The sequence below is a fragment of the Mycobacterium rhizamassiliense genome, from assembly GCF_900157375.1.
Lineage (GTDB): Bacteria > Actinomycetota > Actinomycetes > Mycobacteriales > Mycobacteriaceae > Mycobacterium > Mycobacterium rhizamassiliense.
In genome coordinates this window covers 2,571,350-2,799,352 of the sequence record NZ_LT721901.1, presented here as the reverse complement: position 1 = coordinate 2,799,352, position 228,003 = coordinate 2,571,350, and the positions used below count along the sequence as shown (strand labels likewise).

At 64.6% G+C, this 228,003-nt stretch carries 223 protein-coding genes, 11 pseudogenes and 1 riboswitch (2 of these 235 only partly in view); of the genes and pseudogenes, 104 read left to right on the top strand and 130 right to left on the bottom strand.

The genetic code is table 11. From position 1 onward, the window contains the following. Both MRAB57_RS13805 and MRAB57_RS13800 read left to right on the top strand, forming a co-directional pair. A protein-coding gene (locus tag MRAB57_RS13805) for an amidohydrolase family protein (RefSeq protein WP_425436537.1) crosses the window boundary here: on the top strand, positions 1-266 show its 3' end. The gene continues 904 nt to the left of window position 1, outside the view; only the last 266 of its 1,170 coding nucleotides appear in the window; its start codon lies off the left edge, out of view; it ends in the stop codon at positions 264-266. A 536-nt stretch (positions 267-802) separates the two neighbouring features. Next, positions 803-1,687 carry an acyl-CoA thioesterase domain-containing protein gene (locus tag MRAB57_RS13800; RefSeq protein ID WP_077079496.1) on the top strand — a complete coding sequence of 295 codons (885 nt, stop codon included), beginning with the start codon at positions 803-805 and terminating at the stop codon, positions 1,685-1,687. 289 nt (positions 1,688-1,976) lie between these two features. Here the strand turns inward: MRAB57_RS13800 and MRAB57_RS13795 are convergent, their stop codons facing one another. The 4 genes and pseudogenes from MRAB57_RS13795 to MRAB57_RS29405 all read right to left on the bottom strand — a co-directional run. Then, positions 1,977-3,122 (bottom strand): acyl-CoA dehydrogenase family protein, encoded by a 1,146-nt coding sequence (locus MRAB57_RS13795; protein WP_077087946.1) that lies wholly within the window; start codon positions 3,120-3,122, stop codon positions 1,977-1,979. 11 nt (positions 3,123-3,133) lie between these two features. After that, a complete protein-coding gene (locus MRAB57_RS13790; RefSeq protein ID WP_083743405.1) occupies positions 3,134-3,250 on the bottom strand; it encodes a 2-oxo acid dehydrogenase subunit E2 in 117 nt (38 codons plus the stop codon). Then, positions 3,247-3,354, bottom strand: coding sequence for a hypothetical protein (locus MRAB57_RS29410; RefSeq protein WP_281253359.1), 108 nt, complete (start codon positions 3,352-3,354; stop codon positions 3,247-3,249). Before MRAB57_RS29410 ends, MRAB57_RS13790 begins: the two co-directional genes overlap by 4 nt. Positions 3,355-3,469: 115 nt before the next feature. Next, positions 3,470-3,889: pseudogene (locus tag MRAB57_RS29405) on the bottom strand (thiamine pyrophosphate-dependent enzyme); the annotation flags it as partial. Positions 3,890-4,072: 183 nt separating this feature from the next. On the opposite strand from MRAB57_RS29405, the pseudogene MRAB57_RS13780 reads away from it, so the two are divergent. Beyond that, positions 4,073-4,228 (top strand): annotated as a pseudogene (locus MRAB57_RS13780) (MaoC family dehydratase); the annotation flags it as partial. 59 nt (positions 4,229-4,287) lie between these two features. On the opposite strand, the gene MRAB57_RS13775 reads toward MRAB57_RS13780, so the two are convergent. The 17 genes from MRAB57_RS13775 to MRAB57_RS13700 all read right to left on the bottom strand — a co-directional run bounded on the left by MRAB57_RS13775 (position 4,288) and on the right by MRAB57_RS13700 (position 20,455). Further along, positions 4,288-4,590 (bottom strand): MmpS family transport accessory protein, encoded by a 303-nt coding sequence (locus tag MRAB57_RS13775; protein WP_077079494.1) that lies wholly within the window; start codon positions 4,588-4,590, stop codon positions 4,288-4,290. 199 nt (positions 4,591-4,789) lie between these two features. Beyond that, entirely contained in the window at positions 4,790-5,386 is a 597-nt protein-coding gene (locus MRAB57_RS13770) for a TetR/AcrR family transcriptional regulator (RefSeq protein WP_077079493.1), read from the bottom strand. A gap of 282 nt (positions 5,387-5,668) precedes the next feature. Beyond that, positions 5,669-6,610, bottom strand: coding sequence for a class I SAM-dependent methyltransferase (locus MRAB57_RS13765; protein WP_077079492.1), 942 nt, complete (start codon positions 6,608-6,610; stop codon positions 5,669-5,671). Further along, entirely contained in the window at positions 6,570-7,781 is a 1,212-nt protein-coding gene (locus MRAB57_RS13760; RefSeq protein ID WP_077079491.1) for a phosphotransferase family protein, read from the bottom strand. Before MRAB57_RS13760 ends, MRAB57_RS13765 begins: the two co-directional genes overlap by 41 nt. Continuing rightward, a complete protein-coding gene (locus MRAB57_RS13755) occupies positions 7,778-8,887 on the bottom strand; it encodes a TIGR03857 family LLM class F420-dependent oxidoreductase (RefSeq protein ID WP_245830317.1) in 1,110 nt (369 codons plus the stop codon). The genes MRAB57_RS13760 and MRAB57_RS13755 overlap by 4 nt, the downstream gene beginning before the upstream one ends. A gap of 654 nt (positions 8,888-9,541) precedes the next feature. After that, complete coding sequence (locus MRAB57_RS29625) at positions 9,542-9,733, bottom strand: DUF732 domain-containing protein (RefSeq protein ID WP_425436454.1); 192 nt, start codon at positions 9,731-9,733, stop codon at positions 9,542-9,544. A gap of 164 nt (positions 9,734-9,897) precedes the next feature. Next, positions 9,898-10,560, bottom strand: a complete 663-nt coding sequence (locus MRAB57_RS13745; RefSeq protein WP_083743403.1) for a hypothetical protein — start codon at positions 10,558-10,560, stop codon at positions 9,898-9,900. Then, on the bottom strand, positions 10,557-10,691 hold the full coding sequence (locus tag MRAB57_RS29515) for a hypothetical protein (protein ID WP_342743211.1): 135 nt from the start codon (positions 10,689-10,691) through the stop codon (positions 10,557-10,559). Before MRAB57_RS29515 ends, MRAB57_RS13745 begins: the two co-directional genes overlap by 4 nt. After that, positions 10,676-11,002, bottom strand: a complete 327-nt coding sequence (locus tag MRAB57_RS13740; RefSeq protein ID WP_342743210.1) for a tetratricopeptide repeat protein — start codon at positions 11,000-11,002, stop codon at positions 10,676-10,678. Before MRAB57_RS13740 ends, MRAB57_RS29515 begins: the two co-directional genes overlap by 16 nt. A 154-nt stretch (positions 11,003-11,156) precedes the next feature. Then, positions 11,157-12,608 (bottom strand): MCE family protein, encoded by a 1,452-nt coding sequence (locus tag MRAB57_RS13735; RefSeq protein ID WP_077079490.1) that lies wholly within the window; start codon positions 12,606-12,608, stop codon positions 11,157-11,159. 1 nt (position 12,609) lies between these two features. Continuing rightward, entirely contained in the window at positions 12,610-13,752 is a 1,143-nt protein-coding gene (locus MRAB57_RS13730) for a virulence factor Mce family protein (RefSeq protein WP_077079489.1), read from the bottom strand. Next, positions 13,752-15,071 (bottom strand): MCE family protein, encoded by a 1,320-nt coding sequence (locus tag MRAB57_RS13725; RefSeq protein WP_077087945.1) that lies wholly within the window; start codon positions 15,069-15,071, stop codon positions 13,752-13,754. Before MRAB57_RS13725 ends, MRAB57_RS13730 begins: the two co-directional genes overlap by 1 nt. Further along, positions 15,071-16,342, bottom strand: coding sequence for an MCE family protein (locus MRAB57_RS13720; RefSeq protein WP_077082014.1), 1,272 nt, complete (start codon positions 16,340-16,342; stop codon positions 15,071-15,073). The genes MRAB57_RS13725 and MRAB57_RS13720 overlap by 1 nt, the downstream gene beginning before the upstream one ends. After that, positions 16,339-17,367 (bottom strand): virulence factor Mce family protein, encoded by a 1,029-nt coding sequence (locus MRAB57_RS13715; protein ID WP_077079487.1) that lies wholly within the window; start codon positions 17,365-17,367, stop codon positions 16,339-16,341. The genes MRAB57_RS13720 and MRAB57_RS13715 overlap by 4 nt, the downstream gene beginning before the upstream one ends. Continuing rightward, positions 17,364-18,743: an MCE family protein gene (locus tag MRAB57_RS13710; protein ID WP_077087944.1), complete on the bottom strand. Its 1,380-nt coding sequence runs from the start codon at positions 18,741-18,743 to the stop codon at positions 17,364-17,366. Before MRAB57_RS13710 ends, MRAB57_RS13715 begins: the two co-directional genes overlap by 4 nt. 93 nt (positions 18,744-18,836) lie before the next feature. Further along, on the bottom strand, positions 18,837-19,655 hold the full coding sequence (locus tag MRAB57_RS13705; RefSeq protein ID WP_173814024.1) for an ABC transporter permease: 819 nt from the start codon (positions 19,653-19,655) through the stop codon (positions 18,837-18,839). A 38-nt stretch (positions 19,656-19,693) separates the two neighbouring features. Further along, complete coding sequence (locus MRAB57_RS13700; protein WP_425436453.1) at positions 19,694-20,455, bottom strand: MlaE family ABC transporter permease; 762 nt, start codon at positions 20,453-20,455, stop codon at positions 19,694-19,696. Positions 20,456-21,395: 940 nt separating this feature from the next. On the opposite strand from MRAB57_RS13700, the gene MRAB57_RS29400 reads away from it, so the two are divergent. Next, positions 21,396-21,521 (top strand): hypothetical protein, encoded by a 126-nt coding sequence (locus MRAB57_RS29400; RefSeq protein ID WP_281253325.1) that lies wholly within the window; start codon positions 21,396-21,398, stop codon positions 21,519-21,521. Positions 21,522-21,774: 253 nt separating this feature from the next. After that, entirely contained in the window at positions 21,775-22,317 is a 543-nt protein-coding gene (locus MRAB57_RS13695) for a MarR family winged helix-turn-helix transcriptional regulator (RefSeq protein WP_245835914.1), read from the top strand. 248 nt (positions 22,318-22,565) lie between these two features. Here the strand turns inward: MRAB57_RS13695 and MRAB57_RS13690 are convergent. Both MRAB57_RS13690 and MRAB57_RS13685 read right to left on the bottom strand, forming a co-directional pair. Continuing rightward, positions 22,566-23,928, bottom strand: a pseudogene (locus tag MRAB57_RS13690) (IS1634 family transposase). Positions 23,929-24,164: 236 nt separating this feature from the next. Then, positions 24,165-24,734 carry an Lrp/AsnC family transcriptional regulator gene (locus MRAB57_RS13685; protein ID WP_083743615.1) on the bottom strand — a complete coding sequence of 190 codons (570 nt, stop codon included), beginning with the start codon at positions 24,732-24,734 and terminating at the stop codon, positions 24,165-24,167. 157 nt (positions 24,735-24,891) lie between these two features. On the opposite strand from MRAB57_RS13685, the gene MRAB57_RS13680 reads away from it, so the two are divergent. The 3 genes from MRAB57_RS13680 (at position 24,892) to MRAB57_RS13670 (ending at position 29,941) form a co-directional block, all read left to right on the top strand. Next, entirely contained in the window at positions 24,892-28,368 is a 3,477-nt protein-coding gene (locus MRAB57_RS13680) for an indolepyruvate ferredoxin oxidoreductase family protein (RefSeq protein ID WP_077087942.1), read from the top strand. Positions 28,369-28,821: 453 nt separating this feature from the next. Beyond that, a complete protein-coding gene (locus tag MRAB57_RS29620; protein ID WP_083743401.1) occupies positions 28,822-29,208 on the top strand; it encodes a fumarylacetoacetate hydrolase family protein in 387 nt (128 codons plus the stop codon). 115 nt (positions 29,209-29,323) lie between these two features. Further along, entirely contained in the window at positions 29,324-29,941 is a 618-nt protein-coding gene (locus tag MRAB57_RS13670; RefSeq protein WP_077079480.1) for a TetR/AcrR family transcriptional regulator, read from the top strand. A 432-nt stretch (positions 29,942-30,373) separates the two neighbouring features. Here MRAB57_RS13670 and MRAB57_RS13665 read toward each other — a convergent pair whose 3' ends face one another. Genes MRAB57_RS13665 through MRAB57_RS13635 form a run of 7 tightly spaced genes read right to left on the bottom strand, consistent with a single transcriptional unit; the run spans position 30,374 to position 37,379 of the window. Next, positions 30,374-31,195: an enoyl-CoA hydratase-related protein gene (locus MRAB57_RS13665; RefSeq protein WP_077082013.1), complete on the bottom strand. Its 822-nt coding sequence runs from the start codon at positions 31,193-31,195 to the stop codon at positions 30,374-30,376. A 23-nt stretch (positions 31,196-31,218) separates the two neighbouring features. Beyond that, positions 31,219-32,856, bottom strand: coding sequence for an AMP-binding protein (locus MRAB57_RS13660; RefSeq protein WP_077079479.1), 1,638 nt, complete (start codon positions 32,854-32,856; stop codon positions 31,219-31,221). Then, positions 32,853-33,698 carry a fumarylacetoacetate hydrolase family protein gene (locus MRAB57_RS13655; RefSeq protein ID WP_077087941.1) on the bottom strand — a complete coding sequence of 282 codons (846 nt, stop codon included), beginning with the start codon at positions 33,696-33,698 and terminating at the stop codon, positions 32,853-32,855. Before MRAB57_RS13655 ends, MRAB57_RS13660 begins: the two co-directional genes overlap by 4 nt. 43 nt (positions 33,699-33,741) lie before the next feature. Continuing rightward, on the bottom strand, positions 33,742-34,263 hold the full coding sequence (locus MRAB57_RS13650; protein WP_077079477.1) for an aromatic-ring-hydroxylating dioxygenase subunit beta: 522 nt from the start codon (positions 34,261-34,263) through the stop codon (positions 33,742-33,744). Further along, entirely contained in the window at positions 34,260-35,546 is a 1,287-nt protein-coding gene (locus MRAB57_RS13645; RefSeq protein WP_077079476.1) for an aromatic ring-hydroxylating oxygenase subunit alpha, read from the bottom strand. Before MRAB57_RS13645 ends, MRAB57_RS13650 begins: the two co-directional genes overlap by 4 nt. Beyond that, entirely contained in the window at positions 35,543-36,301 is a 759-nt protein-coding gene (locus MRAB57_RS13640) for an SDR family NAD(P)-dependent oxidoreductase (protein WP_077079475.1), read from the bottom strand. Before MRAB57_RS13640 ends, MRAB57_RS13645 begins: the two co-directional genes overlap by 4 nt. A 1-nt stretch (position 36,302) precedes the next feature. Next, entirely contained in the window at positions 36,303-37,379 is a 1,077-nt protein-coding gene (locus tag MRAB57_RS13635) for a class III extradiol ring-cleavage dioxygenase family protein (protein WP_077079474.1), read from the bottom strand. A gap of 226 nt (positions 37,380-37,605) precedes the next feature. On the opposite strand from MRAB57_RS13635, the gene MRAB57_RS13630 reads away from it, so the two are divergent. Beyond that, entirely contained in the window at positions 37,606-38,208 is a 603-nt protein-coding gene (locus MRAB57_RS13630; RefSeq protein WP_245830316.1) for a TetR/AcrR family transcriptional regulator, read from the top strand. 3 nt (positions 38,209-38,211) lie between these two features. Here the strand turns inward: MRAB57_RS13630 and MRAB57_RS13625 are convergent, their stop codons facing one another. From MRAB57_RS13625 to MRAB57_RS13585, 9 genes are read right to left on the bottom strand one after another with little or no spacing between them, the layout of a single operon-like run. Then, positions 38,212-39,051, bottom strand: coding sequence for a fumarylacetoacetate hydrolase family protein (locus MRAB57_RS13625; RefSeq protein WP_077079473.1), 840 nt, complete (start codon positions 39,049-39,051; stop codon positions 38,212-38,214). Further along, positions 39,048-39,620: a YceI family protein gene (locus tag MRAB57_RS13620; RefSeq protein WP_245830315.1), complete on the bottom strand. Its 573-nt coding sequence runs from the start codon at positions 39,618-39,620 to the stop codon at positions 39,048-39,050. The genes MRAB57_RS13625 and MRAB57_RS13620 overlap by 4 nt, the downstream gene beginning before the upstream one ends. Next, on the bottom strand, positions 39,617-40,213 hold the full coding sequence (locus MRAB57_RS13615; protein WP_245830314.1) for an aromatic-ring-hydroxylating dioxygenase subunit beta: 597 nt from the start codon (positions 40,211-40,213) through the stop codon (positions 39,617-39,619). Before MRAB57_RS13615 ends, MRAB57_RS13620 begins: the two co-directional genes overlap by 4 nt. Further along, complete coding sequence (locus tag MRAB57_RS13610) at positions 40,210-41,610, bottom strand: aromatic ring-hydroxylating oxygenase subunit alpha (protein ID WP_245830313.1); 1,401 nt, start codon at positions 41,608-41,610, stop codon at positions 40,210-40,212. Before MRAB57_RS13610 ends, MRAB57_RS13615 begins: the two co-directional genes overlap by 4 nt. Before the next feature lie 10 nt (positions 41,611-41,620). Continuing rightward, positions 41,621-42,451: an SDR family NAD(P)-dependent oxidoreductase gene (locus tag MRAB57_RS13605; protein ID WP_077079471.1), complete on the bottom strand. Its 831-nt coding sequence runs from the start codon at positions 42,449-42,451 to the stop codon at positions 41,621-41,623. Between the two features lie 3 nt (positions 42,452-42,454). Continuing rightward, the gene (locus MRAB57_RS13600; RefSeq protein WP_077079470.1) at positions 42,455-43,021 is read right to left on the bottom strand and encodes a VOC family protein; all 567 of its coding nucleotides are present in this window, start codon (positions 43,019-43,021) and stop codon (positions 42,455-42,457) included. 42 nt (positions 43,022-43,063) lie between these two features. Beyond that, positions 43,064-43,459 (bottom strand): nuclear transport factor 2 family protein, encoded by a 396-nt coding sequence (locus MRAB57_RS13595; RefSeq protein ID WP_077079469.1) that lies wholly within the window; start codon positions 43,457-43,459, stop codon positions 43,064-43,066. A 27-nt stretch (positions 43,460-43,486) separates the two neighbouring features. Next, the gene (locus MRAB57_RS13590; protein ID WP_077079468.1) at positions 43,487-43,921 is read right to left on the bottom strand and encodes a nuclear transport factor 2 family protein; all 435 of its coding nucleotides are present in this window, start codon (positions 43,919-43,921) and stop codon (positions 43,487-43,489) included. Positions 43,922-43,940: 19 nt separating this feature from the next. Beyond that, positions 43,941-45,122, bottom strand: a complete 1,182-nt coding sequence (locus tag MRAB57_RS13585) for an acyl-CoA dehydrogenase family protein (protein ID WP_077087940.1) — start codon at positions 45,120-45,122, stop codon at positions 43,941-43,943. Positions 45,123-45,400: 278 nt separating this feature from the next. Here MRAB57_RS13585 and MRAB57_RS13580 point away from each other — a divergent pair, with 278 nt between their 5' ends. The 3 genes from MRAB57_RS13580 (at position 45,401) to MRAB57_RS13570 (ending at position 48,073) form a co-directional block, all read left to right on the top strand. Then, positions 45,401-45,643 carry a ferredoxin gene (locus MRAB57_RS13580; protein ID WP_077079466.1) on the top strand — a complete coding sequence of 81 codons (243 nt, stop codon included), beginning with the start codon at positions 45,401-45,403 and terminating at the stop codon, positions 45,641-45,643. A 358-nt stretch (positions 45,644-46,001) separates the two neighbouring features. Beyond that, positions 46,002-47,111 carry a cupin domain-containing protein gene (locus MRAB57_RS13575; RefSeq protein ID WP_077087939.1) on the top strand — a complete coding sequence of 370 codons (1,110 nt, stop codon included), beginning with the start codon at positions 46,002-46,004 and terminating at the stop codon, positions 47,109-47,111. Next, the gene (locus MRAB57_RS13570) at positions 47,108-48,073 is read left to right on the top strand and encodes a dihydrodipicolinate synthase family protein (protein ID WP_077079464.1); all 966 of its coding nucleotides are present in this window, start codon (positions 47,108-47,110) and stop codon (positions 48,071-48,073) included. The genes MRAB57_RS13575 and MRAB57_RS13570 overlap by 4 nt, the downstream gene beginning before the upstream one ends. Positions 48,074-48,077: 4 nt before the next feature. Here the strand turns inward: MRAB57_RS13570 and MRAB57_RS13565 are convergent, their stop codons facing one another. The 4 genes from MRAB57_RS13565 to MRAB57_RS13550 are packed head-to-tail and all read right to left on the bottom strand — an operon-like array spanning position 48,078 to position 51,458. Then, positions 48,078-49,523, bottom strand: coding sequence for an aldehyde dehydrogenase (locus MRAB57_RS13565; RefSeq protein WP_216823739.1), 1,446 nt, complete (start codon positions 49,521-49,523; stop codon positions 48,078-48,080). Then, entirely contained in the window at positions 49,523-49,717 is a 195-nt protein-coding gene (locus MRAB57_RS13560) for a tautomerase family protein (RefSeq protein WP_077079462.1), read from the bottom strand. Before MRAB57_RS13560 ends, MRAB57_RS13565 begins: the two co-directional genes overlap by 1 nt. Further along, complete coding sequence (locus MRAB57_RS13555; RefSeq protein WP_077079461.1) at positions 49,708-50,523, bottom strand: 2-keto-4-pentenoate hydratase; 816 nt, start codon at positions 50,521-50,523, stop codon at positions 49,708-49,710. The genes MRAB57_RS13560 and MRAB57_RS13555 overlap by 10 nt, the downstream gene beginning before the upstream one ends. Further along, positions 50,520-51,458 (bottom strand): VOC family protein, encoded by a 939-nt coding sequence (locus tag MRAB57_RS13550; RefSeq protein WP_077079460.1) that lies wholly within the window; start codon positions 51,456-51,458, stop codon positions 50,520-50,522. Before MRAB57_RS13550 ends, MRAB57_RS13555 begins: the two co-directional genes overlap by 4 nt. Positions 51,459-51,717: 259 nt before the next feature. Between MRAB57_RS13550 and MRAB57_RS13545 the strand changes: the two genes are divergently transcribed. The 3 genes from MRAB57_RS13545 to MRAB57_RS13535 are packed head-to-tail and all read left to right on the top strand — an operon-like array spanning position 51,718 to position 54,887. After that, on the top strand, positions 51,718-53,211 hold the full coding sequence (locus tag MRAB57_RS13545) for an aldehyde dehydrogenase family protein (protein ID WP_077079459.1): 1,494 nt from the start codon (positions 51,718-51,720) through the stop codon (positions 53,209-53,211). Between the two features lie 50 nt (positions 53,212-53,261). Then, positions 53,262-53,843 (top strand): MarR family winged helix-turn-helix transcriptional regulator, encoded by a 582-nt coding sequence (locus tag MRAB57_RS13540; protein ID WP_245830312.1) that lies wholly within the window; start codon positions 53,262-53,264, stop codon positions 53,841-53,843. A gap of 24 nt (positions 53,844-53,867) precedes the next feature. After that, a complete protein-coding gene (locus tag MRAB57_RS13535) occupies positions 53,868-54,887 on the top strand; it encodes an amidohydrolase family protein (protein ID WP_245830311.1) in 1,020 nt (339 codons plus the stop codon). 5 nt (positions 54,888-54,892) lie between these two features. Here the strand turns inward: MRAB57_RS13535 and MRAB57_RS13530 are convergent, their stop codons facing one another. The 9 genes from MRAB57_RS13530 to MRAB57_RS13490 all read right to left on the bottom strand — a co-directional run bounded on the left by MRAB57_RS13530 (position 54,893) and on the right by MRAB57_RS13490 (position 63,204). Beyond that, positions 54,893-55,885, bottom strand: coding sequence for a 4,5-dihydroxyphthalate decarboxylase (locus tag MRAB57_RS13530; RefSeq protein ID WP_077082009.1), 993 nt, complete (start codon positions 55,883-55,885; stop codon positions 54,893-54,895). A gap of 22 nt (positions 55,886-55,907) precedes the next feature. Next, entirely contained in the window at positions 55,908-56,693 is a 786-nt protein-coding gene (locus MRAB57_RS13525; protein ID WP_077079457.1) for an IclR family transcriptional regulator, read from the bottom strand. Between the two features lie 41 nt (positions 56,694-56,734). After that, positions 56,735-57,919 (bottom strand): NAD(P)/FAD-dependent oxidoreductase, encoded by a 1,185-nt coding sequence (locus MRAB57_RS13520; RefSeq protein ID WP_245835913.1) that lies wholly within the window; start codon positions 57,917-57,919, stop codon positions 56,735-56,737. 172 nt (positions 57,920-58,091) lie between these two features. Beyond that, positions 58,092-58,898, bottom strand: a complete 807-nt coding sequence (gene hcaB / locus MRAB57_RS13515) for a 3-(cis-5,6-dihydroxycyclohexa-1,3-dien-1-yl)propanoate dehydrogenase (RefSeq protein WP_077079455.1) — start codon at positions 58,896-58,898, stop codon at positions 58,092-58,094. Continuing rightward, positions 58,895-59,200, bottom strand: a complete 306-nt coding sequence (locus MRAB57_RS13510; RefSeq protein ID WP_077079454.1) for a hypothetical protein — start codon at positions 59,198-59,200, stop codon at positions 58,895-58,897. Before MRAB57_RS13510 ends, hcaB begins: the two co-directional genes overlap by 4 nt. Further along, a complete protein-coding gene (locus MRAB57_RS13505; RefSeq protein WP_077079453.1) occupies positions 59,197-59,787 on the bottom strand; it encodes a 3-phenylpropionate/cinnamic acid dioxygenase subunit beta in 591 nt (196 codons plus the stop codon). Before MRAB57_RS13505 ends, MRAB57_RS13510 begins: the two co-directional genes overlap by 4 nt. Before the next feature lie 32 nt (positions 59,788-59,819). Beyond that, positions 59,820-61,220, bottom strand: coding sequence for an aromatic ring-hydroxylating dioxygenase subunit alpha (locus MRAB57_RS13500; RefSeq protein WP_077087938.1), 1,401 nt, complete (start codon positions 61,218-61,220; stop codon positions 59,820-59,822). A 91-nt stretch (positions 61,221-61,311) separates the two neighbouring features. Beyond that, positions 61,312-62,454, bottom strand: coding sequence for an acyl-CoA dehydrogenase family protein (locus MRAB57_RS13495; RefSeq protein WP_077079451.1), 1,143 nt, complete (start codon positions 62,452-62,454; stop codon positions 61,312-61,314). A 420-nt stretch (positions 62,455-62,874) separates the two neighbouring features. Next, entirely contained in the window at positions 62,875-63,204 is a 330-nt protein-coding gene (locus MRAB57_RS13490) for a hypothetical protein (RefSeq protein WP_131829128.1), read from the bottom strand. 227 nt (positions 63,205-63,431) lie between these two features. Between MRAB57_RS13490 and MRAB57_RS13485 the strand changes: the two genes are divergently transcribed. Then, entirely contained in the window at positions 63,432-63,881 is a 450-nt protein-coding gene (locus tag MRAB57_RS13485) for a hypothetical protein (protein ID WP_131829127.1), read from the top strand. Between the two features lie 139 nt (positions 63,882-64,020). Here MRAB57_RS13485 and MRAB57_RS13480 read toward each other — a convergent pair whose 3' ends face one another. From MRAB57_RS13480 to MRAB57_RS13470, 3 genes are all read right to left on the bottom strand, one after another. Beyond that, complete coding sequence (locus MRAB57_RS13480; protein WP_083743398.1) at positions 64,021-64,410, bottom strand: integrase core domain-containing protein; 390 nt, start codon at positions 64,408-64,410, stop codon at positions 64,021-64,023. Next, complete coding sequence (locus MRAB57_RS29615) at positions 64,335-65,036, bottom strand: molybdopterin dinucleotide binding domain-containing protein (protein ID WP_083743613.1); 702 nt, start codon at positions 65,034-65,036, stop codon at positions 64,335-64,337. Before MRAB57_RS29615 ends, MRAB57_RS13480 begins: the two co-directional genes overlap by 76 nt. A gap of 417 nt (positions 65,037-65,453) precedes the next feature. Continuing rightward, entirely contained in the window at positions 65,454-66,689 is a 1,236-nt protein-coding gene (locus tag MRAB57_RS13470; RefSeq protein ID WP_077082007.1) for a cytochrome P450, read from the bottom strand. Between the two features lie 177 nt (positions 66,690-66,866). Here MRAB57_RS13470 and MRAB57_RS13465 point away from each other — a divergent pair, with 177 nt between their 5' ends. Both MRAB57_RS13465 and MRAB57_RS13460 read left to right on the top strand, forming a co-directional pair. Then, a complete protein-coding gene (locus MRAB57_RS13465; protein ID WP_077079448.1) occupies positions 66,867-67,424 on the top strand; it encodes a helix-turn-helix domain-containing protein in 558 nt (185 codons plus the stop codon). A gap of 51 nt (positions 67,425-67,475) precedes the next feature. After that, positions 67,476-68,927 carry an MmgE/PrpD family protein gene (locus tag MRAB57_RS13460; protein ID WP_077079447.1) on the top strand — a complete coding sequence of 484 codons (1,452 nt, stop codon included), beginning with the start codon at positions 67,476-67,478 and terminating at the stop codon, positions 68,925-68,927. 372 nt (positions 68,928-69,299) lie between these two features. Here MRAB57_RS13460 and MRAB57_RS13455 read toward each other — a convergent pair whose 3' ends face one another. The 3 genes and pseudogenes from MRAB57_RS13455 to MRAB57_RS13450 form a co-directional block, all read right to left on the bottom strand. After that, positions 69,300-69,644 (bottom strand): hypothetical protein, encoded by a 345-nt coding sequence (locus MRAB57_RS13455; protein WP_077079446.1) that lies wholly within the window; start codon positions 69,642-69,644, stop codon positions 69,300-69,302. Positions 69,645-69,919: 275 nt separating this feature from the next. Further along, positions 69,920-70,072 (bottom strand): hypothetical protein, encoded by a 153-nt coding sequence (locus MRAB57_RS28575; protein ID WP_157900604.1) that lies wholly within the window; start codon positions 70,070-70,072, stop codon positions 69,920-69,922. A 185-nt stretch (positions 70,073-70,257) separates the two neighbouring features. Continuing rightward, positions 70,258-70,449: pseudogene (locus MRAB57_RS13450) on the bottom strand (IS3 family transposase); the annotation flags it as partial. Between the two features lie 214 nt (positions 70,450-70,663). On the opposite strand from MRAB57_RS13450, the gene MRAB57_RS13445 reads away from it, so the two are divergent. Then, positions 70,664-71,719, top strand: a complete 1,056-nt coding sequence (locus MRAB57_RS13445; protein ID WP_077087937.1) for a transposase — start codon at positions 70,664-70,666, stop codon at positions 71,717-71,719. Between the two features lie 4 nt (positions 71,720-71,723). Here MRAB57_RS13445 and MRAB57_RS28945 read toward each other — a convergent pair. After that, a pseudogene (locus tag MRAB57_RS28945) lies at positions 71,724-72,041 on the bottom strand (transposase); the annotation flags it as partial. A 432-nt stretch (positions 72,042-72,473) separates the two neighbouring features. Here MRAB57_RS28945 and MRAB57_RS13435 point away from each other — a divergent pair. From MRAB57_RS13435 to MRAB57_RS13425, 3 genes are all read left to right on the top strand, one after another. Then, positions 72,474-72,803, top strand: a complete 330-nt coding sequence (locus MRAB57_RS13435) for a hypothetical protein (protein ID WP_077079443.1) — start codon at positions 72,474-72,476, stop codon at positions 72,801-72,803. A gap of 155 nt (positions 72,804-72,958) precedes the next feature. Then, positions 72,959-74,290: a cytochrome P450 gene (locus MRAB57_RS13430; protein WP_077079442.1), complete on the top strand. Its 1,332-nt coding sequence runs from the start codon at positions 72,959-72,961 to the stop codon at positions 74,288-74,290. Positions 74,291-74,318: 28 nt separating this feature from the next. Further along, positions 74,319-75,293, top strand: coding sequence for a PDR/VanB family oxidoreductase (locus MRAB57_RS13425; RefSeq protein WP_077079441.1), 975 nt, complete (start codon positions 74,319-74,321; stop codon positions 75,291-75,293). A gap of 120 nt (positions 75,294-75,413) precedes the next feature. On the opposite strand, the gene MRAB57_RS13420 is transcribed toward MRAB57_RS13425, so the two are convergent. The 6 genes and pseudogenes from MRAB57_RS13420 to MRAB57_RS13395 all read right to left on the bottom strand — a co-directional run bounded on the left by MRAB57_RS13420 (position 75,414) and on the right by MRAB57_RS13395 (position 80,963). Then, positions 75,414-75,758 carry a hypothetical protein gene (locus MRAB57_RS13420; protein WP_077079440.1) on the bottom strand — a complete coding sequence of 115 codons (345 nt, stop codon included), beginning with the start codon at positions 75,756-75,758 and terminating at the stop codon, positions 75,414-75,416. Positions 75,759-75,782: 24 nt separating this feature from the next. After that, positions 75,783-76,241, bottom strand: a pseudogene (locus MRAB57_RS13415) (MaoC family dehydratase). 24 nt (positions 76,242-76,265) lie between these two features. Beyond that, a complete protein-coding gene (locus tag MRAB57_RS13410) occupies positions 76,266-77,165 on the bottom strand; it encodes an SDR family oxidoreductase (protein WP_077079439.1) in 900 nt (299 codons plus the stop codon). After that, entirely contained in the window at positions 77,162-78,295 is a 1,134-nt protein-coding gene (locus MRAB57_RS13405; protein WP_077079438.1) for an acyl-CoA dehydrogenase family protein, read from the bottom strand. The genes MRAB57_RS13410 and MRAB57_RS13405 overlap by 4 nt, the downstream gene beginning before the upstream one ends. 5 nt (positions 78,296-78,300) lie before the next feature. Then, entirely contained in the window at positions 78,301-79,095 is a 795-nt protein-coding gene (locus MRAB57_RS13400) for an enoyl-CoA hydratase-related protein (RefSeq protein ID WP_077082006.1), read from the bottom strand. Positions 79,096-79,286: 191 nt separating this feature from the next. Then, positions 79,287-80,963 (bottom strand): AMP-binding protein, encoded by a 1,677-nt coding sequence (locus MRAB57_RS13395; protein WP_083743396.1) that lies wholly within the window; start codon positions 80,961-80,963, stop codon positions 79,287-79,289. 116 nt (positions 80,964-81,079) lie between these two features. On the opposite strand from MRAB57_RS13395, the gene MRAB57_RS13390 reads away from it, so the two are divergent. From MRAB57_RS13390 to MRAB57_RS13315, 16 genes are all read left to right on the top strand, one after another. After that, the gene (locus MRAB57_RS13390) at positions 81,080-81,811 is read left to right on the top strand and encodes a FadR/GntR family transcriptional regulator (RefSeq protein WP_077079437.1); all 732 of its coding nucleotides are present in this window, start codon (positions 81,080-81,082) and stop codon (positions 81,809-81,811) included. A 239-nt stretch (positions 81,812-82,050) separates the two neighbouring features. Then, on the top strand, positions 82,051-83,064 hold the full coding sequence (locus MRAB57_RS13385) for an amidohydrolase family protein (RefSeq protein ID WP_083743395.1): 1,014 nt from the start codon (positions 82,051-82,053) through the stop codon (positions 83,062-83,064). After that, the gene (locus tag MRAB57_RS13380) at positions 83,006-84,082 is read left to right on the top strand and encodes a DODA-type extradiol aromatic ring-opening family dioxygenase (RefSeq protein WP_077079435.1); all 1,077 of its coding nucleotides are present in this window, start codon (positions 83,006-83,008) and stop codon (positions 84,080-84,082) included. Before MRAB57_RS13385 ends, MRAB57_RS13380 begins: the two co-directional genes overlap by 59 nt. Then, the gene (locus MRAB57_RS13375; RefSeq protein ID WP_077079434.1) at positions 84,079-84,903 is read left to right on the top strand and encodes an alpha/beta fold hydrolase; all 825 of its coding nucleotides are present in this window, start codon (positions 84,079-84,081) and stop codon (positions 84,901-84,903) included. Before MRAB57_RS13380 ends, MRAB57_RS13375 begins: the two co-directional genes overlap by 4 nt. Then, positions 84,900-86,207 carry an aromatic ring-hydroxylating oxygenase subunit alpha gene (locus MRAB57_RS13370; RefSeq protein WP_077079433.1) on the top strand — a complete coding sequence of 436 codons (1,308 nt, stop codon included), beginning with the start codon at positions 84,900-84,902 and terminating at the stop codon, positions 86,205-86,207. The genes MRAB57_RS13375 and MRAB57_RS13370 overlap by 4 nt, the downstream gene beginning before the upstream one ends. Continuing rightward, positions 86,204-86,695 (top strand): aromatic-ring-hydroxylating dioxygenase subunit beta, encoded by a 492-nt coding sequence (locus MRAB57_RS13365; protein ID WP_077079432.1) that lies wholly within the window; start codon positions 86,204-86,206, stop codon positions 86,693-86,695. Before MRAB57_RS13370 ends, MRAB57_RS13365 begins: the two co-directional genes overlap by 4 nt. Further along, a complete protein-coding gene (locus MRAB57_RS13360) occupies positions 86,692-87,456 on the top strand; it encodes an SDR family NAD(P)-dependent oxidoreductase (protein WP_077079431.1) in 765 nt (254 codons plus the stop codon). Before MRAB57_RS13365 ends, MRAB57_RS13360 begins: the two co-directional genes overlap by 4 nt. Positions 87,457-87,491: 35 nt before the next feature. Continuing rightward, entirely contained in the window at positions 87,492-88,289 is a 798-nt protein-coding gene (locus MRAB57_RS13355; RefSeq protein WP_077079430.1) for a 2-keto-4-pentenoate hydratase, read from the top strand. Further along, the gene (locus tag MRAB57_RS13350) at positions 88,286-89,224 is read left to right on the top strand and encodes an acetaldehyde dehydrogenase (acetylating) (RefSeq protein WP_077079429.1); all 939 of its coding nucleotides are present in this window, start codon (positions 88,286-88,288) and stop codon (positions 89,222-89,224) included. The genes MRAB57_RS13355 and MRAB57_RS13350 overlap by 4 nt, the downstream gene beginning before the upstream one ends. Continuing rightward, entirely contained in the window at positions 89,221-90,297 is a 1,077-nt protein-coding gene (gene dmpG, locus MRAB57_RS13345) for a 4-hydroxy-2-oxovalerate aldolase (RefSeq protein WP_077079428.1), read from the top strand. The genes MRAB57_RS13350 and dmpG overlap by 4 nt, the downstream gene beginning before the upstream one ends. Before the next feature lie 28 nt (positions 90,298-90,325). Further along, a complete protein-coding gene (locus MRAB57_RS13340; RefSeq protein WP_077079427.1) occupies positions 90,326-90,760 on the top strand; it encodes an ester cyclase in 435 nt (144 codons plus the stop codon). 36 nt (positions 90,761-90,796) lie between these two features. Then, positions 90,797-91,777, top strand: a complete 981-nt coding sequence (locus tag MRAB57_RS13335; RefSeq protein ID WP_077079426.1) for a zinc-binding dehydrogenase — start codon at positions 90,797-90,799, stop codon at positions 91,775-91,777. Then, positions 91,774-92,583, top strand: a complete 810-nt coding sequence (locus MRAB57_RS13330; protein ID WP_077079425.1) for an enoyl-CoA hydratase/isomerase family protein — start codon at positions 91,774-91,776, stop codon at positions 92,581-92,583. Before MRAB57_RS13335 ends, MRAB57_RS13330 begins: the two co-directional genes overlap by 4 nt. A gap of 70 nt (positions 92,584-92,653) precedes the next feature. Beyond that, positions 92,654-94,339 carry an AMP-binding protein gene (locus MRAB57_RS13325; RefSeq protein WP_077079424.1) on the top strand — a complete coding sequence of 562 codons (1,686 nt, stop codon included), beginning with the start codon at positions 92,654-92,656 and terminating at the stop codon, positions 94,337-94,339. A 5-nt stretch (positions 94,340-94,344) separates the two neighbouring features. Further along, complete coding sequence (locus MRAB57_RS13320) at positions 94,345-95,535, top strand: acyl-CoA dehydrogenase family protein (protein ID WP_077079423.1); 1,191 nt, start codon at positions 94,345-94,347, stop codon at positions 95,533-95,535. Positions 95,536-95,548: 13 nt separating this feature from the next. Continuing rightward, complete coding sequence (locus tag MRAB57_RS13315; protein WP_077079422.1) at positions 95,549-97,519, top strand: AMP-binding protein; 1,971 nt, start codon at positions 95,549-95,551, stop codon at positions 97,517-97,519. On the opposite strand, the gene MRAB57_RS13310 is transcribed toward MRAB57_RS13315, so the two are convergent. Next, positions 97,489-98,244, bottom strand: a complete 756-nt coding sequence (locus MRAB57_RS13310) for a FadR/GntR family transcriptional regulator (RefSeq protein ID WP_077079421.1) — start codon at positions 98,242-98,244, stop codon at positions 97,489-97,491. The two genes, MRAB57_RS13315 and MRAB57_RS13310, sit on opposite strands and share 31 nt — an antisense overlap. Positions 98,245-98,346: 102 nt before the next feature. Here MRAB57_RS13310 and MRAB57_RS13305 point away from each other — a divergent pair, with 102 nt between their 5' ends. From MRAB57_RS13305 to MRAB57_RS13240, 13 genes are all read left to right on the top strand, one after another. Then, positions 98,347-99,435, top strand: a complete 1,089-nt coding sequence (locus MRAB57_RS13305; protein ID WP_077079420.1) for an acyl-CoA dehydrogenase family protein — start codon at positions 98,347-98,349, stop codon at positions 99,433-99,435. Positions 99,436-99,513: 78 nt separating this feature from the next. Continuing rightward, a complete protein-coding gene (locus MRAB57_RS13300; RefSeq protein WP_077079419.1) occupies positions 99,514-100,680 on the top strand; it encodes an acyl-CoA dehydrogenase family protein in 1,167 nt (388 codons plus the stop codon). Further along, positions 100,680-101,450: an SDR family NAD(P)-dependent oxidoreductase gene (locus tag MRAB57_RS13295; protein WP_077079418.1), complete on the top strand. Its 771-nt coding sequence runs from the start codon at positions 100,680-100,682 to the stop codon at positions 101,448-101,450. The genes MRAB57_RS13300 and MRAB57_RS13295 overlap by 1 nt, the downstream gene beginning before the upstream one ends. Beyond that, the gene (locus MRAB57_RS13290) at positions 101,451-102,653 is read left to right on the top strand and encodes a thiolase family protein (protein ID WP_077079417.1); all 1,203 of its coding nucleotides are present in this window, start codon (positions 101,451-101,453) and stop codon (positions 102,651-102,653) included. Then, a complete protein-coding gene (locus MRAB57_RS13285) occupies positions 102,650-103,876 on the top strand; it encodes an acetyl-CoA hydrolase/transferase family protein (RefSeq protein WP_077079416.1) in 1,227 nt (408 codons plus the stop codon). Before MRAB57_RS13290 ends, MRAB57_RS13285 begins: the two co-directional genes overlap by 4 nt. After that, on the top strand, positions 103,873-104,817 hold the full coding sequence (locus MRAB57_RS13280; protein WP_077079415.1) for a hydroxymethylglutaryl-CoA lyase: 945 nt from the start codon (positions 103,873-103,875) through the stop codon (positions 104,815-104,817). The genes MRAB57_RS13285 and MRAB57_RS13280 overlap by 4 nt, the downstream gene beginning before the upstream one ends. A gap of 18 nt (positions 104,818-104,835) precedes the next feature. Beyond that, positions 104,836-105,594: an SDR family NAD(P)-dependent oxidoreductase gene (locus tag MRAB57_RS13275; RefSeq protein WP_077079414.1), complete on the top strand. Its 759-nt coding sequence runs from the start codon at positions 104,836-104,838 to the stop codon at positions 105,592-105,594. Beyond that, positions 105,591-106,355, top strand: coding sequence for an enoyl-CoA hydratase/isomerase family protein (locus MRAB57_RS13270; RefSeq protein WP_077079413.1), 765 nt, complete (start codon positions 105,591-105,593; stop codon positions 106,353-106,355). Before MRAB57_RS13275 ends, MRAB57_RS13270 begins: the two co-directional genes overlap by 4 nt. A 9-nt stretch (positions 106,356-106,364) precedes the next feature. Next, positions 106,365-107,429, top strand: coding sequence for an LLM class flavin-dependent oxidoreductase (locus MRAB57_RS13265; protein WP_077079412.1), 1,065 nt, complete (start codon positions 106,365-106,367; stop codon positions 107,427-107,429). Next, positions 107,426-108,238: an enoyl-CoA hydratase/isomerase family protein gene (locus tag MRAB57_RS13260; protein WP_077079411.1), complete on the top strand. Its 813-nt coding sequence runs from the start codon at positions 107,426-107,428 to the stop codon at positions 108,236-108,238. Before MRAB57_RS13265 ends, MRAB57_RS13260 begins: the two co-directional genes overlap by 4 nt. Positions 108,239-108,274: 36 nt before the next feature. After that, complete coding sequence (locus MRAB57_RS13255) at positions 108,275-109,048, top strand: enoyl-CoA hydratase/isomerase family protein (protein WP_245830309.1); 774 nt, start codon at positions 108,275-108,277, stop codon at positions 109,046-109,048. A gap of 1,204 nt (positions 109,049-110,252) precedes the next feature. Beyond that, a complete protein-coding gene (locus MRAB57_RS13245) occupies positions 110,253-111,701 on the top strand; it encodes an aldehyde dehydrogenase (protein WP_077079408.1) in 1,449 nt (482 codons plus the stop codon). A gap of 39 nt (positions 111,702-111,740) precedes the next feature. After that, entirely contained in the window at positions 111,741-112,898 is a 1,158-nt protein-coding gene (locus MRAB57_RS13240; RefSeq protein WP_077087935.1) for a LuxR C-terminal-related transcriptional regulator, read from the top strand. Between the two features lie 36 nt (positions 112,899-112,934). Here the strand turns inward: MRAB57_RS13240 and MRAB57_RS13235 are convergent, their stop codons facing one another. Then, positions 112,935-114,041 (bottom strand): NDMA-dependent alcohol dehydrogenase, encoded by a 1,107-nt coding sequence (locus MRAB57_RS13235; RefSeq protein ID WP_077079406.1) that lies wholly within the window; start codon positions 114,039-114,041, stop codon positions 112,935-112,937. Positions 114,042-114,163: 122 nt separating this feature from the next. Beyond that, positions 114,164-115,078 (bottom strand): 1,4-dihydroxy-2-naphthoyl-CoA synthase, encoded by a 915-nt coding sequence (locus MRAB57_RS13230; protein WP_077079405.1) that lies wholly within the window; start codon positions 115,076-115,078, stop codon positions 114,164-114,166. A 517-nt stretch (positions 115,079-115,595) separates the two neighbouring features. Here MRAB57_RS13230 and MRAB57_RS13220 point away from each other — a divergent pair. From MRAB57_RS13220 to MRAB57_RS13205, 4 genes are all read left to right on the top strand, one after another. After that, entirely contained in the window at positions 115,596-115,808 is a 213-nt protein-coding gene (locus MRAB57_RS13220) for a ferredoxin (RefSeq protein ID WP_077079403.1), read from the top strand. A gap of 209 nt (positions 115,809-116,017) precedes the next feature. Continuing rightward, entirely contained in the window at positions 116,018-117,193 is a 1,176-nt protein-coding gene (locus tag MRAB57_RS13215) for a LuxR C-terminal-related transcriptional regulator (protein ID WP_077079402.1), read from the top strand. A gap of 282 nt (positions 117,194-117,475) precedes the next feature. Then, positions 117,476-118,201, top strand: coding sequence for a LuxR family transcriptional regulator (locus tag MRAB57_RS13210; protein WP_083743393.1), 726 nt, complete (start codon positions 117,476-117,478; stop codon positions 118,199-118,201). A gap of 98 nt (positions 118,202-118,299) precedes the next feature. Next, positions 118,300-119,571: a cytochrome P450 gene (locus MRAB57_RS13205; RefSeq protein WP_077079400.1), complete on the top strand. Its 1,272-nt coding sequence runs from the start codon at positions 118,300-118,302 to the stop codon at positions 119,569-119,571. Positions 119,572-119,923: 352 nt separating this feature from the next. On the opposite strand, the gene MRAB57_RS13200 is transcribed toward MRAB57_RS13205, so the two are convergent. Then, complete coding sequence (locus MRAB57_RS13200) at positions 119,924-121,207, bottom strand: PucR family transcriptional regulator (protein WP_077087934.1); 1,284 nt, start codon at positions 121,205-121,207, stop codon at positions 119,924-119,926. 198 nt (positions 121,208-121,405) lie between these two features. Here MRAB57_RS13200 and MRAB57_RS13195 point away from each other — a divergent pair, with 198 nt between their 5' ends. Genes MRAB57_RS13195 through MRAB57_RS13185 form a run of 3 tightly spaced genes read left to right on the top strand, consistent with a single transcriptional unit; the run spans position 121,406 to position 124,109 of the window. Further along, positions 121,406-122,641, top strand: coding sequence for a phosphotransferase family protein (locus MRAB57_RS13195; RefSeq protein WP_077087933.1), 1,236 nt, complete (start codon positions 121,406-121,408; stop codon positions 122,639-122,641). 1 nt (position 122,642) lies between these two features. Continuing rightward, positions 122,643-123,191, top strand: coding sequence for a hypothetical protein (locus MRAB57_RS13190; protein ID WP_077079397.1), 549 nt, complete (start codon positions 122,643-122,645; stop codon positions 123,189-123,191). Between the two features lie 12 nt (positions 123,192-123,203). Further along, positions 123,204-124,109, top strand: coding sequence for a DUF7064 domain-containing protein (locus MRAB57_RS13185; protein ID WP_077087932.1), 906 nt, complete (start codon positions 123,204-123,206; stop codon positions 124,107-124,109). A gap of 366 nt (positions 124,110-124,475) precedes the next feature. On the opposite strand, the gene MRAB57_RS29185 is transcribed toward MRAB57_RS13185, so the two are convergent. From MRAB57_RS29185 to MRAB57_RS28570, 4 genes and pseudogenes are all read right to left on the bottom strand, one after another. Then, entirely contained in the window at positions 124,476-124,721 is a 246-nt protein-coding gene (locus tag MRAB57_RS29185; RefSeq protein WP_077079395.1) for an AMP-binding protein, read from the bottom strand. Positions 124,722-124,758: 37 nt separating this feature from the next. Continuing rightward, positions 124,759-124,920: pseudogene (locus tag MRAB57_RS13175) on the bottom strand (aldehyde dehydrogenase family protein); the annotation flags it as partial. A gap of 39 nt (positions 124,921-124,959) precedes the next feature. Next, positions 124,960-125,511: pseudogene (locus MRAB57_RS13170) on the bottom strand (alcohol dehydrogenase catalytic domain-containing protein); the annotation flags it as partial. A 25-nt stretch (positions 125,512-125,536) separates the two neighbouring features. Continuing rightward, on the bottom strand, positions 125,537-126,805 hold the full coding sequence (locus tag MRAB57_RS28570) for a cytochrome P450 (protein ID WP_077087931.1): 1,269 nt from the start codon (positions 126,803-126,805) through the stop codon (positions 125,537-125,539). Positions 126,806-127,172: 367 nt separating this feature from the next. Here MRAB57_RS28570 and MRAB57_RS13145 point away from each other — a divergent pair, with 367 nt between their 5' ends. Beyond that, positions 127,173-128,399, top strand: coding sequence for an IS110 family RNA-guided transposase (locus tag MRAB57_RS13145; protein ID WP_077087930.1), 1,227 nt, complete (start codon positions 127,173-127,175; stop codon positions 128,397-128,399). Positions 128,400-128,558: 159 nt separating this feature from the next. Here the strand turns inward: MRAB57_RS13145 and MRAB57_RS13140 are convergent, their stop codons facing one another. Continuing rightward, a complete protein-coding gene (locus MRAB57_RS13140; protein WP_077079393.1) occupies positions 128,559-129,857 on the bottom strand; it encodes a sensor histidine kinase in 1,299 nt (432 codons plus the stop codon). A 103-nt stretch (positions 129,858-129,960) separates the two neighbouring features. Here MRAB57_RS13140 and MRAB57_RS13135 point away from each other — a divergent pair, with 103 nt between their 5' ends. Continuing rightward, positions 129,961-130,605, top strand: a complete 645-nt coding sequence (locus MRAB57_RS13135; RefSeq protein WP_077087929.1) for a response regulator — start codon at positions 129,961-129,963, stop codon at positions 130,603-130,605. A gap of 9 nt (positions 130,606-130,614) precedes the next feature. On the opposite strand, the gene MRAB57_RS13130 is transcribed toward MRAB57_RS13135, so the two are convergent. The 13 genes from MRAB57_RS13130 to MRAB57_RS13070 form a co-directional block, all read right to left on the bottom strand. Continuing rightward, positions 130,615-130,809, bottom strand: coding sequence for a ferredoxin (locus MRAB57_RS13130; RefSeq protein ID WP_077079391.1), 195 nt, complete (start codon positions 130,807-130,809; stop codon positions 130,615-130,617). 764 nt (positions 130,810-131,573) lie between these two features. Beyond that, positions 131,574-132,263, bottom strand: a complete 690-nt coding sequence (locus MRAB57_RS13125) for a CAP domain-containing protein (RefSeq protein ID WP_077087928.1) — start codon at positions 132,261-132,263, stop codon at positions 131,574-131,576. Positions 132,264-132,279: 16 nt separating this feature from the next. Further along, a complete protein-coding gene (locus MRAB57_RS13120; protein ID WP_108637770.1) occupies positions 132,280-132,651 on the bottom strand; it encodes a DUF732 domain-containing protein in 372 nt (123 codons plus the stop codon). 32 nt (positions 132,652-132,683) lie between these two features. Continuing rightward, complete coding sequence (locus MRAB57_RS13115) at positions 132,684-133,166, bottom strand: hypothetical protein (protein WP_077082004.1); 483 nt, start codon at positions 133,164-133,166, stop codon at positions 132,684-132,686. A gap of 239 nt (positions 133,167-133,405) precedes the next feature. Then, positions 133,406-134,047 carry a mammalian cell entry protein gene (locus MRAB57_RS13110; RefSeq protein ID WP_108638088.1) on the bottom strand — a complete coding sequence of 214 codons (642 nt, stop codon included), beginning with the start codon at positions 134,045-134,047 and terminating at the stop codon, positions 133,406-133,408. A 46-nt stretch (positions 134,048-134,093) separates the two neighbouring features. Further along, complete coding sequence (locus MRAB57_RS13105; RefSeq protein ID WP_077079388.1) at positions 134,094-135,557, bottom strand: MCE family protein; 1,464 nt, start codon at positions 135,555-135,557, stop codon at positions 134,094-134,096. Position 135,558: 1 nt separating this feature from the next. Then, a complete protein-coding gene (locus MRAB57_RS13100; protein WP_077079387.1) occupies positions 135,559-136,671 on the bottom strand; it encodes a virulence factor Mce family protein in 1,113 nt (370 codons plus the stop codon). Between the two features lie 38 nt (positions 136,672-136,709). Beyond that, positions 136,710-138,071, bottom strand: coding sequence for a virulence factor Mce family protein (locus MRAB57_RS13095; protein ID WP_077087927.1), 1,362 nt, complete (start codon positions 138,069-138,071; stop codon positions 136,710-136,712). Continuing rightward, a complete protein-coding gene (locus tag MRAB57_RS13090) occupies positions 138,068-139,411 on the bottom strand; it encodes an MCE family protein (protein ID WP_077087926.1) in 1,344 nt (447 codons plus the stop codon). Before MRAB57_RS13090 ends, MRAB57_RS13095 begins: the two co-directional genes overlap by 4 nt. After that, positions 139,396-140,424 (bottom strand): MCE family protein, encoded by a 1,029-nt coding sequence (locus MRAB57_RS13085; RefSeq protein WP_077087925.1) that lies wholly within the window; start codon positions 140,422-140,424, stop codon positions 139,396-139,398. Before MRAB57_RS13085 ends, MRAB57_RS13090 begins: the two co-directional genes overlap by 16 nt. 34 nt (positions 140,425-140,458) lie before the next feature. Continuing rightward, positions 140,459-141,823 (bottom strand): MCE family protein, encoded by a 1,365-nt coding sequence (locus MRAB57_RS13080; RefSeq protein WP_077087924.1) that lies wholly within the window; start codon positions 141,821-141,823, stop codon positions 140,459-140,461. Positions 141,824-141,827: 4 nt separating this feature from the next. After that, positions 141,828-142,682, bottom strand: a complete 855-nt coding sequence (locus MRAB57_RS13075) for an ABC transporter permease (protein ID WP_077079382.1) — start codon at positions 142,680-142,682, stop codon at positions 141,828-141,830. A gap of 4 nt (positions 142,683-142,686) precedes the next feature. Further along, on the bottom strand, positions 142,687-143,457 hold the full coding sequence (locus tag MRAB57_RS13070; RefSeq protein ID WP_108637627.1) for an MlaE family ABC transporter permease: 771 nt from the start codon (positions 143,455-143,457) through the stop codon (positions 142,687-142,689). A gap of 419 nt (positions 143,458-143,876) precedes the next feature. On the opposite strand from MRAB57_RS13070, the gene MRAB57_RS29610 reads away from it, so the two are divergent. Further along, positions 143,877-144,227, top strand: a complete 351-nt coding sequence (locus MRAB57_RS29610; protein WP_425436449.1) for a DUF7161 family protein — start codon at positions 143,877-143,879, stop codon at positions 144,225-144,227. 1,188 nt (positions 144,228-145,415) lie between these two features. Then, positions 145,416-145,685: a hypothetical protein gene (locus MRAB57_RS13055; RefSeq protein ID WP_077087923.1), complete on the top strand. Its 270-nt coding sequence runs from the start codon at positions 145,416-145,418 to the stop codon at positions 145,683-145,685. A gap of 171 nt (positions 145,686-145,856) precedes the next feature. Here the strand turns inward: MRAB57_RS13055 and MRAB57_RS13050 are convergent, their stop codons facing one another. Beyond that, positions 145,857-146,174: a hypothetical protein gene (locus MRAB57_RS13050; RefSeq protein WP_077087922.1), complete on the bottom strand. Its 318-nt coding sequence runs from the start codon at positions 146,172-146,174 to the stop codon at positions 145,857-145,859. Positions 146,175-146,320: 146 nt separating this feature from the next. On the opposite strand from MRAB57_RS13050, the gene MRAB57_RS13045 reads away from it, so the two are divergent. The 3 genes from MRAB57_RS13045 (at position 146,321) to MRAB57_RS13035 (ending at position 151,041) form a co-directional block, all read left to right on the top strand. Continuing rightward, positions 146,321-148,465 (top strand): hypothetical protein, encoded by a 2,145-nt coding sequence (locus tag MRAB57_RS13045; RefSeq protein ID WP_173813932.1) that lies wholly within the window; start codon positions 146,321-146,323, stop codon positions 148,463-148,465. A 242-nt stretch (positions 148,466-148,707) separates the two neighbouring features. Beyond that, the gene (locus tag MRAB57_RS13040; RefSeq protein WP_157900601.1) at positions 148,708-150,375 is read left to right on the top strand and encodes a hypothetical protein; all 1,668 of its coding nucleotides are present in this window, start codon (positions 148,708-148,710) and stop codon (positions 150,373-150,375) included. Between the two features lie 198 nt (positions 150,376-150,573). Continuing rightward, positions 150,574-151,041, top strand: coding sequence for a hypothetical protein (locus MRAB57_RS13035; protein WP_077087919.1), 468 nt, complete (start codon positions 150,574-150,576; stop codon positions 151,039-151,041). A gap of 56 nt (positions 151,042-151,097) precedes the next feature. On the opposite strand, the gene MRAB57_RS13030 is transcribed toward MRAB57_RS13035, so the two are convergent. The 7 genes from MRAB57_RS13030 to MRAB57_RS12995 form a co-directional block, all read right to left on the bottom strand. Then, on the bottom strand, positions 151,098-152,273 hold the full coding sequence (locus MRAB57_RS13030) for a hypothetical protein (RefSeq protein WP_077087918.1): 1,176 nt from the start codon (positions 152,271-152,273) through the stop codon (positions 151,098-151,100). A gap of 12 nt (positions 152,274-152,285) precedes the next feature. After that, positions 152,286-153,239, bottom strand: coding sequence for a DUF4238 domain-containing protein (locus MRAB57_RS13025; protein ID WP_077087917.1), 954 nt, complete (start codon positions 153,237-153,239; stop codon positions 152,286-152,288). A 4-nt stretch (positions 153,240-153,243) separates the two neighbouring features. Beyond that, positions 153,244-154,725, bottom strand: coding sequence for a PIN domain-containing protein (locus MRAB57_RS28560; protein ID WP_157900600.1), 1,482 nt, complete (start codon positions 154,723-154,725; stop codon positions 153,244-153,246). A 188-nt stretch (positions 154,726-154,913) separates the two neighbouring features. Continuing rightward, on the bottom strand, positions 154,914-155,864 hold the full coding sequence (locus MRAB57_RS13015; RefSeq protein WP_157900599.1) for a toll/interleukin-1 receptor domain-containing protein: 951 nt from the start codon (positions 155,862-155,864) through the stop codon (positions 154,914-154,916). Positions 155,865-155,931: 67 nt separating this feature from the next. Further along, a complete protein-coding gene (locus MRAB57_RS28555) occupies positions 155,932-156,672 on the bottom strand; it encodes a hypothetical protein (RefSeq protein ID WP_077087915.1) in 741 nt (246 codons plus the stop codon). A 124-nt stretch (positions 156,673-156,796) separates the two neighbouring features. Next, complete coding sequence (locus MRAB57_RS13010) at positions 156,797-157,051, bottom strand: hypothetical protein (protein WP_077087914.1); 255 nt, start codon at positions 157,049-157,051, stop codon at positions 156,797-156,799. Positions 157,052-158,504: 1,453 nt separating this feature from the next. Beyond that, positions 158,505-159,005: a hypothetical protein gene (locus tag MRAB57_RS12995; RefSeq protein WP_108637940.1), complete on the bottom strand. Its 501-nt coding sequence runs from the start codon at positions 159,003-159,005 to the stop codon at positions 158,505-158,507. Between the two features lie 116 nt (positions 159,006-159,121). Between MRAB57_RS12995 and MRAB57_RS12990 the strand changes: the two genes are divergently transcribed. Both MRAB57_RS12990 and MRAB57_RS12985 read left to right on the top strand, forming a co-directional pair. Beyond that, complete coding sequence (locus MRAB57_RS12990; protein WP_077087912.1) at positions 159,122-159,538, top strand: pyridoxamine 5'-phosphate oxidase family protein; 417 nt, start codon at positions 159,122-159,124, stop codon at positions 159,536-159,538. Positions 159,539-159,545: 7 nt separating this feature from the next. After that, positions 159,546-160,184 carry a maleylpyruvate isomerase family mycothiol-dependent enzyme gene (locus MRAB57_RS12985; RefSeq protein WP_077087911.1) on the top strand — a complete coding sequence of 213 codons (639 nt, stop codon included), beginning with the start codon at positions 159,546-159,548 and terminating at the stop codon, positions 160,182-160,184. Positions 160,185-160,215: 31 nt separating this feature from the next. Here the strand turns inward: MRAB57_RS12985 and MRAB57_RS12980 are convergent, their stop codons facing one another. Beyond that, positions 160,216-161,406 (bottom strand): cytochrome P450, encoded by a 1,191-nt coding sequence (locus tag MRAB57_RS12980; protein ID WP_077087910.1) that lies wholly within the window; start codon positions 161,404-161,406, stop codon positions 160,216-160,218. 82 nt (positions 161,407-161,488) lie between these two features. On the opposite strand from MRAB57_RS12980, the gene MRAB57_RS12975 reads away from it, so the two are divergent. Beyond that, the gene (locus MRAB57_RS12975) at positions 161,489-162,259 is read left to right on the top strand and encodes an SDR family NAD(P)-dependent oxidoreductase (protein WP_077090585.1); all 771 of its coding nucleotides are present in this window, start codon (positions 161,489-161,491) and stop codon (positions 162,257-162,259) included. Positions 162,260-162,294: 35 nt separating this feature from the next. Further along, positions 162,295-163,671 carry an NtaA/DmoA family FMN-dependent monooxygenase gene (locus tag MRAB57_RS12970; protein WP_245835911.1) on the top strand — a complete coding sequence of 459 codons (1,377 nt, stop codon included), beginning with the start codon at positions 162,295-162,297 and terminating at the stop codon, positions 163,669-163,671. A gap of 24 nt (positions 163,672-163,695) precedes the next feature. Here the strand turns inward: MRAB57_RS12970 and MRAB57_RS12965 are convergent, their stop codons facing one another. Continuing rightward, positions 163,696-164,259, bottom strand: coding sequence for a nuclear transport factor 2 family protein (locus MRAB57_RS12965; RefSeq protein ID WP_077087909.1), 564 nt, complete (start codon positions 164,257-164,259; stop codon positions 163,696-163,698). A 119-nt stretch (positions 164,260-164,378) separates the two neighbouring features. On the opposite strand from MRAB57_RS12965, the gene MRAB57_RS12960 reads away from it, so the two are divergent. The 7 genes from MRAB57_RS12960 (at position 164,379) to MRAB57_RS12930 (ending at position 169,880) form a co-directional block, all read left to right on the top strand. Beyond that, positions 164,379-165,014 carry a TetR/AcrR family transcriptional regulator gene (locus tag MRAB57_RS12960; RefSeq protein WP_077087908.1) on the top strand — a complete coding sequence of 212 codons (636 nt, stop codon included), beginning with the start codon at positions 164,379-164,381 and terminating at the stop codon, positions 165,012-165,014. Positions 165,015-165,019: 5 nt separating this feature from the next. Then, positions 165,020-165,607: a TetR/AcrR family transcriptional regulator gene (locus tag MRAB57_RS12955; RefSeq protein WP_077090583.1), complete on the top strand. Its 588-nt coding sequence runs from the start codon at positions 165,020-165,022 to the stop codon at positions 165,605-165,607. A gap of 100 nt (positions 165,608-165,707) precedes the next feature. Continuing rightward, positions 165,708-166,547 (top strand): TauD/TfdA dioxygenase family protein, encoded by an 840-nt coding sequence (locus tag MRAB57_RS12950; RefSeq protein ID WP_077087907.1) that lies wholly within the window; start codon positions 165,708-165,710, stop codon positions 166,545-166,547. A 56-nt stretch (positions 166,548-166,603) separates the two neighbouring features. After that, positions 166,604-167,386, top strand: a complete 783-nt coding sequence (locus MRAB57_RS12945; protein WP_245835910.1) for an SDR family NAD(P)-dependent oxidoreductase — start codon at positions 166,604-166,606, stop codon at positions 167,384-167,386. A gap of 55 nt (positions 167,387-167,441) precedes the next feature. After that, complete coding sequence (locus MRAB57_RS12940) at positions 167,442-167,654, top strand: ferredoxin (protein ID WP_077090582.1); 213 nt, start codon at positions 167,442-167,444, stop codon at positions 167,652-167,654. Next, positions 167,651-168,991 (top strand): cytochrome P450, encoded by a 1,341-nt coding sequence (locus MRAB57_RS12935; RefSeq protein ID WP_077087905.1) that lies wholly within the window; start codon positions 167,651-167,653, stop codon positions 168,989-168,991. The genes MRAB57_RS12940 and MRAB57_RS12935 overlap by 4 nt, the downstream gene beginning before the upstream one ends. 25 nt (positions 168,992-169,016) lie before the next feature. Continuing rightward, complete coding sequence (locus MRAB57_RS12930) at positions 169,017-169,880, top strand: SDR family NAD(P)-dependent oxidoreductase (protein ID WP_077087904.1); 864 nt, start codon at positions 169,017-169,019, stop codon at positions 169,878-169,880. A 16-nt stretch (positions 169,881-169,896) separates the two neighbouring features. On the opposite strand, the gene MRAB57_RS12925 is transcribed toward MRAB57_RS12930, so the two are convergent. The 4 genes from MRAB57_RS12925 to MRAB57_RS12910 all read right to left on the bottom strand — a co-directional run bounded on the left by MRAB57_RS12925 (position 169,897) and on the right by MRAB57_RS12910 (position 175,242). Continuing rightward, positions 169,897-170,172, bottom strand: coding sequence for a DUF732 domain-containing protein (locus tag MRAB57_RS12925; RefSeq protein WP_077090581.1), 276 nt, complete (start codon positions 170,170-170,172; stop codon positions 169,897-169,899). Between the two features lie 112 nt (positions 170,173-170,284). Further along, positions 170,285-171,652 carry a PPE family protein gene (locus MRAB57_RS12920; protein ID WP_077087903.1) on the bottom strand — a complete coding sequence of 456 codons (1,368 nt, stop codon included), beginning with the start codon at positions 171,650-171,652 and terminating at the stop codon, positions 170,285-170,287. 49 nt (positions 171,653-171,701) lie between these two features. Beyond that, on the bottom strand, positions 171,702-172,946 hold the full coding sequence (locus tag MRAB57_RS12915) for a PPE family protein (RefSeq protein WP_077087902.1): 1,245 nt from the start codon (positions 172,944-172,946) through the stop codon (positions 171,702-171,704). Positions 172,947-173,745: 799 nt separating this feature from the next. Then, positions 173,746-175,242 carry a glycoside hydrolase family 183 protein gene (locus MRAB57_RS12910; RefSeq protein ID WP_077090580.1) on the bottom strand — a complete coding sequence of 499 codons (1,497 nt, stop codon included), beginning with the start codon at positions 175,240-175,242 and terminating at the stop codon, positions 173,746-173,748. A gap of 369 nt (positions 175,243-175,611) precedes the next feature. Here MRAB57_RS12910 and MRAB57_RS12905 point away from each other — a divergent pair, with 369 nt between their 5' ends. The 5 genes and pseudogenes from MRAB57_RS12905 (at position 175,612) to MRAB57_RS12885 (ending at position 180,435) form a co-directional block, all read left to right on the top strand. Then, positions 175,612-175,818 (top strand): hypothetical protein, encoded by a 207-nt coding sequence (locus MRAB57_RS12905; protein WP_077087901.1) that lies wholly within the window; start codon positions 175,612-175,614, stop codon positions 175,816-175,818. A 17-nt stretch (positions 175,819-175,835) separates the two neighbouring features. Next, a pseudogene (locus tag MRAB57_RS12900) lies at positions 175,836-176,970 on the top strand (MFS transporter); the annotation flags it as partial. A 217-nt stretch (positions 176,971-177,187) separates the two neighbouring features. Further along, positions 177,188-178,414, top strand: a complete 1,227-nt coding sequence (locus MRAB57_RS12895; RefSeq protein ID WP_077087900.1) for an acetyl-CoA acetyltransferase — start codon at positions 177,188-177,190, stop codon at positions 178,412-178,414. A 2-nt stretch (positions 178,415-178,416) separates the two neighbouring features. Beyond that, on the top strand, positions 178,417-179,931 hold the full coding sequence (locus MRAB57_RS12890; protein ID WP_077087899.1) for a carotenoid oxygenase family protein: 1,515 nt from the start codon (positions 178,417-178,419) through the stop codon (positions 179,929-179,931). 21 nt (positions 179,932-179,952) lie between these two features. Further along, positions 179,953-180,435: a VOC family protein gene (locus MRAB57_RS12885; RefSeq protein WP_077087898.1), complete on the top strand. Its 483-nt coding sequence runs from the start codon at positions 179,953-179,955 to the stop codon at positions 180,433-180,435. A 3-nt stretch (positions 180,436-180,438) separates the two neighbouring features. Here the strand turns inward: MRAB57_RS12885 and MRAB57_RS12880 are convergent, their stop codons facing one another. From MRAB57_RS12880 to MRAB57_RS12870, 3 genes are read right to left on the bottom strand one after another with little or no spacing between them, the layout of a single operon-like run. Then, the gene (locus MRAB57_RS12880) at positions 180,439-180,873 is read right to left on the bottom strand and encodes a hypothetical protein (RefSeq protein WP_077087897.1); all 435 of its coding nucleotides are present in this window, start codon (positions 180,871-180,873) and stop codon (positions 180,439-180,441) included. Between the two features lie 57 nt (positions 180,874-180,930). After that, complete coding sequence (locus MRAB57_RS12875; RefSeq protein WP_077087896.1) at positions 180,931-181,404, bottom strand: type II toxin-antitoxin system Rv0910 family toxin; 474 nt, start codon at positions 181,402-181,404, stop codon at positions 180,931-180,933. Positions 181,405-181,408: 4 nt separating this feature from the next. Next, positions 181,409-181,597, bottom strand: coding sequence for an antitoxin (locus MRAB57_RS12870; RefSeq protein ID WP_077087895.1), 189 nt, complete (start codon positions 181,595-181,597; stop codon positions 181,409-181,411). Between the two features lie 175 nt (positions 181,598-181,772). Here MRAB57_RS12870 and MRAB57_RS12865 point away from each other — a divergent pair, with 175 nt between their 5' ends. Beyond that, positions 181,773-182,852: a GGDEF domain-containing protein gene (locus tag MRAB57_RS12865; protein WP_077087894.1), complete on the top strand. Its 1,080-nt coding sequence runs from the start codon at positions 181,773-181,775 to the stop codon at positions 182,850-182,852. Here the strand turns inward: MRAB57_RS12865 and MRAB57_RS12860 are convergent. From MRAB57_RS12860 to MRAB57_RS12845, 4 genes are read right to left on the bottom strand one after another with little or no spacing between them, the layout of a single operon-like run. Next, the gene (locus tag MRAB57_RS12860) at positions 182,849-185,224 is read right to left on the bottom strand and encodes a cation-translocating P-type ATPase (protein WP_077087893.1); all 2,376 of its coding nucleotides are present in this window, start codon (positions 185,222-185,224) and stop codon (positions 182,849-182,851) included. The genes MRAB57_RS12865 and MRAB57_RS12860 overlap by 4 nt on opposite strands. Then, a complete protein-coding gene (locus tag MRAB57_RS12855) occupies positions 185,221-186,804 on the bottom strand; it encodes a serine hydrolase (protein ID WP_077087892.1) in 1,584 nt (527 codons plus the stop codon). Before MRAB57_RS12855 ends, MRAB57_RS12860 begins: the two co-directional genes overlap by 4 nt. Before the next feature lie 30 nt (positions 186,805-186,834). Then, complete coding sequence (locus MRAB57_RS12850) at positions 186,835-187,959, bottom strand: MBL fold metallo-hydrolase (protein WP_108637939.1); 1,125 nt, start codon at positions 187,957-187,959, stop codon at positions 186,835-186,837. 5 nt (positions 187,960-187,964) lie between these two features. Continuing rightward, positions 187,965-188,693, bottom strand: coding sequence for an enoyl-CoA hydratase (locus tag MRAB57_RS12845; protein ID WP_077087891.1), 729 nt, complete (start codon positions 188,691-188,693; stop codon positions 187,965-187,967). 27 nt (positions 188,694-188,720) lie between these two features. Between MRAB57_RS12845 and MRAB57_RS12840 the strand changes: the two genes are divergently transcribed. After that, positions 188,721-190,193 carry an acetyl-coenzyme A carboxylase carboxyl transferase subunits beta/alpha gene (locus tag MRAB57_RS12840; RefSeq protein WP_077087890.1) on the top strand — a complete coding sequence of 491 codons (1,473 nt, stop codon included), beginning with the start codon at positions 188,721-188,723 and terminating at the stop codon, positions 190,191-190,193. 14 nt (positions 190,194-190,207) lie between these two features. Here MRAB57_RS12840 and MRAB57_RS29395 read toward each other — a convergent pair whose 3' ends face one another. After that, on the bottom strand, positions 190,208-190,498 hold the full coding sequence (locus tag MRAB57_RS29395) for a TetR/AcrR family transcriptional regulator (RefSeq protein WP_281254405.1): 291 nt from the start codon (positions 190,496-190,498) through the stop codon (positions 190,208-190,210). A 52-nt stretch (positions 190,499-190,550) separates the two neighbouring features. Here MRAB57_RS29395 and prrA point away from each other — a divergent pair, with 52 nt between their 5' ends. Together prrA and MRAB57_RS12825 are read left to right on the top strand one after the other, a co-directional pair. Next, positions 190,551-191,261: a two-component system response regulator PrrA gene (gene prrA / locus MRAB57_RS12830; RefSeq protein WP_108637938.1), complete on the top strand. Its 711-nt coding sequence runs from the start codon at positions 190,551-190,553 to the stop codon at positions 191,259-191,261. A gap of 6 nt (positions 191,262-191,267) precedes the next feature. Further along, positions 191,268-192,611 carry a sensor histidine kinase gene (locus MRAB57_RS12825; protein WP_077087889.1) on the top strand — a complete coding sequence of 448 codons (1,344 nt, stop codon included), beginning with the start codon at positions 191,268-191,270 and terminating at the stop codon, positions 192,609-192,611. Positions 192,612-192,616: 5 nt separating this feature from the next. Here the strand turns inward: MRAB57_RS12825 and arfC are convergent, their stop codons facing one another. The 3 genes and pseudogenes from arfC to arfA all read right to left on the bottom strand — a co-directional run bounded on the left by arfC (position 192,617) and on the right by arfA (position 194,143). Beyond that, entirely contained in the window at positions 192,617-193,078 is a 462-nt protein-coding gene (gene arfC, locus MRAB57_RS12820; protein ID WP_077087888.1) for a channel accessory protein ArfC, sunset domain variant, read from the bottom strand. Between the two features lie 17 nt (positions 193,079-193,095). Beyond that, a pseudogene (arfB, locus tag MRAB57_RS29510) lies at positions 193,096-193,176 on the bottom strand (channel accessory protein ArfB); the annotation flags it as partial. A gap of 10 nt (positions 193,177-193,186) precedes the next feature. Next, positions 193,187-194,143: a channel-forming protein ArfA/OmpATb gene (arfA, locus tag MRAB57_RS12815; protein WP_077087887.1), complete on the bottom strand. Its 957-nt coding sequence runs from the start codon at positions 194,141-194,143 to the stop codon at positions 193,187-193,189. 107 nt (positions 194,144-194,250) lie between these two features. Between arfA and MRAB57_RS12810 the strand changes: the two genes are divergently transcribed. Next, a complete protein-coding gene (locus tag MRAB57_RS12810) occupies positions 194,251-194,514 on the top strand; it encodes a DUF2630 family protein (protein WP_077087886.1) in 264 nt (87 codons plus the stop codon). Between the two features lie 12 nt (positions 194,515-194,526). Then, a complete protein-coding gene (locus MRAB57_RS12805; protein ID WP_077087885.1) occupies positions 194,527-196,092 on the top strand; it encodes a phytoene desaturase family protein in 1,566 nt (521 codons plus the stop codon). A gap of 6 nt (positions 196,093-196,098) precedes the next feature. On the opposite strand, the gene MRAB57_RS12800 is transcribed toward MRAB57_RS12805, so the two are convergent. After that, a complete protein-coding gene (locus MRAB57_RS12800) occupies positions 196,099-197,391 on the bottom strand; it encodes a citrate synthase (protein ID WP_077087884.1) in 1,293 nt (430 codons plus the stop codon). 181 nt (positions 197,392-197,572) lie between these two features. Next, a complete protein-coding gene (gene pdxH, locus MRAB57_RS12795; protein WP_108637937.1) occupies positions 197,573-198,199 on the bottom strand; it encodes a pyridoxamine 5'-phosphate oxidase in 627 nt (208 codons plus the stop codon). A gap of 117 nt (positions 198,200-198,316) precedes the next feature. Here pdxH and MRAB57_RS12790 point away from each other — a divergent pair, with 117 nt between their 5' ends. Together MRAB57_RS12790 and MRAB57_RS12785 are read left to right on the top strand one after the other, a co-directional pair. Further along, a complete protein-coding gene (locus tag MRAB57_RS12790) occupies positions 198,317-199,438 on the top strand; it encodes a citrate synthase 2 (RefSeq protein ID WP_077087882.1) in 1,122 nt (373 codons plus the stop codon). A gap of 128 nt (positions 199,439-199,566) precedes the next feature. Continuing rightward, a complete protein-coding gene (locus MRAB57_RS12785; RefSeq protein ID WP_077087881.1) occupies positions 199,567-200,016 on the top strand; it encodes a VOC family protein in 450 nt (149 codons plus the stop codon). Here the strand turns inward: MRAB57_RS12785 and MRAB57_RS12780 are convergent. Continuing rightward, complete coding sequence (locus MRAB57_RS12780; protein WP_077087880.1) at positions 200,013-201,698, bottom strand: FAD-dependent oxidoreductase; 1,686 nt, start codon at positions 201,696-201,698, stop codon at positions 200,013-200,015. The two genes, MRAB57_RS12785 and MRAB57_RS12780, sit on opposite strands and share 4 nt — an antisense overlap. An 18-nt stretch (positions 201,699-201,716) precedes the next feature. Then, positions 201,717-202,742, bottom strand: coding sequence for an AurF N-oxygenase family protein (locus tag MRAB57_RS12775; RefSeq protein ID WP_077087879.1), 1,026 nt, complete (start codon positions 202,740-202,742; stop codon positions 201,717-201,719). A 246-nt stretch (positions 202,743-202,988) separates the two neighbouring features. Between MRAB57_RS12775 and serC the strand changes: the two genes are divergently transcribed. Both serC and sepH read left to right on the top strand, forming a co-directional pair. Continuing rightward, positions 202,989-204,101, top strand: a complete 1,113-nt coding sequence (gene serC, locus MRAB57_RS12770; RefSeq protein ID WP_077090577.1) for a phosphoserine transaminase — start codon at positions 202,989-202,991, stop codon at positions 204,099-204,101. 123 nt (positions 204,102-204,224) lie between these two features. Continuing rightward, complete coding sequence (gene sepH, locus MRAB57_RS12765; RefSeq protein WP_077087878.1) at positions 204,225-205,022, top strand: septation protein SepH; 798 nt, start codon at positions 204,225-204,227, stop codon at positions 205,020-205,022. On the opposite strand, the gene MRAB57_RS12760 is transcribed toward sepH, so the two are convergent. From MRAB57_RS12760 to MRAB57_RS12750, 3 genes are read right to left on the bottom strand one after another with little or no spacing between them, the layout of a single operon-like run. Further along, positions 205,019-205,303 (bottom strand): DUF2537 domain-containing protein, encoded by a 285-nt coding sequence (locus MRAB57_RS12760; protein WP_077087877.1) that lies wholly within the window; start codon positions 205,301-205,303, stop codon positions 205,019-205,021. The genes sepH and MRAB57_RS12760 overlap by 4 nt on opposite strands. Continuing rightward, entirely contained in the window at positions 205,300-206,124 is an 825-nt protein-coding gene (locus MRAB57_RS12755; protein ID WP_077087876.1) for a TrmH family RNA methyltransferase, read from the bottom strand. Before MRAB57_RS12755 ends, MRAB57_RS12760 begins: the two co-directional genes overlap by 4 nt. Beyond that, complete coding sequence (locus MRAB57_RS12750; protein ID WP_077087875.1) at positions 206,121-206,552, bottom strand: Rv0880 family HTH-type transcriptional regulator; 432 nt, start codon at positions 206,550-206,552, stop codon at positions 206,121-206,123. Before MRAB57_RS12750 ends, MRAB57_RS12755 begins: the two co-directional genes overlap by 4 nt. Before the next feature lie 113 nt (positions 206,553-206,665). On the opposite strand from MRAB57_RS12750, the gene MRAB57_RS12745 reads away from it, so the two are divergent. After that, positions 206,666-206,941, top strand: a complete 276-nt coding sequence (locus MRAB57_RS12745; RefSeq protein ID WP_077087874.1) for a DUF2530 domain-containing protein — start codon at positions 206,666-206,668, stop codon at positions 206,939-206,941. Between the two features lie 10 nt (positions 206,942-206,951). Here MRAB57_RS12745 and MRAB57_RS12740 read toward each other — a convergent pair whose 3' ends face one another. Next, positions 206,952-207,899 carry a DUF3027 domain-containing protein gene (locus tag MRAB57_RS12740; RefSeq protein WP_108638084.1) on the bottom strand — a complete coding sequence of 316 codons (948 nt, stop codon included), beginning with the start codon at positions 207,897-207,899 and terminating at the stop codon, positions 206,952-206,954. A 174-nt stretch (positions 207,900-208,073) separates the two neighbouring features. Here MRAB57_RS12740 and MRAB57_RS12735 point away from each other — a divergent pair, with 174 nt between their 5' ends. The 3 genes from MRAB57_RS12735 (at position 208,074) to MRAB57_RS12725 (ending at position 211,171) form a co-directional block, all read left to right on the top strand. Beyond that, positions 208,074-209,669, top strand: coding sequence for an MFS transporter (locus MRAB57_RS12735; protein WP_077087872.1), 1,596 nt, complete (start codon positions 208,074-208,076; stop codon positions 209,667-209,669). Next, positions 209,666-210,154 (top strand): DUF2771 domain-containing protein, encoded by a 489-nt coding sequence (locus MRAB57_RS12730; RefSeq protein WP_077087871.1) that lies wholly within the window; start codon positions 209,666-209,668, stop codon positions 210,152-210,154. The genes MRAB57_RS12735 and MRAB57_RS12730 overlap by 4 nt, the downstream gene beginning before the upstream one ends. Before the next feature lie 96 nt (positions 210,155-210,250). Further along, positions 210,251-211,171, top strand: a complete 921-nt coding sequence (locus tag MRAB57_RS12725) for an endonuclease domain-containing protein (protein WP_077087870.1) — start codon at positions 210,251-210,253, stop codon at positions 211,169-211,171. A gap of 20 nt (positions 211,172-211,191) precedes the next feature. On the opposite strand, the gene MRAB57_RS12720 is transcribed toward MRAB57_RS12725, so the two are convergent. The 3 genes from MRAB57_RS12720 to MRAB57_RS12710 form a co-directional block, all read right to left on the bottom strand. Further along, a complete protein-coding gene (locus tag MRAB57_RS12720; protein WP_077087869.1) occupies positions 211,192-212,196 on the bottom strand; it encodes a glutathione S-transferase family protein in 1,005 nt (334 codons plus the stop codon). 17 nt (positions 212,197-212,213) lie between these two features. After that, entirely contained in the window at positions 212,214-214,166 is a 1,953-nt protein-coding gene (locus tag MRAB57_RS12715) for an acyl-CoA dehydrogenase family protein (protein ID WP_077087868.1), read from the bottom strand. A 93-nt stretch (positions 214,167-214,259) separates the two neighbouring features. After that, entirely contained in the window at positions 214,260-214,667 is a 408-nt protein-coding gene (locus tag MRAB57_RS12710; protein WP_077087867.1) for a cold-shock protein, read from the bottom strand. Between the two features lie 297 nt (positions 214,668-214,964). Between MRAB57_RS12710 and moaA the strand changes: the two genes are divergently transcribed. The 3 genes and pseudogenes from moaA to MRAB57_RS12690 form a co-directional block, all read left to right on the top strand. Next, positions 214,965-216,050 carry a GTP 3',8-cyclase MoaA gene (gene moaA / locus MRAB57_RS12700; protein ID WP_077087866.1) on the top strand — a complete coding sequence of 362 codons (1,086 nt, stop codon included), beginning with the start codon at positions 214,965-214,967 and terminating at the stop codon, positions 216,048-216,050. After that, a complete protein-coding gene (locus tag MRAB57_RS12695; RefSeq protein WP_077087865.1) occupies positions 216,043-216,321 on the top strand; it encodes a MoaD/ThiS family protein in 279 nt (92 codons plus the stop codon). The genes moaA and MRAB57_RS12695 overlap by 8 nt, the downstream gene beginning before the upstream one ends. A 237-nt stretch (positions 216,322-216,558) precedes the next feature. Next, positions 216,559-216,735: riboswitch (cyclic di-AMP (ydaO/yuaA leader) on the top strand. A gap of 11 nt (positions 216,736-216,746) precedes the next feature. Beyond that, positions 216,747-217,294: pseudogene (locus MRAB57_RS12690) on the top strand (transglycosylase family protein); the annotation flags it as partial. A gap of 144 nt (positions 217,295-217,438) precedes the next feature. Here the strand turns inward: MRAB57_RS12690 and MRAB57_RS12685 are convergent. Genes MRAB57_RS12685 through MRAB57_RS12670 form a run of 4 tightly spaced genes read right to left on the bottom strand, consistent with a single transcriptional unit; the run spans position 217,439 to position 219,076 of the window. Further along, a complete protein-coding gene (locus tag MRAB57_RS12685; RefSeq protein WP_077087864.1) occupies positions 217,439-217,864 on the bottom strand; it encodes a molybdenum cofactor biosynthesis protein MoaE in 426 nt (141 codons plus the stop codon). Beyond that, a complete protein-coding gene (locus MRAB57_RS12680; protein WP_077087863.1) occupies positions 217,861-218,343 on the bottom strand; it encodes a MogA/MoaB family molybdenum cofactor biosynthesis protein in 483 nt (160 codons plus the stop codon). Before MRAB57_RS12680 ends, MRAB57_RS12685 begins: the two co-directional genes overlap by 4 nt. After that, entirely contained in the window at positions 218,343-218,867 is a 525-nt protein-coding gene (gene moaC, locus MRAB57_RS12675) for a cyclic pyranopterin monophosphate synthase MoaC (RefSeq protein ID WP_077087862.1), read from the bottom strand. Before moaC ends, MRAB57_RS12680 begins: the two co-directional genes overlap by 1 nt. Before the next feature lie 8 nt (positions 218,868-218,875). Beyond that, on the bottom strand, positions 218,876-219,076 hold the full coding sequence (locus MRAB57_RS12670) for a hypothetical protein (protein ID WP_077087861.1): 201 nt from the start codon (positions 219,074-219,076) through the stop codon (positions 218,876-218,878). Positions 219,077-219,194: 118 nt separating this feature from the next. On the opposite strand from MRAB57_RS12670, the gene MRAB57_RS12665 reads away from it, so the two are divergent. Both MRAB57_RS12665 and MRAB57_RS12660 read left to right on the top strand, forming a co-directional pair. After that, on the top strand, positions 219,195-221,450 hold the full coding sequence (locus MRAB57_RS12665; RefSeq protein WP_077087860.1) for a helicase-associated domain-containing protein: 2,256 nt from the start codon (positions 219,195-219,197) through the stop codon (positions 221,448-221,450). A gap of 59 nt (positions 221,451-221,509) precedes the next feature. Beyond that, positions 221,510-223,159 carry a DNA repair helicase XPB gene (locus MRAB57_RS12660; protein WP_077087859.1) on the top strand — a complete coding sequence of 550 codons (1,650 nt, stop codon included), beginning with the start codon at positions 221,510-221,512 and terminating at the stop codon, positions 223,157-223,159. On the opposite strand, the gene MRAB57_RS12655 is transcribed toward MRAB57_RS12660, so the two are convergent. Together MRAB57_RS12655 and MRAB57_RS12650 are read right to left on the bottom strand one after the other, a co-directional pair. Beyond that, positions 223,156-224,301 (bottom strand): thiolase family protein, encoded by a 1,146-nt coding sequence (locus tag MRAB57_RS12655; protein WP_077087858.1) that lies wholly within the window; start codon positions 224,299-224,301, stop codon positions 223,156-223,158. The two genes, MRAB57_RS12660 and MRAB57_RS12655, sit on opposite strands and share 4 nt — an antisense overlap. A gap of 67 nt (positions 224,302-224,368) precedes the next feature. Continuing rightward, positions 224,369-224,782, bottom strand: a complete 414-nt coding sequence (locus MRAB57_RS12650) for a Zn-ribbon domain-containing OB-fold protein (RefSeq protein WP_077087857.1) — start codon at positions 224,780-224,782, stop codon at positions 224,369-224,371. 222 nt (positions 224,783-225,004) lie between these two features. Here MRAB57_RS12650 and MRAB57_RS12645 point away from each other — a divergent pair, with 222 nt between their 5' ends. Genes MRAB57_RS12645 through MRAB57_RS12630 form a run of 4 tightly spaced genes read left to right on the top strand, consistent with a single transcriptional unit; the run spans position 225,005 to position 227,879 of the window. Then, entirely contained in the window at positions 225,005-225,820 is an 816-nt protein-coding gene (locus MRAB57_RS12645) for an ABC transporter permease (RefSeq protein WP_077087856.1), read from the top strand. Beyond that, positions 225,817-226,554: an ABC transporter ATP-binding protein gene (locus tag MRAB57_RS12640; protein WP_077087855.1), complete on the top strand. Its 738-nt coding sequence runs from the start codon at positions 225,817-225,819 to the stop codon at positions 226,552-226,554. Before MRAB57_RS12645 ends, MRAB57_RS12640 begins: the two co-directional genes overlap by 4 nt. Positions 226,555-226,586: 32 nt before the next feature. Beyond that, positions 226,587-227,567: an ABC transporter substrate-binding protein gene (locus tag MRAB57_RS12635; protein WP_077090576.1), complete on the top strand. Its 981-nt coding sequence runs from the start codon at positions 226,587-226,589 to the stop codon at positions 227,565-227,567. A gap of 18 nt (positions 227,568-227,585) precedes the next feature. After that, a complete protein-coding gene (locus MRAB57_RS12630; RefSeq protein ID WP_077087854.1) occupies positions 227,586-227,879 on the top strand; it encodes a putative quinol monooxygenase in 294 nt (97 codons plus the stop codon). Here MRAB57_RS12630 and MRAB57_RS12625 read toward each other — a convergent pair. Then, on the bottom strand, positions 227,876-228,003 hold the 3' portion of the coding sequence (locus MRAB57_RS12625) for an LLM class F420-dependent oxidoreductase (protein WP_077087853.1). It continues 856 nt past the right edge of the window; 128 of the gene's 984 nt are visible here — the last part of the coding sequence; its start codon lies beyond the right edge, outside the window; its stop codon occupies positions 227,876-227,878. The two genes, MRAB57_RS12630 and MRAB57_RS12625, sit on opposite strands and share 4 nt — an antisense overlap.

Sequence of the window (228,003 nt, the reverse complement as noted above, 5' to 3'; positions counted from 1 at the left end):
CCCTGGAAGTGTTCCGCCGCAACATCTGGGTCAGCCCGTTCTGGGAAGGTTCCGTCGAGGACGTCGTCACCCGCGTCGGCTGGGACAAAGTGCTCTTTGGCTCCGACTACCCCCACCCCGAAGGACTCGCCGAACCAAAGGACTACTACAAATACGCCGAAGGCATGGATGAACAACGCACCCGAGACTTCATGGGCGACAACGCCCGCCGACTCCTCGGCATCCCGGTCCGAAACCCAGAACCCCTCGATGCTCTACCCGCCTGACGTAAGCGGGACCGCTGTTCACCCACCACCGAAGGTCAAGGTCGGCATGCGGGTCGCTTCCCCATCCGATCTTCCCAGGTACGTCTTGTTAGGACTCAGCGGCGACACAGCCGCCCTGTTGCTTCATCGTTGCCAGGTCCCGCGTGGCATTTCTTCCACGCGAGCGATCAGATGGAGCAAGCAACCTTCGTTGCGTCTGGATCAGGCAGGAAGGCGGCCAAACCTGGCGCTCGCCAGTGCAACCGACCCGAGTGGCCCTCGAACGCGGCCCGCGCCAGGCCGCCCTTGCGCGCAGCAGCCGTTGGCCTTCCGGCTCCTGAGCGGCTTAACAAAAAAACCTTCAGCCAGAGCCATCTCACCGAGTGAAAAGGGCACGCTCTGACACCCATGGAACCGCTATCGAGCGCGAATGCCAGAGACACTGCTGCAAGCCGCTTCGTCTCAGGTGATCAGTCATGCTCTATGCGAATTGCACACCGTAGGAATGCCCTTGGTGGCGTCGCAGGCCTTCGCGGTCGCCTTCCCGTTCGAGAAAAATGACCGCTCCCGACGATGCACCCGCGGCGTCAAGGCACGACGCTGCAACCGATGCCCCGCTCTCCTTTTTCGTCAGCAACGGAGATGGATACCTCCCGACCAAGCTTACGAAAGGACCGTGGGGTAAGTCACTTGCGGGCAACTACGTCGGTGGGCTGCTCGGCCGAAGCATTGAACGCATCGTCGATGATCCCGACCTTCAACCCGCGCGGATAACCGTCGATCTGCTGCGACCCGTCGCCCTGCGCGCCGTGCGAGTGCAAGCCAACGTCGTCCGTCACGGCCGACGCATCCAGCTCGTCGACGCGGTGATGACGCAGAATGAGACGCTGGTGGCGCGTGCCACCGCCTTATTTCTCCGCCGCAGCGAACCGGGCCCCGGCACCGTCTGGACCTCGCCGATCACCATGCCCGCCCCACCACCTGAAAATAGGACGCTTGCCGGCGACGTCCCGATGTTCATGTGGGCATACGGACGCGACCCCATCGCCGGCACTCCCGGCATCGGCGTAGACGAATGGCGACACGACGGTCAGAAGTTCGCATGGATGCGTGAGACCAAGCAGCTCGTCGACCACGAACCGCTCACTCCGTTCATCCGCGCGGTAATGGCCGGCGACGTAACCAGCTCGCTGGCCCACTGGAGCACTGATGGGCTTCACTTCATCAACGCCGACTACACGCTGACCCTCAGCCGACAACCCATAGGCCCCGACATCGGGCTCGCATCAATGTCGCACTACAGCTACAGAGGCGTCGCGACCGGCGTCGTCACGTTCTTCGACCGTCAGGGCCCCATCGGTAGCGGAGTTTCGACCGCGCTGGCCAACCCCGGCTTCACACCGCCCCCCTCCCTAACAATCAGGCCCGAGTCGGCCGAATAGCCGCTAGCGCCAGGCATGAGAACAATCAACTGACCAGGATGAAGACACAGTGGCCGAATCTGAAATTCACTCCGGACAGTTCGTCCATCAGATCCCGGCATTTGGCAACTCATTGGCCAGATCAGCTGGCGCGCATCGCCATCGCTACAACAACATGTAGGTTCCCAAACTGCGTGGCGGAAGCTGGCCCTCGTCGACGCGCTACTCAGGCGCATACAACCAACAACCGCCACTATCGTGACTTCACCACCGCTAGTACCCCAGTTAGGGGTATCTTCCGACGATTCCCTCAGATGCCGAGAGACTGGGCAATAATCAGCTTCATGACTTCGGAAGAAGCCCCATAGGTCGGGGATAGCCCGGCGTCGGCGTAGGCAGCGAAGATCGGGTGAAACTGCGGCATGTCGTCGGAGTCACCATGCAGCTGCAGGCAGCGGTCGACTACCCGGTCGCGCATCTCCGTGCAGAACAGCTTGACGATTGCCGCGTCGGCCGCGGAAAGTTCATCGCTCTCGTGGGCGACTAGGGCGCGGTCCAGCAGCGACTGGCCAGCTTCGATGTCGGTGACACACGTGGCGAGCAGGAACTTGGTCTGCTGGGACGACGACACCGCAGCGCCGAAAGCCTTGCGGTCCTTGGCGTATTCGATGGTGTCGTGCAGTTCCTTCACCGCCGTAGCGTGACTGTTGACGGCGATCGACAGCCGCTCCTGAGCGACGTTCTCGATCAGGTAGCTGAACCCGCGGCCTTCCTCGCCGAGCAGGTTCTCCGCGGGCACGACGACGTCGTCGAAGATCAACATTGCCAGGCCGCGGGTCCTCGGGCCGACCTTGTCCAGTTTGGGGCCACGGGTGAGGCGGGGGCTATTGCCGTCGATGACCAGCAAGCTCAGGCCGTCGCGGCCGGCTGCCGGGTTGGTCGTAACCGGGGTAACGATGAGGTCGGCGTCGGCACCGTCGCAGGCCAACGTCCTCGACCCGTAAACAATATAGTTGCGGCCGTCGCGAATGGCCCTGACAGTCAAGGCTTTATCGTCACAGCCCGCACCAACGTCCGCCGTCGCTAGCGCCGCGACGGCGTCGCCGCCCACCAGCCGCGGAAGCCAGCGGCTCTGCTGCTCAGCGTTAGCGACCCGCAGGAAATACGGCATGGTGATGTCAGTGTGCATTCGGAAGCTGTCGAGTTCGATTCCGGCGCGCCGGGACTCCTCGGTGAGGATGACGTTGAACAGAAAGCCGCCCCGCCCGGCACCACCATATTCTTTGGGAACCTGGATGCTGAGCAGCCCCAGTTTGCCCGCGGCCTTCCAAAAGTGCCGGGGCGGCACTCCTTTGCGTTCCCAGTTCGTGTACTCGGGCACCACTTGGTCGACGTAGAAGTCGCGGACCGTAACCCGGAAGGCCTCGTGGTCGTCATCAAAAAGGTAGCGTTTCACCGGGAACCTCTCTACAAATCAAGCAGGACCATTTCAGGAGATTCGAGGAGTTCTTGTGTCGTGCAAAGGAATTGGGCTACCTGGGCGCCGTCGGCGATGCGGTGGTCGAATGCGGAGGTTAGCGTCATCGTCGGCCGCGCGACAACCGCGCTGTCGACCACCACTGCACGTTGTCCGCCATCACCGCGTAGCAAGCCAACAGGTCGTTGCCGTCCACGCGAATGCCAGGCATCCCGTACCCAACCGCCTTGTGCGCGATGGACAATGCCACCAGCTGCTTGCTCAGGATTGTTCTGCACATAAAAGATGCGCGGCCCCTTGAACACCGCGGCGAAATTGAGGGCCTCGTGTACGTCGCCCTCTTTGATGACGCCGTCACCGAGATGTGCCACCGCGACCGAGTCCTCGCCGAGGCGTTGTGCGACCATAGCAGCCCCGACCGCGTGCAACCCGTACGTCCCGAATGGGAATCGACATCGATGCGCAGCACTTCTTGGTGAACTCCAAACCGCCGTGCCACCTCCCCGCCAGGCGGCCCCGACATTGCCCGGCGGTATTCCACGCAGAATAAACACGCCGAGTTCGCGGTACTGCGGAAACAGCCAATGGGCCTCGCCCAGGCACGCCGTGGCGCCGATCTGGGCGGCGTCCTGACCGCGGTATGAGGGAAACAACGCTAGGTCGCCCAGTCGCTGCAGGTTGACGAATTCACCGTCGAGGTCGCGGGTGACGACGATCAACTCGTAGAGCCAGCACAGGGTCTCCACCGGCAGCTCCCGGTTGTACCGTGCTTCTGCCGTGGACTTTCCGTCCGGGCCGACGAGGATAACCCTCGAGGTCGATGGTCGTGGGCGTCAGGGGCAAACCGGCCTCCTTGATCACAAAGGCGAAGCACCCCGAGCGCTCACCATAGACTATAGCAATGAGACACTATCAATAACTTATGATCAATGCGACGCGGGCCCTTGATTGGTCAATCGAAGACCTTCGTGCAGCGCGGCATGTGGATCGAGGAGTTCGAACTGGGTGTTCTCTATCTGCACCGCCCCGGGCCCATCCTCACCGAGGCGGATAACGTGCTGTTCACCACGCTCACCATGAACACCTGTCGGAGCCGCAATGACTGCATGGCGATGATGGCCCACACGTACCAATCTCAATCCTGTCACTCGCCCAACCGGGGCAGCGCCTCGGCACCAAGGCGGCGCATTGAGGAGCCAAGGTTATACCGGCCCCACCGTGGTTGCCGCTGAGCATTGACATCCAAATAGTGATTAGTTGCCACCGTGCCCGGCGGGCCAAAAACCTCAAGGACCACCCGCTTCGGGCTAAACAGAGTGATGTGATTCGAGACGCGACTGCCAGCCGACGTGGTGTGATGAGCCGCCGAAGATACCGTACAGCCGATACACGCGCAGCCCCCGCGACCGCGACCTACGCCACGGCGACCAGCAGCATCCACCCTCATTTGACCAGCTACCAATCGAAATCCCATACACCCTTTTGCCTTTCGATAACCGGCGATACGATCGCTTCAGGCTAGGACATCCTTCCTGCGCTGAGAGCGGACCGGACAAGGCAAGACATGACGGAGTCCACGTCCGCCCATCGTCCATCGGTCGTTTACCGGGCGACCGGTCGGCAAATCGGTAGCCCAAACCGCCGCGTTACCCGGTAGGTCGGGTCAGGTTGGGGATGATGACGTCATCGACGAGTGCTTGCACGGTGCGACCGGTGGGGGGCCGGCCGGGCATGATCGACCTAAATATCAGGTAGCCGGGCAGCAAGTCCCAGAGTTCGTCGCTGATGGCGGCGCCGGCGATCTCACCGCGGTCGATGGCCTGCTGGAGGATGTGCTGGATCAAGGCTTTCCGCTGCTCGAGGAACTGGTGCTGCAATGCGTCGTTGAGCGCGGGGTTACGCGACACCTCGACAAGCACCGCGCGGATGGTGCTGGCGTGCGTGCGGGCCTGCTGGCACACCAGCTCCCCCAGTTTCAGCAAATCGCCCCGCAGTGTGCCGACATCAGGCGGAACCACGACCTGGCGGATCCCCTCGATGAACGCGGCCAACACCAATTCGGCCTTCGATGGCCAACGCCGATACACCGTGGCCTTGCTGGCCCGGGCCGCGGCCGCGACCGCGTCCACCGTCAACCCGTCACACCCGTGTTGCTGTAGCAGCCGCAAGGTCACCGCAAGCAACTCGGTCTCCCGCGGCGACCACGGTGAGAAGTCCGCGGCACGATCGGCGATACGGGTCACAGTGAAATCAGCACCGTCCTAGAGCACCCAATCCGCCGCTCAAGGTAAACGTTATGGCCAGCCTCATTTCGACACACCATCTCGCATTCTACTCCCCGATCCCGGAAGAGCTTGTACCGCAAGATCATTCAACGTCAATACATCACAGGACCAAACAGGGTGGCTACGCGGGTCTAGGGAGTCGCGATGCTGTCCGCCGCGGGGGTCGTCGAAGAGGATGGTGTCGTCCTTGGATGCAGCGGTTAGGGCATACGCTGGAGCACGCCCACCTGGTCGAGGTGCTCAGTTGCCATTGGCCTCCTTGCCGAAGATCGACGTGCAGTAGTAGTTCTCGCGGAAGAACAGTGCGTCTTCGTTGTCTGGTAGCGGCGGTAGTCCGTTGTCGGCCAGCAACTGGCTCAGCGAAGTGCGGACCGAACGCCAGCCGTGGCTGTCCAGATAGGTTGCGACGTCGTTGCGTTCGCCGTCATAGCGCAACTCGGTGGGGTCGAGGTCGAGTCCATGGTCGCGCCACCGCTGGGTATAGGTTCGCATCATCTCGGCTTGCGCAGCGCCATCCGGCGCGTTCATAAAGATCTCCGCCGCCAGCCGGCTGCCAACGGTACTGAGTGCGGTGATGTTGTCCAGCAAGCGGTCTTGAGCTTCAGGCGGCAGGAAGGCGAGCAGACCTTCGGCGAGCCAGGCGCTGGGCAGGCTGGCGTCGAAACCGGCCTGCACCAGCGCGGTCGGCCAATCGTGGCGCAGATCAATCGGAACCGCCCGCAAGTCAGCTGCCGGTTCGGCGCCCATGTCGGCCAGCGTGGTGATCTTGAACTCGATAACCTGCGGTTGATCAATCTCAAACACCGTCATGTTGGACGGCCACGACAGCCGGTAGCCACGTGCGTCCAAGCCGGAAGCCAAGATCACCGCCTGGCGGATGCCTGCACCAGCCGCATCGGAAAAGAACGCGTCGAAGTAGCGGGTGCGCGCCACCATCATGTCGGTCATACGCTGCAGGCCCCATGGGGCGTTGGGGAGATCAACCTCGGCGACGTCGAGCTCGCCAGTAGCCCACCGGGTGAAGAATTCGACGCCGACTGCGGCCACCAGCGGCTCGGCGAACCGGTCCTCGATAAGTGGATTCTCCGCATTGGTGGCACGAGCCCTGCCCGCGGCCACCATTGTCGCGGTGGCTCCCACACTAGATGCCAGATCCCAGGTGTCGTTGTCTGAACGCTTCATACTTTTGACCTTTCCACTGCCCTCGTCCATTCCCATTGCTGGCCGTCACGCCGGGCCCGGGTTCATCCATCCCCATTGCCCTCATCAGGTCGATGAAGTCCTGTCCGACCTCTGGTTGCGGCTCACCCAGTTTGGCGGCGAGCATCCTCATGAATGGAGAATGTGTACGAGCAGTGGTGCTTTCGGGAATGCGGCCCAAGCCGATCTGGCGGTCGGCTGCACGCATGCCGATAATCGCCATCCGCAAGGCGGCCAATACGTCGTACCAGTGCAGGTCTGCGAGCTTGGTCCCCGCGTACGTTTCGTACCAAGCGATCGTGGTGGCGCGGTCCGGAAGCCCGGCGAGACGGGGCACGCCCATTCCGAGGCTGAAAAGATCGTCGAAGAACAGCCACCAAGCGACGTCGACCTCGGGTGGGCCAAGAGCGGCCATCTCCCAATCTATTACGGCGCTTACCGTCAGGTCGTCGCGGAACAGCATGTTCGCCGACGTCGGATCACCCCACAGGACCCCAACCGGGGCCTCGGTGGGACACTCGCGCATGAGAAAATCGATAGCTGCGTCAGACACGGGGTGTTCCCGGTCGCCGCGCGCCCACCGATACCAATCGGTAACCATGTGCAGGTACTGGTCGAGTCCAGGGGCTCCGCGTGCGGGCTGGTTGAGGAAGTTGAATCCCTGGGTCCAATCAAGTTGGTGGATACGGGCAAGCACGTGCAGCCCATTACGCCAAACTGTTCCGCGCTGGTCTGTGGGCAGGTCCTTCAACCATCCCTGCACGTTGTAGTTGGGGACCTGGTGCACGACGCGACCTTCGCACTTGTGCATAACCAGGAACGGCGCACCGAGCACCGCCCCGTCCCGCTCGATACCGACCATGCGCGGCACGGGCACATCGGAGCATTCCGCGACGACGCGCATCATCTGGTAAGGCAGATCAAGGTCTGCATCGAGGAAAAAGTCGCTGCCCTGATTCTGTCGGCGGATGACCAATTCAAGCTCGGTTGGCGTGCCGCCTTGGACGCAGCTTGCTTTAGCGAAGAAAGTCTGCGCCGAATTGCCGGTACCGGCGAGGGTGAGTGCGGTGACACAGACGCCGGTTGCCGGTAACTTGTCCACCAGCCATGCCGCGAGGGCTTCGTACTTGTGGTCTGAAGTGATTTCGTTCACGATTTCGCGTAGACCTTCAGCAGCGGACCGAGCCGGTCGGTCGTCGTTCCGTGCAGCACAATCTCGTCGGCTCCCGCTGCGCGATACTCATGCAGTCGTGCGGCGACTTGTGCTGCCGACCCAATCGCCGCGCCCGTGGATATCCAGTCATCTGGAAGCAGAGAGACCGCTTCAAGTGAGCGAGCGCGCAACTGTTCGGGGGTACCGGCTTGTAGTTCAAGGTTCGCAAAGCGCGAATCTGCCAGTAGTTGGTGCACTGGCGATGGATCCCAGCAATTTGCGGTGATGATATGACGGGCCAGGTCCCGTAGGGTGAAGTAGGTTGCAGCGCGAGCACGCACGATGTTGGTGATCTGGTCGTCGCTGCAGTCAGGCGCGACGACGACCTCCGCGTAGATTTTAACCCTCTCCGGATCTCGTCCGGCTTCCTTGGCCGCATCGCGCACCATCGCAGCAGACCGGGCGACTCCGTCGGTCGTCAGAAAAGGATGCAGCACTGCACCGTCGAAGTGTGCGCCGGCCAGATGCAGAGAATTCGGCCCGATTGCCGCCAGGATCAGCGGAGGCGCCACGGCAGGAGTGTCAGCCAAACGTACTCGAGGATAGCGGCCGGCTGGGCCGTCATAGCTAACGGTTTCACCGCGCCAGAGCGCGCGAAAGATGTCGGCATAATCCTTGATCGCGGCACCGACCGGGGTGGGGACCCCGAGATCCCGCCACATGCCCGCTACGTTGCGCCCAAAGCCGAGTACTAGGCGGTTGTCCGACAACGCCTGCAAGGTCGATGCCATTCCGGCCAAAACGACGGGGTGCCGCGTACCGAAGTGCGTGACTCCAGCCACCAGCGTCACGCGTGACGTGTTTTGGGTGAGGGCGCCCAGGGTGGCGCCGATCTCTTTGGTTTCCCAGCGTTCAGAAACCCAGACACTGCCCAGGCCGATGCGCTCGCCGATCGCGGCTTGCTGTAGACCTGGCCGCACATCCGTAATCCGTCCTGGCAAAACGTAAGCACCCAGCTCCGGAATTACGTGCTTCGTGCGGCTACAGCGCATGTTCAAAGGAGTGTCGTGCGGCCGGTTGGGGCCATACTTTACGCCGTCGGTCATCGCCGGTCGTACCCTGCGGGCTCTGTCGTGTTCATCGCGGCGAGTTGTAACTATTACGTTCCGATGACGACGGGACTCTAACCAGCGAGGCTGTCGGCGGTACCGATTGGTGGTGTGGTCGGTGTCCGCAGGCGCCGCTGTTCGGCGAACTCTTGGTGCGGCGCCTCCGCTTCCTACAATGATGAACGCCCGACGCATTGAGGGGACTATGAGGGCGTAGAACCTGCGTCTGCATGCCCACCCGGTTCCACCTGGGACAGTACTTCGTGACGGTGTGATTGAGCCGGTGGGACTGCCAGTTTGGGACGCTGTGACGCATCCTTTGCTTCCCGCACCGCACGACGGTCGCACCCAAGGCGCCGAACACCGTCGTCTCGCTGCGCACCACGGTGATACTTTATTTTCATAAGCAAATTACGTCAAGCGTCGAAACCGACCGTCACCTGCCCGCATCATCGACTACCAGCTACCTGGACCACTACATACGACGAGGCTCACGCCGGGGATTCGGCAAGCAAGGGGTGCCGCGGTTACGGCTGCTGCTTGGGCCCTGTCAGGAAGTCCTACCAGGCTGGCCGGCGCGGCCGGACATCGCCGGGGCGACCAGCGTCGTAACCATCGCCAGTGCGGACCCGCGCGACGCGGCGGCTTGGATCATGCGGGGCATAATTCGTTGACCGACTTGGTGATCAACATACGACGCCTGGTATTGGTCTGCGGTCTGGAGTCGGCTTTGACATCGCCCATGATCTGCGCATAGGTGCGGCCCTGGGCGACCTTGTCGCAGATGCCGTGCCCATAGGCCAGTGCGTCGTCGGCATTGGCGAAGTTGTAGCCGGGTCGCACGTGACGTTGATCAGGTACGCCACCGCAACGGCGCGGGAATGGGGAGCACTCGCGACGGTGCCGGCGCACGTGAGCGCTGCGGGCGCACGTGAACGCTGCCGTGCCGGCATCAGGCTGGCCAATGACTTCGGTGTCTTCACGGCTTCACCACCTGACCTCCGCCCTTAGACCGGATCGAATCCGGAGATCAGCCAGCGATCCCCGATTTTGTCCAGCGTCACCCTGACGCTGGAGGCCGTATCGGTGGGTGCGTCGTTGCCGATGATCACGGTCTGATTGACGAAAACCAGCACCACGGCATGGTTTGCAGTCGTCGACACCGACGCCGCAGCGGGCACGCTAGCCGCCGCCGAGATCTGCTTTTGCTTGGCCCCGGGGATCACCACATCGCGGGTGAGCGACGTGTAGGCGTCCTTGAAACTCCCGGTCAGCCGGTCGCGGGCGCCGCCCAGGTCCTTGTCGACGGTGTCGGGCTTGTAGGACAGCAACGCCACCGTGCCGTCGGTTGCCGCGCGCACCGATTCGATACGCGCCTCCTGGGAATCACGCACCGAGGAGTCCAGCCACTTCAGGTAGCCCGCCGCCATCGCGAGCAGCAGCGCCAACGCGGGCAGCACCCCGTAGGCCACCACCCGACCCCACCGCGCACCGCGCAAAACCGCCGGACCTTCGGAGCTGCGGTCGTCGGAGTCGTCCTCGGAGTCCGCGATCGGCGCGGCTTCGGCTTCTCCTTCGATGATCTGCGCCTGGGTCACTGGTCGGGCATCGACCGCCGCGGCGTCCTCGGTGCCGGTCGCCGTGCCGTCGGTGATCTTCGTCTTGCTCATTGCACGAACTCAACGTTGGACACCGTGGCGCCGTCACCGACCTTTTGCACACTGATGCGCATGCGCCAACGCCGCGGCTGCTGCTCGGCGGCCCCGGCGGTGGAGGTCTTCACCGTCACGGCGACCAGCACTTGAGCTTGATTACTGTCGTCGGACTCCCAGCCGGCCTCGTGACGGTGCCCTGGGAATTCGACTGGGCCTGTTTGACCACTTCGCTGAACGCCGGTGAGTGTTTCTTGGAGTCGTCGCAGAACGTCCTGGTGGCCGAATCCAGGATCCGCTGCACATCGGGCTCCGCCTCGGTGTAGCTGGCGGTGGTCAAATTCAGCGCCCCCTGCCGGCCTACCTCCAGGAGGAGTTGGCGCTGCTGCTCGGCCCGATGTGATTGGTGGGCACGAAAACCGAGCCAACCGACGAGCCCGGCGAGAGATACGACGACCATTGTTCCGATAACTAACCCCATCCGAATGCCCGATCCGCGTGGCGTTTCGGGCTGCGCATCACCAAGTTCGGTGACCTCTTCGGGGAATGCGGCATTGTCTTTACCGGCGCCGTCTCTAGCGCGGCCTCGCGGAGGACAGGATCGCTGGGTTCTTTCAGTTTCCGGTGGGCGGCATCAGCATCGACTGCCATGTCTGCTCCTTCGGGGCATTGTGTGCCAGGTTGGCTTGCGTGTATAGGTGTCCATCCGGACCTAGGTAGGTTCCCGTGGCTGGGTCGTAAGTTAGGGCGGCTATTGGAGGTGGCGCTGGTCCCGGTGACGGTGTGCCCGGGGGTGCCGGTAGTTGCGGTATCCCCTGGCCTGACAGGGTTGCGTTCGGGTCGCCCTTCCAGTTCATACCGTCGTTGAGCGGTACGTATTGCTCATCGCTTTCACACATCTTCACTGTCGGGGCGCGCTTGCCCGGAACGGTTTCACAGGGCGTATTCCGCACGCCACGCACATCCCAGAGTGAGTCCTGCGGCACCCGGCAATACAGGTCGCCAGCCGGGCGAGGGGGGTAATCGACCTCGGTAGCCACCCGCCGCTGCTGGACCGGGAGGAAGCCCGTGGTGCATGGTGGCGGCAAGTTCAGGTTGAGACTGAAGTCGAGGTAGAACCCTCTGTATGGCTGCTTGGTGTCCAGGTTAGGAACAAGCGCTCCCGCCATCATGGCCGTTCCTTGGGGCAGCAGCACCAACAACTGCTCGATGTCGTTGCGGTAGGTGATCGCCACCTGATCGACGCTGACTAGGTTGGCGAGCACGATCGGTAGCGTAGGCTGCAACCGCTCGAATAGTCGTCGGGCCTCGTCGGCGGCCTGGGCGCCCTTTTCGAGCAGCCCCGCGACGGCCGAGTCCTGTGTCTGCAGCTCCCCGGTCACGGTAGCCAGATTCGCTGTCCATGCCCGGATCGAGCTGGACGTGTCGGCCTGTGAGTCCAGCACGGGTTGGGATTGGTCGATCAAATTGGTCAAGGGGTCCAGATTCTTCCTCGCGTCGATGGCAAGGGCCGTCGATCCCTTGATGATCCGGCGGATTTCCGGCCCGAGGCCGCCGACGGCGATATAGCTTTCGTCGATCACGGTTTTCAGGTTGTCGTGCGGGATGGCCGCCAACGCTGTGTTGGTGGCATCTAGTAGCGAGTTGATGTCGACTGGCACCGACGTGCGGCTTCGCGGTATCACGTCGCCCTGACGCAGCGGCCGGGAGTTGCCGTCGCGCGGCAGCAGGGCGACGTATTGTTCGCCGACCGACGATTGGCTGTGCACTTGCGCGTCGAGATCCGACGGGATGTCGATCCCCGACTTAAGCGACAGCACGGCAGCGACGCCGGTGGAGGTCAGTCGCACATCTTGGACCCGGCCCACTTCGGTGCCGCGGTAGGTGACGTTGCCGCTTTTGTAGAGTCCACCTGACTCCGGGAGCTCGATGGTCACGGTGTAATGCCCGACCCCGGGTATCAAGTTCTCCGGCTTGATGTAGTCAAACACTGTGACCCAGCCAGCGACGATCGACACCAGCGTGAAGGCGCCCAGTTTTAACCAGATTTGCCTGCTCAACCTCATGTCAGGGCCCTTGATCCGCGCGATAGGGAAAGGTCAACGGGTTGCCGGCGGTGTAAGGGCTGGGCTGCTGGCCAATCGTGCGGCCCCACTGCATTTCCAATTCGGTCAGGTTGCCCTGCCACCGGGTACCGGTGAACAGGCCCGAGTCAAGCCGGCTTAGCGTCAAGTCGACCACCAGGGACAGGTTGCCGTACTCGCCGCGGAACCAGTTGGGGATCGTTTCCTTCACCCACGGGAAGGTTCCCAAGAAGCTCAGCGAACGGGTCAGGGCCGGACCGGCGTTGGCTAGCGACTGCAGTACTGGCGCGAGGTCCGTCAATTCCTGGACCAGTGCGTCCTTCGTCTGGTTGACCGAGTCGGCGGTCAACGCACTGAACTTGCCGAGCCGGTCGATCGCGTCGGCGAGCTTTTCCCGCTCATCACTGAGCACTGCCAAAGCTCCGGGGAGGGTGCTCAGCGAACGGTCAAGCACTGGTTTCTGTTCGGCAAGCTGACCGGCCAGCTTGTTTACGCTGTCGGTAGCATTAATGATGTCGTCAGTCTGCGCTTTGAGATGGCCGATGAACTCGTCAAGCTGTCGAAGCAGGCTTCTCAGATCGTTCTCGCGGCCGGCGAACGCCTCGCTCAGCGTTTTGGTGATGTCGTGAACCTGACCTAGCCCGCCACCGTTGAGCACCAGCGACAACGTCGCCAACGTCTGCTCAGTCGTGGGATAGCTGCTCCCGGCCGACAGCGGGATGAGCGAGCCGTTGTGCAGCCGCCCTTCGGGCGGGACACCCGTCGGCGGCGCCAATTCCACGTGCAGCGAGCCCAGCAGGCTTGTCTGGCCGATTTTGGCGGTGGCGTTCGCCGGCAGGTTGACGTTGCCGTCGATTCGCATCGTCAGCAGCGAATGCCAGCCCTCGCGCTCGATCTTGGTGACATTGCCGACCGTCACATCGCCCACTCGGACGCGGGAGTTCTGCTGGAGATTGGTGACGTCGGGCAGCTGCACTTTCACCTCAAAGGAGCCCGGCCCGCGGCCCGCAGTACCCGGCAGTGGTAACGAGTTCATCCCTCGCCAGCCGCAACCCGACACACCGATGCCGGCGACCGCCACCAGCACCGCCGCAATGATCTGCTGCCCCAAGCGTGAGCGCGCCATCATCGCCCCCCAGGCGGCACCATCATGCCCGACAGCCCCGCGGAGGGATTGGTTGTGACCGCCTCGGCAGGCCGCGGTGGCGTGGGGTTCGCCGCCGGTAGCTGATCTTGAGGTGCCGCTCCAGCTGGCGACGCATTCGGTGCTGGGGGCACGAAGTCCGGGCGCATCCAGTCTTCACTGTAAGTGACCTCGTTTGGCCGGGCCCGAGTGCCGACGAACAGGTTCTCGCCGAGCGGAGGGAAGTTGTATTGGCGGTTCTTCATAATCGGCGCCAGGTACTGCACACACAGCTTGGCCGACTGTTCGGCGTTTAGCCGCGACGCCGCCTGCACGGCACCACAGAGAAAGGAGATGGTGTTGGCGAAGTTGTTGACCATCAACGCCCCCGACAGGGCTCCCTGGGTGGGCCGCCAAATGTTGACGAGGTTTTGCAGCGCATTCGGAGCGACGTGCAGGGTTTGCTTGATGTCATCGAGGCTGTCGGTAACGGCCGTGGACAGCGACGCCAACTTGTCCGACGTGACACCCAGCGCATCCCGGTTTTCCGCCACAAAACCCTGGACATCACCGACGGCAGTATTGAGGTCCTGAACGGCCGCGCCCACCTTAATCGGGTCATTGGCCAGCAGTCCGGTCACATATGCCAGGTTGCGATTCAGCTGGCGCATCACTCCGGAACTGTTTTGCAGGGCCGCGACCACGGTCGCCAGATTCTTCACAGTGCTGAAGATGTCGGTGCTGTGATCACCAAGCACCGACAGTGCTTGCGACAACTCGATCACGGTGTCGCGGATGTTGGCGCCCTCACCGCGCAGGTTGTCGGCGGCGGTGTTGATGAACGAACCAAGCGGGGCGACGCCACCCGGTTGGGTAGGTCGCAGCGTCTGCACGAGCTTTTCGAGCTGGGCGCGAACGTCGTCCCATTCCACCGGGACGGCGGTACGCTCCTGCGGAATGACCGCGTCGTTTTTCATCGTGGGTCCGCCCGTGTACGCGGGTGTCAACTGGATGGCCCGCGAAGTCACCAGGGACGGGGACAAGATCACCGCCTTCGCGTCGGCGGGCACTTTGTACCTGCGGTCGTACCAGAACGTGATCTTGACGTGGCGGGGGTGCGGTTCGATCTTCTCGATCTTGCCCACCGGCAGACCCAGGATTCGCACCTCGTCACCGGCGAATATGCCGTTGCTGTTTTCGAAGTACCCGATGACGGTGGTCTTATCACCCCGGTCGGACTCACGCACAACCGTGACCAGCCCCGCAGTGAGTAACACCACCAACACGGCGGCCAACACACTACGGGCGTTTCGCGGGGCCATCACTGTCCTCCCTCCCCGCGAATCGGTGCGATCGGACCCGGCGGCGGCCCCGCAGGCACCAGCGCCGGCGGGCCCGGTGGCGGTCCGCCGGGCGGCGGTGCCGGAAGGGGCTGCCGATAGGGATAGCGCGGATCGCCGGGCTTACCCGTAATCGCATCGGGCAGTGTCAGATTGGGCTCGCCGCCCTGGCCTGTCCGCGGAAACGGCACCGGCAGCGCCGGCGTCCCGGGCTGGCCCACTGGCGGGTCAACGAGCTGTGAGGGGGGCAGCACGCTGGGATCAAGGCCAAGATCTGAGAACGCCGCATCCACGAAAGGTTGCACGAATTGCCCCGGCAGCAGATTAGCGATGTAGGCCTTGAAGAACGGCGCTCCCGACACCGCTTCACCCAGGGACATTGCATAGGCATTGAGCAACTGGATCGATTTCTGCACCCGCTCTTTTCGGTTGTCGACGATTGTCAGGACGCCGTTGAGCTTGTCCAACGCCGGCCGTAACTGGGCGCGGTTGTCGGCGACGAACCCAGACAGCTGCTTGGCCAGCGCAGAGACGTGGTAGGCGAAGGAGTTCAGTGCGTTGCTTTGGGTTTGCAGCTCCGCCATGAGCGCGTCGGTGTGCTTAATCAGACTGGCGAGCTGGTCGGCGCGGGCGGCCAGCACCGCCGTCACTTTGCTGGTGTTGGACAGCAGGTTGCGTAGCTGCGCGTCGCGCGCATCGATCGTCTGGGACAGCTGAGCGACGCCACGGACCGCGGTCTTCAACTCCGGCGGGGTGTCCTGAAACGCCTGCGCCAGCGTGGCCAGCGAGTCGGAAAGCTGGTCAGTGTTCAAACCGCTGATTGTGGTGCCCAGGTCACCGAGCGCATCAGGCAGCTGATAGGCCGGTGTCGTCCGTTCAAGAGGAATCGTGCCCGCTAGCAGGCCATCGCCGCGCGGCGTGACCTCAAAAACCTTGGTGCCCAGCACGCTTTTAGTCTTGACCGCAGCCTCGGTGCGGTCCCCGAGCCGGATGTCCTTAGCGACCGTAAACTTCACCAGCAGTCGCGGGCCGTCAAGCTCGATGGCCGACACCTGGCCCACCCGGCAGCCGAACACTTGCACGGCAGCCCCGGCCCTGAGGCCCCCGGCCTCGGCCAGGTAAGCCGAATATTCGTTGCCGCCGGAAAAAAACGGCAGTTTGTCGTACTGCGTTGCCGCCAGCACTGCGCCGGCGATCACCACGCAGCCGACGGCGCCGATGATCAGGGAATTGCGTTCAGCGAAGGACTTCATCTGGGTGTGCACCTTCCGGTGGCCTGGCCGGCCAGCTTGACGTACACCGGCTGGCCACCCTTGCCGTTCAGCTTGAGCAGCACTTCGCACAGGTAAAAGCCGAAGTAGTCGCCCGAGAGGCCCTGGCGACCCAGCTGCTGGTAGGCGTCTGGGAGGGTGTTGAGGAAGTCATCGACGTAGGCGTGATCGGCGACGACGATCCCGCTCGCCCGATCCGTCTGGCGGACGGTGTTTTGCAGCGCCGGCCGGGCCCGTTGGAGCAGGTCGGCGATCGACGCGGACGCCGCGTCGATCGAGGCCACCCCGTTGCTGATGTCGGTTTTTCGGTCAGCGAGCCCCTTCATCAGGTCCGATACGGAATCGATGGCCTTTGCGAACTGTCCGCTTTGATCGCCAAGCGACCCCAGCACGATGTTGAGGTTGGCAATCACTTGCCCGATGAGCTCGTCGCGGTCGGCCAGCGTGCTTGTCAGCACCGAAGTCTGCGCCAGAAATGAGCCGATCGTCGCTCCCTGGCCCTGGAACGCCGAAATCAACTGGCCGGTCAGCGCATTCACCTGTTCTGGATCCAGCGCCTGAAACAGCGGATGGAAACCGCCGATGAGCGCGTCGAGGTCCAGCGCCGGCGCCGTCCTGTCCAGCGGGATGGTGTCTCCCGGTTTCAGTTGTTTGACTCCGCCGGCACCCTCCTCGAGGGCCAGGGACCGGCCGCCGATCAGATTGTCATAGCGGATCACTGCTTTGGTGCCCTCGGTCAAAATCACCGACTCGTCGGCGGAGAACTCGACCACCGCGTACGCGCTTTGCTTAATGGAGACCTTTTTGACCTTGCCGACCTCGACGCCTGCGATGCGGACGAAGTCGCCGCTGTGCAAGCCGCCCACGTTGCTGAACTCTGCGTTGTAGGTCTTGACCTTTTCGAAGCGCAGCTGAGCAAAAACCGCGAACAGCGCGAACAGGCCCATCAGGCAGACCGCGACGAAGACGGCGAGCCGCCAAGCGGCGCCGGCGAAGTTGTCCCTCAAGGTTTCGTTCCCGAAATCTGAGGGGACGCAGATGGCGGTGCATCGGGCGGCGGCGCCCCAGGCGGTCGTGGATACAGCGGCGTCCCGTCCGGTGCGTACGGCGGCGCTCCATATGGCGGGGCACCCGGACTGGGAATCGGCCCGGGCGCCGGCCCCGGGATGCACTGCCGGATGCTCGGCGGTTCGGGGACGGCCCGGGTGACGGGGAAGTAGTCGGCCCAGCAAGGATGCCCGATACCGGGGTTGGGCCGGATGTCAAGTCCGGTGCCCCAGCCGGTGTTGGTTATCAGTTGACGGATCGGATAGGCCTTGCTGGCGTCTGGCAACGATCCGCAGCCCGGCTTGCCGCCGGGTCCTCCCTTGGCGGCAACGATGGGCAGGTTGTCGGGGTAGTTGTATAGGTCGTCGCCGAGCAGGAACGTGGCGTCGAGAACCCCTGAGAATCCGTTGCCGCCCATCACGTCGCGGCCCCCGTTGTCGATGAACCATTTGGCGCCGAGAAGCAAGCAGGTGTATTCGGGGTTGTATTTCATCAACAGGTTCGTGGTCGGCTCGAGCAGGTTGACCGCGCGGATGAAGTTGCTTTGGTTGGGTCCAATCAGATTGATGCCCGCGTCCGAAAAGCCGATCGTGTTCAGCAGCAGGGCGTCAAGGGCCGATGCCTGGCTGGTAATCGTCGAGCTGGTCGTGCTCAGTGCCGACAGCGTCGCGAGGATGTTTTGTGCGGCGGCGCCGTAAGCGTCGCTGAAACCGCGCAGCGACCGAAAGTCTTGCTGCACGGCGCTCATTCGCGGATTCAGCGTCATCAGCACCTGGTTGGCGTCGGTGGTGGCCTGCCCGATGGCGCTGCCCTCGCCGCGAAGCCCCTCGGCCAGGGCGCTCAACGTCGCGTTGAGTTTGGCGGGATCAATCTGCTTGAGTACGAAAACCAGGTTCTGGAAGACGGTGTTGATCTCGGTGCTGACGTTGCGCGACCGGAGCACTTCTCCGGCGGAGATGCGCGTAGCGCTGGGATGGTCGGGATAGATCAAATCGACATATTTGGAGCCGAATACGGTGGAGGCCCTGATCTGAGCTCCGATGTTTGCCGGGATGTTTTTGACCTGGTCAGGGTCTATCTCCAGCTGCAGGCTCACCGGTTCCGTCCCCCCGGTCACCGAGCCGACCTGACCTACCTGCACTCCGCGCAGCCGCACCTTGCTGCCGGGCTCCATCACCAGCCCCGAGCGGTCAGAGGTCAGCGTCACCGGGACGAACGATCGGAAGGTCCCGTTGAACAATGCGCATGCCAAGACGATCAACGCGATGATGACCGCGAAAAGGGTGGTCGTCCACCGCCCGAGGTGGCGGTCATCTGCTGGGTCTAGGGATTCCATGGCGCTACCCGAGCGAAGCGGTGAAACCGCCGCACCGCTCCTGCTTCATCGTTGAAACGACGAGGGTGAGCAAACCAGAATACGAGATCACCGCTATGCCCCCGAGAAGTGGAAGTTGCCGGTCCGTCCGTAAATGGCAAGCGACGCAAACAAAATCACAAGTACCACCGAAACCAGGGAGGTACGCACCGACCGACCAACGGCCTCCCCCACCCCGGCAGGCCCACCCGAAGCGGTGAATCCGTAATACGTATGCACCAGCATCACTACGAGGCCCATCAGGATCGCCTGCAAAAGCGACCAGATGATGTCGGTCCCCTGAAGGAACGTGCGGAAATAGTGGTCGTAGACACCGGTCGACTGGCCGTAGACAAATGTTGTGGCGAATCGGGCGGCCAGAAACGACATCCACAGCGCGATGCAGTACAACGGGATCACCACAATCACACCGGCGATGACCCGGGTGGAAGCCAGGTAGGCGATCGAGCGGATTCCCATGACCTCCAGCGCGTCGATCTCCTCATTGATCCGCATCGCACCCAACTGCGCAGTCGCGCCGGCGCCGATGGTGGCCGACAGGGCAATGACCGCGGTCAGCGGAGTGACAATTCGGCCATTCAGATACGCGGACACGAAACCGGTCAAAGCCTCCACACCGATTCCGCTGAGCGAACTGTATCCCTGGATCGCGACAAGCGAACCGGCCGACAGGGTCAGAAAGCCGACGATGCCAACCGTGCCACCGATAACCGCCAGCGCTCCAGCGCCCAAGCCCATCTGCGCGATCATGCGCAGCGTCTCTGCTTGGTACCCGGTGACGGCGTCCGAGACGGCGCGCAGCGTTCGGGCGTAGAAACGCGCCTGCGCGCCCATCCGCCGCCACCCGCTAACCCACCCATCCAGTTGCCGCATCACCCGCGGGAACCGCTGACTTGCAACGATGTGGATGCTCAAATCGTGACCTTCACGCCAACCGCGGTGACGATGACGTCGATGACGAAGAGCGACATGAAAGAGAAGACGACCGTTTCGTTCACCGCGTTGCCGACCGCAGCGGCGCCACCCCCGACCGAGATGCCCTTGTAACAGGCGATCAGGCTGGCGGTCAGACCGAAAAGCCCGGCCTTGATCAACGCGATCACCAGCTCCGGCGCACCGGTGAGCAGTGTCAGCCCCGCCGCGAAGGCCCCCGGTGTCACGTGTTGGACAAAGACCGAGAAGGCAAAGCCACCGATGAGGCCGGTCAGGATCACCACACCCGACAACAGCAACGAGACAAAGGTTGCAGCGAGCACCCGGGGCACCACCAGCGCCTGGACCGGGTTGATCCCGAGCACCCTCAGCGCGTCGAGTTCTTCGCGGATGGTGCGAGCACCGAGGTCGGCGCACATCGATGTCGCGCCGGCGCCGGCAACTACCAACACCGTCACGATCGGGCCGATCTGCGTGACCGTGCCAAGTGCGGCGCCGCTGCCGGAGAAATCGCCGGCGCCGAACTCAACGAGCAGGATGTTGAGCGTGAACACGGTGAGCACTGTGAACGGGATCGACAGCATCACCGTCGGCGCGAGCGACACCCTGGCTACAAACCAGCTCTGCAGGACAAGCTCGCGCCCAGCGAACGGTCGCCGCGGCATCTGCAGCAAAGTATCTAGCGCCAGCGCAAAAAAATCGCCTAGGGAGCGAAGGGGTCTGGCGACATTAGTCTGCAAGATCAACGCCGCCTTTTTCAGTGCGGTTCGCCTGGCGAGGCCGCATACAGCCGGGATTTTCGTCCCGGCCCAGTGCGCCAGTTGCCTCGCAGAACTCCCGCGTTGGGTCCGCCCATTGATGCTGGCCACTGCAAACGGCACGGGCCCAGCGTCGGCAGCGAGTGTCACCTGATGGGGCTGGACGGGTGGCAGTGCACGGGCATCCTGTTCGTGTTAATCGTTCGCTGGGGGGCAAACGCCCGGCCGCTGCCCATGGGCCGGGGACCGGAATGCGCGAATCAAACGGCGTCGACCCGACCGAGGTTGTCACACGGCCGGCCGTTTCGCCGTGCCGCGGCCACGCTCACGTCGCTGCCCCATCTCGCTGTCCTCCCTTGAAGTTGCTGGAACGCCGATAGATGGCCAATACAATCGGGCCACAAACGATGCCGCATAGCGGTGAGCTACGCCGCGGAGGGCCTTACCCCAGCCCCGTGGTCGATCGCGGCCGCGCTAATCCTCTGCAGCGTGCTAGAAGCGGGAGCATCGCAGTTTCGTGGAATGTCATCGAAGATACTTTAATTTTATAACAATAGTTAGGTCAAGGGTCCGCGTTGACTCGCGAAAAATGCGCGCGTAGTCCTCTTCGTTGCCTCAGCTGAGAATGCGCGCGTAGGGCGCGCCTTCCCGGCTCGTGAGCGCGGCCTCGGTAGGCCCAGTCGATGGGGTTAACGTTGGCCGAGCGCAAGGCTGTGACGAAGACGATCGCGACCCGCTACAAGCGGGCGGATCATGCCGGCATGGGCCAGATCCTCGACGAGTTGTGTAACTACCACCGGTTGACGTCGAACCATGCACGCAAAGCGCTCAAGGCGGCGCTGCCGTCACGCGGCCGAACGAGTCCCCCGACCGCACGACGTACGGACCGAAAGTTGTTGCGGCGCTGGTGTTCTGTTGGGCGATGCTCGGCATGACCGCAGGTAAGCGCCTGGCACCGATCCTGGGCGGGCTGGTGGCGGTGCTGCGCTTCCCGCGCACAGCGAAGTTGGGATTGCGCTTCTGGGCGAAGGCTCTGGTTTCTTCTTGAATTTCCGTACAAGAGGTCGACCGCCGACAGGCCGGGTGTCATTTGCCAGGATGATGGGACCACCTGTTTGGCCAGGGGGTAGGGACCACCTGTTTGGCTCAGTTGACACCACCCGGACAACCTCTGCCTAACCAGTTGCCGATAGTTTTGGTTCGATAATGTACACGCTCACGGTTATCCACCCCCGCATCCCGGAGGCAAGCTAATGCCGCTACGACCAGGTCGGCCGCAGTCGATCACCGAGCAGGTCGCCTTGGCGGCCAACCACGAAGGCCCCGACTTCGATACCACTGTCCTCGGCCTGACTCTGGCGATGTTTCGCACCGCGACGGCCTTCGAGCGTGCACACGCCATCGAGCTCCAGCCGCATGGACTCAACACCGTCCAGCTCAATATCTTGACCGTGCTGGACCGCGCACCCGAACCCGTGACTATGGGCGCACTGGGTCAGGCAGTGTCGGTTCGCCCAGCCAATCTCACCGGTGTCGTCGACGGGTTGGCCCGGCGCGGTTACGTCGAACGCATCTCCAACCCGAATGACCGTCGCTCGTTTCTCATTCAGATCGCCACGAAAGGGCGCGCCTTTCTGCGCAAATTCCTACCCCGTCACTGGGCATACTTACACAAGCTGATGGATGGCCTGACCCCCAAGCAGAAAGCTCAACTGGAATCCCTGCTCGAGCGTTTCCTTGAGTCGATCGAGCAGAACAGCCCGTCCACCACCGATGGTGCCGATTTGCTTCTGTTTCGCGGTCGGGCGCGCCCCAATCGACGTAAAGACCAGGTTGCGTGGTAGAGCTGGGATGGGTTGCTGTTTGCGGTAAGTCTGGGGTTAAAAGCCAAAGAGGGGTTTAGCGACAATGTCTGCAACGCAGCGATGTTCGATGTCAGCGTCGACGGTCGGCACCCCGTTCCTTAGCCAGTCGTCCGTTGGCTACGCTGCCGTCGGTGCGCGCGTCCGCCGGTCGACGTGGAGTTAGGTCCCCTCTGTGCAGGAGTCGAGCGTCCCCAACCCGAGCCCTTTGTGACCTGACTTTTATCAAACTAGTGCGTACGTAGGCCGTGGATCTTCGCGAGAGCTTTGGCTAGGTCGGCCGGTGGGGCCTCGGCGGCGGTCAGGGTGTGGTTGCCGGCTTGGATGGTGACGGTGCGGTAGCGCCGAGCAGATCGGATGAATTTCTTGATGCTCCAACCGGTTTGGTGCTCGATCCAGTGCGATACGGCCATGGCCGCGAACACCACGCTCAAGTGGGCTTCGATGGAGTCGCGGGTGCGGTGGTAGATCGGGCGGGCCTGCAGATCGTGCTTGGACATTCGGAAGGCCTTTTCGATGCGCCACAGCTGGTGGTAGGCATCGATGACGAACTGCGCAGGCTCGCTGGTGAGGTTGGTGGTATATCCCTTCCAGCCGGCCAAAGCCCTGGTCTTAGCCTCCAAGGTGCGATTGACCGATTTGGTCGCTCCCGAGAGCTGGATGTAGCGGTTGCGTTTGACCGGGGCATGCCCGTCCACGGCGCGCTCGGCCTTGGCCACTTGTTCGTCGATCCCGCGCAGCGTGCGTCGGGCCCGGTCGTGGCGGTACTGGTAATGGATGACCCGGTCTGGGATCCCGCGGGCCTTCTCCGCCGACGTCGATGGCCAGGGCTGGGTCAATACCAACCCATCGGGAACAGCTTCGTCAGGGTGTTTGTCGCGCCACTCGCGCACTACGCCAGGCAGATACGGGATGCGGGCACCGAGGATGAACGACAAACCCGCGGCTTGCAGGGCCACCTGGTTGGCTTCAGAAATCATCCCGGCATCGGCGACCACCGTGACGTCGGTGAGCTGATGCGCAGCCTTGAAGGCGTTGATGACCGGCACCATGGTGGCGGTCTCAGCCTTATTGCCCTCAAAGGCGGCCACCGTCAACGGGAACCCGGCCGCATCGGTCAACAAGCCCAGGGTGATCTGCGGGTCTAGCCGCCTCTCTTTCGAGAACCCGGGCTCACGGAACCCGTCGCCGGCGTCGGTCTCGAAGTGCAGTGTGGTGACGTCGTAGAGCACCAGGCTGGCCGGTCCCAACTGCGCATGGGTAGCACATGCAGCCGAAAGCACTTGCCGGAAAGCCGGTTTGGCGAATATCGGCAGGCGACGGTTGAGCGTCGGATATGACACGGGTGCCACGCCGGTTTCCTCGATGACCCGCAGGGAATCGGCCTTGCTCGTGGGCTCGATGATCCGTGCGAGCACCAGCTGACGGAACACTTCGTCGCCCTCAGCGGCCTGCTCGAAGCCCAGGATTTCATAGGTCGCGCACAGTGCGTCCCACAGCTGAGCGGCCTTCGAAGAGGTGATCGGCGGTCGACCACACGATCTGCACCGCCGTGGCCCCCGAGGACGTCTTCACGGTGCGCACGTAAGCCACCACCCGCACCCTACGAGCCCCCGCTAGTGCACAAATCCGCACCAGGCAAACGACAAACTCACAGGTCAGCGCACTAGCGGATCGCCAGACCCGCAACAGTGATAAAAGTCAGGGTAGAGCTGGGATGGGTTGCTGTTTGCGGTAAGTCTGGGGTTAAAAGCCAAAGAGGGGTTTAGCGACAATGTCTGCAACGCAGCGATGTTCGATGTCAGCGTCGACGGTCGGCACCCCGTTCCTTAGCCAGTCGTCCGTTGGCTACGCTGCCGTCGGTGCGCGCGTCCGCCGGTCGACGTGGAGTTAGGTCCCCTCTGTGCAGGAGTCGAGCGTCCCCAACCCGAGCCCTTTGTGACGTCTTTGAGCAGCGGCACCGTCCGGTAGGGCAATGGCGTGGTCAACGCCAACGTCGTTGTGGAGTGAACTACCCCTGGTATCAACAGGATCTGCTCAATGAGCTCCTGCAACTCGGCCTGTGTCTGCGTCGCGACGCGGACCAGGAAGTCTTCGCGACCGGTCGTGGCGTGGACCTCTAGCACGTGAGGCATGGCGGCGAGAGCCGCGACGATCGACGCGAGTTGACCTTGCTGGATTTCGAGGCCAATGAATGCCTGGGTAGATATCCCCGCCCGGGCCAGATCGAGTTCGGGTCGATAACCGGAGAGCAAACCGCCCTCTTCCATCCGCTTGAGCCGCGACTGCACGGTGTTGCGGGAGATCCCTAGCTTCGATGCCAGCTCCACCACGCCGGCGCGCGCATCGCTAGTAAGCATCTCGAGCAATTCGGCATCAAGTCGATCGATGCTGACCAATTCACTCACCCCGAAACGTGACGAATGCCACTGGCTGACCATTCTGGATAGTTACTAGAACATTAGTTGACCTGATTCGCTATCAGAGCCAAAGTTAATGGTACATCCGAGTCACCTACCGGGTGGTGACAACCGAACCATTGGACGGTGAAACGCCATGACGACAACCCAGGCCGTCGAGTCGGTGGTCATCGACTCGACCCTCGCTGCCCGGTATCGCCCGCGCTCCGGTCCCGTGTTACTTACCGGTGTCCAGGCCATAGCACGGCAGTTGGCAGAGCAACACGAACGCGATGCCCGCGCGGGTCGGCGGGTTGCCACTTTTGTCTCGGGTTACCAGGGCAGCCCACTAGCCGGGCTGGACCAATTGCTGGCGAGCCTGCCTGAACTGGCGTTGGAACACGACGTGCGCCTGGTCCCCGGTGTGAATGAAGAGCTCGCCGCCACATCGGTGTGGGGAAGCCAGCTCGAACTGCCCACCGGTACCCGCTCCTACGACGGCGTCGTGGGCGTCTGGTACGGCAAGGGCCCCGGCCTAGACCGTGCCAGCGATGCGCTGCGCCACGCTGCCATGTACGGCGCGAACCTGGGCGGCGGGGCGCTAGCCCTGGTCGGTGATGACCCGGCCGCGAAATCTTCCAGCGTCCCCGCATCGAGTGAGCGCTCGCTGGCGGCACTGTCCATGCCGATCTTCTTTCCTCGCAATGCCGAAGAGATCGTCGCATTCGGCCTCTACGGCGTCGCGTTGTCCCGCGCATCGGGATGCTGGCCCGCGCTGAAGATCGTGGCCGACGTGGCCGACGGTGTGTGGACTCTGGACAGAGATTTCACCGACTTCGACATCACGGTTCCATCGATCGAGTGGGAGGGCCGGCCCTGGTCGTATCGGCAGCGCATACCTGCCGCACCACCGGACAGTGTGCTGGCCGAGGCCGATCTATACGGCCCCCGATGGGCGATGGTCGAGGCCTTCAACGCCGCCAACGAGATCGACACCATCGAGGTGGATCCGGCTCATGCGTGGCTCGGAATCGTGGCCGTTGGCACGGCGTACGACTCAGTCCGCGAAGCCCTTTCCGCCCTTGACCTGACTGAAGACGTCCTCGCGCGCAACGGAATTCGGATCCTGCGTGTCGGCATGCCCTACCCGCTGGGCGCCGAGAAAGTACGCCGTCTGGCCCGTGGCGTGGAGCAGGTGCTCGTCGTCGAAGACAAGACCGCGTTCGTCGAACTCCAGGTCAAGGACATCCTGTATGGGCGCAGCGATGCACCGCAGGTTCTGGGTAAACGCGGCCCCGACGGACGCACCCTGATTCCGCCGAACGGGCAATTGAGTGCCGCCCGTTTGACCGGCCCGCTACGCACGCTTCTCGAGGGACGAGTGGCCCTGGCCGCTCCGCCACCGCCGAGCCTCGAGTTGACCGTGCTGCCCACCGAGCGCACCGCCTACTTTTGCTCGGGCTGTCCGCACAACCGCTCCACGGCTGTCCTGGAAGGCTCGTTGGCCGGCGGCGGTATCGGGTGTCACACCCTGGTGACGATGTCTTCGCGCACCGACTCCCAGGTCACCGGGCTCACTCAGATGGGCGGCGAGGGCGCGCAGTGGATCGGCCAGTCCCCTTTCACCGATATCGAGCATATCTTCCAAAATGTCGGCGACGGAACGTATTTCCACTCCGGCCAGCTGGCGGTGCAAGCCTGCGTGGCCGCGGGAGTCAATATCACCTACAAGATCCTGTACAACTCCGCGGTCGCGATGACCGGCGCACAAGAGGTCGAGGGTGGACTGACTGTGCCCGAGCTGACACACAAACTCGTCGCCGACGGTGTCACCAAGGTGATCGTTTGCGCCGATGAGCCCAAGCGGCACAAGGGGTCATTGTTCGCCAAAGGCGTTCTGGTCTGGGACCGTGATCGCCTCGACGAGGCGCAGCGACTCCTGCGGGACACCACGGGGGTCACCGCGCTGATCTACGACCAGCAGTGCGCGGCCGACGCCCGCCGCAAACGCAAGCGCGGCACGTTGCCCGAGCGCAGGACCCGCGTCGTGATCAACGAGGCGGTCTGCGAGGGCTGCGGCGACTGCGGCGTGAAAAGCAATTGCCTTTCGGTGCAACCGATCGAGACGGAGCTGGGGCGAAAAACGCAGATCGACCAGAGTACTTGCAACACGGACTACTCATGCCTGGACGGAAACTGCCCGTCGTTCGTCACAGTGGAACTTCCGCAATCACGCGCCGCAACGGCGCCACCGCAGGCTTTATCGCCGGCGACGGTCGGCGATCCGAAGCGAATCAACGTCACCGGTGTCTACAACATCTTTCTCGCCGGCATCGGCGGGACCGGGATTGTGACCGTCAACCAAGTGCTTGCGATGGCCGCTCTGCGCAACGGATTACACGTCGAAGGACTCGACCAGACCGGCCTAAGCCAGAAGGCGGGTCCGGTGACATCGCACCTGCGGCTGAGCAACGAAGCCGCCGCGTCGTCCAACCGCATCAGCCCGGCATCGGCCGACTGCGTTCTCGCGTTTGACCTTCTCACCGCCGTCGACGCAAACAATGTCGGCTACGGCAGCCCGGACCGCACGATCGCGGTCGCCTCGACCAGTCAGACCCCAACCGGCGACATGGTTTACAACAGTGCCCTAGACTATCCGGCCACCGACGCCCTGTTGTCCCGGCTCGATCTGCACACCCGTTCGCTGATTTCGTTCGACGCGCTCGGCGCCGCCGAGCGCCTGTTCGGCAGCACGACACCGGCCAACTTCCTGCTCGTCGGCGCTGCCTATCAGCTCGGCGCGATCCCCATTAGCGCCAAAGCGATCGAAGAGGCGATCGCCATCAATGGCGTCGCCGTGCAGGCCAATCAGACCGCGTTCCGGTGGGGACGCGTCGCGGTGGAGAGCCCCGAAGCCTTTCAGAGCGCCACCGCGCCGCCGGGACGGCCACCCCGTCGAAACGTCAAGACACCCAGCCACCTGCTCGACTCTTGCACGGTGCTGGGCACGACCCGCGACACACTGGCACGCCGCACCGCGGACCTTGTTGCCTACCAAGGCAATCGCACCGCGGCGCGGTTGGTCAACGTGGTAGAACAGGTGTGGGAACGGGAACGCGGCATCATCGATCGCACCGAACTCTCCGAGGCCGTGGTCACGTACTTCTTCAAGCTTCTCGCCTACAAGGACGAGTACGAGGTGGCGCGAATGCTCACCGACTCTGACTTCCGGCAATTCGTCCAACGTCAGGTCCCCGGCGGGGAAAAGCTCACCTACAAGCTGCATCCGCCGCTGCTCAAGGCACTCGGGCGCCGCAAGAAGATCAGCATGGGGCCCCGCACACACTTCACGTTGCGGCTGATGGCGAAGGGCAAGTCCCTCCGCGGCACGGTTCTCGACCCGTTTGGTCACACGCGCATACGGCGCCTGGAGCGTCGGCTCGCCGCGCATTACGAGTCCACCATCCTCGAACTCTTGTCGTCGCTTACCGCGGATTCCTACGACCGCGCAGTCGCGGTGGCCTCAGCACCCGACCTGGTTCGCGGCTACGAGGAAGTAAAGATGGAAAACGTCGGGCGCTACGTCACCCGGCTGACTCAACTGGGAGTCGATACCTCGGCGCTGTCACTGTGAAGCCGCCCGGGTAGTCGAGCTACCCAGAAACCCCGGCCGGGGCCTATCGGCGATAGTCCAGTGGCCACATAGCGCCGCGCCATCGAAGCCCTCAGCGCGGACCGGATCCTGCTCGGCACTGACTATCGGGTGCTGCTGTCGCTTGAAAGCTCCCCCGACACCACGAACTACCTACGCGCGAACGACTTTGGGCCACCTACGATATCGGAGGTCATCAGGAACAACGCTGCGCAAATATTCGGCCCGCGCTTTGACCGGAAGGCTTAGACGCGAATCGGCAGATTCGGCGATGGTGGCGACGCGTGGTTCTGGGGACTCATCGACCCCGACACCCGACACCGTGCGCCGCATCGACGGCGACATCGACAGCTGGGCCGCTACACCAAAGGGCTCGGCGGGCTTGACCTATACAGCATGAAATCTCTGGACCGCACCACATCGGTCGGGCCGTAGATCGTCACACCGGCCGAGCTGAACGCCTCCCGCCAGCCAGAAGTCGACACTTTGTTGCGGGTCACCGGTGAACAGCGCCAGCACGACAACACCGGGGCGATGGCATGGCCTACGCCCGAACTGATCAGCTACGTCAATGAGGGCATCGAGTTGCGTTGCGGTGACCTGCTCTTCAGCGGGACGACCGCCGTAATAGCCTTGAGACAGTCGATTCCTGCAACCTCGAGATGCCGTCGAGACGGAAATCGAGCGTATCGGGATATTCCGCAATACCGTTGGGAGCACCTGAAGCCGCCAATCCTGCCCGCACAAGTGGGGCAGGTCACGCCGTCAATGTGGGTTTGCTCACATCGGGACGCGCCGGTCCCAGATAGTGAGGCGGCATAATCCATAATTGGACAAGTAGGACACCAAGTGATCAGGCTGTCCCAGTCAGTCACGAAAAGACGCATGGCTGCGCCAGTCCGTGGCTGAGTGGCTTGCTAACGAGGTGAAATGACACATGGCCGGAAGTGATCAGCGATCGGACAAGACCGTCGATAAAATCGTCGCTGGCACGATGGAGGCGATCACCCGACAAGGGACACACAAGCTTTCGGTGAGTGACATCTGCGAATCCTCTGGCGTCGCCCGCGGCACCTTCTACCGCTACTTCACCAGCAAAGACGATGTATTGGCCACGCTTTGCCGGCATTTCGAAGACGGGATCGCCGGCGCGTTCGCAGCTGCGATCGAGACCAACCCCGACCCTGCGGTCCGTGTCCAAGTGGTGTTGGACACCATCATCGCCAATCGCGCCGCCGGCGGGGATTTCGTCAGGATGCTCGATGTAGCACCCGATTTCACGTTGCGGTTCATTCGCGAGACATTTCCGAAACTCGTCGACGCGGTCACCGCGGCGTTGGGTCCGGCCGCCGACGAATCACCGCTGGTACTCAGTGAGATGTTAACGAAGCGCCAGCTCGGTGAGCTGTTCTTGCGCTGCGTCATGTCGATGCTGTTCCTGCCCGGTGGCCGCTCCGACGGAGTGCCCGCCATGATCACGTCGTTGTTTCGCGTCGCGCCGCCGGGCGCGACCACACAGCGAGCCAAGCGGAGGCCACGCGCGAAGGCCAGCTGACCTTTAGCGCGGTTAGCGGGGCGCCATCCGCAGCGCACCGTCAAGTCGTATCGTTTCCCGTTCAGCATCGGGTTTGCGACGATCTGGTCGGCAAGCATCGCGAATTCATCTGCGCCCAAGCCCACCAGGTCGTTGTCGCGGGGCGCTGCTGGCCCGGTAACCGCAACGACCTTGTGGTTGCCTGTCCACACCTTGACACAGGTGCTTGACGGCCGTGTCGTCGTCAAGTAGGGATGTTGCCCGTCGCCCGGATGGATCGCGATGACACGCGCATTTATCCACTTCAGGACGGGAATTGACAAGAACCGACGTTTATGTCAACTCCGCCCACATTCCGAGGACTGTGCGGCGGTGAAGTGCGCCACCAGTCCCGCGCGCCGCGCGCAGCTCGGGTCACCGTTGCCATGTCTGCCACCGCGACGGGTCGCCCCCTCAACATCGAGCGTCGACGCCGACCGGCGCCTTCGTGGCGTACGCCGCGAAGTCCGGCGTGCGTTTCTCGGCGAACGCCCGGGCACCTTCCTGCCCTTCGGGCGACTCGTAGAAGAGGTCGACCGCGGACAGCCCAAGGTTGCTCAGCCCCGCCTGATGATCGGTGTCGGCGTTGAACGACTGCTTGAGGAAGCGGATGGCCGTGGGGCTTAGCGCGGCGATCTCGGCCGCCCAGGACTTGGCCTCCTCGAGCAGCCGATCGGCTGGGACCACCGCGTTGACCAGACCCCAACGCTCGGCGGTTTCGGCGTCGTACTGCCGGCACAAAAACCAGATCTCGCGAGCCCGCTTCTCGCCGACCACCCGTGCGAGGAAGGCCGAGCCGAAACCCGCGTCGAACGACCCCACCCGCGGCCCCGCTTGACCGAACGTGGCGTTGCAGGACGCGATGCTGAGATCACACAAGACATGCAGTACGTGACCGCCTCCGATTGCGGCCCCGTTCACGGCGGCGATCACCGGTTTGGGGATGTCGCGAATCAGCTTGTGCAGGTAGCCGATTTCGAACAGTCCACTCTCGGTAGGGCCGTAATCACCGGTCTCCGCACGCTGCTTGACGTCACCACCTGCGCAGAACGCCTTGCCACCGGCGCCGGTCAGGATGACTGCGCGCACGGCGGTGTCGGCCCAGGCCGAACGAAAGGCTTTGATCAGTTCCTCGACCGTCTGGCCACGAAAAGCGTTGTAACGCTCGGGTCGATTGATGGTGATGACGGCGGTGGCGTTTTCCACCGAGTAGGTGATGTCGTCGTAATCGGGCATCGGCATTGCCTTTCGGTCGCGGATCAGTAGGAGGGCAGTACACAGTCGGCGGCCAACGCCTGCAGGCGGTTCTTGTCGACCTTCCCGCCGGGATTGATGGGAAGTTCGTCGACGATCAGCAGGTGTTCGGGGAACTTGAATTTCGCCAGACCGTGGTGGTCGAGGAACTCGGTGAGATCCGACAGAGTGGGCGGTTGGCCGCTGGCGACCACGACAGCACAAGCGCGTTCGCCTAGTCGCGCGTCGGGCACGGGGACAATCGCCACCGCCGCCACTGCATGGTGCTTGATCAGAACCGTTTCCACCTCGAAGGGAAAGATGTTCATGCCCCCGCGCAGGATCATGTCCTTGGCCCGCCCAACGATTCTGAGATATCCGGCATCGTCGAACTCGCCGAGATCTCCGGAGCGGTACCAGCCCTCGGCATCCCAGTTGGCCAGGTCGTAATCCGGCTGGTTCAAATATCCATAGGTGTTGTTGGCGCCGCGCCAGAACACCTCACCGGTCTGGCCCTGAGCCACCACGGCGCCGTCGGGCGCCCGCAACTGGACTTCCTCACCCTCGCAGACCCGGCCGACGGTGGTCCACCGGGCCCACTCGGGATCGTCGAGGGTTGTCATGGTCGGCACACCGCCGTCGGTGGTTCCGTAGACGTTGTGGACTTTGCACCCCATCCGTCGTTCGACCTCCTCGGCGACGCGGGGCGGCAGAGGTGCACCGGCGTTGTTGAATCGGGTGAATGCCGAGAGGTCGGCCGACTCCAGATCGAGGTCGAGCATCATGACCATCTGGGTCGGTATCGCGGTTGCGAAGGTGCACCGCTCGCGCGTGATCAGTTCCAGCGCCGGCTGCGGGCGCCAGTGCTCGAGCATCGCGCTTGTCGCACCGATCAGGAGCGGCATCAGGATCGCAAAGATGTAACCGGTGGATCCCTGCCCGGCCGGTGCGATCGCGGCTGCCACGTCCTCGCGGGTAAGCCCCAACGCCTGGGCGGTCTGGTGGACCAACAGCGTGATCATGTCGTTGCCGCTCCAGAGCGACGCCTTCGGCACGCCGGTGGTACCCGACGAGCACATGACGTGCGCCGGCTCATCGGGATCGGCACGCAGTCGGTGCGCGGTGGCTGCGTCCAGCGGTTCGGTGGCGCGGATCAGCGCTTCGAACCCGTCGGCGGCTCCCGTCCGGGCGTAGAGCACCTCGCACAGATCCGGGAGCGTCGCCCGCACGTCGTCGTGCAGCGCCCGGACGTCGATATCCCTATCGGATTCCACACCGATTAATACCTGCGCACTAATCGTGTCGAGCAGTGCGCCGACCTCCGCGCGGCGCCATCGGGTGGGCATGGCCACGATGTAAGCGCCGATGCGATTGGCCGCCAGGTGGACCAGGGGTAGCAGGCCGCAGGTCGGTAGCTGCACAGCAACCGGGTCACCCGGTTTTACGCCGAGGTGCAGGAGCAGATTGGCCGCCCGCCGGGTCAGATCCGCGAGCTCTGCGTAGGTCCAGCGCACATGGTCGTCGATCAGCGCCATTCGATCCGGGTCGCGGGCCACCTGCTCGTCGAACAGCTCAGGGAGTGTTTGGTCGCCCCAGATACCGGCTTGGCGGTACCTGTGCGCCTGCTCCTGGTCGTGCCAGCGGTGGATGACCTTGTTCTTCATCGGGTGAATCCGGGCGCCACCATCGTGTTTCGCAGTCGTCCCACACCCTCGACTTCGGTCTCGACGATGTCTGCGACCGCGAGGTAGCGAGGTGGCTTGCGGATGAAGCCGACGCCAGCCATGGTCCCGGTAAAGATCAGATCGCCGGGATAAAGCGTGCAGTGCAGCGATAATTCGGCAACGATGTCCGGTACCGAGTAGATCATCCGCGCGGTGCGGGCGTGTTGCACCTGCTCACCGTTGAGCCAGCAGGTGATGCCGATGTCGTCAGGGTTGGGAAATTCATCCGGCGTCACGAGCCACGGTCCGGTCGGACCGAAGGCCGGGTACGACTTGGCCAGACCCCACTGGCTGGCGGCCATCTGCCGCTCGCGTTCCGAATAGTCCTGGCCCGCCATCACTCCGGCGACGTGATCCCAGGCGTCCTTCTTCGCCACGCGATGTGCTGCTGTCCCGATGACGACGACGAGTTCGGCTTCCCAGTCCACCGTGTCCTTGGGCAGCGGGACGTCGGCGTTCGGCCCGGTGATCGAGGAGGGGAACTTCGAGAAGACCTCCATCACCTCGGGCAGGGTGAAATCGGCCTCTGCGGCGTGGTCGGGATAGTTGGCTCCGATGGAGAACACTTGGCGCGGCCTTGGTGACGGCGCTCCGAGGCTCTGCTCGTCGATCGGGTCGGCGGGAAAATCGACCCCTGAGGAGGCCCAGCGCCGAAACTCCGTCCACCGATCGTAGATGGCCGCCGGATCGGCCGAAAAACGACCGTTGCTGGCCTTCTGGACGTCGATGCCAGCGCCCTCGACGACCAACGTCAACCGGCCACCAACATTGGCTACACGCACCAGGATTCACCTCCGCGGCCGATTGGCCGATCGATTTGGGTCTTCACAGAATGAAGCTGACCTTTCCCTGCGGCCGCAGTTCCTCGCAGTCCAGCGTGGCCCGGCGCTCTCGGATGCGGAAGCCGCCGTCCGCGGCCCGTACCAGCACATGGCGGTACTCACCGGTGAACAGGTGCGAGGCACCGCGCCGGTACCGGTAGACGGCGAAGTTCGAGAACACCTCGAAGCCGTTCGCGCCGTTGTCGTGGACGCGCACGTTGGTGATTAACCGGCGGGTGCGCGAGCGTGGTCGCTCGACGAAGGCCATCTCGCTTTCTAGGCGTTCCACCCTTCCCACAATCTGCGAGTAGGAGTCGGCGATGATGAAGACGGTCTTGTCGGGAGTGGTGGAATCGATTGCGTCCGTGGACGGAACGAGGTATGAACAGTCCTCGGTCAGCAGCTTCAACCATTCCGGCAGCTTCCAGGCATCCAGTAACTCGGCCTCGTGATACAGGAACGATTCCACTTCGTTCGCGGTGTCGCGGTCGACAGCGGTCGAGTGGGTAGACCCTGTCTCGGTCATGACTGCTTGGCCCCGGACATCGCGACCTCATCGGTCCCGACCAGGTCCTTCTGCCACTGACGCCAAAAACCACGCATCTGCTCTTCGTCGGTCATGCTCGGAACGTCCTTCCCCATTCCCTTGCAGACGATGTTCCACTCCGTGCCGCGCACGTGTCCGTAGGCTTCCTGGCAGGCTTCGATGACCTCGTTGTCGTCCGGCGTCGCGAAACCACCCGGCCCCAGGAATTCCAGATACCCCTGAATGCGGTGCTTGCGCAGTTCTGGGTCCTCGCCGACGGGGGCCAGGCACCAGGCCGTGACATCGGTGTGGTCTACGGCGACCGGGTCGAGCACCCGCAACTGCAGCGACGCGCCGTCGATGATCAAAAGGTTGGGGTAGATCAACATGTTCTTGAACGTCTGCCCCACGAGTTCGGCGGTTTCCTCGCCGAACTTGTCCACCAGCGCCGCGGCGATAGTGTGGACCCGCTGCTGGGCCTGCTCACTCATCACAGGTACAGGTTTGGCGACCGAGCGGCCGAAAGGCGCCTTGTAGCGCATCATTACGTGTCCGTTGCCCAGGCTCAGACCAACTCCGTCCAAGCCTCCGCTGAGGTCGTAGCCCCGGCTGTTGAGGTAGGCGAAATACGTCTTGTGCACCGGCATGCCGTGGTAGCCGTCGAGACTGTTTTCGACGATGAGCTTCCAGTTGCCGCCCATCCGGTAGATATGTGTTCCTTCGACCACTTCCATCTGCCCGGTCAGCGATTGGTCGATAATGGAATCCAGGTACGGCAGCACCGGAGCGAGGTAGTCGCGCAGCGGCTGGGCGTCACGGTTGAACGTGGCGAAGACGAAGTCCCGGTACACCTCAAACCTGGGCGAATCCAGGCCGAAGTTCGCGGGGTCGAAACTGGGCGGGAACGACGCGCGCTCGGCGACACCGATTAGCTCGCCTGAGTTCTTGTACGTCCACGCGTGATACAGGCAGCGGAATCGCTCGGCATTTCCCTTGGGCTCGCGACAGACTAGCGCACCACGGTGACGGCAGGTGTTGAAGAAGACCCGCAGCTCACCGGTGCTGTCCCGGCACATGATCAGCCGCTCGCCGACCACGGTTCGCGTGACAAAGTCACCCGGCCGAGCCACCTCGCTGGCGTGACCCACGTAGAGCCACTTACTGGCGAAGATGGTCTTCTGTTCGCGTTTCAGATGTTGCTCGTCGGTGAAGACCGATCGATGTACCCGGAAATCCACACCCGGGGTTTCGACGACCAGATCCTTGTATCCGTTGCCGGTCATGCGAGCGTCGACCCCCCATTCACGCCGACCACCTGACCGTTGATGAATCCCGCCTCATCGCCGGCGAGAAACTCGACGAGAGCGGCGACCTCACTCATCTCCGCGGGCCGGCCCATCGGGATCTGGGAGACGAAGCGCTGGGTCAGTTCGGGCTGCTCCCGCAGGAAGCGCTCGAATTCGGGCGATCGGACAGCCGGAGGCGCCACCACGTTGAAAGTCACACCCTGCTTGCCGAATTCGCGGGAAAGGCTGCCGGCCACCGCGTGCACGCCACCCTTGGCGGCGTTGTACATCGCATGGTCCTCAAGGCCGTTGCGCACCGAATCGGCGCCGATGAAGATCACCCGGCCCTTGCCGGCCTCGAGCATCACCGGGAGCGCGGCCAGCGTCGATCGCAGAGCCGACCACAGGTTGCGGTTGATGGTGGCCTGCAGGGTTTCCTCGGTGTGGCTGAGCGTCGGCCGGATGACGCCGCCGCCGGCGTTGTTGACCAGCACGTCGAGGCGACCGAAGACCGAGACCGCCTGTCGCACCATCTGTTCGGCTGCTTCCCGGGTGCTCAGGTCACCGACGCTGGTGATGACCGGCGCGGTGTGATCGCCCTCGAGCTTGGCGGCCAGTTTGGCCAGGCCTTCGTCGTTGGTGTCGGCCAGCACCAGCGATGCGCCCGCCGTGGCGAATCGCTCACTCAGCGCCGTCCCGATACCGCCCGCGGCACCGGTGACGATGACACACTTTCCGGTGAAGGCGCCCATCTCAGTTGCGTCCTGCCGCCTGGTAGACGCCGAAAACCTTGTTCGAGGTGAACAGATCGGTTTCGATTATCTTCATCCACTCGGGACGAACGCCGAGATAGTCGACCGCGCCGGCAAGGCAGAACCAGTTCAGCATCTCGTGTTGCCCGGCCTGCTCGACCTCCCCAAGGGTCACATCGCGCCAGGCGGCCGGTTTGTCACCGTTGAGCTGCGCGAACAGCTCCCGGTCCCGGGTCGTGTCCGGTAGCAGGAAGTGGCTCGCCTCGTTAAGGAAGGCGTGTGACCAGCTCGACGAGGCGACCAGGGCCACCCGTGATTTGCTCTGCAGGCAGATCTCGGCCACCGCCGCGCCGAGGTCGAAGCAGCGGGCCGGCGCGGGTGCCGGCGGGTCCAGTTCGGATATGTCCTTGGGCATGCTGCTCAGATAGGCCAAGCCACCCTTGTGTTTGACCAATCGGCGGCCGTAGCAGTTGAGGGAAAAGAACAACGACGCATATGGGAAGCCGTCACCGGCCCAGTCGAGGTAGCGCAACGTGTTCGCAAACGCGGCCGGCATCGGCCGGTCGGGCAGCGGCTGGTAGCTATAGGCGATATCGAAGCCGCGGCTTAGCAATTCGGTGGTGAGTTTCTTGCCGGCCCGGGCCGCGCCCTTGATCGGGTACGGCGTGTCTTCTGGCTCCCCCCAAGCATTCGGCCGGCCCTTGTAGAACGGCCGTTGCCACAGCTGCGTTTCCAGGTCGTCGAAAGCACATACCGCGAACGGCGGCACGCAGTCCTCATGGAACAACTCGTACTGATCGTCACCCCAGATCAGCACGACATCAGGGGCGAAGTCGTCGAGCGCGTCGCGCACCCGCTGAAAGTTCTGTCGCAGTTCTTCGCGGTGGGCTGCCGCCGCGGCCAGGCCGTTGTCGTCGCCCAGTTCGCGCACAAGCAGACTCGACAGGGCGGCTGGGTCGCGCCTCTCCTCCGGCAGCTCAGGATCCCTCAGCGCCCAACGGAATACGTCGGCCATTCGCTCGTCGGGCAGCGCCAGCGGCGGGAAATGTGTGGCACCTACAGCCAGTACAGCACCCATGGTTCGGTGATCCTCCTCGATCGCTGTTCAAGCCCTGCGCCTCAGTGCGGGACAGGATTCCGCTCCGCCCAAGGTTCGATGTGCGAGGGTCGAATCTAATGAATGAATTGTACTAATATTACACATGTTCTATCAAATGTTCGATTGAAGGGATTGCATTACCATTGTTGCTAACGAGCAGGTCTGTCGAGCCGAACGACGGAGCTCCAGAAAGGAAGGCCATATCGTGGCTACCAGGGCGACCACCGAGGCGAAGATATTCAACGGAGCCTTGCGCGCCCTCGCGCGTCAGGGTCCGAAGAAGCTGGCAATGAGCGACATCGCGGCCGAGGCTGGGGTATCGGGCGGCACGCTTTACCGATACTTCAAGAACAAGGAAGACCTGCTCGAGGCGCTCGGGGATCACTTCGTCATGAGGTTGCGCGGGGTGTTGCAGAGCGAAATCACGGAGCAGCCCGATCCGGCGGATCGCCTTCGCGTAGTCCTCGACGTCATGTTGCGCTACTGGCAGGAGAACCCGGCGACTGTCCAACTGGGACAACTCGAACCGGGTTTCGTGATCGACTACATCAAGCAGGTGACACCCCAGTTGTCCGCCGTTCTGCGTGACGAATTGGAGCCGGCACTCGCCGATAGTCCGGCGATCCGGCTCGGATTGGCGACGCACGAAGAAATCGTGGATCTTGTAGTGCGGATAGCTTTTTCGCATTACTTCATGCCCGCCAAGGACTATTCCGAACTGCGTGATCTGCTCGTCGCTCTCGGGGGTGCAGCAGGGCTGGAACCGAAGAAAGTCCGATCCAGGGCCGGCCGCAAGGCCGCGAGCTGACAGTTACGACCGCTTCGCACCAACGACATTGCGCAGCACCCCGATCCCTTCGATCTCAGCCTCCACCACATCGCCTTGCCGGAGGAACCGGCCGTCCTCCATGCCGACACCGTTCGTGGTGCCGGTGAACACGATGTCGCCGGGCCTCAGCGCTACCCTCGCAACGACATAGTCGAGACATTCGTCAAGACTCCAGATCATCTTCGCCGTCCGATCATGTTGACGCTCTTCACCGTTGACGCGCAAAGAGATCCCGACATCGATCTGGCCCGATCCGCCGAACTCGTCCTTGGTAGTGATCCACGGCCCCACCGGGGTCGCTCCGGTGAGCGCCTTCATCGTGAACAGGTCCAGCCCGCCCATGGGCGACGGCGCATCCCGCGCACTCACGTCGTTGCCGACGGTGTACCCGAGGACGGCGTCGGTCAGGTGCCCGTCAGGCTTGCTCGCGGCTCGCGCCATCACCGCCACCAGCTCAACTTCGAAGTCCAACTGGTCCGTGATGGCGGGATTGGCGAGCTCGTCGTCATGACCGATGATTGCCACCTGCGGTTTGATGAAACCCACTGTGCTTGGCGGCCTTTCGGTGACGCCGAGCTTTTCCAGGTGCGTCCAGTAGTTCATGCCCACTCCGAGGATCGTGGAGGTCGGAGTGATGGGCGGCAGCAGACGCACGTCCGTGAGCGCCACCGACGGCCCGGCGACCTCGAAGGTCTGCCGGCCCTCGGATGCGGCGGGCCCCCAATCGCCGATTTCTCCGGAAATAGGCTGCACCGTGCCAGCGTTTACGTCGACCACCGCCCACGCATCATTGCCTTGTAAGCGAATTCGTGCAATCTTCATGCTGACCCCTCCAGTCGGACGTCGACGCTGACCATCTGCCCGATGGCCCGGTCGAGGAACCGCGGGCGTACGCGATAGACCAACCCGAAGTCGCTGCGGATGAACTGCCCCTTTCCGGAGACGATCGGCCTCGGCCGGCCTCCGTCGCTGACGAACAGCTCGACCTGAATGCGCAGTGGCACCGGCCGAGTGATACCCAGGAAGGACAATTCCCCGTCCAACACGAACGCCCGCTGATCCGCAGCGGCATCGGGCGCCGTTGCGGTCGAATGGTAGGCGGCCGTCGGGTGGTTCGCCACATCCAGCAGCCTTGCCGACCGGATGGCCTTATCGCGCCCCTTGCTTTTCGTGTCGACGGAGCCGAGGTCGACCATTGCCTCGACCCCGGAATGCGCGGGGTCGTCGGCGACCACGATCTGTCCCTCAACCCACAGTGTTCCGCGCACGGTCTGTACGCCCAGATGCTTGACCGAGAACCTCAGCGTGGACCGGTCGGGATCGATCGCCCACGTGCCTGCCGTATAGCCAGGAATCTCTGCCGCAGAAGATAATTCGCGTCCGTTGCTCACAGATAGATCGCGAGGTTCTGCACGCCAAGGGTGGCCTGCTCGAAATAGAGCGTGCGCGAAGCGATCTTCCACTCGTCGCCTACCCGGATGGTGTCCACTCGCCGGGCCGGAAGGAAATCCAGCGCGGGATCGTCGTAGCGGGACCGCAGCAGCAGGATCGAGCTGTATACCTGGTATTCGTTGGGCGTATCGGTCTCATACGCCCGGATCTTGTGCACAATTCGCTGCGTTCGGGACAGCGGATTCTCCGACCAGGCGCTGTCGGTTTGGGTCATGCGCATGATCTTCAACATCAGGGTCATGATGTTCTCATTGAAGTGGAACATGTCCGCCTCGTACACGCCCCGGGTGCGGTGATCACGCGTAGTCCGGACCGGTGCGCGATAGATGATGTCGGGCGCAAGCAGACCCAACCAGGCGGTCAGGTCGTCGGAGTCCAGCAGTGCGGACTCGTCTTCCAGGAACCCAACGATCTCGAAATGACGCGGGTCGGTCACCGGGACCCGTGCCCCGCGCGGTGTCGGATAGCTGACACCCGACTGGGCTGTGACGCCGGATTGGATATCGATGTCCGGTGTGGCTTCGGCAGTCACCACGGTCTCCCTTCCATGAACTCGCTGTAGCGCAGCCAGAAGTTCCACTGCGTGTCATCTTTCGGGAACCCTGCGTAGACCTGTCCGGGACCGGGCCAGTCGGCGGGCTTGTTCTCGCCGGTGATCGCCTGATAGCGAAGCTTCTGCCGGCGCCCCAACGCGCCGCGCGCGGCCTGGCTTTGCATCGGCCAGGTGTCGGTGTCGTCGGCCTCGACGAAGCCGCTGATCCCGAACGTGGCAGCGGTCATCAGGTTCATCGATTCCGCGAGTTCTTTCGGCGCGTCACGCTCCACCAGGCTCCAGTGGAACAACTCGAAGTGGTCCGGCCCTTTCGGAACCCACACCCGCCAGCTGAAGAACGCCGACGGGGTGCCGTCGGGGAATTGGAACGGCATGGCCAATGCGCCGACGTTCGGGAACAGCTGGCCCACCTGCGGGGTGAACTGTGTCAACACCTGCAGTTGGCCCTCGTCGAATCGTTGCGGCAAGTCCTCGACCATGTCGGGCGACATGCCCGGCGGTGCCGCCAGCCGCAGCCGTTCTATCGGGGACAGTGCGGTCAGGTTCTTGCCCTTGAGTGCGGTGATGTAGTGCTCTTCTCTGAGGTCGAAGCACCGCACGAAATGGCCTTTGTGGCTGGCGCTCACTCCGGCCATCGCGGGCTCTTCGGCCGCCGGTCCCAACAGCTCGAACTCCTGCATGGAGCGGTGCAGCGTCAGGGTGTGGAAGATGTCTCCGGCGAACTGTTCGGCGGCGCACTTCCAGTTGGCCGGGATGATGAAGCGTTGCGGGTGTCCCAGCACCGTCATCCCGCTTCGGGTGCGGTCGAACATCAGGTCCCAGTACCAGGTCATCGGGCCGAGGTACTCGCGCAACGTCGGTGCGTTCTGGTCGAAGGTCACGAAGACCATGCCAGCGTAGAGCTCGACCCGCCCGCGCTGCAAGCCCAGCTCGTCCTTGCTCCGCAGGTGGCCATGCATGGTCTCCCGGGCAATGGGAGACGCCTGAAAGGCGCCGTCCGACTTGTATACCCAGCCGTGGTAGGGGCACTGGAACTGTTTGGCATTGCCCGCTTCGAACCGGCACACTTTCGCTGCCCGGTGCGCGCACACATTGAGCGCGGCCGTGATGCTTCGGTCGGCCGCGCGGCTGATGATGACCTGATCCTCACCGACATACCGCAGGACGTAATCGTCGACGTTGGGGATCTCATCCTCATGGGCCACGGCCGTCCACGCCTTGGCGAACAGGTGTTTGAGCTCCAACTGGTAGAGCTCCGGATCGTTGAGGACGCGCAGCGATACCTCGCGGTAATCCTTGTCGATCAGCTCTGACAGCGGGGTCCCGTCCGCCAGGACCGGTCCGGTCCGAGCGTGCTTCACTTCGTCGATAGTCACGACGCTCTCCTTACTTGTTTTCCGACCCGGCGCTGCCGGGCAGTGAGTCGAAGACCGAGGGGTCCGGTGGTCGGGTGTTTAGCCGCGGTACGTGCAGGCCCCCGTCGACCGGGATGGTCGCGCCGGTGATGAAGCGTGCCTCGTCGCTGGCCAGGAAAGCCGCCACTGGGGCGATGTCGTCTTCCGGGTCGCCCATCCGTCCGCAGGGGATCATCAGCGGAACCGCCTCGAGCAGTGCAGGGTTGGCGGACACCATCTCTTCGAAGGCAGCCGATGCGGCGATCGGTGCGATTGCGTTGACCAGGATGTTGTGCCTGGCCCACTGGAATCCGGCCGTCCGGGTCAGCGCCTGCACACCGCCCTTGGCGGTGTTGTAGTCACCGTGGACCCAGTTTCCGTTGTCGGCGTCGATCGAATAGAAGTTGATGATGCGTCCACCACCGTGAGCTTTCATGACGGGGAACGCCGTCTGCATCCCCCACCACACGCTCCATAGGGCGACTCCGAGCATTTGCTCGAACATTTCGTCGGTCTTGCGCTCCAGCGGAACGTCCGGGGTCAGCGAAATCGCATTGTTGACAAGGATGTCCAAACCACCGAAGGACTCCTGGGCGGCCGCGATCGCGTCTTCGACGTCTCCCTTACGGGACACATCGGTCTGTACGAACAAACCCTCGCCGCCGAGCGCACCGAGGTCCCAGGCGACCTGCTTACCCGCGTCGGTGTCGAACTCGGCGATAACCACCTTGGCGCCCTCGCGGGCGAACCTGCGGGCGATTCCCCGCCCGATGCCCTTGCCGGCACCGGTGACGACGGCAACCTTTCCCTCCAGACGGCTCACCGGCTAGGCCTTGCTTTTGGTATCAAGAACCTCACGGACGCGCGACCGGAAGTTGGGGTCGTGGGTGTGGCTGAAGTTCACATTGCCGCTCTCACCGTCGAACTCGTGCAGGCCGGTGAGATCCCGCTCGGGATCGGAGAAGTCAGCGGCATAGCCGTTTTCACGGACAGCGACAATCTCCCACCAGTTGCCGTCCGGGTCGGTGAAGTAGAACGACGTGTCCCCGTGCATGTGTCGTGGGTCGGTGATCGTCTTGAGGCCCCAGTCGTCCTTGAGCGCGAGCAGCCTCTGGTGGGCTGCGTACACCTCTTCCTCGCTGCCCACGTCGAGGCCATTGTGGGCCAGCATCGTCATCGAACTCTCCTTGCCGGTCTCCACCACCGCGTAGGCGTGGTTGGTGTTGAGCCGGATCATCATCGAGCGGGCGCTGGGTTGGATCACTTCCAGTCCGAGGACCTCTTCGTAGAAGCGGCGTGACCGGGCGATATCGACGACCTCCAAGGTGCCGTGACCGAGCCGTTGGACCTTCAGGACAGGTTCGCCGGTGAACTTGTCGGTGATTCCGGGCATTACAGGTTCCTTCCTAATTCCTCGCCGAGGTGTTCGGTCCGGTCACACGCCGGCTTGCAGTGCTTGCATCGCCGCGGCCATCTGGGCCGAATCCATGTACTCCTCGATGCGCCGGATCCGGCCGCCCGAGAGGGAAATACGCTGAATCGCCGGAATCGCCGCCGCTTCGCCGTTCGGCAGCGTCACCCGCACGACGTGTCGCTGAACGCAGGTGTCATCGGTGAAGTCACGCCCGACGACGTAGAATTCGGCCCGCATTTGCGCCAGCCCCGCAAGTGCTGCCAGTGCTTCGCTTTTCGGTTGCTCTTGCTGGGTGTAGTTGTGCCATACCACTGCGTCGTCGGTGAACAGTGCTTCGCAGGTCGCCTGGTCACCGGTCGCCAGCGCGGTGAAGAACTTGTCCACGATAGCCTGCACGTCGTTGTGGTTATCAGCCACGATTCCCGCTTTCCTTGATCAGGCCTGTCACGGCCACACCTTCGGGGTGAAGATCGCCCGTGCCATTCGTTCCGAAATTCGCCAGCCCTCGGGCGTTTTGGTGTACTTGTCGTGGAACTCCATGACGCGCCCGTTGTCGGTGGCGTAAACAACCGGCTCACCGCGTTCCGACGGCGGTCCGTGGTAGACCATCGAGCAGACGACGGCCTCGGCCGAGTCCAGGCATACGTTCGTGAAGTGGAAATTGGTGAGTAGGTGTCGTGTCGTCGCCTTTGGCCGGTCACGCATCCCCTGGCGCAGCTCGTCGTGGCCGTGGTGGACGTTGCCGGCACGATCGAAAACAGCGTCCGGGGTGAACAGCCCGATCATCGACTCGAAATCGCCTTGGTCCACGTAGTAGGCGAAGTCGTTGTTCAGCCGGACCAGTTCCCACTCGATCGTCATCGTCTCGGTAGAAGTCATGTGCTCTTCAATCCCTGACTCAGATCAGGGCCGACGGTGGGACGTCTTCGTCGACAAGCAGTGCGCCGACGATCTGGTAGATCTCCGGGCTCGCCGCCACATGCTGTGCCGCCGTGCGGATATCGCGGAAGCGTCTCTGCAGCGAGGAGCTGCTGTACATGGCGTTGCTACCGGCCAAGCCGAAAGCCTCGTTGACGATCTCCACGCACTCGGTATGGGCCCGCGCCACCATCGCGCGCTGGCGAACCGCAGCCATCGTTGTGATCAGTTCGCCCGCGACCGCAGCGTCCCACATCAGCTGGGTCTCCTTCTCGGCGAGCGCACGCACCGCCGCCAAGCGGGTGTCGAGCAGACCTAGTCGGAACTGGAAGACGGTGTCCTCGGCCAATCGCATGCTGGGGTTGAACGCCGGCCGCTTGGTCTTGGCGAGCTTGCGCACGTCATCCAGCGCGCCCTCGGCGATGCCTAGCACCACGGCGACGTGGGTGGGCCCCAGCGCCAAGCGGGTCGGTAGCCGGAACATCGGGCTGTCCACACCGGAAGCCCCGAAGAACTCACCGGTGTGGTGCTCGGGCACGAACACGTCCTTGAGCACCAAGTCATTGCTGTTGGTCGCCCGCAACCCCACCGAGTCCCAGGTATCCAGGAACTGGGCCTGCGCCGTCGGCACCACGGCGAGTTTCATCTCGGGCACGCCCATCTCGGTCATCCGAGGCTGCCCGTTGTCCAGGACGATACAGTTGCCCATCACCCACTGGTGCTCGTAGCTCCCGCTGGCCAGTGGCCACTGCCCGTTGACGATATAGCCGCCCTCGGCCGCGACGGCAACACCCTTCGGTGCAAAAGCACCCCGCGCCATGGTGTTTGGGCCATCAGGATAGATCTCGTTGTCGAGCACCTCTTTGGAGAGACGGGCGAATACCGGCGCGAAGTCGGCGCCGATCATCACGGTCCATCCCGTAGAAGCATCCGCCCGCGACACCTCCTCGATTACGGCCATGGCCTCCGGCAGGCTCATCTCCTCCCCGCCGTATTGACGCGGGACGAACATGCGGAAAGCACCGGCATCGGCGAGCCGCTCGAGCAGGTCGGTGGGCACCACCTTGGCCTTCTCAATCTCGTCGGCCCGCTCGGCGATTTCCGGGGATAGCACCCGGACGGCTTCGAGCACGGTGGTCGTATCCGCCGCAACGGTTGTCATGCAGTACCTCCACGTCGACAAAGTCCACCCGCGCAACCACCAAGGCAGCCGCGGCAGTTGTTGAATGGATATGTTCGATCACACACTATCCGTATTATGTGTCCCGATTCACTGCGCGGTCAAGTAGCGAGTGCTCGGGGCCGCGGATTGTGGTGCCAGTATCGAGCGGCACGTGGCATACTGAAGAATATTGATCACTTAAGACACAATCGCAGTACTTTGTCTGAAGAATATTCCCGGCTTCGCCGGTCGGGGCTCATCGTGGAGGAACCGGCACCATGGCAGACAACGAGCAGACCTTGACGATCACCGTCGACCGGTCCAAGTGCTGCGGCTACACGCTCTGTGCCGCCGAAGCGGCCGACGTATACTCGATCGACGACGAGGGTTACGCCGTCGCACCCGCGAGCGTGCCGGCCGAACTCGAGGATCAAGCCCGCCGTGGTGCGGTCGCATGCCCTGACAGCGCAATCATTCTCAGCCGAAAGAACGCTACCGGCGAGGACACGGATGGCGCGTAGAGCGGCCGCGCAAAACTTTCAGGGTGCCCCAACGCCCCGGTGCACGGACTTGCCGGCCGGCAGGCCCCTACGGTGGTGGTCACCCGAACGTCCCATCACGAGTCGACTTCCCCCAACTCGTTCACTGCTGCCTTCGAGGCAAATCGAATGTTTTGGATGATTCGTACGTACTTCGTCTCATATGTCTTGTTTACGTATTTGGGAGGATGTTAGCCTCAGCGACACGTTGCGCACCCTCTGACCATCCGCACACTCGATCAGCACGGTTTCCTTCTGACAGGACGCCCGCGGTAACACCGGTCAAGTGGTCGGATGGGCGCTTGAAGGCGATCAGGATCTCTAACCAAGGACATCGAACATGACGACGACACGTGAGCCGGGCCAGACGCTTGCCGAGTTCGACGAACATCTCGACGAACTACACCTACGCGGTCAGTGGCAGTACGACGCGCAGTTGGTGCAACTGACCGACGGTCCGCTGCCTGCGGGCGTGCCCTTCCTGTGGCAACGCGGTCTGGCTGAGCGTGCGCTGGAGGAGATGTGCACGGTCAGGGCCAACGACACCGCTCGGCGCAACTTCACCTTCATCAACCCCGGCCCCGGGGTCGACGGCACCACCCCCACCCTCGCCATGGGTATGCAGATCACCTTGCCCGGCGAAATCGCCTCGGCGCATCGCCATTCGATCAACGCACTGCGGTTCGTCGTGGATGGTAGTGCCAACCTCTACACCTCTGTCGACGGCGAGCGGCTCGCCATGGAGGACAGCGATCTCATCATCACCCCGGCCTACACGTGGCACGACCACCATAACGAAAGCGACAAACGCGGCATCTGGATCGACATCCTCGACGTGCCGGTGATGGGCTATCTGCGGCAGATCTTTTTCGAGCCCTACGGGAGTAGTACGCAGCCACTACGCGAAACCCGTGCCGACTTCATCAGCAGCCGTTCATCGCCCGTTCGGCCAGCCTGGGAGCGCCGAGACAGTACCCGTATCCCTTTCAGGTACGCGTGGCGCGATGTCCGTGCGGCGCTGCGGGACTTCGCGGGCTGCGAGGGCAGCCCGTTCGACGGGGTGATACTGCATTACGCGCATCCGATCTCCGGCGGATCGACCCTGCCGACCATCGACTGTTTCGCCCAGCTACTGCGTCCGGGTCTGCAAACGCAGCGGCACCGGCACACCTCCAGTGTGGTCTACTACGTGGTTGAGGGCGAAGGCACCACCCTGGTGGGAGACCACCGGCTCGACTGGTCGGCGGGCGATTCGTTCGTAATCCCGAATTGGATGTGGCACCAACACATCAACCACTCACCAAGCACCGAAGCGGTGTTGTTCTCCGCAACCGACGCCCCACTGCTGGCCGCGCTGGGGATGTACCGGGAAGAACCGCATGACTCGTTTGGAACCGGCCCGTATCCGGCCGTGCCGGCCGACGTGGTGCGGGGACATGTGACGACATGACCCTCACCCGAGCCGATATCCGTGGCGTGGTGGGCATCGTGCCCACCCCGGCCACCAGCGACGCCGGCAACTGGCGCGCCGAGAACACGGTGAACACATCTGAGACCGAGACCATGATCGAAGAGGTGATCGGTGCCGGCATCGAATTCGTGATGTCCACCGGGACTTTCGGTGAGTGCGCGTCGCTCACCCATGACGAGTGGCTCACCTTCACGACCTGCATCGCCAAGGTCGTCCGCGGTCGGGTGCCGTTCTTCGCTGGTGTCACGACGTTGAACACCCGCGACACCATTTCCCGCGGTCGCCAGGCCATTCAAGCCGGTGCCGACGGGCTTTTTGTCGGGCGCCCGATGTGGCTGCCTCTCGACGACGAAGCAATCGTCCGGTTCTATAGCGACCTGGCCGAAGCGTTGCCCGGCGTACCGATCGTTGTTTACGACAATCCCGCCGCGTTCAAAGGCAAGATCAGCGTCGAGGCCTACCAGAAGTTGGCCGATCTGCCGGAGATCGTGGCGACCAAACACGCAGGCGGGCCGACGCTGGAACGCGACATCGAAGCTGTCGGTGACAGGGTTGCCGTACTCCCCCTCGACAGCGACTGGTATGGCGCCGCCAAGCGCTTCCCTGAACTGGCCACCGCGTGCTGGTCGGGCAACGTTGCTTGCGCCCCTTCACCATTGGCGGCGCTCTCTCGTGCCGTTCTGTCGCGGGACTGGGACGCGGCGGCTGCGATCTCCGAGAAGGTCAACTGGGCGCTGGCGCCGCAGTTCGGTGGCGATATGTCGCGCTTCATGGACTACAGCATCCCGGTGGGGCGGGCCCGTTTTCGTGCCGCAGGGTTGATCGATCCGGGCCCCAGCCGACCGCCCTACACCGATGCTCCCGCCGATATGATCGCCGGCGGCGAGGAAACCGGCCGTCGCTGGGCGCAGTTGGAACGCGAGTACCGCGACGCGCGGTAGGCGATTAGGGGTCGGCGTCGTGGATCGCCATCACCACGGCCTTCGGCTCGGTGAAGAACTCCCGGCTGAAAGTGCCTCCCTCGCGGCCGATTCCGGAATCGCCGACACCGCCGAATGGTGCCCGCAGATCGCGAATGAAGAAACAATTGACCCAGACAGTGCCCGCCTTAAGCGCGGCCGCCACGCGGTGCGCACGAGATAGGTTCTCGGTGAACAACATCGCGTTGAGCCCGTAGGGAGTGTCGTTGGCTGCGGTGATGGCATCGGCCTCACTGTCGAAGGGCGCCACCACGACAACGGGACCGAAGATTTCCTCGCGGCACAACCGGGCCTCTGGCGGTAGGTCGGTGACTACCGTTGGCCGGATGGCCCACCCGTCGCCCAGACCGCCCGTGCGCATGGTTCCACCCTCGGCGCCGATTTCGTCGACATAGGAGCGCACCTTCTTCCAATGCGCTTCGGAGGCCAGCGGCCCGATCTGGGTTCCCGTCAGTTTGGGATCGCCCAACGTCAACGATTCCGCGGCAGCGACGAACTTCGCCAAGAAGGCGTGGTACACCTCGCGCTGCACGAACAGTCGGCTGCCGGCCAGGCAGACCTGCCCCGCATTCGAGAACACCGCGCGGATAGACCAATTCACTGCTGTATCGAGATCAGCGTCCGCGAAGACCAGGTTGGCGCCCTTGCCGCCGAGCTCGAGACTCACCGGGGTCAGGTGCGCCGCACCGGCAGCGGCGATGACCTTGCCGGTTCCGGACTCTCCGGTGAAGGTGATGCGATTGACGCGGTTGTCCGCCGTCAGCGCGGCGCCTACCGAGCCGGGACCATACCCATGGACGACGTTGAGCACTCCGGGTGGCATGCCGGCGCGCACTGCCAGCTGGGCGAGAATCGTCGCCGATGCCGGAGTGTCCTCCGCGGGCTTGAGCACAACGGTGTTACCCCACGCCAACGCGGGAGCGATCTTCCACGTCTCGAGCATCAACGGAAAGTTCCAGGGCGCGATCGCCGCCACGACGCCGGCGGGCTCGAACCGGGTGTAGGCATGGTGCCCGGTGTCCATTGGCAGGATATCGCCGGTGGACAACCGGGCGTGGTCGGCGAAGAAGCGGAAGTTCTGCGCCGACCGTGGAACGTCATTGCCCCTGCTGTCGCTAAGCGGCTTGCCCATGTCGGTGGTATCAGCAAGCGCGAGTTCGTCGGCGTTTTCGATGATCAGATCGGCCAGCCCGTGCAGAATGGCGCCCCGCTCGGCAAACCCCATGCATGGCCAGGGGCCGTCGTCGAATGCGCGCCGGGCCGCGGTCACCGCTCGATCAACCTCATCTGCGCCACCCAGCGCCACCTGAGCCCACGGTTGCTGGGTCCAGGGATCGATGGTGTCGAAGCGTGCGCCGCTGGACGACTCCGTTTCCTCCCCGTCGATCACATGGCGGATCACGTCCATCATCAACCCTTTCGGCGTTCAGCGATCGTGACATCACCGGCCGCCCAATGCGTCGCGGGCACCTCGCGGAGCACGACTCGGATACTGTCCCGCGCAGCATCGACGGCCGTCTGCACCGCGTCGGTCAGCCCCGTGATCAAGGCACGTAACTGCTCGGGTGTGCGACCTTCCACCAGCGTCACCTCGACTAGCGGCACGATTCCTGCCCTCCGTCCACGACGATCGAACCCAGATGGGTGAAGTGCGCGGCGACCTGTGCTCTGGGCGGCACGCTTACCGCGTCGGTCATGCCCCCGGTCAGCACGATCCAGCCCGGCTCGATCGCCAACCTGCGTTCGGCAAGAACATTGGCGGCCAACGCCAGCGCTTCTGCCGGATGACCTTGCACCGCTTCGCCGGTGGCGCGGTCCACCACTCGACCGTCGACCTCGAGACGGCAGGCTTCGGCCGCCAGGTCCAACGAATCCGGCTGCACGCCCACCGACCCCATCACGAACAGCCCCGAGGACGCGTTGTCGGCGACCACATCGGGCAGCGTGAACCGAAAATCGCGGTAGCGTGAATCGATGATCTCGATGCCGGAGTAGACCTGCCCGACCGCGCCCTGCGCTCGGGACGCCGTCATGGCAGGCCCGGCGAGCCGTTCCGCCATCACGAACACGATCTCCGGTTCGGCACGAGGGTGGATAAGCGATTCGCGTGGCAACGGCGCACCTGCCGGGAGCACCATCGCATCGGTCAGCCAAGCCACCAGTGGTGAGCTGATGCCCATGCGTAATTGTTTTGCGCGAGAGGTCAATCCGAGTTTGACGCCGACGAGTCGCTCACCGCGTTCGAGACGGCGGCGCAGTGCCTCATCCTGGATGCGGTAGGCGGTGGCCAGGTCGAGACCAGTCCACTGGTCACTGAGCGGATCACACTCGGTCTGGGTGCTTTCCGCCTCGAGGAGTTCGGTCGCCGCCCGCTGAATGTCCCATCCGCCGCCGGTGGGCTCGCGGCTCACCGGCCATGTCCCGACTGACTCGGCCCGACGCTCACCGAACCGTTCTGGCCATCACGGCGCAGCTGCGGTTGTGACACGGTGCGCTGAGTCGGGCCCAGCCACATGTCGATCGAACCGTCCTCGGACAGGTTGAACGTGCGCGGGCGCCACGCAGCGTCGTCTTCGATCCGCTCTACACCGAAGGAGTACTCGTAAGTTAGGTTGTCGGGTCCGACGAAGTAGACGAAGATCGCCGTCGAGGTCGGATGCCTGCCGGGACCATGCAGGATGTGCACGTCGTTTCGCTGCAGGAACCGCCAATTGCGCATCACGTCGTCGAGGGTGTGCACCTGGAAGTTGATGTGACAGAGGCCGGGAGCGGCGTCGTTTTGGAACACCGCCAGCTTGTGGTGGACCGGGTCGATACGCATTAAACAGGCCGCATCGCCGATCCAGTCGGACACCTTGGCATTGAAGAGTGTCGACCAGAATGCGTATGCGGCCCGCACATCGGGAGCATCCAGACAGAGGTGCCCGAACTCGCAGATCCCGGCGGCTGGACGCCCGAACTGAAGCGGCCGCGCCAGAGTGCTCTGGTCGGTCACCAGTTCCACGTGGTTGCCGAACGGATCGTCGAAGGCGATGAACGCTCGCACGTGTCGTTGTCGTGCCTCCTCCGCTGATCCCCGCCGCACCGTGCATCCGTAACTCGTCAGTTCGGCTTCAGCGGCATCGAGTGCCGCGTCGTCCTTCACCGTGAACGCCGAGGCATGCACTCCAGCCTGTGAGCTCTCGACCAGCGCCAGGCAGTGATGGCGATGATCGGCTCGCAGATAGGTCATCCCGGGTGCCCGCGCGACAGGGTCCAGACCCACGATGTCGACGGCGAATCGCTCGGCGCGTTCCAAGTCGGTGACCCCGGACCGGACATAGGCGATGTCCTGCAGTTGGATCATCTCCGGGCCCCACTTTCTCGATGCCGCCCCGATGTGGTAGTCGGCACTAACCGTGTCTTAGTTACTATATAAATATTTATGCTTCTGAACTATAGTGGCAGCGGCCACAGCGTCAAGGGCTTGCGGCACAACGATGTAGCGCTGCCGCTTGCGGCTTGCGTCACCATAAAAACTTCAGAACCAAGTTCTGCCGCACCGGCTCACAGTAGGGTCGTGTCGCGATAGAGCGGCAAGCACCCCAGGAGGTGGCCGGAGACCCATGCGATCTTCACTGGCTGATAACACCAAGGCAGTTTCGGCGCTACTGGACCGCGACTGGCGCATGCTCATCGGCGACACCGCGGTAGTGGCCAACCGCGGCGCGACGATGGAAATCACCACACCGCACGACGGGACGACCATTGCCCACGTCCCGTCTGCAGACGAAGCCGACGTCGAGGCGGCGGTATCGGCTGCAACCCGAGCATTCCCGCACTGGCGCGACACCACGCTTCTCGAGCGCGCGGAGATGATTCGGGCTTTCGCCGCGCGTCTGCGCTCGCGCGCTGAAGACTTCGGATTACTCGACGCTATCGACACCGGTAATCCGGTGACCGCCATGGTGGGCGACGTGATGATGGCGGCACGCTGGCTCGACTATCACGCCGGGGTCGCCTTCAGCCTCGCCGGTGCCACGCTGCCATCGATGACCGGTAGCTGGCTGCTGACCCGCAAGGAACCCTACGGCGTCGTGGGACGGATCATTCCCTACAACCATCCGATACTGTTCGCGGCCGCGAAAGTGGGCGCACCACTGGTCACCGGCAACACACTGGTTCTCAAAGTACCCGACCAGGCGCCGCTGTCGTCGTTGTTGATGGCCGAGGTCGTTCTCGAGTCGTTTCCGCCCGGGGTGGTCAACATCCTGTCGGGACCCGGCGCTGTAACGGGCGATGCCTTGGTGCGGCACCCTGCCGTCAAACGGATCTCGCTCATTGGGAGCGTCGAGACCGGCCAGAAGGTCATGGCGTCGGCGGCATCGGCGGGAATCAAGTATGTCACGCTGGAGCTGGGCGGCAAGAATGCGATGATCGTGTGCCCGGACGCCGACCCCGGCGCTGTCGTCGAGGGCGCCGCATTCGGGATGAACTGCCATTGGAGCCAAGGGCAGTCGTGCGGATCGACCACGCGTTTGTTCGTTCACGACGCGCTGCATGACCATGTCGTCGCCGGTCTGACCGATCGCCTGAAGTCCATCCGCATCGGCCATCCGCTCGACCCCGACACCGAGATGGGGTGCCTGGTCTCACAAGCTCAGTTCGACAAGGTGATGGGTTACATCGAATCAGCCCACGCTGAGGGCGCGCGTCTGGTGACGGGCGGCCGCAGGCCGGAGGGTGACGACTTCGCGAAAGGTTTCTATATCGAACCGACGATATTCGCCGATGTCGACATGTCGATGCGGATCGCGCGGGAGGAGATCTTTGGGCCGGTGCTGTCGGTTTTCCGTTGGACTGACCTGGACACCGTCGTCGAGCAGGCCAACGAACTCCCGTTCGGGCTGACCGGGGCGGTGTGGAGCAACGACATCACCACCGCGATATCGGTGGCCGATCGGCTGGATACCGGCTACGTCTGGATCAACGGGTCCGGCAGCCATTTCCTGGGAGCCCCGTTCGCCGGGCACAAGAACAGCGGAGTCGGCACCGAGGAAGGTGTTGACGAGTTGGAGAGCTACCTGCAGTCGAAGACGGTCAACATCCCGCTGCATTGACGCCACGTGCAATCGGAACGCGTTGTGGCACAGTCTCTAGGGTGCCTATCGTGAATCAATCCGACTGGTTTGCACCCTGTACTGTACACCGGGAGAAATACCCGATCCGACCTGGAGGCCAGCTGATGCCGCGAGCTCCTCGCATGCCGCCTTCTATCACCGGGCAGATCGCGCAGGCGGCCGATCGTGAGGGCCCTGATTTCGACACCACGGTATTGGCTTTGACGCTGACCATGTTTCGTGCCGCAACGGCCTTCGAACGTGCTCACGCCGCAGAGCTTTTGCCGCATGGGCTCAATACCGGCCAGTTGAACATCCTGACCGTCTTGGATCGCTCGACGGAGCCTTTGACGATGGATGCGCCTGGAGAGGCGGTGTCGGTGCGGCCGGCCAATCTGACCGGGGTGGTCGATGCTCTGGCCAGGCGTCACTTTGTCGAACGGATCTCGAATCCGGATGATCGTCGATCGTTCCTGATTTGGACATATTTACATCGGCTGATGGATGACCTGACCCGGAGGCAACAGCGTCAACTGCAGTCCCTGTTCGCGCGTTTCCTCGAGTCGATCGAGAACAATGGCCCCTTCACCCGGTGCAGATCAGCTTCTTTCGCGCCGTCACAGTCAGCCTAACCGACGTAGGGAGCGGGTTTCGTCATGATGGTTGCCGGACCGAGCCAGGCACAGCGTTTAGTCGACGTGCACACCCACGGCCTGCCGCGCGACTTGCCGAGTTTCGGACGACGATTCGCCGGTTCATGGCCAGAACTGGTCGAAACCGGCCCATGCACGGCGGATATCCTCCTCGGTGGCCGGCATTTCCGGTCGATCACGGATCACTGTTGGGACCCGGCCCGGCGCCTGGAGGACATGGACGCCGATGGGGTTTCTATGCAGGTGATCTCGCCCATTCCCATCACCGTTTCCTATGGGTTGAACGCCGACGGCGTAGCGGACCTCTCGCGCGTCCAGAACGAGTGGATCGCCGGTGTGGCCCGTGATCACCCGTCTCGATTCGCCGGACTTGGCACCGTCCCGTTGCAGGATCCTACGCGGGCAGCCCAGATGGTGGTTGACATCGTCGGGGATCTCAAGCTGTCCGGTGTGGAGGTCGGGTCGAATGTCGGCGGGCGCAATCTCGATGATCCCGAACTCGACCCGTTTTTCGCCGCCTGCGCGGAAACGGGTGCGCTGATCTTCGTGCACCCATGGAACGTGCTTGGCGCCGATCGGCTCAAGAAACATGGGCTGGCGAATTCGATCGGTATGGGAGCTGAAACCGCGGCTGCGGCGGCGTCGTTGGTGATGGGCGGGGTCCTCGACCGTCATTCACACCTCAAGGTCCTGCTCGCGCACGGCGGCGGCGCGTTCCTGGCGCTGCTGCCGCGGATCGACCGCATCTGGGAGTGTGTTCCGGAGCCGGCCGCTACCAGCGGCCGGCCATCTTCGTACGCCGATCGTTTCTATTACGACTCGCTTGTGTTCGATCCCGCCGCCGTGGCCGCACTGATTGCCCGGGTCGGGGCTGACCGTGTTGCCGTCGGCACCGACTACCCGTTTGTCATCGCCGAACGACCCGCGGGTGCGGCGCTGTTCGCGGCAGATCTGCCGGCGTCAGTGACTGAGTCGGTTACTTCAGGGACTGCCGTCGCAATGTTGGGGTTGAACGTGGCCTGATTCCCTCATATCCGCGCTGAGCTCAGCGTCGACGGGGCGAAGACCTCTTCGTAGCCGAGCAGGTGGTCGGTGAATCCTTGCTGATGGGCGTAGTTCAACAGCGTTTGGAGGGTGACCGCATTATTGGCCACTCCATATCGGAAGGGATCGCCGAGAACGGCGGCTTCCTCTTCTGCGTAGGCGGACTCCCATATCAAGCTGCTCGTGCACACCGCGGTATCGAGCAAATCGTGCTGGACGGGTGTGCGAGCCGCCTCGAACGCATCGACCAGATTGTTGGCGAGCCAGGGGTGAGCGGCGAGGAGCGCCCGCCTGACCACGACAACGTGCATGATCGGGATGATCGCCGTCGCTTCGAAATACCCGCGTTCCGCGCTGCGGAAATCCGGCCACAGCCGTTTGATACGTGGGTCACCCTGCAAGAAAGCCTGAGGAGCTCGGGCCGTGATCAACGCGTCGAGGTCACGCCGCAATAGTAGGGCGCTCAACGTGTCGTCATCGCCGATATGGGTCACTCGCAAGTCCGCCGGAGGGAGGACGGGCGCCTTCTCCTGTCGCCCGGCCTCCTCCAAACCTCCTGTCCGCCAGTCTATCGACGTCAAATCAACGCCGTAGTGTTCGCCGAGAATGCCGCGCATCCACAGTGAAGCGGTCATGCTCCACTCCGGGGTTCCGACCGTCGTGTTCGCCAGATCTGCAGGTTGTGACACGCTCGCGTCGGCGTTGACATAGACCGAAGCGTGCCGGAAGGCTCGGGACGGAAAGATCGGAAGGGCGACAAAAGCCCTGTCGGGGTTCTTCAGGGTCGCCAGATAGGCACCCATCGAATATTCAGCGACGTCGAATTCGGCATACTTCCCCTGACGCCAGAACAAGTCTTCGATAGCTGTGTGCAAGTACCGTAGGCGCACACCTTCGGGCTGTACCTCCCCGGTGTACAGGCGCCAGGTGCGATCGTACAACTCCCCACCGTAGGTCAACTCGAGCCGTTGCGACATGTTCACTCCGTTCGGGGATCAGTCACGGTAGTAGTTCATCGATCTCAGCTTTGGCGGCGAACAGATTTTCCAGAACGACGCCGCGGAAGTCGGTGTCCATCCTGCTCACCGGTACGGACGCAGCGAGCGCGAACGAGCCGCCCCGCAGGGGCACCGCCACCGAGACAACGCCTTCCTCACCTTCCTCGTTGCTGGTGGCGAATCCACGACGACGCACGGTGGCAAGCTCGGATTTCAACGATTTCTTGGACTTGATGGAGTGCCGTGTCAGCTGGGCAAGATCAGGATCGGGATACAACGCGTCAAGTTGCTCGTCAGTGAGCGCAGCCAGCAGCGCCTTGCCCGTCGACGTGCAATGAGCCGGCATCGCCACACCCAGGCGAGCCGAAACCCGCAGCGCCTGAGAACTTTCGATGGAGTCAACAAAATCTACCTGGGCGCGGTCCAGTCGGCCCAGGTGCACCGTTTCCCGCAGATCCGCATTCAATTTCTCCAGGACAGGCCGCGCACGGACCCGGATGTCGAGGCGACCAACCACACCGAAGGCCAACAAGTCGAGGCTGGGACCGGACCGATACGCCTTTGTCTGGGGATCCTGGCGAACCAGTCCGCGGTAGGCCAACATCGCGAGGAGGCGGTGAGCCGTCGAACTGGCTACTGAAAGATGCTTGCTGACCTCCGTGAGCCGGATCTCGGACCGCTCAACCAACAACATCAACGCACGCAACGCGTTGTCGACCGATTCGATTGGGTACTGCGGTACGGGCCCGTATTCGCGTGCGGCGACGACATCGTTTGGTTCGGTCATCCCTACGGCCTCCTGACAGCGATTCACGCGACCCTGGATGCTTACTGCCGGGCGCTCGCCGTGGCACCGGCCTGCGGCAACTGTTCGAGTTCGTGCAGAGCCGCCGCGGCGGTGGTCTCAGCGCCGATCAGTCTGCGGCATATCAAGATGGCCTTCGGCCAGTTGACGGTCACGGCGCCTCGGAGCAGCCCGCTGTCGTCGCTGTAAATTGCTGCAGCACGCGGCTTTTCACCGTGCAAGTTGCCGATCAGCTGCAGGAGTTCGGCTCGACCCGGTCGCCCGGCGATCTGGATCTTCCAGTCGTATTGGTCGCTCCACACGTACTCCGTCGGCGCATAAGGGTGCAGTTCATCGGGGTGCAGGATGTTGTGGGCTACACAAGCCGCCTGCTCCGAGGCGTTGGTCCAGTGCTCAACCCGGACATCTTCACGATGCCGCGGATGATGCCAACGGGCGACGTCACCCACCGCGAAGATGTCGCTGTGATCGACTGCACGGCAATACTCGTCGCACACCACCCCGTCGTCGATGAGCAGTCCCGACGACGACAGCCAGGTGTCGTTGGGACGGGCGCCGATACCCACGACGACGGTGCTTGCCGGTAGCACCTCGCCGTTGGTCAATGTCACGCGCAGCTTCCCGGCGGTGCCCTCGACCGCCTCGACACCTTCGCCGAACCGGGTCCGTACGCCGTGGCGATGGTGCAGATCGGTGAACATGGCTCCGAGTTCCCCGCCCAGAACCCGGCCGATCGGGGCGTGCAGAGGGTCGACGATCGTGACGTCTCGGCCCGCCGCGTGGGCGGTTGCCGCCACTTCTGCGCCGATGAATCCGCCACCGACCACCACTACGGGACCCGATGACGAGGTGAAGTCGCGGGCCAGTCCCCGGCTGTCGTCGAGTGTTCGGACAACGTGCACGCCGGATTCGACCGGCCACGGGGACGGCCTCGCGTCAGCGCCGGTGGCCACGACAAGCATGTCGTAGGGCACTCGTGTGCCGTTGGCGAGGACGACCGTTCGATCAGCGACATCGAGGCGTTCCGCGGCACTGCCGAGGCGTAGCTCGATGCCGGCGGTCTCGGCGTCGTCCGCCGTCAACAGTCTCACCCTGTCCTCATCCCACGCGCCGGCGAGGAACTGCTTGGAGAGCGGCGGCTTATCGTATGGGAGTTCGGCCTCCTTGCCGATCAGCACGATGCGACCGTCAAATTCTTGGGTTCTCAATGCCCGTGCAGTACGCACCCCGGCGACCGAGCTTCCGACAATGACGACAGTCCTGCCGGCCATCAGCGCGGCCCCTCCGAGACACTCTCCTGCAACAGGTATCCCGTGCGGGTCCTGGCCTTTGGCGTCAGATTCGGCATGGCATCCCCTCTGTCTTCACTGTGGTTGGGCGTCATCGCCGCTTTTTCGGTGCGGCGGCAACACTCATCCCGCCATCGGAGTGAACGACCCCGCCGGTGATGCCGCGCGATCGATCCGATGCGAGAAAGACGTAACTCCAGGCGTGATCCTCGCCGGACAGTGCGACCTGCAGCGGCACACGCGCGGCCAGTTCAGCGGCCCGTTCCGGAGTGTCGAACATGCTGCGGCTGGCTGATCCGAGGCTCGCCACGCCCCGCAGGTCGGTGCCCAACGTGCCGCCGGGCGCGATCCCGTTCACCCGGACACCAGGAGCCAAATCATGTGCCAGCGCGGTCACTAGGCCGCGGACAGCGAATTTGGACGCGACGTAGAGCACTCCGCCGCGGCCCGGGTAGTAAGCCGACGTGGATTCTGTCAGCAGAATGACGGCGTGCTCGGACTGATGCAGCGCCGGTAGAGCGGCCTTGACCGAATGCAGGTGACTCTTGACGTTGACCCGAAAGATCTCGTCGAACGCGCCGTCGATAGCGTTGGCGTCCAGATCCTCAATGCTGCGATAAAAGTCGAACACACCAACACAATTGACTAAGACGTCGAGCCCGCCGAACGCCTTCACCGCAGCTGCGACGGCCAGATCGTTCGGGATTCGGGTGGTTGCGTCGCCGACCGTGGTGACCACCTGGGGATGGGCGGTCGACAATGCCGCGCATTTGTCTGGGTCGCGCTCCAGGACCGCTACCCGGGCACCTTCGGCCAAGAAAGCGTCGACAATCGCCCTACCGATTCCGGAGCCGGCCCCGACGATAAGCGCCCGGTGACCCTCGAGCCAGCCGGTCATGTCCGGCCTGACGGTGTGTCCCCGGATTCGTCGGTGACCAACGACCCGAACGGCTGGCCGATCATCGCCGAGAACGTGGCCGTGGCCTGCCAGGTCAGCGCCTCAAGTTCCAACGGGCACAACGAAACCCATTGCCCGGACTTCAGCGATTCGATCAACATACGCGACCCATTGCGCGTCTGCACGCGGGAGACCCGAACTTCCGCGAACTCGTTGCCGATCGTAATCGGTTCGCCAACAATATGTTCCGGACGGGCCGTGTCAGTCCCCGACAGCCCCGGCTGCTGGGGGTGAACCGTCATAGGAAGATTGCCAAATTCTGCATTCGGATCACCGACTCGTCCACCAGAATGGTCCGGCGGGACAGCTTCCACTGCTCACCCTCGCGGCGCAGCAGGTCCTCGCGGCCCGCGGAGAGAAAGGCTCCTTCTCGGACGTCGCCCCTGCTGCGGAAGAGAAGTGTCGCCGACTCGACCACCAGGTGATCGGAATCCTCAGTGGCAAAGGTGCGTACATTCGACAGGTGGTGCCGCAGCCGCGAAGGCGGATCCTCGGTCCACGCATGTTCGGTGAGGAATCGCGCGACCCTGCGAGACAGCGAGTACTTGTCTTCATCGAAATGAGCCATGCCCGGGGATGTGTCGTATCCCGCACCCAGAGCGGTGGTGACGCGCACCGGCATCAGATAGTGAATGTCGTCGGCGAGCACGTCCAGCCAGTCGGTGTAGGCCTGCGCGTCGAGTAGATAGGCCTCGTCGACCAGCCACCGGTGAGCCAATAGATGGCGTTCGTCATCGAAGCGCAATGTGTTGCCACTGCGGGTGATTCGGGAGGCATGGGCACCGAGGCGAGACGCAGCCGAATGGGTCTCGCCTGGCCTGCCAGCCACTGCGGCCCGATCGGATGGTGTGGTGTCAGTACTCACGCCCGGCTCACCAGCTTGTCGTCGGCGGCTGGAAAGCTGCAGATTTCGGAGCCTTCTGCTGCCGCCTCAACCGGGCTTTCGAGGTCATCCGCCCAGCGCCGCAATAGTTCTCGCTGGTTGAACTCACTGTAGCCCTTCCGCGCGACGCCTGGTCCGGAGAACTCTTCGCGCGTCAGTGGCGGCGCGACCTCGGTGCCGTCTTCCAGCAGACCCATTCTGCTGTTGAGCAGTAACCTGCGGGCCATGGAGCCGGCCGCGGTGTTGGTCAGCGACACCCAGTTCTCCACGTCATCCTGCTCGAACATGCCGGTGCTGCCGAAACACATCAGATATGCCTTGTAGGAGAGCGCCTTGAACTGCTCTGGGGCCTCTTTGTCGACGGCGAACCAAGATAGTATTTCGGTCTCATCCTCGCTAATCGGCTGCCACTGTCGCAGGGTGATGAACGGGAGCACGTCATCGGAATCTGCGACCTTCGGCCAGTTGTGCACGAAGGAAAGATTGGGATACAGCGACGCGGCGCTGAACATGAACCCGTCTTCGCCGATTACGTTGAGCTGCTCGGCCGCCCAAGACTGCTTCATCCGGGCGATCATGTCGTCGGGATAGCCGACATAGCGCAGACGCTCCTCGAGTGAGCCCTCCGGCAGTTTGTATGTGGTCCCACCCCCGTTTCCTGCCCAATAAAGCACGCCCTCCTTGCGTTTTTGGGCGCTAGGCTCGCGGAACAGCCCGATTTCCACGACCGACGTATGCGTGTGCGGGGTGTGGTACATATCGCCCGCGAAGTTTTCGGCACCGATCTTCCAGTTCGCCTTGATCCGCCAGCGCTGGGGCCCGTGCAGTTGGATGCCGCTACGGCTCTGCCTGGTGTAGAAGTCCAGATAGAAGCGGAAGTCGCCGAGATATTCTTCCAGCGGCGGGGCTGTCGCGGCCAAGCTGACGAAGATCATTCCGTTGTAGATGCTGATGTTCGGCGCCGGCAGCAGTCGTTGGCCCTTGCGCTTGACCCCGGCCCCCCCGCCATAGGCATCGTGGTGGAAGGGCAATCCGGCGATCCTGCCGTCGTTGCGGTAGGACCAGCCGTGATATGGGCAACGGAAATGCGAGGCGTTGCCCATCTCGGCCCGGCATACCTGCATCCCACGGTGCAGGCACATATTGAAGTGCGCGCGCACCTGACCGTCTTCGTCGCGGATGATGATGAAAGAATCGTCGAGGACCCGGCGCACCACGTAATCGCCCGGTTGGGCGATCTCAGATTCGTGCCCGACAAAGATCCACGCCCGGCTGAAGATCCGCTCCTTCTCGAGTTCGAAGATCCCGCGGTCGTTGTAGATATGCGCCGGGATCATCCCCCGGCGTACGTCATCGAGAACACTCGCCTGCTGTGTCATAGCGACCTTTCCTCAGACCCGTGCTGTCATTGCTCTGTTCTACAGAGTACTATTCTGTAGAATAGAGGGTTCGTAGGCGGGCGTCAACGGGTCAGAGCCCAAGCGACCGGGCGATGATCACCTTCATGACCTCGCTGGAGCCGCCGTAGATTCGCGATACCCGGGCATCGGCATAAGCCCGCGCGATCGGGTATTCCATCATGTAGCCGTAGCCACCGTGCAACTGCAGACAGCGATCGATCACTCGGCCCTGCAGTTCGGTGCAGTAAAGCTTGACCATGGCCGCATCGGCCGCCGACAGCTTCCCGTCCTCATGAGCCAGCAGGGCCCGGTCGAGCAGTGACTGACCAGCCTCGATTTCGGTGGCACAGGCTGCGAGTTCGAATTTGGTGTTCTGGAGTGACGATACTGTCGTACCAAACGCCTTGCGGCCCTTGGTGTATTCGATAGTGTCACGCAACGCCTTGACCGCGGCGGCCTGACTGTTCACCGCAATCGAGAGGCGCTCCTGAGCAAGGTTCTCCGTCAGGTAGGCGAACCCTTTGCCCTCCTCCCCCAAAAGGTTCTCGGCGGGCACCACTACATCGTCGAAGATCAGCTCCGCCAGGTCCTGCGACTTCAAGCCCAGCTTCTCCAGCTTGCGGCCCCGGATGAGCCGAGGGCTGTCGCCTTCGATCACCAGTAGGCTCAGGCCTTCTCGGCCGGCTTCCGGATCGGTCTTGACGGCGGTCACGATCAAATCGGCATTGGCGCCGTTGGAGATGAACGTCTTGGAGCCGTAGACAATGTAATGATCTCCGTTGCGCACCGCGCGGGTGGTGATCGTCTTTATGTCGGAACCTGCGCCCGGCTCCGACATCGCCAAGGCGCTCACCGCGTCGCCGGACACCAGTCGCGGCAGCCACCGACTCTGCTGCTCGGCATTGGCGACGTTGAGGAAGTACGGCATCGCAATGTCGGTATGCATTCGCAGACCGCCGAGCGCGACGCCAGCGTGCTGGGATTCCTCGGTCAAGATGACATTGAACAGATAACTGTCTTGATCGCCGCCGCCGAATTCCTCGGGAACCTGGATACCCAGGAGGCCGAGCTTGCCCGCAGCGGTCCAGAAATGTCGGGGCGGCGCCCCGGCCTTCTCCCACTCGGTGTACTCCGGAACCACCTGCTCGGCATAGAAAGCGCGGACGGTCGCCCGAAACGCCTCATGGTCATCGTGGAATAGGGTGCGCTGCACTTGTTCGCCTCTCTGCCGCTTTGGCAATGCCGATACACGGGAAGATTTCAGATCCGGATCCAACGTCGCAGCTGAGAGCCACAACGCGATGCGGCGACCTCGATGCGCTCGACCAACTCGACGACCAGAAGTCGATGTCTCAGGACGGACCGCCTCCTTTCGCCTTCGGCCGCGCCATCTGAGCCACTGGCTGATACAGATCAAACTGATAATACATAATTACTTCTTTTCGTTCATTACTGCACGGATGTCGAGTTTCAGACCATGCAATGGCGTGCGACGCCGTTCTGGTGGGACCGACATCACGGCGGCCGATGGTGGCGCTCTCATGGTCAGGGTGACAAAGATCGCCCGATACCCCACCGGGCAGAAACCCGTCGATGTTCTCGCGACATCATCCATGACATATCGGTGACCGTGTCACACCCGCCGGCACTGATAGAAATCTTGGGCGCCGGGCCGATCCGCGAGAATGAGGCCAAAGCGGGTCACGCACAATAGCTTTCGCATGTAACGTGTGCGCGGTGGGCAGACGCTCATGTCCTCGTCGCGGGTCAGGCAGTCGAAGTCCAGCTCGCAGATCTCCTCGGGACGGCGGCCGGTGTCGATGGCCAACTCGACGGCGGTGCGCCTCTCCACTGAGGTCAGCCGATTCGGGTGCGCGCACAGCTCGGCCACGATTTTCGGTGGCAGGTCCCGGTTCGGTTCTCCCGGTTCGGGTTCGGCGGGCACATTCGCTTGCCCAATCACGAAGTCTTCGCCCAGTCCGACCGCGATGTGGCCGGGTCGGGGTCAGTCTCATTACGCGGACGCGGGTGAGCACGGCTTGCACCTCGCGGCAGGCGCGGATCCGGGCCTGTAATGTATTGTCACGCTTAAACTACGGCTGTGTCGACCTAGCAACTGCCAAGCAAGGGTGGAACAGTGGCGCGCCGAGCAACGGAAGAACCATGGAATGCCTACCACAACCTCCAGCGTTGTATTCGGCGATCGATACTTACTTATCAATGCTTCAGCGGCATCCGACGGCCGACGAGATGATGGCGCAGATCCTTACGGAAAATTTCGAGGTCGGTATACGGGGCGACGACATGCTGCAAGGGATTGAGGGCTTACGTGAGCACCTACTGGAACGCGAGGAATTCTTCGATGAACGTAACGAGATCAAGGCGATGCTGTCTGTGGGCTACTCGCCGCATGGGGATATCGAAGTAACGACTAGGCTCGATTTCTTCTTGCGCCGTTGGAAGCCGCCGGCGCCCACTAGTGATGAATTCACCGGTACGGCTTTTCACACCTGGAGGATTCGATCCGTGGGTGAGCGATTGCGAATTGCATCTCAGATCGTCGACGGGTTCGCAAACCTCAACGACAACGCAAGGCGCCTCATCGCCAGTCCCGTACTCGGCGAGGATGTCGAGGAATGAGGTGGCGCGACCGCAGCGCCCATTCTCGCTGGCAAGAATGCTCGCCAGAATCCGCGAAGCAGGCTAATCGTGTCCACTTTTCCGAAGGGAAACACCATCTGCTGGCCACGAAAGCGCTGAACTACCCCAGATTTCGTTCCTAGTCGGTTGCGAGGGCCGGGGTTGGCTGGCTCGCGGGGCGTGAGGTGCCGGTGAGGGCGGCCTCGTACTCGGCTGGTGTCTGGTAGCCGAGGGCTTCGTGCAGGCGTTCCTGGTTGTACCAGGCAACCCATCCGGCGGTGGCCAGTTCGACGTCGTCGATGCAACGCCAGGGTTTGCCGCGGTTGATGAGCTCGGCCTTGTAGGCGGCATTGACGGCCTCAGCGAGTGCGTTGTCGTAACTATCGCCTCGCGATCCCACTGACGGGACGATCCCGAGTTCGCCCAGCTGATCGGTATAGGCCAGCGAATGGACTAACTCAGAAAGATCCGAGTTTGACTGCCATACAGCATGATTGAATGCCTGCAAGGGAAGATCCTCGGTGCGCATGGTCGCCGAGACGGCCCAGCCGGCGATCTTCTTGGTGGCCGCGTCGGTGATGAAGGCGGTGTAGCAGAATCCCTGCCAGGTCCGCGCGAAGGTGAACTCGGCGACCCACGGTCGGTTGGGGTGTCAGCCTTGAACTGCCGGTTGACTAGGTCGTCGGGTCGGGCTGCGGCGGGGCCGGTGATCGTGGTGAATACCGGTTTGCCGCGCTCGTTCGCGATCTGCCAACCGCCTGAATGCCCCCACCCATGCGGATAACTCACGACGCCGGGGGCCATCTTGTCGGTGACGTCGACGAGGACCCGGACCGATCCCGTTGCCGTCGAGAGCTCGACTTCATCACTTGAGCGGAGCGAGTCACGTTCTGCATCAACGGGATTGACGTACAACCTGGGCGTCCTGACCGATCCGATGTTGTGCATCCAGGAGTTGATGCTGGTCAATTCGCGCCGTCCGATCAGCACCAACCCAGGCGCAGGTCCCGCGATGTCGTGCAAGGCCTCCAGGATGGGTGGCGCTGCGAGCTGAATCTTGCCATCCGAATGCAGGATGTGTGTTGCCGCTCTGCCGGCCGGCTCAGGCAGGACTAATGCGATGCCGGGCTGTCGATCAGGAAGCTCGAGAAGCATCCGCACGCGCGATCACGATTCGCTCATGGCGGCCGTCCTCGACGAGATCGCTCTCCTGCCCGGCATCTGTCGAACCGAAACGTTCTACGGCTGCCGGGTTTGCCTTTGCGGGGTATCACGACCGTGCGCACCCCGAGGTCGTGCAGGTCGTCCTCGACGCGTTTCTCACCGTAGCCGCATCGGCGGTGACCGTGCTTGGCGCGCGAGCCACATTTATGCGCCAAACTGGGTACGACCCCACAGAGCCACTCAGCACAGGCGCGGGTTTTCAGGTCGAAGTAACTAGGTCCCAGTTGTCATATCGCCCGGCGCGAAGGCGCTCTGCAACGCAGGCGATTCTGGCGAGTGTGGGCAACTCCAGATGACCTGGGCCACCGGGGCAAGGGCATTGTGGGCGGACCTGTATTGCGGGCGGACCTATTTCGTGTCGCCGACGCGTGGCCCCGGCGTGAACCTGACCGGCAGCTCCCGCACGGCGAATACCTCCCCTGCGTCCTCAAACATCTTCGCCTCGCCTGCGAGTTCGAAGTCCGGCAGCCGCTGCAGCACCTGGGTCGTCATTACGTCGAACATCATCTTGGCGTAGTGCGAGCCCAAACACCGGTGCATACCCACCCCGAACGCCATGTGCTTCTTGGCATTCGGCCGGGACAGGTCAAGGGTGTCGGGGTTTGCGAACATCATGGGGTCCCGGTTGGCGGCCGCCCACATCAGGATTGCGCGATCGCCCTTGCATAGTGGCTGGCCGCGGAACTCAGCATCACGAGAGACGGTGCGCGCTAGGCCCAGAGTCGGCGTGTACAACCGCAGCAGCTCGTCGACGGATTTCTTCACCAGATCCGGATCGGCCATGAACTGCTGCCGCAATTCGGTGTCCGTGCATAGCCGCAACAGCACGTTGCCGGTGAAGCCGCTGGTGGTATCCATGCCGCCCAGCATCATCAGCACCGTGTACATGGTGATCTGGGTATCGTCGAGTGGCTTGCCATCGATGGTGCCGCGCAGGATATCGCTGAACAGGTCGTCACCGAGGCCCTCGGTGCGCCGCTGCTCCATGTGCGTAACGATCTCGCCGAACATCTCCATGCCAGCCACCCCGGCCTTCTCCGGGTCGTGGGCGCGATCATGCACCATCGAGTGCACCCAGCGCACCCACTGCGAGTGCCGCGATTCGTCGAACTCCAGCAATCGCAGGATCAGTCGTGCCGGCAGCGGCGTCGTCAACTCACCGACAAGATCAGCGTGGCCACGCTCGATGAACGCGTCTATCGCCTCATTGGTCATCTCAATGGCCGCGTCGCGGAACCGCTCCGCCGATCCCGGAGAAAACCGCTTGAGGGTGACGTCGCGCAGCTTCTGCGTTTCCGGGGGGTCAGACTCGATCGGCAGGATCGGAAGGGGTAACTCGCTAGCCGGCACTGCGATCGAGGGGTAGGAATTGAACAGATCGTCGTCTCTGGCGGCCTCGAACACCGAGGCATAGTCCACCAGCGCCCAGAAGCCCTCATAGTGGTCGGAATGCGCGACCGGACAACCCGATTCGCGCATCTCGCGGAACCTGCCGTGCGGGTCCACACGAAACCCAGGCGAGTGGTGATCAAGGTCCACCTCGGCGCGCGGGCGTGACTCGGCCTCGGCTTTCGTGTCGGTCATCGGCATAAGTCCCATCGTTGGGCGATCTGGAAACACCTGGCGGCACCCGTCTCGCCGCATGCTAGCTTATCCGTTGACGTTTTTGTCAACTATCCCCAGTGGCATCCGGACGGCTGCAACAAACGCCACATCTATGCAGCTCATGACTGTAGTAACGATAGTCGACGTGGTTGTCAAATGACGGTGGAGCCCCCGAATGCGGGCGTCTACATTCAGGTGAACGCCGCGAATTCTCGATCGTGGACACTGCCTGCGGGCGACAAGCGCCACCAGCCGCACCGAGGAGGGGCCAACGCAATGCGGGCGCACGACGACCTACGACACGAGGAGCTCGCACAACTTGTCGGCACATCCCGGGAGACCGTCAACACGGCGCACGCCGAGCTGGCACAACGCCACTGGATCAAGACGGGCGTCAACAGCCTGCTGCCTGGGAACCCCTCCGCCTCCTCAAGCGTGCACGTTCATGACCGGCCATCGAGCACACGCCAGCTCGATGGTTGGACACGTCGGCCGGCAGCGCTTTCCAGACTGGGGACCTCGCCCCATGGGCGCCATCGTCAGAGCACTGATGCCGTCAGTCCGGCTCGGCAGCGCGACGGTCCGTCACGGCTCCGTACATGCCGCACCAGCAACCCTGACAAATCTCGACTATCTCTACACATCGAGCGCGGGAGAGCGCTACAGGTGGCCTATCCGTACGGCCAGGGTGCTCCTCGAACTCACCACGGTTGAGCCTTACCAACAGCAATTGCTTGCAGGCAACAACGAAAGGGTACGGACATCATGGGCGATGAAACCACCGCCACTGCTCAGCTCATCGATCTGATTCACGACATCAGCTTCGACGATCTACCTACTCGGGTTGTCCACGACACCAAACGACTCATCGCCGACACCGTGGGGTGCGCACTAGGTGCTCGCCACTATGCGGCGGCGCGGATAGTCGCAGAGGTTGCGGCCGAGATGGGTGGCCCCGGAGCGGGTGCCCCAGCCACGGTGGTAGGCACCACGGTGAAGGCTTCTCCAGCCGCGACTACCGCGGCAAACATGTATCTGGGCAATTACCTCGACGCCGACGACACTTACCTGAGTTTCAGTCACCCCGGGGTCGCGGCAGTGTTCCCCGGCCTGGCATTCGCCGAGAGCGTGGGGTTGTCGGGTGAAGCGCTGATCACGGCAGTGGCCCTCGGTTACGAGGTAGGTTGTCGGGTCGGCGGAGCCCTGGAGTTCATACGTCTGACACCGGCCGGGGACATCGAAGCGGTGCCGGGATGTCTGGGCTGGTACGGCTTCAGCGTGGCCGGCGCGGTCGGCAAGCTGTTGGACTTCACACCTGCCCAGTACAACAACGCTTTCGGTCTCGCGGGCTGGACCGCGCCGATCGAGACCGGACAATTCTTCGCGCCCGTCCTGCGACCCGGCAAGCACATGCTGAAGTACTCGCCGGTCAGCTCGATGGGCATCAATGGAGTGATGGCCGCCCAACTCGCGCACAAGGGATTCGTAGGCGAACAGAACATCTTCGACGCTCCGGAGGAATTCTGGCGCGCGTTCGGGACTGTGGGCCTCAACCGGCAGCGTCTGCTCGCCGAACTCGGGGAGACATGGCAGGTGTCACGAACGTCATTCAAACCCTATTCGGCGTGCCGCTACGGCCATCCCGCGATTGCACTGTTCACCAAGTTGATCCGGCGTCACGAACTCGAGCCCCAGGACATCGATCGCGTCGTGGTGCGTACTTTCGAGCGCGGCGTGAACTGGCTCGGTCCCACTTACGCGCCTGAGACGCCGTCGGATCTGCAATTCAGTATCCCGATGGCGCTGGGCGCTGCCGCCCACGGATCCGATCTAGGGCCCTCTTGGCAGGACGACGAGAGCATCCACGACCCGCGATACCTGGCGTTCGCCCGGAAGGTCGTGGTCGAAGGCCACCCCGACAGCGGGAAAGTCATCTTCGAGCAGATGCTGGCCACAGGCCGCTTCACTCGCATACCCAACGAGGTCCAGATCAACGCCCGCGGAAAGGAATTCAGCGAAAGCTGCGAGTACGTCTGGGGCGACCCTGGTTCGGACGACACCAGGATGACCGATGACCAGGTCAAGGACAAATACCGCACCTACGCACAAGCAGCCCTCTCAGCCGCCCAGGTCGACCAGTCGCTCCAAGTGATGTTCACCCTCGACAAGGTCAACAACGTAGCGAAAGAACTGACACCACTGCTCCAACAGGAGTGAGCGCAGAACACCTGGCCGTCCGCTCCTTTGGGCGAGTGCTTTTGCGAGCCAAATGGTCAGGACTGACGATGTTGCTAAACAATCAGTGCACTGTTGTCAATCTTCGCTGCAATCTCGACAAGAACCGTTCCTGCGCGACGTGATAACCCAACTCCCACCCCACCCTGTCCTGCTCAGCGGACCATGGCACGAACGACTTATCATTTCGGGTGGCGGCCTGTTCGCGTTGCCCGATCCTGATCACCGGCAGCGGTCGACGCTCCGGGGCAATGTGCCCACTGCGGGATTGACGCTCAGCGAATTCGTGGCGCTGCAGCCCGGTGATCTAGGACATCAAACCATCGCATCGCCTTTCCTCCACACTATGCGGAATCAGAACGGTAGGGATGAGCGGCTGATGCGCCACCAGCCTGGGTTGAGCGTTTCGGCCAGTAGGGCGAGATCCTCGACGAACTGATCCGCGTCCAGCCCCTCGATGTAAAACGTCACGTAGTCGTTCCCTCCTCCGAAGCGCGCAAGGCCGGCCCCTTCACGGCCACAAGCGGCCGCTGCGGCGAGCTGCTCAAGCCGGCGGACGTCGTCGTCAGATTCCAGCTCTCCTGTCGCGATGGAGATATGACGGATTCCGGTGGCGAGGTCCTCAGCCTCGGCGACGAGCGCCGTTTGACGGAGCTGCGCTAAGTAGGCCTCGACCGCCGTGAAGTGCGCGTCACTCATGATTTCCGTGCGGTCGGCGCGGGCCGTTCGACGATCAGTCGACTACCTTCCAGCACCTGCACCACGCGATGCTCGGAGTCGCCATACCGAACCGGGTCGCCTTGCTGAAGGCGCATTTGAGATAGCTCCTGCTTGAGCTAACCAGCGGCGGACAGTTGATGGTAGCACCGCACCGGGCCAGCTCCGATCAGATCGACCAACTCCTCGGCGCGGGCAGTTGTTTCGGTGGCGCAGAACTTGCGGTACGCAGGTGTCAGCGCAGCCTTAACGATCTGTCACATATACGGCACCGCCGCCGTTTTATACATGCTGGCATTGCCGCGGTTCGGGTGCTCGTGCCCGCATTCCGCCACCACAGCGCCGCTTTCATTGCGGGGAACGCCGCGCCATGCGCCGCCAGCGCGGCCGGTGTAGCCGACGGTCAACATTCGTTAGTGCTCCTCACCGATAATCCGTTGTGTCGAATCTGATTCGCGCTGAGTGGGTTACGTTATGCGGACGCCGCACAGGCAGTGCAGATTCCGGTGTTGTCGTAGTCGGTGCGCAGCCACGCGTACGGGCCGTTGGCGGTTGACCTGACCTACGGTCTGGTTACTCGTCTGGGTGTTGCGTCTCAGGCGAGTTGGGATGTTCTGGTCGAGCGTAGTTCGTATTCGGTGGGCGTCAGGTAGCCCAGTGCTGAGTGTCGGCGTTGGCGGTTGTGGAAGATCTCGATGTAGTCGAATATCGCGTTGGCCAACTCCACGCGGGTGTTCCATTTCTTGCGGTTGAGAAGTTCGATCTGCATCGACGACCAGAATGACTGTGACACTTTCAGCATGCTGCGCGGCAAGGTGGTGCTGGCTGACGTGACTCACAGAATGACCGACCCCACCGGTGTCCTCATTGAGAGATATGTCCGTCAGCCGCACCGCCGACCTCGATGGCTTGATTAGGAGCTTGTCCCTTCGGGTGACCCATCACAGTCCTGCCTCAACTCCTCGGCGGAGTCCTTACCGCCGCATTAGAAGGAGCAAGGCATGGCACTGGCAGAACTCGTCGATCACGTCATTGGCGTTGATCCTGATCGTGATCGTATTACCGCGGCCGTCGTATGTTCGAAGACCCAGGGTGAGCTCGCCTCGAGAGTTTTCCCCACCACGGCCCGCGGCTATGGGCAAGCGTTGCGATGGGCAGCGCCCTACACGACCGAGGGTCGGCGGGCCTGGTCGATTGAGTCAACGGGGAGCTACGGCGCCGGCCTCGCGGCAGCCTTGGCGGCCAAGGGCGAGTTCGTCATTGAGTTTGACCATCCCAGCACCAGATCGGCCAAGGACGGCGCGAAGTCTGACTCCCTTGACGCAGTCCGGGCCGCACGGGAGATTCTCGGACGCACGAGTTGGGCAACCCCGCGGTCACGCGGTGCGCGCGAAGGGCTGCGCACACTGATCACCGCACGCGATAGCGCGAAACTTGTCCGAGTCGCTGCGATTAACGTGCTCAAGGCTCTGGTCGTCACCGCGCCGGTCGACCTCTGTGAGGAGCTCCGAGGGCGGCCCCTGATGGCGTTGGTGGCTCGTTGCCAACGACTGCGCCCTGACACTGCTACCGACCCCGAATACGCGGCTACGAAGTTGTCGCTGCGCAGCACTGCGAACAGAGTCAGGCAGTTGACCGACGAGTGCCGCGAGCTTGAGTTGGCGATGATCCCGCTGGTGCGGTCGATGGCACCAGCGCTACTCGATGAACCGGGCATCGGTGTGCTGATCGCCGCTCAGATCCTGGTGTCATGGTCACACCCCGGCCGCTGCCGGGACGAAGCCGCCTTCGCACGCCTGGGCGGCGTTGCACCGCTCGAAGCGACCTCGGGTCAAACCCAGACTCGCCACCGTCTCTCACGTGGTGGTGACCGCCAGCTCAACCGAGCGCTGCACACCGTCATCCTGGCCCGGGCCAAAGTTCACCCGCCGACCAAGGACTACATCGCCCGGCGGGTCAGCGATGGCAAGACCAAACGTGAAGCCATGCGGTGTCTAAAGCGGTACTACGCACGTCATCTCTTCCGACTCCTCGAAACCGCCCCGATCACCACTTGACACCCGATAGGAGCATCTCCATCGCGGCGTTGTCGCCGGCTGCACCCACGCGGGCCATGGAGCCGACCAGGTCGTGGCGGCCCAAGGCGTGCACGAACTTTCGGCTGCGAAATTGCGGACCTCTATCCGTGTGAAGAATGCAGCCGGGCGTCTCGCCGCGGCGGGCGATCGCACTATGCAGTGCCGTGGTCGCCAACCGTGACTTCATCCGGGAACCGATGCTGTAGCCGACGATGCGGTTGGAGAAGGCGTCCTTGATCGCGCACAGGTACAGCTTTCCCTCACCGGTGCGATGTTCGGTAATATCGGCTAGCCACACCATGTTTGGCGCTTCGGCGGTGAAGTCTCTGTTGACGCGGTCGTCGTGGACAGGCGGGCCCGTCTTGCCGTTCTTGCCGCGTTTCTTGCCGAACACACTCCACCACCGGTTGTCGGTGCAGATCCACCAGGCGGTGCGCTCGGCCATCGGTTCCCCGGCTTGGCGGGCTTCTTCGGCCAGGTACCGGTAGCCGAACTCCGGGTCATCGGTGTGGGCGTCGAACAGGGCGTTGGCCCGGTACGCCTCGATGCGTTCGCCGTCGGTGATCGGCGTAGGCGCACCAAATATGGCCTGCGCGTGCTAGATCCTCGCGTCTTTATGCCCCCAAAGCGATAGCAATCAACCCCGTCGTGGTGACGCGAAACGTGATGTACGCCATCCACACTGTGCTTCATCCGCCAGCAAAGCCCGTCGTGACAGCAGAAAAGGGCATCCATGAATTTCGCGGACGTCATCGCCATACTCGACGATTCGGTCGGCGGGCCTGACGCGGACGTAGCCTCCCACGGCCCGTTCTGGAGGGGTATCACCCGGGACCGGTTCGTCGCGATGAAAATCGGCGGACGGCCACTTGTGATCCTCGGCGACGGCGATAACTCCAATCTGGTGAAGTCGCTGAGGGGGCAGGCCCCCTTCGGTTCCGACTTGCCGGAGCCTCCCGTGGGGGCGGTGACTCCTGCGATGCCCGCTTACCTTCCTCCCGTAACCTCCGATTCCATTAAGAGGATCGTTCAGTGGATCAATGACGGTTGTCGGGAGGTCTGAGTCGGCTTCTCCCCCCAAGGCGGTAGCGATAAACCCCCTAGTGGGGGCGATCGAAATGGCCATCGCCACAACACTTGAATCGCCGGCGTGAGTCCCCAAGCGATCACGCGCGCAACGCAGGTCAGGCACGACAGCACGACAGCAGGAGGAGATCCGTGACCACCGCCCAGCAGGCCGATACAGCAATCCTCCCCGACGAGATCGCACGACGGATCGTGCTCCCCGAGGGGCACGCCGACCTCGCAGAACTCCACGAGGCCTACAGGTGGATGCGCAACAACATGCCGGTCGGTAAGGCCATCGTCGAGGGCTACGATCCGCTCTGGCTGGTCAGCAAGTACGCCGATATCCAGGAAGTCGAGGGGCAGCCGGAGATCTTCACCGCCGGCGGCGCGGACAAGCCCGGCTCGCACAACCCGATCCTGCAGAACCAGGCGGGCGACGGGTTTACCCAGCAACTCCTGGGGGGCAGCCTCCGTCTCATGGACGCTCTGCCGTTCCTCGATCCGCCCGAGCACACCACCGTCAAAAACATCGCGTTCGACTGGTTCAAGCCTTTGCAGCTTAAGAACTGGGAAACCAAGATCCGCGTGCTGGCAAACGAGTCCATCGAAAAGCTCAAGAAACTCTCCGAGTCAGGTAAGCAGATCGATCTCGTCGATGACTGGGCTCTGGGTTACCCGCTGCACGTGGTGATGACGCTGTTCGGAGTGCCTGCGGAGGATGAGCCGCGAATGATGGCGCTCACCCAGGAATTCTTTGGCACCGCGGACCCCGAGCACCAGCGCGAGGATGTCGAGCCGCTGAGTCCCGAGGCGATGGCCCAACAGTTCGCCAACACTGTGCAGGACTTCTACGGTTACTTCGACAACTTGATCGCGGACTGCAGGGCCAATCCCCGCGATGACTTGGCCACCTTGATCTCGGTGGCTAGGCAGCCCGATGGCGAGTATTGGCCGACTCCGTACACGTACGGCTGGTTCATGGCCATCTGCACCGCCGGCCACGACACAACGTCCGCCACTCTGGCCGGCACGCTGCAGCAACTAGCTCTGCACCCTGAGGTGCTGGCGAGAGTCAAAGCCGACCCGAGCCTGGTGCCCAACCTGATCCAGGAGGGCTTGCGATATGTGGCACCGGTCAAGCACTTCATGCGTCGCGCGCTGCAAGACTACGAACTGGACGGTCAGACCATCAAGGCCGGCGACCGGGTGATGCCGTTATTCCAATCAGCCTGCCGCGACGCGGACCTGTTCTCAAACCCAGACGAGTTCAATATCGACCGTAAGCCCAACAATCACATGGCATTCGGCTTCGGTGCGCACACCTGTGTCGGCCAACATCTGGCCAAGCTCGAGTTGCGCGTTATGTTCGAGGAACTACTGCCCCGACTGGAGTCCATCGAAGTGCTCGGGCCTGGCAGCGTGACGCACACCAACTTCGTAGGTGGACTCAAGCACCTGCCCGCGCGGGTGACCGTATCTTGAGCGGGCTTTCCCCAGCATCCTGACGACGATGCCCATTGCCAGCGTCCACGAGTTCACCGCGGAGCTGACCGTCCTGCACCGCGGCACCCCCGCAGAGGGTGTCGTGGTGCTGGACCTCGGCCATTTGGACAACACGTACTTGCCCAGGTGGCAGCCGGGCGCCCACATCGACCTGCTTCTCGCTGACGACCTGGTCCGCCAGTACTCGCTGTGCGGAGACCCGCACGATGCGACGACGTGGCGCATCGGGGTCCTGCTGGATCTCAACAGCCGAGGTGGTTCGCAGTACGTGCACGAGAAGCTCCAGGTGGGCTCTGTCGTGCGAGTCCGGGGCCCACGCAACCACTTTCCGCTCGTCGACTCCGCCAATTACCGTTTCATCGCCGGAGGCATCGGGATAACGCCAATTATGGCGATGGTTGAGGCGGCAGAGCAGGCCGACAGCGATTGGACACTTCTGTATGGCGGCCGGACCAGGGGTTCCATGGCCTTCGCCGCCGACTTGGCAGAACGCTATCCCGATCGGGTCACATTGGGGCCCCAGGACGAGTGTGGTCCCCTCGACCTGCGATCGCTGCTCGAGGAACCCGAGAACAGCGCCCTGATCTACTGCTGCGGCCCCGAGGCATTGCTGGCAGCGGTCGAGCAGCAGTGCGCTCATTGGCCCAAGGGGACCCTCCACATCGAGCGGTTCGCAGCCAAGGCACCCACGGCAGAGCAGGAAGCGGCCGCACTCGAGCAGTTCGAAGTGGTGTGCCAGCGTTCGGGGGTGACCCTCGAGGTCGGGGCCAACCAGTCGATCCTCGAACTCGTAGAGGCAACCGGTATTCCCATTACCACCAGCTGCTATGAGGGCGTTTGCGGTAGCTGCGAAGCGCGGGTGCTGGAAGGTCTTCCCGATCACCGGGATTCGGTACTCAGCGCGTCTCAAAGGGAGTCCGGCGAGGTGATGCTGATCTGCGTCTCACGGTCGTGCACCGAAAAGCTGGTGCTGGACCTGTGAACAACTATCCGCGAAGGTGCTCGTATATCTCGGCCACTTCGCATGAGATCAGCACAACACCACTTGGCCGACGTCTGCTCGGTGACGACGTCGTACTATGGCGCGGCGTGAGCGGACAAATCAGTGCGTTCGAAAACCGTTGTGCGCAACGAGGTTTTCGCGCTGGTAGGCCAACGTACAGGCATATAAGGGCTCGTACTGTCGCAGGCTCAGCCCGTCGAACTCGAGGTGCTCGAGATCGGCCGAGTCCGAGATTCGGCCCGATCCCAGGTGCAATGCCAGCGGTTCAGCCTCGGGCCCCCACACCACGACGTTGTAGCCGGCCCGGCCGCGGTCGTTCAGGTACAGGTACACCTGCATACCGATCTGTTCCTCAGGCGCGACCACTTCCCAGAACAGGCTGCCGCGCATCCGCTTGCCTTGGGCCGGACGATGCCGGAGATCGTCGCGGGGGTCGAATTGCACACTGCCTCCTGCAGCTTGCTGTTGTCAGAAGACGTACCTCGCGATCATTTCGGCCGCCGCCGCCGGCTTGTCGATGCCGTCCACCTCGACGGTATGGCGGATCGTCAGATGCACGGTCGCATCGTTCACCGGAGTGACGTCGACCAGATCCGACCGCACCCGCAAACGGGAACCCACGGCACCGGCGCGATAAACCGCACCTTGTTGAGCCCGTAATTGATTCCCATCTTGGCGTTCTCGACGACGAAACACTGGCTTACTCAACGCGGGTATTAATGAGAGCGTCAGCAGCCCATGGGCAATCGTTGTGCCGTAGGGACTTTCGGTTATCGCGCGCAGCGGGTCGACGTGGATCCACTGGTGGTCACCCGTCGCCTCCGCGAAGGCATCGATACGCGCCTGATCCACATCCAGCCAATCGCTAACGCCCAACTCGGTGCCAACCGCCCCGGCGGCGTCGTCGATGGAGGTGATCACCTTCATGGCGAATCCCTTTCGTTTCCCAACTCAGACGGTTCGCGCGGCCTTGGCAGCGGCCGAGGCGGCCTGGCTGCGTTCACGTGCGTGGGCCCATTCCAGATCGGTCAGCGCCGTTAGCGCGGCGAAGGTGTTCGGCCCTGCCAGGCGCTGTCCGCCGTCCATGGCGATGGTCTCCCCGGTGAGGTAGTCACACGCATCGGAGAACGTGAAGATCGTCAGATTGGCCAATTCGTCGATGGTTCCGGTTCGGCCCAGCGGGATCTGCTCGGCTTGGGTCGCACCCGCCGAGCTTTCCTCGGTGGGATTGAGCATCTCCCAAGCGTATTCGGTGGGAATCGGTCCGGGTGCCAGGGCGTTGAGCCGGATCCCGTAGCGTCCCCACTCCACCGCCAACGACATCGTCATCGCATGCACGGCGGCCTTAGCCATGGCCGAGGGAACTACGAACGCCGAACCGCTCCACACCCAGGTGGTGAGATTGGACAGTACCGCGCCCGGCAAACCCTCAGCAATCCAACGCTTTCCAACCGTCAGGGTGGTGTTGAACGACCCGGTCATCACCGTCGAGGTGACCGCTTCGAACGCCCGCGGACTCAGGGTCGCCGTCGGGGCGATGAAGTTGGCCGCCGCATTGTTGAGCACGCCGGTCAATGGGCCGTACTGCTCCCAGATTTCGCCGACCGCCGCCGACACGGCGTCATAGTCGCGGACATTGACCGGCTGGTAGTGTGCGGATCCTGGTCTGCTCCTTGAGATCTCAGTGGCGGCCTCGGCCAGCACGGCTTCCCGCCGGCCCCAGATGTGCACGTGCGCGCCGTGAGCGACCAGTCGGGCGGCGACGCCACGACCGAGTCCGGTGCCGCCACCGGTGATCAGGATCCGCTTGCCGGCTAGCACGTCGGGTGCGTAAATGCTTCTCGAAGTCATAGCCCGAGGCTCTTGCCGATGATGTCACGCTGAATTTCGTTGGCACCCCCGTAGATTGGTGGGGCGAGCGCCTTGCGCACCTGCAGCTCCATGCCGTATTCCACCGTATAGCCGTTGCCGCCCATCAGCTGCACGCCCTCCAGCGCGGCCCGTTTCGCGACCTCAGTGCACTTCAGTTTGGCGATCGCCCCCTCGCGGGCGAGCTGGTCCTCAAGGCCCGCATCGATCTGCGCTGCCACCTGGTAGGCGTACGCGCGGCAGCAGTCGATCTCGGCTACCAGGTCGGCGAGACGATGCCGAACGGCCTGGAAGCTGCCAATCGAGCGGCCGAACTGTTCGCGTTGCCGCACATAGCTAATGGTGTCCTGCAGCGACCGTCGGGCTGCGCCCAGCGACATTGCCGCGATGATCAGTCGCTCTACGTTGAGACCCCGCATCAACCGATGCCAGGCGTCGCCGACCCCACCGACGACGTTGGCGGCGGGAACGGCGACATCGGTGAAGAACACCTCATTGACGGTGTGACCGTCCATCGTGATGATCGGCTTGATTTCCAAACCCGGGGACTCGGTGGTCAGATACAACAGTGTGAGGCCCTGATGCTTGCTGCCCTCGGTAGACGTGCGGGTGAGCACCAACAGGTGATCGGCCAGATGCGCAGCGGTGATCCAGGTCTTCTGGCCGTTGATGACGAACCGGTCGCCGTCGCGGACCGCACGGGTGCGCACCGAGCCCAGATCAGACCCGGCGCCGGGCTCCGAAAGCGCAATCGCCTCGAATCTCCCGTTGCATAGGTTGCCCAGCACCTCTTTCTTCTGCTCTTCGGTGCCGTGCCGCAGGTAGGTCTGGGCCGCGGTCAACCCAGTGCCGTACGCATGGATGGGGGCGAGTCCGCGGGCGGTCTCCTCGAGGAAGATGCACTCTTCGACCATGCCGGCTCCCCCGCCCCCGTACTCAATGGGCAGCGACACCCCGAGCCACCCGAGATCGGCAAGACGCGACAGCAGCTGGGGACTGTTAGACAGCCGCCCGCCGTCGGTGAGTTCCAAACGCTGCTCTGCGGTGCCACAGTTGTCGGCGCAGAACTGTTCGATCGCGCTTGCGAAATCTGTTTGCTCAGAGGTGAACACGTGGCTCAGTTGCCCCTATAGGGTGCGAAGTCCGGCGTCCGCTTCTCGTTGAACGCCGTGACGCCCTCTTTCGCCTCCGCCGTCTCGCCGAATAGCTTGAGATTGGAGTAGGCCATTTGACCGACCGAAGCGAACTGCTCCGTATCGGTGTTGAACGATTGCTTGAGGACCTTCAGCGACGTGGGCGAAAGTTGCAGTATTTCATCCGCCCAGGCGCGCACTTCGGCCTTGAGCTGATCAGCCGGCACCACCTTGTTGACCAAGCCCCATTCGTAGGCCTGTTGGGCGGAGTACCTACGGCACAGGAACCAGATCTCACGAGCGCGCTTCTCGCCGACCACGCGTGCCAGATATCCGGTGCCGAAGCCCGCGTCAAAGGAGCCCACCCGCGGACCGTTTTGCCCAAACAGCGCAGTCTCGGAGGCGATAGTCAGATCACACAGCACGTGCAGCACGTGGCCACCGCCGATCGCGAAGCCGTTCACCGCTGCGATCACCGGCTTAGGCACGTCACGGATCACGCGGTGGAGTGAGTCGACTTCGAACAGACCACTGTTCGATGGGCCGTAGTCGCCGGTCTCGGCGCGCTGCTTCTGGTCACCGCCGGTGCAGAAGGCTTTGTCTCCGGCGCCGGTCAGACAGATGGCACCCACCTCCCCGCTGCCCCAGGCCCGCTTGAACGCCTTGATCAGCTCGTCGACGGTCCGCGCTCGGAAGGAGTTATAACGCTCTGGACGGTTGATGGTGATCCAGGCCAGCCCATTGTCGACTGCGTAGGTGATATCGGTGAACTCAGTCATTCTGTCGCCCTTCATCTTTGAAAGCCAGCTGGCCGTCCGATTCGGCACTTGCAATTTGGTCATACCATAATACCAAAGCTGCTGGTCATCAAGAATCGACGTCGCTGGGGCAACACTGCAGGAATTTCAGGACGCCGTCGCACCCCTCCGGGTAGATATTTCTTCCCCCCGTGGAGGCATCGTGGCCGCGGTCAGCTCTCCCTGAACTCACCGAGCAGGGGTTCGGCCTGGTTCTCGCGGTTCCTCAGTTCCACACGCCGAATTTTGCCGGAGATGGTCTTGGGCAGCTCCATGAACACAATGCGGCGGATGCGCTGATACGGCGCCAGATTCTGGCGGGCATGCGCGAAGATCGCATCGGCGGTGGATCGGTCGGGTGCCCAGCCGGACGCCAGGCTGATGTAGGCCTTCGGCACGGCCAGCCGCACCGCATCCGGGGCCGGGACCACCGCGGCTTCGGCGACAGCCGGATGCTCGATCAGCACGCTCTCCAGCTCGAACGGCGAGATCTTGTAGTCAGATGCTTTGAACACGTCATCGGAGCGGCCGACGTAGGTGACATAGCCATCGGCGTCCCGGCTGGCGAAATCGCCGGTGTGGTAGTAGCCACCGGCGGTGACTATGGCGTTACGGTCGGGATCGCCGAGGTAGCCCGTCATGAGGTTGACCGGACGCTGGTCGATCCGCAAGCAAATCTCGCCTTCGTCGGACGGTTCCCCGGTGAGTGGATCGACGATCTCGACGGGGATGCCGGGCAATGGTCTACCCATCGAACCCGGCTTCACCGGCGCTCCCGGCGTGTTACCGATCAGTGCGGTGGTTTCGGTCTGCCCGAACCCATCTCTGATGGTCAATCCCCACCGCTTGCGAACGTGTTCGATCACTTCCGGGTTCAACGGCTCACCGGCGCAGACCGCCTCCCGCAGGGCCTGCGGCCTTTCGCCAAGATCGGCCTGAATCAGCATGCGCCACACGGTCGTTGGTGCACACAACGAGGTGACGGCCACGCGTTGCAGCAGCGACAGGAACCGTGCGGCGTCGAATCGCTCGTAGTTGTAGGCCACGATTGTCGACTCGGCGATCCATGGGGCGAAGAACGAGCTCCACGCGTGCTTGGCCCACCCCGGCGAGCTGATGTTGAGGTGGACGTCGCCCGGCGCCAGCCCGACGAAATACATCGTCGACAGATGCCCGACCGGATAAGACCGATGGGTGTGCTCGACGAGTTTGGGGTGGCTTGTCGTGCCTGACGTGAAGTAAATCAGCATGGGATCGTCGGCCGCGGTCGAAGTGGTGAAGCGGCGCGGCGCGGCGATGGCGTCCGATTCGCGGTACAGGCGCCAGGGCGCGGGTGCGTCTCCGATCGCGATGCGTCCGTAGTCGCCGGGTATGTCGGCGAACTTGTGGACGTGATTGGAGTTGGTGATCACGTGACCCACGCCGCCGCGCTCCAGCCGGTCGACGAGGTCCTTCGGTCCCAGTGCCGTCGTCGCCGGCAAGATCACCGCGCCCAACTTCATGACGGCCAGCATCGATTCCCAGAGCTCGGCCTGGTTGCCGAGCATGAGCATGACGCGGTCACCCGGCGAAACGCCGGACTGCGCGAGCCACGTCGCGACGCGATTCGACCGGTCCGCGATCTCGGCGAACGAATACGAGTCGTCCGATCCGTCGTCGCCAACGATCCGCAGGGCGGTGCCGATGTTCCCTTCTGCGACATGGTCGAACCAGTCGGTCGCCCAGTTGAACTGCTCGGTGACGTCGGGCCACCGGAATGTCGGCGCCACGGCGGCGTATTCGTCGCGGTGGTGGATCAGTAGGTCGCGGGCCGCCCGGTAAGCGGCGGCGCCTAGGGTCGGTTCACGCACTATCGGCTCCTCGCCTCGGTTTGCTGCCGGGTTGCGGGCAGGGTGGACGTTAATATCTGGGAAGTGTGTCGGCCGCGCATGGCTCGCGCCCGGCGGCGATCCGAAGGAGGGTGCCGATGGCGCGTCGAGAGCCCGCGGTGCGATCGTCGCGGGCCGAGCGCGTCGCCGCCGATCTCGAGCACGAGATCCTTTCGGAGCGACTTCCCGTCGGCGCCCATCTCGGTCGCCGATCGGAGATCATGGACCGATTCGGGATCAGCCCGACGGTGATGAACGAGACGTTGCGCATCCTGCGCAATCGAGATCTGGTGTCGGTGCGCTCGGGACCTGGTGGCGGCATCACGGTGGCCAGCGCACCGCCACAGATTCGTACCGGGGCGTTGGACATGTGGTTTCAGGCGTCCAATCCGCATCCGTTGGACTTGTTCGAGGGCCGTCTTTATCTCGAGTTCGGTCTGACAAAAGCCGCGTTCGAACGCGCCACGGCCGAGGACATCAGCTCGATGCGCGCAGCAATGGTGACGATGCGGTCGAGCGCCCAAGCGCCGGACTTCTTCGACGCCGTCCTGGCATTCCACAGCGTCGTTGCCGCCGCCGCGCACATACCGGTGCTCGAGGGCATGCACCAATTGATCGTCACAAGTATCAAAGCGGTGCTGAGCCGGGTGATGTTCGTCAAGGACCACGAGCCACTGCTGGCGGCCAGCCTGGACGTTCACGATGACATCGTGGCATCCATCGCCGTTCACGATCAGGCGTCGTTCGTCGAGGCGATCAACCGACACGATCGTGACCTGATTCGAGCCGACGATCCGGACCGGACCCCCGACACTCCGCAGCACCCCTGACCGCCTAGGCCGCTCGCGATAACACAGGGTCAGCGAGACCCGTTGTGCGGTCGCAAGGCTCAGCGCTTGCTGCATGCGGCTAGTTGTATCACCCAGAAAGTGTGACCCACAACATTATGCATGCATAATCTTGAATTATGTATGCATAATGCCATATCATGTGATCGGCCCCACACGCCGCGCCGCCCGGAGGAACGATCATCGCCGCTACGCAACCCCTTGACCACGGCCTCATCGACGTGCACACCCATGCCATCGACGCCGGCCTGCCGGACCTTGCACGACGGTTTCCGGGTGACCCCTTGCCATCGGTGGAGCTTTTGGACGACACGGATGCGTGGCTCCACTTCGACGGCAAGCGGTATCGCCGGATCGACCACCGGTGTTGGTCAGCCGCCCCCCGACTGGCCGACATGGACCGCGATGGTATTGCGGTACAAGTCGTTTCACCGATCCCGGTAACGTTCTGCTACCGGGGCGACGCCGCTGCCGCCGCGGAACTCGCTGCGTTGCAGAACGACTTCTTCGCCCGCATGGTCAGTAACCATCCCACTCGTTTCGCTGCGCTCGGTGCGGTACCACTTCAAGATCCCGACCGGGCCGTCGAGGAACTGCGGCGCTGCATGGGCCGCCCCGGTTTCCTCGGTGTGGAGATCGGTACCCAGGTGCGAGGCATCGATCTCTCCGACGAGCGGTTCGATCATTTCTTCGCCATCGCCCACGAACTCGGCGCCCTGATTTTGGTGCACCCCAGCGACCAGGACCTGCTACCCCGGACTACGTCGATCGGCCTGGGATTCGGCGCGGGCATGCCCATCGAGACGGGGCTGGCAGCCGCCGCGCTTATCGGTAGTGGCGCACTGGCGCGGCGCCCCAGGGTGCGGCTCTGCCTGGCTCACGGGGCAGGAACACTCCCTTCGCTGATCGGACGGCTCGACAAAGGCGCTCTGATCGCCGGCATGACCGAAGACTCCGCCGACTTGCCCAGTCGACAGGCCGCCGCACTGTGGTGCGACTCGCTGACCTATAACCCTCGGGCCCTGGACGCGGCGGTTGAACTCTTCGGACCCGACCACGTCCTGTTTGGGTCCGACTACCCCTTTCCCGCGATGCCCGAACCCATCGACGACATCGTGGCAGACCTACCCGTCGACCTTCGATACCGAATCTGCAGAACGAATGTGGAGGAACACTATGGCCCATTTCCTCGGACTGGGGCTCACGCACTATCCGCTGCTGGCGGGCACGGATGAACACATGGCCAGCCTGCTGCGCTGGACCCTGACCGATCCCGACATCCCGGCGGCGGAAAAGGATCCCGCGAACTGGCCGGCAGCGATGCGGGACGAATGGGGCAATGATCAGGGCGTGGCGGCCGCAGCGCATCATCGGAAGTTGTTGGTGGAGAACCTGGCTCGCTGCCGGAACGCGCTCGATGAGTTCAACCCGGATGTCGTGGTGGTTTGGGGTGATGACCAGTACGAGAACTTTCGCGAGGAGATCATTCCCCCGTTCTGCGTGCTGGCCTACGGCGACGTGGAGGCCGAACCGTTTGAGCTCATGACCGAGCGCGGCAGCCCTAATGCCTGGGGCCTGCCGAATGACACCACCATCACCCTGCACGGCGCCCCCGAAAACGCTCGTCAGCTCACCACAAGCCTCATCGAACGCGGCTTCGACATGGCCTATTCCTATGAGAAGCGCAAGGATTCAGCCTTCCCGCACGCCATCATCAACACTCAGCTGTTCCTCGACTATCCCAATGCCGGCGCGACATTCCCCTACCCCCTGATCCCGATCACGGTTAACTGTTACGGCCCGCACGTGATAGCACGGCGCGGCGGGCTGGTCCGGTTCGCCGACATCAGGAAAGAGCGCACCGATCCGGTCGGCCCCTCGCCGGCGCGCTGCTTCGCGCTGGGCCGCGCGGTGGCCCAGTCGTTCGCCGGCACCAATCTGCGTGTCGCACTGGTCGCTTCGTCGAGTTGGTCGCACGCGTTCCTGGTCGACAAGAACTGGCACATCACGCCGGACACCGACGCGGATCTGCGGCTCTACGAACTGTTGAAGAACGGCGACTACGCCAAGTGGCAGTCCACCTCGGCCCAGGACCTCATCGAGTCGGGTCAGCAGGAACTCCTCAACTGGTTCTGCATGACCGGCGCCGTTGCTGAACTCGGACTCGAGCTCGCATGGTCGGACTTCGTTGCCACCGACGTCTTCAACTCCAACAAGTGCTTCGGCGTCTTCAAGGAAGGAAACCAGGGATGACAACCACCGTGGCGCAACCACAGGTGCTCGATGCGGGCGGCATAAAGACCAGTTATCTGGACGCCGGTTCCGGTGAGCCCCTACTGATGCTGCACGGCTCGGGTCCCGGTGTTTCGGCAACGGCCAACTGGCAGTACAACATCGAACCGCTGTCCCGGCGCTTTCACGTCCTGGCACCGGACATCGTCGGCTTCGGCGCCACCGAGCGACCCGAGCACGTCGTGTACTCCCTACGAAACTGGACCGATCACGTCTGGGCGTTCCTCGACGCTCAGAACATCGAACGAACCACGATTGTCGGCAACTCGCTCGGCGGCCGGATCGCCCTCCAGATGGCGACCGACCATCCTGAGCGGGTCCGTCGGATGGTCCTCATGGGCGCCCCCGGGGTGGGCATGACCCCGACCGAGGGCCTGACCGCGCTTCGCGCCTACGAACCTTCGCACGAGGCGATGCGCAACCTGCTGCGCAACTATTTCGCCGTAGACCCGTCCTTGATCACCGACGAGTTGGTGGCCATCCGTTACGAAGCCAGTATCGCCGATGGCGCTTACGAGGCCTACCGCGCGATGTTTTTCGATCCCCGCTACAAAGGATCCGAACTTGGCATCACCGTCGAAGAAGTGCGCGCCATCAATACCCCGACACTGTTGGTGCACGGTCGCGAAGACCAGGTCGTGCCCTTGGCGGTGTCGGTGACGATGTTGGACCTGTTGCCCAACGCCGACCTACACGTATTCAGCAGATGTGGACACTGGACCCAGATCGAGCGCGCCGACGAGTTCTCCGCGCTGGTCGCCGATTACCTGGAGCGCTCATGAGCACCGTTGAAGACTGGACAACCCAGGTTACCGAACCGCAAGCCAGTGAGCCGCTGGTGGTGGATGACCAAGACCGCCAAGTGTTTCGGGTGCACCGCTCGGCAATGACCTCGACCGAAATACACCGCGCCGAGGTCGAACGGGTCTTCGGCAAATCGTGGCTGTACGTCGGCCACGAGTCTGAGATCCCCAATCCCGGCGACTTCGTGCGGCGGAAAGTGGCCGGCCGCCCGATCTTCATGGTTCGCGGCGCGAAAAGCGGAAACATCAACGTGTTCCACAACTCGTGCACACATCGAGGAGCCTTGGTGTGCCGGCGAGATTCCGGAAACGCAAAGGTATTTCAATGCTTCTACCACGCCTGGTCATTCGACAGTGAGGGTCGACTCAACGGTGTGCCCGACCGGCAGGGCTACTCGAAAGGGCTGGACTACGACGAGTTGGGACTGGCCCGCGTGGCCCGGGTGGAGTCCTACCGCGGATTCGTATTCGCCAGCTACGATCCGGATATCATCGACCTGCCGACGTATCTGGCCGGGGCCAAGGATTACATCGATCTGGTGGTAGACGGCTGCGGGGGCTCGGTGGAGATCATCAAGGGCACCAACGAATACAGCTTCAACGCGAACTGGAAGCTGTTGGTGGAGAACAGTGCCGACGGTTATCACGCCCAGTCGACACATGACACCTACTTCAAGTACCTGGTTTTCCTCGGGACCGAACTGCAAGGCGGGGTCATCGGGCAACCCGTAAAGCTTGGCAACGGGCACGCCGTCATCGAGTACTCCTCTCCCTGGGGCCGCCCGGTCGCGAAGTGGGAACCGCTCTTCGGCGAGGACGCCCGCGGCGAAATCGACCGTATCCGTGCAGAACTCGTCGACCGGTACGGCGAGGAGCGCGCACACAAGATGGCTGAGGTGAACCGTAACCTGATCATCTATCCCAATCTGATCATTAACGACATCATGGCGGTAACCGTCCGCACAATGTTCTCGCCGACCCCGGACCGCGTCGATGTCACCGCCTGGGAGCTTGCTCCCATCGACGAGCCTGCCAGCCTGCGGGAACGGCGACTCGACAGTTTCCTTACCTTCCTAGGCCCAGGCGGATTCGCCACGCCGGACGACATCGAGGCGCTCGAGTCCTGCCAACAAGGTTTCGAGGGTGGCGGAGTCGTATGGAACGACATCTCGCGCGGCATGGGCCGCGGCCCGATGGCTAATGACGAGGAACAGATGCGCGAGTTCTGGCGACGTTGGCAGCAACAGATGGGCACCGCGGCGGACCGGGGAGGTGCACGGTGACCGCCGCCGCGCACGTCGCCACCCGCGCCGAAGTCGAGGACTTCCTCTTCCACGAATCCGCGTTACTTGATGCATGGAACCTCGACGAATGGCTGACGTTGTTCGATCCCGACGCCAAGTACGAGATCCCCTGCAATGACAAACTCGACGGTAATCCGCATCGGGATCTGATGCTCATCGATGACGACCACCGCAGGATGCGGGCCAGAGTCGAGCGGCTCAACAACCGGCGCGCCCACCGCGAATACCCCCACTCGCGTACCAACCACCAGGTGTTCAACGTGCAGGTCCACCCCGCAGGTGAGGAGTTGTCGGTGACCGCCTCCTTCACGGTATGGCGGTTCCGGGACGGCCGGTCGAGCGCGTATGTCGGGCATTACCACTACCGGCTGCGGGCTGCGGACGCCGGTTTCCGCATCGCATACAAGCGGGTGGAACTGGATATGACGGATCTGCGGCAGGTCGCCGACGTGGCGATCATTCTGTGAGCGCGGCATTGTCGGGCCGGACGGCGATCGTCACCGGTGCGGCGTCGGGAATCGGGCTTGGCATCGTCGAGCGCCTCATCGCCGACGGGGCTCGAGTCTTCGCAGCCACTCGCTCCAAAGAGGATCTGCAGGCGGTTGACGAGCGGGTGGCGACCGTGACCGGATTCGTCGGCGAGCTGCACGAACCTGGCGTCGCGGATGATCTGGTCAGCGCCGGCCTCGACGCGCTCGGCCACATCGACATCCTGGTGAATAACGCCGGCGGCGGCATGATCCGCCCGACCCTAGGGCACACCGAGGAAACGCTGCAGGCCACCATCGACAACAACCTGTGGACTGCGATCCGCTGTATACGAGCAGTCCTGCCGCACATGATTTCTCGCGAACACGGCCGGATCATCAACATCGGCGCCGACTCGGTTCGCACCGGCCTGATGGACCACGCCATGTACAACGCCGCCAAAGGCGGGGTGCATGCGATGGTCACCGGGCTGGCGCGCGAGTTCGCCGGGTCCGGCATCACCGCTAACACCGTCGCCCCGTGCTACGTGGTCACGCCGGAATTGGCCGCCCTGTGCGCATCCGGCGACGCGCCACCCCGGCTGCTGGAGGTGGTCCAGCACGGCACCGCCATCGTTCCGTTGGGACGCCCCGGCGACCCAACGGAAGTCGCCGCCACCGTGGCGTTCCTGGCCGGCGAGGACAGCCGTTTCCTCACCGGACAAACCATTTACGTCAACGGCGGCGCCAGCATGGGCTGACGCCCGTCGATCTACATGCACCCGAGGACCCCATAATGACCGCGACCCCAACTCACCTGCGGGAAGCCGCCGATCGGCTTATCGCCGCCGCCGCAGCACCGAAGCAATGCGAACCGATACGTGACATCGTCGGCGACCGGGACATTGCTGCGGCGTACACCGTGCAGCGCCTCCTCACCGAGGACTCGACCGCACGCGGCCGATACATCGTCGGCCACAAGATCGGGCTGACCTCGCCGGCCGTGCAACGCCAGCTCGGGGTGGACCAGCCCGACTCGGGCGTTCTCTTCCAGGACATGCAGGTAGCCCACCGCTCCACCGTCCCCATCGGCAGGCTGCTTCAACCAAAGGTCGAGGCCGAGATCGCGTTCATCTTGTCCGCTGACCTTGACGACGACCTCTCCGAGCAGGCCATCCGACTCGCGGCCGGTATTGCCATGCCGGCCATCGAAATCGTCGATTCCCGTGTCAGAGACTGGTCGATCAGCATCGTCGACACCATCGCCGACAACGGATCCTCGGCGCTGTTCGTGTTGGGGGGGCCGACAGTTTCCGCCGCCGACGTCGATTTTTGCGCGCGGACAATGCATCTCAGCGAAGACGGTGTCCTCGTTTCGCAGGGGCGAGGCTCGGACTGTCTCGGTAGCCCGCTTATCGCGCTGCAGTGGCTGGCCCGAACCGCCCGCGACAACGGGTCCCCACTTCGAGCGGGGCACATCGTGCTCTCCGGCGCGCTAGGTCCCATGGTGCCAGTGCGTCCGGGCAGCACCTACGTCGCGACCATCGTCGGAATCGGCTCCGTCGAGATCTCCTTCGCAAAGGAAGACCGATGACATCGACCAAGGTGGCAGTCATCGGATCCGGCAACATCGGCACCGACTTGATGATCAAGGTGCTGCGATTGTCCGATCACCTGGCGATGCGGGCGATGGTCGGCATCGACCCCGCTTCCGACGGGCTACGCCGGGCAAAGAGGCTCGGCGTGCCCACGACTGCCGACGGCGTCGAAGGCTTGCTCAAGATGCCGGAGTTTGACGACATATCAATAGTTTTCGATGCAACATCGGCCTCGGCGCATATTGCCAACGCAGCGCTGCTGGAGCCGACCCGCACGGCATTGGTGGATCTGACGCCGGCAGCTATCGGGCCTTTCGTGGTACCACCTGTCAACCTGGCCGAGCACCTCGACAGCCGCAACGTCAACATGGTGACCTGCGGTGGCCAGGCAACCATTCCGATCGTCGCCGCGGTCGGCGCCGTCAGCGAGGTGCTCTACGCCGAGATCGTCGCTTCCATCTCGTCTCGGTCAGCCGGGCCCGGCACGCGCGCCAACATCGACGAGTTCACCGAAACCACCGCGCGGGCCTTGGAAGTGGTGGGCGGAGCGCGTCGAGCCAAGGCGATCATCGTGCTGAATCCGGCCGACCCGCCGCTGATCATGCGCGATACCGTGCATTGTCTGATCGGTAACGCCGACCTCGACGCGGTGGAGCGGTCCGTGCTGGGGATGGTCGACGCGGTGGCCACCTACGTGCCGGGCTACCGACTCAAACAGCAAGTGCAGTTCCGTGAGATCGACAACCACTCTACGGCCCGCGACCTCGTCGACGACACCGGACGCCCGCGGTGGCAGGTGTCCGTGTACCTCGAAGTCGAAGGCGCGGCCCATTACCTGCCGGCCTACGCGGGCAATCTCGACATCATGACCTCGGCGGCGCTGCGCGTCGGCGAAAGTCTTTCGGCACGACTCGGAGAGCGTGTGTTATGACCAAGCTGTACATGCAGGACGTCACTCTGCGCGACGGCATGCACGCGATCCGGCACCGATTGCCGGTTGATCAACTCCGCCGTATCGCTGCGGCGCTCGATGCCGCCGGCGTCGCGGCGATCGAGGTCTCTCACGGTGACGGCCTGGCCGGATCCAGCCTCAGCTACGGCCCGGGGAGCTCGACGGACTGGGAATGGATCGCCGCTGCCGCCGACGTTGTCAAGCGCGCTCGTCTCACGACACTGCTGCTGCCGGGCATCGGTACCGTGCACGATCTGATTCGCGCCAACGATCTCGGGGTGACCTCGGTGCGCATCGCCACCCACGCCACCGAGGCAGACATCTCCCCGCAGCACATCCAAAAAGCACGTGATCTCGGTATGGACGTTTCGGGCTTCCTGATGATGTCGCACATGGCTAAGCCGAGCGTGCTCGCCGCCCAGGCCAGGTTGATGCAGGATGCCGGGGCGCACTGCGTCTATGTGACCGATTCCGGGGGACGCTTGACGATGCGCGACGTCCGCGACCGAGTTCGGGCCTACCGTGATGTGCTGCAACCGGAAACCCAGATCGGCATTCACGCACACGAGAATCTTTCGATGTCGGTGGCGAACTCCGTCGTGGCCGTCGAGGAGGGCGTATATCGCGTGGATGCCTCGCTGTGTGGGCACGGCGCAGGCGCAGGCAACTGTCCCATCGAGGCCTTCGTCGCCGTGGCCGACATTTACGGTTGGGAGCACAGCTGCAATTTGTTCGCCCTGCAGGATGCCGCCGAGGCGTTGGTCCGCCCGATCCAGGACCGTCCCGTGCGCGTCGATCGCGAGACGCTGACACTAGGCTACGCCGGCGTCTATTCGAGCTTCCTGCGCCATGCCGAGCGAGCCGCGCAGCAGCACGGACTCGACGTCCGTGACATCCTCGTCGAAGTGGGCCGTCGCAAGCTTGTGGGCGGCCAGGAGGACATGATCGACGACGTCGCACTGGACCTGATCTCGCGTGCGGGGCCCGAAAACCTCTCGTTAGGGGGACGAACTGGTGTTGACGGGAGCGTTACGGTAAGCGCCACGCCGTAGCCTGAGCGGCGCGGAAGGACCCTTGCCGATGACCACCGCGACGACCGACCTTGCCGGCTACCCGGCCCGATACTTTGCCGCCTGGGGCCAGCGTGACCTCGCCGCCGCGTTGTGTGTGATCGCCGACAACGTCGACTGGCAGGACCCCTCCCTGCCAGAACCGATCACCGGCCGCGAGGCCGCCGCCGCCTTTTTCACTGCCGCGTGGTCCGGCTTTCCCGACCTGCAGATGCAGCCCATCGGCGAGGCCCTCGTCGATGAAGCCAACAGGCGAATCTGTCAGGAATGGCGGATGGTCGGCACTCACACCGGAGAGGGGTTCCCGCCGGGTGTCCCCCCATCCGGTCGTCCGTTCGACGTCACCGGCACGGATATCTGGCAGGTCGACGAGACCGGCCGTGCGGTGTGTGTGCACGCCTACTGGAACGTCGCGACGCTGCTGACCCAACTCGGCCTGACCTGAGCAGGCCCTCGGCGTTCGCAGATAGAAGGAAACTCCTTGCACGCCATCGTGATCCGCGAGTTCGGTGGACCAGCGGTCCTACGGCCGGATAACTTCCCTGACCCCGCGACGAAGTCCGGTTGGATAACGGTTGAATTGCGGGCCGCAGCATTGAACTGGCACGACGTGTTGGTGCGCCAGGGCCGTTACCGATCGCCGCTGCCGCACGTGATCGGCGCCGATGGCGCGGGTGTCCGCCGCGACACCGGTGAGCCCGTCGTCATCGTTCCATCCCTGCATTGGGGCGATCGCGACGACGCCCCGGGCCCCGACTGGGAAATCCTGGGCGACCACATCCCAGGTACCTACGCCGAGTTAGTCAGTGTTCCCGCGGACTGCCTCGCCCCAAAACCAGCTGGATTCAGCTGGCTCGAAGCCGCCGCGCTCCCATTGGTCGGCCTTTCCACTTATCGCGCGTTAATCAGCCGCGGCCGGTTGCAGGCGGGCGAGACTGTGTTGGTTGTGGGCGCCGGTGGTGGGATCGCCAACATGGCAGTGCAATTGGCGTCTCACCTTGGCGCGTCGATCATGGTGACATCATCATCTGCGGAGAAGATTGCGCGGGCCGTCACCGAAGGCGCCAAAGACGGAGTGCTGCATAGCGATCCGGATTGGCCCGAGCAGGCACGGGCCCTGTCGCCGTCGGGTGCCGGATTCGATCTCGTGCTCGACCCGGTGGGCCGCTGGCCCGAGTCGGTGCGCGCGCTGCATCCCGGCGGCCGGCTGGTGGTGCTGGGTGCCAAAGCGGCCGAGAGCGCCGCCATGGACGTGCGCAAATTCTACTTCGGGCAATACGACCTGCTCGGCACGACGATGGGCAACAGGCGAGATTTCGCGGGACTATTGAATCTACTCTTCGAGTGTCGGATACCACCTCCCGTCATCGACCGGGTCTTTCCGCTCGACGACGCGAGATGCGCACACGAATACCTCGAATTAGCCGGCGGATTCGGCAAAACCGTGCTGGAGCATCGATGACCGAAAAACCCCTTGTTTCCTACGAGCGCCGTCCAGTGCGTCCCGATACTGACGCGCCGCTGGTCGCCTATCTGATCCTCGACGATCCAGAGCGGCGCAATGCCCTGTCCGACACGCTGCTGGACCAGCTGACCGAATCGCTGGTCCACGCCGCCGACGATCCCGACGTGCGGGTAATCGTCCTGACGTCCTCGCACGAGCGGGTGTTCTCGTCCGGCGGTAACCTCGACGCCTTCGCCGACACCCAGCCGATAATCACGAAATATGCCGGGCTGAAACGCTTTCCGGAGTTGTTTAGAACGTTGACGTCGATCAGCAAGCCGGTCGTATGCGCTGCCAACGGCGACGTGCTGGCCGGAGCGTTAGGTATCGCATTGGCCTGCGACTTGGTGATCGCCAAGAGATCTGCGCGGCTCGGCTGCCCCGAGATCAACGTCGGCGCTTTTCCGTTCATGATCTCGGCGCTCATCTTCCGCGCCACCGGTCGGCTGGTCGCTAACGAACTGATGATGACCGGACGACTGCTGTCGGCCACGGAAGCCGCCGAAGCCGGGCTGGTTAACCGCGTCGTTTCCGACGACGAGTTCGACTCGGCCGTGCAGAGCTGGGTTGCCGAGATCGCGGGGAAGTCACCGCTGCTGCTGGGTCTCGGAAAAAAGGCCCTCGCCGCGACTCGCGACCTGCCGCTGGACGCCGCCCTGGATTACCTCCAGGCCCAGCTGGCCCTGGCGTTCACCACCGAGGACCTTTCCGAGGGCGTTCGGGCCTTCAAGGAGAAGAGGGCACCGGTATGGCGCAACACCTGAGTTCGATCACCCTTGTCAATTTGGTCTGACCATAATAATGTTCTGAAAATATGTCGAGGGACGAGCATCCATGAAACCCGGGAAATACACCGACCGATACGCGGCCGATTCGGTTCGCGCGTATCGCGATGCGGAACTCTGGAGCGACGAGACCATGTTCGATCTTCTGGTCAGACAGGCCGCACAGCAACCGGACAAGGTTTTCGCCACGGACCGTCAACGCTCACTGACCTACCGCGAACTCCACGATTCGGTCCTGAGACTGGCCGCCGGGTTGCACGAACGGGGCTGGCGTGCCGGTGACACCGTAGCAGTTCAACTGCCGAACTGGGTCGAGTTCATCGAGGTGACCGCGGCGCTGTCCCGGCTGGGCGTTATCACCGTGCCGATCATGCCGATCTACCGCCGCGACGAGGTCGGCTATGTCACCGGTCACGCCGAGGCCCGTGCGGTCATCGCACCGGCGACGTTCAAGGGTTTCGACTATCTGGGCATGTACCGCGACGTACGGCGCGAGCGACCGGAGCTGGACATACTGGTAGCACGTCCGGACGCCACTACGCACGACATCGCGAGTCAGAAGGACAGCGGTGTCACGATTTTGGACGCAGTACGCACCGAGACGGTGCCTGCCGCCGACGATCTGCCAGCTCAGCCAAGTGCCGATGATCCGTTCGTCATCGTTTACACCTCCGGCACGACCTCGCGGCCTAAAGGCTGCGTGCACACGTTCAACACCTACTGCTCGGGCGCGCGGAGTCTGACCAAGGCCTTCGGCTATACCGAATCTGATGTTCAGTTCGGCCCCTCGCCGATAACCCACACCACCGGGCTGGTCACCAGCGTGCTGGTGCCGATGCTCAACGGAGGGGCCACGCATGTGATGGCCGACTGGGAGCCGAAACGCGGCTTGGCCGAGATCGCCGAGTTCGGTTGCACCCAGGCCGTGACCGCCACCACGTTCTTGCAGATGTTGCTCAGCGTCTTCGATCCGGAACGCGATGACGCATCCAGCCTCCGGCTTTGGGTGTGCGCGGGCGCGCCCATCCCGAGAGCCGTCGTCGAGCAGGCGACCACAACGCTGCCAGGCATGAGAGTGCTCAGTCTGTACGGACGTAGCGAAAACCTCGTCGCCACAACGTGCACCGTCAGCGACGATCCCGACAGAGCACTGACCTCCGACGGCTCGGCGCTCGACGGTCACGAGGTGGCGATCGTCGACGAGGACGGCCGGGAGATTCCGCGCGGAACCGAGGGGGACATCGCCTATCGCGGACCGTCACACATGATCGGCTACCTGGGCGATCCCGAGGAGACCGCGGCTTTGTTCACCCCGACCGGGTTCTCGCGGTCCGGCGATCTCGGTGTGATGGACGAGGACGGATTCGTCCGCGTGACGGGACGCGTGAAAGACATCATCATCCGCGGCGGCATGAACATCAGCGCCCGCGAGATTGAGGACCACCTCGCGGCCCATCCTGCGCTCAGCGCTTCGGCCGTCGTCGGCTTTCCCGATGAGCGGCTGGGTGAGCGAGTCAGTGTCTTTGTCGTCACGCGAGTTGGTGAACCCGAGCCGACGGTCGAGGAGCTGCGGGCATACCTCACCGGACACGGCGTCGCCATCCAGAAGACTCCGGAGCGGGTGATCAAGGTAGCTGAGCTCCCCATGACAGCCACCGGCAAGGTGCAGAAGCACATGCTGCGCGAGCAGGTTTCCCGCACCGTCGAGAACAACCCCGTCGGCGTGAACGGGTAGGGGACATGGATCTTAACGACAGTCCCGCCGAGGCCGAATTCCGCGACCGCGTTCGCTCCTGGCTCGCCGAGACCCTGCCGAAGCTCGGCGGGGCCGAGCCGCACCGCCTGGAAGACAAGCGCGACTACTGGGCCCGCTGGCAACGGATACAGTTCGACGCTGGCTTTGCCGGCCTGTCCTGGCCGAAGGAGTTCGGCGGCGGCGGCGCGGACGCCAAGCTCAAAGCGGTATTCACCGAAGAACTCGATCGCGCAAAGGCCCCGGAGCGTCTCAACATCATCGGCGAAGACTTCACCGGGCCGACGATCATCGCCTTCGGTACCGCCGCACAGCAGAAGCGATACCTGCGGCCGATCCTCACTGGCGAGCACGTCTGGTGCCAGTTGTTCTCCGAGCCGGAATCCGGCTCGGACCTTGCCTCACTGCGCACCGCAGCGGTCCAGGTCGACGGCGGCTGGCGGATCACCGGGCAGAAGATCTGGACAAGCCGCGCACAGCTGGCCGCACACGCAATCCTGTTGGCCCGCACCGGCGGAGGACCCCGACATCGCGGAATCACCTACTTTCTGCTGGACATGAAGTCAGCGGGCGTGCGGATCCGTCCCCTTGCGCACATGCTCGGGGAGGCCGAGTTCAACGAAGTGTTTCTCGACGACGTGTTCGTTCCAGGCGAGGATGTCGTCGGTGACATCGACGATGGGTGGCGGGTCGCCATGGGCACTCTTGCCTTCGAACGCGTCGGCATAGCGACGGGACGGGTCAACACCACCGGAGCGGTCAACGACCTGATCGCCGAGATCGCCGGGCGCACCGGCGACGACGGAAGTCCGCTGGGCACCGATCCGCTGGTGCGCCAACGCGTCGCAGATCTCTACGGCCGTGCCCTGACCCATTATCTGATCAGCCAGCGGGTGATCACCGGCGCCGCAAGCGGTGCGCCACCGGGCCCGGTCACCTCAATCGGCAAGCTGTTCTTTTGCCCGCTGGTCGAAGACATCGCCGACTTCGGCCTGTCGCTGTCCAAGCTGGACGGGCAATTCTCGTTGCCGGAGAAGGACTCTCCCAACGACGATGCCGCGGGCGAACGGTGGCTGCGCCTGGCTAACCAGGCACGCGGGACAGCGATCGCGGGCGGATCGACGTTCATCCAGCGCAACATCGTCGCCGAGCGGATCCTCGGCATGCCCCGAGAGTGAGGGGCAACAGAACGTGAACGCCTACCGATGGCTGCCATCGCCAGACTATGTCGACAACGCCAACGTCACCCGTCTGGCCCGCAGGCACGGACTCGCCGGCATCGACGAGTTGCGAGCCCGTTCTGTGGCGGACCCCGTGTGGTACTGGAATGCCGTCCTCGACGATCTCGGCATAACCTTCGCCACCCCGCACACCGCAGTGGTCGACCTGAGTCGAGGCATCGAGCACCCAGACTGGTTCGTGGGTGCGCAACTCAACGTTGTCGATTCCTGTCTGAGGCGCTGGCGTGATGCCGATCCGGAACGTATCGCGGTGCAACACGAGGCCGAGGACGGCCACACTTCCACACTCACATTCGGCCAACTGGCCGACGAAGTCGCCAGCGCCACAGCAGGATTGGAACGACTTGGGATCGGGCGAGGCGACACAGTCGCGCTCTACATGCCGATGATCCCGGAAGCGGTCGTCGCCGTCTACGCGGTGGCAGCGCTCGGGGCGGTGCTGGTGCCCCTGTTCTCCGGATTCGCCGCGTCCGCGATCACCGGCCGGCTCACCGATGCCGATGTCACAGCAGTGGTGACGGCCGACGGGACCATCCGCCGAGGACGCGAGGTGCCGATGTTGCCCCAGCTGGCCGTCGCCCTTGAGGACTGCCCAGGTGTGGAGCACCTCATTGTCGTCGACAACATCTGTGCTGCAGGCGAACTCGATGTCGACGTCAGCACGATGAGCTGGTCGGAGCTCACTGACCACCCGGCCGAACTCACCACCGAACTGGTCCCGGCGATGCATCCACTTCTTTTGGGCTACACCTCGGGTACCACCGGGCGCCCCAAGGGGGCAGTGCACACCCATGCCGGCTTCCTGGTCAAGACGGCCAGCGAGGTCGCCTACTCGTTCGACATAACCCGTGATGGGGCGTTCTGCTGGATCACCGACATGGGCTGGATCATGGGTCCGCTGTCGATCATCGGAACCCACGCCAACGGAGCCACCCTCGTCCTCTACGAAGGGTCGCCCGACGTACCCGACAGCTACCGACTTTGGGACCTTATTGCCCGGCAGCAGATCTCGATGCTCGGTGTGTCACCCACGCTGATCCGTGCATTGAAGGGATCAGCCCTCGATCAGATTCACGCCCGGGATCTATCCTCCGTGCACGTCCTGGGTTCGACCGGTGAGCCGTGGGATCCGGACTCCTACGACTGGCTGGCGCGGGATGTGTTCGGGGGTCGGGTACCCATCATCAACTTCTCTGGAGGAACCGAGGTCGGCGGCTCCTTCCTGGCCCCCTATCCAGTCGAACCGATCCTCAGCTGTTCCCTCGGAGGACCGTCGCTGGGCATGGACGTCGACGTCGTCGACGACAAGGGCCAATCCATCCGCGGGCAGGTCGGCGAACTGGTCTGCCGGCAACCGTGGCCATCGATGACGCGTGGCGTCTGGAAGGACGACCAGAGGTACCTCGACGCCTACTGGTCACGCTTCCCTGGCCTGTGGACCCACGGAGACTTCGCCATGGTGGACGAACACGGCCAGTGGTTCATCCTGGGCCGCTCCGACGACGTCATGAACGTTGCGGGCAAGCGACTGGCACCGGCTGAGGTGGAGTCGGCGCTGACAATCCATCCCGCGGTGAGCGAGGCCGCAGCGGTCGGAATGCCCGACCCGCTGAAAGGTGAAGTTGTATGGGCGTTCTGGGTCGCCAGACCCGATACCGATCTCGACGATGACACCGTTGCTGGCGAGCTGAAGACGCTCGTCGGCACGGAGCTGGGCAAACCGTTCGCCCCCTCGAAGATCTGGCGGGTCGACGCGCTACCCAAGACGAGGTCGGCCAAGATCCTGCGCCGTGCGATCCGGGCCGCCGCGCTCGGCACCGACCCGGGTGACCTTTCCGGAGCGGAAAACCCAGATGCCGTCGCTGCTATACGCGATGTCGTTGCGGCAGCTCAATTGTCGACCGTGATGGAGTCCCGTTGATCCACTTTCAGAGCAGCCGCCGCGTAGGTATGCACATGTGTGCGCATTCGGCGCCCGGCTGTCTCGGCGTCCTTGTCACGGATCGCCTTGGTGACCGACTTGTGCGCGCGCGCGGTCGCTGCGCGCACGGAGTCATCGACGAACGCGGCATTCTCCGTGCCGGTATAGATAGCCTGCGACAGCGCGGTCATGAAGCCGATCAAGAGCTCATTGTGACTCGCAATTGCCACTCCCACGTGCCAGTCAACGTTGGCCTGCAGGAACTGCGACAGGTCGGCGTCCGGAGCGGCAATGGCACCGTTCGCGCGATCCAGCGTCGCCAGATCCGCTTCGGTGCGCTTGATCGCGGCAAGCTCGGCACAAAACGGCTCCAATGCTTCGCGCGTCTCCATCAAATCCGCCAGCTTGATTTGCCGACCGCGGATCAACGTGCTCACCGACTTGGCCATCGAAGCCGTGGTCGGACGTTGGACGAACGCACCGCCAGCCCGACCCGCCTTGACCCGCACCAGGTTCTGCACCTCCAGAATCCTGAGCGCTTCACGTACTGTCGCGCGGCTCATCTGGGTTTGTTTGACCAACTCACGTTCAGCAGGAAGCGCGGCGCCTTCTTTCAGTTCACCGCTGAGAATCCGCTCGCGCAATTCGCGTGCCAGCACATCGGGTGCCTTCGGCACGTCCACCGGTCCAAGCGTGATGGCAGACCGCGCGCCGTCACCCTCCATCACGCCTCCTCAATGGACTTATGGTCAGACCCAAATTACCACCTGACGACCAACCACGTCGGCACCATTGCCGGTCACCGGTAACGACCACTGGGAGAAGCGATGCATTGGGAGCTGTCGGACGAGCAGAACCTCTACGCGGACTCACTGCGCGAGTGGCTGGCAGCAAGAGCCGCACCCGAGCAAGTACGGTCCTGGATCGACAACGGCGATCAGCGGGAATTCGACGATTTGCTGACCGGGGACGGTTGGGCCGGAGTGGGTTTCGACGAGGCCCTCGGCGGTCAAGGTGGCGGATTGCTCGAGCTGGCGCTGACCGCCCGGGAACTGGGACGTGTGGCCGCGCCTTCGGCCCGGTGGCTGGCCCGAGCGGTGGCCACGGATGCACTTGCAGGCGAACCTGCGTTGACGCAGGCGGCCCTGGAAGGAAGCGAACTGACCGTTGCGGCGGTACGCAGCGATCGAATTCCGGCCGTGCACATCGAGGTGCAGTGCCGCGACGGGCGACTCAGCGGGCAGGTGCCGTGCGTGGTGGCCGCTAACGAAGGCGACCACTTCCTGGTTCCGGCGAGTACACCAGAGGGCGCAACTCTGCTGTGTATCGTCGAGCGCCACGCGGACGGCGTGGACGTTCGGCCGCGGGCACTATTAGATCGTTCCCGCGCCGTTGGCGACGTACTCTTCGACTCTGCGGTTGGTCGCCCCGTCGACTTAGACGAGGACACCAAAGCCGCGCTTACCGGGCTCGCGGACCGTGCCGCCGTCCTGGTGGCCGCCGACGCTGTCGGCGCGGCCGAGCGCATGCTCGACATGACCGTAGAATACGCCAAGCAGCGCAAGCAATTTGGTCGCCCGATCGCAGCCTTCCAGGCTGTCAAGCACGCTTGTGCGCAGATGCTGGTCACCATAGAAGCCGGTCAATCCATCGCGCTGTTCGCGGCCGCCTCGCTCCAACACCGAGGACCCGAGGCCAGCCTTCACGCAGCGGCCGCCAAGGCCCAGGTGACCGCGCACTGCGCTGAGCTTGCCGACTCGGCGCTGACCGTGCACGGCGCCATCGGGTACACCTGGGAATACGACCTGCAATTGTTCTACAAGCGGGCCAAGCTCAACCGCATCCTGTTCGGCTCGCCCGAGGCGTGGAACGAACAGATCGCCTCGATGCTGCCGATCCTGCCGGCCGTCTCATGACGACGAGGCCCGCCTTTTCTTTTGGTCTGTCCATTAGTATTATTCAGACCATTCTGCCTTTGTGAAACGGAGATCAGCGTGGACTTCGAGTTAACCGACGATCAGCAGACGATCCGTTCCGCGGTGGCGGAGCTCGCCGGCAAGTTCGACGACCACTACTGGATGACCAAGGACCACAACCACGAATTCCCGCAGGAGTTCTACGACGCCTTCGCCGGCGGGGGTTGGCTGGGCATCACTGCACCTGAGGAGTACGGCGGCCACGGCTACGGCATCACCGAGGCCTCGATCCTGCTCGAGGAGGTCGCCGCGTCCGGCGCTGGAATGAACGGCGCCAGCTCGATCCACATGTCGATCTTCGGCATGCATCCGGTGATCGTGCATGGTTCCGCCGACCTGAAGGCGCGCACGCTGCCCCGCATAGTGACAGGTGATTTGCACGTCTGCTTCGGGGTCACCGAACCGGGTGCGGGGCTGGACACCACGCGCATCACCACATTCGCGCACCGCCAGGGCGATCACTATCTGGTCAACGGACGGAAGGTGTGGATCTCCAAGGCGATGGAATCCGAAAAGATTCTGTTACTCACCCGCACAACCAAATTCGAAGACGTCACCCGTAAGACCGACGGCCTGACGTTGTTCCTGACCGACCTCGACCGCAGCAAAGTCGAGATTCGGCCGATCCTGAAGATGGGCCGTAACGCCGTGACCTCCAATGAGTTGTTCATCGACGGCCTGGAAATCCCCGTCGAAGATCGAGTCGGTGAGGAGGGCAAGGGTTTTCAGTACATCCTCGACGGCCTGAACCCCGAACGCTGTCTGATCGCTGCCGAAGCGCTCGGAATTGGCCGCGCCGCCCTGCGCGCGGCGGTTCGCTACGGCAACGAGCGCGAAGTATTCGGACGCCCGATCGGGATGAACCAGGGTATCCAATTCCCGCTGGCCGACTCGTTGGCGCAACTGGATGCCGCCGAGTTGATGTTGCGCAAGGCTACCTGGCTCTATGACAGCGGCAAACCGTGCGGGCGGGAGGCCAACACCGCCAAATACCTCTGTGCCGAAGCCGGTTTCAACGCCGCAGATCGAGCGTTGCAGACCCACGGTGGCATGGGTTACTCGGAGGAGTACCACGTGGCGCGATACTTCCGTGAGGCGCGACTGACCCGGATCGCACCGATCAGCCAGGAGATGATCCTCAACTTCCTGGGTTCGCACGTGCTCGGTCTGCCGAGGAGCTACTGATGACACGTGAACTGGCCGAGGTCTTCCGCCTTGACGGCCGATCGGCATTGGTGACGGGGGCCGGCGGCGGTGTCGGCGCTGCCGTCGCAAAAGCATTCGCCGACGCCGGTGCGGCCGTGCTGGTCACCGACGTCGACAAGGACGCCGCCGCAACGGTCGCCGAGGCGATCATCACCGGCGGCGGCAACGCGGATCCCTTTGCATTCGATGTGCGTGACGCGGCGTCGGCCGAAGAGGCCGTGGCGCGGGCCGCTGCCCTGACCGGCGGGACGCTGCATATCCTTGTCAACAATGCCGGGGCGGTCGCCCCGGCCATGTTCGCCGACCAGACCGAGGAGATCTTCCGCCGGATCCTCGACATCCATCTCGTCGGCAGTTTCCTGTGCAGCCACGCCGCACAAGGGCTTCTGCCCGATGACGGCCGAGGACGAATCATCAACGTCACCTCTGCGGCCGGCCTGACGGGAACCATCGGCCAGGTTAACTACGGCGCAGCCAAGGCGGGAATCATCGGACTGACGAAGTCACTCGCCCGTGAATTAGCCCGCAAATCGGTGACCGTGAACGCGATCGCGCCACTGGCCGCAACCGCCATGACAGCCAACATCCGCGCGAACGAGAAGTTGGCAGCCAAGACACTGGCCCGTATTCCGTTGGCGCGCTGGGCCATCCCGGAGGAGATTGCACCGAGTTTTCTGTTCCTGGCGTCGGATGCCGGCAGCTACATCACCGGCCAGGTACTACCTGTTGACGGCGGGACGGTGATCTAGGTGGTTGCCCAAGTCGACGGACCCTTCACCCGGGCCGGACGGGCGGTCTTCATCGCCGAGGCGGTGCGCACACCCATCGGCAAGTCACATCCCGAACGCGGTTGGTATCGCGACGTACACCCCAACGTGATCCTCGCAGCGTGCTACACCGACCTGATCAACCGCACCGGAATCCGCCCCGCCGCGGTCGACGACCTGATCATCGGCTGCACTGCACCGTTCGGCGAACAGTCCCGCAATATCGGCCGGAATGCCTGGCTGCAGGCCGGATTCCCGCCTGAGGTGCCGGCAACGACCCTGGACCGCCGCTGCGGCTCGGCGCAGACGGCCGTGGAGATGGCGGCCGCTCTGATCGCGTCCGGTACCCACGACATCGTCATCGCCGGCGGCGTCGAACACATGGGCCACGTGCCGATCGACTCCCCCGCCAAGATCGCCGAGCTGTACGGCGAGCCCTGGCCGTCCGAACTGCGCGACCGGTACAAGTTCGTGCACCAAGGCGAGAGCGCCGAACTCATCGCCGACCGGTGGGACATCAGTAGATCAGAGATGGACGAGTTCGCCGCCCGATCCCATAAGGCCGCGGCCACCGCGACCGCCGAGCACCGCTTCGACAACGAGATGGTGCCGTTGATGCTGGACGGCGAGATTCGCAACAGCGACCAATGCGTGCGCCCCGCAACCACTGTCGACACGCTGGCCGGATTGCGGCCAGTCTTCCGGCCGGAGGGCGGACGAATCACGGCGGGCACCTCCTCGCCCATCTCCGACGGAGCCGCGGCCGTGCTGCTCTGCTCCCGGGAGGCGGCGCGCGAGCACGGGCTTCGCATCCGGGCCCGCGTCATCGACCAGACCACAGTCGGCGTCGATCCGATCATCATGCTGACCGGACCCATCCCGGCCACGCGAAAGCTGTTGGAACGCAACGATCTATCGGTCGCCGACATTGATCTCTTCGAGGTCAACGAGGCGTTCTCTTCGGTGGTGCTCGCCTGGCAGCGGGAGCTCAAGGTCGAACCAGAACGCGTCAATGTCAACGGCGGTGCGATCGCCCTCGGCCACGCGGTCGGGGCCACCGGCGCCCGGTTGATTGCGACGCTGGTCGCCGAACTTGAACGACGCGAGGCCGACCTGGGCCTAGTCACGATGTGCTGCGGCGGCGGATTGGGCACCGGCACCATCATTCAGCGAGTGCCGTCTTGATCGACTTCACCGAGTTCCTCTCGAGCGGCGACGGGGTGTGGTGGGGCCAGGCTGCCGCCGAACCCCGACCCTTGGTGGATGCGTTGATCGCCCAGAATGCCCGCATCGGGCCGATTCGCACCTTCACCGGGCTGTCCTGGAACGACCAGCTCGCGGTGAACATGCCCGCGCGGGTGTCGATGGTGTCCTATGGCGGCCTCGGGGAGCTGCGCGAGCTAAGCCGGACCGGCCGACTCGAAGTCGTTCCCTGCCACTACTCGGCGCTGCCTCGGATGTTCGCCGAACACCGGTTACCTAGTGACGTCGGTCTGCTCCAGGTGGCACCGCCTGATGCCGAGGGACGCTGCTCACTGGGCATCGGCGTCGACTACGTCGCCGACGCCATCGAGCACACCCCGGTGCTCATCGCCGAGATCAACAGCCAGATGCCGGCCACCATCGGAACCGAACCGATTCCCCTGGAACGGTTTGCCGCCACCATCACCACCGACCGCGCACTGCCCGAAGACCCGACTCGCCCGCCCGATGCAGTGGACCGGCAAATAGCCGCGAAGATCGCCGAACTCGTCGAAGACGGCGATACCGTGCAATTGGGCGTGGGATCACTGGGGGCGGCAGTCCTCGACGCCCTCGCCGGCCACCAGGACCTCGGCTTCCACACCGGCATGATCACCGACGCGCTGATGCGCCTGATGGACAAAGGAGTCGCCACCGGGCGCCACAAGGAAGTGGACCCCGGTCTGGTCGTCGTCGGAACTGCGCTGGGGTCGGCAGAACTTTACCGACGCATCCCCATGCTACCCATCCGGTTCCGGCCGACGAGTTATACCCATACCCCGCAAGTGCTTTCGCGGCTAGCATCCCTGGTATCGATCAACTTCGCCGTTGAGGTCGATCTTTCCGGCCAGGTTGGTGCGGAGGTCAGTGGCGGAGTCTACGTCGGTGCCGTCGGCGGTCAAGTCGACTTCACCCGTGCCGCCGCTCTCACCGGCAAACGCTCGATAATCGCCCTTCGTTCGAAGTTCCGCGGTCGCTCGACGATCAAGCCCCGCCTCGAAGGCGGGGTGGTGACCACCGCGAGGTCCGACGTCGACGTCGTCGTCACCGAGAACGGAACGGCGCACCTGCGTGGCTGCGGCATCGGTGAGCGGTCCCGTCGGCTGGCCGCCGTCGCCGCGCCCGAGTTCCGCGACCAACTAGACAAGGAGACCACCGCCCTATGAGCCCGAAACTCCCTGCCAAGGCGAGGATCCGCGAAGTCGGACCCCGCGACGGATTCCAGAACGAACCCGAGATCATCAGCACGGCCGACAAGATCGCACTGATCAACCAGTTGGCCCGCACCGGTCTCGACCGGATCGAGATCGCCAGCTTCGTGCGCGCCGATATCATCCCGCAACTGGCTGACGCCGTCGAAGTGCTTAACGGCGTTGACATCCCGGAGCACATTGCCCTGACTGTGCTGGTACCGAACAACCGCGGCCTGGACAACGCTTTGAAGGTCCGCGAACGATTCCACGAGGTCGCAATGTTCGTCAGCGCGTCGGAAACCCACAACAAGCGCAATGTCAATCGGGCGATCGACGAATCCATGGCCGACAACGAAATCGTCGCCAAGCGCATCGACTCCGAGGGCCTTCGTCCCACGGCGGTGATCGCGACCGCGTTCGGCTGCCCGTTCGAAGGTAAGGTGCCGATGGCGCGCACCCTGGAGATCGCCGAACAGTTCGCCGCAGTGGGATGCGCTGAGATCGGCTTTGGCGATACCACCGGAATGGCCCATCCCGCATACGTTTTCGATATCTTCTCGGCAGCGATCGATCGCCTTCCCGGCGTCGAAATCGCCGCGCACTTCCACAACACCCGCGGTCAGGGACTGGCCAACGCCTACGCTGCGCTACAGGCCGGGTGCACCAGCTTCGAGTCAAGCTTCGGCGAACTCGGCGGCTGCCCCGTTCCGGCGGGATCCACCGGGAACATCGCCACCGAGGACCTCATCAACATGTTCCACGAGATGGGTGTGGCCACTGGCGTGAACCTGCCTGCCGTCATAGATGCCGCACGCGCGGCGCAGAGCGTGCTCGGCCGGAAGCTGACCAGCCACTGCATCGTCGCCGGCCCGGTGGACTGGCATCCCGACGGCACCGCAACCGGCTGCCACTAAACAACGGAAAGGCATATCATGACAGATCGAGTCGCATTCGTCACCGGCGGCGCCCAAGGCATCGGTGCGGGCATCGCTGAAACGCTGGGCAGCAACGGGTTTCGAGTTGCTGTCGCCGACCTGAACTTCGATGCCGCGCAGAACACGGTCAAACGCATCGTCGAGGCGGGAGGCAAGGCGATCGCCGTGCGCGTCGACGTCACCGACACCGAATCGGTGCGTGATGCGGTCACGACGGCCACCGCCGAGCTCGGCGAGGTCGAGGTTGCGGTTAACAACGCCGGCTGGGACGACTTCATGCCGTTCCTGAACACCAACGAGGACTTCTGGAACCGCATCCTCGACATCAACTTCAAAGGCGCGCTGAGGGTCTGCCACACCGTCGTCCCGGGCATGGTCGAGCGTGGCTTCGGCCGCGTCATCAACATCGGCTCCGATGCAGGCCGGGTCGGCTCGTCGCTGGAAGCCGTCTATTCCGGCGCGAAGGGCGGGATCATCGCCTTCAGCAAGACGCTGGCACGCGAAGTCGCCACCAAGGGAGTCACCGTCAACACCGTCTGCCCCGGCCCCACCGACACCCCGGCCCTCCGCAAGTTCGCCGACAGCTCCGGGCAGGACGCCGACAAGGTGCTCGGCGGGATGACCCGGTCGGTACCGATGAAACGCCTGGCGGCCCCGGCCGACATCGCTGCGGCGGTAGCCTTTTTCGCCTCCGACGCCGCCGGTTACATCACTGGCCAGACGCTTTCGGTTAGCGGCGGATTGACCATGGCATGAGCGCCGTCACCTGGTCTGCCGAGGGGTCGGTGCTACATATCGTGCTGCGCCGACCACCCGCTAACGCGCTCGGGCCGGCGATCATCGAGGGTCTGCACGCTGCCCTCGACGCCGCGGACGACTCAAACCCCAAGGTGCTGCTGTTGTCTTCGGAGTTGGACGGCTTCTTCGCCGCAGGTGCCGACATCAAGCACATGACGACCGTCGACGCTGCATCGTTCAAAGCCTATGGCGATAGCCTGCGTTCGGGTCTAGAGCGGCTCGCAGGCCACCGCGCCCTGTCCGTGGCCGCGATCGACGGGCTGGCACTCGGCGGTGGCCTGGAACTGGCGATCGCTTGCACGTTACGGGTCGCGGCGTCCACTTCAAAGCTTGGCCTGCCGGAGGTCAAGCTCGGCCTCATTCCCGGGGCCGGTGGCACCCAACGCCTGCCACGCCTGGTAGGCCGTGGCCCCGCCCTGGATCTGATGCTCACCGGACGCCAGCTTGATGCAACCGAGGCCCTTCGGATGGGGCTCATCGATCGGCTCACCGAGCCCGGCGGGGCGGTTGCCGCCGCGCGGCAGTTGGCCAACGAACTCTGCGCCGCGTCAGCGCCGGCTCAGCAGGCCGTGGTGCGCACCGTCAACGCCGCCGACGACCTTCCTCTCGCCGACGGGCTGCGCTACGAGGTCGAGCAGATTCAGCAGTTGTTCGAGCATGGCGAGGCCGCCGAGGGGCTAAGCGCCTTCGTCGAAAAGCGCGCCCCGAAGTTCTGCTAGGGGGCGACGATGACGACGTACGGGGTCAACGGCTTCGGACTGGGAACCGGCCCGGCACGGTTCGCCTCGATCGCCGAGGTGGCCCGCGCCGCCGAAGATGCCGGCTGTACGGCGGTTTGGACCAGCGAGCTATACAGCCGGTCAGCAACGGTACCGATGGCCGTCATCGCCGGCGCCACCAGCCGGGTCTCCGTGGGGTCCAACATCGCCTACGGGGTCGGGCGCACCCCGCTGATGTGGGTGGCCGAGGCGCGCGATCTTGATGAGTTGTCCGGTGGCAGGTTGATTTTGGGCCTGGGTAACGGCACACCGGCGATGATGGAACGTTGGCACGGAGTTTCCGGTGAGGCCCCGGCGGCTCGGATGCGTGAGCTTGTCGCCGTGCTGCGAAAGTTGTGGCGACTCGATCAGGGCCCGGTCGATCACGATGGCCGCTTCTACACCGCTCACGTGGCACCAACCACAGCAATGGCGCCGCCGCTGCGCGAACACCTTCCGATCTACCTGGCCGGAGTCAATCCAGCCATGGTGCGTATTGCCGGCGAGGTGGCCGACGGGCTTGTCGGGCATCCGATGTTCACCAGTGACTACCTCGAAGCCGTGGTGCGACCCGCGCTGGTGCGCGGCGCGTCCTCAGCCGGGCGGTCGGCGGCCGACATCGCGGTGACCGGTATCAAGATGTGCGTCATTGACGACGATGAAGAGTCCGCTCGCCGACAAGCGGCGTTCGCCATCGGGCAGTACGCGGCCTCGCGGGTGTACGACCGGCTGTTTGAGTTGCACGGCTGGGCCGAAGCTCAGCAGCGAATCCGTCAGGCTGCGCGCGACCGGTACGGCGAAGCGCTGATCCGTGCGGTTCCTGACGATGCGGTCGACGCGGTGGCCGTGGCGTGTACACCCGACCAATTCGGCGCCCGCTTGCGTGCCGCGTCGACCGGGTTCGATCACCTAGCGCTCACTCCCGCGCCCTGGGGTCTGAACGACGAGCAGACCCACGAGGCCACATGGCGAATCATCACCTCTTTGCGATCGATTCTGACCGCGACCGACCCAGCATTGGAACACTCACGATGAACACGGCATTCACCGAACTGCAGACCCTCACGGTGACCCAACTAGCCGAGGGCGTTGCTCTGATCACGCTGAACCGACCCGAGCGCCTCAATACGATGACCGTGGCCATGTTCAACGAACTCGAAGAGACGGCCCGGTTTATCGGCGCCGACGGTGACGTCCGCGTGGTGATTCTCACCGGCGCGGGTAAGGCGTTCTGCGCGGGCTACGACCTCGACGACGCCGAGGGCCTTCCGGAGCTGTCCCCGCTGGGCATGCTCGAACGCCAAGAGAACGCCGCCCGCGCACTGGTCGCCGTTCGCGCCATCCCGGTGCCGGTGATCGCCGCGGTCAACGGCGCCGCGGCAGGCGGGGGCTTCTCACTGAGCCTGATGGCTGACATCCGATTGGGCTCCCCCACAGCCAAATTCAACGCCGCGTTCGTGCGGATCGGGCTGTCGGCCGGCGACCTGGGCGCCTCGTGGCTGTTGCCCCGCCTCATCGGGCCCGCCCAAGCGGCCGACATCGCTTACACCGGGCGAATCGTGGAAGCCGGGGAAGCCGAACGCCTCGGACTGCTCAACGCGGTCACAGGACCGGACGACCTACTCGACAGGGCTCTCGCGATGGCGCGTCAGATCAGTGCCAATTCCCCGGGCGGCATCAAACTGTCCAAGCGCGCGCTGCAGGCGAATATGGAAGTCGGGTCATTCGCCGCCGCACTAGAATTGGAGAGCAGGGGCCAGGCATTGCTAACCCGATGCGCCGACATGCCCGAGGCGCTTGCGGCATTCCGGGAGAAGCGCGCACCGAACTTCACGGGTCGCTGACCGATGACAACGTGGAACCGGGTCGGACTCCGGCCGATGGCCGACATCCTCGCCGAACTGAGCCAGGCCAACACCCTGACGATCGCCGAACCACAACCCGGCATCGGGCTGATGTCGGTAAACCGCCCCGACCGCGGCAACTCTCAAACGGTCGAGATGTTCGGCGAAATCGCTTGGTACGCACATACGTTACGCAAAGCGCCGTTACGGGCGCTGATCATCACCGGTGCTGGTGGTGCGACGTTCTGTACGGGCTTCGACCTCGCTGAGATAGCGGTCATCGCCAAGATGACGATCCCCGAGTTCAACGAGCTGGTCGATACCGCCTCGGCGGGAACCTCCCGCTTGCGCGCCTTGCCGTTTCCCGTCATCGCCGCGATCAGCGGCCCAGTGGCCGGTGGTGGTCTCTCCCTAGCGTTGTCGGCCGACATCCGGCTGGCCAGCCGGTTCGCGAGTTTCAGCGCAGGTTTCGTGCGGGTTGGTCTCTCGATCGGCGAATTGGGAGCATCTTGGCATCTGTCACGGGTGATCGGCCCGGCCAGGGCTGCCGAGATCTCGTTCACTGGCCGCTCCGTGAAAGCCGACGAAGCGGTCCGGATCGGGCTCGCCAACCGCGTCGTGCCCGGCGATGGCGACGATGTCGTCGCCGCGGCAATCGCGTTGGCCGAGACGATTGCCGCCAATAGCACCGAAGGCGTGCGAGCAACGAAGAACTCGCTGATTCGCAACGCCGAGATCGCTTCGTTCCTAGCGGCGCTGGAGTTGGAGAATCGCAGCCAGGTAGTTTGCCGGACCAGCCGATCGCACTAGCACGCTGAATCCAGTAGGCTCTGTAGAACACTCGTTCCGGAGAGGTTGTGGTCTTCAAGCGTGCTTCTCGTCCTAAACATTTGGCGGCACAAGATGTTTCACGTCGACCCTCATCAATGGCCTGATGTGTCGCAACGGGTAGTAGCTGTAGATGCCAAACCGGATGAGCCACCATGGGGATGCAATCCAGAAATTCCACAGGCCCTTCAACGCCAAGGGTCCGGAAGTGATGTACGGGATGACGCTTCCCGGCGGGAACGAAGAGCGCCTCCGATGGCCACCCAGCCGGACCATCGCGGCCAGACTGGAGAGTCGCCTTTGTCGGTCAAGGCATAGACTCCGACCGCGATCGTCTCGAACGCCGCCGACCATGTAGGTCATGTCGTAGATGAACCATGCCTCACGCCAAATGAACTCCTGCAGCACCGGTTAAGAACCGTAATGGGCGGCATGAAGAACCTTCCCGGGGAATTCGGCGACAACCCACGCGGTGATGCCACCACCCAACAGGCTGATGTTCGTCGGAACTGCAGATGGATGCTTCATACAGTTCACCGCTACCGAAGGCGCTGCCGCCCCACTGCAGACAGAGCACCTGCTATCACATGCGAATGATCCTGCCGAGCATGATTTGTTGATCGTGGGGAACGAAGTAGTGCTCGACCAACGGCCGCGCATCAAACCTCGGCGAAGGAGGCGGATGGTTCCACCCAAGAACGCTAAATGCAATGATGTAACCGATCAGAAAAACCGGCTCGCACCAAGCCGCGGCATACGCGATCCTCAGATTCGTCCCCATCTCCATGACTACGCTCGGCCCTCTTCACACCGTCGCGCATCAGTCCGTGTTGCGGAGCGATCCCAAGCCGAACGTGCAACTCCATGCCTTTCACTGTCCACCACTTAGGGAGTGCCATGCGTCACCCCGAAGGACCAAGTTGGTCTTACCTTCGGTATCGAAGGTAAGACCTGACTGAGCGCCGAGACTCGGTGCGGCGTGCGGCCAAAAGCTATGTCGGCAAGGCACGCAATCCTCGAGAAGGGTCCGGCAACCGCCTTTAGAGGTACCTCATCAGAGTGAAATTTATGGTCTGACCATAATAACAATTGAACTTGGCTGACGGCCTGGGCAAGCTTGGTTGCGTGACTGCGATCACATGCCTTGGCTCGCAGTTGTGGGCGTCACTAACCAGGAGGAGGCTAGATGCCAACGATCGACTACCGCCAGCTCTATATCGGAGGTCACTGGACGGACCCCACCACGGCAGCGACGATCGATGTCCATTCACCCACGACGGAACAGCTGATCGGTTCGGTGCCGCGCGGCGGTGAGGCTGACGTCGACGCCGCCGTCGCGGCGGCCCGGGCCGCGTTCGATGATCCGGACGGGTGGGCCTCGTGGCACCCGAAACAACGCGGCGAGACGCTGGAGCAGTTCGCCGCCGAACTCGAAGCACGCGGCGGCGAGACGGCTGCCCGGGTGGCGATGCAGAACGGCATGCCCATCTGGCTGGCTCAGCGATTCGAGTCGATCTTCCCTCCCCTGCTGCTCCGCTACTACAGCGACGTGATGAACAGCGTGCCGGTGGAGGAAGAGCGTCCCGGAATGCTCGGTGGCACAGCCCTGGTGTCGCGACAGCCGGTGGGTGTCGTGGGTGCGATCGTGCCGTGGAACGTTCCTCAAGGCATCGCGTTCCTGAAGGTCGCTCCAGCGCTGGCCGCCGGATGCACCGTGGTGCTCAAGCCTGCTGAAGAAACGGTCCTCGATTCCTTCTTGATGGCAGAAGCCGCGGTGGCCGCCGGACTGCCCCCTGGTGTTCTCAATGTCGTACCCGGCGGGCGCGACCTTGGCGCCGCCCTGGTGTCCCACCCCGGAATCGACAAAGTTTCCTTTACCGGCTCAACCGCGGCCGGTCGGGCCATCGCCGAAACCTGCGGTCGACTGCTTCGCTCCGTGACACTCGAGCTGGGCGGCAAATCGGCAGCGATCGTGCTCGATGACGCTGACCTCGGGGCATCGATCGAAGCGTTCTTTGGAGCGACGCTGCTCAACAATGGGCAGATCTGCTGGCTCAACACCCGGATCCTGGCACCGCGGAGCCGCTACACCGAAATTGTCGACACGATAACGGATCTCGCTCGCTCACTTACTATCGGCGACCCGCTCGACCCCGAAACCAAGATCGGCCCACTGGTGTCTAGCCAGCAGCGTGAGCGCGTGGAGGGTTACATTGCCAAAGGGAAACAGGAGGGCCGGCTGACGACCGGTGGCTCGCGACCACCAGGGCTCGACCAGGGATGGTTCGTCGAACCGACGGTGTTCGCCGACGTAGACAACAACGCCACGATCTCCCGCGAGGAGATCTTCGGACCGGTACTCTCGGTGATCCCGTACGGCGACGAGAGCGAGGCGATCGCGATCGCCAATGACTCCGACTACGGGCTCGGTGGAACAGTCTGGTCCTCCGACATCGAACACGCCGCCGACGTCGCGCGGAAGGTGCGCTCGGGCACGATCGGCGTCAATCATTACGTCAACGAACCGGTAGCGCCGTTTGGCGGGATCAAGGACAGCGGCATGGGCCGCGAACTCGGGCCTGAGGGTCTGCACGCGTTCCAGATCCACAAGACGATCTACCTGCCGCCTGCCTAACAGAGCCTAACGGCTAACGGCCCAATCGAGAGGACAACGATGTCTGCGACTGACACCGGCTACGAGATCGAACGCACCCGTGAGATCATCAGTGCCGCAGCTAAATTGCTATCCACTGAGAGCCTGGACCCACTGCCGCCGGACGGCGACCTGCAGGCCAGCAACACGGGCCTGAAGACAACTCGGCAAGCTCTGTTACGCGCTCTTGAGGGTGGAGCAGAGACAACCAACGAGGTCTCCAGGGTCAAGGCGACCGCGTTGGTGCTGGGAGCCGTCGCCGCCGAGGCAGACGTCAAGGATGCATTGATCCAACACCGTGCCCAAGTGGCCTTGGGGGTCAGGGATGCGCTGGCAACGCTGCGAAACGCGCCGTCAGCCACCATCCTGGCCGAGCGTGCGCCGATCGAGGCGCGCCAGATCGGGTTCCGGCGGGCGCTGTTCTCCAAGATCGAACAGGGCACTTGGATGGCCCGCTCGGCGTTCGCAATTGAGGATCCCGAGTTCGGCGAGGAGATCGTCGAGATTGGTCGCGCCAATCCGCGTCGCCTCAACGGGCCCCTGTTGGAGAGCGAGATGGTGCGCCGCTGTACTCCGATGGTCGTCCCTGATCCGCAGTCGAATCCCCGCATGCACACCGAATTTGTTCGCTACACCGGAACCACCAGCTATGTCGCCGCGCCAATCATGGCGTGGGGAGTTCCCATCGCGATGATGCACGCGGATCGTGACGTCGACTCCACCGTCGATGAGTTTGACCGCCATATTTTGGGCACATATGCCGAGGGTCTTGGCATGGCGATCGAGCGGGCCCAGCTGATGGAGCGGTTGCATGCGGTGCGTAGCGCCGCCACGGATTATTTGGCAGGAGTCCACGCCATCGCCGATGATTTCACCGCCGATGCGCTCGGCGCCGCCGAACTCAGCTTCGAGCTTTCCACCAATAGCGGTAAGGCCCGAGCGATCGGACCTCTCGACGAACGTAATGAACGTCTGACCCCCCGCGAGTGGGACGTGCTGCGGAATCTGGCCTCCGGCAAGACCAACGCCCAGATTGCCACCGGCCTGTTCGTGACCGAGGGCACGGTCAAGTCACACGTCAAACACATCCTGCGGAAGCTGGGCGCCACCAACCGGACTGAGGCAGTTGCTCGCTACCATCGGCTGCTAGCCGCGGCCGGCCCCGCCAGGGCCGGCTGATCGACGACCCGCAGACTTGGGCGCCGACGAGGCGCGCTAAAAACGGATCACGCCGCGAATATTGCGGCCCGCCAACATGTCCTCATAACCCTGGTTGATCTCGTCCAAGGTGTACTCCTGGGTGATCAGCTCGTCGAGCTTCAACTGGCCGAGGGTGTACATCTCCAGGTAGCGGGGGATGTCATGCCGCGGATTCGACGAACCGAACAACGAGCCGTGGATGGACTTCTCGTACAGCGTGAGTTCGAACAACGATCCACCCATCGTCAGGTCGGTGGGGTGACCGATGGCGGTGACGATTACCTTGCCACGACGACCGACGAGGCTCAGAGCCTCAGCCACATAGCCGCTCTCGGCATTGTCGGTCGTGATCACGCACGCGTCGGCCATGATGCCGCGCGTCAGATCCGTGATCAACGCCTGTGCTTCAGCGACATTGGCGGCGGTGTGGGTCGCGCCGAACTCGAGGGCCTTCTGGCGTTTGTACTCGACCGGGTCGATCGCCAGGATGTAACGGGCGCCCGCGCCCTTGGCGCCCTGGACCGCATTAGCCCCGATGCCGCCGATTCCCATCACCACGACTGCGTCGCCGGGATGCACCCCGGCCGTTTTCACCACGCTGCCGTATCCCGTGGGAACGCAGCAGCCGATCACCGCGGCGCGGTCCAGCGGGCTGGCCGGGTCGACCTTGATCACTGAAGCCATCGGCACGACGGTGTACTCGGAGAACGTCCCCAACAAGCACATCTGGCCCAGTCCTTGACCCCGTGCGTGGAAACGGTAGGTGCCGTCGAGCTGCGGTCCCTGGATGATATGGGCGCCGAGGTCGCACAGGTTGGTCATGCCGCGCGCGCAATGAGCGCACTTGCCGCACGCGGGCAGGAAACTGAGCACCACCGAGTCACCCTCGGCGACGTCGGTCACGCCCGGCCCTACTCCCGCGACGATGCCGGCGCCTTCGTGGCCGCCCACATACGGAAGCCCGACGGGGATGTCGCCAGTGACAAGGTGGTAGTCGGAGTGGCACAAGCCGCTGGCAACCAGTTTCAGCAGAACCTCACCCTCCTTGGGGGCATCCAGTTCCACCTCTTCGATTTGCCACTTTTCTCCCAGTCCCCATAGGACCGCAGCTTTTGTCCGCACACCGCGCCTTTCATTCAATGCCCGACTTCTCACTGGTCATCGTCACTCCATTGGCAGTGGCCAGGCATCTCCCTCAAGAGGTGTATTTGGTGTGCGAAATGAGAGAATGACCTGAGCAGGTTCTAGAAATAGCGGGGAAACCGGCTCCAGTCCGGCGCGCGCTTTTCCAGGAAGGCATCGCGACCTTCGGTGGCCTCGTCGGTCATGTAGGCCAGCCGGGTCGCCTCGCTGGCGAAAATCTGTTGGCCGACCAATCCGTCATCGAGCAGATTGAAGGCAAACTTCAGCATGCGTTGGGCCTGAGGCGATTTGCCGTTGATGGCCTGAGCCCACTGCAGCCCGACCTTCTCCAGGTCCACGTGGCCGACGACTCGGTTGACTGCGCCCATGTCGTGCATCTGCTCGGCGGTATAGGGCTCACCGAGGAAAAAGATCTCGCGGGCGAACTTCTGCCCGACCTGTTTGGCCAGGTATGCGCTGCCGTAGCCGCCGTCGAAGCTGCCGACGTCGGCGTCGGTCTGCTTGAACCGGGCATGCTCGCGGCTGGCCAAAGTAAGGTCACAAGTCACGTGCAAGCTGTGCCCGCCGCCCGCGGCCCATCCGTTTACCAGGCAGATAACCACCTTGGGCATGAACCGGATGAGCCGCTGCACCTCCATGATGTGCAGTCGACCCGCGCGCGCGGCGTCCACCGATTCGGCGGTCTCGCCGGAGGCGTACTGATAGCCGGTGCGCCCGCGAATGCGCTGATCGCCGCCAGAGCAGAACGCCCAGCCGCCGTCCCTGGGGGAAGGTCCGTTACCGGTAAGCAAAACCACTCCGACCTCCGGAGACATCCGGGCATGATCAAGCGCCCGATACAGTTCGTCGACGGTGTGGGGGCGAAACGCGTTTCTAACCTCCGGTCGGTTAAAGGCCACCCGCACCGTGGGCTGCCCCGCACCTTCGAGCACGTGGCGGTGGTAAGTGACGTCGGTGAGATCCTCAAAGCCCTCAACGGGCGCCCACAGCAACGGGTCGAACGGGTTGTCAGTCACGTGAGCGAATCTAAAGGCAGATTTCACCATCAGGTAGACGAACTAACAACAGTCCCCCCTTTCGGGGGACAAAAATTCGCTCGCCCGGGGACTCGTGGTGATTCGCACCGTCGAATTAGCGTCGGTCGCAAGGGTTCCCAGGTGTAATGTAAGGTATAAAGTGTCGAAGATCTGGAAGTCCGTCGAAATATTTCTGCCTAGCGATATGTCGAAGGACGAGGTGCGGACCGCGCTGCGGGATGGAATTATCCGCACCGCCAACGAGGGCGGCGAATTCGTATGCGGATTCCGCGTCGGCGCGAGCGTGGCCCATGACAACGGCTGGCACAGGTGGACCGTGTCATACCTTCCCGGTCCCCCTGGAGTATTTCCCGACTAGGCCAGCCGATGCCAGTGCGGCTGGATCTGGCTCACGTACCCCTTCCGTACCTTAATAAATTCCCCTTTCGGGAACTGATGTGCGTCGATGTCCTGGTGTTGTGATAGTTGGGAGTTGTCCATCGAGAGGAGGAGTCTGATGAGCGCTCGCTGCCGAATCATCTTCGACAGTTCCAAGTGCGCCACGATCGGGTTGTGCGAGATGGTTGCACCCGACTTCTTCAGCATCCCCGACGATGGCGAGGGGAAGACGATCGTGCTCCACGAAACCGCTGATACCTCACGTCGAGCCGAGCTAGAAGAGGCGGCCGACAAATGCCCGACCCAGTCCATCCAAATCGTCGACGCCTGAGTCCTGACGCCGCTTGGCGCCCGCGCCCAATTCTTCGCGGAGCCAACCTGCCTCGCCGAGCTAATTATGGTCTGACCATATTAATAATTTCTGATATGCTCCCTCTTTGACTACGACGTGGCGCAGGTCACATACTGGTCCTTACGCAGGTCACCAGCACGGCCGCCTGTGCTGGTCGCAGCTAGAAGCATGCGCGGGAGGAGGGCGCGATGAGCCAGCTTGCACAGCCGGTCGCCGATGCATCCGACTGCATCCAGCAGGCCTGGGAAGTCGTGCGAATGACCGAAGAAATCGTCGGAGTCAACCTGTGCCGGGCCCAGTCCAGCCCTGATACGCAGGCCACCGATGCTGCACTGTCGGAGGCTCGCCGTGCCCTGGCCCATCGGCTGGAGCTCACCAACGTGTCGCCAGGCCTCCAAGGGCAGGCTTCGCTGGCGGCGCTGGCGCTTCGGGCCGAACAGACTCAGATCGCGATCAAAGACATACTCCTCACACACCAGCGCCAGCGGGTGGCGAGCGCGCAAGACGCCATCAACGAACTTCGCGGGACAACCTCAGCGGTCGCGCTAGTCGAGCGCATCCCGACCCTGGTGTACCGGATGGGCTTTTCCCGGGTTCTGTTCTCCCGCATCCAAAACGGCAAGTGGGTGACCCGCTCAGCCTTCGCCGGGGCGGATCTGAAGATGGCTTCAATGATGGTCGAAGCGGGCCTCGCCCACCCGCGCAAGCTGGTGAACCCGCTGTTGGAGTCTGAGATGGTTCAGCGCGGCTCCCCGATCTTGGTCACCAACCCCCAAACCGATCCCCGTGTCCACGCCGAACTCGTTACGCTCACCCAGACGGCGGCCTACGTGGCAGCACCGGTGTTCAGCTGGGGTAAGCCGATCGGACTCCTACATGCCGACCGGCACATCGATGCCACACGAGTAACGGAGTTTGACCGCGACGTGCTGGGAACCTTCGCCGCGGGACTCGGACTAGCCTTCGAGCGCAATTTGATGATCGATCGGCTCCGAGCGATGCGCCAGGCCGCCGAGCAACACATGCGGCTTGCCGGCTCACTCGCCGACGACTTCACCGTCGATGTGATCGAATCGGCCGGACCAGCGCGGCCCCGGGTTGGAGACCTCATCGATCGTGATGCTGCTGCGCGGTCGAGGAGCGAAGGTGACGCTACCCACCGCCTTCACGATCTAACCTCGCGAGAAGCAGAGGTCCTTCGTGCGATTGCGGCCGGAAAGACCAACGCCCAGGTCGCTGCGTCACTATTTGTCACCGAGGGGACAGTCAAGTCCCACGTCAAGCAAATCCTACGCAAGATGGATGCGTCCAATCGCACAGAAGCGGTCGCGAAGTACCACCGGGCCCGGCAGGCTTCGATGTAGTCACGCTGGACGAGGGGTACAGCAGTTCCTCCTCTTGGGAGATGCGCCCCGGGTTGGCTGCCTTCTAGCGTCGACAGGGTGGTAGCTCCACACAGAGCGCTAGGATCGGTTGACGCCGACTGCCTAGTAATCGTCTCGCCCGACAGCAGAGCGACCGCGGCAACGGATGCGCTGGGTCGGCTTCGGCGGCTGTCCAACAACAGCGAACTCGCCGAGCGCGTGCCACTCGAGTTGTGCCGGGCCGGGTTCGGTCGCGTCTTGTTCTCCCGTATCCAACGCAACATGTGGGTGGTGCACTCCGCGCACTTCCCTGGGGACGCCGACCTGACCAACACTTTGCTGCGAGTCGGTCGTGCGCATCCACGACGACTTTGCCAACCGCTACCGGAGAGCGCGATGGTGCGCGACAAAGCACCCATCCTGGTCACCGACCCCCAATCCGATCCACGGGTCAACACCGATCTCGTCGCGATCGCCAAACCCGACGTCTACGTCGCGGCGCCCGTTTACATCTGGCAGACGCCGGTGGCCCTCGTCCATGCCGATGCGCCCAGCGAGTCCGGAGATGTCGGCACTGAAGACCGGGATTTGCTGGGCCTCTTCGCCGAGGGCCTCGGCTCGATCATGGAGCGCAATATCGTCCTGGACCGGATGCAATCGTTGAGTGCCGCCGCACGGGAGCACGTCCAGCAAATATATTCGCTGACGGGTTTCTTGACAGACGACATGGACCTGAGCGACTACACCCCTAACACCCTGGCGGCAAAGGAAGAATCGGTCGTCAACGACGTAGCTGAGCAGCTGACCCAGCGAGAGCGGCAGGTGCTCACTCTCATGACATCCGGCAAGACCAACGCCCAAATCGCGGAGCGATTGTTCGTTTCCGAGGGCACCGTCAAATCACACGTCCGGCACATCATGCAGAAGCTGGATGCGAGCAACCGCACTGACGCTGTTGCTCGCTACCGACTCTCGAAGGTTATCCCCCCTCCGCGGTACAAACATTGACCCCATTAATAGATGTGTGAGCGGTCACATCCCACATAACATCGCGTCGACCGGACCGCAGTTCACGGTCGGCATGAGTGAGAGTCGAGGGACATCGTATGAGTACTGCAGCCGAGGGGATCGACACCAGGCTGAACTCGCTGGAATTCTGGGCGAAGCCGCGGGCCTACCGCCACGAGGCGTTCACGTGGCTGCGTAACAATCAGCCAATCAGCTGGAACGATGCACCGGACTCCCTCGACCCGAACCTGCAGAACGCCAAAGGCTTCTGGTCGTTGGTAAAGCACCGCCATCTGCGGGAGGTCTCCCGCAACGTCGAGGTGTTCAGCTCCGCTGAGGGCGTGTTCATCGACGACTTCCCGCAGCTCGAGAACATGCTGTCGTTCATCGTGACCGATCCGCCACGCCACACCGAGATGCGCAACATCGTCACTGTGGCGTTCACGCCCCGGAACATCCGCAAGATGTCGGACAAGATCGGCGGCATAGTCGCGGGCATCATCGACAACGTCGCGCCCCTCGGCCAAGGAGATCTGTGCCAGCTCATCACCAAAGAGGTTCCTGGCCGGGTCTTTTGCAGCATGCTAGGCATCACCGATAACGACCAGATCAACTACACGATGGACGCAGCGGAACAGTTCGCTTGCTGGAATGACCCGGAGTATGCCCATATCGGCTCTCCGCTGATGGTCTTCGCCGATGCGTCGATGAAGCTGGCCAGCCTCGCAAACGAATTGGTGCCCGAGCGCATCAAGAATCCCGGCGACGACCTGCTGACCTGGGTCGCCGAAGCCCAGTACGAAGGCAACAAGCTCACCCGAGACGAGGTCGGTGTGTTCTTTGCCCTGCTGGCCGCGGGAGCCAATGACACCACTCGGCATGCGATGGCCCATACCCTGAATCTGTTCCAGGAGCACCCAGATCAGCTGACCTATCTGATGGAGGATTTTGACGGCCGGGCGGACGACGCGGTCAACGAGTCGCTGCGGATGGAACCCCCGCTGATGCACTTCCGCCGCACCGCGACGCGCGATTATCAGCTTGACGACGTCACCATCAAGGAAGGCGACAAAGTGGTGTTGTGGTACATCGCGAGTAATCGCGATGAGGACGTATTCGAGAACCCGCAGGACATGGATATCAGCCGCGACGACAAGCACAATCCCCATCAGTCTTTTGGCGCCGGTGGCCCCCACTACTGCATTGGCCACATTCTCGGCCGTGAAGTCATCAAGGCGGAGATGCGCGAGATCTACCACCGCATGAAAGGTCTCGAGGTCGGCGAGCCTGACCTGTTGTTGTCAAATTTCATGAATGGTGTCAAGCGTCTTCCGGCCGCATGGAGGCCGGAGAAAAAGAAGCCGGCCTAGTTCCTTCAATCGCGGACTCCGATGGCGTGAGTTGTCCGTCGGGCCGCCGCCTCAACAGCGGTCGGACACAAAGGGGCAACGCTGGTGCCGTGACACCCCCGCGCACCAGGGTGGAAGCTGGCCGGATCGCGCGGTGATCCAAGTTAGTCAGTTGCGGTCCCCGCCTGGCCAGCCGTTATCCGTAGGGGCGGTAAGCGCCTCAAGGGAACGACGGCGATACCAGACGACACGGTCGCGGCCGACTGCGGTCGAACGCCTCGTTGAGGGGGCGCCCGGCTGCGCGGTCGTTAATCCCCGCAGACGAATGCTCGAATCCTAAGATCGATGCGCAGATCAGTGGCGACGTCGCTCACTAGCTATGGGGCCGGCCACCCATTAGCGCTTGCGCGACGGTGAGTGCGGCGCCCACGTCGAGCACGTGCTCCGCGAACGGCTGGCCCAGTAGTCGTTGAGCCTGTGCAAGCCGGTAGCTGACCGTCTTGGGATGGACATGGAGGACCTCGGCTGCCCGTGACTGGCGGCAGCCGTTGTCAAGGTAGACCAGCAGTGTCTCCCGCAGCCGCTCGACGGTGGGGTCGTCGCTGATTAAGGTGCTCAGCCGGTCCTCGGCGAACCGCCGCGCGCGGCCGACGTCACCACACAGCGCACCGGCCAGTTCGACGTCACGGTAGCGGACGACACCGCCGCACACATTGCGGTTGAGTCGGGTCACCCGTTCGGCATCGCGCGCCTGCTGATGGGAGCGGGCAAATCCGGAGCGCCCTCGCCCCGGCTCGCCCATCCCAACCACGACGTCCTTCGCCGGGGTGTCGTGCACCCGCCGGAGTCGATCCTCGCCCGGCCGCCGAGGCCACGTCAGCCAAGACCACATCGTGCCGTCGCCGACCATCAGCGTCGCCCCCGATGCGGCGCCCGCCGCGGTGCTCAACGTGCCGGCGACTGCACGCACGTCGACACCCGCGGCTAACGGCGAGAGCACCAGCCCCACGTGGTATCCGCCGATGTCACATCGCAGCACCGTGGAGGCCAGCGCCTCGTCGACCACTGTGTCGTCGAGCAGTAGGTCACGAAGGGTCTCGCCGACTGAGCGCGTGGGACGCGCTGGCGACCGTGCGCCATAAAGCAGCTGGAAGTCGCTGACCAGCCGCTCGCAAGAGCGGTCGATGAAGGTGAACATATGCTTCGAGGACATCGACAATACTTCGTGCAGCCGGGGGGCCTCGCCGACCTGCTCGGCGACGTGGGCGCTCCACATCTCCCACAACAGCGAGTGTCCGTACCTGTAGGCCCTCAGCAGCGTGGTGACGTCGCCGTCACCGGCGACGGTGTGCCGAAGCAGGTCCTGGGTTCCGGTCGGCGGCTCGGCAGCATCGGAGGGAACGCCAAAAGCCAAGGTGGCGAAGATCGCCCCGACGTTCTGATCAGTGCTGTCATGCACTGCCTTGATGGCCTGCACAGACCCGTTGGGGGTCAACCCAGCCACGTGGCTAAGCACGTCCGCCGAGATCGCGGCGCTGACCTGACTGGAGCGCAGCAACATGGCGTGGGCGCAGCGGCGCATCGTTTCAGCGGGCGTCTCGCCAGCGGTGGCGTTGCCCGCTGCCAGCCTCACGTCGTTGTGGCTGCCCAGCCGCATAGACGACACGGTAGGCGGCGCCGACTGGTCGGTCCACGAATCTATCCAAATGGGAGTAGGAAAACGGGTCTAAGGAGACAGAAAGCGCCATGCGCCACAGTGATACGTCATAGTGATGCACGTCATAGACAACCCGGCGGACGAACGTTGCACGCGGTGGCTATAGGCGGCGGGCGCGGTTGCCTGCACCATCGGGGAATGGTTTCACCAGCAGTTCCCCTGTTCGCCCGACCGCATCTGGCCAGCGTTGATAAGGACGCTCCGAGCGAATCCTGGATCGAATATCTGCGCCGGCGGTACCCGACCGAATCAGAGCTCGACCGGGTGCTCAATCGGCGCCAGCGCAACCGCGCGACCAGCCGTTACACGCCGCCGACGCTAGACACCCTGACCACCGCGGTCACAGCCATCCTCAGCGATCGACTGGATGAGCCGTTCACCGTCTCCGATGGCCGGTGGCTCAGTGGCGGCGCGTCGAAACTGCAAATGGCTTTCACCCTGGATTGGGTCGCGCCCGGTACCGGCCGGACCCGAACACCGCTGGTGCTGCGCATGGAGCCCGCCGAGTCGATGGTTGAGACCAGCCGGCTGCGCGAGTTCCAGGTGATCAAGGCGTTCCAGGGCGTGGTGCCTGTCCCACCCGTGTACTGGCTGGATGCGCAGGCCGAGCACCTGCCCTACCCGGGACTGGTGTACGGGATGGTAGCCGGCTCGACGAAACCGTCGGCCGCCTCGGTGGGCGTGTCGGGGCTAGGCACCAACCTCGGTCCGCAGCTGCGCGGCCCGCTGGCCCAGCAGATGGTCAGGCACCTGGCGGCGATCCACACGTTCGATTTCACCAACGCCGACCTGGACGCCTTCGACAGACCGGAGCTGGGCACCCAGAGCGTCGAGTGGGCCGTGAATTGGTGGAGCCGGGCGTGGGACGAAGACTGCGGCGAGGACATCCCCTTGATGCGGCTGGCCGCACATTGGCTGCGCACCAACATGCCGCCAGTGGAACGCCTCTCGATCGTGCACGGCGATTTTCGCACTGGCAACTACTTGTTCACCGAGCACGATCGGAAGGTGACCGCGATCCTGGACTGGGAACTGGCCCGGATCGGCGACCGCCACCAGGACCTGGCGTGGATCGCGGCTCCTGCGTTCGGGCACCTCGCCGAGGATGGAGCCACCTTCCTGGCTAGCGGCCTGCTGCCGACCGACCAGCTCTACGCCGACTACGAGCGGATATCTGGACTGTCCGTCGACCCTCAACGGCTGCATTACTACCGGGTGTTCAACGCCTTCTCCATCGCGGTGCTCGCGCTGGGTACCGGCTACCGGATCGCCGGCGGGGCAAAGACGCATCAGGACATCACCGTCGCCTGGCTAATCGGTATCGGCAGCAGCATGCTCCACGAAATCCACCAGCTACTTGAGACGGGAGCCTGACATGATCTTGCGCTACGACCTGCAGCTGCAGACGATGATCAAGGCGATGATCGACTCCGTCGCGCCCGCGGTGGACCCGGGCAACGCGCTCGCCAGGGAGCAGGCCCAGCTCGTCATCGGCACCCTGACGCTGATGGCCGAGCAGCTACCGCTGCAGTATCGCTTCGACCGCGACGAACTGACCCGCGCAGTGGCTTTCGCGGACCAACTCGGCGCAGTGCTGGGCGACTATCCCGAACGGGTCGCCGGCCCAGTGTCGGCGCTCAGCGGCTCGGCTGCGTCCGGCCGTGCGCTGCTGTCGCGGTCCGCCGCAGATCCGACCGAGATCGTCACGACGGCGCGGGCGATCCGGACGGCGCTGGACCACTTGGTGGACGTCGTATTCACCGACGATTCCGCACGGACGTACCGCGACGATGTACGCCGAATCGTGCTCGACCAGTCCCGCGGCGAGATCCTGCGTGATCGTGTCTGGAGCCGCGCCCAGGGCTTCGATGCCAACGCCTATCACCTTCCGACAATCGAATCCCTGCTGGCCCCTACCGCATAAGGTCGTGACCAAATGACTGACTTCGCAAAATATGAAGGACTCGTTGTCGACCCCGATCAAGAATTGTGGGGTCAGAGCTACTACTACAACGCCTACGACCCGGTGGCCCGGATCGGTGTCCTGATCCGAATCGGCATGCTGCCCAACCGTAAACAGGCCAATAGCTGGTTGATTGCCTTCGCCGACGGGTTGCCCGTCTTCGCGCGAACCAACCTCAACCTCCCCTACACCGACGCCCGCCCCGCCGGCGGCTTAGAGCTGGCAGGCCTGACCGTGCGCGCTGTCGAGCCGCTGATGTTGACCCACATCAGCTTCGGCAACGCAGATTTCGCACTGGAACTGGACTGGCGTTCCGATGTCTCGATGGCGGACTGCATCGCGTTGACCCAGGACGCCGAGGGCACATTCGCGCGCGAGATGGCCAGCGTCCACCTCGAGGGGCCGAGCGTGGTGACCGGCCACCTGTCCATCCGCGGTGAACGTGTCGCGTTGACGGGTACGGGCTTCCGGGACATCGCCGCCGGTGTTCGCAACTGGGACTCACTGGGGCATTATCGGCTGGCCTGGCCCATATTCGACAACGGAGTGGCTTTTTGCGGCATCCACGGCGTGTCAACCACCGGCGCCAACTCCTATATGCGGATGTTCTATGACGGCGCGCGGTGGCTACGGGTCAACGCGATCAAGGACACGATCGACTACGCGCCTGACAGCTTTTCGGTGACTTCGATGCAATGGGCTTTCAACGACGAGTTGGGCCGCCACTTCACGTTTTCAGCGACACCATTGTTCACCTGGCTGTTCCCGCAGGACACGTTCGTGGTGTGCGAACAGATCATGGAGTTTCAACTCGATGACGGCACTATCGGCTATGGCTTGAGCGAGGGAGGATTCCGGCTACCGTGGCGTCGTGAGTGACCCATACCCTCGGTAAGTTCGCCGTAGGCGTACCACACTGAATGGGCCGACAGTGCGTCCACAAATAACGGAGCCAACCCCCACCGCCAATACTTCCGCAGTTGCGCTGCTGCGTTCTGCACCGCCTCGCGATCGCGACGGTCGGATCACCGGGCCCATCGACGTTGCGGTCGGAAGCGCGGGCCGAACACCTTTAGGAAACCGGTCGTTCCTGAGGAGTGCAGCATGACCGCCCCGCATGGCTGCTCCTGGAGGTTTGGTCCCGCTCCCGCCCAGGGCAGCTTCGAAGGAGTTGTATCCGCCGATCTCGCCGCCGAAGGCCAGCCGTATGCCCGGGCCGCCGGCGTGGGCATAAACCGCGGTCGCCTACTCGTGGAGAGCGGCCGAGGCGATCAAGGCGCGTGCACCCGAATCGTGCACGATGTAGGCGGCCTCCCGCGATGTCAGGTGGAGGTTGATCGCCGTCACGCACAACCCCGAACGCTGTGTCGCCCAACACGTCACGAGCGCTTCGGGGGCGTTGTCGGAGAGCAGCGCGACAACGTCCCTGGGCGCAGTCCAGCATCGTGAAGTACGCGCACCGGATTCGTCGTCGAGGCGCCGGTAGCTCATCGTCCGTCCGGTCTCGGCGACGATGACGGCAGGCCGGTCAGGTGCGTACGGAGCGTGGGTACCCAGGAAAATAGTCGTGTGTCAGGTCGATGTAGGCGAACTTCGGCTCGGTGTACTCGTCGAGGGCATCGACCCCGAGTTCGCGCCCTAATCCGCTCTGCTTCACCCCACCGAAGGGATACATCGCGTTGATCATGTTGGTGCCCAATCTGCCGACACCCATGACGACGACGGTTTAGCCATCCTCGGTCTCGCCCGTGCGCGCGGCGGCACCGTAGCCGGTGGTGACACCGCATCCGACGAGTGCGGCCTTGTCCAGCGGTACGTCCTTGTCGACTTTGACCAACGAGAGTATGGGGACGACGGTGTACTCGGAAATTGTTCCGAGAACACACATCTGGCCAATGTCCTGACCGCGGCCATGGAATCGGGTGCCATCCAGCTGCGGTCCCGCCATGATCGCCGCGCGGTACTCGCACAGCTTGCTCATGCCGCGAGCACGCGGACGGCATCGACAGCAGGCGGGGATGAAGCTGAGGACGACGTGGTCGCCCACCACCACTTCGGTGGCGCAGGGTCCGACGTCGGCCGCCACACCTGCGCCCTCGTGTCCGCCGACCACCGGGAGGTTCATCGGCATGTCTCCTGTGACCAGATGGTTATCGCAGTGGCACAGGCCGCCGCCGGTCAGCTTCACCAGGACCTCCCGCTCTCTGGGTCCGTCCAGGTCGAGTTCTTCGACCTACCACTTCTGGTGTAGACGCCACAGGACGGCGGCTTTGGTTTTCAAACGGCGTGTGCTTACTTTGGGGTGGTCAGCGGCGCTCGGGAGTCCAAGTGGCGGGCAGGCTGTTGATGCCGTTGATGAAGTTGGCCACCTGGAAGTGCGGTTCGGGTGCGCTGATGTCGGGGATGCGCGTGTACACCTCAGTCAGCAACGACCGCAGCATGGTGCGGGCCAGTGCGGCGCCGAGGCAGAAGTGTGGCCCACCGCCTCCGAAAGCGATGTGCGGGTTGGGGTTCCGGAAGATGTCGAACGTGAACGGATTCTCGAAGACGTCCTCGTCGCGGTTGCCCGAGATGTACCAGAGCACCACCTTGTCGCCGGCCTTGATCTCCGATCCGCGGATGGTGAAGTCCTGGGTGGCGGCGCGTCGCATGTGCAGTAGCGGTGACGCCCAGCGCAGGACTTCCTCGACAGCGGAATCCACTCGGCCGCGGACGTCGGCCACCAGCAGGTCGCGCTGATCCGGGAACCTGGAGAACGCGTGGATCGCGTTCGCCGACGCGTGCCGGGTGGTGTCGTTGGCTGCCACGGCCAATAGCACGAAGAAGGCCTTCAGCTCGTCGTCGGTCATCTTCTCGCCGTCGAACTCGGCCTGCACCATCCAGGTCAGCAGGTCGTCGCCGGGGTTGGCGCGGCGCTCGGGGATCAGCAACGACACTGTCTCATGCAGGTCCATCACCGCGCCGGCGAAGAGTTCGAGTGCGCTGCTGTCGCCACAGACCTCCGGGTCGGTCCAGCCGAGCAGTCGTTGCGCGGCGTTGATGGTCTTGTCGTGGATCTCCCCGGGCGGAAGGCCGAAAAAGCTGCCGAAGATCCGGCCCGGCAACTTGACCGAGACCAGCTCGACGAAATCACCCTCGCCCAAGTGGGCTATCTCGGAAACCAGATCGCGGGCGTGACCCTGAATCCAGTCCTGAAGCCGGCGCATGTTCTTCGGCTTGAATGCATCCAACGTGATACCGCGCAGTTGGGTGTGGCGCGGCGCGTCCATCGCGATGAACGACTGTGCGATGTGGATCATTTCGGGCGGGAAGTCCTCCATGGTGATGCCCTGCGCGGAGGAGAAGATCTCGGGGTGGCGGCTCGCTATCCGGATGTCCTCGTGCTTGGTCAACGACCAGAAACCGGCGGTGTTCTGCTCCGGGGGCAGCAGGTCAGAGTCGGCAGGCCGACTCCACGCCACGGGGTTCTCGCGACGCAACACCGCGAACGCAGCGTCACGTTCCTCATGCGGCTTCGCCCAGAACTCACGTGCGCTCAGGTCGATGTCGCGATGGGTGGGGGCGGCGGTGGTCATTGAGGGGTTCCTAATCGTTTCGTAGGGGATGGTTGCTGGTCTTAAGACCGGGTCTGTTCCTTGCGGGGTCTGCTACCAGGTGATGCCTGATGTTTCCCGTCGTTCGACGACTTCTGAAAGAACGGCGCGCCTGGTGGCAGACCCTGTCCGGTGGTGGTGAGATGCCGTTGCCCGAGCCCACCGCAGGGTTGACTTCCCGATGGTTGTTCCCGAGCCTTGAGCTCTTCGACAGAACGAGGTCCTGCGGTGTGCTGGAGTCACGGACGGCTAGTGAGATGACGGACCTTCGAGTCCTGCGATTAGGGCGCCGCGTGAGTCCACCGGTAACGGCACAACGATTAATCGAAGGAGTGATGATCCCTTGTCCTTGTATTGCGGAATAGATTGGGTTACAGCCCATCACGACGTTGCCGTGGTCGACGCCGACGGTCGTGTCGTGGCGCGCGAGCGGGTCAGCAATGATGCGGCCGGCTTCTCGCAGTTGTTGACGCTGTTGGCCCAGGTGGGTGATACCGCCGAGCACCCGATCCCGGTGGGGATCGAAACCGATCGCGGGTTGTGGGTGGCCGCGCTGCGCGAAACCGGCCGGGTGATCTATCCGATCAACCCGCTGGCCGCTTCGCGCTACCGGTCTCGGTATGCGGTGTCGGGGGCCAAGTCCGATGCCACTGACGCGGTGCTGTTGGCCAACATCTTGCGCACCGATGCCGCCGCGCATCGGCCATTGCCGGCCGACTCCGAGCTGGCTCAGGTGATCCGGGTGTTGGCGCGTGCCCAGCAGGACGCGGTGTGGGCACGCCAACAGATCGGCAACCAGATCCGCGACCTGCTCAAAGACTTTTACCCGGCCGCCCTGGTCGCGTTCGCCGAGCTGCCCACCGGCGGGTTGGCCCGCGCCGATTCGCGCACCATCCTGGCGGCCGCGCCGACCCCGGCCCAGGCCGCCGCCTTGACCCCGGCCCGGCTGCGTCGACTGCTGACCAAGGCCGGGCGCCGCCGCGATCTCGACCGCGACGTCGAGCGGCTGCGTGCCGTGTTCACCGACACTTACCTGCACCAACCACCACAGGTCGAAAGCGCGATGGGCGTCCACCTGAGCGCATTGCTGCATCAATTCGACGCCGCGTGCACCGCCGCCGACAATCTCGCCGAGGCGGTGAGCGCCCATTTTGAGCAACACCCGGACGCCAAGATCATCACCAGCTTCCCCGGCCTGGGGATGTTGGCCGGCGCCCGGGTGCTCGCCGAGATCGGCGACGACCGCACCCGTTTCGCCGATGCCCGCGGGTTGAAAGCCTTCGCCGGCTCCGCCCCGATCACCCGCGCCAGTGGCAAGAAAACCATTGTGCTGCAGCGCCATATCAAAAACCGGCGCCTCGCCGCCGCAGGCTCGATCTGGGCGCTGGCATCGCTGCGCGCCTCGCCCGGCGCGCGCCGCCACTTCGATGCCCGCCGCGCGGTCGGAGACTGGAACCGCCAAGCCCAACGGCACCTGTTCAACAAATTCCTCGGCCAACTCCACCACTGCCTGCACACCGGCCAGCTCTACAACGAACACTTAGCGTTTCCACCTCCCCTCCCGCTCGCGGCTTGACTCTTAACTACGTGAGATGTCTTTCAGCCTCTTCCGCACGGTGTGCTGCAGATCACTTCGCGGGGTCCAGGCCAGTCTGGGATAGAAGGCGCACGATTACCCCTGACGTGCGGGCCAACTCACGGCCCGTGCGTGCCACTCTGCTGAGCGCGTGGCCCGTCAGCTGACGTGAACGGTGAACGAGGCGGTTAGGCCACCGCCGTCACGGGCGGAGAACTGCAGCGTCCCGCCGAGCGCGTCGACGATCTGCTGCACGATCCACAGCCCTAGTCCAGCGGTGCCACGCCGATCCGACAGGCTGACGAACTTGGCGGTCAACTCGCCCAGACTCTCTTGCGATACCCCGGGCCCGCGGTCGAGAACCGAGACGCTCAGATGATCATCGCTGCGTTCGCAGATCACGTCGATGGGTCGCCCGCGGCCGTGCCGTGCGGCGTTCTCCAGCAGATTGGTCAGCACCCGGCGCAGCCCCTGCGCGTCCACCTGGATGGCGGAGACGTCGCCTGTCGTCGACACCCGCAGGCGGGTTGGGAGCAGGCCGGCCGCGTCGCCGGCTTCGGAGATCAAGTCGGCCAGATCGATCCGACGCAGGCGACCGGACGAGAACGCGGGCCGCCGGCTGAGGTTGACATCTGACAACGCGTCGAGCATGTCCGACAGGTGGCGCGTGTGCCGGCCCGCGAGTTGGATCGCCGAGTCGCGGTCCGCGGTTGCCATCGGAGCCGAGTCCGTGAGGGCGGCGGCAAGCGCCTCGAGCGAGGCCACCGGAGTACGGAACTCGTGGAGCAGCACCTGAAGTCCCTCCTGCTGCGCCTCATAGGAGCGCAGCAGGCGAGCTCGCAGGTCGCGTTCCTCCTCGGCGGCGGCGTGTTCTGCCTCGGCCTCCACCAGGGCGCGCACCCGGGACCGGTGTTCACGGTCGACCAGGACCGATAGGCTGCCACCGAGCACCGCGACGAACACCACGTACAGCGCCCACCAGAGTCCCTGTACTGGCGGTGACAGGGCAGTGTCGTCCTGGTGCCCGGACATCAACACCACTACCAGGTAGCCGATACCCACGAACACGGCCAGCAACAGGGATTCGGTGAACGTCAGCCGCGCCGCCGAGGCGATGACCACTAGTGCGAGCACCGAGACAACCGGACTGGACGCACCGCCCGTCTGTCCGATGAGGGACAGCGTGAGCGTTGCGTCCAACGCCGAGACCAGCCACGCATAACGCGTGCGGCGCACCTCGAAGCGTGGGTGGGCCATGAGTACCGCCGCGTAGGCCAGTGCGGCGGTCAAGACGACGGCGAGCATCAGTGTGTGCCGGCGCATCCACTCCGGGCCGATCGCTACCAGCACGACGATCGATACCACGACCGCGACCCGGACGGCAACCACGACGCGGGCCAGCCCGTACCCGTCACCAGGGGGCATCACCAGAGATCGGAGCTCCCGCGAGCTGTTCACGCGCCTGAGCCTAGACACCGCCGGAGGCCGGGTCGGGAAATTCGACGACGATCCCTCACACGCGCATTACCATCGGCGGGTGAGTCGGAAGCCCTATGTCGTTGTGATTGTCGACGATCACGAACTCTTCGCGGAGGGATTGCAACTCCTGCTGACCCGCGACTGGGGTGAGCAGTTCATCATCGGTGGCCGCACGACGTTCGTCGAGGAGGCCGCAGAACTCGCCTCGTCGTGTGATGCCGATCTGGCGATTGTCGACCTCTCCATGCCGCCGCTGGGCGGTGTGGCCGCGATCCGCCACATCAAGGCGCGTCACCCGAGGACCCGGATCCTGGCGTTGTCGGGCACGGCTGATCCGCAGCTGGCCGAGGAAGCGCTGCGTGCCGGCGCAGACGGGTTTCTGTCGAAGACCGTACGTCCCGAGGCGCTCGCCGGTCCGCTGTCCACCATCGCCGCGGGCCTGCGAGTGATCGACCCGGCCCTGCTCGACACGCTGCTGTCCAGCTCACGCAAGCCGTCAACAGATGTGCTCGACTCGTTGACGCCAGCGGACCTCAAGCTGTGGGTGCTGTTGTCAACGGGTATAGAGACCGCTGATATTGCCACCACGATGCTGGTTTCGGAGCGAACCGCCAAGCGAATGGTTGCCTCGTTGTTGCACAAACTCGGTGCAGCCAACAGGATCAAAGCCGCCGCGCTCGCCGGACGGTACGGTCTACTCGACGACGCCGCCGAAGGACCACGCTGACGGTCGGCATCAGTTGACGACGCGCAGCGCCTGCGCTGGGCACATCGCCGCGGCACGCACGACGGCTTCGTACTCGCTTTGGGGTGGATCCCGATCGAGAATGACGACCTGCTCGGACCCATCCGGCAAATCGAAGACGTCGGGCGCAGCTAACAGGCACTGGCCATGCCCAGCGCACAGATCGTAATCGACGGTGACACGCATGACCGCTCCTGTTCTGCCCAAAGCCGAGTATGGGACGCGAACGATGACAGGAGTCGGACCGCGTGCGCCAAAGTTGGCCTGCGCGTGCCAAGCGCATGCTACGCAAGCCGGCTCTTCGAACCGTTGAACGGTAACCGGGAGGGTCCTTGCGTTCTCCTCATGGCTACGCCACGCGCCGCCCCCGCTCCGCGAGACATACTCCGATCCCGTGGCTCTGGCCAAGCGTGCCCACCCTAATTGCCCCGCAATCGAACCAATGTCGGCGCTGAAACGACCGGGCGGATGCGCGCATAGTGGTGGACTCCGTGTAGCCGCGGCGGTCATACCGTGGTATCAGAGGAGACTGCCGTTCCGGTTCCGCGCCCAAATAGTCGTACGGTGGAAAGTGGCACGATACCCGGCGTGGGGCGCCGTGACGCAGAGGGCGCATTGATGACTTGCCAACAGTCACAGGATAATCGATTGGGAAATCCCCGACAGCGCAGGCCGCAGCCATGCTACGGCCCGAACAGCGTCGCGTCGATGCTCAATTGGAAGTCCACAACGCTCTCGGCTAGACGACTATTGGGAAGTCGACAACAAGGACCGATCATATTAATGGTCACTTCAAAGAAAGACCGGTGGTGAGGCCCACGTCCTGGTGAGCGACCACGGCGGCCACCGGCCTGCGGCCGACATTCGCGTCATACCACCAGCTATGCCGGAACGCAGCCCTTTTAGCTGTGAGACCACGCTTGTCAGCGCCGGCGCGAGCTGACGGTTGGCTACTGCGGTGGCATGGCGGGAGGTGGGTAGACGCCGCGCAGGATCCACGGGAGCCATTTGATGCCGAATTCGACTTCGTCGCTGGCGTCGTAGTCGGGGCTGGGATCGAGGGGGATGTTTTCCTGCATGGACACCACGGGCGGAGGTCCGGTCGGCGGTATCTTCGGTGGTCTCTGGGCGGGTTGGTCGGGCTGTCCGTAAACGGCGACCACGACGGTGCGATCGAGGCTGTTCTCTGACCACACCCCGACTTGGGTGTTGGCGCAGTCGGACATGATCGCGAAGTCGGCGGGGTTGTAGTACCACTGGTTGATCAACTCGACGCCGCTGATCGCCAAGGCCGGATTGATGGCCACGGTTTCGGCCACCTTGCCGCGAAAGCCGGTGGCACTGGCGCGGTCTTGTGGCGTGGACCCGTCAGAACCGATATCAGCGTCGAGGTTTCGGTTGTTCAGCACATCGTGGGTGTGCCGTTGGGCGGCCAGTTGCAGCTGTGGGTTGATTTTGACGTCGTTGGTGCAGCCTGCCTGATGCTGCATCGTGAAGACGTTGGCGACCACGCCGTCGTTGAGTCGTTTGTTGTTCGGTACGAGCGTGTTGTTGTCGCCATCAGCATGTGCGGCGGGCATACCCAGCAGGGCGCCGACGGCGACCACCAGCGCAGGCGAGGTCAACGTTCGATGCTGCATGTTGGTTTCCCTTCCGTCAGGCGCCGGCAGGGGCCGGTGGCCGGTAGTGCGCTGCGGAGTTGCGCAGCTGCCAGATCAAGGCGGGACAAAGTTCGTTGACGGCCTGATTGATCAGGTACGAGGCCTGGTATTCGTCGGAGGTGTCGAAGTCGGCCATCACATCGCCCATCACACCGGCGTAGCTGCGACCCTGCGATACCTTGTCGCAGATGCCGTGTCCGTAGCTCAACGCCGCGTCGGCGTTGGCGAAGTTATAGCCGGGCCGCACCGTCACATTCAGCAGATAGGCCACCACATCGGCATGCGCATTGGGTGTCACCGCCACTGCCGCAACACCAAATAACCCCGCACACGTGAAGAACATTGTTGTGAGCGGCTTTTCCAGCATGTGACCAACGGCGGATCGCGGCATCGTCGTGATCAGACCGGGTCGAATTGAGAGATCAGCCAATGCCCGTTGATCTTGTCGAGGGTGACCCGAACGCTGGATGCGGAGTTGGTGGGCGCGTCTTGGCCGACGATGATCGTCTGGTTCACAAACAGCAGCACAACGGCATGGCTGGCGGTCGCCGACGTCGATGCGGCGCCTGGGACAGTCGCTACGGCCGAGATCTGCTTTTGCTTTGCTCCAGGGATCACCACATCGTGGGTCAACTGTGTGTAGGCGTTGAGGAATGTACCCGTCAGTCGGGCCCGCGCGGCCTCAAGATCTTTCTGCACGGTGTCGGGGCGGTAGGACAGCAACGCGATGGTGCCATCGGTAGCGGCCCGCACGGATTCCGCACGGGCCGCCTGCGCGCCCCGGACCGAGGCCTCCTGCCATTTCACATAGCCCGCGGCACATGCCAGCAGCATGGCCAGCCCGGGCAGTATCCCGTAGGCAACCACCCGCGACCAACTGATGCGACGCCGCCCTTTCGCCAGGGGCTCATCACAGTCGGGCTCATCGATCACTGTGGCCGTTTCGCCGTCGGGCGCATCGACCTCCAGGGACAGCGCCTCGCCGACTTTGGTCACGTCCTCGGCGATCTCATCGTCAGCGGTCAGGTCCTCGGCTACCGCTGTGGGCACTGCCCCAGCAAGGGTTTCCGCGGCGGCATCGCTATCCTTGTGGTCGCTGGCCTGGCGCGACTTGAGCCGGATCACGGCACGAACCCAACGTTAGAAACCTTGACCTGACCGCCGACTTTTTGCACGTAGATACGCATTCGCCAGGCACGCGGAACTTGTTCGGGTTCACCAGCATTCGACGTTTGCACCGACACAGCCACCAGCGCCTGAGCTGTGTCGGCGGTCTCCGACTCAAGCCCAGCATCGGTGATCGTGCCGACCGTCGTCGCCTTGGCCTGCTTGAGCACCTCGATGAACGCCTTCGACCGCTTGTCGAAATCGTCATAGAACTCGCCCGTCGCCCCGTCCAAGATCCGGCGCACATCAGCCTCGGCGCGCTGCCAGCCGATGGTCGTCAAGTTCAGTGCGCCCTGCCTGGCCGCCTGAAGAAATTGACTTCGCTGAGCCTGCTCGTGCTGCGCGTGGTGAACACGAAATCCCAACCATCCCAGCAACGCCGACAACGCAACGACGAGCACCACACCGAGCAACGTCGCCCACCGCTGCCCCGACACCCGTTTTCTGGACCGGGCCGCCGGCGCGCGGTCTACGTCGTCGGCAGCCTCAGGGGGGTCGCCGTCCCCAGCGGGACTGTCCTGTTCATTCAGCGTGTCGTCGTCTTCATCCACCGGGTCGTCGCCCGGGCGCAGTCCTGAATCAGCCGCTACTTGCATGCCGTCCTCCATCTATCTTGGTTAGTACGTCTGTGCGCGATTGCTGTCAGCGGCCCGGTGGTGGCAGCAGCATTGTTTGCCATGTCTTGTCCTTTTTCGGGGCGGTTTGGGCAAGGTCGGATTGGGTGTACTGACGCCCGTCGGGTCCGATGTAGGTACCGGTTGCCGGGTCGTATTGGGCTGCAGCGATCGGGGGCGGCGCCGGCCCCGGCGAACCGGCTGCCGGTGGCGTCCCAGGCGGCAACTGCGGGATGTCCCCTCCGGACAGTGTCGCGTTGGGGTCGCCTTTCCAGTTGTAGCCGTCGTTGAGCGGCACATACTGCTCGCCGCTCTCGCACAACTTCACGGTGGGTGCGCGCTTGCCAGGCACCGTTTCGCACGGGATGTTGCGCGCACCGCGCACCTCGATCATCGGTGAGTCCTGCGGGATCCTGCAGTACAGGTCGCCGGCCGGGCGTTCCGGGTAGTCCTCGAGCGTGGGATTCCGCATCTGTTGCGCTGGCAGAAACCCAGTGGTGCACGGAGGCGGGAGGTTGAGGTTGAGGTTGAAGCTCAGGTATTGACCCCGGTATGCCTGCTTAGTGTTCGCGTTTGCCACCAGGCCGGCCGATTCGTCGGAGATGAGCTGGGGCACCAAGACGAGCGTCTGTTCGAGGTCGCTTTGGTAGGTGAGCGCGACCTGGCTGACGCTGACAAGATTGGCCAGCAGGATAGGCAAGGTGGGTTGTAACCGCTCGACCAGCTTCTGCCCCTGGGCAGCCGCGGGGCCAGCGTTGTCCAGGATGCCGGCGACAGCTTCGTCGTGGGTCTGCAGTTCATGGGTCACCGTGGCCAGGTGTGCCGCCCACCCCTGAATCGCATCGGAAGTGTCGGTCTGCGAATCCAGCACCGGGCCTGCCTGGTCGATCAGCGCCAACAGCGGATCCAGATTTCGGCGTGCATCGATCGACAGATCGGTGGAGCCCTTGACGATCCTGGACAGTTCCGGGCCGAGCCCACCCACTGCGGTGTAGGACTCGTCGACGACGGTTTTGAGGTTGTCGCGCGGCACCGCCCGCAGGCCGGTGTTGAGGGCGTCGATCAGGGAATTGATGTCGGGGGGCACCGAGGTGTCTTTTATTGGGATCACATCACCGTTTTTCAGCGGCGGCGAGGTTTCGCTTCGCGGAAGTAACGCGACGTACTGCTCCCCGACCGCCGATTGGCTGTGTACCTCGACCTTGAGATCCGACGGGATGTCGATGCCAGATTTCAGCGACAACACGGCCGCCGCACCGGTGGCAGTCAGGTGCAGCGATTGCACCCGGCCGACTTCGGCGCCCCGATAGGTGACGTTGCTGCTGTTGTACAGCCCGCCGGTTCGCGCCAACTCGACCGTCACCGTGTAGCGGCCGACACCGAACAGGGCGGCGGGCAACTTCATGTAGTGCAGGACCATTACCGCGGACGCGGCAAGCGCGACCACCGTGAAGATGGCAAGTTGGATCCTCGCTTGGCGGCTCAAATACACGTTATGGCCCCTGATCCCAGTGGTAAGCGGCAGTCAGCGGATTGCCAGGCGTATTCCGGTAGCCTCCGGTGCACGGGCTGGGGAACTGACCGATAGTCCGGCCCCACTGCAGCTCCAGCTGGGTCAAATGGCATTCCCACCGCGTGCCGGTGAAGAGTCCTTGGTCGATGCGGCTCAGGGTGAGGTCGATGATCGCAGTCAGGTTGGCGTAGTCACCCCGCTGCCATTTTTCGATGGTTTCGTTGGGGAACGGATAGGTGGGAATAATGCTGAGCGCGCGGGTCAAGCTCGGACCGGCGTTGGCCAGCGACTCCAGCACCGGTCCGACGGCGTTCAGCTCTTTGACGAGGTTTTCTTTGGTTTTGATGACGGTGTCGGCGGCCAAGGCGCTGAACTTGCCCAGCTGGTCGGCCGCCTCGATGAGGGTGTCCCGCTCGTTGTTGAGCACCGCAAGCGCCTCGGGGATGGTCTTAACCGCACGGTCCAAGACGGGTTGCTGCTCGGCGAACTTCCCGGTCAGGTGGTTCAGGCTCTCGGTGCTGGCGATGATGTCATCGGTCTGGTCGTTGAGGTTCGCAGCGAACTTGTCCAGTTGTTCGATCAGGCTTCGCAAGTCTTGCTCGCGACCGCGAAACGCGGTGCTCAGCGCCTCGGTAATGTCCCCTACTTGGCCCAATCCACCGCCGTTGAGCACCAACGACAGCGCCGCCAACGTCTGCTCAGGGGTCGGGAAGGAACCCGCGTGGGACAACGAAATGACGGAGCCTTCGCGAAGCCTTCCGTGCGGTGGTTCGTTCCTCGGGGGCGCCAGCTCGATATGTAATGAACCCAATATGGTCGTCTGCCCGATCTTGACGGTGGCATTGGCCGGTAGGTCGACGTCGCCGTTAAGGCGCATGGACACGACCGCGTGCCAACCCTGGAGCTCGATTTTCGTGACGTGGCCGACAATGACGTCTGCGACTCGCACCCGCGCGTTGGGCTGGATGTTGTTGACGTTGGGCATCTGGGCCTGGATCACGAAGGAGCCCGGACCGTTGCCCTGCGTGCCAGGCAGCGGCAGCGAATTCAGCCCGTGCCAACCGCAGCCAGATACCCCGGCCAGGACCACCATGCCCAGGCTCGCCGCTGCGCGGCGCCAACGGCCGTGCCTCACGAGCCACCTCCCGGCGGCATCATCATGCCGGACAGGCCGGCCGCGGGGTTGGTGGCGACCGTCGGAGACGCCGGCGGAGCATCCGGGGCGGGTGCGTCGGCGGCTAGTGCTGCACCTGGCGGGGGCGCCGGGGGCTGGCCAGGTGCGGCCCCGGGGGCTGGCGGCGTATCGGCGGCCGGCGGAACGTAGTCGGGCCGCATCCAGTCCTCGCTGTAGGTGACCTCATTCGGCCTGGCCTGTGCGCCGACGAAAAGGTTCTCCCCCAGCGGGGCGAAGTTGTACTGGCGGTTCTTCACGATCGGCGCCAGGTATTGCACACACAGTTTCGCTGCTTGCTCGCCCCCCAACCGGGAAGCGGCCTGGATGGCACCACACAGGAAAGCGATGGGGTTGGCCATGTTAGCGCCCGCTAGTACCCCGGTCAGCGCCCCGTTGGACGGCTCGAATATGTTGCTGAAGTTCACAGCTGCCGTCGGCAAGATGTGCAGCGTTTGTTTGATGTCGTCAAGGCTGTCGACCACCGCCTTGCTGATCGACGTCAACTTGTCCGACGTGGTGCCCAGCGTCTCCGAGTTATCTGCGACGAAGCTCTGCACGTCACCGACCACAGCGTTTAGGTCCTCGACCGCCTCGCCGACTTTGTTCGGGTCATCGGCCAGCAGCCCCGACACCGTGGCCAGGTTACGGTTCAGGTGCTCGAGCAGATCCGCGCTGTCGTGCAACGCCGACACCAGTGTCGACAGATTTTTCAGGGTGGAGAAGATGTCGTTGCTGTGATCGCCGAGCGCAGAGACCGTCTCCGACAGCTTGATGACGGTGTCGCGTATCGTGGCGCCTTGTCCCCGCAGGTTGTCGGCGGCGGTGTTGATTAAGGCGCCCAATGTGCTCACACCGCCCGGCTGACTCGGCTGCAGCAATGTGGTTAGCCGCTCGAGTTGCGTCCGTATGTCGTCCCATTCGACCGGTACCGCGGTGCGGTTTTGTGGGATGACCGCGCCCATTTGCATGGTGGGACCGCCGGTGTAGGGCGGCGTCAGCTGGATAGCCCGGCCCGTCACCAGCTGCGGGGACAAGATCGCGGCCTCGGCATTGGCGGGGACTTTGTACTTGGGATCGAACCAGAACGAAATCTTGGACCTCAGGGGCTGCGGTTCAATCTTGAGGACTTTGCCCACTGGCACGCCCCGGATGCGCACGTCGTCTCCGGCGAACAGACCGTTGCTGTTGTCGAAGTAGGCGACCACCAGCGTTCGGGCGGTGCGCTCGGCGGCTCGCATGGCGACGAACACCCCGGCGACGAGCACCAGGATGAGCGTGGTGGCCAACACCGTGCGGGCTTGTCGCAGTCTGGTCATCACGGTTGGCCTCCCGGCCGTGAGGGCCCCGGCCCGACTTCCACATTGATCGGCGAGGGCGTTGGTGCGGGGATGGGGACCGCCGGCGGCCCGGGCGGCGGGCCGCCAGGTGGTGGGGCCGGCGGCGGCTCCCGGTACGGGTAGCAGCCAGGGCCGGGCAACGCCATGCCGGGCAAACCGCACTGATGGTCGCCCGGGTTGCCGGTGATCGCGTCGGGCAGATTCAACCGCGGCTCGCCGCCCTGGCCGGTGCGCGGGTAGGGCACCGGCAGTGCCGGGGTCGCCGGCTCGCCGGTCTGCGGGTCCGTCACCTGCGACGGCAGCAGGGTGGCCGGGTCCAGTCCCAGGTCGGAGAATGCGGCACTGATGAACGGCTGCAGGAACTGGCCCGGCAGAAGGTTGACCACGTATGCGTTGAAGAATGGGCCGGACGCAAGCGACTCACCCAGGGACATGGCGTAGACGTTGAGCCCCTTGATCGCTTGTTGGATGCGTTCCTTGCGGTTGTCGACGATCGCGAGCACCGCATTGAGCTTGTCCAGCGCCGGGCGCAGCTGCTGTCGGTTCTCGGCGATGAACCCCTTCAGTTGCCGCGACACCGCCGAGATGTTGGTTGCGATCTGATCCAGGGCGCCGCTTTGCGTCCGCAGTTGCGCCAGCAAGGCATTGGTGTCCTTGACCAGGCTGACCACCTGGTCGGTGCGCTTGGCCAGCACTTTGGTTGCTTTGGCCGCGTTGTCAAGCAGGTGACGGAGTTGGGCGTCGTGCCTGTCGAGTGTTTGCGCAAACCGCGCCACCCCTTGGACCGCGTTCTTCAGATCTGGTGGCGTGCTGGAAAAGGTTTGCGCCAGGGTGGCCAACGAGTCGGACAGCTGGTTGGTGTTCAGCCCGCTGATGGTGGTTGCCAAATCGCCAAGCGCATCGGGCAGCTGGTAGGGCGACACCGTCCGATCGAGCGGGATTACGCCGACTAGCTGCCCTTCACCGCGCGGCGTGACCTCGAGAAACTTGGCGCCCAACAGGCTCTTGGTCTTAATCGCCGCCGCCGTCCGGTCGCCCACGTGAACGTTGCCGCCGATGTTGAACGTCACCAGAACGCCAGTCGCGTCGAGTGAAATGCTGGATACAGTTCCCACGGAATAGCCGGAGACCTCCACAGCGGCGCCGCTGGACAGCCCGCCAGCATCGGCGAAATAAGCGCGATATTCCTTGCCCTCTTTGAGGAAGGGCAGCTTCTGCCACTGCAGCGCAGCCACCAAGAGCCCGGCGAGCACCAAGATGCCGACAGTGCCCAGGACGAAGGGATTGCGTTGGGAGAGTGGTTTCCTCACTTCGGTGTGCACCTGCCGGTGCTTTGACCGGCTACCTTGACATACACCGGCTGACCTCCCTTGCCGTTCACCTTCAACACGACATCGCAGAAGTAAAAGCTGAAGAAATCCCCGTACACGGCTTGACGGTTCAGCGCTCGGTATTTGTCGGGCAGCGTGTTCAGCAGAGTGTCGAGGTAGTCGTGATCGGCAGCCGCGATCGCCGCGACACGGTCGGTCCCGTGAACCACCTCCTGAACGGGCTTCCGGGCGCGTGTCAGCAAGTCAGCAATGCTGCCGGTGGCGACGTTGGTGTAGGCCACCACGTTGGTGATGTCGGTTTTGCGTTGCGCCAGCCCGTGCACCAGCTCCGCGAGGGATACCACCGCTTTGTCAAGCTGGTCGCTTTGGCCACCCAGTGATCCCAACACCACGTTGAGGTTGTCGACTACCTGCCCGATCAGCAGATCGCGGTCGGCCAGTGTGTTGGTCAACCCTGCGGCCTGATCCAGGAAGGACCCGATCGTGGCGCCCTGGCCCTGAAGCGCCTCAATCAACTGGCCTGTCAGGGCGTTGACCTGATCCGGGTTGAGCGCCCGAAACAACGGCCGGAAGCCGCCCATCACCGAATCCAGATCCAGTGCCGGTTTGGTGCGCGCCAGCGGAATGGTCTGACCGGGATTGAGGATTCTGGGGCTGCCGGCTCCTTCCTCGAGCGACAGATAGCGGCCGCCGATCAAGTCGTCGTAGCGGATTTCGGCCCGGGTGCCATCGGTCAAAACCGCGGACGCGTTGGCGCTGAATTCGACCCGTACCGTTGCGTCGGGATTGATGGAGATGTCTTCGACCTTGCCGACCTCCACGCCGGCGACCCGGACCAAGTTGCCCTGCTTCAGTCCGGACACGTTGCTGAACTCGGCGTTGTAGGTCTTGCCCTCGCCGAATCGGAACTCCGCAAAGACTGTCAGCAGCACGAACGTGACCAAGCCACAGATCACAAAGAAGATGGCCAGGCGCACAATGACGCCTGTCAGGTTTTCCTTCACAGCACCTGTCCCCCTTCGAGTAGATTGGCGGCCGTCACGGTGAGGGCGGGCCGGGTTCCGCCGACGTCGGGTTAGGCTTTGCTGGAGGCATTCCCGGCCACAGGGGCACCCCGCCCGGCCCGTAAAGCGCTGCCCCGACGGGCGCCGCCCCGGGGTAGGGCTCTGGTCCGACCGCAGGGCCGGGGATGCACTGGCGGATGCTCGGCGGCCGGGGCAGGCCGCGGGTGACCGGGAAGAAGTCAACCCAGCAGGGATGCCCGATGCCGGGGTTGGGCCGCATGTCAAGGCCGGTTCCCCAACCGGTATTGGTAACCAACTGTCGCACCGGGAAGTTCTTCGTGGGATCCGGCAGCGACCCGCAACCCGGTTTTCCTCCAGGTCCGCCCTTCGCGGCGACAATGGGCAGGTTGTCGGGATACACATAGGGGTCGTTGCCCAGCAACAGGCCGACATCAAGCCAGATCGTGCGGCCGTCCCCGCCCCAGGCCGGCCGCGCATTGTCGAGGAACCACTTGGCTCCCTGCAGCATGCAGGTGTACTCGGGGTTGTACTTCAACAACAGGTTTGTCGTCGGCTCGAGGTTGTTGACCGACGCGACGAAGCTGTCTCTGCTTGTGCCGAGCAGGTTGGTTCCGGCCCTCGTGAACCCGATGGCGTTGAGCAGCAGGCTATCTAGCGCAGTCTTGTGATTCACGATGGTGACACTGGAGGTGCTGGCGGCGTTCAGGATAGCCACGATGTCTCGGGCGGCCGCGTCGTAGGTATCGCTGAAGCTTTTCAATGAACGCCAGTCTTGACGGATAGTGTCGCGACGCGCGTTGAGTGCCAGCAGAACCTGATTGAGGTCGGTGGTGGCCTGGCCTATCTGTTCCCCCCGCCCGCGCACCGCGTCGGCCACCGCGGTCAGCACGGCGTTGAGCTTTTCCGGATCGACCATGTTGAGCAGATCGACGACGTTCTCAAAGACCGTGTTCACCTCGGTGGTGACATTGCTGGAATGCAGCACCGCACCGGCGACTAAGTGCCGGGCACTGGGATCAGCAGGAGAGATCAGGTCGACGAATTTGCCCCCGAACACGGTGGTGACCTCGATCTTTGCCTCCACGTTGGCCGGGATGTATTGGAGCTGATCCGGGTCGATCTCCAGCGTGAGGCCGGCCCGGCCGTTGTCATCGTTGACCTGGGCTACGCGACCCACCTGCACACCGCGCATCATGACCTTGGCGTCGGTGTCCATGACCAGCCCCGAGCGATTCGATGTCAACGTCACCAGCACATAGGACCGGAAGGTTTCATCAAAGGACGCCGCCGCCACGAAAACAACCGCACCGATCGCCGCGAACAAGACCAGCGTCCACCACGCGTCGTGCAAACGGTGCAGACCTTGCCTGTGATTCATCCCGCTAGCTCGCCAGGTGGAAGTTGCCGGACTTGCCATAGATGGCGAATGTCATGACGACGATGAGCATCGACGCGACAACCATGGAGGCACGAACGGCGCGGCCAACGGCCTCGCCGACCCCGGCCGGCCCGCCGTGCGCCGTGTACCCGTAGAAGGTGCACAGAAGCATGATCATCACGGCGACCGCGGCGACTTCGAACAACGCCCAGAGCAGGTCGCTCGTACTGAGGAACGTGTTGAAGTAGTGGTCGAAGACGCCAGACCCCTGACCATAGACGACCGTGGTGCCGAGGCGAGCGGCCATAAACGCCGTGATGAGCCCCACAAAGAACAGTGGGATAGCCACCACGACCCCGGCCACCACCCGGGTGCTCGCCAGATAGCTGACGCTGCGGATACCGATCACCTCGAGCGCATCGATTTCCTCGTTGATCCGCATCGCCCCCAGCTGAGCGGTGCTACCGGCACCGATGGTGGCCGCCAGCGCGACCATGACAGTTCCTGGCACGATTTCTCGGGGATTGAAAAAGGCCGATGCGAAGCCCGTCAAGGCCTCCACGCCGACGGAAGCGAATTCGTTATAGCCCTGCACTGCCACAATTGCACCGGTAGTCATCGTCAAGAAGCCGACGATCACGACGGTTCCGCCGATCACCGCAAGAGCCCCGCTCCCCAACCCCATTTGCGCGATCAGCCGGAACAGCTCGCTCCTGTAGTGCATGATGGCATCGGGAACCCCGGCCAGTGTGGTGATGTAGAACCGCGTCTGCGATCCGATCCGATTCCATTCAGCCACCAGGGTTTTCGTCGTACGTTGTAGGCGCGGATGTAGGTTGCTCGGAGCACTAAGCGTCACAGGTTCACCTCACCATGAACGGCATGCCGACAGCGGTGACGATGATGTTGGTCACGAATAAGACGATGAAGGCAAACACCACCGTTTCGTTCACCGCGCTGCCGACCCCGGCGGGGCCGCCGCCGACCGAGATGCCCTTGTAACAGGCGATCAGGCCTGCCGCCAACCCGAATAGCGTCGCCTTGACCATCGAGATGATGACGTCGGCCATGTGGGTGAGCGTGGTGAGACCCGTCACCCACGCACCCGCCGAGACGTGCATAAGAAATACGGAGCAAAAGAACGCACCGATAAGACCCGCGGTGATCACCACCGAGGCCAGCGCCAGCGAGACGGTGGTCGCCGCCAACACGCGCGGAACCACCAGCGCCTGGATGGGGTTAATGCCCATTACCCGCATCGCGTCGAGTTCCTCGCGGATAGTTCGCGCACCCAGATCGGCGCACATGGCGGTGGCGCCGGCGCCCGCGACCACCAAGACCGTCACTATCGGGGCGCTCTGGTCCACGGTGAAGATCGCGCAGCCGGTGCCGGAAAAATCCGCGGCACCGATATCGGTCAGCAGGACATTGAAAAGGAACCCCGAAATCACTGCCCAAGGGATCGTCATCAATATCCCGGGGAGTGTCGATACCCGCGCCACGAACCAGCACTGGAGTAGGTATTCACGCCACGCGAAAGGTGGCTTGAACATAGTCACGAAAGTCTCCGCTGTCATCACGAAGAAGTCGCCCATCGCCCGGACCGGCTTGGTGGCCGGATGTAGCGTCACCATGCGTGCCGCCCCAACGCGGTCGGCAAATGGGCACATCGCCACTTGCATGGGCATGACGATGCTGTGTGGTCCAGCACACAGTCAGCCGAGGACATAGCAGGCACGATATCGACGTGATCAGCCTGGTAACTACCCTCGACAGGAGACACTTTTGTCTCTCGTCAGAGTGAAGTCTTGGGGGAGCTCGGCTGATCGAGTACGGCTCTACAGCGCACCCGCGGCAAGCCGCCGGGCACTCGACCGCCACACAGAGCAGGGCAGCCGTCGACCTGGTGAGGGATCGCTGTGGACTTTGGACCGAGTGAGGTAAATCGTGGCGTCAGAAGCAGATCGTCGGACCACATGCCCAATACTTCCAAGACGCCCTGAGGAATCGGCAGCGTAGAGCTCGCCAACCGATCGAGAGCGCGGCCCTTGTATTGCCGTGGTACGGCTGCGTCCAACAAAAACTCGCACGCAATTTCCCTTCTAGTTACCGGAGCGCCGCGCGACAATCAAGGCGTGGCGCAGAATCGCGGCGAGACCACACATTTCACCGGTTCTGCTACGACACCACCGGACTACACGGCAAGCGACTGCGGGTGCTGACTGACATGCCAACCAATGATGCCGGGTGGCCCCAAGATCATCTGCCCAAGGGCATCACGGACGTCGTTGCTATCGACAACGAACCCAGCGTCAATCTCAGCGTCCGAGTTCATCCGCCGCAGAATCCGAACTGCGTCGCCTTCGTCGCTTTCGATCAGCTTGCTATCTACGACGAGCAGTGAGCAGCTGGCAACTGTGCAGCGATGGGCTTACTGGGGATAGGTCAGCAATGCAGGCCCGAGATTCCCACGGGGAGTACGGTTTGGGAGTTAAATCGCCATGCCGCATGAATATCCCTGAGCCCGGTAGCCACTCCTGATACCCGTAAGGCGGCAGCTCATTCGAGCCGGACGGATACAATTTCGCACCGGGAAATCCGACTGCGATGCCCAGACGCTGGACCTAACTCGACGTACCGATTTGGATGGCCGTTGTCGTCTACGACATTCGCTGGCCCAAGGGCCCCCGACTCGAGCACCTTTAGACCAGGGAGTGCTCCCCGACGCGCCTGGAGCAACCCTATCCGCCGCGGACGGCTCCGGGGTGGCAGCCGCCATTCGCCGCAGCCACCCATACACCGTCTGACACCCACCACCGCACCTAGTGCATCCGAGCGCGCGGCGGACCGCGCGCTCGCCGCCTTCAGCACCGCACGCACGTCCCCCACTTTGACCCCCGCCAATTCAGCAATCGTCGCAACAGATTCACTGCACGCCTGAATTCATGTCACCGCTGCAGCACTGGCCTGAGGGTGCTCATCACGTCGCCGCACACCCTCTGCTCGCACTTCCTGGACGCGGTTTTCTCCCACTCGTCAACAGCCCCTAACCGTCCTAGTTCGACCAGAACGACACGGCATCATCGACGTTGCGGCGCTCGCACTTAGACGCGCTTCATTGGCTTTCACTTGCGCCTCGCGAACACGCTTGCGCGCTTGTGTTTCGAGTTGATGTTCACCATCGCTGAACCATATGACGCCGCCGGGCTTGGGCTCTACCACCAACTCCAACATCACCGCCGCGATCCCATGTCCCCCTTTGTCGCCGCCCCCTGTGTCCCAGTTCTTGAGCACACCAACATAACTCGCTCCACCGAGTTGGCGCTGCTCACCAACGCCGAACGCCACCACCATTTTTCAACCGCCCCACGCACCACACACCTCTTGCATTAAGGGCGTGAATCGGGCCGGTCTTTTCGTCCGTACGAAATTGGGTTAGTGTTTCCTGGTGTCGGATCGGCCTGTCTGTCCGCGTTGTCGGGCCGGGTTGCCCGCGGCTGTCGGTAGGGGCCGTCCACGGGTGTGGTGTTCGCAGGTGTGCCGCCGGGCCGCTTATGAGGAGCGTCGAGCTGCTCGGTCTGGGGCGATCGGATTGCGCGTCGAGCGTGTGGTGGAGCGGGTCGAAACGCCGGTGGTGCGTGTGGAGTATCGCGATCGCGTCGTGGAGCTGCACGCGCCATCGCCAGACCCTGCCCAGGCGGCCGCGATCGTGCTTGCCTCGCCCCGTGCGTGCCGCGATGTGCTCGACGGTCTGGCCGATGCCGCTACCCTGGGCAGTCTGCATCGTGGCGAGCACGACGCCACTGTGCGTGCAGCTGCGCGGCTGCTGACTGCGCTGCGGGCCGCCCGGCTGCTGGGTTAATTACCCGGGGCGCGGTCCCGTTCCCGCGGCGCCGCGCAGCGCGCCGCGGTCCTCCCGTCGCGCCCGGACGCGCTTCATCTGGTGCTGTCCTCGCGGCGCGCGCTGACCTCGGCAACGAGCTTGGCCGCGGTCGCCCGACGCCGTGGCGGGTTTGACGCGGCGGCCGCAAAGTCAGGCCACGGCAAAGAATTCGGCGACCGCCACCTCGGGTAGAACCTCGCACAACACCGCGACCAGTGCGGCTGTGCGGGCCTGCTGCACCACCTGGGCGTGGGTGTCAGCATCGGGGAGCTGCCAGTGTGCTCGGCCCCATTCGGTCACGGCGCGCTCTGCCCAATCATCGGCCAGCTCCGCCACCCGGTAGGCGACTTCTTGAGCGGCTTCGGCGACGAACTCCTCGCGCTCGGGGTCATCCCAACTCGCTGGCAGCCGCAAATGCCGGCCCAACACCCGGGTGAGCAACGCGGTGGGTATCAGATCGTCGTCCATACCGTCATTGTGCGCTGGCCGAACCTGTGTGGTAGGAATGCGCGCCCTGAAACGACCGGTGTCTGGTGGGCGGATCCCACTCGAGGAACGGTTGCACTGACGACGGGCGGCCACGCAGCGACTCGTGGGGATCTGAACTGCAGATCGTGAGCACGCTGCCGTTGCCACTGCACGCGTTGCGCGCTGCTCGCAACCGTCGACATCGCAATTCCGGAGGGTCCGGCACTTTTCGACGTTGCGTCATGCCGTGGCGAGTTATTTGCGGGTCACTGGTAGACGGCTTGCCGCGCTGCGCTTTACGCTGCGCCAATACCAGGCCCGGTGCGAACCGAAGCGACACTCGTTGCCCACCAAAAGAACTCAGGGCGCGTCGCGGTACGGCGTCGCACCGGGCCAGCGGCCAGTACCGGGAGGGGCCCAGCACGATGGGACGCAAAAGTCGCCACAAGCGCGAACGCAGGCTCGGTCAGGTGCAACCGACGCCCAAAGAAGCCGAACGCGCGATCGTCAAGGCCGAACGACGCACTCGCGACATCGCACCCACCGTCGAAGCCTATACACGCGTCGCGGCGAGCGGCCCAGCACAACTGGCCGCAGCACTCATCAATCGCCACACCACGCGGATCGACAATCTGGATGCTGTGGCCCAACGTTGCATGGACCACTGCGTTGCTCATCTGTTGGCGATCAGCGCATTGGACGCAGCTCTTCTCGGCGGAAGCCGTCAGCTGTGGTATTCGCCGCCGCATGAGAGCCGGTGGCCAACACACCTGTCCTGGAGTCTGGAAAGCACCATCGCGGCGCTGCGCTTGATGCTCGCCGGCCAAACCGTTGGCGCGGCAATCATTTTGCGGCAACAACTTGGCCGATGGACACTACTGCTGGCGCGGGCCCACCCCGTCGTGCAGCGCCGTTACGAATCGATCGAATCGTTTATCGCCAGAGCGTGGACACGCAGCGCCATCGACATGCTCGGTCAATGCACTGCCGCCGTCGGGGCAGACGACATCTTCGACGATATCGACACCCACCCACCCACCACAGGGGTGATCCGCACCGACCACGAGCATGTCCAACTCGGCGAGCGAGCCGTATGCCCCGCCCACGTGTATCACGAACTGTGTCAGCTCATCGACGGACAACCACCTGAACTGCCGACCGAGTGCGAGGTTGTTCACGACCTCGACGCCACGGACTCGCCGACCCGAGCTCTCTGCGATGCGCTGTCGCTGTGCCTTATGCATATGCGACTCGCCGCACCCAGAAGAGGTGCAGCGCCACCCGACCCCGACACCGCACGCGCACTCGGTTCGCTGTGGGCTCCCGAGCGGCCACCCGCCGTGCGCGCGGCGACACCATCAGTGCCGCTGTGCACGTCGCCGCTCCACCGGCCGACCGCGGCCCTGGTGCCGCTGGTGCGCACCGAACTGGCGTCCTCCACCAACATCAACGAACTCTTCCAGCGCTACACCGACTACCACGCAGTGCTCGCTGACAGATCCCGCGCCGAGCATCCCACGCCGCGAGAGCTCGCCGAACTCGCCTTCGCCGCGCACCGCTACATCAGATTCGCGATCACCGAGCACTCCCATGCCCTGGACCTCAACATCTCACAGGGGCGCCTCGGGATCCGCCACCATCTGGGCCCGCGGTCCGCGCAGATCTTGACCGCGGAATTCGCCGCGCTGTGCGCGCACTGGAACCAGTCCCGACCACACATCGCTGCCGCCGCCACCCAAATCTCGGCAACCCTGCTCTCGGGGTATTGGCTGTGGCTCGAAGAAGACGACCGCGCTATGGGAATCCTGCGCTGCACCCTGCACCACGCCGCGCGAATGCGGTTATGGCACACCAACCCCGACGCCGCCCAAGAATTGCAGACCATCCCCTCGACCACCCCGCGCCGCTGGCGCAACGTCGCAGGCTGGTCGCAACACCGCTCGCTCGATTTCTCGCTCTACGACTACGCCCACGCCAACCGCGAAAGCCGCATCGACGCCCCAGCCCTCCTCTTCCGCGATGACGACCACTACGCCGACGATTGGCTACCGCAGCGCCAAGCCCGAGAAGTAGCACTGGACAAAGTCACCACCCTCGCCGCCACCGAAATCATGAAAGTTGTTGACACACACCAATCACGAACAATCGCCAACACCATGCGCGAAGCACTGCACAACAGCGGACTCGACCTCCAGACCAGCCCAGCGCGCCGACAACCCGAGGGCCGCACGACGCCACCCGGCACGGCACACGACACCACCGCAACCCCCGACACACCACTTTTCGACTGACGCCGAGACCCGATGTCCACCAACGTGCAGGGGAAAACAGTCATCACAACAGGGTCGAACGCGGACTCGGTCTGAGGCAACCGACACCCGAGAACGCCGAGCGTGCCAGCACACACGCCGGACCCCCCGCTCAGTACGTCGCGCCCACCGTCAGAGCATACGAACGCCTGGCAGCGAGCGGCCCGGCACAACTCGCCGCGACACTGATCAGCCGCTACTGGGCTCGAATCGACAATCTCGATGTGCCAGCCCAACGCGCGATGAACCAGTACCTTCCTCATTTGCTGTCGATCTGCGAATTAGACGCGGTCTTTATCCGTCAAGGGCATCGGCTCACACAGCACACAACACCGCACGAGAGCCCGTGGCCGACCCACCTGTCCTGGGCGCTGCAAAGCACCATCGCGGCGCTGCGGTTGATGCTGGCCGGCCACACCGTCGGCGCGGCCATTGTTTTACGGCAACAACTGGGCCGATGGACTGTCCTGCTTGCGTACGGTGTCGCGCGTCGCGATGACGAACCAATCGAGTCGTTTATCGCCAGAGCGTGGACCCACGCCAGGATGCTTGGCATCGCCACCTACGCCCCCGACATCGCAGCCCGCGACATCTTCGACGATCTCGACGAGCACCCACCCACGACAGGTGTCATCGACACCGACCACCAGCACGTGCCCATCGATGGCCGGGCCCTATGCCCCGCCGCGGCGTATCACACACTGAGCACGCTCGTCGACATCGAACACGTTGATCAGTGCGCCCAGCCCGAAGCGGTGCACGACCTCGACGCCGAGGACTCGGCGACCAACACTGACCGCAGACCCGATGCCCTCTCCGACGCGCTGGCGCTGTGCATCATGCAGATGCGACTCGCCGCAGCCGCCCTGTGTCACACCCGACGCGACACCGACACAGCCCAGGCAATCGTCGACGCATCCGGGCACGAGCGGCCACTCATCGGCTACCGCTCGGATACCCAGCCCAGGCGACGCAAGTCTGAACTCCCGCAGCTCACCCGTGCCCTGGTACCCCTGACAAGCACCAGATCCGCCGCGCTGGAAAACATCGACCACCTCTCCAAGCTCTACACCGACTACCACACTGTGCTCGCCGACAGATCGCACTGCCAGCACCGCACACCACAAGAACTCGCCCACCTCGCCTTCACCGCACACCGATTCACCAGGGCCCTGGTTGCCCAAGCCGCGCACACTCACGATCGCCAGCTCGCAGACCAGCGCCTCCAGCTTCACCAACACCTCACCCCCACGTCCCCGCACATCATGACCGCCGAGTTCGCCGCGTTGTGCGCCCACTGGAACCAGTCCCAACCACCGATCGCCGCCGCCGCCACCCAAATCTCGGCAACCCTGCTCTCCGGATACTGGCTGTGGCTCGAAGACGACGACCGCGCCATGGGAATACTGCGCTGCACACTGCACCACACCACGCGATTACGCCTGTGGCACACCAACCCCGACGCCGCCCACGCATTGCAAACCACGCCTACCACCACCCCGAGCACCTGGATGCACGCCGCAGGCTGGTCACAACACACCGAACTCGACCACGCACTATTTGAGTTCGCCCACACCAACCGAGAAAGCCGCCGCCACGCCGCAAGAATCCATCTCGACGAGCACTACCCCAACTGCGACAACCCACTACCGCAACGGATAGCACGACAAACAGCACTCGACCAACTCACCGCGCTCGCCGCCACCGAAACCATGAAAGTTGTTGCCACACACCAATCACCAGCAATCGCCGACACCCTCCGCGAAGCACTACACCACCACGGACTCGACGAACAGACCAACCCCGCCCGTAGACAACCCAACAAACGCACCTCAGCACCCCGCACCAAACAAGACACCACCACGACCCCCGACATCACACTCCTCGACTAACCCGCCAACCTGAAATAGCGAGCAACAACGAACCGCAGAGGAACCGCGCCACTGCTTACCGAGTCAATCAACCTCGCGCGCGATCACAGCGCGAACGGCGACCCCACAAACACCACACGCACACCAACGATCGGTGCAGTTCGCAACAACGCCCTCCCGCATCGCATTTCGCAGAAAAGTAAAAAGCCTCACTTGTCCATGAACACCTCGACCGTCAAGGCTTCTGCGCCCAAGAGCCGCCTGCAGCGCGGGCGGTCACGTTCTGCTGAGGCACAAGCGGTGCTGCGCTCACTGGACGAGCAGTTGGCGTTGGTGGGGCAGGAACATGGCGAGGCTTTGGAATGGTCACCGCAAGAGCGCTTTCAAGTGGATTTGCTCGCTGCCGAGACTGACCGCACGGTCGATCTGGCGGCGATGTACGACGCCTGCGGTGATGACGTGAAGCTGCGGGTGAAGCTGTCGGCCGAGCTCAGGTTGTTGCGGCAATCGACAGCCCGAATGATCCGCGAGATCAAGACGGAGCTGCCGGAACGTCCGACGCCCACGGCGCTCAGGATAAAGGGCGCGGGGCGGCAGCGCACTTCACCCTTCGGCAGTCGAGGCGGGGCTGTTGTCACGTGCGGCTTCCGACGTCGATGTCAGACGCACGACATGGTGGTCGCTTAGAGTTCAACCTTTCAGTTCGGCACGGGCCGGCTATGCCCCTCCGTGTTGCTGAAACGCTAACGCGCAAATCCTGGCCAGTCCGCACTGAGATCGAAGACGGCGTCAGTCGAAGTGCCGCAGTCAGTTTGGTAAACCTCACCCGTGTCGTGCGCTGTAATCGAGACGAAGGGCAGCGTGGCTTGAATAGGGTTTTCAGCCCAGGGATTAACCCACAGCTTGGGCAGTCGCGCAGCGACTCTGCAGGGATAGATGTTTTCACCATCGAGTATTGCGCAGACGCGTGACCCGCGTTTCGGCGGACCTTGGCGCCAGTAACCGTCCCGCTTGCGCACGGATCTGACGGAGTCTGGTTGCCCTTCGTAGTACTCCACCGCTCCCGAGCCGAACAACGCTTCGGCCACTTCGTCTCCGTCAAGGAATCCTGAGGTGTTGAGGACGGCGACCATCAACGGCTTGTCTGGCAGTCCGTAATGTCCGCCTTTGCGTTTGACAACGTCGCGATAGCGCAGCATCTCGTTGTCGATCCACCCGCCGGTCATCGGATAACTTCCGATGAGACGGCCCCTTTCGCCGCGGGCTTCGGGGTTTACCGGCCAGGCGCCGTACTCGATAATCCATCCTCGTACGGGGAGCACGTATTCCGGGGCGCCCATCCCTGCGGCGATCTGCTCGGTCACTTCGTCGGGGTCCAGGGATGAAAGCCGGTCTTCGAGCGGTCGAACGATTTCGGCCGCCTTGGGTCTTTCCGCTCCGACTCTGCGAATCTCGATGTCTACCATGAAGTTCGGATCGTTAGCCTGATTCGTGGCTTCAAATATCCATGACCGCTCGCCGCCACCCTGTCCGTGAACCGGCCCGAGGCCTGATAGAAACACAATGCATTCGACATAGAAGCTGACCTCGTCACGCGTCACCAGAAAGTCTGGTTGTCGACTCGTGTTGGTCAGTTTAGGGTGGGTACTCACTCGGTATCCGAGGCGGCAAAATAGCGTGTAGGTGTACAACTCCCACCACGCGCCGATGTGCTGGGCATAGTCGTCGTTTTGGAGCCGGCCCCGCAAATCAGCTTGTGCGGCAACCGGGTAGTCGGCGAACCACTGCTCGATCAGGTTGCGAACCAACTCCCATTGTGGCCCAGCCACACGGTTGAGGAAGTCGTACGAGCTTTCCGTGTCGTACGCGGGTGCTGGATCTGTCCGAAGGAAGTCATCGAAGATTCGAGCCGTGCTCATTTGAGGTGTCGCCTACTCGACGTAGGTGTGCAGGATCTCGCCCATGTAAGCGCCTTCGGCGTCGTACAAGGGGCCGGTATCGAATCGGACCCGTGGTGATCGCGTTGATAGCTCGCAATTGTCGATTAATTCCAGCGCCTCGGGCACGCCGAAGATGAACTTGTGGCACTGTCTGACGACTTCGGCGTTGATCTTTCGGCTGTTTGGGTTGCGCCTCGGATCTTGGCTTTCTTGGGACATAACGAGCAACGCGTTGGGCGACAGTGGAAATCTGATTTCGTCGGCGGTGTCGATACCGGCCCCGCCGGACTGAGGTTTGGCGGACGGTCGTCGCCATTTGAGGACGGGGCAGTCGCTACTCAACAAGACCGGGGCATCGTACTTGTAAACCGTCCATCCCATCGCTTCTAGGCGCGGCGCGATGAGCGACACAGCGCCGCTGATGGAAATATTGAAAACCATTTCCTTAGTTGGGATTTCACCGTTCGGCATCCCGTTGACGAATGTCCACGCCGCTTCGACCTCGTTGTCGCTGGGCTGCGAACCATCCAGCCTGGCAATGAATTGAAGTACTGCATCTTTCGGAATGGGCCTCTCCTCCGTGGTCGCGGCGACGTCGCATACGAAGTTGCGAGCTTCGTACTCTTTAAGTGTCCTATTGAGCTGGATCGCAGCGAATACCGCTGCCAATGAACGGCGTTCGCCGCGGAGATCGCCAGCCGCGGTTAGCTCGCTCCGAAGGTCAGCCCACTCTTCTTCGATCTGCTGAAAGAATTCTTCGCGTGCCTGCGCGGCGTCACCGGTGCCGTAGATGTCGCTTGCGACGGCCACATTGGTGATGTTGGTTACCACGGTCCCGTCACGGTCGCGGCGCCGATACGCAACTTGGCCGGCGTCATTCGCCCACGCCTTGAGGTACGTCCTCGGGACGAAGTGCGGTCGGCGAGTACCTTGGGCCATCTGCATCTGCCTACTTGGCTCTTGGCGCTTTCTTCCCCTCAGATGCTTTTACTGCTGAGGACGCCTTCTTTGCCGCGACCTTCTTGGCTGGCGTTTTCTTTGCCGCGACCTTCTTGGCGGGTGTCTTCTTTGCGGCTTCCATCGTTGGCAGTGCTTTCTTTGCAGCCGGCGCGTCCGCAGGTGCCGATTTGTCGGCTGCTCCCACACCGTACGAGCCGGCAGGAGAGACCGATCGGTACAGCGAATCCAGAAAGGCCCTGCCTCCGAGTGCCTCTACCGCGCTAGACATGCCAGGCGGAACGATGGAGGTGCCCGGATGGTTTGCGGCTATGCTTGCTCCGATCGATGCCAGAGGCTGTTCGATACCGTGTTTGGTGAAGTAATCCTCACCTAGGAGTTGGGCAGTAATGCCGGGAAATGTGCCACCTAGCAGTCCGGCAACAATGGTGGGGTAGTTGTCACCTAGGAGTCCGGCGTTAATGCCGGGGTAGTTGTCACCACGGAGTCCGGCGCTAATGCTGGCTAACTTGTCGCCCAGCAGGCCGATCCCCAAATTTTGATCTTGGGTTGCAGCAAGTGCGGAAGCTACGCTAGCTACGCGTTCCGAAATATCCTGTGGTGGAGGTGTTTTCGCTCGTGGAATGTTCTTAACGGTTGTGATCGTCTCGTCATCCACCTTGGCATCAAGGTACGTCTTGGCCAAGAAGAGGAAGCTTGAAAGATTCGTTTGATGATAGGAATGCTCTGTCACGCCCCGCATTTCAACTATCAGCTCCGTGCACGGTCCGATCGTTTGACCGCGCACTTCACGGTACCAATCTCCCTTGCCTTCGTCATTAGTCACGAACAGAAGCGGCCGGTCTGACTGCCCGGCATGATCCAACAACTCAGCCCAGATCAGGTAATCGCCTGACGCGTCGTCCTTTTCCTTCTTATCCGCGAATCCCGGAGGTATCTTCTCGTCACCCCTTCTGGCTGCTTCGGCGCGACGTTTCGCCAATTCGTCTTCCGAGGGCTCTACGCCTAACTGCTCCGGACCTAACAGCTCATCCAGCGCCCGCTGTACAGGGTCGTTTTCCCTTGCCTCCCTGAAACTTATCGTGTGTTCTTCGCGCAGCTTATCCAGGCCATTCGCGAACGACTTGTTCGCCCGGTTAGACAACTGCTCGATTCGGCGACGCACCTCCGGGTCCCGGATCTTGTTCAACTGAGCCTGATTCACTTGAACACTCTCGAGAATTTCGCCATAGACGGCGTCGATACCACTGATCACATCGAGGCGTCTTCGCAGGAACTCGAAGCACACCTGGTACGGAACGAACAGACGGTCGCGGCTGTCGCGAAGCACAGACAGTATTTCTTCCCGCTGCTCTCGTCCCACCCGATAGAGGTCGAGCAAGACGTTGGTATCAAAAGCGATGGTGCCCGTTTCGAGTATCTTTTGGATTGCCTCATCGTCGGGCGAATACCACTGTGGCAATATCGATTTCACGTCGTGCGGTACCTCATCCTTGGCGGTGGCGGTGGCGGTGAAGCCGGGCTTGGTCGGATTGCGCTCATTAGTGAGTCTAGGGTGGCGACCACATTTTGGACTTCCGGGTCAGGTCATCCGGCCGGACGTGCCTCGAACGCGCCGTATGGCCCTCTGGGGCCAGTTTCGTTCAGGTTCCAACTCACGGATCATCCTGGAAAAGTGAATCCACTCAGGTCCGGCGTCCGGTTGGGTTGTATGGCGTAGCGGAAATCGACTAGATGCTCGCGATTCAGAGGCCCCTCACGTGAGTAGACCTTGTCGATGTAAACGAGCGCCCAGAAGCCGTTGCGGTTTTGGAGCACAAAGGCATCGCCGACGTTGGCATAGACGACCCGGTTACTTGTTTCGAATTGAGACACGTCCGCCAGTAGTTCGGTTCTTTCCCGCGGTCTGTTGATGACCGCGACGTTGGCGATGTCGTGAGGATCGCGGTATATGCGGGCCTGGGTGCGAAGCCAGTCGAGGTTCAGCGTGAACTGCGAGTCCCCAGACCCGAGCTTGTAGTTGCCACTGTTCTGTGAAGCCACGAACTCGACGTCTCCCTGGAACGCAGGACTATGCCAGCGGTCAGGCGAGTTCCTGATAGCCAGGCTCGCCTCCACCGCCGTGCGTCCTTCGAACGGGTTCGGGCCGAGCGGCGGTACGGCGTCGACGGGCACACCGTGGATGTCGCGGAGAAGCCGTTCATAGGCGGACTCCTCAATGCTGGCATCGCGGAAGTCTTCCCAGAGCCGGCCACTAAGGAACGCAGGCAGCACGGCCTCCGGGTTGTTTCTAATGATGGGGATGACCGCATTGGAATCCAACCGTTCGTACAGCCTCGACGAAAGCATCTGCGCCTCGACACCCGCGCCACCGCTACGGTCGTCGCACTTGCGGCTGTAAGTTTCGGATACAACAGCGATTACTCGGTAATCGTCGCTAGCAGCGCGCTCCATGAACAGCGAGAGGTTGCAGCCCAACGTGACATCCCATCGGTCGAGACAGACATCAACCCCGTTCCCGCGCAGTCTGGTGGCGAGCTTTAGAACCCAGTCCTCATGCTCCTCACCGTCGTGCGAATAGGACATAAACACTCGAGGTGCAACGGCGCTCACGCGCCCTATTCTGCAAGATAACGGCCGGCCGGAGGGTGACGTGTCGCGATCGCGGTTTGCGCCGGGTCTAGCCCGATGGAATCTGCGGAACCATTTCGTCGAAATCTTTGAAGGTATCCCACCCGAAACCCATTCGCTCCCACCAATTCTCGGCGAACTCTCGTGACTTCTCATAAGCGAGATTGGCGCCGCTCGCGGAAAGCATATGGTGCGGAAACCAAGGATTCCCGGTCAGAAGTGGATTGGGGGAGAGGCGGGGCCTCAAGCCCCGCTCAAGGTTGCTGACCTCATCGCTCCATTGCATTTTCGGCTTGAAGTGCACCAAGTCATTACGAAACCTGATGACGTGAGCGACGATCTGCCCAGGCGCCTCACCAAGGTTCATCGGCGGCTGATCGACACACGTCAGGGCCACTTGATATTTATCAAGGGTTGCCAGTGACCGTTCAATCCGATCGTTCCGCCACAATTGTCGTAGCCTTCCGATGGACTCGTCAGACAGCCCTTCGAGGTGAGGGTTCCGGCTAGGCAACTCAGGGTCGTCGTCTTCTGCGTCCTGCCACACGCTGTTCACGAGGGCCTCAAGGAACGCCACGGACTCGAGGACGGCGCCCAGTGCGAACGCTCTGACTTCTCTGTCGATACCGCGAAACCCCACGTCAACTAGCTCGGCTTCCCGCCTCCCGCAGAGTTGTGCCATGTGGCGGGCATTCCACAGGTGCTCCATCGTGAAATAGTCACGGACACCGACCCTGGCGACCCCCATAGTCACACGCATCCTTGCGGGCTCCGGCTGAATCTGGATCATTACCGAGAACCTAGTATCTCGTCTGACGCAGAGGCTCGGTAGGAAGTAACCTGACCATCTGCCACGGCAGTGAAGTGCGCCTGGCGCTGACGTACCGGCCGCACGGGCGCGATTGGCGCCGCGATCAGTGCGCGGTGTTCGTAGTCGGCCCGGTAGCGATGGCAGCGCGCACGCGCATCCGGCGGTCGACCATGAACGCGCACACCACAACGAGCATCGGCACGAAGAACCACGGATAGGCCAGCAGTACTCCGACAACCGTGTACAGCGCCGCCAGCCCGAAGAACACCGCGGCGCAGACCGCGGCGGCCTGGTGCCGGTCGGCCCAGTTGCGACGCTTCGATTCGAACCCGCACCGCGGGCACGCGCGCCTAGCCACTGACCCACCGCCGAACCTCCGCGGCCGCCTCAAAAGCTCGGAGGGGCGGGAGATCAGACGCCGATCGTCGGTGCGTGCTCGCTGTTGTCGACGCTGCCGTCGGGAAGCTGGATTGCGTTAGTCCGTACCGAGGCGATTACCTCGGCTGTACCATTCAGGACGACGCACTCGGGCCCATGCAGTGAGCGGCACTCGTTGTTCCAGAATGTCGACGCGTCATCAGGGGCTGATGCGTCGGCTGGAAGCGGGACGTCAGGGTGCGGGTTGGCCGGGGGTTGGCTGGTCACGGCTAGCTACCTCTCGATTGGGTTGCTAGCGCCGCAATCGGTTAGCCCATATCTGGCCCATGTCGCTGATTTCAGCCCTCAGAGAGAGGGCTTGAACACCACGAACTGGTGCGCGATACTGGGATTGAATCAGTCACCGCGCCGGGCCTCGTCGCACTCCCCTCCTGTCCCGTTCAGTGTTTCGGACACGATTCATGGATGACCGCTGTTATGCGTCAGCTATATACGTGTAACTCGCTCTCGGCCAGACGCGCCGGCAATGCGGCAACATGCCGACACATCTCATGGATGGTCGCTGAGATAAATCGGGGTGTGGCACGTCGGCCTCGCGTCGGAAGGCGGCGTAAAGCACAGCCCGGTTCGCCGCCTCGGCGTAAGACCGGATCCCGCCACCAAGCAGCTCCGGAACGGTATGGCCGGCGCCTTCCTATGGTCGGTGCTTGGTCGGTGAACGCGCGACACACCGTGGTTCCGAGTGGCACCGGATGGTGCTAAATTGGCTGCTCACGGCACCCTTCGCCTCCCTCATGAGGAGGGATCTCAGGCTCTCCTAAAGCCGGTGTCGCAGGTTCGAATCCTGCCGGGGGCACCACGCGGGATGGGCCGCCTAGAACGTGACGTTGCCCGAGGGCTTCAGGGTCAATCCGTGTTGCCCGACGCTGGTGTCCAGACACGCGACCAGCAGTCGCTCCCGACGGCGCAGGCGACGTTCTGATGGGTCAACTTCTGCCCGGCAGCAAGCAATGTGCCGGAATTGAACGACCCGATGGAGCTAACCGTGCGGCAAGGCTGCGGGGGGAAGAGGCCGCCGGCAGTGCTCAGTGTGTCCTCCCGTTCATGGGCTGATCTTTAAATTGTCAGGAAATTTAAAGGATTCAGCGCGGGAGCGGAGGACTAAAGTTGGTGTCGGTGGGCCATAACGCTGGGGAGGCTCCGATGATCCGAAAATCAGCAGCGATATTGATGGCCGTTGAGTTTCTGACACTCAGCGGGGCCGTCGCTCGCGCCGACACGCAACCGACGCCGACGCCCGGACCGGCGTGGAACGCGCCGAAGTGTGTGACGTTCGACGGCACTCCGCCACTAATCGTGAACTACCTGCCGTGCGGGTGGACGACGGACGGCAGGCATTGGATCCCGCGACCACCCAGCTAGTGACGGGTTCCCTAGTGACCGGTTACCGGTGAAACCAGTTGACCCTCAACATAATCCATTGGCGTACCGGCGCCATTCCCCGCGTCGCGATACGCGACGGTGGTGGCGAACAGCCGGCCACCCCGAATGGTCCCGAGAATCACGACCCTGTCATTGACGGTGAAATGCGGTGCAGCGGTGCCTTGTTGACCGCTGCCATGGGCGATCACGGTGGTGTCCGGGGTGACGAGATACGTCTGGGTGTATCCGTTTGCACTGCGCGCGGTCACCGATCCGACGGTGGCGGCAACCACGGCCCCTTCCTGACTCACCGGCTGGGACGCGCGCGGAGGCTCCTGAATCGCGGCCACGGTCCGCTTGCCGGGTTGCGCCCCGTTCATCACGAGCGCGAACAAGCAGGCCGCACACAGCAGGAATTGGACCAGCACCTCGCAGCCACCCGCGATCGCGGAGATCCCGCGCCTCGGAACATGTTTGCTTGAGAATTCCCCCATGCGGTGTTTGGCAACCACAACTACCCCCCGCGGTGTCACACCGACAGGTCTCGGCGCCCACCAAACTCAAAACGTTGACCTGGAACTACCCGAACTAACGCACCGGTAAACCGCCGCCCCGGTTAGGCTGAATCATGGCGGCGGACGACCCGGTGACCGTGCTCAGCGAAGACGAGAGCTGGAGTTTGTTAGGCAGCGCATCATTGGGCCGATTCGTCATCGTCACAGACGGGCGTGCGGAGATCTTTCCGGTCAACTTCGTCACTCAGCGCCGGACTCTGCTGTTCCGAACCGCCCCGGGAACCAAGCTCTACCGAGCGATCATGAGCGATCAGGTGGCTTTCGAGGCCGACGGCTACACCGACGTCGAGGGTTGGAGCGTCATCGTCCACGGCAGGGCGCATCTGCTGACGGCAACCGCCGAAGTCCTCGACGCCGAGGAGGCACCGTTGCGGTCGTGGCCTGCAACGGTGAAGCCTCACTACGTACGGCTGATCGCCATGGAGGTCTCCGGGCGCCGGTTCAGGTTCGGTCCCGAGCCGCGGCAATAATCGGCGAATGCACCGCGATCAGATCCACGCCGAGATCGCGCAGGAGCGTCGTCGCATTGCGGATCTGATCGATAGCCTGGACGACGAGCAGCTGGCGACCGACAGTTTGTGCTCGGGTTGGGACATCAAGACCGTCGCGGCCCATCTGCTGACGCCCTTGGTCGAGGGCGCCGTTTGGCCTACGCTGCTCGGCTTGCTGCGCGGCAGCTTGTCTCGGGTTGTCGACGAACGGGCGCGCCGCAACGCGCAAATGCCGGCTGCTGAGATCGCGGCGACGCTTCGCGAGCTGGCCGACCATCAATACTGGTATCCCGGGCCGCACGCACCGTCTGCCCGGCTGTCCGAGATCCTGACCCACAGCGCCGACATCAGGATCCCGCTGGGGCTTAGCTTCCAGCCCGATCCGCAGCTACCGGCGACGACGCTGGACTTCCTGACAACTCCGATGTCGGTGGGGCTGCTGCCGTTGGGCCGCTTGGGGGGACTTCGCCTGCGCGCTACCGACGTCAACCGCGTCTGGGGCCGCGGCGATGAAATCCATGGGCCTGCAGCCGAATTGATGCTGGCCTCCTTCGGACGCACCGTGGCGCTGGATGCGCTCGACGGCCCCGGGCTGCCCGTGTTGCGACAGCGGATCTCCGGTTAGCGCCTGCGCGCGACGGGCAGTATCGAAGACGTCAGCCGACGAACGCGGGCATCGAGTCCCACCCTCGCACCGTGGACGTCCGTGATCGGCGTGCATTACCGAGATCGATCTGCCACTCCGGGAATCGCTTGAGCACCTCCTCCAACGCGATCCGACCCTCCAGCCGGGCCAGCGGGGCACCGACGCAGAAGTGGGCGCCCCGACCGAAGGTCAGATGGCCGCCGGGCTTGCGCCGAATATCGAAGTGATCGGGATCGTCGAAGTGGCGCTCGTCGCGATTCGCGGAGGCCAGCATGACCAGCAGCGCGCTTCCTGCCGGCACGGTCTGCTCTTGGAACTGGACATCGTCGGTCGCGACATACCGGGCCACATGCGGGCCGGGCGGCTCGAACCGAAGGAGCTCTTCGATCGCAACCGGGATGAGCGAGTGGTCGTCGGCCAGCTCCTTGCGCTGATCAGGATGCTCGGCCAGGACCTTGCCCATCCATCCGAACAATCGACCAGTCGTCTCGACTCCGGCACCGGCAACCACGGCAAGGAAGATCAACAGTTCCTGTTTGGTCAGGCGGCGCGTGGTGCCGGTCTCGTCCTCGAACTCGACATTGAGCAGCTCCGTGATGAGGTCGTCGGATGGATTCTTCTCGCGCCACGCGACGTACTCGGTGAACATGTCGCCGTCGAAATAGTGATCCTTGTCGACCGGCAACGGCTTGCCCGGCTCATTGCGCAATACCCGATGCGCCTCGGCCCGCACCGAAGGTTGATCGGCATCCGGGATGCCGGCGAGCATGCCGATCGTCCGCATGGGAAGTTCACGGCCTAGATCGAGGACGAAGTCGAAACTTTCTCCACCGACCAGAGGGTCGAGGCATGCCGAACAGAAGGCTCGGACCTTATCTTCAAGCGCACGCATCTTCTTCGGCATGAAGGCCCGCGACACCAACGCCCGATGGATCGTGTGCAGCGGCGGATCTTCGTTGATAAATACCCCCGGTGGCATTACCGGATCGGTCTTCACCACCTCAAGGATGTCGCCCTTCGCAGAGCTCAGCCTATTCGGATCTTTGAGCGCTGCCTCGACGTCGGAATACCGGCTCACCCCCCAAAAGTCGTGACGCTCGTTGAAGTAGAGCGGCACCTCGTCTCGCAGCCGCCGATACACCGGGTAAGGGTCGAGGTCGATCTCGACATCCCAAGGGTCGTAGTAAATGTCCTCGCTCAACAGCCCTCCTCATCGGTGCCTGTACGACCATATAGCATCTGCTGTACGATCGTACAGTCAAATGCGGACGGAGGAAGGCTACGTGAACGATCGCTTCTCCCTCGAAGGGCGAGTCGCACTGATCACCGGTGGTGGCACGGGAATTGGCCGGGGAACCGCGCTGGTGCTCGCCGAGCATGGGGCCGACGTCGTGCTCGCCGGCCGACGCCCGGATCCCCTTGAGGCAACGGCCAAGGAGGTGCAGGCACTGGGTCGGCGAGCGCTCGCGGTACCTACCGACGTGACAACTGCCGAAGCATGCCAAGGGCTCGTCGATGCGACGCTGCAGGAATTCGGCCGCATCGACATCCTGGTGAACTGCGCGGGCGGCGCGGAAACGAAATCCATCTTGAAATGGCCGGACGACGACTTCGAGCGCACACTCGCACTCAACTTCAGTGCCGTCTGGCATCTTTCGCGCGCGGCAGCCAAGCCGATGCTGGCCCAAGGCAAGGGAGCCATCGTCAACATCTCGTCCGGAGCCAGCCTGTTGGCCATGCCGCAAGCCGCGCCGTACGCTGCCGCCAAGGCGGCGGTCAACAACCTCACGGGCTCGATGGCCGCGGCCTGGACCCGCAAGGGCATCCGTGTCAACGCGATCGCCGTGGGGGCCGTCCGTGCGGCCACCCTGACAGACGACGCCGCCCGCTACGGCCTCGACCCCGAAGCGATCGCTATGACCAACGGTATCGGCCGACTCGGTGAACCCGACGAAATTGGCTACGGCGTGCTGTTTTTCGCATCCGACGCGTCGAGCTTCTGCTCGGGGCAGACCCTGTATATGCACGGTGCGCCCGGCCCGGCCGGCGTCTGACATTGCATGACTGCGACCCATTCGGGAGATGTGGCGTGACCAAAAGCAATCGACTGATTGTCACCCTGCTGGTGATGAACGCCATCGGCCATAATTTTCACGGCATTTGGCGCCATCCAGGGGCTCGCACCCGCGAATTCAACACTCTAGACTTGTGGGTCGATTTGGCGAAGAAGGCGGAGCAGGCCAAGATCGACGCGTTCTTCTTCACCGACCTGCTGGGCATACAAGGCGAGTTCAACGGCTCCCGCGACGTCATCTTCGAGCAGGCGATGAACGTCCCGATCGGGGACTGCAGCATGTTGTTGCCGGCCATAGCGCACGCGACGACGGACATCGGCCTCATGTACACGAGCTCCGTCATCCAACATCACCCGTTTGTCTTCGCCCGCATGGCATCCACGCTGGATCACCTCAGTAACGGGCGGGTCGGGTGGAACATTGTCACATCCGCCAACGAAAAGGCATTTCGCAACCTCAGCCTGCCGGGCAACCTATCCCACGAGGACCGCTACGCCTGGGCCGACGAGTACGTCGACGTGATGTACAAACTGTGGGAGGGTTCCTGGGACGTCGACGCGGTCAAAAATGACCCGACAAACGGGGTGTACGCCAATCCGCGAAAAGTGCACGACATCAATCACATTGGCGAGCGCTACCAGGTCGAGGGCTTCAACCTGATGCAACCATCCCCACAGCGCGTCCCCGTCCTAGCACAGGCCGGTGGTTCCCCCGCGGGGCTCGAGTTCGCCAGCCGTCATGCGGAGCTCATGTTCCTCTCGGCGTCAACGCCCGAGGCCATCGCGGCCCAGGTGGGGACGGTCCGCGGCAGTGCCCGCCAGTACGGGCGGCACGACTCCGACATCAAATTCCTGCTCGGAATGATGGTCATCGTCGGCTCGACAGACGAAGAGGCCAAACGAAAGTGGAGCGAGCTCGAGGAGTTCCGCAGTCCGGAAGCCCAGACCGCCTACTTTTCCAGCCTCAGCGGCCTAGACCTGGGACTCTACGATCCCGAAACTCTGCTCGAGGACCTCGTCGATCACATCCCCGGAATCCGCGGTGCGTTCAACGCGCTCATCAACGGGTGGCCTGCAGGAAGCAAGCCGACGGTGCGAGACTTCCTGACTTCGTTGCCGCGGATGCAGACGCTGGCGGGAACGCCCGAACGGATTGCCGCACGACTCATTGAACTACAGAACGCCGGCGTGGACGGCGTCCAGCTGATGAATGCGCTGCTGCCCGAGACCTATGACGACTTCTTTGAGTACGTCGTACCGGTGCTGCAGGACAAGGGCATCATGCAGAGCGATTACCGGGCAGGTACGTTGCGTCAGAAGCTGTTCGACACCGAAAACCCCCATATCGCCGAGCGCCATCCCGCCTTCGGCTACCGAGGGATGTTCGGCTGACGCTTAGGGCAGCTCGGGAGCGAGCTACCAGCGGGCCGGTTCCGGCGTATCCATCGTTAGGGGGCGCTCGTAGGACAAGTCGTGACGATCGCGCGTACCGATGAGGTAGCCCTGTCGCTTGAAGAACTTCGACTGCAGCACGCGGGCATCAGCCAAGAACATTCCCTCCACCGTCGAGCGGCGAATCGCTATGCGCCACTTGCCGCCTCGTCGTTCCAACCGATCCACATAGCGGCCCGTGATGAACTGCGCACTGCCGCCGTCGGAACCGATGAGGACCACGATGACATAACTCTCGGCATGCGCTGTGTCGCCGTCGATCTCGCAGGTGTGCGTCGTGATGTTGTGCGTATGGACTATCGATGTCTCGGCGTGGGTCTTGTTCGCCCACTCCCCATAGTCGGCCCCCGAGTTGACGACCACACCGTGCTCGTCCACACCGTCATCGTGATAGGCCGAACTGATCAGGTCCACATCGTGGCGGTCACAACCCCGCGCGTGGCGTGCGACGCAGTCGAGAATTGCGGTGCGGTCGAGCAGATACTGGACATCGCTGCGCAGCAGGCTTAGGTCAATGTCGGCGCTCATGAGTCTCCTCGTCGTCCGGGAGCGCGCCGCCTAAAGCTAGGCGCGGCCGCGCGCGTATGAGACTATACGACTGTACAGCACCTGGCGAGTGCGAAAATGGTCTGACCCGGACCAGTGAGGTGACCGTGAAAGCAGCAGCCCGTCGCGTTGGCGCTGAAACGTCCACAACCCGCGATGCGCTTCTCGAGTGCGTCGAGACGATGATGCTCGACGAAGGGTACGCGAGCGTGACCTACCGCGCGCTAGCAGCCAAAGCCGGAGTGACTTCAAGCCTTGTTCAGTATTATTTCCCCTCCCTCGACGACATTTTTCTCGCCGCTATCAAGCGCTATTCGGAACGCAATCTGGCGGTGTTGGCCAAGGCGCTGGAAGCGCGCTCCGACGATCCGTTGCATGCGCTGTGGGACTTCAGCTGGGACGAGGCCACCGGCGCGCTCATGACCGAATTCATGGCGTTGGGCAACCATCGTAAATCGATTCAGTCTGCGATCGCCGACGTGACCAACCAGGTGCGGCAAATCGAGATCGAGGCCTTAACGCGCAGGTTCGGCAAGGGAGCCCGCCTGGAGGGCGACCTCTCGCTGGGCGCGGTCGCACTGCTGGTGACGGGCATCCCAAAATTCTTGAACCTGGAAGAGGGCGTGGGAGTCGACGGCGCCCACGACGAGGTGATCAAAGCGATCGAGAAATACCTCGATTCCATCGAGACCCGATCCGCTCGCCGCAAGCGGAGGCCCACCCAGTCGCGTAGGTGAATGCGATGACCTCCCCCGGCCGGGCGGGCGCCCGGCGCACCGAGAAACTGCAGGCGATCCTCAGTGCCACTGAGCGTCTCATTCTCGACGACGGCTACGCAGCGATCACCTATCGCAGTGTGGCAACCGCGGCCGACGTCGCCCCCGGTTTGGTGCAGTACTACTTCCCATCGGTCGACGACTTGTTCGCCGCCGTCCTGCGTCGGTCCACCGACCAGGTCATCGCCGAGCTCGGTGCCGCCACAAGGTCGGACAAACCGCTGAGGGCCGTGTGGGCCTACGCGAGCGACCGCCGAGGTTCTGCGTTGCTTCTGGAGTTTCTCGCGATGGCCAATCATCGTCCACAGTTGCGAACGGTCATCGGCGAAGGCGGAGAACGAGTTCGGCAAGCCCTCTTGGCCGCGGTCGCGGCCCGGTGGGAAGCTGATGGTCGAGATCACGACGGCGTGCCGGCAGCCGCGGCACTGTTTCTCCTGGTGTGGATCCCCAGAATGGTCTTGCTCGAGGAGACGTTGGGCACGCTGACTGGGCACGCCGAGACCCTCGCCATGGTGGAACGCTTCCTCGACGACGTCGAGCCCCTAGAGGAATAGCCCGCCCGATCCGTTAGGGCCAATGAGTTGACGAGGATGCGCTGTACGGTTGTATAGTGTTCTTTGTACAAATCGCCAAAGTTATCGATTCGGAGGTGCCATGCCCGGCACAGCTCATCCCCTGACCGAAACCGTGGGCATCGAGATCACCGGCTGTCGACCCGCCGAGCTACTGACCCTCGACGCCGCCGCGGACACCCGATCCGCGCTCGACCGCCATGGCGTCGTCATCTATCGGGACTTGCACATCAGCGACGATGAGTTGGTTGACTTCAGCCGTCTCCTGGGCACCGTGGTCCTCCAGCCCACCGGCGAGCACAACCACCCCGAGATACAAACCATCACAATGGATCCCAACAAGACCAATGCTCTTCTCGCGTCGTACCGACAGGGCAACTTCCACTGGCATATTGACGGCGCCACGGAGTCGATCCCGCAGAAGGCGACGCTTCTCACCGCCCGGGAGATCGACCCCGCCGGTGGCGACACCGAGTTCGCAACCACCTATGCCGCGTACAGCGCCCTGAGCGAGAGCGAACAGCGAGAGCTCGACAGTCTGCAGGTTCTCCATAGCTTCGCCCAGGCTCAATCGCTGGCGAATCCAGATGCCACGGAGCCAGAACGCGCATCGTGGGACCGGGTGCCTACCCGGGTCCACCCGCTCGTGTGGACGCGGCGCAATGGCCGTAAGTCAATGCTTTTGGGGGCAACCGCCCAAGAGATCGTCGGCTGGCCGGCATCGAAAGGACGCGCACTGCTCGACAAACTCTTGGCCTGGTCGACGCAGCCCCGATTCACGCTGCGCCAGAAGTGGCAGAAGGGCGACCTCGTCATCTGGGACAACACTGGAATGCTGCACCGGGCCTTGCATTTCGAGCCCACGTCGGTGCGGCTGCTGCATCGCACCACACTGGCGGGCGAAGAGTCTGTTCAGGGCTGACCCGAGCCCGCACGGGTGACCACGTCCGCGATGTGTGCTATACAGTCGTACAGGATGTGCAGTACGAGCGTACAGCAGGAGGCTCCGTGGGTACGGCGAATCGGGTAGCGGTGGTTACCGGCGGCGGGTCCGGCATTGGACGGGCCGTCGCGGAACACCTCGCCCGGCACGGACGCCGAGTTGCCGTCCTTGACAACAACGGCGATGCGGCCAACGAGGTGGCGGGCCAGCTGCAGGCCGACGGCGCGGAGGCCATCGGGGTCGCGGTCGACGTCTCAGACCCGCAAGCCGTGACCGCGGCCTTCGAGACGGTACGAAACTCGCTGGGAGCCATAGAGATACTCGTGACCAGCGCCGCCATCGCCGGCTTCACACGGTTCGACAAGATCACCTTCGACGAATGGAATCGCTATCTGGCGGTGAACCTGACAGGTACGTTCCTTTGCGTGCAGGAGGCGCTGTCAGACATGGCGGCGGCCAAATGGGGGCGCATCGTGACCATTTCGTCGGCCGCAGGGCAAAAGGGAGCAGTTGGGCAGGGCCACTACTCCGCAACCAAGGGTGGCGTCATCGCCCTGACCAAGGCCGTGGCCCAGGAATACGCCTCACGTGGGATCGCGATCAACACCGTCCCACCGTTCGTCATTGACTCCCCCATGCTGCGGGAGCAACAGCTCACCAAAAAGTTGCCTCCCACTGAGGTTCTGGCAAAAGCGATCCCTGCCGGTCGGCTGGGGACGGGCGAGGACGTCGCGGCGCTAGTTGCGTTCCTGTGCTCGGACGAGTCGTGTTATGTCACCGGCCAGGTCATCGGCGTTAACGGTGGCGCCGTCCTATAGGTTTGTTAGACAAGGCAATTCGATCAGTACGACTGATTTCATGAACGGAGAGACGGTGCGGGTACGAGTCGACCCGGCGCAGTGCCAGGGCCACACATTGGCCTCCATGATCGCGCCCACTTGGTTCGAGCTCGACGACATCGACGGTCACGCCTGCGCGGTCGAAGACGAAGTTCCAGTGCAGCTTCTCAGCCAGGTGCGCGAGGCGATGCAGTCGTGTCCCGAGCAGGCGATCGTTGCGGCAGTCGAAAGCGGGGTCTTATCGTGAGTAGCCCGCGGCCGTCCTATCATTTCGACCGCCACGCCCCGCAGTACCGCCAAGACTTCTTGACCATTACGCGCGAGCTGCAGCAGAAATGTCCGCTCGCGTGGACCGACACCTATGGCGGGCACTGGGTCGCGGCGGGCAGCCGTGAAGTCTTTGAGCTCGCACGATGCCCACATGTCTCCAACGATCACGACGTGCGCGATGAACGCCGTGGCTACAAGGGCATTTCGATCCCGACGATGATCGAGGCGGAGAATTTCCGCGGCGGCATGCTCGAGATGGATGACCCAGAACACCGGTACTACCGCTCGGCGCTCAATCCGTACTTGTCGCCGGCGGCAGTGAAACGCTGGGAGCCGTTCATCGACGAGATCGTCCGCGCGTGCCTGGACGACCGCATCGAGACGGGCAGTATCGATTTCGTCGACGACCTGGCCAACATCGTGCCCGCGGTGCTGACCCTGGCGATGCTCGGGATCCCGCTGTCGAAGTGGCGCATCTACAACGAGCCTGCGCATGCGTCGATTTATACGCCGCCGAATTCACCCGAGGCAGCGCGCGTGCGCGATCTCTACCTGGCGATGGGACTGGATCTCTTCGTAAACCTGACCGAGATACGGGAACATCCCCGCCCGGGCATCATCGACGCACTCGCGAGACTGCGCATCGACGACAAGCCGCCAGACGATATCGAACTGATCGGCATGCTGAATCTGCTCATCGGCGGGGGGTTTGACACCACTACTGCGCTGACGGCGCATGCGCTCGAGTGGCTAAGCGAGCATCCTGGCCAACGGGAAAGTCTCAAAGACGGTGACGCGACACTGCTGAACACCGCGACGGAGGAATTCCTGCGGTACTTCACACCCGCACCCGGGGATGGGCGGACCATCTCGCAAGATATGCATCTCGGCGGGACCCCGCTCAAGGAAGGCGAGAGACTTTGGCTGTCTTGGGCCATGGCCAATCGCGATCCCGCGGTTTTCACCGATCCGGATGACGTCGTCCTCGATCGAAAGGGGAACCGGCACTTTAGCTTTGGCCTTGGTGTGCACCGCTGCATAGGGTCGAATGTGGCGCGTACCGTTTTCAAATCCATGCTGACGGCGGTCTTGGACCGACTGCCGGACTATCGATGCGACCTGGCTGGAACAGTGCACTACGACACCATCGGGGTAATCCAGGGCATGCGGCACCTTCCGGCCGCGTTCACCCCGACGCACCGACTGGGGGTGGGTCTGGACGAAACGCTTGACCGGCTGCAGTCGATCTGCGACGAGCAGGGACTTGCTCGACCTATCACCGAACTCAAAGACGTCGCCGTCATAGCGGATTGATTCGCAGTAACCGGGAGAACAACTGATGTCAGACACTGGCCACATCGCCGTCGTCACCGGAGCCAGCAGAGGAGCCGGAGCCGGCATCGCGCGGGCGCTGGGAAGCCACGGGTACACCGTCTACGTGACCGGCCGAACCGAAAGCGCAGGAAAATCAACGCTTTCCGGCACCATCCACGAGACAGCCACCCAGGTGACCGCGTCGGGCGGGAAAGGGATTGCTGTTCGCGTCGACCACGCCGACGACGACCAGGTGAGCGATCTCTTCGAACGGATCGGGCGCGACCACGGCAGGATCGATGTGCTCGTCAACAACGCTGCGATCATCCGCGACGAGATGATGGGACGAACGAAATTCTGGGAGGAGCCGCTCAACGTCATCGACACGCTCGTCGTTGGCTTGCGCAGCAGCTATGTAGCCAGCGTCTTCGCCGCGCCGCTGATGTTGCCCCAGAACAAAGGCCTCATCGTCTTCACGTCGTCCTCTGGATCAGTTCACTATGCATTCGGCCCCGCCTACGGCGTGCCAAAGGCGGGCACCGACAAGATGGCTGCCGACATGGCAGTGGATTTCGAAGACAGCGGCATCGCCGCCGTTTCGATCTGGATGGGCTCGCTGCTGACCCAACGCGTGCGCGACATCGTCGCCAAGAATCCGGCGAAGTTCGGCCGCATCATCGAGACCGCCGAAACTCCCGAACTCACCGGTCATGTCATCGCGCGGCTTTACGATGACCCCGCCCTGTCTGAGCTGAGTGGCCAGACTCTCATCGGCGCCGAGCTAGCCGCCAAGTACGGCATCCAGGATGAGGCCGGCCGACAGCCACCGTCATACCGTGATCTGCACGGGGTCCATCCCCACGCGCAATTCCCCTACGTCATGCGGTGACGTCCAGCGTCTCCGCTCAGCAGTGCGGCGCCCAGCACCTCTGGATGGGGCAGTAGGTCCGGTGCGCAAGACCCACCATGGCTCCGACGTCGTTGACGCCGATGCCCCTGGGGTCCAGATTGGCGTCGACATCGCGGGCGATCTGGTCCGGCGTCCAGCCCCACCCGAGGTCGTCGCAGACGAGTTGCGCCATCCCGATCATGGCGGCATCGTGCTCCGGTGGCCAATTGAGACCGGTCGCGCGAAGCTGGGCCAGGTATCCGTCGTTGACGGGGTTGACGAGATCAGACATGGTCACTCCGCTCTGCCAGCCCCCGTGCAAAACCTACGTCGCCAAGCGGGAGGTCGACAATGCTGTTCTCACAGCATTCACGTTGTCCCGGCGCATTACTCCCTGGCCGCGGCTATCCCCACGTACCCCGGAGCGGTGTGGCCTTCGATTTGTCGGCGGACGACAAATGCACGGCATGGACGCCCGGCTTTTTGGCCAGCTGGTCCAAAAGGCTTTCCAGATGCGCCTTGTCGGTGTGCCAATGCTGCACCGACTCCGGCGCCTCCTGTAGTTCAGCGAGAACGGCCTTGAGCTTGTCCGGGGTCTTGCCGTCGTCGTCCGACGCGCGGCGGGCTACCCGGGCGGCGCTTCCGGCGACCACGCGGGGCACCGCACCGCCCAGGGCGCTGCCGGCCAAGCTCGCGAGGGCCATCTGACCCGCAAGGCCGCTGACGCCGGCCACGGCCGTCGGTGCGGCACCCGCGGAGGTGCACTCCAACACGGTGGCGGCCAGCCTAACCGCGGGACTGGCCGCGGCCCAGCTCGGCGGGACCGATAGCGCCCCTGCCAAGCCGGCATTCCCAAGACCCGCCGATACGGCAGACGCTCCGGCTGCCCCCGCCGCCTGCGTACTGGAGCCAAGGGCCGCGAACAGCGGCCCCTCGAGTGTGACCGCTGTGTCGCTCGTGCTGCGTGCCGTTGTCACCAGGCCCAAGCTGAGGCTGAGCAACGTGTCGTTGACCGGCCGGATGCTCTTGGTGACGAACTCGACGTTCGCGGCAATTCTCGCCAACGGCGTGGAATTCAGGTTGTCCAGCCACGTCACCAACGACGACGGGTCCGCCGCGGCGGGCGACGCCAGGCCTTGCAGGGTCCGCGGTGTCGTCGAAATCAACTGCGACAACGTTGATTGCGCGTTGGCGGGCGCCACGGCGGCGGCTTGGGCGACCGCGCCGGCTTGAGCCCCCGACGCACCGGCGTTGGTGGTTTGTGGTGGCGTGCTCAACGGCGTCATCTGAGCGGCGGTCGCCGAGGACCCGGCGTAGCCGTACATCGCGGCGGCGTCTTGCGCCCACATCTGCCCGTATTCCGCCTCGGTGGCCGCGATAGCGACGGTGTTTTGTCCCAGAACATTCGTCGCCACCAATGACTCGAGTTGACTGCGGTTTTCGGCGATCGCCACCGGGGGCACCGTCGCGATGAACGCGGCCTCGTAGGCAGCCGCCGCCGCTCGGGCCTGGCCGGCGGCCTGCTCGGCCTGCCCGGCGGTGGCGCTCATCCACTCCACAAACGGCGTGGCCGAGGCCGCCATGGCCGCCGACGACGGACCCTGCCAACCGCTGGTCAGGTTCGAGACCACCGACTCATACGACGCGGCCGCAGAATGCAGCTGTGCGGCCAACCCATCCCATGCCGACGCCGCCTCCAACATCGATCCCGAGCCGGGACCCGCGTACATCCGACCGGAGTTGATCTCCGGCGGCATCGCTCCGAAATCCATTGCTACTCCTTAATTCTCGTGACAAGTTCAGTGGCGAGATGTAATCCGGCTATTCCTGCGCGTCGTCGGCGTTGATGACGATGATGGTGGCCGTGGTCGCGGCTCGCCCGAAGGCGCTGCCGCCAATTCCCATTGCGCGGGCAGAGCCACCTCCGGTGGCGGCCACGGCGCGCCCGGCCAGACCCGAGGTGACCATGTTGCCGAACATCGTCCCCTCGCCATCGGCTGCCAGGGCCGCCGGAGCACCGCCAAGCGCGGTTTGCGGAAACACCGTGGCGACCTGCCGGATCTCCGGCGCGGCAGCGGCCCATCCCTGCGGCACCGACATACGTCCCACCAGGCCGGCACGGCCCATCCCCGTTGACGTTCCGGTGCCGCTGGGCCCCGGTGAGCCCACCACCCGCGGCTCCGAATCAACCCCGCCCTCTAGCCGACTCAGCGCCGATTGGTCCCGAGCCAGCCTGTGCCTGGCACTGTCCACATTCGCCACGTTTTGGGGCACCAGGTAGTTTTCGACGCCCAGCAGATACGGGCTGCCGCCAATGCCGAACAGTGACGCGGGTCCTAACGGACCCGTGATGGCCGAGTCGAGTGCTGACAACAGCGACGGCGTAGCGGTGGCCGCGGCAGGGGCGGCGGCTGGCTGTGCCAGGTCTGCCAGCGATTGCGGGACCGCGGACATCAGTTGCGGCAGAGTCGATTCCGTGTTCGCCGCGACCGATCCCCCCGTAGCCTGCGCGATGGCAGCGGCCTGTCCCGCGGTCCCGGCGGAATTCGTGGTCTGCGGCGGCGAACTGAACGGGGTCAGTTGTGCGGCGGTCGCCGACGAGCCGGCGTACCCGTACATCGCCCCGGCATCCTGCGCCCACATCTCGGCGTACTGGGCCTCGGCGGCCATGATCGCCGGCGTGTTCTGACCCAGAAAATTGCTGGCGATCAGCGCCGTCAAGTGCGCACGGTTGGCCGCAATGATCGGTGGTGGCACCGTCGCGAGGAACGCGGCCTCATAGGCGACCACCGCCGCCCGCGCCTGCGTGGCGGCTTGCTCGGCTTGGACGGCAGTCGCGCTCATCCATGCCTGATACGGCGCAGCCGCGGACGCCATCATGCCGGACGAGGGGCCCCGCCAACCGCCCGACAGGTTGGCGATTGCCGACCCATAGGCTGCCGCCGCGGAGTGCAACTGAGCCGCCAACCCATCCCACGCCGCCGCGGCAGCCAACATCGGCCCCGACCCGGGACCGGCGTACATCCGACCGGAGTTGACCTCGGGCGGTAAGGCTCCGAAATCCATTGCAACACCTCATAATTAATCGAGCATTGACCATGCTCGGTGCCAATTGCACCCAGATTTTGGTATCCAGAGCAACGATGCCGACCGGCTCGTCGAGAGCACAATGCCGGGGCCCTGCCAGGCGACGTCAGCGTTGTGGCACAGGGCAATTCCATGAACTGCACATGGCCGTTTTCGCGGCGACAAGCTGCAGCTCAGGCGAGGCTTTGCGACTTACTAGTGGGCTACGGCAGTTCGTCCGCCATCGTGACGTCGTGGCTTCGTGGGCGTTGCGGAGCAACGCCGATCACCAGGTAAAGCACATACCCGAAAGCTAGGATCCTCTATTGCGCCACGGGCGGTGCCGTCGCCGCTGCAGGTAGGATTCGACGCGGCGATTGTGCGTGCCGGCGATGACTTCAATTGTGCGCCAGCTATCTTGCCGCGTTTGCTCGGCAACGAGTGTCGTCAGTTCGGGCAGCGGAGCGTGATCGAAGCCGCGCAAGCTAAACCCACCGGTGCTCGCAGCAAACGCTGCAGGTGGACCCCCGTCAAGAAACCTCAATGCACTGCTCCTGTTTGCGCGGCAGGCATGCCGCAACAACTTCACCCGTCTTACCAGTACTTACAAACCACAATCGTACTTATCCTTCGGAGGCGCTGTCCAGTTCGCTCCCGGGCGACGCTCGTGCTCAGCTCGGCCTCGTCCGCGCACCAACCTCGTTGTCGCGATAGGGATGTGTCGGCAAATCGACGAGCCGTTGGGCTATCCGACGGCCAACTGATTCGTTCGACCTTTCCGAATCACGTTGCGGGACAACTACGGCAGCACCGTGTGCATCAGCATCACGTCGTACGCCGACCACAGCGAGAGGTTGAAGTACAGGTCCCTTCCCGACGACCACGGGTGGATCATCGGCGCGTAGATGCCACCGGGCATCTGGAACGACGAGACCAGCGGCTGCTCGCCACTCCACGGGCCCTCCGGCGACGGCGCGGTCCGTGCCACCACGTCGTTGGAACCACCGTCGGTGTACATCACCAGATACTGCTTGAGGTAGCTGTTGTACTGGGCCGACATCTCACCCACCGGGCCGGGGAAGATCGGCGTCGCCGCCCCCGGGTTGTTCGGCACCCAGTGCCCGCCGTTGTCGCCGTTCCAGTACTGGTACTTGGTCAGGTCTGGCAGAGCATTCGGGGGAACCCGCGACAGGAATGCCGCGCCGCCACGCCCCGACGGCGTTCCGAAGTTGTACATGTAACCGTCGTTGCCCTTCATGAACGCACCCATTTGGAAATTCTCATTTCCAGGGGTGAATCCCATGCCCGGGACGGCATCCCCCGATGCCGTGCGCATGCTGCCGGGGAAGATCCCCCAGTTCTGCCCGTTGTCGGTGGACCGCGCGATCGCCGAGTAGTTCGTCGTCCACTCGCCGTCGCGGCCCCACTGCCTGATGGACATGTAGTTCATGTACTGAGTTCGACCGATCGAAGTCGCCGCGGTCGGAATGATTCCCGTCTCGTGCCCGGCCTTGTGGATGGAGTTGACCACCTGCTTGGAAAGGCCGTTGTTCCATACCGGTGAGCCCGAATAATTGTTGCTGGGCACGCCATCGGCGATGTGGATTCCGCTGTTCAGGTCATGGTCGTTGCTGCGGAACAGCACGTTGTAGCGCCACTCCTGGCCGCGCACCTTGCAGTAGCCGAAGGTGTCACCGAATGCCATGAGCGCCTGACGGTTGGCGGGATCGCCGTTGTCCCAAATGATTCCGAGGTCAGTGCCGGAGATCCCGAAACGCTGCAGGGTCTTATTCGGGCCATTGGGCCCGGTCACCCAGTCGACGAGCGACGTCGGGGCTCCAGCGATCGAGGCCGGCGGCGGTCCCGGCGGCGGCGCCGGTTGCGGCGCGGGCTGCGGCGGCACCGGGGCCGCGTTCGGGTGCAGCGGGGTGGCATTCGGAACCTGCGGAACGCCCGGCGCCGGCGGGGTGGGCTGCGGCGGCACCACACCGGCCTGCGGCACCATCGGTGCGGCGTACCGCTGCCCCCCGGTGGTCGGGTTGAGCAGCGACGAGATCAGCGGGCCCAGCTTGGGCAACGGCGCCGAATCATTGGTCCGGGTGGGCCTGCGGCCCGTCGGGGGCTGGACCACCGGCTGCGGAGCGGGTATCGACTGCCGCGGGGGTGGTTCCACGTTTGCTTCTGGCGCGCCGCAAGGTGTGGCGGATGCGGTGGGCGCCGGGCTGATCGCAACGACGCACGCGACAGCGGCCATCGTCGCCACCGATAGCGAAGCGCCTCGAAAAATCGCCGGCAATGTCACACCTTTCCAGGGGGCAAACGTCGCATTGACGTTTGCGGTGGGCTCATGTGACGATAGTGATTGCTGGGGCTGTTGTGATCCCCGATCTGCCAATAGGTATCCATCCGTAACCGGGTCGCAACCCTGGTTTGGGGTCCTCGGCCAGCCAATCTGCTATTTACGTCCTGCACGCGGGGCACGACTCGTCGTGCCCCGCTGCGCCCTTTCCACCCGACCACCGCGAATGTCGGCCGGGTTCGCTGCTGCGGTCTTGTCTGCGCTGGTAATGGTGTTATTATGCCGATGTGTGATCCGTATAGCGGTCTATATAGATCCGCTTTGCGGATCACATGCCCGGAATCCCTCAACCGGTAAGGACCTGAGATGACAACCTTCCGACGAATCACCGCGTTAGCCATCGGCGGCTTCGGCATCGCGACTGCGGTGTGGACCGGCTCCACCGCGACGACCGTCTTGACCGCGGACCCGACGACCACGTCGCCCGCCCCTCCGACGACGCTCACGCCGATCGCGCCCCCCTCCTCGGCGCCGCCGGCCCCGGCCGCACCGCCGGCTCCGCCGCTGCCGTAGCAAGTCGGTAGATCCTCGGCAGCGACCTCGACGCCATCCTCGCCGCCTTCGTGACCTACGCCGTCGGCTTCGCGGCCCGGCCGGTCGGCGGCATTGTGTTCGGCCAACTCGGCGACCGCTACGGGCGCAGGAAGCTGCTGCAGCTCAGCCTGGTGCTGGTGGGCGCCTCCACCTTCCTGATGGGTTGCCTCCTGACCTTCGCGCAGATCGGCTACTGGGCCCGGCCCTGCTGGTGACGCTGCGATTCATCCAGGGCTTCGCCGTCGGCGGCGAATGGGGCGGCGCGGTCCTGCTCGTCGCGGAGCACAGCCCCACCCGCAGCCGCGGCTTCTGGGAGCTGGCCGCAGGCCGGGGTGCCCGCCGGGAACATGCTCGCCACCGCGGTGCTGCTGGTGCTCACCACGACGCTGTCGGACGCGGCATTCTTGAGCTGGGGCTGGCGCGTCGGCTTTTGGCTGTCCGCGGTGGTTGTGTTGATCCCGCGCCGGCTTCCTGGAGGTGTTAAAGCGTTACCCGCGTGGGGTTTTCACCGCCATGGGCCTGCGGCGGCGAGAACATCATGTACTACCTGGTGGTCACCTTCTCGATCACGTATCTGAAGGTGCATGTGCACGCCAACACCCGGGCCATCCTGTGGTGGCTGCTGGTGGCCCACGCCGTGCACTTCTTCGTCATCCCCCTGTTCGGAAGCCTGACCGACCGATTCGGCAGGCGCCCAGTCTATTTCGTCGGCGCAGTGGCTACCGGCCTGTGGGGGTTTTTCGCGTTCCCAATGATGAACAGCGGAGCAACGCGATCATCTTGTCCGCGATCGTCATCGGGTTGGTATTTCACGGCCTGATGTACGCGGTGCAGCCAGCCCTCATGGCGGAGATGTTTCCGACGCGGATGCGGTATTCGGGAGTGTCGCTGGGCTACCAAGTCACCTCGATCGCGGCCGGATCGCTGGCGCCGATCATTGCTGTGCGACTGCTCGAAACCTACAAGTCGGCGGTGCCTATCGCCTGGTGTCTGGCCGGCGCCGCGGCGGTGAGCGCCGTCGCCGCAGTGGTCGCCCACGAAACGAAGGGCATCGACCTGGCCGACGTAGACCTCGCCGACGCCGAACAAACCGGGCCCGAATCCACCGAGTTGGTCGACGACGCGGTTTAGACCGGTCACCTGGGCTGATCCCCGTTCACACAGCTCAGGATGGGTCGGTCAAATCTGCGCGGGCGCAAATCGTCATGTTTGTCTCGCGCTGGGGATGGTAATGCCCAAACAGGGTGAGCGCGTCGGCCGGCCTACGCGCACACCTAGGTCCCGTCGGTTCAGCCCGAGAGCCGACGGGTCCGCTATTTCCGGGGCTCTCCAGGAGTAGCGTGCGCTTATGGATGGCTCGACAAGCGTGTGGATTCTGGGCGGCTATCAAAGCGACTTTGCCCGCAACCTCGCCAAAGAGGACCGCGACTTCGCCGCATTGACCGCCGAAGTGGTCGACGCAACCCTCGCCGCGGCGAAGATTGACGCCGTCGACATCGGCGTCGTGCACGTCGCCAACGCCTTCGGCGAGATGTTCGCGGCCCAGGGCCACCTCGGGGCCATGCCGGCGACCGTCTGCGACGGCCTATGGGACACCCCGGCTTCTCGGCACGAGGCCGCGTGCGCGTCCGGCAGTGTGGCGGCGCTCTCGGCGATGGCCGATTTGCGGTCCGGCGCCTACGACGCCGCGCTGGTAATGGGCATGGAGTTGGAGAAGACGGTGCCGGGCGACATCGCGGCCCAACACCTGGGCGCCGCCGCGTGGACCGGGCATGAGGGAGCCGAGGCGCGCTACGTGTGGCCGTCGATGTTCGCTCAAGTCGCCGACGAGTACGACCGGCGCTACGGCCTGGACGACCAGCACCTTCGTGCCATAGCGCAGCTGAACTTCGCCAACGCGCGGCGAAACCCGAACGCGCAAACGCGCGGATGGACGGTGCCCGACCCGATCACCGACGACGACACCACCAACCCGATCACCGAGGGCAGGCTGCGGCGGTTCGACTGCAGCCAAATGACCGATGGCGGTGCGGGATTGGTGTTGGTCAACGACAACTACCTGCGCGACCACCCCACCGCGCGCCCCATCGGCCGCGTCGAGGGATGGGGGCACCGCACCGTCGGCCTGGGCCTGCGCCAGAAGCTGGACCGCGCGGCCGACGATCCCTACGTGCTCCCCCATGTACGGGCGGCTGTCCTCGACGCGCTGCGCCGCGCGCAGCTGACCCTCGACGACGTCGGTGGGTTCGAGGTCCACGACTGCTTCACCCCCAGCGAGTACCTGGCCATCGACCACATCGGGCTGACCGGACCCGGCGAATCGTGGAAGGCGATCGAAAACGGCGAGATCGAAATCGACGGCCGGCTCCCGATCAATCCGAGCGGGGGGCTGATCGGCGGCGGGCACCCCGTCGGGGCCTCCGGCGTGCGGATGCTGCTCGACGCGGCCAAACAGGTCAGCGGCGCCGCCGGCGAATATCAAGTCGAGAACGCGAAAGCCTTCGGCACCTTGAACTTTGGTGGCAGCACGGCTACCACGGTCAGCTTCCTCGTCGGCGCGACCGAAGGCGCGTGACCATGGACGTCGAGATCGTCGGCAAGTTCCTGTCGACCCTGCCCGAAGACGACGACCACCCGTATCGCACCGGCCCGTGGCGGCCCCAGACCACCGAATGGGACGCCGATGACCTCGCCGCCGTCGACGGCGAGATCCCGCGCGATCTGGACGGCGTCTACCTGCGCAACACGGAAAACCCGCTACACCCGGCGTTCAAGACCTACCACCCGTTCGACGGCGACGGCATGGTGCACGTCGTCGGCTTCCGCGACGGAAAAGCGTTCTACCGCAACCGCTTTATCCGCACCGACGGCTTCACGGCCGAGAACGACGCGGGCGAACCGCTGTGGCCGGGCTTGGCCGAGCCGGTGCAACTGGCCCAACGCGACGACGGCTGGGGCGCCCGCACCCGAATGAAGGACGCGTCGAGCACCGACGTCATCGTCCACCGGGGTATCGCGCTGACCAGCTTCTACCAATGCGGCGACCTGTACCGCGTCGACCCGTATTCGGCCAACACACTTGGCAAGGAGACCTGGAACGGACGCTTCCCGGTCGACTGGGGCGTGTCCGCACATCCCAAGGTGGACAACAAGACCGGCGAATTGCTGTTTTTCAACTACAGCAAGCAGGACCCGTACATGCACTACGGCGTCGTCGACGAGAACAACGAACTGGCCCACTACGTCGACATCCCGCTGCCGGGGCCACGCCTCCCCCACGACATGGCGTTCACCGAGAACTACGCGATCCTCAACGACTTCCCGCTGTTCTGGGATCCGCGCCTGCTCGAGCACGACGTGCACCTGCCACGCTTCTACCCGGACATTCCGTCGCGGTTCGCGGTGATCCCGCGCCGCGGCTCGCTCGAGGACATTCGATGGTTCGAGGCCGACCCGACCTTCGTGCTGCACTTCACCAACGCCTACGAGGACGGCGACGAGATCGTGCTCGACGGGTTCTTCGAGGGCGATCCGCAGCCGCTGGACACCGGGGGCGGCAAGTGGGACAAGCTTTTTCGCTTCCTGGCACTCGACCGACTGCAAACCACGCTGCACCGCTGGCGCTTCAACCTGGTCACCGGCGCCGTGAAGGACGAGCGGCTGTCGGAGTCCATCACCGAGTTCGGCACCATCAACCCCGAATACGCGGCGGGCAACTACCGCTACGCCTATGCCGCGACGGGCAAGCCGGGCTGGTTCCTGTTCGACGGCCTCGTCAAGCACGACCTGCGCACCGGGGGCCAGGAAGGCTTCTCGTTCGGCGACGGGGTCTATGGCAGCGAGACCGCGATGGCGCCGCGGGTGGGGGCCACCGGCGAAGACGACGGCTACCTGGTGACCATCACCACCGACATGAACGCCGACGCCTCGTACTGCGTGGTCTTCGACGCCGCCCGGCTGTCCGACGGGCCGGTGTGCAAACTACAACTGCCGGAACGGGTTTCGAGTGGCACACATTCGACGTGGGCGCCGGGCGCGCAACTGCGCCGCTGGGACACCGCGGATTCGCCGGCGGAAGCCCTCGGGCTGTAACCCGGCCAGGTATGGACAAGAATGGAAACCAAGAAGCCGCGCCGCACCACACACTGGCCCACGGAATTGGCGTCGATCGGCGCGATCCGCTTCGCGCGCCGCTCGGCTAACTTCGACGAAACGGTTCGGTTCTACCGGGAACTGGTGGCCCTGCCGCTGTACGAGACGTTCGCGGGCAGCTACGGCAGCAATGGCGCGATCTTCGGCCTGCCCAGCTCGCCCCTGACGATGGAAATCGTCCAGGCCGTCGACGCCGTCGCGGTCGACCCCCACGAGCAGCTGTGCCTGTACTTCCCGGACCGCCAGGCTCAGCAGGCCGCCGTCGCCCGCCTGCAGCAGGCGGGCCACCAACCCGTCGAGCAGCATCCGTACTGGGAAACCACCGGGGCGGTCACCTATCGCGACCCCGACGGTCGCGAAGTCGTCTTCGCGCCCTTCGTATTTGGTGTCAACGAGCCCGCCGACAGCTCGGCGTCGGGCGAGCACGAGTTCCCGTCGGACTAGCCCTCACCGGCGACGGCGGCCCGCGGCGATCGCCGCGATCACCGACGAAATCGAACACACCACCGCGCCCAGAGCGGCAACGCCACCGACGTACAGGCCGTATTCGGCGGACACCGGCGGATTGACGTTGAGCTTGTAGTACCAGGCCACCAGCGCGATGATCAGCAGCGAAATGACCAGTGCGGCAACTGAAGCCGCCTTCACCGACAGGCCGCGCGCCACCATCGCTCCGACGACCAACAGCGTCGAGGACAGCAGCACGATGAGCTGGCCCGCACCGAACCCCTCTGGAAGCTCCAGGTTGCCGTGCCGTCCGCCGATGGCGTTGGCCCACCCGCCGCCACCGACCGCCGTCGTCAGCCACGGCATCCAGGTGCTGGCCGACAGCACGAGGCCGAACAGCGCGACCAGCCATCCGGGGCGCAGGCGGCGGGTCATGGTAGCGAGGTTAACCGGGCGCCCGACACCTCGCCGCTTGCCACGCTCGGCACGCGACTAGCGCCGCGCGCCGCGGTCCCCGTTCATGCCGGGATCGGGAGAGGTGAACACCGTGACGAACCGCTCGAGCGATTGGTTGATGTCACCCTTCAGCGCGGCCGCGACGACCATGCCGATGGGTCCGAACAGCGCGGGACCGCCGAGGTGAACGTCGAAGCCGACGACCGAGCCGTCGTCCTTCGGCTTGACCTTGGCCATCAGCTTGACCTTGACGCCGCCCACGCCTTCGCCGTTGAGCGTCATCGCTTCCGGCGGCTTGTAGTGCACGATCGTCCACTTGATCCGGTTGAGCATGCCCTTGACCTCGACGATCGATTCGATCACCGTGCCCTTCTCCAGCACGTCGGGCAGCTTGCTGCGCCACACCCGATGGATGCTCAGCCAGTCCTTGTAGCGGAACAGGTCCGAGGCGTGCTTCCAGGCTTCCTCGGGCGGCAGTGGTACGTCGATGGATCCGGAGAGTTTGGCCATGGGCTCAGCTCTGGTTGTCGTCCTTGGCGGCCGATTCGGCAGCCTTCTTGGCTTGTTCCTGCACCTGGTGAATGGTGTCGGTGTATTTGCCCTGCGTCTTGTCGTCGACGAACTCGCCGGCCTTGTCAATCGCCGTCCCCACCTTGTCCGCGTTCTGCGCCAACAGGTCCTTGGCCTTGTCCAGCAATCCCATGCGCCGTCCCTTCCCCTGTGGTCCCTCCGGGCGGCCCGGGGGCCCTCCTTCGCTGGTAAACCCTAACTGCCGCCGGGCCCGGGAGGTCGCGGAGGTAGCATCGGTGCGCCGGTCCGCAACGCCGCGGGCCGCTTCCTTTTGCGCTTCATCGGCGCCAACGGTTTTCGGGGTCGCAATGAAGTGGATCCGGCAGTGGTGGCTGCAACCCGATCAATATCGGTGGCTGTCCGAATACCTCAGCACCTCCGGACTGCAGCCTTTCGCGCGAGCCATCATCTCCATCGTCACCGGCGTCTTCGGCGTCGTGCCGATCATGATGCTGTGGAGCCCGTCGGGTCCGCACGGCACGGTGGGCCACGCCGTGGCGATCGGGATCACCGTGCTGTGCGCAGGCATGGCGTTGCTGTGGGCCACGCATTGGCCGAGCCAGCGCCAGTCGGAGCTGTTTACCGTGGGCTGCAACGCCGGGGTGACGGCCGGGGTTCTGGTCGCCGGCGATCCGCTCACCGGGCTGCTGGCGTGTACGACCTTCGCGCCGGTGGCCGGCTATGTCGCGCTGTTCCACTCCAGCCGGCTGCTGCTGCTGACGCTCGCGAACGCCACCCTGACGACGGTCGCGTCGGCGGGACGCGTGGCGATGGGCGGCGACGTGCCGCTGGCGGTCGGCCACCTGCTCGCCACCGCGATCGTGGTGCTGGCGGTGCCGTTCGCCGGCCAGGTACTGATGCGCCTGCTCACGCTCGACGCGATGATGTCGCACACCGACCCGCTCACCGGGCTGCAGAACCGCCGCGGCTTCTACCGCTCGATCCTCACTCTGGTTCCGGAGCCGGGTAATTCACCCGCACCCCTGACGGTTTCCATGGTCGACCTGGACGGCTTCAAGAAGGTCAACGACGATCACGGCCACCCCACCGGCGATCAGATCCTGATGGCGATCGCCGACAACCTGCGCCGCGCCAGCCCCATCAACTCGGTCGTCGCGCGCGTCGGCGGCGAGGAATTCCTGATCGCCGACGCGACGGATGCCGACTCCGTCCCTCAGGCCGCCGAGCAGATTCTCACCGCCGTTTCGTCGACCCCATGGCGCGTCACCGCCAGCGTCGGCGCGGCCACCACGACGCTCGTCAGCCCGAACGGGCAAGCCCAGGAGCTGATCGATCAGCTGGTCGAACGCGCGGATGCAGCCATGTACGAGGCCAAACGTGCTGGGGGAAACCAGGTTTGCTGCAAGCCCGCAACGGGTGTCGGCTAACGCCACAACCGCGGCCGCACGCCCAGCACCCTGGCGCGAATCCACCACGTCGCCTCGATCGCCGCGGCGCCGAGTAGCCCGATCGCCACCGCCGTGCCCGTCACCCTCAGGTTCGACGGGTCGAGCAGGAATTTCTTTTGCGCCCAGGGGGTGCTGAAGATCGCGACATAGGCCAGTCCGCACGTCGCCACCAGCGCCACCCGCCACCACTGGTAGGGACGGGCCACCACCGCAAGCACCCATACCGCGGCCACCAGCAGCGTGATCAGCGCGGCGGTCGACGCCTGGTCCTGCTGCTGGAAGGTGGCGTGGCGGCCATGGTAGGCCAGCAGATAGGAGACGAAAGTCGCAGTGCCCACGATGATTCCGGACGGTAGCGCGGAGGTCAGCACGCGCCGGACGAAGCGGGGATGGGCGCGCTCGCTGTTGGGTGCCAGCGACAGGATGAACGACGGGATCCCGATGGTGAACCACGCCGCGATGGTGACGTGGATCGGCTGGAACGGATACAGCAGCGGATCCACATGCAGCGCTTTGGACATCAGACACTCGATGCCCACGAACAGCGCCAGCAGCACCGAGTACACGGTCTTGGTCAAAAACAGATTGGCGACGCGTTCGATGTTGCCGATCACCCGGCGGCCTTCGCCGACCACATAGGGCAGCGTCGCAAACCTGTTGTCCAACAGGATAATCTGCGCCACCGCGCGCGAGGCCGGGCTGCCGGCGCCCATGGCGACACCGATGTCGGCGTCTTTGAGTGCGAGCACGTCGTTGACGCCGTCCCCGGTCATCGCGACCGTGTGCCCGCGGGATTGCAGGGCATGCACGATGGCGCGCTTCTGGTCGGGCCGCACCCGGCCGAAGGTGGTGTGGGTGTCCAGCGCGTCGGCCAGTGCGGCGGGATCGGTCGGCAACCGGCGGGCGTCCATCGCCTCGCCGTGCAGACCGAGCTTGTCCGCGACCGCGCCGACCGACACCGCGTTGTCGCCGGAGATCACCTTGACCGAGACCTGCTGCGCGGCAAAGTATTCAATGGTGTCGCGGGCGTCGGGCCGCACCTTTTGCTCCAGCACCACCAGGGCGACGGGCGTGACTCGGCCCGGTGCGCTGGGATGGTCCACGGCCACGTCGCAGCTGCCCAGCATCAGCACCCGCAGGCCCTGCGCCCCGATCCGCTCGGCCTGGGCGGCGGCCTCGGAGGCCGGGTCGACGAGCACGTCCGGCGCGCCGATCACCCAGTTACCGTGATCGCCATAGGACACGCCGCTCCACTTGGTCGCCGACTTGAAAGGCGCCGTCGCCGTGGCGATCCAGCCGGGTGGTTGGCCGTACGCCTCGGCGATCGCCCGCATGCTCGCGTTGGGTCGGGCGTCGGCCGCGGCCAGCGCGCCCAGCACATCGACGACGGCCTCCGGACGTTGACCGCCCAACTCCTCGACGTCGGACACCCGCATGCCGCTTTCGGTCAGCGTGCCGGTCTTGTCGGCGCACACCACGTCGACCCGCGCCAACCCCTCGATGGCGGGCAGTTCCTTTACCAGGCAACGGCGTTGGCCGAGTCGGATGACGCCGACCGCGAACGCGACAGACGTCATCAGCACCAGGCCCTCGGGCACCATCGGCACCAGCGCGCCCACCGTCCGCAACACGGCCTGCCGCCACCCGGTGTGCGTGGTGGTGAACAGCTGCGTGTAGATCGTCAGCAGCCCGGCCGGCCACAACAGGTAGGTGACGATCTGCAGGATCCGGTTAATGCCGTTGCGCAGTTCGGATTTCACCAGCGTGAACTTGCTGGCCTCCTCGGTGAGCTTGGCGGCATAGGCCTGCGGACCGACCTCGGTGGCGCGGTAGGCGCCGGCGCCCGCGATGACGAAGCTGCCCGACATCACCTTCTGCCCGGCGTGCATGCCGATCGGGTCGGCCTCGCCGGTCAGCAGGGACTCGTCGACCTCCAGGTTCTCCGCTTCGACGATCACGCCGTCGACGACGATCTGGTCCCCCGGACCGAGCTCGATGATGTCGTCGAGCACGACCTCGGTGGCCGGCAGCGACCGGGTTCCGGATTGCCTGCGCACCAACGGTTTCGCCTGCCCGACGATGTTCAGCTTGTCCAGCGTCTGCTTGGCGCGGATCTCCTGGACCATCCCGATGACGCTGTTGGCGACGATGAGCAGCCCGAACAGCCCGTTGATCAGCGAGCCGGTCGCCAGCACGATCAGCAGCAGCACGCCCAGGATCGCGTTGATCCGGGTGAACACGTTGGCCCGCACGATGTCCGCCACGCTGCGGGCGGCGCGTTGGCGGACGGCGTTGCTCTTCCCCTGGGCTACCCGTTCTGCCACCGCGGCATCGGTCAGCCCCGCGTTCATCGGGTGAACGTCCCCAGCTTGTCGGAGTCGTAGTACTCCAGGTTGAGGGTGTTCCCGGCGAACACCACCTTGGAAATCGTTCCGGGCGGCGCGTTTTCGTCGGTGATCGAGAAGGTGAAGGTGTCCCCGTCCCAATGCGTCAGGGGGAACGCCCGATTCTTCGGCCCCAGCGCCAGCTGAAGCTGGCCGTTGTCTTGGGTGACGACGGCCGGCCCCCAGTAGTCGCTGGCGTAGGTCCCGAGGTAGTCGGTCAGCGGCTTGGCCGGAGCGGGGTTGGCGGGCGGCTGCTTGCCGACCAACGAGCCCTCCGGGTTGTTCATCCAGGCGAACGCGTGGTTGTACAGGCTCGGCCAGTTCTCCCGAACCTGGCCGTACTGAACGAGATCCATGAACTCAGCGGTCAGCGCTTCCGGAATGCCGTAGGGCGCACCGTTGGTGAGCGCGATGATGCCGACGTCCTCCGACGGCATCACCACGAAGTTGGTCGCCGCGCCCGACGCGAAGCCACCCGAGTGGCTGTACACGGTGCGCCCCGACGAGCTCACCGAGGAGTTGAACCCGTAGCCGTAGAAGCCGGCCCGCGCCTTCGGCGCCGGCGCGGGCATCGAGACGACCTGCGGGGTGAGCGCGGGCAATAGGGCTTCCGGCGCGACGAGGCGCTGCCCGTTGTACGTTCCGTTGCCCATCACCATCGTCAGCCAGCGCGCCATGTCGTTGACCGACGAGCTCACCCCGCCGGCCGGGGTCTGGGCGTCAGGATCGCGTTGGAAGCGTGGCTCCCACTTGTCGCCGGCCTTGACGTGCAGCACCGCGCGGTTGGGCCGGGCCAGGAAGTCGGTGTACTTCGAGCTCGTCGACGACATGCCCAGCGGGTGATACAGCGCCTGGTCGGACAGGTCCTCCCACGACTTGCCCGCCGCGGTGGCCACCGCCTCGGCGGCCGCGGTCAGCCCGAAATTGGTGTAGGCGTAGCTACTTCGAAACGGCGCCAGCGGCAGATACTTCAACCGCTCCAGCACCTGCCTGCGGTCGTAGCCCAGGTCCTCGAGTTTGTCGCCGGCGTGGTCCGGCAGCCCGGAGCGATGGGAGTAGAGGTCGGCGACGGTCACGTGGCCGGTGACGTAGGGGTCCGACAGCGCGAACCACGGCAGCTTCGTCACCACCGGCGTGTCCCAGGTGACGACGTTGTCGGTGACTTCGCGCGCGACCACCGTCGCGCCCACCGATTTCGACACCGAAGCCAGCTGGAAGACGGTGTCGGCGTCGACTTTGTTGTCCTGGCCGCTGCCCTGGCTTACGTCCTTGACGCCGAAGCCCTTGGCGTACACTGCTTTTCCGCCACGGACCACGGCCACCGCCAGGCCGGGGACGCCGGTGCTCTTCATCAGGTCGTTGGCCAGGCCGTCGAGTTTGGAGACGGCGTCGTCGATGCGGCCGGGCGGAATGTCCAGGCCGGACACCTCGTTGGGCGCAGCGTCAGACAAGGTCGACGGCGGGCTCGACACGGGCTTTCCGGAGCCGCATCCGGTCAACGCCAGCAACACCGTCACGACCGCGGCCGCCGCCGCACGCCTCGTCATGTCCGCAGACTTTAGCGCGACGGCGGCGAATCAGAGCCGCCACCACGGGTTGAATCGTGGGGGCGCTGCCGGATCGATCCGCTGGCCGGGGGCCGGCACCGCCACCGTGACTCCGGCGGCGTCGGCGGATTCCAGCAGCCGCTCGACGGGCTCGGCCCACGGATGCGGGGCCAACCGGAAGGTGGCCCAGTGCACGGGCACCAGCAACCCCGAGCCCGATGGCGTCAGATCGAGGTGGGCGCGCACCGCATCCTCGGGGTTCATGTGGATGTCCGGCCATGCCCGGTTGTAGGCGCCGATCGGCAGCAGGGTCACGTCGAACGGGCCATGCTCGGTTCCGATCTGCGCAAAACTCTTGGTGTAGCCGGTGTCGCCGCCGAAATACGCGCGGCGGCTCGGGCCGACGATTCCCCAGGACGCCCACAGCGTGGTGTCGCGGTCCAGGAATCGACCCGAAAAGTGCCGCGCCGGAAGGCAAATCAGGCGCAGCTCCCCGACGTTGCCGCTCTGGTGCCAGTCCAGCTCGACGATGCGGTGCTCCGGAATGCCCCACGAGCGCAGGTGTGCGCCCACGCCGAGCGGCACGAAGAACGGCGCGCGCTGGGTGCGGGCCAGCGCGAGGACAGTGTCGATGTCGAGATGGTCGTAGTGGTCGTGGCTGATGACCACGGCGTCGAGGGCCGGCAGCGCGTCGATCTCCATCGGCGGCGGGTGCAGCCGCTCCGGGCCGACCACATCCGACGGCGAGCATCGGTTGCTCCACACCGGATCGGTGAGCACCAGGTAGCCGTCGACCTCCAGCAGCGCCGTGGCGTGTCCCAGCCAGGTGACGGCCAGCCGGCTGGTGTCGCCCTCGAACTTTCCCGGCGACGCCAACGGGATTGGCGCGGCGGGCCGGCCCTTGGCGCGGCCCCCCACGAACTCCCGGGCGATCACCGCCAGCTGCTGGCGGTCCGGGCCGGAGCCGGTGCTGGAGGCCGGATCGAGGTTGACGAAGACGCCGTCGCGATAATTCGGGGACCGCTCGGTCACCGCCCGCACCGCGCCGGGGTGCGCCCCGAGGGCCTCGGGCGCGCCGTGCAGCGCGCGCAGCGCCCAGCCCCCGGCGGCGAGCGTCACGCTGCCCGCGGTGAATCGCAGCGCTGCGCGCAACATGGCGATCAGGCCCCCTGGAACCTCGGCGGCCGCTTCTCGACCCGCGCCACCTGCGCTTCGATGACGTCCTGACTGCCCCAGGCCTTGTCGAAAAGCTCCTTGTGCAGTGGCTCCTGCTCCTCGATGGCGTCGTCGTTGAGCACCCGCTTGGCGTGCTGGATCGCCAGCGGCGCCAACCCGGCGATCTCGGCGGCCCACGCCTGCGCATCGTCCAGCGTCCCAAGGCGATTGGCCATTCCGGTCTGCAGCGCGGTCTCGGCGGACAGCTTCTCGGCGCTCAGCAGCATCGCCCGGGCCCGCCCGTGGCCGACCAGCGACGACAGCCGGCGGATACTCCAGTTATCCAGGGCCAGACCATATTTCGACGTTGGAAATTGGAAGAATGCGGACGGCGCCACGACCCGCAGATCGCATTGCATGGCCAGCTGCAGGCCCGCGCCGATGGCGGGCCCGTTGATCGCGCCGATGATCGGGATGGGAGCCGCATCCAGCACTTTGTGCAGTTCGATGAGCCGGTCCGGATAGTCGGCGGCGAAGGCGTCGCCGGACAGGTCCGCACCGGCGCAGAACACCGTGCCCTCGCCGGTCAGCACGACCGCGCGGGTGGACCCGTCGGCGGCCTTCAACACGGCTTCGCGCAGCTCGTCGACGAGCTGCGAGTTCAGGGCGTTGCGGCGCTCGGGGCGCTGCAACTCGATGGTCATAACGGCTTCGGCCTGGGTGACACCGATCATGGGCGCCAGCCTATATAGCCTCGACGGGTGAGTCGCATCACGACCGACCAACTCCGGACCGCGGTGCTCGACGAGGGCTCTTTCGTCAGCTGGGACAGCGAGCCGCTGGCCGTTCCGATGAACGATGCCTACGCGCAGGAGCTGGCCGAGGCCCGCGCGGCCACCGGCCTCGACGAGGCCGTGCTGACCGGCGAGGGACGCATAGTCGGGCGCCGGGTGGCGGTCGTGGTCTGCGAGTTCAGCTTCCTGGCCGGCTCGATCGGCGTGGCGGCGGCCGAGCGGATCACTGCCGCCGTGCAGCGAGCCACCGCCGAGCGGCTGCCGCTGCTGGCCTCGCCGAGCTCCGGCGGCACCCGCATGCAGGAGGGCACCATCGCGTTTCTGCAGATGGTGAAGATCGCGGCGGCCGTCCGGCTGCACAAAGAGGCGCACCTGCCCTACCTCGTCTACCTGCGCAATCCGACCACCGGCGGGGTGTTCGCCTCGTGGGGCTCGCTGGGTCACGTCACGGTCGCCGAGCCGGGCGCGCTGATCGGGTTTCTCGGGCCCCGGGTGTACGAACAGCTCTACGGAGAGCCGTTCCCGCCCGGCGTGCAGACCGCGGAGAACCTGCAGCGCTACGGGGTGATCGACGACGTCGTCGCGCTCGACGAGCTGCGCCGGACGGCGGACCGCGCGCTGCGGGTGATCGCCGACGCCCCAGAGCCGCTGCCCGCGCCACAGCCCTCCGAGCCGACCCCCGACGTACCGGCCTGGGATTCGGTGATGGCGTCGCGACGGCCCGACCGCCCCGGCGTTGGGCACCTGCTGCGTCACGGGGCCACCGACCGGGTGCTGCTGTCCGGCACCGGCCACGGCGAGGCGGCCACCACGCTGCTGGCGCTGGCCCGGTTCGCCGGCCAGCCCGCGGTCGTCCTCGGCCAGCAGCGGCTCACCGGCGGGCTGGTCGGGCCCGCGTCGCTGCGGGAGGCCCGGCGCGGCATGGCGCTGGCCGCCGAGCTGCGGCTGCCGCTGGTGCTGGTGATCGACACCGCCGGCCCCGCGCTGTCGGCCGAGGCCGAGCAGGGTGGGCTGGCCGGTCAGATCGCCCAGTGTTTGGCCGAGCTGGTGACGCTGGACACCCCGACGGTGTCGGTGCTGCTCGGCCAGGGCAGCGGCGGCCCGGCGCTGGCGATGGTGCCCGCCGACCGGGTGCTGGCCGCGCTACACGGCTGGCTCGCTCCGCTACCGCCAGAGGGCGCCAGCGCGATCGTCTTCCGCGACACCGAGCACGCCCCGGAACTGGCTGCGGCCCAAGGTATTCGGTCGGCAGACCTGCTGCGGTCCGGGATCGTCGACGCCATCGTCGCCGAACTTCCCGACGCCGCCGACGAGCCGATCGAATTCTCCCAGCGCCTGGCCAACGCCATCGCCGCGGAGGTGCAGGCGCTGCGGGATATCCCCGACGCCGAGCGCCGAGCCGCGCGGCTACAGCGCTACCGCCGAATCGGATTACCCTGAGCCACTTTTGGCGGTCACGCCTCGGGCAGGCCGAGGTAGCGTTGGATTGTCGGCCCGAGCGATTCGACGACTTCGTCGCTCGTCATCCCGACGACCGGCGGCAGCTGTAACCCGAAGCCGTACAGGGCCATACCGAGGATGTGTCTGGCGGCAACCGGTCTCGTGCACGGGACGAAGCCCGAAATCGAACGCTCGCAACACCAACGCGGGCCGGGACATTGAATGTCTCGGCCTGCCACCCGAATTCGATGATGGCACGGCAGAATGGGCCGGCAGTCGCGACTGAGCCTCAAATACGTAACCATTTGGCCACCGGAGCACTCCCCCATGACGCGTCTTCGGTCGCGATCCTGCAAAATGGTCGGCATGGACACTGGTGCGACTTCACCTCGCGTCTTGGTCGTCGACGACGACTCCGATGTGCTCGCCTCCCTGGAACGCGGCCTGCGGCTGTCGGGCTTCGAGGTGTCTACCGCTGTCGACGGAGCCGAGGCGCTGCGCAGCGCCACCGAGACCCGGCCGGACGCGATCGTGCTCGACATCAACATGCCGGTGCTGGACGGCGTCAGCGTCGTCACGGCACTGCGCGCCATGGACAACGACGTGCCGGTCTGCGTGCTGTCGGCCCGCAGCTCCGTCGACGACCGCGTGGCCGGTCTGGAGGCCGGCGCCGACGACTACCTGGTCAAGCCCTTCGTGCTGGCCGAGCTGGTCGCCCGGGTGAAGGCGCTGCTGCGCCGGCGCGGTGCGGTCGCCTCGACCTCCTCGGAGACCATCGCGGTCGGCCCGCTGGAAGTCGACATCCCCGGCCGGCGGGCCCGGGTCAACGGCGTCGACGTCGACCTGACCAAGCGAGAGTTCGACCTGCTGGCGGTGCTGGCCGAACACAAGACCGCGGTGCTGTCCCGCGCCCAGCTGCTCGAGCTGGTGTGGGGTTATGACTTCGCCGCCGACACCAACGTCGTCGACGTCTTCATCGGATACCTGCGCCGCAAGCTGGAAGCCAACGGCGGCCCCAGGCTGCTGCACACCGTTCGTGGAGTCGGGTTCGTACTGCGACTGCAGTAACCCGCCATGAAGTTCCTGTCTCGGATCCTCGCCCGTACGCCCTCGCTGCGGGGCCGGGTGGTACTCGCGACGGCCCTCGGCGCCGCGATTCCGGTGCTCATCGTCGGCGCGGTGGTCTGGGTCGGAATCACCAACGACCGCAAAGAGCGCCTGGACCGCCGCCTCGACGAGGCCGCCGGCTTCGCGATCCCGTTCCTGCCGCGCGGCACTCTCGACCAGATTCCGCGCTCGCCCAACGACCAGGACGCCATCATCACGATCCACCGCGGCGACCTGGTCCAGTCGAATTCCGACGTCACGCTGCCCAAGCTCAACGCCGGCTACGGCGACACCTACGTCAACGGGGTCCGCTACCGAGTGCGCACCGTCGACGTCCCGGGGCCCGGCCCGCGCTCGGTAGCCGTCGGCGCGACGTATGACACCACCATCGCCGAGACCAACAACCTGCACCGCAGGGTGTTGCTGATCTGCGGGTTCGCCATCTTCGCGTCGACGTTGTTCGCGTGGCTGCTGGCCTCGTTCGCCGTCCGCCCCTTCAAGCAGCTCGCCCAGCAGACCCGGCTGATCGACCTGGGCGACGAGACGCCGCAGGTGGAGGTGCACGGCGCCACCGAGGCCGTCGAAATCGCCGAGGCCATGCGGGGCATGCTGCAGCGCATCTGGAGCGAACAGAACCGGACCAAGGACGCGCTGGCCTCGGCGCGCGACTTCGCCGCGGTGTCCTCGCACGAGCTGCGCACCCCGTTGACCGCGATGCGCACCAACCTCGAGGTGTTGTCCACCCTGGACCTGCCCGATGACCAGCGCAACGAGGTGCTGGGCGACGTCATCCGGACGCAGTCGCGCATCGAGGCCACGCTGTCGGCGCTGGAGCGGCTGGCGCAGGGCGAGCTGTCGACGTTCGAGGACCACGTGCCGGTCGACATCACCGAACTGCTCGACCGCGCCGCCCACGACGCCAGCCGCGTCTACCCCGACCTCGACATCGCCCTGGTGCCGTCGCCGACCTGCATCATCGTCGGGCTGCCCGCCGGGCTGCGGCTCGCCGTCGACAACGCGATCGCCAACGCCGTCAAGCATGGCGGCGCGACCCGGGTGCAGCTGTCGGCGGACAGCTCGCGCGCCGGCGTGGAGATCGCGGTCGACGACAACGGCAGCGGCGTCCCCGAGGCCGAGCGACCGGTCGTGTTCGAGCGGTTCTCCCGCGGGTCGACGGCCTCGCATTCGGGGTCGGGCCTGGGGCTGGCGCTGGTGGCGCAGCAGGCCCAGCTGCACGGCGGGACGGCGTCGCTACACGACAGCCCGCTGGGCGGCGCCCGGCTGCTGCTGCGCCTGCCCGCCCCCAGCTGACGCGGTCAGCGCTCGCGCCACGGCGTGAAATGTGCCCGCACGGCGGATTCCTCGTCGATGAACCAGACCTGGGCGACGGTCGGGTCGTAGCTCGGGTCGTCGGGGGTGTAGTAGAGCTTGGTGTCCATGCGGCCCTTGACCAGCCAGCCGGGCGGCCCCGCGCCGCCCGGGCCGGGGTTCGCCGAGCCGGGGCCGTAGGGCGCCAGCGGCGAGACCGGGATCTTCGTCGTCGAAAAGTCTTGTTTCGCTTGTATTTTCGTGGTCGGCGGGTCGACGGCGATCCGCGTGGTCGGCGGGTCGGCGACGATCCTCGTCGTCGGTGGGTCGGCCACGATCTTGGTCGTCGACGGGTCCGGCTTTCCCGCGGCCGCCGACCTGCGCCGGACGGGCCCGACGATCGACGCGAAGGTCAGGGCGAAGCCGATCGCGAACGACAGGCCGAATAACCACCAGTGCACGTGACTCATCGCTGCGCCTTCGACCACACGACAACGGTCAGCCACGCGGCCGCCGAACCGGCGACGAAAGCCAGCAGGTACCACAACCACTGGATCACGAAGTCCACGCCGAACCTCCTAACCGACCACGATTTCGGCGCGCCGATTCTTCGCGCGGCCGTCGGGGGTGTCGTTACCGGCGACCGGATTGATGGAGCCCAGGCCCTTGACGGTCAGTCGGTCGCCGGTAACACCCTGCGACACAAGGAAATTAGCGACGGCCTGGGCGCGCTGGCTACTCAGCGGGACGTTGATGGCGTCGGTACCGGAGTTGTCGGCGTAGCCGTTGATCGTCGCGTGCGCGTTCGGGCACGCCTTGAGCTTGTCCGCCACCTGGGTCAGCACTTTTTGGTCGGCCGCGGTCAGGCTGACCCCGTCGGTGTCGAAGGTGATCGGCCCGCCCGTCGCATCGTCGACGGCGGCTTGCAGGTTCGCGCACGGGGCGGGGCCCGGCGCCGCGGCGGGCCCAGTTGGGCCGTTAACGGCAAGCTTGTCAACAACATTCAGGTGTGACCAGGTGCGCTTGACGTCCTGCTCGACGGCGTTCTTCTGGTCCTGCGACGCGGCCGTCCCGGTCAAAGTGATGGTGTCCGCGCCGACGGTGAAGTTGAAGTCGGCGATGGACGCGCTGTCTTTGAAAAGCGCTCCGGCGTGCGCGAAATCGAGCGCGTCGATGCGGGGGTTGAGCTGGATCTGGTCGACGACGTTGACGCCCGGGGGCAACGAGCCCTTCAGGGTTTTCAGCAGGATCGCCTTGGCCGAATCGTCGGGAATCTGTCCGCTCAAGGTAATGCCGTTGCCGCTGCGCACAATTGAAAGCGGAGCCAGGTTCAGCGTTGGTGCGCCCCGCTTGGCCGACGGGCCCACGGTGGCCAGCCCGCCCGTCGAGCTACCTGGCCGCGGGCCCTGCAACGCGCTGTGGCCGATCGCGGCGAGCAACAGCGGGATGACCACCACACCGATCAGCCAGGGCAGGCCGGGCCGGCGACGGCGGGATTCCGCGGCCGTGTGGCCGGAACGCGCCGTTGAAGCCACCGGTCTCCCCTTGCCAACTCATCCGCCGCGGCTCGTCGGACCCGCGGGCGATATGCAGCCTACCGAGTGGACACGCCGACGTTGCTCGCGTCCGGCACACTAGAGCGATGGGCGATGGCAGTAAACCAACCGACACAAACACACTGGCCAAGATTCGCGAGCTGGTCGCCGAGGAGAAAGTCCTTCGGTCCCAGCTGCAGCACCGCGACATCAGCGAATCCGAGGAGCACGACCGGTTGCGCCGGGTGGAGATCGAGCTGGACCAGTGCTGGGACCTGTTGCGACAGCGCCGGGCGCTGCGCGAAACCGGCGGTGACCCGGGCGAGGCATCGGTGCGCCCGCCCGGCCAGGTCGAGGGCTACCTCGGCTAGAAAACGGTCCGCATGGCCGTAGACGGCGCACGGGATTTCGATGTCGTCGTGGTTGGCGGCGGCCACAACGGCCTGGTCGCGGCCGGCTATCTGGCCCGGGCGGGCCTGCGGGTTCAGCTGCTCGAGCGGCTGGGCCACATCGGCGGGGCCGCGGTGTCGGCGCAGCCGTTCGACGGCGTCGACGTGCGGCTCTCGCGGTATTCCTACCTGGTCAGCCTGCTGCCCCCGCGCATTCTCGAGGACCTGGGCGCCGCGGTGCGGTTGGCGCGCCGCCGATTTTCGTCGTACACCCCGCAGCCCGCGTCCGGCGGGCGCAGCGGGCTGCTGGTCGGGTCGCAGGATTCGTTTCGCGCGATCGGCGCCGCCGACGATGCGCGCGGATTCGACGAGTTCTACCGGCGCTGCCGCCTGGTGACCGACCGGTTGTGGCCGACGCTGCTCGAGCCGCTGCGCACCCGCGAGCAGGCGCGCCGCCACGTCCTGGACGCCGGTGAGCCCGAGGCCACAGCGGCGTGGCGGGCGATCGTCGACGAGCCGATCGGGCACGCGATCGCCGACGCGGTGCGCGACGACCTGGTCCGCGGCGTGATCGCGACCGACGCGCTGATCGGCACCTTCGCGCGGCTCGACGATGCGTCGCTGCGGCAGAACATCTGCTTCCTGTATCACCTCATCGGCGGGGATTGGGACGTCCCGATCGGCGGGATGGGCGCGGTGACCTCCGGTCTGGCCGCAGCGGCCGTCCGCCACGGGGCCGAAATAGTCACTGGCGCAGAGGTTTACGGCGTGGATCCGGCCGGCCGGGTGCACTATCGCCAGGACGGCGAAGAGCGCCGGGTTCAGGGCCGGTTCGTCCTGGCCGGCGTCACCCCGACGGTATTGGCCCGCCTACTCGGTGAGCGGCCGGCGGCTCCAGACCAGGGCTCGCAGGTCAAGGTCAACATGGTGCTGCGCCAGCTGCCCCGATTGCGCGACAGCAGCGTCACTCCCGAACAGGCCTTCGCCGGCACGTTTCACGTCAACGAGGCCTACGGTCAACTGGATTCCGCCTACAGCCGGGCGGAACGCGGGCACCTGCCAGATCCGTTGCCGTGTGAGGCGTATTGCCATTCACTGGCCGACCCGAGCATCCTGTCCGGCGAGCTGCGCGACGCCGGAGCGCAGACGATGACGGTGTTCGGCTTGCACACCCCGCATTCACTGTTCGACGGCAATTACTCCGGCGCGCTGCGTGACCGGCTGACCGAGTCGGTGTTGGCGTCGCTGAATTCCGTTCTGGCCGAACCGATTCAGGACGTATTGATGAACGACGCGCGGGGCAGGCCGTGCATCGAGACGACGACCACCCTGGACCTGCACCACCAACTGGGCATGACCGCGGGCAATATCTTCCACGGCGCACTGTCCTGGCCCTTCGCGGAGGACGACGACGCGCTGGACAGCCCGGCCCGGCAATGGGGTGTTGCCACCGCACACGAACGAATCATGTTGTGCGGCTCCGGCGCTCGACGCGGCGGCGCCGTGTCGGGCATCGGCGGCCACAACGCCGCGATGGCGGTACTGGCCTCGCTTGGCTAGAGCCGACTACCGCCCGTCGATGGGCGCGTAGTCGCGCTCGGTGTAGCCGGTGTAGATCTGGCGCGGGCGGCCGATCTTGCTGTCGCCCTCGTCGTGCATCTCACGCCAGTGCGCGATCCAGCCGGGCAGCCGGCCGAGCGCGAACAGCACGGTGAACATCCGGACCGGGAATCCCAGCGCCCGGTAGATCAACCCGGTGTAGAAGTCGACGTTCGGGTACAGCTTGCGCTCGATGAAGTAGTCATCGGTCAGCGCGGCCTCTTCGAGCTGCTTGGCGATGTCCAGCAGCGGGTCGCCGCCCAGCTTGGCCAGGATCTTGTCGGCCTGCTCCTTGACGATCCGGGCACGCGGGTCGTAGTTCTTGTAGACCCGGTGGCCGAAGCCCATCAGCTTGACGCCCTCTTCGCGGTTCTTCACCTTGCGGACGAATTCGCTGACGTCGTCGCCGCTTTCGCGGATCTGGTCGAGCATCTCGAGCACGGCCTGGTTGGCGCCGCCGTGCAGCGGCCCCCACAGCGCGTTGATGCCGCCGGAGATCGACGTGAACAGGTTGGCCTGCGACGAGCCCACCAGCCGAACCGTCGACGTCGAGCAGTTCTGCTCGTGGTCGGCGTGCAGGATGAGCAGCATGTCGAGCGCGCGCACCACCTCGGGGTCGGCCTCGTAGGGCTCCGCGGGCAGCCCGAACGTCATCCGCAGGAAGTTCTCCACCAGCGACAGCGAGTTGTCCGGGTAAAGGAACGGCTGACCAACCGACTTCTTGTAGGCGTAGGCGGCGATGGTCGGCAGCTTGGCCAGCAGCCGGATCGTCGACAGCTCGACGTCGTCGGTGTCCATCGGGTCCAGCGAGTCGGGGTAGTACGCGGACAGCGCATTGACGGCACTGGACAGCACCGGCATCGGGTGCGCGTTGCGCGGGAAGCCGTCGAAGAACCGCTTCAGGTCCTCGTGCAACATCGTGTGCAGCTGGATCCGCTTGGTGAAGTCGGCCAGCTGGTCGGCGCTCGGCAGCTCGCCATAGATCAGCAAGTACGAGACCTCGAGGAAGGTCGACTTCTCGGCGAGCTGGTCGATCGGGTAGCCGCGGTAGCGCAGGATCCCCGCGTCGCCGTCGATGTACGTGATCGAGCTCTTGCACGCGGACGTGTTGACGAAGCCGTTGTCGAAGGTCGTGTATCCGGTCTTCGACAACAGCGGGCCGAGAGCAATACCGTCAGCTCCTTCGGTGGCGTTGACGATCTGTAGATCGATCTCGCCCCCCGGGTACTTCAGAGTTGCGGTGTCGTCGGTGTCGGCCACGAGAACCCCTTTGCGCTCTGGCTGGTTATGGCTGCGCCTGACTAGGTGCGTATATGTGAAGGTAGTCGTTATCGCGGCGACGCGCCTGCCCGGGGTCGGTCTGCCAAGCTCGCGGCTTTCCTTGAGGTGAACCCCGCCTTAGCGTTCGGCTGTGCGACCGCACAGCACCCGTCGACGGTGATCAGGGCTGCAGGCGCTCGACCTTGCCGCCGACCACCCGAATCCGGTTGTGCACCCGATTCTCCCGGCCCTGCCAGAACTCCACCACCTCGGCGGAAATGAGATAGCCACCCCACCCCGGCGGCACCGGGATCCGTTCCTTGTCGGCGAAACGCTCGGTCACCTGGGCCAGCTGGTCGAGTAGCGCCTTGCGTGAGGCGATCGGATGCGATTGGTGGGACGCCCAGGCGCCGAGTTGCGAGCCCCGCGGCCGCTTGGACCAGTAATCCTCGGTGGCCCGGGCGTCCACCTTGGACACCGGGCCGCGGATGTGGACCTGTCTGCCCAGCTGATACCAGGGGAAAGTCGCCGATGCGTACGGCGTCTCCGCGAGCTCGAGGCCCTTGGCCGAGTCGTAGTTGGTGAAAAAGGTGATTCCGGTCTCATCGGCGCCTTTGCACAACACCGACCGGCTCGCCGGCCGGCCGGCGGCGACGGTTGCCACCACCATGGCGTTGGGCTCGGAGAGTCCGAGTCGCTCGGCGTCGGCGATCCACTTTCTGAACAGCGCCAGCCAACCGTCGGCCAGCCAATCCGCGTCCAGATCGGGACTGCCGTCACGCTCGACGGACCCGTACTCGGTCCGCATCCGTTGCAGGTGGGCTTGGTCGCTGCCGGGCTCTGGTCCTGCCATCGAGCCAACGCTACCGGGGCATAGCTACCGGCCGGTAGCGTCGGCCTGGAGCGGGGGTGCAAGAATTTTCCTATGACTGTTGTCCCGGAAAATTTCGTCCCCGGCCTGGAAGGCGTAGTCGCCTTCATGACCGAGATCGCCGAACCGGATAAAGACGGCGGTGCACTGCGGTACCGCGGCGTCGACATCCAAGATCTGGTGGATCAGCAGGTCACGTTCGGTGACGTCTGGGCGCTTCTGGTCGACGGCCGCTTCGGCCACGGCCTGCCGCCCGCCGAGCCGTTCCCGCTGCCGATTCACACCGGCGACGTTCGCGTGGACGTGCAGGCCGGCCTGGCGATGCTCGCGCCGATCTGGGGCTACAAGCCGCTGCTCGACACCGACGAAGCCACCGCGCGCGACCAGCTGGCCCGCGCGTCGGTGATGGCGCTGTCCTACGTCGCGCAGTCCGCGCGCGGCATCTACCAGCCCGCCATTCCGCAGCGGGTCATCGATGAATGCCAAACGGTCACGGCGCGTTTCATGACCCGCTGGCAGGGCGAGCCGGACCCGAGGCACGTCGAGGCGATCGATGCCTACTGGGTGTCCGCCGCCGAGCACGGCATGAACGCCTCGACCTTCACTGCTCGCGTGATCGCGTCGACCGGCGCCGACGTGGCCGCATCGCTGTCCGGTGCGATCGGCGCGATGAGCGGGCCGCTGCACGGTGGCGCCCCGGCCCGCGTGCTGCCGATGATCAAAGAGGTCGAGCGCACCGGCGACGCGCGCGCCCTGGTCAAAAAGATCCTGGACAGCGGCGACAAGCTGATGGGATTCGGGCACCGGGTCTACCGCGCGGAAGACCCGAGGGCCCGAGTGCTGCGCGCGACCGCCGAGCGACTCGGCGCCCCGCGCCACGAGGTCGCCGTCGCGCTGGAGCAGGCCGCCCTGGCCGAGCTGCGCGAGCGCCGTCCGGACCGGGCCATCGAGACCAACGTCGAGTTCTGGGCCGCGGTGATCCTGGACTTCGCCGAGGTGCCCGCCAACATGATGCCGGCGATGTTCACCTGCGGGCGCACCGCGGGCTGGTGTGCCCACATCCTCGAGCAGAAGCGGCTGGGCAAGCTGGTCCGCCCGTCGGCCATCTATGTGGGCCCCGAGCCGCGCGGCCCGGAATCCGTCGAGGGCTGGGACCGGGTTCTCACCGACGCTTAACCTTTTGTCGGTGCCCGGCGTTTGAATGGGTCTCGCCGCGATGAGTTTGCGTCGCGGATGCAGTCAATAACCGTGAGCCAGCCCCCACCCGGGGTAGGCGCGCGACACCGACAGCAAGGAGACCCACAATGGCCATCAACATCGAACCCGCAGTAATCCCCCACCTGGTCGTGAGCGATTCCGCCGCCGCGATTGATTTCTACGTCAAGGCTTTTGGCGCCGAAGAGCTGGGACGCGTGCCGCGTCCCGACGGCAAGATCGTGAACGCCGCGGTGCGCATCAACGGCTCCACGGTGATGCTCAACGACGACTTCCCCGAGACGTGCGGCGGCAAGTCGATGACGCCCACCTCGCTCGGCGGAACCCCGGTCACCGTCCATCTGACCCTCACCGGCGTCGACGCCAAGTTCCAGAGGGCACTGGACGCGGGCGCGACGGTAGTAGTCCCGCTCGACGACATGTTCTGGGGCGACCGCTACGGCGTGGTCGAGGACCCGTTCGGCCACCGCTGGTCAATGGGCCAGCCGGTGCGCGAGGTCAGCCCGGAGGAGATCCAGACGGCGATGGCGAGCGGTTAGCCGAGTAGCCGGGCCAGCAGCCGGCGTCGCGGCGCCGGCTGCGCGGTCGCGGCCGCCGCGAGCATGTCGGCGACGTCGGTGAATTTGTTGCGCGGACGTCCGTCGTCGGCGCCGCGGGCGATCTCCGCTTCGTCGATGGCGCCCCATCCCGCCGAGTCGACGACGTCGGGCTGACGGGTGTGCACCAGTTCGTCGAGCGCGTCGCGCTTGCCGACCGGGTCGGTCAGGGCGCCGGCGTTGAAGTCGGCGACCAGGGCGTGCACGGTCTGCAGCGAGCAGGATTTGTTGGTGCCGATGAACCCCGTCGGTCCGCGCTTGATCCACCCGGCCACGTAGGCGCCGGCGATCGGACCGCGCGAGTCGGGGTCAACGACGCGGCCCTGCTCGTTGGGCACCACGGCGGCCGACCCGTCAAACGGAAGATCGCGAATCTGCTTGCCGCGGTAGCCGATCGACGTCAACACCAGACCCGCGTCGATCCGGCACGCCTCGTCGGTGCCGGTGACCGAGAACTCCACACCCGTCGCCCGCTGCTCGCCGAGCACGCGTTGCGGCGTGCGCTGATAGGCCAGCCGGATCCGCGGGCGCCCGGTCCCCGCGAGCGAACTGTCGCCGAGCCCGCGCAAGATCTCGAGCTTCTGTCCGATCAACGCGTCCGACGCGGTCGCGAGGTCGGCCTCCACCAGCTTGCGGTCGTCGGCGTCGAGCACCACCTCGGATGTCTCTGTGAGCCCGATCAATTCGGGCAGGGTGAACGCGGAATGGGCGGGCCCGCGCCGCGCGGCGATCACCACTTCGCGGACCGCCGACCCGCGCAGCGCCGCCAGCGCGTGATCGGCGATGTCGGTGCGCGCCAAGTCGTCGGGATCGGCCGTCAGCACGCGGGCGACATCCAGCGCGACGTTGCCGTTGCCGACGATCACCATCCGTTCGTGGCTGAGATCGACTGGCAGATCGGTGAAGTCGGGGTGCCCGTTGATCCACGCAACAAGCTCGGTGGCGGTCGCGGTGCCCGGCAGGCCCATGCCGTCGACGTCCAGCCGGCGGTCGTCGGGGGCGCCGAGCGCGTAGAGCACGGCGTGATGATGTGCGAGCAGGTCGGCGTGGCTCAGGTGCCTGCCGACCTCGACGTTGAGGTAGAAGCGGAAGTGGCGATGCCGGGCCACCCGATCGAAGAACCGCGTCACCTTTTTCGTGTTCTGGTGATCGGGGGCCACCCCCGCGCGGACCAATCCGTAAGGCGTAGGCAACTTTTCGAAGACGTTGACCCGCACCCCGTGCTGAGTGAGCAGTTCGTCGGCCGCGTACATCGCCGCCGGACCGGACCCGACGACGGCCACCGTCAGCGGCCGGCGTCGGGCGTGCACCTCGGCGGCCGGGAGCACCGGGGCCAGCTTGGACGTGGGCGGCAACTTCTCGTCCGCCGGCCGCTTCGGGTAGAACGACGCGTTGATCTCGACGAAGGGAAGCTGCTTGATGTCCAGGCGGCTATCCGGCGCGATCGCGCCGACGGGACAGGCGCTCACGCACGCGCCGCAGTCGACACAGGCGACCGGATCGATGTAGAGCATCTCGGTCGTCGCGAAGCCCGGCTCATCCGGCGACGGGTGAATGCAGTTCACCGGACAGGCGAAGACACAGGACCCGTCGTTACAGCACGACTGGGTAATAACGTGCGGCATAAAGGAACTCGCGTTACCTTAGGCGGCCGGCACCGCGGCAAGGTGCTGACGCTGCGGCTCGCTGCGGTAGCGCGACGGCTTGCCGTTGATCTTGCAGATCCGCCACATCAGCCGCGCCGACCGGTTCTCCATCAGGCCGGTGTCGTAGGCCAGCATCCGCACGTCACCGAACATGTCGCTGAGCCACTTGCGCGACTCCGGCGACCGGAAGAACAGTTCCTTTTTGACCTCGCGCGGGATGTCGAACTCACGCCAGAAAGCCTTGGGCGGCACCACAATTGCCCGGCACAATGCCTTCATCGTCAGCGGCAGGTACAGCGCGGTCCAGAACCGTTGCCTCTTGGTCAGGTCCGGCAGTCGCTTCCGCAGGAATTCGTGCGCGAACGAGATGTGCCGCGCCTCCTCGGCGACGTGAATGGCCATCACCCGCTCCATGATCGGGTGCAGCGACTTGCCTTCGCGGAGAACATTTTTCTGCGTGTGGTCGATCGGCTCCTCGCCGGCGAGCACACCAATGAAGAATGCCACCGGCAGCGGACCGGCCACCAGCGGAACCAGCGGCGAAAGCCACTTGAGCCGCCGCGGCATGCCGGGGACGTCGGCCCCGATGCGGTTGACCATTTCCTGGAACATCATGGTGTGGTTGCACTCTTCGACGGATTCGTGCAAGCAGTACCGGTATTCCGGCGATCCGTTCGGCACCCAGAAGGTGTAGTTCATCAGGCCGCGGATCAGGATCGACTCGAAGTGCAGTCCCACCTTGGCGACATTGGCCTGGCGCCACATGCCGATCTTGATCTGCCGCTCTTCGGACTGGGCCTGGTACCAGGGGTGGCGGCCCAGTGGGTCGGTCGCCGGCAGGATCCACCGCGGGTCGTTCTCGGTGACCGCGAACTCCGGTGACTCCCAGTCGATGTCGGTGTACGGGTTGAAGTTTCGCCGCACAGACCCCTCAGACAGTGTGGCGAGCATGTTCACGTACTCAGCGTCGTCGCGCACTTCCATCTTGTTGCGCCACCGACGGACCATTCGCGTCCTGGCCATAATCCAAGCCTCCCCAACGAGGTTTACATTTGGACGTGCTATGTCCAAACGGTACCGCAGGTACCGGGAATTATCTAGGGTCCCTCACCGCACTGTGGCCTGACCAGTGGTCAGGCAACTGGTGTGCCCTGCATCACAGCCAGTGAAACACCACAGGTAGCCCAGCCAGGCGTTTTGGCGGGCCCCCGGCGCCGGCCGCCGGACCGCGGCGTCGGCGCCTCAGGTGCGCTCACTACCCTGATGAGCATGGCTGACCAGCTTCAGATCCCCGCTGACCTCAAACCCCGCGACGGCCGCTTCGGATGCGGTCCGTCCAAGGTTCGGCCCGAACAATTGCAGGCGCTGACCACCACCGCCGCCCCGCTGTTCGGCACCTCGCACCGGCAGGCACCCGTCAAGAATTTGGTGGGCCGGGTGCGCAAGGGGGTGGCGGAGCTTTTCTCCGTCCCGGACGGCTACGAGGTCATCCTCGGCAACGGCGGCGCGACGGCGTTCTGGGACGCGGCCGCGTTCGGCTTGATCGACAAGCGGTCGCTGCACCTGTCGTTCGGCGAGTTCAGCTCGAAGTTCGCGTCCTGCGTCGCCAAGAACCCATTCGTCGGCGACCCGATCATCGTCAAGGCCGACGCCGGGTCCGCCCCCGAACCGCAGTCGGACCCGTCGGTCGACGTGGTCGGCTGGGCGCATAACGAGACGTCGACCGGGGTCGCGGTGCCGGTGTGCCGCCCGGCCGGTGATGCGCTGGTGCTCATCGACGCCACCTCCGGCGCCGGTGGCCTACCCGTCGACGTCAGCGACACCGACGCCTACTACTTCTCGCCGCAGAAGAACTTCGCCAGCGACGGCGGCCTGTGGCTGGCGATCATGAGCCCGGCCGCGCTGGCCCGGGTCGAGGCGATCGCGGCGTCCGGGCGCTGGGTCCCCGACTTCCTCTCGCTGCCGATCGCGATCGAGAACAGCCTGAAGGATCAGACGTACAACACGCCCGCGATCGGCACGCTGGCGCTGATGGCCGAGCAGCTCGACTGGATGCTGGCCAACGGCGGCCTGGACTGGGCCGTCAAGCGCACGGCCGACTCGTCGCAGCGCCTGTACTCGTGGGCCGAGGAGCGGCCCTACACGACGCCGTTCGTCACCGACCCCGCGCTGCGCTCGCAGGTGGTGGGCACGATCGACTTCGTCGACGACGTCGACGCCGCCGCCGTCGCCAAGGCGCTGCGGGCTAACGACATCGTCGACACTGAGCCGTACCGCAAACTCGGCCGCAACCAGCTGCGCGTCGCGATGTTCCCCGCCGTCGACCCCGATGACGTCAGCGCGCTGACGCAGTGCATCGACTGGGTCGTCGAGCGGTTGTAACTCGCCGGCCATCAGCGCGCAAACCGCCCAGCGTGTCAGCACAGGTATTGGGCGATAGCTGGACTAAAGTGCGGCACAGTGACGGGTGGTCCCTGACCTGCACAAAGCCTGCGAGGAGAAGCCATGCGGGAACTCAAAATTGTTGAGCTCGACGCCGACAGCAAATACGTCATCTGCGAGGGTGATGATCCCGCGGAGCAGTTCAAGCTGGCGGCCGACGACCGACTGCGCGAGCTCCTGAAACGCGAATCCGCGCCGCCGGAGCAGCCGCATCTCGACATGGAAGTCACCAACATGCTGAGCCCCAAGGACATTCAGGCAAGGATCCGCGCCGGGGCATCCGTCGAGCAGGTGGCCGCCGCGTCGGGCTCCGACATCGTGCGGATCCGCCGGTTCGCCCACCCGGTGTTGCTGGAGCGCTTCCGCGCCGCCGAGCTGGCAACCGCCGCGCACCCGCAGCTCCCCGACGGCCCCGCGGTGATGACCCTCCTCGAAACCGTGACCGCCGCCATGATCGCGCGCGGCCTGCGCACCGACGGACTCAGCTGGGACGCCTGGCGCACCGAGGACAGCCGCTGGACCGTGCAGCTGGCGTGGAAGGTCGGCCGTTCCGACAACCTGGCCCACTTCTGCTTCATGCCGGGCGCCCACGGCGGCATCGTCACGGCGATCGACGACGGGGCCAACGAGCTGATCGACCCGAACTTCGAACGCCCGCTGCGGCCGGTGGCGCGGGTGGCCCACGTCGACTTCGACGACGCCCCCAAGCCCGCGGTTCCCTCGCCGGTGATTCCCGCGCCTGCTGCCGCGTCGGAGGACCCCGCACCCCGCGAGCAGCCGGTGCACAGCCGCCGCGGCAGGCCGGTCATTCCCGCCTGGGAGGACGTCCTGCTGGGCGTGCGCTCCGGCGGACAGCGCTAAACGGCCAGGGCGAGCAGCGCCAGCCACGCCCCCGTCACACCGACTCCCGCACCGAGCACGAACCAGCGCAGCACCAGGGTGCGCCGCCATCCCCACAGCGTCGGCGCCAGTCCCCCGGCCGCCACGACGTTGAGCCCGATGGCCAGCAGCGGATGCACCTGGACCAGGCCGAGACTCAGCACCACGATCGCCGCGCCGATGACGGCGGCCACGAATCCGGCGACGGTCAGACCCGTTGCCCAGGGCACGGCCGGGACGCCCGGGCCGAGTCTGCCGTTCACGAGCCGAGCCTAGCCCGCTCGTAGAACGCCAAAGCGGCAGCTGTCGCCACGTTCAGCGAGTCGGTTCCCCGCGACATCGGGATCCGCACCCGCAGGTCGCTCACCCGTAACGCGGCCGCGGTCAGGCCTGGCCCCTCGGCCCCCACCAGCACGGCGACGCGCTGATCTACGAGGCCCGCCATCGCGTCCGGCAACGCGGGCGCTTCGCCGCTCGGCGTCATTGCCAACAACCGAAACCCGCGTTCTTTCAACATCACCAGATCGCCCGGCCAGTCGGCCGCGCGCGCGAACGGCACCAACAGCGCGTGGCCCATCGAGACCCGGACGGCGCGGCGGTAGAGCGGATCGGCGCACCCGCTGCCGAACACCACCGCGTCGACGCCCAGCCCCGCCGCGTTGCGAAAGATCGATCCCAGGTTCTCGTGGTCGTTGACGCCCTCCAGCACGGCCACGGTCCGCGCGCACTCGATGAGGTCCGCGACGCCGGCCTCGGGCACTCGCCGCGCCGCGGCCAGTACGCCGCGGTTGAGGTGGAAGCCGACGGCCCGGGCCATCACGTCGGCGGAGGTGCGGTAGAACGGCACCTCGTTTCCGGCGAGGTCGCTTCTGAGCTCGTCGAGCCTGCGCTCGTTGCCGAGCAGGGCGTGTGGGGTGAACCGGGACGCCAGCATGCGCTGCACGACCAGCACGCCCTCGGCGATCACCAGCCCCTTGCCGGTGGGCAGGTCCGGGCGACGGTCGATGCTGTTGAGGTCGCGAAAATCGTCGAGCCGCGGATCGTCGGGATCGGTGACGTCCTGAATGTTGAGCGCGTCGCTCACGGGCTTTCGTCGACCAAGGCCAACATCAGGTCGGCGGCTTCGCGCAGGACGGCGCGCTTGTCGCCCTCGAGCGTCGCGAGCCGCTCGGCCAGCCACTCCTGGCGGGCGCGCCGGGCGGCCTTGACCAACTCGGCACCCGACTCCGACACCGACACCAGCACCTGCCGGCCGTCCACGGGGTGCGGGGCGCGGTCCACGAACCCCTCATCGGCCAACGACGCGATCACCCGGGTCATCGACGGCGGCCGCACCCGTTCGCGAATCGCGAGCGCGCCGGGCGTCATCGGGCCCTCGTTGGTCAGCGTCGCCAGCGCCGAAAGCTGCGAAAGCGACACCGGCGACGAAGGATTGCGGAAGCGCAATTGGCGGGCGAGCCGCATGACGGCCAATGACAAATCGCTGGCCAGCCGCGCATCGCTGTCAGGCATGGCGCGAGGTTACATCGGAACCCGCGAAATCGGGATAAGAAACGGCGAAGGGCGCGACGCCGGAACTATCGGGCCGGGCGCCGGCTGCTTGCCGTCGGGTTAGATTGATCGCGATGAGCGCCGAACCTGGCCCCGCCCCCGAGCCGCCACCGCTGCCGCCGGCGCTGCTGCGCCCATGGCCGTTCATCGTGATCGGCGCGCTGGCCTGGTTGGCCGCCGCGCTGGCCGCGTTCCTGGTGCCCGCGCTGGAGAGTTGGCGTCCGGTGACGCTGGCCGGGCTGGGCACCGGAGTGCTCGGGACGAGCATCTTCCTGCTGCAGCTCGCGGGGGCACGCCGCGGTGTTCGCGGCGCCCAGTCCGGGCTCGAGACATTTCTCAGCAACGACTAGCGAATTGGGGCTAGTCGGGCGAATCCGTCGGCGACTCCGACGATTCGGCTGACTCCGACGATTCCGCCGCCGCCTCGGGCGATTCGGCCAGGGGCTCTGCGGATTCGGCCACAGCTTCCGACGGCTCGGCGGTCGCGTCGGGCTCCGACGACTCGGCGGCCGCCTCGGGCGTCGGTTCCGTCGGGATCTCGACGATGTCGAGGACCCCGTCGTCGAACGGGTCGTACGCCGGTGAGCCGCCGCCGGCCGGGGCGGGGGTGTCCGAATGGGCGCCGCAGCCGTACTGCTTGTCGACGATGTGGCCGTCGGCGGACATCTCGTTGCCGCACACCCCGAACATCGCGCCCAGCGATCCCGAGAGCGGCAGGAAGAACCCACAGTCGCGGCACACGCGTTTGGTGGACCGCGCCATCGTCGAGTCGGGGCCGTAGTCGCCGGTGTGCCACCGCTCGGCGGCGTCGGCCCGGCCCCAGCCGCCCATCACCCAGCGCCGGCCCAGCCCAATTTCGGCGGCCGTCTCGTCGACCTCCGGATCGCCGCTGGACATGAAGCCGGGAACCAGCCGCGGGTCGTCGGACGTCGGGGCCAACAGGTCGCCGGGGCTCAGATCCCCCGGCCGGACGCGTTGCTCCCAGGGCACCCACTCGGGAGCCAGCAGCGCGGTCGGGCCCGGGACCAGCACCACTTCGCTGATCGTCGCGTGGTCGGCGCCGGGATAAGCCGCGACCACAATCGCCCACTGCCACCCCTGGTAACCCGGTAGATGGGCCAGGAATCGGTGCGTGGCGGCGTCCGGGTCTTCGTAGCTGACGCCCAAGTAGTCGCCGACGGTGTCCGCGCCGCTGAACTCCTCGACGGCGGCCCTGGCCGCCTCAGCCGCGCCCGTGAGCACCGCCGCCAACTCCTCGGGCCACTCGGCCACGGTTGCCACGGCTGATTCGTCGTTGGGTCCGGTCACGCTTTTCCCTTCCTGCATTGCGTCTCCAATACTAGGTTGGCGAGCCACGCCCTGTTGCCTCGCGGCATAGGACAGAATTGATTTGTGTCTGGACGGCGGCGTGATGACTCGGGTCGTGCGGCCCCCAACGCGGGCCGCCGTACCCGCAACGGATCGGGCAACCAGCACCCCGGCATGGCCAATTACCCCGCCGACGACGAGGACTCCCGGCGCACGCGGCGCCCGCCATCGCCGCCCAGCGCCAACCGCTACCTGCCACCGCTGGGAGGCAGGCAGAAGCCGCCGGACCGCGACAACCCGCCGCCCCGCCCGCCCCCCGGCGAACGGGAACGGATCACCGTCACCCGCGCCGCGGCGCTGCGCAGCCGTGAAATGGGCTCGCGGATGTACTGGATGGTCCAGCGGGCCGCGACCGCCGACGGCGCCGACAAGTCCGGCCTGACCGCGCTGACGTGGCCGGTGGTCGCGAACTCCGCCGTCGACTCGGCGATGGCCGTGGCACTGGCGAACACGCTGTTCTTCGCCGCAGCCAGCGGAGAGAGCAAGTCCAAAGTCGCGCTGTATCTGCTGATTACGATCGCGCCGTTCGCGGTGATCGCGCCGCTGATCGGGCCTGCACTGGACCGCTTGCAGCATGGCCGCCGGGTGGCGCTGGCGATGTCGTTCGGGCTGCGCACCGCGCTGGCGGTGCTGCTGATCATGAACTACGACGGGGCCAGCGGCAGTTTCCCGTCCTGGGTGCTCTATCCGTGCGCGCTGGCGATGATGGTGTTCTCGAAGTCGTTCAGCGTGCTGCGCAGCGCGGTGACACCGCGCGTCATGCCGCCGACCATCGACCTGGTGCGGGTCAACGCCCGGCTCACCATGTTCGGGCTGCTGGGCGGGACCATCGTCGGCGGTGCGATCGCGGGCGGTCTGGAATTCGCCGGCACGCACCTGTTGAAGCTGCCCGGGGCGTTGTTCGTCGTCGTTGCGGTAACGGTGGTCGGCGCGTTGCTGTCGATGCGGATCCCACGCTGGGTCGAGGTGACCGCGGGCGAGGTCCCGGCCACCTTGAGCTACCGCCAGGACAGCGAACCGCTGCCCCGAAGCTGGCATAGGGAGGTCAGCGGGGCACTTCGACAGCCGTTGGGCCGCAACATCATCACCTCGCTGTGGGGCAACTGCACGATCAAGGTGATGGTCGGCTTCCTGTTCCTGTACCCGGCGTTCGTCGCCAAGGCGCACCAGGCCGACGGCTGGGCCCAGCTCGCGATGCTGGGGATCATCGGCGCCGCGGCCGGCATCGGAAACTTCTTCGGCAACTTCACCAGCGCGCGGCTGAAACTGGGCAGGCCATCGGTCCTGGTGGTGCGCTGCACCGTGGCGGTGTGCACGGTCGCATTGGCCGCCGCGGTGGCCGGCACCCTGGCGGTGGCCGCGATCGCCACCCTGATCACCTCTGCCGCCAGCGCCATCGCGAAGGCGTCGCTGGACGCGTCGCTGCAGGACGACCTGCCCGAGGAGTCGCGGGCGTCGGGCTTCGGGCGCTCGGAGTCGACGCTGCAGCTGGCCTGGGTGTTGGGCGGGGCGGTGGGTGTGATGGTGTACACCGAACTGTGGGTCGGCTTCACCGCGATCAGTTCCGTGCTCATCCTCGGGCTGGCGCAGACCATCGTGAGTTTCCGTGGTAATTCACTGATTCCGGGCCTCGGCGGCAACCGGCCCGTGATGGTCGAGCAGGAAGGCACGCGCCGGGACGCCGGTAGGCCGACGGCGGTACCGAAATGAGGCGCGGCCTCGCCGTGCTGCTGGCCGTCGTGGTGGCGCTGTTGGCAACCGGCGCCGGGGTGGGCACGTGGTATCTCATGCGACCGCGCGCCCCGCAGCAGGTGGAGATCAGCGCCTTCTCGCACGGACACCTGATCCGGGTCGGGCCCTACCTCTACTGCAACGTGCTCAACCTCAACGACTGCCAGCAGCCGCAGGCCCAGGGCGAGCTGCCGGCCAAGGAGAAGTACCCGGTGCAACTGTCTGTGCCGGAAGCGATTTCGCGCGCACCGTGGCGGCTGCTGCAGGTCTACGAGGACCCCGCGAACACCGCCACCACCATGTTTCGCCCCGGCAGCCGGCTGGCCGTCACCATCCCTTCGGTCGACCCGCAGCGCGGACGGCTGACCGGGATCGTGGTGCAGCTGCTGACCCTGGTGGTCGACCCGTCAGGTGAGCTTCGCGAGGCCCCGCACGCGGAATGGTCAGTGCGGCTCACCTATTAGCGCCGAACGTCGACTTGTTGTGCATATTTGCCCTAGTTGGCCGCAACAAGTCGACGTTGGCCCGGGGTTGTCGGTGCGGCCGGGCACTGTGTCTGCATGCAGCCCCTGGATTGGCCATTCCGAGGAACCGAAGCGCTGGCAGCTGGCATCGTCACGCCGCACCGGTTGCGGACCGATTTCGAGTTAGCGCATCGAAATGTGTACATCCCGCGCGGAGCGAGGCTGACCCCCGTAACCCGGGCGATTTCCGCGTGGCTCTGGTCAGGACGATCGGCGACGTTGGCTGGTTTATCCGCGGCGGCATTGCATCGCACAGCCTGGATCGACGACTGGCTGCCGGCCGAGGTGAACCGACCGAGCCGAGACAAGGCGCGCGGCATCATCGTCCACAGCGACGTCCTCGACGAGGATGAAGTGTGTACGCGCGACGGCATGCCCGTGACCACACCGGCACGCACCGCGTTCGATTTAGGCAGGCGAAAAGGTCTGATCACAGCCGTGATTCGGCTTGACGCTTTGATGCATGCGACCGAGCTGAAGGCGGTTGATGTTGAACTGGTGGCCAATCGCCATGGAGGTGCGCGCGGCTTGGTGCAGTTGCGACAGGCATTGTCCGTAGCCGACGGCGGGGCCGAGTCACCTTACGAAACGAAGACTCGCCTCGTCCTTGTCGGCAGTGGATTGCCGCGCCCACAGACGCAGATCGAGGTGCTCAATGACTGGGGTGCGGTGATGGCACGCATTGACATGGGTTGGGAAGAATGGAAGGTCGGCGTGGAATTCGACGGTGCTCAGCATTGGACGGATCCCGCGCAGCGGACCTGGGACATCGATCGACTTGCCCAACTGGAGGCTCGGGGCTGGAAGGTAATTCGGGTCAGTGCCGACATGGTGCGAAACCGACCCCACATCGTGGTGGCACGCACCCGCGACGCCCTGCTCACCGCTGGTTGTCGGCTACGCCAGCGTGCCGAACGTGGAGTTGTTGGGCCAAAACGGCCGAATTTTCGCAACTAGTCGACGCTCGGCAAGAAAAGTTACGCGTCATGACCGGCCGGCACCCGCTCGCCTTCGCGCGGCGGCCCGGGCGGCGTGCCGTTTCCAAAGGGATTGCCGCCCAAAGACTCCCGGCCGTGTTCGGAAAGCCAGTTCGTCAGATCCGGGCCCTTGGGCACGATGCGCGTCGGGTTGATGTCGGCGTGCACGATGTAGTAGTGCTGCTTGATCTGGACGAAGTCGACGGTGTCGCCGAAACCGGGCGTCTGGAATAGATCACGCGCGTAGGCCCACAACACCGGCATCTCGCTCAATTTGCTTCGGTTGCATTTGAAATGGCCGTGATAGACGGGGTCGAAGCGGGCCAGCGTGGTGAACAGCCGCACGTCGGCCTCGGTGATGGTGTCGCCCACCAGGAAACGCTGACCGCTCAGGCGATCGCTGACCCAATCCAGCGCGGTGAAGAGCCGGGCGTACGCGGCGTCGTACGCCTCCTGCGAGCCGGCGAACCCACACCGGTACACGCCGTTGTTGATCTCGGTGTAGACCCGCTTGTTCACCTCGTCGATTTCTGCACGCAGGTCCTCCGGGTACAGCTGCGGCGCGCCCTCGCGGTGGTAGGCCGTCCACTCCGTCGACAGGTCCAGGGTCATCTGCGCGAAGTCGTTGGTGACCACCGCACCGGTCGGGACGTCGACGATCGCGGGGACCGTGATGCCCTTCGGGTAGTCGGCGACGCGCTTGAAGTAGGCGTCCTGCAGCCGCGGGATCTTCAGCACCGGGTCGACGCCGCCGGGATCGAGGTCGAACGTCCAGCTCCGCTGATCGTGCGTCGGGCCGCAAAACCCAATGGAGAGAGCGTCTTCCAGGCCCAGTAGCCGCCGGACGATGATCGCGCGGTTGGCCCACGGGCAGGCCCGGGCGACGATTAGCCGATACCGGCCTGGCTCCACCGGATAGCCGTCGCGACCGTCGGCGGTGATGCGGGTGGTGATGTAGTCGGCGTCGCGGGTGAATTCGCCCGCCGGGGCAACGTAGGTGGACATGCCCTCGATTCTGCCCCTTAAGCGCTCGCCTCGGTGGGGGCAGCCAGCGTCAGGAACCGCCGGGCCAGGTTGGCCTCGGTCGATTCTCCCGGCTCCCAGTGCGCAATCCACGGTCCACTGCCCTCGGACTGGTCGATGATGCCGTCCTCCAGCCAGCTGTAGCGCCCGTCGAGCACGTCGCGGGTCAGCTGCACATCGGTGCTGTCCGTGTTGGTCCACAGCTGGTCGAACAGGGCCTCGATGCGCAGCGTGGCCTGCTGGCTGAACGCGTCGGCGAGCTCGAATGCCTGTTGCCCCAACGCCTGATCCGTGGCTCGTTGGCCTTCGGCGCGCACGCAGGCCGCGGACATCGCGAACAGCTCGGCCCCGATGTCGACGATCCGTCCGAGGAAGCCCTGCTTCTGCTCCAGCTTGGCCTGCCACCGGGCCATTCCGTAGAAGGTGTTGCGAGCCAGCTTGCGGGTGCAGCGCTCGACGAAGCGCAGATGCGGCGCCAGGGCGCCGAATTCGCCGTAGGCCCGGGGCCGCTGACCTTCACCAAAGACCAGCTGCGGCAACCACTTTGCGTAGAATCCGCTGGCGCCGACAGCCGCGGCCGCCTTCTCGCGTAAGCCGGTGTCGGGCTTGGCGAGGTCGCCGGCCGCATTCAGGTGTGCGTCCACCGCCTCTCGGGCGATGAGCAGCCGCATGATCTCGCTCGATCCTTCGAAGATGCGGTTGATCCGCAGATCCCGCAATGCCTGCTCGGCCGGTACCGCGCGCTCACCGCGGGCCGCCAGCGACTCCGCGGTTTCATAGCCGCGACCGCCGCGGATTTGCAACAACTCATCGGCGATGAGGCAGGACATCTCGCTCGACCACAGCTTGGCCAGCGCCGCCTCGATGCGGATGTCGTTACGCCCTTCGTCGGCCATCTGCGCCGACAGCTCTAGCACCGCGTCCAGCGCGTAGTTCGTCGCGGCGATGAACGAGATTTTGCGGGCCACCGCTTCATGTTTGGCCAACGGCTTGCCCCACTGCACGCGCTCGCCGGACCATTCCCGCGCGATCTTCAGCGCCCACTTGGACGACCCGGTGGCGCTGGCGGGAATCGACAGCCGTCCGGCGTTGAGCGTGGTGAGCGCGATCTTCAGGCCGTCGCCCTCGCTGCCGACCAGGTTCTCGCTGGGAACCCGAACCCCGTGCAGCCGCGTCACGCCGTTCTCGATGCCCCGGAGCCCCATGAACTTGTTGCGCCGCTCCACGGTGATCCCCGGCGAATCGGCTTCGACCACGAACGCGCTGATCCCGCCGCGGTGTCCGTCGCTCTTGGGCACCCGGGCCATCACCACCAGCAATTCGGCCACCACGCCGTTGGTGGTCCACAACTTCACGCCCTCGAGTTCGTAGGCTCGCCCGTCCTCGACCGGTGTCGCCGTCGACGCCAAGCGCGCCGGGTCGGAGCCGACGTCGGGTTCGGTGAGCAGAAATGCAGAGATGGCACCAGCGGCGCAGCGCGGCAAGAACTTTCGCTTCTGTTCGGGCGACCCGGCAAGCTTGAGCGGCTCGGGGACCCCGATCGACTGATGGGCCGACAGCAGCGCGCCCAGGCTGGGATGGACCGTCGTAACCATCATCAGGGCCCGGTTGTAGGCGACCTGCGACATGTTCAGGCCGCCGTATTCCGAGGGAATTTTCATTCCGAAACAGCCCAATTCGGCAAGGCCTTTTACGTATTCATCCGGAATCTGCGCATCGCGCTCGATGACGGTGCCATCGACAGTGCCCAAGAATTCCCGCAGCCGTTGCAAAAACGCACGGGTGCGTTCCTCGTCGGCGTCCGACAGTTGGGGAAATGGATGGATGAGTTCCAAAGGAAATCGTCCGAGAAACAACTCCTTGGCGAAGGACGGCTTATCCCAACCGGTTTCGCGTGATTCCTCGGCGAGAGCCCTCGCCTGCTCCTCGGTAACCTGCGCCTGCTGTGGCATCGCAGCCTCCTCGCTACATGACTGTCGCGAGGGTTGAGTACCCAAACTGGCGCGCGCTACTCCGGCCGCGTTACCCCGCGCGCCGTCGCCGGATCAGGCGTCGAGCTCCTGGGCCACGGCCTTGACCACCTCGGAAACCCGGCGGGCAACCTTGCGGTCCGGGTAGCGGCCCTTGCGCAACTCGGGCTGGACGGCGCCCTCCAGCAACGTGATCATGTCCTCGACCATGCCGTGCAGTTCGTCGGGGCTGTGCTTGTGCTCGACCGAGGTCTCCCGGCGCGTCTTGGTCAGGGTCGGCGGCGGATCGATCAGCTTGAGGCTCAAGGCCTGGGGCCCGCGCCGCCCGGAGGCCACGCCGAATTCCACCTTCTGCCCCGTCTTCAGCCCCTCGACACCCTCAGGCAGCGCCGACGAGCGGACGTAGACGTCCTCGCCTTCCTCCTGCGACAGGAAGCCAAACCCCTTGTCGGCGTCGTACCACTTAACCTTGCCGGTCGGCACTGGTCTCACCTGCTTGTCTGACGGATACCTAGGATGGACAACACAAGACGCGTCCCGCCTGTGCAGGACGCGATGCGGATTCAGATCCTACTCGGGTCGTTGCCCGCCAAGCACCCCCGGTTTACCCGTGACTCGCTAGGCTGGCAATACCACTGGAGGAGAAATGCGCCTAGTCCTGAACATATTCTGGCTTCCATTTGGCGGCCTCCGGATGGCGCTTGGATATTTGGCAGCGGCGCTGGCCAACCTGAAATTCATTCCGGTCGAGCCGGCGGCCCCGTTTGTAGGCGCGGCCGCATGACGCAGACCGCACTTGGCGTTCCGACGGTGCCGGGCCGGGCGGGTAGCCCGACGTTCGACCCGGCGGACGTGCCGGCCGCGGGCCCGCTGTTGGACAGCTACGGCAGGGCCGCCACCGATCTGCGCGTCTCGCTGACCGACCGGTGCAACCTGCGCTGCAACTACTGCATGCCGGCCGAGGGCCTGGACTGGCTGCCCGGGGAGCAGCTGCTGCGGCCCGACGAGCTGGCCAGGCTGATGCACGTCGCGGTGACCCGACTGGGCGTCACCAACGTGCGCTTTACCGGCGGTGAGCCGCTGCTGTCCCGCCACCTCGAGGAGGTGGTCGCCGTCGCGGCCGCGCTGCGGCCCCGCCCGGAGATCTCGCTGACCACCAACGGCGTCGGGTTGGCGCGCCGCGCAACCGCTTTGGCCGAGGCCGGCCTGGACCGCGTCAACGTCTCGCTGGACAGCGTGGACCGCCACCACTTCGCCGCCATCACCCGCCGGGACCGGCTCGCCGACGTGCTGGCCGGCCTGGCCGCCGCGAAGCAGGCAGGACTGACGCCGGTCAAGGTCAATGCCGTGCTCGATCCGGCCACCGGCCGCGCCGACGTGGTCGAGCTGCTGCGGTTCTGCCTCGAGCACGGCTACCAGTTGCGGGTCATCGAGCAGATGCCGCTCGACGCCGGGCACCAGTGGCAGCGCGACGCCGCGCTGAGCGCCGACGATGTGCTCGCGGCGCTCCGGCCGCACTTCCGGCTGCGACCGGACCCGGCACCGCGAGGTTCGGCCCCCGCCGAGCTGTGGCTGGTCGACACCGGGCCGGGCACCCCGAGCGGAAAGTTCGGCCTGGTGGCCTCCGTGTCGCACGCCTTCTGCTCGACGTGCGACCGCACCCGGCTGACCGCCGACGGCCAGATCCGAAGCTGCTTGTTCTCCGCGGAAGAGACCGACCTGCGGGGCCTGCTGCGCGGCGGCGCCAGCGATGACGCGATCGAAACCGCCTGGCGCACCGCGATGTGGGGCAAGCCGGCCGGTCACGGCATCAACGACCCCAACTTCATCCAGCCGGCCCGGCCGATGAGCGCGATCGGTGGCTGACGTCCCCGTCCACGCCGACGGCATTCAGGTGACGATCCGCTACTTCGCCGCCGCGCGCGCGGCCGCTGGAGCCGAATCGGAGACGGTGGTGCTGCGCCCGGGAACGACGGTGGCCGGGTTGGTTCAGCGGCTGACCGTTCCGGGTACTCCGCTCGCGACCGTGTTGGGCCGGTGCTCATACCTCTGCGACGGGATCGCGGTGCGCGACGAGACCAAAGCGTTGCGGACGGGTGACACGATCGACGTCTTACCGCCCTTCGCCGGCGGTTGATTTTGTGAGATGGCTCACGTAACGGTTTGATAACGGCGCGGACACGGCCCGATATCGGGCCGACTTGACCTGCGCGAACCCGAGGCGCTCCTGCGGCTTTCGAAGATGTCCGTGGGGGAAACGCCACGTTTCGCAGAAAGTGACGCGACCAACAGAAGCGGCTACCGTCTCGGGAGGCTCGCCAAGCTAAACCGAGTGGCGTTCCTCCCCAGCCCGTAGCGCCGAGCTCCATCCAATGGGCGGGGGACACCGAAATCTGGATGGAGACGGGGGACCCACCGGTCCGCCGGACTGGGGTCGCGTGCGACTCCTTGGGGTGAAGCCGACGTCGGCTCTCGTGAAACGACATCGGCCGGGTGGCCTCTTGAACCCGAACCCGACAGCTGACCTCGCAGGCGCGTGACGAGAGGAAAGTTTCGGCGCGTATGAGTGGACGTCACCGCAAGCCCACGACATCCAACATCAGCGTCGCCAAGATCGCCTTTACCGGGGCGGTACTTGGTGGCGGCAGCATTGCCCTGGCCGGTCAGGCGGTCGCGGCCACCGACGGCGAATGGGATCAGGTAGCCCGTTGCGAATCCGGTGGCAACTGGGGAATCAACACCGGCAACGGCTATTTCGGCGGCGTGCAGTTCAACTCCGGCACGTGGGCCTCGCACGGCGGCGGCGAGTACGCCCCGTCGGCGCAGCTGGCCACCAAGGAACAACAGATCGCGGTCGCTGAGCGAGTCCTCGCGACCCAGGGCCGGGGTGCCTGGCCCGTGTGCGGTACTGGACTGTCGGGCGCAACCCCACGCGAGGTCCTGCCCGTACCGGCTGGTCTGGACATCCCCGGCCTCAACGGCGACCACCGGCGGACGCCGTTCCGCCGGCACCGCCCGCGGACCTGCCCCCAGCGCCTCCGGCCGACGTGCCTCCGCCCGCGGACGCCCCGTTGCCCGCGCCGCCGGCCGACGCCCCGGCACCTGCCGAACCGCAGCAGGCGATCAACGTCGGCTACACACAGCAGGTGTGGGACGCGATTCGCGGCGGCAACATCAACGGCAACGACGCGCTGGACTCGCTGGCGCTGTCGGGCCCCGCCAACTGACGCGCTGACACCGGGTCGGGTTTGGCGTTAAGCCGAACCCACCCACTCGTCGGTGCCGTCGTCGAAGAACTGGTGCTTCCACACCGGTAGCCGCGCCTTGATGGTGTCCACGAGCTGAGCGCAAGTGGCGAACGCCGCCTGTCGATGGTCGGCGGCGACCGCGGCAACCAAGGCCGCCTCGCCGATGTGCAGCGCGCCGATCCGGTGGCTGGCCGCCACGGCGCGCACCCCGCTGGACTCGTTAGCGACCTCGTTGACCACCTCGGCCAGGACGTCCGCGGCCGACGGGTGCGCGGAGTACTCGAGCCGCACCACCGAGCGTCCGCCGTCGTGGTCGCGAATCATCCCGACGAACCCGACGATGGCGCCCGCCGACTGATGTCCCACCAGTTCTTCGTGTTCGGTCAGAAAGATCGGCTGCTCGGTCATCGCCGCGCGGACGACGAGCGTCATCGCTCGTGATCTTTACCAGCAAGTTGGTCGAGCGCGTGGTCGAGCACGTCGGCGAGCACGCCGAGGCCGTCGCGGACCCCGCCGGGCGAGCCCGGCAGGTTGACGATCAGGGTCTTCCCGGCCACCCCGCACACCCCGCGCGACAGCACCGACGTCGGAACCTTGGGCAGCCCGGAATGGCGGATAGCGTCGGCGAGCCCGGGGATCAGGTAGTCCACCACCGCGACGGTCTGGTCGGCCGTGCTGTCGGTGGGCGAGATGCCGGTGCCGCCCGAGGTGATGATGACGTCGACCTCTTCGTCGAGGGCGTCGTTCAGCGCCTCGCCGACGGGGTTCCCGTCCGGCACGACTTTAGGATCGCTGATGGAAAACCCTTGTTTCTCAAGCCATTTGGCTATGATCGGGCCACATTCGTCGGTGTATACACCGTCCGACGCCCGGGTCGAAGCGATTACGATTCGTGCGGATCTTGCGCTCATCACCGTGCCCAATCTCCGGTTTTGCCGCCCTCCTTGCGGAGCACGCGGATGTCATCGATACGCGCGGCCGGGTCGACCGCCTTGATCATGTCGTAAAGCGTAAGGCCGACCACGCTGACCGCGGTCAGTGCCTCCATCTCCACACCCGTGCGATCGGTGCTGCGCACCGTCGCCACGATCTCGATATCTGTCTCGCCGATCGCGAAATCGACGTCGACCCCGGTGAGCGCGAGCTGATGGCACAACGGGATCAGGTCGCTGGTCCGCTTGGCCGCCAGGATGCCCGCCACCCGCGCCGTGGCCAACGCGTCGCCCTTGGGCAGCCCGCCGCTCGAGATCAACGCGACCACTTCCGCCGAGGTCCGCAACGCACCCGCAGCAACGGCGGTCCGCTTGGTGGCGCCCTTCTCCGTCACATCGACCATGTGGGCCGCGCCCCGCTCGTCCAGGTGCGACAACGCGCCCGCGTGGGAGTCGCCCGACTCCCACGTCGCGGGAGGACTGGATGCCCTGGACCGAGCCATCCCGGCGCCTACCGGTTGACGACGGTGACCGGGTGGAGGTACGGCAGGTCGTCGGTGGGCAGCGGGAACGCCAGGTCCCCGAAGGGAGACAAGGCGCCCGTCCGATCGCTCACGAGTTCGCTCACCGCGTGGTCATCGGGGTCCGTCGCCGGCCAGCCGTTGTCGACGTACCTGGTTTTGCCCTCGTTGCTGTCAGCCACGCCCTCCATTCTGACAGGTCACGACCGCGCGCGTGTCGCCAGTGCGGTCGCTGGTGTCTTCCGCCAGGTTGTCGCGGGGGTATCGCCCGGATCTGCGCGGTCTTCGGCTGCTTTACGCTGGTCAGCGATGACCGACAACACCCCGGATATCCCGCTGGGGTCCTGGCTAGCCGACTTGCCCGACGAGCGGCTGATCCGACTGCTGGAACTACGGCCGGACCTTGCCCAGCCGCCGCCTGGCAATGTCGCCGCGCTGGCCGCGCGCGCCCAGGCCCGGCAGTCGGTGAAGGCTGCGACCGACGAGCTCGATTTCCTGCGGCTGGCGGTGCTCGACGCGCTGCTCGTCCTGCAGGCCGACAGCATGCCGGTGCCGACCGCGAAGCTGCTGGCGCTCATCGCTGACCGCGCCCCCGAGGCCGACGTGCAGGCCGCGCTGGACGACCTTGGCGAGCGCGCGCTGGTGTGGGGCGACACCGCCGCGCGCGTTGCCCCCGACGCCGGCACGGCGCTGCCGTGGCATCCGGGACAGGTCACGCTCGAGGATTCCTCGCGCACCGGCGAGCAGATCGCCGCACTGATCGACGGCCTCGAGCAGGCGCAGCGCGACGTGCTGGACAAGCTGCTCGAGGGATCCCCGATGGGGCGCACCCGCGACGCGGCGCCCGGCGCACCGGCCGACCGGCCGGTCCCGCACCTGTTGGCGATCGGCCTGCTGCGACGCGTCGATGCCGAGACGGTGATCCTGCCGCGCCACGTCGCCCAGGTGTTGCGCGGTGAGCACCCCGGCCCGATGACGCTGACGGCACCCGATGCCGTCGTGTCGACCACCACCGCCCACGACGTCGACGCCGCGGCGGCCGGGGCCGTCATCGACCTGTTGCGTGAGGTCGACGTGCTGCTCGAAATCCTGGGCGCCGCACCGGTTTCCGAACTGCGCAGCGGCGGCATGGGCGTTCGCGAGGTCAAGCGGCTGACCAAGACAACAGGGATCGACGAACCGCGGCTGGGCCTGGTCCTCGAGGTCACGGCCGCGGCCGGCCTGATCGCCAGCGGGATGCCGGATCCCGCGCCCGACAGCGGCGACGGACCGTATTGGGCGCCGACGGTGGCCGCGGACCGGTTCACCGCGCTGTCCGCGGCGGAGCGCTGGCACCTGCTCGCCACCACCTGGCTCGACCTGCCCGGCCGCCCCGCGCTCATCGGCAGCCGCGGGCCGGACGGCAAACCCTATGGGGCGCTGTCGGATTCGCTGTACTCGACGGCCGCTCCGCTGGATCGGCGGCTGCTGCTGGGCCTGCTCGCCGAGCTGCCGCCCGGGGCCGGTGTCGATCCGGCGACGGCGTCGGCGGCGCTGATCTGGCGGCGCCCGCGCTGGGCCAGGCGCCTGCAACCCGAGCCCCTCACCCATCTGCTCGCCGAAAGCCACGCGCTGGGCTTCGTCGGCCGCGGGGCGATCAGCACGGCCGGCCGCGCGCTGCTCGAAGACGCCGACGACCCGGCCGCCGCCACCGAGGCGATGAGCCGGGCATTGCCCAAACCCATCGACCACTTCCTGATGCAGGCCGACCTCACCGTCGTGGTGCCCGGGCCGCTGCAACGCGAGCTCGCCGACGAACTGGCCACCGTCGCCGCGGTCGAATCGGCCGGCGCGGCGATGGTCTACCGCATCAGCGAACAGTCCATCCGGCACGCGCTCGATATCGGCAAGACCCGCGACTGGATGCACGCGTTCTTCACCAAGCATTCGAAAACACCTGTACCGCAAGGGCTTACCTACCTGATCGACGACGTGGCGCGCCGCCATGGTCAACTTCGAATCGGCATGGCCACGTCCTTCGTGCGCTGCGAGGACCCGGCCCTGCTGGCTCAGGCCGTCGCCGCCGCGGCCGAGGACCTGCAGCTGCGCGCCCTGGCTCCGACGGTGGCCGTCTCGCCCGCGCCGATCGCCGAGGTGCTCGCTGCGCTGCGCAGCGCGGGCTTCGCTCCGGCGGCCGAAGACTCCTCCGGCGCCATCGTCGACGTCCGGCCGCTGGGCGCGCGGGTGTCCACGCCGCAGCAGCGCCGGCCCTACCGGCCCCCGCCACGCCCCAGCGGCGACACGCTCAACGCCGTCGTGTCGGTGCTGCGGAAGGTGACCGCCGCGCCATTCGGCAACAGCCGCGTCGACCCCGCCGTCGCGATGTCGCTACTGCAGCGCGCCGCCAGGGAACAGGACACGCTGGTGATCGGTTATCTAGATCCGGCCGGTGTGGCCACCCAGCGGGTGGTGTCGCCTATCACCATCAAGGGCGGCCAGCTGGTGGCCTTCGATTCGGCCTCCGGACGGCTGCGCGACTTCGCCATCCACCGCATCACGTCGGTGATGTCGGCACACGAACGATAATGAAAGATATGCGCGCCGGCGACGATGCTGAACAGAGTGAAGAGGAGGAGTGGCACTAGATGTCTGACGGACCGTTGATCGTGCAGTCCGACAAGACGGTGCTGCTCGAAGTTGACCACGAGCTGGCGGGCGCGGCGCGTGCCGCCATCGCGCCGTTCGCCGAGTTGGAACGCGCACCCGAACACGTGCACACCTACCGCATCACGCCGCTGGCGCTGTGGAACGCCCGCGCGGCGGGCCATGACGCCGAGCAGGTCGTCGACGCGCTGGTCAGCTTTTCGCGCTATGCGGTGCCGCAGCCGCTGCTGGTCGACATCGTCGACACCATGGCCCGCTACGGCCGGCTGCAGTTGATCAAACACCCGGCCCATGGCCTCATGCTGGCGAGCCTGGATCGCGCGGTGCTCGAAGAGGTGTTGCGCAACAAGAAGATTGCGCCGATGCTGGGCGCCCGGATCGACGACGACACCGTGATCGTCCACGCCAGCGAGCGCGGCCGGGTCAAGCAGATGTTGCTCAAGATCGGTTGGCCCGCCGAGGATCTCGCGGGCTACGTCGACGGCGAGGCGCATCCGATCACCCTGCACGAGGACGGCTGGCACCTGCGCGACTACCAGCAGCTGGCCACGGACTCGTTCTGGGCCGGCGGCTCCGGGGTGGTCGTCCTGCCCTGCGGCGCGGGCAAGACGCTGGTCGGAGCGGCGGCGATGGCGAAAGCCAGTGCGACGACGCTGATCCTGGTCACCAACATCGTTGCCGCGCGGCAGTGGAAACGCGAGCTGATCGCGCGCACGTCGCTGACCGAGGAAGAGATCGGCGAGTACTCCGGCGAGCGCAAGGAGATCCGGCCCGTCACGATCTCGACCTACCAGATGATCACCCGCCGCTCCAAAGGCGAATACCGCCACCTGGAACTCTTCGACAGCCGCGACTGGGGGCTGATCGTCTACGACGAGGTCCACCTGTTGCCCGCTCCGGTGTTCCGGATGACCGCAGACCTGCAGTCCAAGCGGCGACTTGGGTTGACCGCCACGCTGATTCGCGAAGACGGCCGCGAGGGCGACGTGTTCTCGCTGATCGGGCCGAAGCGCTATGACGCGCCGTGGAAGGACATCGAGGCGCAGGGCTGGATCGCCCCGGCGGAGTGCGTCGAGGTCCGGGTCACCATGACCGACAACGAGCGGATGATCTACGCCACCTCCGAACCCGAAGAGCGCTACAAGGTTTGCTCAACGGCGCATTCGAAGATCGCTGTGGTGAAGTCGATCCGCGACAAGCATCCGGGTGAGCAGACGCTGGTGATCGGCGCGTATCTCGACCAGCTCGACGAGCTCGGCACCGAGCTCGATGCCCCGATCATCCAGGGCTCCACCCGGACCAAGGAACGCGAGGCGCTCTTCGATGCCTTCCGTCGCGGCGAGGTGTCGACGTTGGTGGTGTCCAAGGTCGCGAACTTCTCCATCGACCTACCGGAAGCCTCCGTGGCGGTGCAGGTTTCGGGGACATTCGGCTCACGCCAGGAAGAGGCACAGCGGCTCGGCCGGTTGCTGCGTCCCAAGGCTGACGGCGGTGGCGCGATCTTCTACTCCGTGGTCGCCCGCGACAGCCTGGACGCCGAGTACGCCGCGCATCGGCAGCGCTTCCTCGCCGAGCAGGGCTACGGCTACATCATTCGCGACGCCGACGACCTACTGGGGCCGGCGATTTAGAGCGACAGGATGGTCGCCGACGCGGTACCCGGTGCGCCGTAGACCTGCGCCAGCCCGACGCGCGGATTGCCGGGCACCTGACGGTCCCCCGCCTCGCCGCGCAGCTGGCGAACCAGCTCGTGCACCTGCCGCAGCCCCGATGCACCGATCGGCTCACCGTTGGCGATCAGCCCGCCATCGGTGTTGATCGGAATCGAGCCGTGGATCTCGGTGGCCCCGTCAGCCAGCAGCTTCTCTTGCTCGCCGTCGGCGCACAGGCCGGTCTCGGCCATGTGGATGACCTCGGCGCCGGCGTCGGTGTCCTGCAGCTGGGCGATGTCGACATCCTCGGGACCGATGCCCGCCGCTTCGTAGGCGGCCTTGGCCGCATATACCGTCGGCGACGGGTCCTCGTCCAGCGGCGCCGAGGTGGCGTGCACCTCGTAGGCGCCGAACGTGCGGGTGCGGATCTCGCTGGCCTTGACGTAGACCGGCTTGTCGGTGAACTTGTGCGCGATGTCGGCGCTGCACATGATGACCGCGGCGGCACCCTCGTCGGGCGCGCAGAACATGTACTGCCGCAGCGGGTAGTTCAGCACCGGCGAAGCCATGATCTCGTCGATCGAAATCTCCTTGCGCCGGAACGCATTCGGGTTCAGCACACCGTTGCGGAAGTTCTTGTTGGCCACCCGCGCCAGCGTCTCCTCGGAGATGTTGTGCTTGTGGATGTAGTGGTTGGCCTTCATGCCGAAGAACTTGGTGGTGACGAATTGGCCGTTGTTGGCGTACCACTGCGGCAGCGCCAGCTTGGCGGGGTCGTCGGTGAACGCGCCGCGCGGGTGCTTGTCCAGGCCGATCGCGATGCCGAGGTCGTACTTGCCCAGCCGGATGGTGTCGGCGGTCTGCTGAATGGCGCTGGCCGCGGTGGCGCAGGCGTTGAAGACGTTGGTGAAGGTGATGCCGGTCAGCCCGACCAGGCGAGTCACCGCGTCCGGGTTGGACACCTCGTAGCTTCCGCCGAACCCGAACTGGATGTCCTTCCACGCCACACCGGCGTCGGTGAGCGCCAATTGAATGGCCTCGGCACCCATCTCCATCGCGGTCTTCTCGAACCGGCCGAAGGGGTGCAGCCCCACGCCGATGATCGCTACGTCGTTGCTCATCTCAGTTCTCCTGGGTTAGATGGTGGCGACCCGCTATCACCCGGCTTCGCCGCGCTCGCGATCGCCACTACACCGGCTGGAACGCGAAGGTGATGATCTCGTTGCCGTCCGCATCGGTGGTGAACGGCACCATGGTGAGCTCGACCTCCTGGCCGAACTGCAGCTTGGCGGGGTCGTTCTCGGTCAGCCGGCCCTCGACGCGAATGACGTCACCGAGCTGGACCAGGCCCACGCCGAACGGGACGAATTCCTTACCGGTCGGGCCGGCGTACGGCGCCCCGGGCGGAAAGCCCTGGGTGGTCCATGCGATCAGCGTGCCGCGACGCGGCAGGTTCACGTCGGTCATCGCGCCGCCACTGCAGCGCGGGCAGCGCTGCTGCACCGGGAAGGCGGTGGCGTCGCAGTCGCCGCATCGACTCCCGATGAGCTGCGGGTTTTCGTCAGGCCACGTAGAGATCTCGGGAGCGATTGCCTTCTGCATTGAGGGGTCCTCCGACGTCCGGTAAAGAACAGAACTCACTGAACCGTATAACAGCCTTCCGAAAAGTGGAAACCGCATTCTCATTCTGTGCTTGGCGGCGTCTTCCCTTCACACGGAGCCAAACCCTTCAGCCCGATCGCCACCCCGGCTTACGGTCACCCGGGCAACACCGGTGTCGACCCCTCCGCGCACGCCCGCCTACCCCCGAGGTTGTTGAGAGCAATGGTGAACAGTTCCCCCGGGACGATCGCGGGACCCACACCGGCGCCCGACGCCGGCAACCTCTGGAAGCGGCACCAATGGAGCATCGTCCGCATCTCGTCGCCGGTGGTGCTGCTGGTGGCATGGCAGGTTCTCAGCGCGACCGGCCTGATACCGCAGGACGTGCTGCCCGCCCCACAGTTGATCTTCGACGCCGGGCTGCAACTAGTGCGCGACGGGAAGCTCACCGAGGCCCTCGGGGTATCGGGGGTACGGGTGCTCGAGGGTCTGCTGCTCGGCGGAATCATCGGCGTCGTATTGGGTGTCGCCGTGGGCCTGTCCCGCTGGCTCGAGGCCACCGCCGACCCGCCGCTGCAGATGGTGCGGGCGCTGCCCCACCTGGGTCTGATCCCGTTGTTCATCTTATGGTTCGGAATAGGCGAACTGCCAAAGGTTCTGCTCGTCGCGCTCGGCGTGAGCTTTCCGCTGTACCTGAACACGTTCTCGGCCATCAGGCAGGTCGACCCCAAGCTGCTGGAAAATGCTGACGTCCTTGGTTTTTCGCTGTGGCAGCGGCTGCGCATCATCATCCTGCCAAGCGCGGCGCCGCAGGTGCTGGTGGGCCTGCGCCAGTCGCTGGCCATCGCGTGGCTGACGCTGATCGTCGCCGAACAGATCAACGCTGACAAGGGAATTGGCTTCCTGATCAACAACGCGCGCGACTTCCTGCGCATCGACATGATCATCTTCTGTTTGGTCGTCTATGCGCTGCTGGGCATTTCGACCGACGCCATCGTCCGAGTACTCGAACATCGAGCCCTGAGGTATCGCGAATGACCGTGACATCCGAACGGCGAACCGCCGTCGTCGGCAGTCTCACCAACGTCGACAAGTGGTATCGCAAGCGAAAGGTGCTCGACGACGTCTCCTTGCAAGTCCGCACCCACGAGATCGTCGCGTTGGTCGGTCGCAGCGGCGGGGGCAAGTCGACGGTGTTGCGGGTGCTGGCGGGCCTCGCCCCCGACCATGGCGGCATCCGCGAGGTCGCCGGCGCACCGGCCGTCGCCTTCCAGGAGCCACGGCTGTTCCCATGGCGCGACGTGCTCACCAATGTGCGGTACGGCCTCAATCGCGCCCGGTTGTCCGACGACGCCGCCCTGAAGCGTTCCACGGAGGCGCTGGCCGAGATCGGGCTCGCCGACCACGCCGAAGCGTGGCCGCTGACGCTGTCCGGCGGCCAAGCGCAGCGGGTCTCCCTGGCGCGGGCGCTGGTCGCCGAGCCAAAGCTGGTGCTGCTCGACGAACCGTTCGGGGCGCTCGACGCGCTGACCCGACTGTCCATCCGCGCACTGCTTTTGCAGTTGTGGCGCCGGCACGGGTTCGGGGTTCTGCTGGTGACCCACGACGTCGAGGAGGCGACCGCGCTCGCCGATCGGGTGCTGGTGCTCGAGAGCGGCCGCATCGCGCACACCATCGAGATAGAGCATCCGCGACCCGCCCCCGGCGAACACGTCGGCGAGCACGAGCGCTACCGCGAGGACCTGCTGCGCAAATTGGGCGTCCAGGTTTGACCGCGCGGCTGCGGCTGACCCTCCGGGTCGCGATGGCGGCCGCGCTCGTGGCGTGCGCGCCGGGCTGCGTGTCGCGAACGCTGGGACCGCAGCTGATCGCGGTGCCGGCGCCCATCCCCTCGTCGGAGCTCTCCGATGTCACCCTGCAGGTCGGCGACCAGAAGGGCGGAACCGAGGCACTGCTGCGCGCCGCCAACGTTCTCGACGGCCTACCCTATCGAATTGCCTTCTCCACGTTCACCTCTGGGCCCCCGCAGATCGAGGCCCTGACCGCAGGCAAGATCGACTTCGCCATCACCGGCAATACCCCACCGGTGTTCGGCGCAGCGGCCAACTCCAAGACCAGGGTGGTCTCGGTGTGGGATGGCGCGTCGGCCGGTGAGCAGACCCTGGTACGCACGGATTCGTCGATCACCTCAGGCCGAGACTTGAAAGGCAAGACGATCCTGGTGGCCAAGGGCAGCGCCGCGCATGCCAATGTGCTCGAACATCTTTCGGATGCGGGGCTCAAGCCGAATGACGTCAAGCTGGTGTTCCTGCAGCCCGCCGACGCGTTCTCGGCGTTCGCCAACGGACAGGGCGACGCCTGGGTCATTTGGGAGCCCTACACATCGCAGGCCAACCTGAGGCTGAAGGTGCGCAACATCGGCACGGCCGAGAACGGCTATTGGTTCGGCAGCGCATCGATCAACGCGTTGACCGACCCGAAACGCAATTCAGCACTGGCCGATCTGCTGGTCCGCTATCAGAAGGCCGCGCAGTGGGCGCGGGGGAATCCGTCGGAGTGGGCCGAGAAGTACGCCAAGGCCGTGGGACTGGACCTCAAGGTCGCCGCGCTCGCGCAGAGCCACCTGCTGCGGCTCCCCATTCCGCTCGACGACAAGGTGGTCGCCGCCGAGCAGCGGCTCGCCGACCTGTTCGCGGCCGCCGACCAGATTCCGGAGGCGCCTGACTTCGCCAAGTGGGTCGACCGTAGGTTCAACACTGTGCTCGCGGCGAGCGGCACGACATGACGACGCGAGGAGACGACGATGGCAGTCATCGTGCTACTTGAACTCAGATTCAAACCCGAGGAAGTCGGCGCGGGGCGTGAGCTGATGGGCCGGACGTTGGAAACCACCCGGGCGTTCGAGGGCAATCTGCAGACCGACGTGTGGTTCGACGAGGAAGACGAAGCGCACTGGATCATCTACGAGGTGTGGGACTCGATCGAGCACGACGAGGCCTACCGCGCGTTTCGGGCCGGCGAGGGCAAGGTGACCCAGCTCCCTCCGCTGCTGGCCGCACCGCCGTCCAAGACGCGCTACCTCACCAGCGACGTCTAACTCAGCGCGGGAATCACTTCGCGTTCGAATAACTCGATGCCCGAGCGGTCGTAGGCCGCCTCGGGGAAGTAGCAGATCGCGTACTCGCAGCCAAGGTCGCGGACCTTTGCGATGCGCTCGATGA

Coding starts and splice junctions, on each gene's coding strand:
- MRAB57_RS12825 (WP_077087889.1), top strand. CDS start 191,268: ATGAAGTTCCTGTCTCGGATCCTCGCCCGTACGCCCTCGCTGCGGGGC.
- MRAB57_RS12745 (WP_077087874.1), top strand. CDS start 206,666: ATGAGCGCCGAACCTGGCCCCGCCCCCGAGCCGCCACCGCTGCCGCCG.
- MRAB57_RS29410 (WP_281253359.1), bottom strand. CDS start 3,354: ATGCCTGGCATTCGCGTGGACGGCAACGACCTGTTGGCTTGCTACGCG.
- MRAB57_RS13025 (WP_077087917.1), bottom strand. CDS start 153,239: ATGCAGATGGCCCAAGGTACTCGCCGACCGCACTTCGTCCCGAGGACG.
- MRAB57_RS13305 (WP_077079420.1), top strand. CDS start 98,347: ATGCATTGGGAGCTGTCGGACGAGCAGAACCTCTACGCGGACTCACTG.
- MRAB57_RS28555 (WP_077087915.1), bottom strand. CDS start 156,672: ATGATCCAGATTCAGCCGGAGCCCGCAAGGATGCGTGTGACTATGGGG.
- dmpG (WP_077079428.1), top strand. CDS start 89,221: ATGACCAAGCTGTACATGCAGGACGTCACTCTGCGCGACGGCATGCAC.
- MRAB57_RS12680 (WP_077087863.1), bottom strand. CDS start 218,343: ATGAGCGCAAGATCCGCACGAATCGTAATCGCTTCGACCCGGGCGTCG.
- MRAB57_RS12965 (WP_077087909.1), bottom strand. CDS start 164,259: ATGAGCGCCGACATTGACCTAAGCCTGCTGCGCAGCGATGTCCAGTAT.
- MRAB57_RS12785 (WP_077087881.1), top strand. CDS start 199,567: ATGGCCATCAACATCGAACCCGCAGTAATCCCCCACCTGGTCGTGAGC.
- MRAB57_RS12810 (WP_077087886.1), top strand. CDS start 194,251: ATGGGCGATGGCAGTAAACCAACCGACACAAACACACTGGCCAAGATT.
- MRAB57_RS12855 (WP_077087892.1), bottom strand. CDS start 186,804: ATGACGAGGCGTGCGGCGGCGGCCGCGGTCGTGACGGTGTTGCTGGCG.
- MRAB57_RS13280 (WP_077079415.1), top strand. CDS start 103,873: ATGAGCCCGAAACTCCCTGCCAAGGCGAGGATCCGCGAAGTCGGACCC.
- MRAB57_RS13080 (WP_077087924.1), bottom strand. CDS start 141,823: ATGAATCACAGGCAAGGTCTGCACCGTTTGCACGACGCGTGGTGGACG.
- MRAB57_RS13125 (WP_077087928.1), bottom strand. CDS start 132,263: ATGCAGCATCGAACGTTGACCTCGCCTGCGCTGGTGGTCGCCGTCGGC.
- MRAB57_RS29185 (WP_077079395.1), bottom strand. CDS start 124,721: ATGAGCTACCGGCGCCTCGACGACGAATCCGGTGCGCGTACTTCACGA.
- MRAB57_RS13680 (WP_077087942.1), top strand. CDS start 24,892: ATGACGACAACCCAGGCCGTCGAGTCGGTGGTCATCGACTCGACCCTC.
- MRAB57_RS13470 (WP_077082007.1), bottom strand. CDS start 66,689: ATGACCGACACGAAAGCCGAGGCCGAGTCACGCCCGCGCGCCGAGGTG.
- MRAB57_RS13340 (WP_077079427.1), top strand. CDS start 90,326: ATGACCACCGCGACGACCGACCTTGCCGGCTACCCGGCCCGATACTTT.
- MRAB57_RS12775 (WP_077087879.1), bottom strand. CDS start 202,742: ATGGCCAGGACGCGAATGGTCCGTCGGTGGCGCAACAAGATGGAAGTG.
- MRAB57_RS13570 (WP_077079464.1), top strand. CDS start 47,108: ATGACCCTCACCCGAGCCGATATCCGTGGCGTGGTGGGCATCGTGCCC.
- MRAB57_RS13325 (WP_077079424.1), top strand. CDS start 92,654: ATGAAACCCGGGAAATACACCGACCGATACGCGGCCGATTCGGTTCGC.
- MRAB57_RS13500 (WP_077087938.1), bottom strand. CDS start 61,220: ATGACACAGCAGGCGAGTGTTCTCGATGACGTACGCCGGGGGATGATC.
- MRAB57_RS12950 (WP_077087907.1), top strand. CDS start 165,708: ATGCCCGGCACAGCTCATCCCCTGACCGAAACCGTGGGCATCGAGATC.
- MRAB57_RS13370 (WP_077079433.1), top strand. CDS start 84,900: ATGAGCACCGTTGAAGACTGGACAACCCAGGTTACCGAACCGCAAGCC.
- MRAB57_RS13660 (WP_077079479.1), bottom strand. CDS start 32,856: ATGAAGAACAAGGTCATCCACCGCTGGCACGACCAGGAGCAGGCGCAC.
- MRAB57_RS13510 (WP_077079454.1), bottom strand. CDS start 59,200: ATGACGGTTCACCCCCAGCAGCCGGGGCTGTCGGGGACTGACACGGCC.
- MRAB57_RS12640 (WP_077087855.1), top strand. CDS start 225,817: ATGACCGTGACATCCGAACGGCGAACCGCCGTCGTCGGCAGTCTCACC.
- MRAB57_RS29395 (WP_281254405.1), bottom strand. CDS start 190,498: ATGGTTACGTATTTGAGGCTCAGTCGCGACTGCCGGCCCATTCTGCCG.
- MRAB57_RS13575 (WP_077087939.1), top strand. CDS start 46,002: ATGACGACGACACGTGAGCCGGGCCAGACGCTTGCCGAGTTCGACGAA.
- MRAB57_RS12880 (WP_077087897.1), bottom strand. CDS start 180,873: ATGACCCGCCGCCTGCGCCCCGGATGGCTGGTCGCGCTGTTCGGCCTC.
- MRAB57_RS13730 (WP_077079489.1), bottom strand. CDS start 13,752: ATGGCGCGCTCACGCTTGGGGCAGCAGATCATTGCGGCGGTGCTGGTG.
- MRAB57_RS13320 (WP_077079423.1), top strand. CDS start 94,345: ATGGATCTTAACGACAGTCCCGCCGAGGCCGAATTCCGCGACCGCGTT.
- MRAB57_RS13375 (WP_077079434.1), top strand. CDS start 84,079: ATGACAACCACCGTGGCGCAACCACAGGTGCTCGATGCGGGCGGCATA.
- MRAB57_RS13240 (WP_077087935.1), top strand. CDS start 111,741: ATGTCTGCGACTGACACCGGCTACGAGATCGAACGCACCCGTGAGATC.
- MRAB57_RS13265 (WP_077079412.1), top strand. CDS start 106,365: ATGACGACGTACGGGGTCAACGGCTTCGGACTGGGAACCGGCCCGGCA.
- MRAB57_RS12790 (WP_077087882.1), top strand. CDS start 198,317: ATGACTGTTGTCCCGGAAAATTTCGTCCCCGGCCTGGAAGGCGTAGTC.
- MRAB57_RS12885 (WP_077087898.1), top strand. CDS start 179,953: ATGGAAACCAAGAAGCCGCGCCGCACCACACACTGGCCCACGGAATTG.
- MRAB57_RS13650 (WP_077079477.1), bottom strand. CDS start 34,263: ATGACCGAGACAGGGTCTACCCACTCGACCGCTGTCGACCGCGACACC.
- MRAB57_RS12630 (WP_077087854.1), top strand. CDS start 227,586: ATGGCAGTCATCGTGCTACTTGAACTCAGATTCAAACCCGAGGAAGTC.
- MRAB57_RS13245 (WP_077079408.1), top strand. CDS start 110,253: ATGCCAACGATCGACTACCGCCAGCTCTATATCGGAGGTCACTGGACG.
- MRAB57_RS12985 (WP_077087911.1), top strand. CDS start 159,546: ATGCACCGCGATCAGATCCACGCCGAGATCGCGCAGGAGCGTCGTCGC.
- MRAB57_RS13260 (WP_077079411.1), top strand. CDS start 107,426: ATGAACACGGCATTCACCGAACTGCAGACCCTCACGGTGACCCAACTA.
- MRAB57_RS12925 (WP_077090581.1), bottom strand. CDS start 170,172: ATGTCTGATCTCGTCAACCCCGTCAACGACGGATACCTGGCCCAGCTT.
- MRAB57_RS12730 (WP_077087871.1), top strand. CDS start 209,666: ATGAGGCGCGGCCTCGCCGTGCTGCTGGCCGTCGTGGTGGCGCTGTTG.
- moaA (WP_077087866.1), top strand. CDS start 214,965: ATGACGCAGACCGCACTTGGCGTTCCGACGGTGCCGGGCCGGGCGGGT.
- MRAB57_RS13130 (WP_077079391.1), bottom strand. CDS start 130,809: ATGCGTGTCACCGTCGATTACGATCTGTGCGCTGGGCATGGCCAGTGC.
- MRAB57_RS13530 (WP_077082009.1), bottom strand. CDS start 55,885: ATGTCGCAACGGCTCGAGTTGACCTACGGTGGGGAGTTGTACGATCGC.
- MRAB57_RS12665 (WP_077087860.1), top strand. CDS start 219,195: ATGACCGACAACACCCCGGATATCCCGCTGGGGTCCTGGCTAGCCGAC.
- MRAB57_RS13790 (WP_083743405.1), bottom strand. CDS start 3,250: ATGACGCTAACCTCCGCATTCGACCACCGCATCGCCGACGGCGCCCAG.
- MRAB57_RS12895 (WP_077087900.1), top strand. CDS start 177,188: ATGGATGGCTCGACAAGCGTGTGGATTCTGGGCGGCTATCAAAGCGAC.
- MRAB57_RS13205 (WP_077079400.1), top strand. CDS start 118,300: ATGAGTACTGCAGCCGAGGGGATCGACACCAGGCTGAACTCGCTGGAA.
- MRAB57_RS13705 (WP_173814024.1), bottom strand. CDS start 19,655: ATGCGGCAACTGGATGGGTGGGTTAGCGGGTGGCGGCGGATGGGCGCG.
- MRAB57_RS12870 (WP_077087895.1), bottom strand. CDS start 181,597: ATGGGATTGCTGGACAAGGCCAAGGACCTGTTGGCGCAGAACGCGGAC.
- MRAB57_RS13775 (WP_077079494.1), bottom strand. CDS start 4,590: ATGAGGGTGGATGCTGCTGGTCGCCGTGGCGTAGGTCGCGGTCGCGGG.
- MRAB57_RS13380 (WP_077079435.1), top strand. CDS start 83,006: ATGGCCCATTTCCTCGGACTGGGGCTCACGCACTATCCGCTGCTGGCG.
- MRAB57_RS12890 (WP_077087899.1), top strand. CDS start 178,417: ATGGACGTCGAGATCGTCGGCAAGTTCCTGTCGACCCTGCCCGAAGAC.
- arfC (WP_077087888.1), bottom strand. CDS start 193,078: ATGAGTCACGTGCACTGGTGGTTATTCGGCCTGTCGTTCGCGATCGGC.
- MRAB57_RS13600 (WP_077079470.1), bottom strand. CDS start 43,021: ATGCCCGGAATCACCGACAAGTTCACCGGCGAACCTGTCCTGAAGGTC.
- MRAB57_RS12655 (WP_077087858.1), bottom strand. CDS start 224,301: ATGAGCAACGACGTAGCGATCATCGGCGTGGGGCTGCACCCCTTCGGC.
- MRAB57_RS12920 (WP_077087903.1), bottom strand. CDS start 171,652: ATGGATTTCGGAGCGATGCCGCCGGAGATCAACTCCGGTCGGATGTAC.
- MRAB57_RS13195 (WP_077087933.1), top strand. CDS start 121,406: ATGGTTTCACCAGCAGTTCCCCTGTTCGCCCGACCGCATCTGGCCAGC.
- prrA (WP_108637938.1), top strand. CDS start 190,551: ATGGTCGGCATGGACACTGGTGCGACTTCACCTCGCGTCTTGGTCGTC.
- MRAB57_RS13755 (WP_245830317.1), bottom strand. CDS start 8,887: ATGACCGACGGCGTAAAGTATGGCCCCAACCGGCCGCACGACACTCCT.
- MRAB57_RS12670 (WP_077087861.1), bottom strand. CDS start 219,076: ATGGAGGGCGTGGCTGACAGCAACGAGGGCAAAACCAGGTACGTCGAC.
- MRAB57_RS13765 (WP_077079492.1), bottom strand. CDS start 6,610: ATGAAGCGTTCAGACAACGACACCTGGGATCTGGCATCTAGTGTGGGA.
- MRAB57_RS12715 (WP_077087868.1), bottom strand. CDS start 214,166: ATGCCACAGCAGGCGCAGGTTACCGAGGAGCAGGCGAGGGCTCTCGCC.
- MRAB57_RS13220 (WP_077079403.1), top strand. CDS start 115,596: ATGAGCGCTCGCTGCCGAATCATCTTCGACAGTTCCAAGTGCGCCACG.
- MRAB57_RS12990 (WP_077087912.1), top strand. CDS start 159,122: ATGGCGGCGGACGACCCGGTGACCGTGCTCAGCGAAGACGAGAGCTGG.
- MRAB57_RS13275 (WP_077079414.1), top strand. CDS start 104,836: ATGACAGATCGAGTCGCATTCGTCACCGGCGGCGCCCAAGGCATCGGT.
- MRAB57_RS13035 (WP_077087919.1), top strand. CDS start 150,574: ATGAACACCTCGACCGTCAAGGCTTCTGCGCCCAAGAGCCGCCTGCAG.
- MRAB57_RS12865 (WP_077087894.1), top strand. CDS start 181,773: ATGAAGTGGATCCGGCAGTGGTGGCTGCAACCCGATCAATATCGGTGG.
- MRAB57_RS13050 (WP_077087922.1), bottom strand. CDS start 146,174: ATGGACGACGATCTGATACCCACCGCGTTGCTCACCCGGGTGTTGGGC.
- MRAB57_RS12955 (WP_077090583.1), top strand. CDS start 165,020: ATGACCTCCCCCGGCCGGGCGGGCGCCCGGCGCACCGAGAAACTGCAG.
- MRAB57_RS13465 (WP_077079448.1), top strand. CDS start 66,867: ATGACGGTGGAGCCCCCGAATGCGGGCGTCTACATTCAGGTGAACGCC.
- MRAB57_RS12875 (WP_077087896.1), bottom strand. CDS start 181,404: ATGGCCAAACTCTCCGGATCCATCGACGTACCACTGCCGCCCGAGGAA.
- MRAB57_RS13480 (WP_083743398.1), bottom strand. CDS start 64,410: ATGCGCACCGAGGATCTTCCCTTGCAGGCATTCAATCATGCTGTATGG.
- MRAB57_RS13460 (WP_077079447.1), top strand. CDS start 67,476: ATGGGCGATGAAACCACCGCCACTGCTCAGCTCATCGATCTGATTCAC.
- MRAB57_RS12720 (WP_077087869.1), bottom strand. CDS start 212,196: ATGTCCACCTACGTTGCCCCGGCGGGCGAATTCACCCGCGACGCCGAC.
- MRAB57_RS12645 (WP_077087856.1), top strand. CDS start 225,005: ATGGTGAACAGTTCCCCCGGGACGATCGCGGGACCCACACCGGCGCCC.
- MRAB57_RS13185 (WP_077087932.1), top strand. CDS start 123,204: ATGACTGACTTCGCAAAATATGAAGGACTCGTTGTCGACCCCGATCAA.
- serC (WP_077090577.1), top strand. CDS start 202,989: ATGGCTGACCAGCTTCAGATCCCCGCTGACCTCAAACCCCGCGACGGC.
- MRAB57_RS13550 (WP_077079460.1), bottom strand. CDS start 51,458: ATGATCCAACTGCAGGACATCGCCTATGTCCGGTCCGGGGTCACCGAC.
- MRAB57_RS13725 (WP_077087945.1), bottom strand. CDS start 15,071: ATGGCCCCGCGAAACGCCCGTAGTGTGTTGGCCGCCGTGTTGGTGGTG.
- MRAB57_RS13640 (WP_077079475.1), bottom strand. CDS start 36,301: ATGGGCGCCTTCACCGGAAAGTGTGTCATCGTCACCGGTGCCGCGGGC.
- MRAB57_RS12930 (WP_077087904.1), top strand. CDS start 169,017: ATGTCAGACACTGGCCACATCGCCGTCGTCACCGGAGCCAGCAGAGGA.
- hcaB (WP_077079455.1), bottom strand. CDS start 58,898: ATGACCGGCTGGCTCGAGGGTCACCGGGCGCTTATCGTCGGGGCCGGC.
- MRAB57_RS13800 (WP_077079496.1), top strand. CDS start 803: ATGACCGCTCCCGACGATGCACCCGCGGCGTCAAGGCACGACGCTGCA.
- MRAB57_RS13525 (WP_077079457.1), bottom strand. CDS start 56,693: ATGACCGAACCAAACGATGTCGTCGCCGCACGCGAATACGGGCCCGTA.
- MRAB57_RS13720 (WP_077082014.1), bottom strand. CDS start 16,342: ATGAAGTCCTTCGCTGAACGCAATTCCCTGATCATCGGCGCCGTCGGC.
- MRAB57_RS13030 (WP_077087918.1), bottom strand. CDS start 152,273: ATGAGCACGGCTCGAATCTTCGATGACTTCCTTCGGACAGATCCAGCA.
- MRAB57_RS13445 (WP_077087937.1), top strand. CDS start 70,664: ATGGCACTGGCAGAACTCGTCGATCACGTCATTGGCGTTGATCCTGAT.
- MRAB57_RS13070 (WP_108637627.1), bottom strand. CDS start 143,457: ATGGTGACGCTACATCCGGCCACCAAGCCGGTCCGGGCGATGGGCGAC.
- MRAB57_RS12685 (WP_077087864.1), bottom strand. CDS start 217,864: ATGACGCTCGTCGTCCGCGCGGCGATGACCGAGCAGCCGATCTTTCTG.
- MRAB57_RS12845 (WP_077087891.1), bottom strand. CDS start 188,693: ATGATCGGTGTCACCCAGGCCGAAGCCGTTATGACCATCGAGTTGCAG.
- MRAB57_RS13645 (WP_077079476.1), bottom strand. CDS start 35,546: ATGACCGGCAACGGATACAAGGATCTGGTCGTCGAAACCCCGGGTGTG.
- moaC (WP_077087862.1), bottom strand. CDS start 218,867: ATGGCTCGGTCCAGGGCATCCAGTCCTCCCGCGACGTGGGAGTCGGGC.
- MRAB57_RS12635 (WP_077090576.1), top strand. CDS start 226,587: ATGGCGGCCGCGCTCGTGGCGTGCGCGCCGGGCTGCGTGTCGCGAACG.
- MRAB57_RS12735 (WP_077087872.1), top strand. CDS start 208,074: ATGGCCAATTACCCCGCCGACGACGAGGACTCCCGGCGCACGCGGCGC.
- MRAB57_RS13585 (WP_077087940.1), bottom strand. CDS start 45,122: ATGACAACCGTTGCGGCGGATACGACCACCGTGCTCGAAGCCGTCCGG.
- MRAB57_RS13110 (WP_108638088.1), bottom strand. CDS start 134,047: ATGCAAGTAGCGGCTGATTCAGGACTGCGCCCGGGCGACGACCCGGTG.
- MRAB57_RS12915 (WP_077087902.1), bottom strand. CDS start 172,946: ATGGATTTCGGAGCCTTACCGCCCGAGGTCAACTCCGGTCGGATGTAC.
- MRAB57_RS29615 (WP_083743613.1), bottom strand. CDS start 65,036: ATGCTTCTCGAGCTTCCTGATCGACAGCCCGGCATCGCATTAGTCCTG.
- pdxH (WP_108637937.1), bottom strand. CDS start 198,199: ATGCGGACCGAGTACGGGTCCGTCGAGCGTGACGGCAGTCCCGATCTG.
- MRAB57_RS13565 (WP_216823739.1), bottom strand. CDS start 49,523: ATGATGGACGTGATCCGCCATGTGATCGACGGGGAGGAAACGGAGTCG.
- MRAB57_RS28575 (WP_157900604.1), bottom strand. CDS start 70,072: ATGTTGACCGTCGGCTACACCGGCCGCGCTGGCGGCGCATGGCGCGGC.
- MRAB57_RS13210 (WP_083743393.1), top strand. CDS start 117,476: ATGTGGGTGGTGCACTCCGCGCACTTCCCTGGGGACGCCGACCTGACC.
- MRAB57_RS13435 (WP_077079443.1), top strand. CDS start 72,474: ATGAATTTCGCGGACGTCATCGCCATACTCGACGATTCGGTCGGCGGG.
- MRAB57_RS13580 (WP_077079466.1), top strand. CDS start 45,401: ATGGCAGACAACGAGCAGACCTTGACGATCACCGTCGACCGGTCCAAG.
- MRAB57_RS13310 (WP_077079421.1), bottom strand. CDS start 98,244: ATGGAGGGTGACGGCGCGCGGTCTGCCATCACGCTTGGACCGGTGGAC.
- MRAB57_RS28570 (WP_077087931.1), bottom strand. CDS start 126,805: ATGACCACCGCCGCCCCCACCCATCGCGACATCGACCTGAGCGCACGT.
- MRAB57_RS13425 (WP_077079441.1), top strand. CDS start 74,319: ATGCCCATTGCCAGCGTCCACGAGTTCACCGCGGAGCTGACCGTCCTG.
- MRAB57_RS13190 (WP_077079397.1), top strand. CDS start 122,643: ATGATCTTGCGCTACGACCTGCAGCTGCAGACGATGATCAAGGCGATG.
- MRAB57_RS13535 (WP_245830311.1), top strand. CDS start 53,868: ATGATGGTTGCCGGACCGAGCCAGGCACAGCGTTTAGTCGACGTGCAC.
- MRAB57_RS12805 (WP_077087885.1), top strand. CDS start 194,527: ATGGCCGTAGACGGCGCACGGGATTTCGATGTCGTCGTGGTTGGCGGC.
- sepH (WP_077087878.1), top strand. CDS start 204,225: ATGCGGGAACTCAAAATTGTTGAGCTCGACGCCGACAGCAAATACGTC.
- MRAB57_RS13410 (WP_077079439.1), bottom strand. CDS start 77,165: ATGACTTCGAGAAGCATTTACGCACCCGACGTGCTAGCCGGCAAGCGG.
- MRAB57_RS13740 (WP_342743210.1), bottom strand. CDS start 11,002: ATGGTCGTCGTATCTCTCGCCGGGCTCGTCGGTTGGCTCGGTTTTCGT.
- MRAB57_RS13710 (WP_077087944.1), bottom strand. CDS start 18,743: ATGGAATCCCTAGACCCAGCAGATGACCGCCACCTCGGGCGGTGGACG.
- MRAB57_RS12850 (WP_108637939.1), bottom strand. CDS start 187,959: ATGTTGCGCGCAGCGCTGCGATTCACCGCGGGCAGCGTGACGCTCGCC.
- MRAB57_RS12860 (WP_077087893.1), bottom strand. CDS start 185,224: ATGAACGCGGGGCTGACCGATGCCGCGGTGGCAGAACGGGTAGCCCAG.
- MRAB57_RS12780 (WP_077087880.1), bottom strand. CDS start 201,698: ATGCCGCACGTTATTACCCAGTCGTGCTGTAACGACGGGTCCTGTGTC.
- MRAB57_RS13545 (WP_077079459.1), top strand. CDS start 51,718: ATGCGATCTTCACTGGCTGATAACACCAAGGCAGTTTCGGCGCTACTG.
- MRAB57_RS12905 (WP_077087901.1), top strand. CDS start 175,612: ATGACAACCTTCCGACGAATCACCGCGTTAGCCATCGGCGGCTTCGGC.
- MRAB57_RS13735 (WP_077079490.1), bottom strand. CDS start 12,608: ATGAGGTTGAGCAGGCAAATCTGGTTAAAACTGGGCGCCTTCACGCTG.
- MRAB57_RS13270 (WP_077079413.1), top strand. CDS start 105,591: ATGAGCGCCGTCACCTGGTCTGCCGAGGGGTCGGTGCTACATATCGTG.
- MRAB57_RS12750 (WP_077087875.1), bottom strand. CDS start 206,552: ATGCCTGACAGCGATGCGCGGCTGGCCAGCGATTTGTCATTGGCCGTC.
- MRAB57_RS13120 (WP_108637770.1), bottom strand. CDS start 132,651: ATGCTGGAAAAGCCGCTCACAACAATGTTCTTCACGTGTGCGGGGTTA.
- MRAB57_RS13665 (WP_077082013.1), bottom strand. CDS start 31,195: ATGCCCGATTACGACGACATCACCTACTCGGTGGAAAACGCCACCGCC.
- MRAB57_RS13200 (WP_077087934.1), bottom strand. CDS start 121,207: ATGCGGCTGGGCAGCCACAACGACGTGAGGCTGGCAGCGGGCAACGCC.
- MRAB57_RS13350 (WP_077079429.1), top strand. CDS start 88,286: ATGACATCGACCAAGGTGGCAGTCATCGGATCCGGCAACATCGGCACC.
- MRAB57_RS13295 (WP_077079418.1), top strand. CDS start 100,680: ATGACACGTGAACTGGCCGAGGTCTTCCGCCTTGACGGCCGATCGGCA.
- MRAB57_RS13400 (WP_077082006.1), bottom strand. CDS start 79,095: ATGACTGAGTTCACCGATATCACCTACGCAGTCGACAATGGGCTGGCC.
- MRAB57_RS13100 (WP_077079387.1), bottom strand. CDS start 136,671: ATGGTGGTCCTGGCCGGGGTATCTGGCTGCGGTTGGCACGGGCTGAAT.
- MRAB57_RS13255 (WP_245830309.1), top strand. CDS start 108,275: ATGGCCGACATCCTCGCCGAACTGAGCCAGGCCAACACCCTGACGATC.
- MRAB57_RS29400 (WP_281253325.1), top strand. CDS start 21,396: ATGCTCGGCATGACCGCAGGTAAGCGCCTGGCACCGATCCTGGGCGGG.
- MRAB57_RS12660 (WP_077087859.1), top strand. CDS start 221,510: ATGTCTGACGGACCGTTGATCGTGCAGTCCGACAAGACGGTGCTGCTC.
- MRAB57_RS13455 (WP_077079446.1), bottom strand. CDS start 69,644: ATGAGTGACGCGCACTTCACGGCGGTCGAGGCCTACTTAGCGCAGCTC.
- MRAB57_RS13355 (WP_077079430.1), top strand. CDS start 87,492: ATGACCGCGACCCCAACTCACCTGCGGGAAGCCGCCGATCGGCTTATC.
- MRAB57_RS13215 (WP_077079402.1), top strand. CDS start 116,018: ATGAGCCAGCTTGCACAGCCGGTCGCCGATGCATCCGACTGCATCCAG.
- MRAB57_RS13390 (WP_077079437.1), top strand. CDS start 81,080: ATGGCGCGTCGAGAGCCCGCGGTGCGATCGTCGCGGGCCGAGCGCGTC.
- MRAB57_RS13590 (WP_077079468.1), bottom strand. CDS start 43,921: ATGACTTCTACCGAGACGATGACGATCGAGTGGGAACTGGTCCGGCTG.
- MRAB57_RS13635 (WP_077079474.1), bottom strand. CDS start 37,379: ATGGGTGCTGTACTGGCTGTAGGTGCCACACATTTCCCGCCGCTGGCG.
- MRAB57_RS13330 (WP_077079425.1), top strand. CDS start 91,774: ATGACCGAAAAACCCCTTGTTTCCTACGAGCGCCGTCCAGTGCGTCCC.
- MRAB57_RS13670 (WP_077079480.1), top strand. CDS start 29,324: ATGGCCGGAAGTGATCAGCGATCGGACAAGACCGTCGATAAAATCGTC.
- MRAB57_RS12650 (WP_077087857.1), bottom strand. CDS start 224,782: ATGCAGAAGGCAATCGCTCCCGAGATCTCTACGTGGCCTGACGAAAAC.
- MRAB57_RS12725 (WP_077087870.1), top strand. CDS start 210,251: ATGCAGCCCCTGGATTGGCCATTCCGAGGAACCGAAGCGCTGGCAGCT.
- MRAB57_RS13745 (WP_083743403.1), bottom strand. CDS start 10,560: ATGAGCAAGACGAAGATCACCGACGGCACGGCGACCGGCACCGAGGAC.
- MRAB57_RS13625 (WP_077079473.1), bottom strand. CDS start 39,051: ATGAAGATTGCACGAATTCGCTTACAAGGCAATGATGCGTGGGCGGTG.